Annotated in this window: 187 protein-coding genes, 3 tRNA genes and 1 riboswitch (2 of these 191 running past the window's edge); of the genes, 96 read left to right on the top strand and 94 right to left on the bottom strand. The window is 71.2% G+C overall.

The genetic code is table 11. The features are described from left to right. The 3 genes from AACH10_RS19925 to AACH10_RS19915 all read right to left on the bottom strand — a co-directional run. A protein-coding gene (locus AACH10_RS19925) for an arginyltransferase (RefSeq protein WP_341412234.1) crosses the window boundary here: on the bottom strand, positions 1–519 show its 5' portion. 258 nt of this gene lie to the left of the window's left edge; the window shows 519 of its 777 coding nt (coding positions 1–519); the start codon lies at positions 517–519; the stop codon falls past the left edge of the window. After that, positions 516–1,331, bottom strand: a complete 816-nt coding sequence (aat, locus tag AACH10_RS19920; RefSeq protein WP_341412233.1) for a leucyl/phenylalanyl-tRNA--protein transferase — start codon at positions 1,329–1,331, stop codon at positions 516–518. Before aat ends, AACH10_RS19925 begins: the two co-directional genes overlap by 4 nt. Positions 1,332–1,503: 172 nt before the next feature. Next, entirely contained in the window at positions 1,504–2,277 is a 774-nt protein-coding gene (locus AACH10_RS19915; RefSeq protein ID WP_341412232.1) for an SDR family NAD(P)-dependent oxidoreductase, read from the bottom strand. Positions 2,278–2,414: 137 nt separating this feature from the next. On the opposite strand from AACH10_RS19915, the gene AACH10_RS19910 reads away from it, so the two are divergent. Continuing rightward, positions 2,415–3,323: an SDR family NAD(P)-dependent oxidoreductase gene (locus AACH10_RS19910; protein WP_341412231.1), complete on the top strand. Its 909-nt coding sequence runs from the start codon at positions 2,415–2,417 to the stop codon at positions 3,321–3,323. A gap of 4 nt (positions 3,324–3,327) precedes the next feature. Here the strand turns inward: AACH10_RS19910 and AACH10_RS19905 are convergent, their stop codons facing one another. The 25 genes from AACH10_RS19905 to AACH10_RS19785 all read right to left on the bottom strand — a co-directional run bounded on the left by AACH10_RS19905 (position 3,328) and on the right by AACH10_RS19785 (position 33,617). Continuing rightward, positions 3,328–9,774: a beta strand repeat-containing protein gene (locus AACH10_RS19905; RefSeq protein WP_341412230.1), complete on the bottom strand. Its 6,447-nt coding sequence runs from the start codon at positions 9,772–9,774 to the stop codon at positions 3,328–3,330. Between the two features lie 304 nt (positions 9,775–10,078). Then, positions 10,079–11,302, bottom strand: a complete 1,224-nt coding sequence (locus AACH10_RS19900) for a ProQ/FINO family protein (RefSeq protein ID WP_341412229.1) — start codon at positions 11,300–11,302, stop codon at positions 10,079–10,081. A 131-nt stretch (positions 11,303–11,433) separates the two neighbouring features. Continuing rightward, the gene (gene paaZ / locus AACH10_RS19895) at positions 11,434–13,500 is read right to left on the bottom strand and encodes a phenylacetic acid degradation bifunctional protein PaaZ (RefSeq protein ID WP_341412228.1); all 2,067 of its coding nucleotides are present in this window, start codon (positions 13,498–13,500) and stop codon (positions 11,434–11,436) included. 27 nt (positions 13,501–13,527) lie between these two features. Next, on the bottom strand, positions 13,528–14,673 hold the full coding sequence (locus AACH10_RS19890) for an ABC transporter substrate-binding protein (protein ID WP_341412227.1): 1,146 nt from the start codon (positions 14,671–14,673) through the stop codon (positions 13,528–13,530). A 24-nt stretch (positions 14,674–14,697) separates the two neighbouring features. After that, positions 14,698–15,909, bottom strand: coding sequence for a 3-oxoadipyl-CoA thiolase (gene pcaF, locus AACH10_RS19885; RefSeq protein WP_341412226.1), 1,212 nt, complete (start codon positions 15,907–15,909; stop codon positions 14,698–14,700). Positions 15,910–15,978: 69 nt separating this feature from the next. Further along, a complete protein-coding gene (locus AACH10_RS19880; protein ID WP_341412225.1) occupies positions 15,979–16,581 on the bottom strand; it encodes a TetR/AcrR family transcriptional regulator in 603 nt (200 codons plus the stop codon). 5 nt (positions 16,582–16,586) lie between these two features. Next, on the bottom strand, positions 16,587–17,690 hold the full coding sequence (gene paaE, locus AACH10_RS19875) for a 1,2-phenylacetyl-CoA epoxidase subunit PaaE (protein ID WP_341412224.1): 1,104 nt from the start codon (positions 17,688–17,690) through the stop codon (positions 16,587–16,589). Next, positions 17,687–18,202 carry a 1,2-phenylacetyl-CoA epoxidase subunit PaaD gene (paaD, locus tag AACH10_RS19870; protein WP_341412332.1) on the bottom strand — a complete coding sequence of 172 codons (516 nt, stop codon included), beginning with the start codon at positions 18,200–18,202 and terminating at the stop codon, positions 17,687–17,689. Before paaD ends, paaE begins: the two co-directional genes overlap by 4 nt. Before the next feature lie 2 nt (positions 18,203–18,204). Further along, on the bottom strand, positions 18,205–18,990 hold the full coding sequence (gene paaC, locus AACH10_RS19865; RefSeq protein ID WP_341412223.1) for a 1,2-phenylacetyl-CoA epoxidase subunit PaaC: 786 nt from the start codon (positions 18,988–18,990) through the stop codon (positions 18,205–18,207). Positions 18,991–18,999: 9 nt separating this feature from the next. Next, on the bottom strand, positions 19,000–19,323 hold the full coding sequence (gene paaB / locus AACH10_RS19860; protein ID WP_341412331.1) for a 1,2-phenylacetyl-CoA epoxidase subunit PaaB: 324 nt from the start codon (positions 19,321–19,323) through the stop codon (positions 19,000–19,002). A 59-nt stretch (positions 19,324–19,382) separates the two neighbouring features. Further along, on the bottom strand, positions 19,383–20,384 hold the full coding sequence (gene paaA / locus AACH10_RS19855; protein WP_341412222.1) for a 1,2-phenylacetyl-CoA epoxidase subunit PaaA: 1,002 nt from the start codon (positions 20,382–20,384) through the stop codon (positions 19,383–19,385). A gap of 15 nt (positions 20,385–20,399) precedes the next feature. Beyond that, positions 20,400–21,707, bottom strand: coding sequence for a phenylacetate--CoA ligase PaaK (gene paaK / locus AACH10_RS19850; protein ID WP_341412221.1), 1,308 nt, complete (start codon positions 21,705–21,707; stop codon positions 20,400–20,402). A gap of 64 nt (positions 21,708–21,771) precedes the next feature. Next, on the bottom strand, positions 21,772–22,161 hold the full coding sequence (paaI, locus tag AACH10_RS19845) for a hydroxyphenylacetyl-CoA thioesterase PaaI (protein ID WP_341412330.1): 390 nt from the start codon (positions 22,159–22,161) through the stop codon (positions 21,772–21,774). Positions 22,162–22,427: 266 nt separating this feature from the next. Then, a tRNA-Asn gene (locus tag AACH10_RS19840) sits at positions 22,428–22,503 on the bottom strand. 57 nt (positions 22,504–22,560) lie between these two features. Further along, positions 22,561–22,636: transfer RNA gene (locus AACH10_RS19835), tRNA-Asn, on the bottom strand. Positions 22,637–22,675: 39 nt separating this feature from the next. Next, the gene (locus AACH10_RS19830) at positions 22,676–24,865 is read right to left on the bottom strand and encodes a TonB-dependent siderophore receptor (RefSeq protein WP_341412220.1); all 2,190 of its coding nucleotides are present in this window, start codon (positions 24,863–24,865) and stop codon (positions 22,676–22,678) included. Between the two features lie 89 nt (positions 24,866–24,954). Beyond that, a riboswitch (TPP riboswitch) is annotated at positions 24,955–25,058 on the bottom strand. Positions 25,059–25,154: 96 nt separating this feature from the next. Continuing rightward, entirely contained in the window at positions 25,155–26,219 is a 1,065-nt protein-coding gene (locus AACH10_RS19825; RefSeq protein ID WP_341412219.1) for an NAD(P)/FAD-dependent oxidoreductase, read from the bottom strand. 10 nt (positions 26,220–26,229) lie between these two features. After that, entirely contained in the window at positions 26,230–26,553 is a 324-nt protein-coding gene (gene fdxA, locus AACH10_RS19820; protein WP_341412218.1) for a ferredoxin FdxA, read from the bottom strand. Positions 26,554–26,659: 106 nt separating this feature from the next. Next, positions 26,660–27,433, bottom strand: a complete 774-nt coding sequence (gene cobA, locus AACH10_RS19815) for a uroporphyrinogen-III C-methyltransferase (protein WP_341412217.1) — start codon at positions 27,431–27,433, stop codon at positions 26,660–26,662. A gap of 31 nt (positions 27,434–27,464) precedes the next feature. Then, positions 27,465–28,787: a sulfate adenylyltransferase subunit 1 gene (locus tag AACH10_RS19810; RefSeq protein ID WP_341412216.1), complete on the bottom strand. Its 1,323-nt coding sequence runs from the start codon at positions 28,785–28,787 to the stop codon at positions 27,465–27,467. Between the two features lie 2 nt (positions 28,788–28,789). Beyond that, positions 28,790–29,761, bottom strand: a complete 972-nt coding sequence (gene cysD / locus AACH10_RS19805; protein WP_341412215.1) for a sulfate adenylyltransferase subunit CysD — start codon at positions 29,759–29,761, stop codon at positions 28,790–28,792. Further along, a complete protein-coding gene (locus AACH10_RS19800; RefSeq protein ID WP_341412214.1) occupies positions 29,758–30,519 on the bottom strand; it encodes a phosphoadenylyl-sulfate reductase in 762 nt (253 codons plus the stop codon). The genes cysD and AACH10_RS19800 overlap by 4 nt, the downstream gene beginning before the upstream one ends. A 14-nt stretch (positions 30,520–30,533) precedes the next feature. Next, on the bottom strand, positions 30,534–31,079 hold the full coding sequence (locus AACH10_RS19795; protein ID WP_341412213.1) for a DUF934 domain-containing protein: 546 nt from the start codon (positions 31,077–31,079) through the stop codon (positions 30,534–30,536). A 27-nt stretch (positions 31,080–31,106) separates the two neighbouring features. Next, on the bottom strand, positions 31,107–32,798 hold the full coding sequence (locus AACH10_RS19790; protein WP_341412212.1) for a nitrite/sulfite reductase: 1,692 nt from the start codon (positions 32,796–32,798) through the stop codon (positions 31,107–31,109). Between the two features lie 51 nt (positions 32,799–32,849). Continuing rightward, positions 32,850–33,617 (bottom strand): sulfite exporter TauE/SafE family protein, encoded by a 768-nt coding sequence (locus AACH10_RS19785; protein WP_341412211.1) that lies wholly within the window; start codon positions 33,615–33,617, stop codon positions 32,850–32,852. 168 nt (positions 33,618–33,785) lie between these two features. Here AACH10_RS19785 and AACH10_RS19780 point away from each other — a divergent pair, with 168 nt between their 5' ends. Then, positions 33,786–34,715, top strand: a complete 930-nt coding sequence (locus AACH10_RS19780; protein WP_341412209.1) for a patatin-like phospholipase family protein — start codon at positions 33,786–33,788, stop codon at positions 34,713–34,715. A 24-nt stretch (positions 34,716–34,739) separates the two neighbouring features. On the opposite strand, the gene AACH10_RS19775 is transcribed toward AACH10_RS19780, so the two are convergent. Next, entirely contained in the window at positions 34,740–39,533 is a 4,794-nt protein-coding gene (locus AACH10_RS19775; protein WP_341412208.1) for a multicopper oxidase domain-containing protein, read from the bottom strand. A gap of 431 nt (positions 39,534–39,964) precedes the next feature. Between AACH10_RS19775 and AACH10_RS19770 the strand changes: the two genes are divergently transcribed. From AACH10_RS19770 to AACH10_RS19710, 13 genes are all read left to right on the top strand, one after another. Further along, entirely contained in the window at positions 39,965–41,860 is a 1,896-nt protein-coding gene (locus tag AACH10_RS19770) for a hypothetical protein (protein ID WP_341412207.1), read from the top strand. Positions 41,861–41,931: 71 nt separating this feature from the next. Further along, positions 41,932–43,167 (top strand): SCO family protein, encoded by a 1,236-nt coding sequence (locus AACH10_RS19765; protein WP_341412206.1) that lies wholly within the window; start codon positions 41,932–41,934, stop codon positions 43,165–43,167. Between the two features lie 68 nt (positions 43,168–43,235). Continuing rightward, the gene (locus tag AACH10_RS19760) at positions 43,236–44,825 is read left to right on the top strand and encodes an ABC transporter substrate-binding protein (RefSeq protein WP_341412205.1); all 1,590 of its coding nucleotides are present in this window, start codon (positions 43,236–43,238) and stop codon (positions 44,823–44,825) included. Next, the gene (gspG, locus tag AACH10_RS19755; RefSeq protein WP_341412204.1) at positions 44,822–45,253 is read left to right on the top strand and encodes a type II secretion system major pseudopilin GspG; all 432 of its coding nucleotides are present in this window, start codon (positions 44,822–44,824) and stop codon (positions 45,251–45,253) included. Before AACH10_RS19760 ends, gspG begins: the two co-directional genes overlap by 4 nt. Before the next feature lie 55 nt (positions 45,254–45,308). Beyond that, on the top strand, positions 45,309–46,400 hold the full coding sequence (locus tag AACH10_RS19750) for a type II secretion system F family protein (protein WP_341412203.1): 1,092 nt from the start codon (positions 45,309–45,311) through the stop codon (positions 46,398–46,400). A gap of 13 nt (positions 46,401–46,413) precedes the next feature. Further along, the gene (locus tag AACH10_RS19745; RefSeq protein WP_341412202.1) at positions 46,414–48,063 is read left to right on the top strand and encodes a GspE/PulE family protein; all 1,650 of its coding nucleotides are present in this window, start codon (positions 46,414–46,416) and stop codon (positions 48,061–48,063) included. Further along, complete coding sequence (locus AACH10_RS19740; protein WP_341412201.1) at positions 48,060–49,517, top strand: hypothetical protein; 1,458 nt, start codon at positions 48,060–48,062, stop codon at positions 49,515–49,517. The genes AACH10_RS19745 and AACH10_RS19740 overlap by 4 nt, the downstream gene beginning before the upstream one ends. After that, positions 49,507–50,235: a MotA/TolQ/ExbB proton channel family protein gene (locus AACH10_RS19735; protein WP_341412200.1), complete on the top strand. Its 729-nt coding sequence runs from the start codon at positions 49,507–49,509 to the stop codon at positions 50,233–50,235. Before AACH10_RS19740 ends, AACH10_RS19735 begins: the two co-directional genes overlap by 11 nt. Then, positions 50,232–50,978 (top strand): hypothetical protein, encoded by a 747-nt coding sequence (locus AACH10_RS19730; protein ID WP_341412199.1) that lies wholly within the window; start codon positions 50,232–50,234, stop codon positions 50,976–50,978. Before AACH10_RS19735 ends, AACH10_RS19730 begins: the two co-directional genes overlap by 4 nt. Before the next feature lie 70 nt (positions 50,979–51,048). Next, the gene (locus AACH10_RS19725) at positions 51,049–53,082 is read left to right on the top strand and encodes a secretin N-terminal domain-containing protein (protein WP_341412198.1); all 2,034 of its coding nucleotides are present in this window, start codon (positions 51,049–51,051) and stop codon (positions 53,080–53,082) included. A gap of 42 nt (positions 53,083–53,124) precedes the next feature. Then, positions 53,125–53,658: a prepilin-type N-terminal cleavage/methylation domain-containing protein gene (locus AACH10_RS19720; protein WP_341412197.1), complete on the top strand. Its 534-nt coding sequence runs from the start codon at positions 53,125–53,127 to the stop codon at positions 53,656–53,658. A 20-nt stretch (positions 53,659–53,678) separates the two neighbouring features. Further along, positions 53,679–54,134: a type II secretion system protein gene (locus AACH10_RS19715; protein WP_341412196.1), complete on the top strand. Its 456-nt coding sequence runs from the start codon at positions 53,679–53,681 to the stop codon at positions 54,132–54,134. Beyond that, positions 54,131–54,610 (top strand): type II secretion system protein, encoded by a 480-nt coding sequence (locus AACH10_RS19710; protein WP_341412195.1) that lies wholly within the window; start codon positions 54,131–54,133, stop codon positions 54,608–54,610. Before AACH10_RS19715 ends, AACH10_RS19710 begins: the two co-directional genes overlap by 4 nt. A 308-nt stretch (positions 54,611–54,918) precedes the next feature. Here the strand turns inward: AACH10_RS19710 and phaP are convergent, their stop codons facing one another. Then, positions 54,919–55,479 carry a TIGR01841 family phasin gene (gene phaP, locus AACH10_RS19705; RefSeq protein ID WP_341412194.1) on the bottom strand — a complete coding sequence of 187 codons (561 nt, stop codon included), beginning with the start codon at positions 55,477–55,479 and terminating at the stop codon, positions 54,919–54,921. Between the two features lie 201 nt (positions 55,480–55,680). Here phaP and AACH10_RS19700 point away from each other — a divergent pair, with 201 nt between their 5' ends. The 4 genes from AACH10_RS19700 to AACH10_RS19685 all read left to right on the top strand — a co-directional run bounded on the left by AACH10_RS19700 (position 55,681) and on the right by AACH10_RS19685 (position 59,630). Beyond that, the gene (locus AACH10_RS19700) at positions 55,681–56,643 is read left to right on the top strand and encodes a histone deacetylase family protein (RefSeq protein WP_341412193.1); all 963 of its coding nucleotides are present in this window, start codon (positions 55,681–55,683) and stop codon (positions 56,641–56,643) included. A gap of 108 nt (positions 56,644–56,751) precedes the next feature. Next, positions 56,752–57,198 (top strand): acyl-CoA thioesterase, encoded by a 447-nt coding sequence (locus AACH10_RS19695; protein WP_341412192.1) that lies wholly within the window; start codon positions 56,752–56,754, stop codon positions 57,196–57,198. After that, a complete protein-coding gene (locus AACH10_RS19690; protein ID WP_341412191.1) occupies positions 57,195–58,613 on the top strand; it encodes a sodium:proton antiporter in 1,419 nt (472 codons plus the stop codon). Before AACH10_RS19695 ends, AACH10_RS19690 begins: the two co-directional genes overlap by 4 nt. A 6-nt stretch (positions 58,614–58,619) precedes the next feature. Continuing rightward, positions 58,620–59,630: a 2-hydroxyacid dehydrogenase gene (locus AACH10_RS19685; protein ID WP_341412190.1), complete on the top strand. Its 1,011-nt coding sequence runs from the start codon at positions 58,620–58,622 to the stop codon at positions 59,628–59,630. Here AACH10_RS19685 and AACH10_RS19680 read toward each other — a convergent pair whose 3' ends face one another. Further along, positions 59,631–60,251 (bottom strand): carboxymuconolactone decarboxylase family protein, encoded by a 621-nt coding sequence (locus AACH10_RS19680; protein WP_341412189.1) that lies wholly within the window; start codon positions 60,249–60,251, stop codon positions 59,631–59,633. After that, positions 60,232–61,557 (bottom strand): YbfB/YjiJ family MFS transporter, encoded by a 1,326-nt coding sequence (locus AACH10_RS19675; RefSeq protein WP_341412188.1) that lies wholly within the window; start codon positions 61,555–61,557, stop codon positions 60,232–60,234. The genes AACH10_RS19680 and AACH10_RS19675 overlap by 20 nt, the downstream gene beginning before the upstream one ends. 79 nt (positions 61,558–61,636) lie before the next feature. On the opposite strand from AACH10_RS19675, the gene AACH10_RS19670 reads away from it, so the two are divergent. From AACH10_RS19670 to AACH10_RS19650, 5 genes are all read left to right on the top strand, one after another. Then, on the top strand, positions 61,637–62,515 hold the full coding sequence (locus tag AACH10_RS19670; RefSeq protein ID WP_341412187.1) for a LysR family transcriptional regulator: 879 nt from the start codon (positions 61,637–61,639) through the stop codon (positions 62,513–62,515). Between the two features lie 187 nt (positions 62,516–62,702). Continuing rightward, the gene (locus AACH10_RS19665) at positions 62,703–63,173 is read left to right on the top strand and encodes a (2Fe-2S)-binding protein (RefSeq protein WP_341412186.1); all 471 of its coding nucleotides are present in this window, start codon (positions 62,703–62,705) and stop codon (positions 63,171–63,173) included. Between the two features lie 26 nt (positions 63,174–63,199). After that, positions 63,200–65,362: a xanthine dehydrogenase family protein molybdopterin-binding subunit gene (locus AACH10_RS19660; protein ID WP_341412185.1), complete on the top strand. Its 2,163-nt coding sequence runs from the start codon at positions 63,200–63,202 to the stop codon at positions 65,360–65,362. 155 nt (positions 65,363–65,517) lie between these two features. Then, positions 65,518–66,906, top strand: a complete 1,389-nt coding sequence (locus AACH10_RS19655) for a DNA recombination protein RmuC (RefSeq protein WP_423228630.1) — start codon at positions 65,518–65,520, stop codon at positions 66,904–66,906. Then, a complete protein-coding gene (locus tag AACH10_RS19650; protein ID WP_341412183.1) occupies positions 66,903–68,159 on the top strand; it encodes an MFS transporter in 1,257 nt (418 codons plus the stop codon). The genes AACH10_RS19655 and AACH10_RS19650 overlap by 4 nt, the downstream gene beginning before the upstream one ends. Here the strand turns inward: AACH10_RS19650 and AACH10_RS19645 are convergent. From AACH10_RS19645 to AACH10_RS19625, 5 genes are all read right to left on the bottom strand, one after another. Then, a complete protein-coding gene (locus tag AACH10_RS19645) occupies positions 68,156–68,812 on the bottom strand; it encodes a glutaredoxin family protein (protein WP_341412182.1) in 657 nt (218 codons plus the stop codon). The genes AACH10_RS19650 and AACH10_RS19645 overlap by 4 nt on opposite strands. 10 nt (positions 68,813–68,822) lie before the next feature. Then, on the bottom strand, positions 68,823–70,880 hold the full coding sequence (locus tag AACH10_RS19640; protein WP_341412181.1) for a M3 family metallopeptidase: 2,058 nt from the start codon (positions 70,878–70,880) through the stop codon (positions 68,823–68,825). 132 nt (positions 70,881–71,012) lie between these two features. Continuing rightward, the gene (gene folD, locus AACH10_RS19635; RefSeq protein ID WP_341412180.1) at positions 71,013–71,873 is read right to left on the bottom strand and encodes a bifunctional methylenetetrahydrofolate dehydrogenase/methenyltetrahydrofolate cyclohydrolase FolD; all 861 of its coding nucleotides are present in this window, start codon (positions 71,871–71,873) and stop codon (positions 71,013–71,015) included. Positions 71,874–71,952: 79 nt separating this feature from the next. Continuing rightward, on the bottom strand, positions 71,953–72,591 hold the full coding sequence (locus AACH10_RS19630; RefSeq protein WP_341412179.1) for a response regulator transcription factor: 639 nt from the start codon (positions 72,589–72,591) through the stop codon (positions 71,953–71,955). Then, a complete protein-coding gene (locus AACH10_RS19625; RefSeq protein ID WP_341412178.1) occupies positions 72,588–75,176 on the bottom strand; it encodes a PAS domain S-box protein in 2,589 nt (862 codons plus the stop codon). The genes AACH10_RS19630 and AACH10_RS19625 overlap by 4 nt, the downstream gene beginning before the upstream one ends. A 193-nt stretch (positions 75,177–75,369) precedes the next feature. Between AACH10_RS19625 and aceE the strand changes: the two genes are divergently transcribed. The 5 genes from aceE to AACH10_RS19600 all read left to right on the top strand — a co-directional run bounded on the left by aceE (position 75,370) and on the right by AACH10_RS19600 (position 84,322). Then, a complete protein-coding gene (gene aceE / locus AACH10_RS19620) occupies positions 75,370–78,093 on the top strand; it encodes a pyruvate dehydrogenase (acetyl-transferring), homodimeric type (RefSeq protein WP_341412177.1) in 2,724 nt (907 codons plus the stop codon). Positions 78,094–78,115: 22 nt separating this feature from the next. Next, positions 78,116–79,795, top strand: coding sequence for a dihydrolipoyllysine-residue acetyltransferase (gene aceF, locus AACH10_RS19615; RefSeq protein WP_341412176.1), 1,680 nt, complete (start codon positions 78,116–78,118; stop codon positions 79,793–79,795). Between the two features lie 13 nt (positions 79,796–79,808). Then, positions 79,809–80,381 carry an Ntn hydrolase family protein gene (locus AACH10_RS19610; protein ID WP_341412175.1) on the top strand — a complete coding sequence of 191 codons (573 nt, stop codon included), beginning with the start codon at positions 79,809–79,811 and terminating at the stop codon, positions 80,379–80,381. 5 nt (positions 80,382–80,386) lie between these two features. Continuing rightward, entirely contained in the window at positions 80,387–82,195 is a 1,809-nt protein-coding gene (gene lpdA, locus AACH10_RS19605) for a dihydrolipoyl dehydrogenase (RefSeq protein ID WP_341412174.1), read from the top strand. A gap of 180 nt (positions 82,196–82,375) precedes the next feature. Further along, positions 82,376–84,322, top strand: coding sequence for an EAL domain-containing protein (locus AACH10_RS19600; RefSeq protein WP_341412173.1), 1,947 nt, complete (start codon positions 82,376–82,378; stop codon positions 84,320–84,322). Between the two features lie 10 nt (positions 84,323–84,332). Here the strand turns inward: AACH10_RS19600 and AACH10_RS19595 are convergent, their stop codons facing one another. Next, the gene (locus AACH10_RS19595; protein ID WP_341412172.1) at positions 84,333–84,881 is read right to left on the bottom strand and encodes an NUDIX hydrolase; all 549 of its coding nucleotides are present in this window, start codon (positions 84,879–84,881) and stop codon (positions 84,333–84,335) included. A 118-nt stretch (positions 84,882–84,999) separates the two neighbouring features. Between AACH10_RS19595 and AACH10_RS19590 the strand changes: the two genes are divergently transcribed. The 3 genes from AACH10_RS19590 to pgeF all read left to right on the top strand — a co-directional run bounded on the left by AACH10_RS19590 (position 85,000) and on the right by pgeF (position 87,196). Further along, the gene (locus tag AACH10_RS19590; protein ID WP_341412171.1) at positions 85,000–85,698 is read left to right on the top strand and encodes a fumarylacetoacetate hydrolase family protein; all 699 of its coding nucleotides are present in this window, start codon (positions 85,000–85,002) and stop codon (positions 85,696–85,698) included. Between the two features lie 32 nt (positions 85,699–85,730). Beyond that, entirely contained in the window at positions 85,731–86,363 is a 633-nt protein-coding gene (gene maiA, locus AACH10_RS19585) for a maleylacetoacetate isomerase (RefSeq protein WP_341412329.1), read from the top strand. 80 nt (positions 86,364–86,443) lie between these two features. After that, on the top strand, positions 86,444–87,196 hold the full coding sequence (gene pgeF / locus AACH10_RS19580; RefSeq protein WP_341412328.1) for a peptidoglycan editing factor PgeF: 753 nt from the start codon (positions 86,444–86,446) through the stop codon (positions 87,194–87,196). Here pgeF and AACH10_RS19575 read toward each other — a convergent pair. Then, the gene (locus AACH10_RS19575; RefSeq protein WP_423228629.1) at positions 87,125–87,448 is read right to left on the bottom strand and encodes a hypothetical protein; all 324 of its coding nucleotides are present in this window, start codon (positions 87,446–87,448) and stop codon (positions 87,125–87,127) included. The two genes, pgeF and AACH10_RS19575, sit on opposite strands and share 72 nt — an antisense overlap. 97 nt (positions 87,449–87,545) lie before the next feature. On the opposite strand from AACH10_RS19575, the gene phaC reads away from it, so the two are divergent. The 3 genes from phaC (at position 87,546) to phbB (ending at position 91,345) form a co-directional block, all read left to right on the top strand. Beyond that, complete coding sequence (gene phaC, locus AACH10_RS19570; protein WP_341412170.1) at positions 87,546–89,246, top strand: class I poly(R)-hydroxyalkanoic acid synthase; 1,701 nt, start codon at positions 87,546–87,548, stop codon at positions 89,244–89,246. A gap of 76 nt (positions 89,247–89,322) precedes the next feature. Continuing rightward, on the top strand, positions 89,323–90,504 hold the full coding sequence (locus AACH10_RS19565; RefSeq protein WP_341412169.1) for an acetyl-CoA C-acetyltransferase: 1,182 nt from the start codon (positions 89,323–89,325) through the stop codon (positions 90,502–90,504). A gap of 103 nt (positions 90,505–90,607) precedes the next feature. Then, complete coding sequence (phbB, locus tag AACH10_RS19560; RefSeq protein ID WP_341412168.1) at positions 90,608–91,345, top strand: acetoacetyl-CoA reductase; 738 nt, start codon at positions 90,608–90,610, stop codon at positions 91,343–91,345. Positions 91,346–91,402: 57 nt separating this feature from the next. On the opposite strand, the gene AACH10_RS19555 is transcribed toward phbB, so the two are convergent. From AACH10_RS19555 to map, 6 genes are all read right to left on the bottom strand, one after another. Next, a complete protein-coding gene (locus AACH10_RS19555; protein ID WP_341412167.1) occupies positions 91,403–92,035 on the bottom strand; it encodes a DUF6198 family protein in 633 nt (210 codons plus the stop codon). Then, the gene (locus AACH10_RS19550) at positions 92,032–92,250 is read right to left on the bottom strand and encodes a DUF2788 domain-containing protein (protein WP_341412166.1); all 219 of its coding nucleotides are present in this window, start codon (positions 92,248–92,250) and stop codon (positions 92,032–92,034) included. The genes AACH10_RS19555 and AACH10_RS19550 overlap by 4 nt, the downstream gene beginning before the upstream one ends. A 30-nt stretch (positions 92,251–92,280) precedes the next feature. Beyond that, the gene (locus AACH10_RS19545) at positions 92,281–93,069 is read right to left on the bottom strand and encodes a DUF2189 domain-containing protein (protein ID WP_341412165.1); all 789 of its coding nucleotides are present in this window, start codon (positions 93,067–93,069) and stop codon (positions 92,281–92,283) included. An 85-nt stretch (positions 93,070–93,154) separates the two neighbouring features. Next, entirely contained in the window at positions 93,155–94,237 is a 1,083-nt protein-coding gene (gene mnmH, locus AACH10_RS19540) for a tRNA 2-selenouridine(34) synthase MnmH (RefSeq protein ID WP_341412164.1), read from the bottom strand. Positions 94,238–94,321: 84 nt separating this feature from the next. After that, complete coding sequence (locus AACH10_RS19535) at positions 94,322–96,937, bottom strand: [protein-PII] uridylyltransferase (RefSeq protein ID WP_341412326.1); 2,616 nt, start codon at positions 96,935–96,937, stop codon at positions 94,322–94,324. 63 nt (positions 96,938–97,000) lie between these two features. Further along, complete coding sequence (gene map, locus AACH10_RS19530) at positions 97,001–97,810, bottom strand: type I methionyl aminopeptidase (protein ID WP_341412163.1); 810 nt, start codon at positions 97,808–97,810, stop codon at positions 97,001–97,003. 108 nt (positions 97,811–97,918) lie between these two features. On the opposite strand from map, the gene purL reads away from it, so the two are divergent. Further along, positions 97,919–101,926, top strand: coding sequence for a phosphoribosylformylglycinamidine synthase (purL, locus tag AACH10_RS19525; protein WP_341412162.1), 4,008 nt, complete (start codon positions 97,919–97,921; stop codon positions 101,924–101,926). Positions 101,927–101,945: 19 nt separating this feature from the next. Beyond that, positions 101,946–102,155 (top strand): oxidoreductase-like domain-containing protein, encoded by a 210-nt coding sequence (locus AACH10_RS19520; RefSeq protein ID WP_341412161.1) that lies wholly within the window; start codon positions 101,946–101,948, stop codon positions 102,153–102,155. A gap of 13 nt (positions 102,156–102,168) precedes the next feature. Here AACH10_RS19520 and AACH10_RS19515 read toward each other — a convergent pair whose 3' ends face one another. Next, positions 102,169–103,176, bottom strand: coding sequence for an LLM class flavin-dependent oxidoreductase (locus AACH10_RS19515; protein ID WP_423228639.1), 1,008 nt, complete (start codon positions 103,174–103,176; stop codon positions 102,169–102,171). Between the two features lie 147 nt (positions 103,177–103,323). Here AACH10_RS19515 and AACH10_RS19510 point away from each other — a divergent pair, with 147 nt between their 5' ends. The 7 genes from AACH10_RS19510 to ntrC all read left to right on the top strand — a co-directional run bounded on the left by AACH10_RS19510 (position 103,324) and on the right by ntrC (position 110,681). Continuing rightward, positions 103,324–103,779, top strand: a complete 456-nt coding sequence (locus AACH10_RS19510; protein ID WP_341412159.1) for a hypothetical protein — start codon at positions 103,324–103,326, stop codon at positions 103,777–103,779. 145 nt (positions 103,780–103,924) lie between these two features. Then, positions 103,925–104,860 carry an EI24 domain-containing protein gene (locus tag AACH10_RS19505; RefSeq protein WP_341412158.1) on the top strand — a complete coding sequence of 312 codons (936 nt, stop codon included), beginning with the start codon at positions 103,925–103,927 and terminating at the stop codon, positions 104,858–104,860. 21 nt (positions 104,861–104,881) lie between these two features. After that, the gene (locus AACH10_RS19500) at positions 104,882–105,682 is read left to right on the top strand and encodes a competence/damage-inducible protein A (protein WP_341412157.1); all 801 of its coding nucleotides are present in this window, start codon (positions 104,882–104,884) and stop codon (positions 105,680–105,682) included. Between the two features lie 238 nt (positions 105,683–105,920). Beyond that, positions 105,921–107,336: a type I glutamate--ammonia ligase gene (glnA, locus tag AACH10_RS19495; RefSeq protein WP_341412156.1), complete on the top strand. Its 1,416-nt coding sequence runs from the start codon at positions 105,921–105,923 to the stop codon at positions 107,334–107,336. Between the two features lie 129 nt (positions 107,337–107,465). Then, positions 107,466–108,017, top strand: a complete 552-nt coding sequence (locus AACH10_RS19490) for a hypothetical protein (protein WP_341412155.1) — start codon at positions 107,466–107,468, stop codon at positions 108,015–108,017. Positions 108,018–108,022: 5 nt separating this feature from the next. Then, positions 108,023–109,111 (top strand): nitrogen regulation protein NR(II), encoded by a 1,089-nt coding sequence (gene glnL / locus AACH10_RS19485; RefSeq protein WP_341412154.1) that lies wholly within the window; start codon positions 108,023–108,025, stop codon positions 109,109–109,111. A 34-nt stretch (positions 109,112–109,145) separates the two neighbouring features. Then, positions 109,146–110,681 (top strand): nitrogen regulation protein NR(I), encoded by a 1,536-nt coding sequence (gene ntrC, locus AACH10_RS19480; protein WP_341412153.1) that lies wholly within the window; start codon positions 109,146–109,148, stop codon positions 110,679–110,681. Between the two features lie 53 nt (positions 110,682–110,734). On the opposite strand, the gene AACH10_RS19475 is transcribed toward ntrC, so the two are convergent. Both AACH10_RS19475 and xth read right to left on the bottom strand, forming a co-directional pair. Continuing rightward, a complete protein-coding gene (locus AACH10_RS19475) occupies positions 110,735–111,358 on the bottom strand; it encodes a hypothetical protein (RefSeq protein ID WP_341412152.1) in 624 nt (207 codons plus the stop codon). A gap of 174 nt (positions 111,359–111,532) precedes the next feature. Next, positions 111,533–112,300 (bottom strand): exodeoxyribonuclease III, encoded by a 768-nt coding sequence (gene xth, locus AACH10_RS19470; protein ID WP_341412151.1) that lies wholly within the window; start codon positions 112,298–112,300, stop codon positions 111,533–111,535. A 194-nt stretch (positions 112,301–112,494) separates the two neighbouring features. Between xth and AACH10_RS19465 the strand changes: the two genes are divergently transcribed. Both AACH10_RS19465 and AACH10_RS19460 read left to right on the top strand, forming a co-directional pair. Continuing rightward, on the top strand, positions 112,495–114,588 hold the full coding sequence (locus AACH10_RS19465; protein WP_341412150.1) for a sensor domain-containing diguanylate cyclase: 2,094 nt from the start codon (positions 112,495–112,497) through the stop codon (positions 114,586–114,588). Between the two features lie 248 nt (positions 114,589–114,836). Continuing rightward, entirely contained in the window at positions 114,837–115,169 is a 333-nt protein-coding gene (locus AACH10_RS19460) for a 2Fe-2S iron-sulfur cluster-binding protein (RefSeq protein ID WP_341412149.1), read from the top strand. 21 nt (positions 115,170–115,190) lie between these two features. On the opposite strand, the gene AACH10_RS19455 is transcribed toward AACH10_RS19460, so the two are convergent. From AACH10_RS19455 to AACH10_RS19425, 7 genes are all read right to left on the bottom strand, one after another. Further along, on the bottom strand, positions 115,191–115,766 hold the full coding sequence (locus AACH10_RS19455) for a DUF4337 domain-containing protein (protein WP_341412148.1): 576 nt from the start codon (positions 115,764–115,766) through the stop codon (positions 115,191–115,193). 29 nt (positions 115,767–115,795) lie between these two features. Beyond that, positions 115,796–116,353 carry a dihydrofolate reductase gene (locus AACH10_RS19450; RefSeq protein WP_341412147.1) on the bottom strand — a complete coding sequence of 186 codons (558 nt, stop codon included), beginning with the start codon at positions 116,351–116,353 and terminating at the stop codon, positions 115,796–115,798. Continuing rightward, on the bottom strand, positions 116,350–117,258 hold the full coding sequence (locus tag AACH10_RS19445) for a TIR domain-containing protein (protein WP_341412146.1): 909 nt from the start codon (positions 117,256–117,258) through the stop codon (positions 116,350–116,352). The genes AACH10_RS19450 and AACH10_RS19445 overlap by 4 nt, the downstream gene beginning before the upstream one ends. Beyond that, positions 117,255–118,085: a thymidylate synthase gene (locus AACH10_RS19440; RefSeq protein ID WP_341412145.1), complete on the bottom strand. Its 831-nt coding sequence runs from the start codon at positions 118,083–118,085 to the stop codon at positions 117,255–117,257. The genes AACH10_RS19445 and AACH10_RS19440 overlap by 4 nt, the downstream gene beginning before the upstream one ends. A gap of 40 nt (positions 118,086–118,125) precedes the next feature. Further along, positions 118,126–119,979, bottom strand: a complete 1,854-nt coding sequence (locus AACH10_RS19435; protein WP_341412144.1) for an ABC transporter transmembrane domain-containing protein — start codon at positions 119,977–119,979, stop codon at positions 118,126–118,128. A gap of 41 nt (positions 119,980–120,020) precedes the next feature. Further along, on the bottom strand, positions 120,021–121,142 hold the full coding sequence (locus AACH10_RS19430) for a GGDEF domain-containing protein (protein WP_341412143.1): 1,122 nt from the start codon (positions 121,140–121,142) through the stop codon (positions 120,021–120,023). Between the two features lie 170 nt (positions 121,143–121,312). Next, positions 121,313–123,445 carry an acetyl-CoA hydrolase/transferase C-terminal domain-containing protein gene (locus AACH10_RS19425; protein WP_341412142.1) on the bottom strand — a complete coding sequence of 711 codons (2,133 nt, stop codon included), beginning with the start codon at positions 123,443–123,445 and terminating at the stop codon, positions 121,313–121,315. Between the two features lie 237 nt (positions 123,446–123,682). Between AACH10_RS19425 and AACH10_RS19420 the strand changes: the two genes are divergently transcribed. Further along, complete coding sequence (locus AACH10_RS19420; protein ID WP_341412141.1) at positions 123,683–124,600, top strand: GGDEF domain-containing protein; 918 nt, start codon at positions 123,683–123,685, stop codon at positions 124,598–124,600. Positions 124,601–124,618: 18 nt separating this feature from the next. Here AACH10_RS19420 and AACH10_RS19415 read toward each other — a convergent pair whose 3' ends face one another. The 8 genes from AACH10_RS19415 to mutL all read right to left on the bottom strand — a co-directional run bounded on the left by AACH10_RS19415 (position 124,619) and on the right by mutL (position 134,415). After that, positions 124,619–125,854: a lipocalin-like domain-containing protein gene (locus AACH10_RS19415; RefSeq protein ID WP_341412140.1), complete on the bottom strand. Its 1,236-nt coding sequence runs from the start codon at positions 125,852–125,854 to the stop codon at positions 124,619–124,621. Beyond that, a complete protein-coding gene (locus AACH10_RS19410; protein ID WP_341412139.1) occupies positions 125,855–128,407 on the bottom strand; it encodes an FtsX-like permease family protein in 2,553 nt (850 codons plus the stop codon). Between the two features lie 80 nt (positions 128,408–128,487). After that, a complete protein-coding gene (locus AACH10_RS19405) occupies positions 128,488–129,255 on the bottom strand; it encodes an oxygen-binding di-iron domain-containing protein (protein ID WP_341412138.1) in 768 nt (255 codons plus the stop codon). Between the two features lie 106 nt (positions 129,256–129,361). Next, the gene (locus tag AACH10_RS19400) at positions 129,362–130,030 is read right to left on the bottom strand and encodes an ABC transporter ATP-binding protein (protein ID WP_341412137.1); all 669 of its coding nucleotides are present in this window, start codon (positions 130,028–130,030) and stop codon (positions 129,362–129,364) included. Then, complete coding sequence (locus tag AACH10_RS19395; RefSeq protein ID WP_341412136.1) at positions 130,023–130,595, bottom strand: GNAT family N-acetyltransferase; 573 nt, start codon at positions 130,593–130,595, stop codon at positions 130,023–130,025. The genes AACH10_RS19400 and AACH10_RS19395 overlap by 8 nt, the downstream gene beginning before the upstream one ends. Positions 130,596–130,622: 27 nt before the next feature. Beyond that, the gene (miaA, locus tag AACH10_RS19390) at positions 130,623–131,585 is read right to left on the bottom strand and encodes a tRNA (adenosine(37)-N6)-dimethylallyltransferase MiaA (protein WP_341412135.1); all 963 of its coding nucleotides are present in this window, start codon (positions 131,583–131,585) and stop codon (positions 130,623–130,625) included. Beyond that, positions 131,572–132,333, bottom strand: a complete 762-nt coding sequence (locus AACH10_RS19385) for a pseudouridine synthase (RefSeq protein ID WP_341412134.1) — start codon at positions 132,331–132,333, stop codon at positions 131,572–131,574. The genes miaA and AACH10_RS19385 overlap by 14 nt, the downstream gene beginning before the upstream one ends. 33 nt (positions 132,334–132,366) lie before the next feature. Continuing rightward, entirely contained in the window at positions 132,367–134,415 is a 2,049-nt protein-coding gene (gene mutL, locus AACH10_RS19380) for a DNA mismatch repair endonuclease MutL (RefSeq protein WP_341412133.1), read from the bottom strand. 45 nt (positions 134,416–134,460) lie between these two features. Between mutL and AACH10_RS19375 the strand changes: the two genes are divergently transcribed. Continuing rightward, entirely contained in the window at positions 134,461–135,108 is a 648-nt protein-coding gene (locus tag AACH10_RS19375) for a DedA family protein (RefSeq protein WP_341412132.1), read from the top strand. Between the two features lie 147 nt (positions 135,109–135,255). Here AACH10_RS19375 and AACH10_RS19370 read toward each other — a convergent pair whose 3' ends face one another. Both AACH10_RS19370 and tsaE read right to left on the bottom strand, forming a co-directional pair. Then, the gene (locus AACH10_RS19370) at positions 135,256–136,674 is read right to left on the bottom strand and encodes an N-acetylmuramoyl-L-alanine amidase (protein ID WP_341412131.1); all 1,419 of its coding nucleotides are present in this window, start codon (positions 136,672–136,674) and stop codon (positions 135,256–135,258) included. After that, complete coding sequence (gene tsaE / locus AACH10_RS19365; RefSeq protein ID WP_423228638.1) at positions 136,671–137,195, bottom strand: tRNA (adenosine(37)-N6)-threonylcarbamoyltransferase complex ATPase subunit type 1 TsaE; 525 nt, start codon at positions 137,193–137,195, stop codon at positions 136,671–136,673. The genes AACH10_RS19370 and tsaE overlap by 4 nt, the downstream gene beginning before the upstream one ends. A 72-nt stretch (positions 137,196–137,267) precedes the next feature. On the opposite strand from tsaE, the gene queG reads away from it, so the two are divergent. Beyond that, on the top strand, positions 137,268–138,323 hold the full coding sequence (queG, locus tag AACH10_RS19360; protein ID WP_423228637.1) for a tRNA epoxyqueuosine(34) reductase QueG: 1,056 nt from the start codon (positions 137,268–137,270) through the stop codon (positions 138,321–138,323). Here queG and AACH10_RS19355 read toward each other — a convergent pair. The 5 genes from AACH10_RS19355 to AACH10_RS19335 form a co-directional block, all read right to left on the bottom strand. Beyond that, a complete protein-coding gene (locus AACH10_RS19355; RefSeq protein WP_341412130.1) occupies positions 138,314–138,982 on the bottom strand; it encodes a histidine phosphatase family protein in 669 nt (222 codons plus the stop codon). The genes queG and AACH10_RS19355 overlap by 10 nt on opposite strands. A gap of 355 nt (positions 138,983–139,337) precedes the next feature. Further along, positions 139,338–140,105 (bottom strand): ABC transporter ATP-binding protein, encoded by a 768-nt coding sequence (locus tag AACH10_RS19350; protein WP_423228636.1) that lies wholly within the window; start codon positions 140,103–140,105, stop codon positions 139,338–139,340. Positions 140,106–140,164: 59 nt separating this feature from the next. After that, complete coding sequence (gene ntrB, locus AACH10_RS19345; protein WP_341412126.1) at positions 140,165–141,079, bottom strand: nitrate ABC transporter permease; 915 nt, start codon at positions 141,077–141,079, stop codon at positions 140,165–140,167. A gap of 25 nt (positions 141,080–141,104) precedes the next feature. Next, complete coding sequence (locus AACH10_RS19340; RefSeq protein WP_341412125.1) at positions 141,105–142,358, bottom strand: CmpA/NrtA family ABC transporter substrate-binding protein; 1,254 nt, start codon at positions 142,356–142,358, stop codon at positions 141,105–141,107. Positions 142,359–142,667: 309 nt separating this feature from the next. Further along, entirely contained in the window at positions 142,668–143,306 is a 639-nt protein-coding gene (locus AACH10_RS19335; protein WP_341412124.1) for an ANTAR domain-containing response regulator, read from the bottom strand. Positions 143,307–143,348: 42 nt separating this feature from the next. On the opposite strand from AACH10_RS19335, the gene tsaD reads away from it, so the two are divergent. The 28 genes from tsaD to AACH10_RS19195 all read left to right on the top strand — a co-directional run bounded on the left by tsaD (position 143,349) and on the right by AACH10_RS19195 (position 171,619). Then, entirely contained in the window at positions 143,349–144,389 is a 1,041-nt protein-coding gene (gene tsaD / locus AACH10_RS19330) for a tRNA (adenosine(37)-N6)-threonylcarbamoyltransferase complex transferase subunit TsaD (protein WP_341412123.1), read from the top strand. Positions 144,390–144,447: 58 nt separating this feature from the next. Beyond that, complete coding sequence (locus AACH10_RS19325; RefSeq protein ID WP_341412122.1) at positions 144,448–145,770, top strand: branched-chain amino acid ABC transporter substrate-binding protein; 1,323 nt, start codon at positions 144,448–144,450, stop codon at positions 145,768–145,770. Between the two features lie 20 nt (positions 145,771–145,790). Beyond that, positions 145,791–146,966, top strand: a complete 1,176-nt coding sequence (locus AACH10_RS19320) for a pyridoxal phosphate-dependent aminotransferase (RefSeq protein WP_423228635.1) — start codon at positions 145,791–145,793, stop codon at positions 146,964–146,966. Between the two features lie 199 nt (positions 146,967–147,165). After that, positions 147,166–147,435 carry a 30S ribosomal protein S15 gene (rpsO, locus tag AACH10_RS19315; RefSeq protein ID WP_341412119.1) on the top strand — a complete coding sequence of 90 codons (270 nt, stop codon included), beginning with the start codon at positions 147,166–147,168 and terminating at the stop codon, positions 147,433–147,435. Between the two features lie 281 nt (positions 147,436–147,716). Beyond that, complete coding sequence (gene pnp, locus AACH10_RS19310) at positions 147,717–150,047, top strand: polyribonucleotide nucleotidyltransferase (RefSeq protein WP_341412118.1); 2,331 nt, start codon at positions 147,717–147,719, stop codon at positions 150,045–150,047. A 66-nt stretch (positions 150,048–150,113) separates the two neighbouring features. After that, on the top strand, positions 150,114–151,106 hold the full coding sequence (locus AACH10_RS19305; RefSeq protein WP_341412117.1) for an NAD(P)H-quinone oxidoreductase: 993 nt from the start codon (positions 150,114–150,116) through the stop codon (positions 151,104–151,106). Between the two features lie 14 nt (positions 151,107–151,120). After that, positions 151,121–151,861: a triose-phosphate isomerase gene (gene tpiA / locus AACH10_RS19300; protein ID WP_341412116.1), complete on the top strand. Its 741-nt coding sequence runs from the start codon at positions 151,121–151,123 to the stop codon at positions 151,859–151,861. Positions 151,862–151,926: 65 nt separating this feature from the next. After that, positions 151,927–152,295 carry a preprotein translocase subunit SecG gene (secG, locus tag AACH10_RS19295; protein WP_341412115.1) on the top strand — a complete coding sequence of 123 codons (369 nt, stop codon included), beginning with the start codon at positions 151,927–151,929 and terminating at the stop codon, positions 152,293–152,295. A 171-nt stretch (positions 152,296–152,466) separates the two neighbouring features. Continuing rightward, a tRNA-Leu gene (locus AACH10_RS19290) sits at positions 152,467–152,551 on the top strand. Between the two features lie 170 nt (positions 152,552–152,721). Further along, positions 152,722–153,081, top strand: a complete 360-nt coding sequence (locus AACH10_RS19285; RefSeq protein ID WP_341412114.1) for an NADH-quinone oxidoreductase subunit A — start codon at positions 152,722–152,724, stop codon at positions 153,079–153,081. A 52-nt stretch (positions 153,082–153,133) separates the two neighbouring features. Beyond that, entirely contained in the window at positions 153,134–153,613 is a 480-nt protein-coding gene (locus AACH10_RS19280; RefSeq protein ID WP_260785801.1) for a NuoB/complex I 20 kDa subunit family protein, read from the top strand. Between the two features lie 13 nt (positions 153,614–153,626). Then, positions 153,627–154,226: an NADH-quinone oxidoreductase subunit C gene (locus AACH10_RS19275; RefSeq protein WP_341412113.1), complete on the top strand. Its 600-nt coding sequence runs from the start codon at positions 153,627–153,629 to the stop codon at positions 154,224–154,226. A gap of 25 nt (positions 154,227–154,251) precedes the next feature. Then, positions 154,252–155,505 carry an NADH-quinone oxidoreductase subunit D gene (locus tag AACH10_RS19270; RefSeq protein WP_341412112.1) on the top strand — a complete coding sequence of 418 codons (1,254 nt, stop codon included), beginning with the start codon at positions 154,252–154,254 and terminating at the stop codon, positions 155,503–155,505. Beyond that, positions 155,502–156,023, top strand: coding sequence for an NADH-quinone oxidoreductase subunit NuoE family protein (locus AACH10_RS19265; RefSeq protein ID WP_341412111.1), 522 nt, complete (start codon positions 155,502–155,504; stop codon positions 156,021–156,023). The genes AACH10_RS19270 and AACH10_RS19265 overlap by 4 nt, the downstream gene beginning before the upstream one ends. 8 nt (positions 156,024–156,031) lie before the next feature. After that, complete coding sequence (nuoF, locus tag AACH10_RS19260; RefSeq protein WP_341412110.1) at positions 156,032–157,369, top strand: NADH-quinone oxidoreductase subunit NuoF; 1,338 nt, start codon at positions 156,032–156,034, stop codon at positions 157,367–157,369. Positions 157,370–157,387: 18 nt separating this feature from the next. After that, positions 157,388–159,709, top strand: coding sequence for an NADH-quinone oxidoreductase subunit NuoG (nuoG, locus tag AACH10_RS19255; protein ID WP_341412109.1), 2,322 nt, complete (start codon positions 157,388–157,390; stop codon positions 159,707–159,709). Positions 159,710–159,711: 2 nt separating this feature from the next. Continuing rightward, a complete protein-coding gene (gene nuoH, locus AACH10_RS19250) occupies positions 159,712–160,773 on the top strand; it encodes an NADH-quinone oxidoreductase subunit NuoH (RefSeq protein WP_341412108.1) in 1,062 nt (353 codons plus the stop codon). A gap of 7 nt (positions 160,774–160,780) precedes the next feature. Then, complete coding sequence (gene nuoI / locus AACH10_RS19245; RefSeq protein WP_341412107.1) at positions 160,781–161,278, top strand: NADH-quinone oxidoreductase subunit NuoI; 498 nt, start codon at positions 160,781–160,783, stop codon at positions 161,276–161,278. A gap of 63 nt (positions 161,279–161,341) precedes the next feature. After that, complete coding sequence (locus AACH10_RS19240; protein ID WP_341412106.1) at positions 161,342–161,986, top strand: NADH-quinone oxidoreductase subunit J; 645 nt, start codon at positions 161,342–161,344, stop codon at positions 161,984–161,986. Continuing rightward, positions 161,983–162,300: an NADH-quinone oxidoreductase subunit NuoK gene (gene nuoK, locus AACH10_RS19235; protein WP_341412105.1), complete on the top strand. Its 318-nt coding sequence runs from the start codon at positions 161,983–161,985 to the stop codon at positions 162,298–162,300. Before AACH10_RS19240 ends, nuoK begins: the two co-directional genes overlap by 4 nt. Before the next feature lie 22 nt (positions 162,301–162,322). Beyond that, positions 162,323–164,350 carry an NADH-quinone oxidoreductase subunit L gene (gene nuoL, locus AACH10_RS19230; protein WP_341412104.1) on the top strand — a complete coding sequence of 676 codons (2,028 nt, stop codon included), beginning with the start codon at positions 162,323–162,325 and terminating at the stop codon, positions 164,348–164,350. A gap of 22 nt (positions 164,351–164,372) precedes the next feature. Further along, entirely contained in the window at positions 164,373–165,854 is a 1,482-nt protein-coding gene (locus AACH10_RS19225; protein ID WP_341412103.1) for an NADH-quinone oxidoreductase subunit M, read from the top strand. A gap of 26 nt (positions 165,855–165,880) precedes the next feature. After that, positions 165,881–167,362 (top strand): NADH-quinone oxidoreductase subunit NuoN, encoded by a 1,482-nt coding sequence (nuoN, locus tag AACH10_RS19220; protein WP_341412102.1) that lies wholly within the window; start codon positions 165,881–165,883, stop codon positions 167,360–167,362. Between the two features lie 41 nt (positions 167,363–167,403). Continuing rightward, positions 167,404–167,709 (top strand): DUF2818 family protein, encoded by a 306-nt coding sequence (locus AACH10_RS19215; protein WP_341412101.1) that lies wholly within the window; start codon positions 167,404–167,406, stop codon positions 167,707–167,709. After that, positions 167,702–168,310, top strand: coding sequence for an NUDIX domain-containing protein (locus tag AACH10_RS19210; RefSeq protein ID WP_341412100.1), 609 nt, complete (start codon positions 167,702–167,704; stop codon positions 168,308–168,310). Before AACH10_RS19215 ends, AACH10_RS19210 begins: the two co-directional genes overlap by 8 nt. Positions 168,311–168,337: 27 nt before the next feature. Next, entirely contained in the window at positions 168,338–168,859 is a 522-nt protein-coding gene (locus tag AACH10_RS19205) for a DUF1178 family protein (protein ID WP_341412099.1), read from the top strand. A 33-nt stretch (positions 168,860–168,892) separates the two neighbouring features. Next, positions 168,893–170,017 carry a helix-turn-helix domain-containing protein gene (locus AACH10_RS19200; RefSeq protein WP_341412098.1) on the top strand — a complete coding sequence of 375 codons (1,125 nt, stop codon included), beginning with the start codon at positions 168,893–168,895 and terminating at the stop codon, positions 170,015–170,017. A gap of 126 nt (positions 170,018–170,143) precedes the next feature. After that, the gene (locus AACH10_RS19195) at positions 170,144–171,619 is read left to right on the top strand and encodes a serine hydrolase domain-containing protein (protein WP_341412097.1); all 1,476 of its coding nucleotides are present in this window, start codon (positions 170,144–170,146) and stop codon (positions 171,617–171,619) included. A gap of 64 nt (positions 171,620–171,683) precedes the next feature. Here the strand turns inward: AACH10_RS19195 and AACH10_RS19190 are convergent, their stop codons facing one another. Continuing rightward, on the bottom strand, positions 171,684–173,090 hold the full coding sequence (locus AACH10_RS19190; RefSeq protein ID WP_341412096.1) for an FAD-binding oxidoreductase: 1,407 nt from the start codon (positions 173,088–173,090) through the stop codon (positions 171,684–171,686). Between the two features lie 37 nt (positions 173,091–173,127). Next, complete coding sequence (locus AACH10_RS19185; RefSeq protein WP_341412095.1) at positions 173,128–173,592, bottom strand: DUF2069 domain-containing protein; 465 nt, start codon at positions 173,590–173,592, stop codon at positions 173,128–173,130. A gap of 9 nt (positions 173,593–173,601) precedes the next feature. On the opposite strand from AACH10_RS19185, the gene AACH10_RS19180 reads away from it, so the two are divergent. From AACH10_RS19180 to AACH10_RS19170, 3 genes are all read left to right on the top strand, one after another. Beyond that, entirely contained in the window at positions 173,602–174,831 is a 1,230-nt protein-coding gene (locus AACH10_RS19180) for a YihY family inner membrane protein (protein WP_341412094.1), read from the top strand. A 147-nt stretch (positions 174,832–174,978) separates the two neighbouring features. Next, complete coding sequence (hrpA, locus tag AACH10_RS19175; RefSeq protein WP_423228628.1) at positions 174,979–178,908, top strand: ATP-dependent RNA helicase HrpA; 3,930 nt, start codon at positions 174,979–174,981, stop codon at positions 178,906–178,908. Positions 178,909–179,068: 160 nt separating this feature from the next. After that, complete coding sequence (locus AACH10_RS19170) at positions 179,069–179,995, top strand: energy transducer TonB (RefSeq protein ID WP_341412092.1); 927 nt, start codon at positions 179,069–179,071, stop codon at positions 179,993–179,995. A gap of 16 nt (positions 179,996–180,011) precedes the next feature. On the opposite strand, the gene AACH10_RS19165 is transcribed toward AACH10_RS19170, so the two are convergent. The 11 genes from AACH10_RS19165 to AACH10_RS19115 form a co-directional block, all read right to left on the bottom strand. Next, positions 180,012–180,437, bottom strand: a complete 426-nt coding sequence (locus AACH10_RS19165; protein ID WP_341412091.1) for a response regulator — start codon at positions 180,435–180,437, stop codon at positions 180,012–180,014. After that, positions 180,412–181,659 carry a methyl-accepting chemotaxis protein gene (locus tag AACH10_RS19160; RefSeq protein ID WP_341412090.1) on the bottom strand — a complete coding sequence of 416 codons (1,248 nt, stop codon included), beginning with the start codon at positions 181,657–181,659 and terminating at the stop codon, positions 180,412–180,414. Before AACH10_RS19160 ends, AACH10_RS19165 begins: the two co-directional genes overlap by 26 nt. Positions 181,660–181,666: 7 nt before the next feature. Beyond that, entirely contained in the window at positions 181,667–182,032 is a 366-nt protein-coding gene (locus tag AACH10_RS19155) for a response regulator (RefSeq protein ID WP_341412089.1), read from the bottom strand. A 200-nt stretch (positions 182,033–182,232) separates the two neighbouring features. Further along, the gene (locus tag AACH10_RS19150) at positions 182,233–182,478 is read right to left on the bottom strand and encodes a hypothetical protein (RefSeq protein WP_341412088.1); all 246 of its coding nucleotides are present in this window, start codon (positions 182,476–182,478) and stop codon (positions 182,233–182,235) included. Continuing rightward, positions 182,478–184,865, bottom strand: coding sequence for a chemotaxis protein CheA (locus AACH10_RS19145; protein ID WP_341412087.1), 2,388 nt, complete (start codon positions 184,863–184,865; stop codon positions 182,478–182,480). Before AACH10_RS19145 ends, AACH10_RS19150 begins: the two co-directional genes overlap by 1 nt. Continuing rightward, positions 184,862–185,296 carry a response regulator gene (locus AACH10_RS19140; RefSeq protein ID WP_341412086.1) on the bottom strand — a complete coding sequence of 145 codons (435 nt, stop codon included), beginning with the start codon at positions 185,294–185,296 and terminating at the stop codon, positions 184,862–184,864. Before AACH10_RS19140 ends, AACH10_RS19145 begins: the two co-directional genes overlap by 4 nt. Next, a complete protein-coding gene (locus AACH10_RS19135) occupies positions 185,293–186,162 on the bottom strand; it encodes a CheR family methyltransferase (RefSeq protein WP_341412085.1) in 870 nt (289 codons plus the stop codon). The genes AACH10_RS19140 and AACH10_RS19135 overlap by 4 nt, the downstream gene beginning before the upstream one ends. A 46-nt stretch (positions 186,163–186,208) precedes the next feature. Then, positions 186,209–186,835 carry a HEAT repeat domain-containing protein gene (locus AACH10_RS19130; protein ID WP_341412084.1) on the bottom strand — a complete coding sequence of 209 codons (627 nt, stop codon included), beginning with the start codon at positions 186,833–186,835 and terminating at the stop codon, positions 186,209–186,211. 21 nt (positions 186,836–186,856) lie between these two features. Continuing rightward, positions 186,857–187,966: a chemotaxis-specific protein-glutamate methyltransferase CheB gene (gene cheB, locus AACH10_RS19125; protein WP_341412083.1), complete on the bottom strand. Its 1,110-nt coding sequence runs from the start codon at positions 187,964–187,966 to the stop codon at positions 186,857–186,859. Between the two features lie 34 nt (positions 187,967–188,000). Beyond that, positions 188,001–189,632 (bottom strand): chemotaxis protein CheW, encoded by a 1,632-nt coding sequence (locus AACH10_RS19120; RefSeq protein ID WP_341412082.1) that lies wholly within the window; start codon positions 189,630–189,632, stop codon positions 188,001–188,003. 44 nt (positions 189,633–189,676) lie between these two features. Further along, the gene (locus AACH10_RS19115; protein WP_341412081.1) at positions 189,677–191,602 is read right to left on the bottom strand and encodes a methyl-accepting chemotaxis protein; all 1,926 of its coding nucleotides are present in this window, start codon (positions 191,600–191,602) and stop codon (positions 189,677–189,679) included. Between the two features lie 471 nt (positions 191,603–192,073). Between AACH10_RS19115 and AACH10_RS19110 the strand changes: the two genes are divergently transcribed. Then, complete coding sequence (locus tag AACH10_RS19110) at positions 192,074–194,440, top strand: ATP-binding protein (RefSeq protein ID WP_341412080.1); 2,367 nt, start codon at positions 192,074–192,076, stop codon at positions 194,438–194,440. A 31-nt stretch (positions 194,441–194,471) separates the two neighbouring features. After that, complete coding sequence (locus AACH10_RS19105) at positions 194,472–194,834, top strand: response regulator (RefSeq protein WP_341412079.1); 363 nt, start codon at positions 194,472–194,474, stop codon at positions 194,832–194,834. Positions 194,835–194,855: 21 nt separating this feature from the next. Here AACH10_RS19105 and AACH10_RS19100 read toward each other — a convergent pair whose 3' ends face one another. From AACH10_RS19100 to serB, 3 genes are all read right to left on the bottom strand, one after another. Then, positions 194,856–197,186, bottom strand: a complete 2,331-nt coding sequence (locus AACH10_RS19100) for a sensor domain-containing diguanylate cyclase (protein ID WP_341412078.1) — start codon at positions 197,184–197,186, stop codon at positions 194,856–194,858. A gap of 109 nt (positions 197,187–197,295) precedes the next feature. Beyond that, positions 197,296–198,657 carry a TrpB-like pyridoxal phosphate-dependent enzyme gene (locus AACH10_RS19095; protein WP_341412077.1) on the bottom strand — a complete coding sequence of 454 codons (1,362 nt, stop codon included), beginning with the start codon at positions 198,655–198,657 and terminating at the stop codon, positions 197,296–197,298. Between the two features lie 127 nt (positions 198,658–198,784). Next, positions 198,785–199,540, bottom strand: a complete 756-nt coding sequence (serB, locus tag AACH10_RS19090) for a phosphoserine phosphatase SerB (RefSeq protein ID WP_341412076.1) — start codon at positions 199,538–199,540, stop codon at positions 198,785–198,787. Between the two features lie 260 nt (positions 199,541–199,800). Here serB and AACH10_RS19085 point away from each other — a divergent pair, with 260 nt between their 5' ends. Further along, positions 199,801–201,411 (top strand): methyl-accepting chemotaxis protein, encoded by a 1,611-nt coding sequence (locus AACH10_RS19085; RefSeq protein WP_341412075.1) that lies wholly within the window; start codon positions 199,801–199,803, stop codon positions 201,409–201,411. On the opposite strand, the gene ureG is transcribed toward AACH10_RS19085, so the two are convergent. The 7 genes from ureG to AACH10_RS19050 all read right to left on the bottom strand — a co-directional run bounded on the left by ureG (position 201,380) and on the right by AACH10_RS19050 (position 206,376). After that, complete coding sequence (ureG, locus tag AACH10_RS19080; RefSeq protein WP_341412074.1) at positions 201,380–202,024, bottom strand: urease accessory protein UreG; 645 nt, start codon at positions 202,022–202,024, stop codon at positions 201,380–201,382. The genes AACH10_RS19085 and ureG overlap by 32 nt on opposite strands. Positions 202,025–202,258: 234 nt before the next feature. Then, positions 202,259–202,975: an urease accessory protein UreF gene (locus tag AACH10_RS19075; RefSeq protein WP_341412073.1), complete on the bottom strand. Its 717-nt coding sequence runs from the start codon at positions 202,973–202,975 to the stop codon at positions 202,259–202,261. 23 nt (positions 202,976–202,998) lie between these two features. Next, positions 202,999–203,694, bottom strand: coding sequence for an urease accessory protein UreE (ureE, locus tag AACH10_RS19070; protein WP_341412072.1), 696 nt, complete (start codon positions 203,692–203,694; stop codon positions 202,999–203,001). 44 nt (positions 203,695–203,738) lie between these two features. Continuing rightward, the gene (ureC, locus tag AACH10_RS19065; RefSeq protein ID WP_341412071.1) at positions 203,739–205,466 is read right to left on the bottom strand and encodes an urease subunit alpha; all 1,728 of its coding nucleotides are present in this window, start codon (positions 205,464–205,466) and stop codon (positions 203,739–203,741) included. A 75-nt stretch (positions 205,467–205,541) separates the two neighbouring features. Beyond that, positions 205,542–205,853 carry an urease subunit beta gene (locus tag AACH10_RS19060; protein WP_341412070.1) on the bottom strand — a complete coding sequence of 104 codons (312 nt, stop codon included), beginning with the start codon at positions 205,851–205,853 and terminating at the stop codon, positions 205,542–205,544. A gap of 25 nt (positions 205,854–205,878) precedes the next feature. Beyond that, entirely contained in the window at positions 205,879–206,055 is a 177-nt protein-coding gene (locus AACH10_RS19055) for a hypothetical protein (protein WP_341412069.1), read from the bottom strand. Positions 206,056–206,073: 18 nt separating this feature from the next. Then, entirely contained in the window at positions 206,074–206,376 is a 303-nt protein-coding gene (locus AACH10_RS19050) for an urease subunit gamma (RefSeq protein ID WP_341412068.1), read from the bottom strand. Between the two features lie 628 nt (positions 206,377–207,004). Here AACH10_RS19050 and AACH10_RS19045 point away from each other — a divergent pair. The 13 genes from AACH10_RS19045 to AACH10_RS18985 all read left to right on the top strand — a co-directional run bounded on the left by AACH10_RS19045 (position 207,005) and on the right by AACH10_RS18985 (position 225,987). After that, the gene (locus AACH10_RS19045) at positions 207,005–210,493 is read left to right on the top strand and encodes an ATP-binding protein (RefSeq protein ID WP_341412067.1); all 3,489 of its coding nucleotides are present in this window, start codon (positions 207,005–207,007) and stop codon (positions 210,491–210,493) included. A 14-nt stretch (positions 210,494–210,507) separates the two neighbouring features. Beyond that, positions 210,508–211,524, top strand: coding sequence for a response regulator (locus tag AACH10_RS19040; RefSeq protein ID WP_341412066.1), 1,017 nt, complete (start codon positions 210,508–210,510; stop codon positions 211,522–211,524). 196 nt (positions 211,525–211,720) lie between these two features. Continuing rightward, positions 211,721–212,992 carry an urea ABC transporter substrate-binding protein gene (urtA, locus tag AACH10_RS19035; RefSeq protein WP_341412065.1) on the top strand — a complete coding sequence of 424 codons (1,272 nt, stop codon included), beginning with the start codon at positions 211,721–211,723 and terminating at the stop codon, positions 212,990–212,992. Positions 212,993–213,160: 168 nt separating this feature from the next. After that, positions 213,161–214,744, top strand: coding sequence for an urea ABC transporter permease subunit UrtB (urtB, locus tag AACH10_RS19030; protein WP_341412064.1), 1,584 nt, complete (start codon positions 213,161–213,163; stop codon positions 214,742–214,744). Positions 214,745–214,763: 19 nt separating this feature from the next. Next, entirely contained in the window at positions 214,764–215,885 is a 1,122-nt protein-coding gene (gene urtC / locus AACH10_RS19025; RefSeq protein ID WP_341412063.1) for an urea ABC transporter permease subunit UrtC, read from the top strand. Next, positions 215,882–216,772 carry an urea ABC transporter ATP-binding protein UrtD gene (gene urtD / locus AACH10_RS19020; protein ID WP_341412062.1) on the top strand — a complete coding sequence of 297 codons (891 nt, stop codon included), beginning with the start codon at positions 215,882–215,884 and terminating at the stop codon, positions 216,770–216,772. The genes urtC and urtD overlap by 4 nt, the downstream gene beginning before the upstream one ends. Positions 216,773–217,105: 333 nt before the next feature. Then, positions 217,106–217,798 carry an urea ABC transporter ATP-binding subunit UrtE gene (gene urtE / locus AACH10_RS19015; RefSeq protein WP_341412061.1) on the top strand — a complete coding sequence of 231 codons (693 nt, stop codon included), beginning with the start codon at positions 217,106–217,108 and terminating at the stop codon, positions 217,796–217,798. A 31-nt stretch (positions 217,799–217,829) separates the two neighbouring features. After that, positions 217,830–218,786: a prenyltransferase gene (locus tag AACH10_RS19010; RefSeq protein WP_341412060.1), complete on the top strand. Its 957-nt coding sequence runs from the start codon at positions 217,830–217,832 to the stop codon at positions 218,784–218,786. Between the two features lie 175 nt (positions 218,787–218,961). Then, a complete protein-coding gene (locus AACH10_RS19005) occupies positions 218,962–220,743 on the top strand; it encodes a S8 family peptidase (RefSeq protein ID WP_341412059.1) in 1,782 nt (593 codons plus the stop codon). Positions 220,744–220,847: 104 nt separating this feature from the next. Beyond that, on the top strand, positions 220,848–221,516 hold the full coding sequence (locus AACH10_RS19000) for a glutathione S-transferase (RefSeq protein ID WP_341412058.1): 669 nt from the start codon (positions 220,848–220,850) through the stop codon (positions 221,514–221,516). A gap of 204 nt (positions 221,517–221,720) precedes the next feature. Next, the gene (locus tag AACH10_RS18995; protein WP_341412057.1) at positions 221,721–223,934 is read left to right on the top strand and encodes a PAS domain-containing sensor histidine kinase; all 2,214 of its coding nucleotides are present in this window, start codon (positions 221,721–221,723) and stop codon (positions 223,932–223,934) included. Beyond that, positions 223,931–224,353 carry a response regulator gene (locus tag AACH10_RS18990; RefSeq protein WP_341412056.1) on the top strand — a complete coding sequence of 141 codons (423 nt, stop codon included), beginning with the start codon at positions 223,931–223,933 and terminating at the stop codon, positions 224,351–224,353. Before AACH10_RS18995 ends, AACH10_RS18990 begins: the two co-directional genes overlap by 4 nt. Positions 224,354–224,409: 56 nt before the next feature. Further along, entirely contained in the window at positions 224,410–225,987 is a 1,578-nt protein-coding gene (locus AACH10_RS18985; RefSeq protein WP_341412055.1) for a sensor histidine kinase, read from the top strand. Here the strand turns inward: AACH10_RS18985 and AACH10_RS18980 are convergent. Then, a protein-coding gene (locus tag AACH10_RS18980) for a prolyl oligopeptidase family serine peptidase (RefSeq protein WP_423228627.1) crosses the window boundary here: on the bottom strand, positions 225,956–227,376 show its 3' portion. The gene runs 745 nt beyond the window's last position; 1,421 of the gene's 2,166 nt are visible here — the last part of the coding sequence; its start codon lies off the right edge, out of view — the gene reads right to left on this strand; its stop codon occupies positions 225,956–225,958. The genes AACH10_RS18985 and AACH10_RS18980 overlap by 32 nt on opposite strands.

Genomic DNA, 227,376 nt, shown 5'->3' with positions numbered 1-227,376 from the left:
CACCATGCGCAGCGTGCCCAGCTCGGCCGCGCTGCCGTCGGCCGGTTCGGGCACGGCGTCGCGGAACTCCACCAGCCGGGTGTTCACGCGGCTTTGCAGCAGGAATTGGGTGTACTGGTCGACGCTGTCGTGGTCCATGCCGCCGCCGGCGTGGCGGGTGCTCTGGTAGCGCAGGTAGAGCTGGTAATGCTCGGGCACGAAGCACAGGCGCAGCACCCGGGCCTTCAGGTTCTGGTGCGCGGACCAGGCCCGGCGCTGGCTGCGCGTGGGCGTGAAGCGCGCCACCGGGATGCGCAGCGGCACGCAGGCGCGGCAGCCGTCGCAATAGGGCCGGTAGGTGAACATGCCGCTGCGGCGGAAGCCGTTGGCCACCAGGCCCGAATACGCATCGGCGTGGATCAGGTGGCTGGGCGTGGCCACCTGCGAGCGCGCCATGCGCTCGGGCAGGTAGCTGCAGGGATAGGGCGCCGTGGCATAGAACTGCAACGACGACAGCGGGATTTCCTGGGGCTTGGTCACGCGCGCGCGGGGGGTGGCGGGGCCGACGCCGCCGCCACCGGCACCTCGATGCCGGCGTCCAGCAGCGCCCACAGCGCCGGATCATAGGACCAACGCGCCGGCGCGGCGGCCGGCACCACCTGGGCCAGGTGGGCTTCGAAGCGGCTGCGTGGCACCTCGTGCGCGCCGAACGAGGCCAGGTGCCGGGTGTTCTGCTGACAGTCGATCCAGGCGATGCCCTGCGCACGGCAGAAGGCCACCAGCGCGGCCAGTGCGATCTTCGAGGCATCGGTGCGCCAGGCGAACATCGACTCACCGAACACCATCTGCCCCAGGTTCACGCAGTACAGCCCGCCCGCCAACTGGCCGTCGATCCAGGTCTCGACACTGTGCGGGTGGCCGGAGGCATCGGCGGCGTCATGCCAGGCGGCGTAGGCGTCGACGATCTCCGGCACGATCCAGGTGCCGTGCTGGCCGTCGCGCGGCGTGGCGGCGCAGGCCTGCATCACGGCACGGAAGTCGTGGTCGATGCGGATCTCGCAGCCTGGCGTGCGGGCGAAGCGGCGCAGCGTCTTGCGCATCGTGGCGCTCAGGCGGAACCCGGCCACCGGCAGCACCATGCGCGGATCGGGCGTCCACCACAGCGCCGGCTGGCCGGGGCTGAACCACGGAAAGATGCCGCGCCGGTAGGCCTCGCGCAGGCGCTGCGGCGTCACCTGGCCGCCGGCGGCCAGCAGGCCGGGGGCATCGGTGTCATGCCCCAGCGCGTGGCGCGTGGGCGGCAGCGGCGCTGTGTCGTCGATCCAGATCAGGCCCATGGGCCCGATTGTCATCGCTTGAATCGAAGCGCTGCGGGCCGAGCGCCGGGCCGCCCCAAGCCGGCCTCCCCACGGTCAGCCCTGCAGGGCTGACCGCTTCGCCAGGCACAAGCCGCCCTCAGGACGGCTTGTGTCCGGGCTCAGCCCGCTCGGCGGGTGGACCTGCGTACCCGCAGGGCCGGGTGCCCTATATCGTCACGCCGCCGTCGATGACCAAGGTTTGACCGGTCATGAAGCGGCTGGCCGGGGCGGCCAGGTACACGGCGGCGCCGGCGATCTCGTCAGGCTCGCCGATACGGCGCAGCGGCGTGGTGGCCTCGCGGTTCGCCAGGCGCTCGGGGTCTTCCCACAGCGCGCGGGCGAAGTCGGTCTTGATCAGGCCCGGGGCGATGCAGTTCACGCGGATGTTGTGCGGGCCGTACTCGTGGGCCAGGTTGCGCGCCAGCTGCATGTCGGCGGCCTTGCTGATGCAGTAGGCGCCGATGATCTCCGAGCCGCGCAGGCCGCCGATCGACGACACGATGACGATCGAGCCATCGCGCCGCGCCTGCATCTGCGGCGCCACCATCGCGATCAGCCAGTGGTTGGCGATGATGTTGTTGTCCAGGATCTTGCGGAACTGGTCGTCCGTGATGCCTGCCTGCGGGCCGTAGTAGGGGTTGCTGGCGGCGTTGCACACGAGGGTGTCGATGCGGCCGAAGGCGGCCAGCGTGGCGTCCACCAGGGCCTGCAGCGCCTCCTTCGACGAGATGTTGGCGGCCACCGCCAGCGCGGTGCCGGCACCGTGCCTGGCGTTGATGGCCGCGGCCACCTCGTCGCAGGCCGGCTGCTTGCGCGAGCTGATGACCACCTTGGCGCCGTGTTCGGCGCAGCGCTCGGCGATGGCGCGGCCGATGCCACGCGACGAGCCGGTGATCAGCACCACCTGGCCGGTGAGGTCGAACAGGGTGGGTTGGGTCATGGCGGGGTCTCCTGCTGGGTTGTGCGCGCAGCGTAGCGGCGACCGGCCCGGCGGCTTGCCACCCAGGCGACGGCCCGCGGCAGGGGCTTCCGGTATAACCCGCGGCCATCCGTTCCCGTCACTTCCCGCACATCCCCATGAACCTCGATTTCACCGGCCGCGTGGCCATCGTCACCGGCGCCGGCGGCGGCCTGGGCCGCTGCCATGCCCTGGCCCTGGCTGCACGCGGCGCCAAGGTCGTCGTCAATGACCTGGGCGGCGCCACCGATGGCTCGGGCGGCTCGGCCACGGCCGCGCAGAAGGTGGTGGACGAGATCCGCGCCGCGGGCGGCCAGGCCATCGCCAATGCGGCGTCCGTCACCGACTTCGCCGCGGTGGAGGCCATGGTGGCCCAGGCCATGGACGCCTGGGGCCGCGTGGACGTGCTGGTCAACAACGCCGGCATCCTGCGCGACAAGAGCTTCGCCAAGATGACGGTCGAGGACTTCCGCCTGGTGGTGGATGTGCACCTGATGGGCGCCATGCACTGCACCAAGGCCGTGTGGCCGATCATGACGGCGCAGAAGTACGGCCGCGTGCTGATGACCACCTCGTCGTCGGGCCTGTACGGCAACTTCGGCCAGAGCAACTACGGCGCCGCCAAGATGGCCCTGGTGGGCCTGATGCAGACGCTGTCGATCGAGGGCGCCAAGAGCGACATCCGCGTCAACTGCCTGGCACCCACCGCCGCCACGCGCATGACCGAAGGCCTGATGCCGCCCGAGGTGCTGGCCGCGCTGGTGCCCGAGGCCGTGGTGCCGGCCATGCTGTGGCTGGTGAGCCAGGACGCGCCCAGCCGCGCCATCGCCTGCGCCGGTGCCGGCACCTACGAGGCTGCGCACATCACGCTGACGCCGGGCCAGCACCTGGGCGTGAGCGCCGACACGCCCGAGCGCCTGGCCGCGGCCTGGGCCGCGATCAACGCCCAGGCCGGCGAGACGGTGCCGCTGAGCGGCGCCGAGCAGGGTCGCAACGAGGTGACGCAGGCGCTGGCCGCGCGACGCTGACGCCTCAGATCAGCCAGCGCTGCTGCGCCGCGAGTTCCTCGTCGACGCTGGCCTGGCGAGAGGTCCAGGCCCAGGCGTCGGCGTCGCCGGCCTGGGGCGTGGTGGCCGATCCGGCCGACCCCGCCGCGGTGGTCGCCTGCGCCGTGGCCGTGCCCTGGGTCTCTCCGCCGGACCAGCCGGGCAGCAGGTCGGCCGGTGCGGCCAGCAGGTCGCCGAGCGCCGGCGCAGCCGCGGCACCGGTGTTGCCGTTGCCGCTCTTGCTGAACCACACGTCGGCCATTTCGTGGCTGGCGCCGTCGGTGGTGGTGTAGCTCGACACCAGGCCCAGCCAGTTGCCCTGGTCGGTGCGGGTCGAGGCGCTGGCATCCAGGCTCAGCGACGCGATGCCCAGGTCCACCAGCCCGCGCAGCTCGCCCAGGTCGGTCTGGCCGTCGCCGTCGCCGTCCACCCACACCTTCAGCTCGGCGTAGCGCGTGTCGCTGGCGTCGATGCGGCCGTCGTGGTTGCCATCCAGCTCGGCCAGCGCCTGGTAGCCGGTGACGGCGCGGGCGCCGCTGGCCAGGCGCGTGCCGCCGCCGAACAGCTCGCTGCCGTCGTTGATCAGGCCGTCGCCGTTGACGTCCAGCGCCAGCAGGCCGGCGCCGCTGCCGGTCCAGCCATGCTGGGCCGTGCTGCCGGTGGCGTTGATGTCGAAGCTGTTGCCGCTGGGCGCGGCCACGGTCTGGATGCCCAGGCCCGAGAGGTCCAGCACGATGGGCGTGGCCAGGTCCAGCGCGTCGAGCTGGGCATCGGTCAGGGCGGCCAGGTCGTCGGTGCCCAGCGCCGCCACCTGGGCGGTGGTGAAAGCCGCCAGGTCGGCGGTGGACAGCGCGCTGACCTGCACCGGCGACAGCGCGGCCACCTGGTCGACCGTGAGGCCGCGGATCTGCGCCGTGGTGAAGGCGCCGATGGCCGCGGCGTCGATGGCGGCGATCTGCGTCGTGCTCAGCGTGGACAGCTGCGACGGCGTCAGCCCGGTGACCACCATGCCGTAGGCCGTCAGCGTGCCCAGGGCCTGCGTGCTCAGGCCCTGCAACTGGGTGCTGTCGAGCAGGCCGAAGGCATCGGGGCCCAGCGCCACCAGCTGCGTGGCCGACATCGCGCCCAGCTGGGCCGAGCTGAGCGCCAGCACCTCGCCAAAACTCAGCGCGCCCAGCGCGTCGGCCGACAGACCGGCCACGGCGGCCGTGCTCAGTGCCGCGAAGGCCTCGGGCTCCAGCGCGGCGATCTGGCCGGCCGTCATCTGCGCCACCTGCAGGCGGTTCAGTGCGCTGGCCTGCTGGGCGCTCAGCGCGTGCACGGCGTCCTGGTCGAGTGCGGCCATCTGCGCGGGCGTCAGGGCACCCACCTGGGCGATGGACAGGGCCAGCACGTCCTCGTGGCTGAAGCCGGCCACGGCGCTGGCGTCCAGGCCCCGGATGGCGGCCGTGCTCAGCGCGGCGATGGCGGCGGTGGACAGCGCATCGACCTGGGCCGCGCTCAAGCCCATGGCCTGGTAGTAGCTCAGTGCCGCGGCGTCGCCGGCCTCCAGCACGCTGATCGCCGTGGTGCCCAGCGCCGAGATCTGCAGCGGCGACAGCGCGGCCAGCTGCGCCGTGGCCAGCGCCGACACCGCCTCGTGGCCCAGCGCGGCCACGGCCTGCAGCGTCAGGCCGGCCAGCGCGGCGGTGCCCAGCTCGGCCACCTGGGTGGGCGACAGCGCGGCCACCTGCGCCGCGGTCAGGCCGGCGGCCTGGATGCGGGTCAGGCCCTGCAGCGTGGCCGCGTCCAGCCCGGCGATGGTGGTGGTGGACAGCGCCGCGATCTGCGTCGCCGTGAAGGCCGCCCGCTGCTCTGCGGCCAGGCCGTCGATCTGCTCGTCCACCAGGCTGGCCATCTGGTCGCGGCCCAGGCGGGCCAGTTGGCCGGTGGCGAATTCGGCCAGGTCGGCGGCCGACAGCGCATGCAGTGCCGTGGTGCTGAGCCCGCCCACCGCGGTGAGCGCCAGGCTGCGGCTCTGCGCGGCGCTGAGGGCGGCCACGTCGTCGGCCCCCAGGGCCGACAGCTGGGCCGAGCCCAGGGCCGCCAGCGCGGCCGTGCCCAGGGCCTGCACTTGCTGCACCGACAGGCCGGCGATCTGCGCCGTGGCCAGGCCGGCGGCGCCGCTGCTGGTCAGCGCGGCCAGCTGGGCGGTGCTCCAGCCGCTCAGCACGCTGGCCTGCACTGCGGCGATCTGCGTGCTGCCCAGCGCGGCCACGTGGCTGGCATCCAGCGCGGCCGACTGGGCGCTGCCCAGCGCCACCAGTGCGGCCGTCGACAGCGCGCCCACGTCGTCCGACCCCAGTGCCACCAGCTGCGTGGGGCCCAGCGCGGCCAGCTGGGCGCTGCCCAGCGCGCCGAACTGCGCGGTGGTCCAGGCGGCCAGCTGGGCCGTGGTCAGCTGCGACAGCATGCTGGCCGACAGCGCGGCCACGCCGTTGGTGCTGAGCGCGGCCCACTGCGCGGCGCCCAGTGCGGCCAGCTGGCTGCTGCCCAGCGCGGCCACCTGGCCGGCGGTGAAAGCCGCCAGGTCGGCGGTCTCCATCGCCGCCATCTGCAGGGTGCTCAGGCCGCGCAGCGCGCTGGTGCCCAGCGCGGCCACCTGCAGGCCGTCCAGCGCATTGAGCTGGGCCGTGTTCAGCCAGGCCAGCTGGCTGGACGACAGCGCCGCCAGCTGGGCCGTGCCCAGCGCGTCGATGGCCGGCAGCGACAGCGCCTGCCACTGCGCGCTGCCCAGGCCGGCCAGCGCCGTGGGGGCCAGCGCGGCCACCGCGTCGGTGACCAGCGCGGCCACCTGGCCGGTGCCCAGCGCGGCCACCTGCTGCGAGCCCAGCGCATGCAGCTGCGCGGTGCCCAGGCTGGCCAGCGTGGCGGTGGCCAGGCCGGCGATCTGGCTGGTGCTCAGCGCCGCCAGCTGGCTGGGCAGCAGCCAGCCCAGGTCTTCGGCCGACATGCCGTTGAGCTGGGCGGTGGTGAGCCCCGCCAGGCCGCGGGCGCTGATCGCCGCGAGGTTGCTCGAGCCCAGGCTGTGCAGGCTGTCCTGGCTCATCGCGGCCACCTGGGCCGAGGTGAGCGCCGCCACCTGGGCCGTGCCCAGCACGCCGGCCTCATGGGCCACGATGGCCATCATCTGCCGCGTGCCCAGGGCCGCCATCGCCGTGGGCGACAGGGCCATCAGCGTGGACGACTGCAGGTCGAGGATCTGGTCGGTGCTCAGCGCGTTCAGCTGCGCCGAGGTGAGGCCCGGCGCCTGGGCGCTGGTCAGCGCGGCCAGCGTGGTCTCGCTGAGCGAGGCCACCTGGCCGGTGCCCAGCGCGGCCAGCTGGGCACTGCCCAGGGCCTGCACCTGCGCCACGCTCAGCTGCGCCAGCTGGGCCGAGCCCAGGCCGCGCAGCGCGGTGCCCGACAGGGCCTGCAGCGTCTCGGCATCCAGGGCCGCCAGCGCGGTGGACGACAGCGCGCGCAGCTGCGCCGAGCCCAGCACCTGCAGCTGGGCCGAGCCCATCGCGTCCAGCGCGTCGCCGCTCAGCGCAGCCACCTGGGCGGTGGTCAGGGCGCGCAGCGCCGCGGTGCTCAACGCGGCCAGCGACTCCACGCTCAGGCCGGTGAGCTGGGCCGGCGACAGCGCGGTGATCTGGCTGGACGTCAGGGCCTGCACCTGGGTGGTGGTCAGGCTGTCCAGAAGCGCATCGGGCAGACGTGCCAGCTGGGAGGAGGCCAGGGCCGCCACCTGGTTGGGGGTGAGGGCCTGCCACTGCTCGGCCGTCAGCGCCGCCAGCTGGCCGGTGGTCAGCGCGCGTACCGTGGCCGTGGCCAGTGCAGACAGGGCCTCGGGCGTGATCGCTGCCAGCTGCGTGCTGCTCAGTGCGGCCAGCTGGCTGCTGCCCAGCGCGCTGACCTGCTGGGTGCTGAGTGCGGCCAGCGCGTCGGTGGACAGGCCGGCCAGCTGCGTGCCCGACAGCGCGGCGATCTGCCGCGTGCCGAGCGCCGCCAGGTCGTCCTGGCTCAGCGCGGCCAGCTGCGCGCTGCTGAGCGCGTGCATCGCCGCCGTGCCCAGCGCGGCCACGGCGTCGGGGGTCAGGGCGGCGATCTGCGCGGTGCCCAGCGCGGCGATCTGCGTGGCGCCCAGCGCGGCCAGCTGCGCGCTGCCGAAGGCGGCCAGTGCTTCGCTGTCCAGCGACGTCACCTGCGCGGTGGTCAGCGCCGCCACCTGGGCGGTGCTCAGCGGGCTGCCGTCGTGCAGGATCAGCGCATTGAGCTGGCTGGGGCTGAGTGCGCGCACCGCGGCGGTGGACACCGCGGCCAGGCTGCTGTCGCGCATGGCGCCCAGCTGCTCGACGCTGAGCGCGGCCACCTGGGCACTGGTCAGCGCGGCGGCCTGGCGCGAGCCGAGGGCGGCGAAGTCGTCATCGCTGAAGGCCGCCAGCTGGGCCGTGGCCAGGGCCTTGATGGCCGCGGTGCTGAGCGCCGCGATGGCCTGGGTGGGCAGGGCGGCCAGCTGGGCGGTGCCGAGTGCCGACACCTGGGCGCTGCCCAGTGCGGCGGCCTGGGCCGCGCTCAGCGCCGACAGCGTGTCGGTGCCCAGCACGCTGAGCTGGCTGGGGCTCAGCGCCGAGACCTGGCGCGTGCCCATGGCGGCCAGGTCCTCGGCGTCGATGGCCGCCAGCTGGCCGGTGGACAGGGCGCGCACCGCGGCGGTGGCCATCACCGCGAACGGCAAGGTCTCCAGTGCGGCGATCTGCGCCGAGGTCAGCGCCCCGATCTGCGCGCTGCCCAGCGCGGCCCACTGCACCGAACTCAGGCGGTGCAGCACCTCGTCGGACAGGCCCGTCACCTGGCGCGTGGACAGCGCATTGAGCTGCACGCTGGTGAGGGCGGCCAGCGCGCCGACCGAGCCTTCGGCCAGGCCGTTCAGCGCCTCGGCCGACAGCGCGCGCATCGCGGTGGTGGACAGCGCCGCCACGGCGGCCGAGCTCAGCGCGCCCACCTGCTCGGGCGACAGCGCGGCGATCTGGGTGCTGGTGAGCGCCGCCACCTCGCGCGGCGTGAGCGCCGCGAAGTCCTCGGCGCTGAAGCTGGCCAGCTGGGCCGTGCCCAGCGCCCGCAGCGCGGCCGTGCCCAGCGCGGCCACGGCGCCGGGCTGCAGGGCCTCAGCCTGGTCGACGCTCAGCACCGCCAGCTGCGTCGAGGTGAGCGCCGCCGCCTGCGTGGCGGTCAGCGCGGCCAGCGTCTCCTGGCTCAGCGCGGCCACCTGGGCGGTGGTGAGCGCGGCCACCTGGCGGGCGGTCAGGCGCGACAGCGTGTCGGTGTCCAGCGCGGCCACCTCGGCGGTGGCCAGGCCGGCGATGGCGGCCGTGCTCAGCGCCGGCAGCGACTGGTCCAGCACGGCCTGCACCTGCGTGCCGTCCAGCGCCGCCACCTGGGCGCTGGTGAGGGCGGCCACCTGCGTGGTGGTCAGCGCGTCCAGCGCGGTGGCCGACAGCGCCGCCACCTGGGTGGTGCTGAGCTGCGACACCTGGCGCGCGGTGAGCGGGGTGCTGCCGTCGGCGGCCAGGGCCTCCAGGGCGTCGGTGTCGAGCGCGCGCACGGCGGTGGAACTGAGGCCCGCCACCGTGGCATTGCCCAGCGCCACCAGCTGCGTGGTGGTGAGCGCGCTGACCTGCACCGCATCCAGCACCGAGGCCTGGCGGCTGGTGAGGCCGGGCACGCTGTCGGTGGACAGTGCGGCCACCTGTTCGCTCTGCAGCGCGCGCACCGCGGTGGTGGTGAGTGCGGCCACCTGCACCGAGCTGAGCGCGGCCACCTGCTCGGTCTGCAGGGCCTGCACCTGCTGGCTGCCCAGTGCGGCCACCTGGTTGCTGGCCAGCACGCCGATCTGGGCGGTGGACAGCGCGGCCACCGCCGACGTGGCCAGCGCGCCGACGGCGGCGGCACCCAGCGATTGCACCTGGCTGGTTTCCAGGCTGGCCACCTGGGTGGCGCTGAGGCCGGCCGACTGCTTGGCCGTCCAGGCGCCGATCTGGCTGGTCTGCAAGGCGTCCAGCTGGGTCACGTCCAGCGCCGCCACCTGGGCGCTGGTCATGGCGGCCAGCTGCCGCGTGGCCAGGCTGGCCACCTGCTGCGTGGCCAGGCCGGCGATCTGGGCCGTGCCCAGGCTGGCGAAGGTGGTGGGCGTCAGCGCGGCCAGCGCCGTGGCGTCGATGGCCCCGATGCGGTCGGCGCCGATGGCCGCCACCTGACGCGCGGTCAGCGCGGCCAGCTGCGAGGCCGACAGCACGGCCAGCTGCTCGGCATTCAGTGCGGCGATGGACGCGGTGTCCAGGCCCTGCAGCTGGGTGGCGGTGAGCGCGGCCACCTGGGTGGTGGTCAGCGCGGTGACATCGAGGGAGCTCATGACGGACGTGTCTTCGGTCGGCAGGCTTTGCCGGAGACGTCAGTCTAGAAATTGCGCCGCGATGCGAAGTCGGCAACTGGCCTCGAAACTGAAGCCAGTTCACACGGGGATTACATGGCAGACACAGTGCAATTCAGTGCCATGCCGGCGCCCGCACCGGCCGCGCCGGGCGATGCCGGGAACTGGCGGCGCAAGGGCCCGCAATTCGGGCCATCGGGCTGCGCTGCAGGTGGCAGGCCGGCGCCGCTGGAGCGCCAGGTGCGCGCCGGATGCCTGCGGGCACCCGGCGTGGCCTGCGGCGCCCTCAGCGCGCCGGGCGGCCCGAGCGCTCGGCGCGCTCGCTGCGGGCCTGGGCCAGCTGGGCCTCCAGATCGGCCGGGCTCAGGCGCTTGAGCACGCAGAAATTGGCCGGCGACAGCGGGCTGGTCTCGAAGTCGCGCAGCAGCGAGGCGCGCTGGCGGCGCGCCTCGAAGGCGGCGCGCTCGGCCGGATCGGCCGGCAGCGGCAGGCTGTCGATCGGGTCGGCCTCGGGGCCGCGCGGGCGGTCATGGCGCGGCGCGCGCTCGTGGCGGGCGGCGGCGTCGGGCCGCTGGGGCCGCTGATCGGGGCGGTTGGGGCCGTTGGGGCCGTTGGGGCGGTCGGCACGGGCCGGACGGTCGCCACGCGGGGCGGCGCGGTCGCCGCGTTCGCCGCGCTCGGGACGGGCCGGGCGGTCGCCGCGGGGCGGCCGGTCCTGGCGCTCGCCACGCTCGGTGCGCGGGCCGCGGGCGGCGCCGTCGGCGCGCGGGGGACGCTCACCACGCGGTGGGCGGGCGGTGCCGTCGGCGGCCGCAGCCGGCGCGCCGGCCGGTGCCGCGGCGCCGGGCTGCGGGCGCGGACCGCGCGGCGGGCGGCGGGGCTCGCCACGTTCGCCACCGCGTTCGCCGGCCGGCGCCTGGCCAGCGCGTTCGCCGGCACGGTTCTGGCGCATCTGCTGGTCACGCTCGCGGCGCAGTGCACGACGACGGGCCACCTCCTCGGTGGCCAGGGTGCGGTGCTCCTCGCTCAGTTCACCGGCCGGCTGGCCGTCGAGGTCGAAGCGCTCGGTGCCCTGCGACAGCGCGATCAGGTAGTTGGTGCTGCCGGTGTAGCGGTGGAAGAACACGCCCAGCGCCCGCTTGGTGAACACGCCGGGCGCACGCGCCTGGATGTCGGCCTGGATGCGCAGCTTCATCGGCTTGGGCGTGTTGCCGAACAGCGCCGGGAAATGCTGCTTCAGCGCGGCGGCCACGGCTTCGAGGTCCACGTCCTGGCGCTTCGGGGCCGTCTGGCCCTCGGGGGCGGCGGCTGCTGCTGCGGCGGCTTCGTCTCCGACGTCGGCGCCGGTCTCAGCCTCGGCCGGGGCTTCAGCGGCCGCGTCGACGGCGGCTGGCGCGGCCTCGGGCGTGATCGCCACCGGGGCCGGGGGCGTGGTTTCCGCAGGGGCCGCCACGGGTGCGGGGGCGGCGCTCGCCTGGTCGGAGCCGGGCGTCAGGGGCAGATCGGACATGTCGGGGGCCGCTTCGGTCGGCGGCGCGCTGGAAAAAGATCAGCGCGCATTGTCGGTGCTTTCCGGCCCGCTGCGCACGGCGGCCTCGCCCGTGGATCACCCGAGGCCCCGCGCGAGGCCCGACCGGCCGCTCAGGCGGTGCCCGCCGCCACCGGCCACTTGGCCACCAGGGTCAGGATGTCGTAGCTGGCCACCAACTCGCCGAGCTGGTTGGTCACTTCCACGTCCCAGGCCACCACGCCCTGGCCCTGGCCCTTGGCGTCGACCTTCAGCCGGTCGATCTTGCGCTTGGCGGTCAGGCGCGCCTGGATGGTGTCGCCAATGCCCACCGGCTTGACGAAGCGCAGCGTGTCCAGCCCGTAGTTGGCCAGCACCGGCCCCGGCGCCGGGCTGACGAACAGGCCCGCGGCCGCCGACAGCACGAAATAGCCGTGCGCGATGCGCTTGCCGAACGGGCTGTCCTTGGCCGCGATCTCGTCGAAGTGCATGTAGAAGTAGTCGCCCGACAGGCCGCCGAAGGCCACGATGTCGGCCTCGCTGACCGTGCGGCGGTGCGTGAGCAGGCTCTCGCCGATCTGCAGATCCTCGAAATGGCGGCGGAACGGGTGCACCTCGGTCTCGAGGCGTGCCGCGCCGCGCACGTATTCGCCGGTGACGGCGGTGAGCATCGTCGGCGAGCCCTGCACCGCCGCACGCTGCAGGTAGTGCTTGACGGCGCGCAGACCGCCCAGCTCTTCACCGCCGCCGGCGCGGCCCGGGCCGCCGTGCTTCAAGCCCGGCAGCGGCGAGCCGTGGCCGGTGGATTCGGGTGCGGCCTCGGGGTCGAGCACCAGCACGCGGCCGTGGAAGGCCGCCAGCTGCGGCACCACCTGGGCCGCCACCGCCGGGCTGCGCGTGACCAGCGAGCCGACCAGGCTGCCGCGGCCGCACGCGGCAATGGCCACGGCCTGGTCCAGGTCGTCATACGGCAACAGCGTGGACACCGGGCCGAAGGCCTCGACATCGTGCACCACGTCGGTGGCCAGCGGGTGGTGGCAGGCCAGCAGCACCGGGGCGTAGAACGCGCCCTCGGCCGTGCCGTCGCCCACCGGCTTCAGCGTCGGGTTGCCGTCGTAGACGACTTCGGCGCCCTGGCGCAGCAGCGCCACGCGCTCGGCCACGTCGGCGGCTTGCGCATGCGAGGCCAGCGCCCCCATCTTCACGCCCTCGGCCGCCGGATCGCCGATCACCACCTTGGCCAGGCGCGCCGAGACGGCCTGGGCCACGGCATCCAGCCGCTCACGCGGCACGATGGCGCGGCGGATGGCGGTGCACTTCTGGCCGGCCTTGACCGTCATCTCGCGCACCAGCTCCTTGACGTAGAGGTCGAAGGCCTCGTCGCCGGGCGCCACATCGGGGCCGAGGATCGAACAGTTCAGGCTGTCGGCCTCGGCGTTGAACGGGATGCTGTGGCGCACCAGGTTCGGGTGCACACGCAGCTTGGCGGCCGTGTCGGCGCTGCCGGTGAAGGTGACCACGTCCTGGCCATCCAGCCGGTCGAGCAGATCACCGGTGCCGCCGATGACCAGCTGCAGCGCGCCTTCGGGCAGCAGGCCGCTGTCCAGCATCACGCGCACCACCGCCTCGGTGAGATAGCTGGTGGCGCTGGCCGGCTTGGCGATCACCGGCATGCCAGCGAGGAAGCTGGGCGCGAACTTCTCCAGCAGGCCCCAGACCGGGAAGTTGAAGGCATTGATGTGCACCGCCACGCCCCGGCGCGGCACCAGGATGTGGCTGCCGGCAAAGCGCCCGGTCTTGCCGAGCGACTGCGCCGGGCCTTCGTGCACCACGTTGCCCGAGGGCAGCTCGTTGCCGCCCACGCTGGCATAGGCGAACAGCGTGCCCGAGCCGCCCTCGATGTCCACCCAGCCGTCGGCGCGCGTGGCGCCGGTGTGGGCCGAGATGGCGTACAGCGCCTCCTTCTTCTCCAGCACCAGCTTGGCCAGGCTTTTCAGGATCTGCGCGCGCTGCTGGAAGTCGAGCTTCAGCAGCGCCGGGCCGCCCACCGTGCGGGCGTGCTGCACGGCGGCGCCGAAGTCGAGGCTTTCCGCATGCGTGGCATACACCGGCTGGCCGGTGACGGCACTGCGCAGCGTCTGCGCCGGCTGCTGGCCGATCCATTGGCCGGCGATGAAGCTCTGGAGAACGGAAGTGGACATCGTGGGGTGCTCAGCGTGGGGCGGGGATCAGGGGACGAACTTCCATTGGCCGTTCTCGATGCGCACCATCACGCGGGCGCGCTGGTCCAGGCCCAGGTGGTCGTTGGGCGACATGTTGAAGATGCCGTGCGCGCCGGCCACTTCCTTGGTCTGCTCCAGCGCGTCGCGCAGCGCGGCGCGGAACTCGAGCGTGCCCGGCTTGGCCTTCTTCAGCGCCACCGGCACGGCGGCCTGCATCAGGATGCCGGTGTCCCAGGCGTGGGCGCCGAAGGTGCTGACCGAGCCCTTGCCATGCGCGGCCTCGTAGGCGGCCACATAGGCCATGGCGCTCTTCTTCACCGGGTGGTTGGCCGGCAGCTGATCGGCCACCAGCACGCCGCCCGAGGGCAGGATGGTGCCGTCCACGTCCTTGCCGCCCACGCGCAGGAAGTCGGCGTTGGCCACGCCGTGGGTCTGGTAGATCTTGCCGGTGTAGCCACGCTCCTTCAGCGTCTTCTGCGGCAGCGCAGCGGGCGTGCCCGAGCCAGCGATCAGGATGGCGTCAGGCTTGGCCGTCATCAGCTTGAGCACCTGGCCGGTGACGGACGTGTCGTTGCGGGCATAGCGCTCGCTGGCCACCACGTTCAGGCGCTTCAGGCCGGCGGCCTTGCCGAACTCCTGGAACCAGCCTTCACCATAGGCGTCGGCAAAGCCGATGAAGCCCACGGTCTTGACGCCCGCGTTGGCCATGTGCTCGGCAATGGCCAGTGACATCATGATGTCGTTCTGCGGCGTCTTGAACACCCACTTGCGCTTGTCGTCCATGGGCTCGACGATGCGCGCCGAGGCGGCCATCGAGATCATCGGCGTCTTGCCCTCGGCCACGGCGTCGATCATCGCCAGCGAATTGGGCGTGGTGGTCGAGCCCAGGATGATGTCGACCTTGTGCTCGGTGATCAGCTTGCGCGTGTTGGCCACCGCGGCGGTGGTGTCGCTGGCATCGTCCAGCACGATGTAGTTGACCTTCTCGCCGGCAATGGTCTTGGGCATCAGCGCGACGGTGTTCTTCTCGGGGATGCCCAGGCTGGCCGCCGGGCCGGTGGCCGAGACCGTGACGCCCACGGTGATGTCGGCCAGCGCGCTGCCGGCGACCAGGGCCGCGGCTGCGGCGGCGATCAGATGCTTGATGTTCATGTCTTGTCTCCGTTCAGGTGGGGATCAAACGCGTTCAATGGCCATGGCGATGCCTTGGCCGACGCCAATGCACATCGTCGCAATCGCCCGCTTGCCGCCGGTGCGCTCGAGCTGGCGCAGCGCGGTGAGGGCCAGGCGCGCGCCCGAGGCGCCCAGCGGGTGGCCGATGGCGATGGCGCCGCCGTTGGGGTTGACGCGGGCATCGTCGTCGGCCAGGCCCAGCTGGCGGGTGACGGCCAGGCCCTGGGCGGCGAAGGCCTCGTTCAGCTCGATCACGTCCACGCTGTCCAGCGACCAGCCCACGCGGGCCAGCAGCTTTTGCGTGGCCGGGGCCGGGCCGATGCCCATGATGCGCGGCGGCACGCCGGCCACGGCGCAGCCGACGACGCGGCCGCGCGGCTTCAGGCCGTACTTCTCGACCGCGGCATCACCGGCCAGCAGCAGCGCCACCGAGCCGTCGTTGACGCCGGAGGCGTTGCCGGCGGTCACGCTGCCATCGGGCTTGACCACGCCCTTGAGCTTGCCCAGTGCCTCCAGCGTGGTGGCACGCGGGTGCTCGTCGGTGGTGAACATCACCGGGTCGCCCTTCTTGGTGGGCAGGGCCACCGGCACCGTCTCGCCGCTGAAGAAGCCGGCCTCGTGCGCGGCCTGCCAGCGCGTTTGCGAGCGCAGTGCGAAGGCGTCCTGATCCGCACGGGCGATGCCGAACTCCTGCGCCACGTTCTCGGCGGTCTCGGGCATCGAGTCGATGCCGTATTTCGCCTTCATCGCCGGGTTCACGAAGCGCCAGCCGATCGTGGTGTCCTCGATCTTGGCCGTGCGCGAGAAGGCGCTGTCGGCCTTGCCCATCACGAACGGGGCGCGGGTCATGCTCTCCACACCGCCGGCGATCATCAGCTGGCCGTCGCCCGCAGCGATGGTGCGCGCGGCCATGGCCACGGCGTCCAGGCCCGAGCCGCACAGGCGGTTGAGCGTGGCACCGGGCACGTCGGTGGGCAGGCCGGCCAGCAGTGCCGCCATGCGGGCCACGTTGCGGTTGTCCTCGCCGGCCTGGTTGGCGCAGCCGTAGATCACGTCGTCCACGGCGGCCCAGTCAACGCCGGGGTTGCGCTCGATCAGCGCGCGGATCGGGATGGCGCCCAGGTCATCGGTGCGCACACCGGCCAGCGCGCCGCCGTAGCGGCCGATGGGGGTGCGGATGCCGTCGATGATCCAGGCGTTGGCGGAAAGGCTCATGGTGCGGGGTCTCGTGCAAGCTGAAGAGGGGAAGGGGCGCGGCCGTTTGTAGCAGGGTGGCGGGGGCGCTCAGATAGGCGGTTTCACGGCTGGCAATCCGCCGAGGAACAGATCGGCCACGATGGGCGCCATGGCCTCGTGGCTCAGGCCGCGGTCCGGGCGCATCCAGGTGAACATCCAGTTGATCATGCCGAACAGCAGCATGGTCAGCGGCTTGGGCATCTGCTCGCCGGCCAGGTCAGGGCGCACGGCCACCACGGCACGGGTCATGCCGGCCACCACCTCGCGCTCCAGGCCCAGCACGCGCTCGGCATCCTCGGGCTCCAGGAACTTCACGTCCTCGGTCAGCACGCGGTGGGCATGCTGGGCATCGGCGTACTCGGCCACGAAGCGCTGGATCAGCCGGCGCAGGCGCGGCTCAGGGCCCAAGCCTTCGGCCTCCACCTCGGCCACCAGCGCATGCAGGCGCTGCACATGGCCCTCGGCGATCTGCACCAGCAACGCGTACTTGTCGCGGTAGTAGTGGTAGAGCGTGGCCTTGCTCAGGCCGCAGGCCTCGGCCACCTGGTTCATCGAGGTGGCGGCATAGCCGCGGTTGGCAAACAGTTCGCCGGCCCGCGCGAGGATCATCTCGCGCTGGTCGTCGTAGCCGGCGGAGCGTCCGCGTCCCATCCGGGTCAGCTGCGCTCGTCGAAGGACAGGACCACGTGCTGCGTGATCGGATGCGCCTGGCAGCACAGCACGAAGCCGGCGGCCAGTTCGCTCTTGTCGAGCGCGAAGTTGCGCTCCAGCCGCACGTCGCCCTCCAGCACCTTGGCGCGGCAGGTGCCGCACACGCCCGAGGTGCACGAGAAGGGCATCTCCAGCCCGGCGGCCGAGGCGGCATCCAGGATGCTGGGCTGCTCGCGCCGGAAGTCGAACTCGCGGCGCAGGCCGTCGCGGATGACGACCACGCGCGACTGCTCGGCATCGCCCGGGCGCGCCTCGTGCACCACGGCACCCACGGCCTGGCCATCTGTACCGGTGGCGCCGGGCGCCACGCCGAAGCGCTCGATGTGCACGCGCTCTTCCGGCACGCCGGCCGCCAGGAGCGCGGCCTGGGCCTCGTCGTTCATCTGGAACGGGCCGCAGATGTAGGCATGGCTGATGCCGGCTGCCGGCACCACGCTGCGCAGGAACTCGCCCAGCTTGTCGCGGTTCATCAGGCCCATGTTCAGCGGCGCGTCGGTGGGCTCGTCGCTGAACACGTGGTGCAGGCTCAGCCGCGTCAGGTAGCGGTTCTTCAGGTCCTCGAGCTCTTCCTTGAACATCGTGGACTGCAGCGTGCGGTTGCCGTAGATCAGCGTGAAGCGGCTGTGCGGCTCGCGCGCCAGCACGGTCTTCATGATCGACAGGATGGGCGTGATGCCGCTGCCGCCGGCGATGCCCACATGGTGGCGGGCGCTGGCGGGCTCGATGGGCACGAAGAAGCGGCCCTGCGGCGCCATCACGGCCACGGTGGCGCCGGGCTGCAGCGACTCGTGGATCCAGTTGCTGAACTGCCCGCCCTTGACCTTGCGCACGCCCACGCGCAGCTCGCCGTCGTCCACGCCGGCGCAGATCGAGTATGAGCGGCGCAGGTCCTGGCCGTTGATGGTGGCGCGCAGCGTCAGGTACTGGCCTTGCGTGAAGCCGAACACCTCGCGCAGCGCATCCGGCACCGCAAAGGTGACGATCACGGCCTCGGCCGTGTCGGGCTCGATGCGGCGCACCGTCAGGTCATGAAACAGCGGAGTGCTCATATGGGTTTGAAGTGTTCAAAGGGTTCGCGGCAGGCGATGCAGCGGTACAGCGACTTGCAGGCCGTGCTGCCGAAGGCCGACAGGCGCTCGGTCTGCTGGCTGCCACAGCGCGGGCAGGCGATCGCCGGGGCCCGGGCCATGAAGCGGATGGGCTGCTCGCCCTCGGCCAGCGCCGGGCCGGGCGGGGCGATGCCGTAGGCGCGCAGCTTCTCGCGGCCGGCTTCGCTGATCCAGTCGGTGGTCCAGGCCGGGGCGCGGCGCAGCTCCACGCGCGCCGGGCCGAGGCCGGCCTCGGCCAGCGCATCGGTGATCGACTGGTTGATCACCTCGGTTGCCGGGCAGCCGCTGTAGGTGGGCGTGACGACGATGGTCAGATCGCCGTCATCGCCCAGCAGCACGTCGCGCACGATGCCCAGATCACGCACCGAGATGGCCGGCACCTCGGGGTCGGGCACTTGGTCGAGCACGCGCCAGGCAGCTTCGACCTTGCTGATCACCTCGGCGCCGCACATGCTCACCACACGCCGTTCGGATAGGCGCGCTGCAGGTACTGCATCTCGGCCAGGATGCGACCCATGTGCTCGGTGTGCACGCCGTTGCTGGCGGTGCTGACGAACTTGGTCGCAGCTGGCAGAGTCAGGCCGCATTCGCTGAACACGGCCGTCACCTCGGCCTCCCAGGCCTCGCGCAGCGCGGTGCGGGCGGGGCCCCAGCCGTTGGCGGATGCTGCCTGGTCAGCGGCATCGTCGGCGAACAGTTCGGGGATGTAGCGGGCCAGCTGGGCCAGCGCCGCCTGCACGCGCTGGCGCGATTCATCCGTGCCATCGGCCAGGCGCAGCACCCAGTCGGCCGCGTGCTGCTGGTGGTAGCGCGCTTCCTTCAGTGCCTTGCCGGCAATCGCCGCCAGTTCGGCATCGCTGCTGTCGCGCAGACGTTCCCACTGCAGCTTCAGCCAGGTGCCCAGGAACAGGTTGCGCAGCACGGTGAAGGCGAAGTCGCCGCGTGGCAGTTCCGCCATCGTCAGGTTGCGGTAGTCGCGCTCGTCACGCAGGAAGGCCAGCTGGTCTTCGTCGAACGCCGCGCCACCGCCCTGGGCATGCAGCTGGCCGGCGTGGGTGAGCAGGCCGCGCGTCTGGCCGATCAGGTCGAGCGAGATGTTGGTCAGCGCGATGTCTTCTTCGAGGATGGGCGCGTGGCCGCACCACTCCGACAGGCGCTGCGCCTGGATCAGCGCCGTGTCGGCGATGCGCAGCAGGTGCGTGAGCCGGGGGCTGTGTTGCAGTTGGATGGAGGCAGTCATGACCCGGCCTTACATGTGGTCGACTTCGGTCGGCAGCTTGTAGAAGGTCGGGTGGCGGTACACCTTGTCTTCCATCGGGTCGAAGTACATGTCCTTGTCACCGGGGTCGCTGGCGACGATCTGGCTGGACGGCACCACCCACACGCTGCAGCCTTCCTGGCGGCGGGTGTAGACGTCGCGGGCCATCTGCAGGGCCATCTTGGCGTCGGGTGCGTGCAGGCTGCCGCAGTGCTTGTGGTCCAGGCCGGCGCGGCTGCGCACGAACACCTCCCACAGGGGCCATTCCTGGCGCCCCTCGTCCGACGGGTACGTCGGCCGATCCCCCGAGGGGATCGCGGCCGGCTTGGGAGCGGCCCGGCGCTCGTCCGCGTCGCGTTGTTTGTCGTTGCCGCTCATGCTGCTTGCTCCTTGGTCGCTTGCTTGCGGGCGTGGGCCAGTGCGGCGTCGCGCACCCAGGCCCCGTCGTCCCAGGCCTTGATGCGCATGCCCAGACGCTCCTGATTGCAGGGGCCTTCGCCGCCCACCACGCGCCAGAATTCGTCCCAGTCGATGGCGCCGAAGTCGTGGTGGCCACGCTCTTCGTTCCACTTCAGGTCGGGGTCGGGCAGGGTCACGCCCAGCACCTGGGCCTGCTGCACGGTGGCGTCGATGAACTTCTGGCGCAGCTCGTCGTTGCTGATGCGCTTGATGCCCCAGCGCATGCTCTGCGCGCTGTGGACGCTCTCGCCATCGGGCGGGCCGAACATCATCAGGCAGGGCCACCACCAGCGGTTCACCGCGTCCTGCACCATGGCCTTCTGCTCGGGCGTGCCGCCTTGCATCATCACCAGCAGGCTGTCGTAGCCCTGGCGCTGGTGGAAGCTTTCCTCACGGCACACGCGGATCATGGCCCGCGCATAGGGCGCATAGCTGCAGCGGCACAGCGGCACCTGGTTCATGATGGCCGCGCCATCCACCAGCCAGCCGATCACGCCGATGTCGGCCCAGGTGAGGGTGGGGTAGTTGAAGATGCTGCTGTACTTGGCCTTGCCGCTGTGCAGCGCATCGAGCAACTGGTCGCGGCTGGTGCCCAGGGTCTCGGCGGCGGCATACAGGTACAGGCCGTGGCCGCCTTCGTCCTGGATCTTGGCCAGCAGGATGGCCTTGCGCTTGAGCGTGGGCGCGCGCGTGACCCAGTTGCCCTCGGGCAGCATGCCGACGATCTCGGAATGCGCATGCTGGCTGATCTGCCGCACCAGGGTCTTGCGGTAGTGGTCGGGCATCCAGTCCTTGGCCTCGATGAAGCCGCCTTCGTCGATGCGGGCCTCGAAGCGCGCCTCGAGCTGGGCTTCTTCAGCCGAGCGGACGGCCTTGCGCTCCTCGCGCGGGCTGGTGTCGAGTGATTGGGTGTACATGCGTGATCCCTTTGCTTACTTGGGGCGCTTATCGACGACCCGGCGGGCTTTGCCGACCAGGGTGCGCTCGACCGAATCGGGCTGGCCGACGTGCACGCGGGTGCTCACGCCGATCAGGCTCTTGATGTGGTGCTGCAGTTCGCGGGCGACGGCGTCGGGGTCGGTGTTGCGGTGCTCGGGCAGCAGTTCCACATGCACGGCCACCTCATCGAGGATGCCTTCGCGTGTGACCACCAGCTGGTACTGCCCGCCCAACTGGCCCTGCTTGAGCACCAGCTCCTCTACCTGGGTGGGGAACAGGTTCACGCCGCGGATGATCAGCATGTCGTCGCTGCGGCCCACGATCTTGCCCATGCGGCGCATGCCGCGCGAGGTGGGCGGCAGCAGCCGCGTCAGGTCGCGCGTGCGGTAGCGGATCACCGGCATCGCTTCCTTGCTCAAGGACGTGAACACCAGCTCGCCCTCGCTGCCGTCGGGCAGCACCTCGCCGGTGGCCGGGTCGATGATCTCGGGGTAGAAGTGGTCTTCCCAGATCACCGGGCCGTCCTTGCTTTCCACGCACTCGCTGGCCACGCCGGGGCCCATCACTTCGCTGAGGCCGTAGATGTCCACCGCGTCGATGGCGGCGCGCTGCTCGATGTCGGCGCGCATGGCCTCGGTCCAGGGCTCGGCGCCGAAGATGCCCACGGAGAGGCTCATCGCGCGCGGGTCCATGCCGTGCCGCTCGTAGTGCTCGATGATCACCTGCATGTAGCTGGGCGTGACCATGATGATGTCGGGCTTGAAGTCCTCGATCAGCTGCACCTGCTTCTCGGTCTGGCCGCCCGACATCGGGATCACCGTGCAACCCAGGCGCTCGGCGCCGTAGTGCGCGCCCAGTCCGCCGGTGAACAGGCCGTAGCCATAGGCCACGTGCACGATGTCGCCGGGCCGGCCGCCGGCCGCGCGGATCGAGCGCGCGGCCAGGTTGGCCCAGGTGTCGATGTCCTTTGCGGTGTAGCCCACCACCGTGGGCTTGCCGGTGGTGCCCGACGAGGCGTGCACTCGCGACACCTGCGTGCGCGGCACGGCGAACATGCCGAAGGGGTAGTTGGCGCGCAGATCACCCTTGGTGGTGAACGGAAACTTCGCCAGGTCGGCCAGCGTCTTGCAGTCCGACGGGTGAACACCCTTGGCATCGAAGGCGGCCTTGTAGTGCGGCACGTTGTCGTAGGCGTGCTGCAGGCTCCACTGCAGGCGCTGCAGTTGCAGCGCGGCCAGTTCGTCGCGGCTGGCGGTCTCGATCGGTTCCAGCGAACCGGGCTCGGGGCGCTTGACGGGCATGGGCGGGGTCTCCTGGCGGGGGCGGTTCGGGGGCAATGGGCGGCAGTGGCGGGGTGGGGGTGGCTCAGTCCGCCGCCACGGGCTTGCCGACGAAGGTGTGCGAGCGGCCGCGGAACAGTGCCACCCGCGTGCCGTGCTGGTTGGTCACTTCCACGTCGTAGACGCCGGTGCGGCCGCTTTTGTTCACCTCGTGGCACACGGCGGTGAGCACGTCGCCCAGCTTGCCGGGCGCCAGCAGCTCGATCGCGAAGCCCGAGGCCACCGTGACCTCGTTGTAGGCATTGCAGGCGTAGGCGAAGGCCGAGTCGGCCAGCGTGGCGATCAGGCCGCCGTGGCACAGGTCATGGCCGTTGACCATGTCCTGGCGCACGGCCATGGTCACGGTGGACGTGCCGGCGCCCACCGCCACCACCTGCATGCCCAGGCCGCGCACGGCGTGGTCGTTGGCCCACATGGCGTCGCGCACGCGCTCGGCCAGCGCGGTGGCGTCGGTCGAGGCGGGGGAGCCAAGCCGTGAGGCCGCGGGGGCGGACGGGTCGGGACGGGTCATGCGGTGTCTGCGGTCCGGTGGAAGGGGGTTGCGACAGGTCAACAAATCGTTGACCGACCGTTCGGTCGATAATAAGAGCCGATCGCGGATTGACGCAAGTCAGGCGAGTTCAGGGATTACCCGCGCGCAAAGCAAAAAGGCCCTTGCATCGCTGCAAGGGCCTTGTGTGCTGGCTCCCCGACCTGGGCTCGAACCAGGGACCTACGGATTAACAGTCCGGCGCTCTACCGACTGAGCTATCGGGGAAATGTTCGGTATGGGTGTTGGGTGCTGATGAATCCGCATCAGCAACCGGCTTCGATTTGGCTCCCCGACCTGGGCTCGAACCAGGGACCTACGGATTAACAGTCCGGCGCTCTACCGACTGAGCTATCGGGGAATCGAAGCTAGCACTATAGCATGAAACTATCCGGCTTCGTCACATCGCCAGTTGCAGCGATGCGTGCCAGGTGCGCGGTGCCAGCGGATACAGGTAGGCGTGGCCGTACTGATACGGCGCTTCCTTCCAGGCGCGGTGGTCGGCCACGTTGTCCACGCCCAGGCGCCACACCAGCGTGGTGCCGGCGTTCAGGCGCTGGGTGTAGCGCGCACCCAGGTCGATGCGCGTCCAGCCCGGCGTGGCGATGCTGTTGTCGGGCAGCACCTGGCGCTCGCCCTCGTGCGTGACGAAGCCCAGCAGCGCCAGGCCGGGCACGGCGGCCACGTTGTAGGCGGCCTGGGCCTTCAGGCTGAGGGCCGGCACGTTGGTGGGCTGCTTGCCATTGGCGGCGGTGTCGGCCGAGCCTTCGCGGCGCGCGTGCAGGGCCATGGCGCTGCCGCGCAGCGCCCAGTCGCCGCTGCGCCATTCGGCCTCGGCCTCCAGGCCGCGGTGGCGGGCCGAGCCGTCGGCCTGGCGTCGGCAGGGGGCGCTGCTGCTGCAGCTGTCGGTGGGCAGGCCGCTGGCCACGGCGACGTCGCTCCACACCGGGCGGTGGATGTCGAAGGCAGCCAGGTGCCAGTCGAGGCTGCGGCCGCTGACCTTGTAGCCGGCTTCGAGCTGGCGGCTCTTCAGGGCTGGCAGGGCCTGGCCGGCATTGGTGTAGCGGCCGCGGTTGGGCGCCACCTCGCTCTCCACGCCCTGGCCCCAGCTCAGGTAGGCGGTGCGGCCGTTGCCCAGCTGCTGGCTCAGCGCCAGCCAGGGCGTGCTGAGGCCCTGGTCGTAGGCGGTGGCGCGCGGGTCGCCGGGCGCGGTGTAGCGGCTCTCGCGGTGCAGGCGGGTGTGGCGCAGGCCGATCCAGGCGCTCAGGTCGCGCGTCAGGTTCAGCTGGTCCTGCAGGTGCAGTTCCACCGAGCGCTCGCGGCGGTTGGTGCTGTCGTCGTTGGGTTCGGCATTGGGCGCGGCTTCGCGGTACTGGTAGATGCCGTCGTCGTTGCTCACCCACTGGTAGGTCTGGCGGCCGAAGCGCGTGGCATAGCGCGCGAACAGCAGACCGGCGTTGAACTGGTGCGTCACCGTGCCGGTGGTGGCGCGGCCTTGCAGCGACAGGTCGGCGGCGTCGCTGGTGCGGCGCTCGCCCTCGCTGCGGAAGTCGTACAGGTCATAGGTGCCGTCGGCGCAGTAGCGGGTGTAGTCGTCGGCCTTGCTGCAGCCGAAGGGGAAGGCGATGCGGTCGTCGCTGTCCAGGCGCTGCCGCATGGCCTGGGCCACCAGCTGCAGGTCGACCCCCAGCGGCTGGGTGACGCGGACCGAGCCGGTGCGGCCGTCCATCACCACCGGCAGCGTCCAGGGCTGGCGGTTGAGGTTCAGGCGCGGGTCGATGCTGGCCGCGCTGGGCAGCGTGCTGCCCAGCAGGCTGAAGCCCGGGGTGCTGGGCTGGCTCTGGCGGCTGAACTCGATCTCGGCCTCGATCAGCGTGCCGCCGGCCAGGCGCAGGTCGCCGGCGGCGGCCCACAGCCAGCGGTGGCCACGGGCGTTGCGCGTACTGGGGTCGAGCTGCTCGGTGGCGGCGTTCAGGCGCCAGCCCAGCTCGCCCTGGGCGCCGGCGCGGTCGCCGATGTCCACCGCGGCGCCCAGCGTGCCCGGGTTCTCCCAGTTCAGCGTGGCGCTGCGCTGGCCGGCCTTGGGGCGCTTGACCACCAGGTTCAGCAGGCCGCCCGGCGCGCTGGTGCCGGCCTGCAGGCCGCTGGTGCCCTTCAGCAGCTCCAGCGCCTGCTTGTTCTCCAGGCCGATGACCGTCTGCGCATTGATCGGCAGGCCGTCGCGGCGGTAGTTGAAGCGGTTGTCCAGCGTGAAGCCGCGCACCGCCAGCTGGTTCCAGTAGCCGGGGGCGTTGTAGGCGTCGGTGGCGCCGGCGTCCAGGCGGGTCAGGTCGCCCAGACCCGAGACTGCGGCGTCGGCCAGCTGGTCGGCGCGGATCACCGTGGCCGAGATCGGCAGCCGAGACAGCGGCACGTCGCCGAAGCCTGACACGCTGGCTGGCTGCGCAGCGCTGGCGCGGCCGTTGATGGTGACGGTCTGGGCTGCGTCCTGCGCCGTGGCGCTCAGCGCGCACAGCGTGGCGGCGGCCAGCGCCAGGGGTCGAAGGCCGCCGGCGGCGCGGCGGAGCGGGTGGTGGTGGATGGATGCCATCGTGATGCCTTTGCAGAGATCTGCAGCGATCACGGGTACACGAACACTGGCTGGGCGCACCCCGCGGGAGAGAACACGGATGCCGGGTGCGCTGGTGCAGGTCGCTTCCCGTACGCGAGGATTACCTCGATCAGGTTCAAAGGGACTCTCTCAGTCGCACGGCGCAAGCCATGCAACACCCCTAGCGATTGCGCTGGCGGCCCGCGCGGGGCCGGTCAGCGGCGCGGATTATGTCGGAGACGTGAAGCCAGCCCACCGCTGCGCAGCGTGGGGCAGGGCTTTGCGTCGTTCAGCGTGGCGGATGCGCCACGCCCAGCAGCGCATGCAGGCGCGGGCTGGTGGTGGTGTACTGCAGGTGCACCGGCTCGCCCGGCCGCACATGGGCGGCAGCGGCAAAGGCCGCCAGCGTGGCCTCGTGGAAGCCGCTGAGCAGCAGCTTGCGCTTGCCGGGGTAGGTGACGATGTCGCCCACCGCGTACAGGCCCGGCTCGGCGGTCTGGTAGCGGGCGGTGTCCACCACCAACTGCTTGCGCTCCAGCGCCAGGCCCCAGTCGTGGATCGGTCCCAGGCGCGGGCTCAGGCCCATACGGATCAGCAACTGGTCGCAGGGCAGGTCGATGGCCTCGCCGGTGGGGGGCATGAGGCGCAGCGCCTGCAGGCGGCCGTCATCGGCCTCCACCAGGGCCGCGGGCTGCCCGGCCACGAAGTGCAGTGCGCCCTGCTGGCGCAGCGTCTGGAAGCGCGCCAGCGTGCCGGCCGCAGCGCGGAAGGCCTCGCGGCGGTGGATCAGCGTGATGCGCGCCGGGCGCTGCGCGGCAGGGGCCTCGGCCAGCGCGATGGCCTGTTCGAGCGCGACGTCCTCGTCGCCCACGATCAGCACCTGGCGGCCGGCCAGGGTGGCGGCGTCGTCCAGGCGGTAGGTGATCTGGCGGCCGAGGTGGCGCTCGAGCCCGTCGAGCGCGATGCTGCGCGGCAGGAAGGCGCCGGCGCCGGCGGCGATCACCACCACGCGGGCCAGGAACTGCGTGCCCTGGTCGGTGCCCGCCAGCCAGCGGCCATCGGGGTTGCGCTGCAGCGTGGCCAGCAGCTGGCCCAGGTGCAGGCCGGGCTTGAACGGCGCCGCCTGCTGCACCAGCCGGTCCACCAGCTCGCGGCCGGTGGTGGCCGGCAGGCCGGGGATGTCGTAGATCGGCTTGTCGGGGTAGAGCTCGGCGCACTGGCCGCCCGCATGGGGCAGGGCGTCGACCACCTGGGCATTCAGCTCCAGCAGGCCCAGCTCGAACACCGCGAACAGGCCCACCGGGCCGGCGCCGATGACCAGCGCATCGGTCTCGATCGGTGCGGCCGTGGTCACGAGGGCAGGATCAGCGGACGAGTTCCGACAGCTTGTTCTTGCGGTCTTTCCACTCGTCGGCGTCGGGCAGCGCGGCCTTGCGCTTGGTGATGCTGGGCCAGCCCTTGGCCAGCTCGGCGTTCAGCGCGATGTACTGCTGCTGGTCGCCGGGCACGTCTTCTTCCGGCAGGATGGCGTTGACCGGGCACTCGGGGATGCACACGGCGCAGTCGATGCACTCGTCGGGATCGATGGCCAGGAAGTTGGGGCCTTCGCGGAAGCAATCCACCGGGCACACATCGACGCAGTCGGTGTACTTGCAACGGATGCACGCTTCGGTGACGACGTGGGTCATGGTGTGGAACGCTCTGGAGGCTGTGAGAGGGTGAAACAGGTGTCGGCCGGTGGCGCGGCGTGGCGGGCCCGCGCTGGCCCCACGCTGCGACGGCAAAACGCGGATTTTAAGGGGCCGGCCCGTGGCCGGCCGCTTGATGGTGCTCAAGCCCCGGGGTCTTGGCGGGTTCAGCAGCCTGCACCGGGGCGGCGCCGGCACCCACGGTCACCACCGCCGGGCGGCCGGCGTGGGTGGCGGCGGCCTCGCCCAGCGTGGCCACGGTGTGCTGGGTCAGCAGGGCGTCGGGCCAGCCGGCGCGCGAGTGCACGCTGACCGGCTCGGCATCGGGCCAGCCGGCCTCGCGCAGCCGGGCCGACAACTCGGCCAGCTGGCGGCCGGCCATGTAGAACACCTCGGTGTCGGCGGTGCGCGTGGCCTGCAGCCGGCCCAGGTGAGTCATGGCGGTGGTCAGACTGACGCTGCGGCCGCTGCCGCGGCGGGTGAGGGGGCGGCCGGCCTGGGCAGCCGCGGCCAGCGCCGAGGTGACGCCGGGCACCACCTCGTAGCCGAAGCCGGCGGCCTGCAGCGCCTGCATTTCCTCTTCCAGCCGGCCGAAGACGCTGGGGTCGCCGCCCTTCAGGCGCACCACGCCGCCGCCGGGTGCATGGCGCACCAGCAGGGCGTTGATGTTGGCCTGCAGCTCGGCGTAGTCGAAGCCGCGCTTGCCCACGTCGATCCATTCGGCCAGCGGTGCCAGGTCGCGCAGCGCCGGGTCGGTCAGCGCGTCGAACAGCACCACGCGGGCGGCGGTCAGGCGTTGCGCGCCGCGCAGGGTGATCAGGTCGGCGGCGCCGGGGCCGGCGCCGATGAACACCACGGCGGGTGCAGGGGAGTCGCTCATGCGGGCGAGTCTACGATCCGGCCGGGCCGCCTCAGCTGTGGACGGCGGTCTTGACCAGCAGCGCGCCGCTGGTGCGGTTGCTGCTGGGGTCGACGACGATCAGCGCGCCGCCGACGCGGTTGCGGGCATAGCTTTCCACCGGCAGCGGCTGCTGCACTTCCACCGTCACCTCGCCGATCTCGTTGACGTTGAGTTCGTGCGCATCGGTGGGCGTCAGCGTGTGGATGTCGAAGCGGTGGTCGATGCTGGTGATGCGGGCCTGCACCCAGCGGTTGCCGTGGCGCACCCAGTACTTGCGGCCGGGCACGGCCGGCTCGGTGTCCAGCCAGCACAGCGTGGCGCTGAAGCGCTGCGTGGCGCCCAGCGTGCCGGGGCTGCCGATCCAGTCGCCGCGGCTGATGTCGAGCTGGCGGTCCAGCACGATGCCGGCCGATTCGCCGGCCTGGGCGGCGTCGACCGTGCGGCCGGCGCGGCGCACCTCGGCCACGATGGCGCCCTGGCCGCTGGGGAAGACCTGAACCGCGTCGCCGGCCTTCACGCTGCCGTGGGCAATGCGGCCCCAGAACACGCGGCTCTGGTGGCCGGTGCCCTTGATCGCGGTGCTGGCGTCCTGCTCTTCCGCGTCGTCGCGGGCCACGTACTGCACGGGCTGCAGCATCGCGCCCTGGGTGGTCTCCTGCGTGGTGGGCAGGCTCTCCAGCAGCTGCAGCAGGCTGGGGCCGTCGTACCACGGGGCGTCGAGCGGGGCGGTGACGTTGTCGCCGCGCAGCGCGCTGACCGGGATGATGCCGGCCGGCGTGATGCCGGCCTCGGCCGCGAAGGCCTCCAGCGAGCCCTTCACCGCGGCGAAGGCGGCGCCGGCATCGTCGCCCACGGCGTCGAGCTTGTTCACCGCGAACACGATGCTGGGCACGCGCAGCAGGCTGGCCAGCAGCGCATGGCGGCGGGTCTGCGGCAGCAGCGGCACCGGCGTGGCGCGCCAGTCGATCTTGGTGATGTCCACCAGCACCACGGCGGCGTCGCTGCCGGCGGCGGCGGTGACCATGTTGCGCGTGTACTGCTCATGGCCGGGGGCGTCGGCGATGATGAACTTGCGCGTCTTGGTGGCGAAGTAGCGGTAGGCCACGTCGATGGTGATGCCCTGCTCGCGCTCGGCTTCCAGGCCGTCGGTCAGCAGGCTCAGGTCGATGGGTTCGCCCGCAGCGCGCTTGGCCAGGGTGTCGAGCTGGTCGGCCAGGATGGCGCGGCTGTCGAACAGCAGGCGGCCGATCAGCGTGCTCTTGCCGTCATCCACGCTGCCGGCGGTGAGGAAGCGCAGGGCGCGGTGGTCTTCAGTCTTCAGTACGGCGCTCATGATCAGAAATAGCCTTCCTTCTTGCGGCGCTCCATCGAGGCGTCGCTGGTGCGGTCGTCCATGCGCGTGGCGCCGCGCTCGCTCACCGTCACGGTGAGGGTCTCGGCCACGATGTCGGCGGCGCTGCGCGCATCGCTTTCCACCGGGCAGGTGCAGGTCATGTCGCCCACGGTGCGGAAGCGCACGGTGGCCGTCTCCACCGTCTCGCCGGCCTCGGGCGGGGTCACGTCGGTCAGCGGCACCAGCAGGCCCTTGCGGCGGATCACCTGGCGCTCGTGGCGGTAGTACAGCGTGGGCAGCGGGATGTTCTCGCGGGCGATGTACAGCCACACGTCCAGCTCGGTCCAGTTGCTGATCGGGAAGCTGCGGAAGTGCTCGCCGGGGCGGTGGCGGGTGTTGAACAGCGTCCACAGCTCGGGGCGCTGCTCCTTGGGCTGCCACTGGCCGAAGCTGTCGCGGTGGCTGAAGATGCGCTCCTTGGCGCGCGCCTTCTCTTCATCGCGGCGGGCGCCGCCGATCATGCAGTCGAAGCGGTTCTCCTCGATGGTCTCGAGCAGCGTGACGGTCTGGTGGCCGTTGCGCGATTCCAGCGGATGGGCCAGGCGCACCGTGCCCTTCTTCATGCTGTCCTCGAGGTGGCCCACCACCAGGCGGTCGCCCAGCTCGGCCACGCGCTCGTCGCGGAACTGGATCACCTCGGGAAAGTTGTGGCCGGTGTCCACGTGCACCAGCGGGAAGGGCAGCTTGCCGGCGAAGCGCGGACGCTCGCCCTTGGCATGCAGCGCGCGCTTGAAGGCCTTCTCGGCCAGGTGCAGCACCACGCAAGAGTCCTTGCCGCTGGAGAACAGCAGGCCGGGGCGCTCGAACGAGGCGGCCACCTCGCGCAGGATGAAGATGGCCTCTTCCTCCAGCCAGTCGAGGTGGCGGTGGTCGAGTTCGGGCAACAGGGTGTCGAGGTTCACGGCGGCGTTCACGCGCGGTCTCCGATCAGGCTGGACACCGGGGCTTGCTCGGCGTCATCGTGTTTCACATGCAGGCCGCATTCCTTGGCACCGTCCTGCTCCCACCACCAGCGGCCGGCGCGGAAGTCCTCGCCCACGGCGATGGCGCGGGTGCAGGGGGCGCAGCCGATGCTGGGCATGAACTGGTCGTGCAGCGGGTTGTAGGGCACCTGGTGCAGTTGCACGTAGTGCCACACATCGGCCCAGCTCCAGTCGGCCAGCGGATTGAGCTTGGTGCGGCCCGCGTCATCGGGCTCGCTGAAGGGCACCTCGCCGCGCGCGTTGCTCTGCTCGCGGCGCAGGCCGGTCACCCAGGCCGTGCGGCCGGCCAGCATGCGCGCCAGCGGCTCCATCTTGCGCACGCCGCAGCAGGCCTTGCGCAATTCCAGGCTCTGGTACATGGCCTCGGCGCCGTTCGTCTTGACGAAGTGCACCACCGCCTCCTCGCGCGGCTTGAACACCTCGACGGCCAGGCCGTAGTGCGCGGTGATGCGGCCGATCAGCGCCACGGTCTCGGGGTGCAGCGCGCCGGTCTCCAGCGTCGCCAGCGCGATGGGCAGGCGGTGGCGGGCGATCAGGTCGGTGACGACCATGTCCTCCACGCCCAGGCTGGTGGACTGCACGATGCCGGCGCCATGCGTGGCGGCGGCTTCGGTCAGCAGGCGCAGGGCGTTGGCCACGCGCTCGTCGAAGCCCGCGGTGGCGCGGGCGTACAGGTCGATGGCACTCATGTCGGGCCTTTCGCTCAGATGCCCTGGCCGGCGAACTGCGCGGCCTGGTCGGCCTGGCGCTGGGCCAGCTCGGCCGCCACGTCGCGCACGAAGGCCGGCGCGGGCTGCAGCACGTCGCCCTGGTAGTGGCCGGGGAAGAAGCCGAGCGCGCGCTCGGCGGCCTCGCGCGACTGGTCGGCGCGCAGCTGCACGGCGTCGAAGCCGGTGCGGGCCAGCAGCGGCAGCATGTCCACCAGCACGTCGCCGGTGGCGCGGATCTCGCCGGCAAAGCGGTAGCGGCTGCGCAGCAGGCGGGCCTGGGTGTAGGCGCGGCCGTCCACCCACTTCGGGAAGTGCAGGGCCACCAGCGCCAGGCGCGGCAGGTCAGGCGCCAGGGTCTCGATGTCCAGCGTGTTGGCCAGGCTCACGCCGGTGGGCAGGTCGGCCGGCCAGGTGTCGCGCACGGCATGCCACTGCTCCAGCGTCAGCAGGCGGTGCGGGGCGGCGGCGGGGTGGGGCTGCGGGCCGTCTTCACCCAGGGCGGTGTGCCACAGGTCTTGGGCGGGGGTGATGAACTTCATGGGTCTGTCTCCGGTGCGGCGGGGCGCTCAGGCCTGCACGGCCGTGGCGTGGCGCTGCGCGTCGGCGGCGGTCTTGAACGGGACCAGGCCGATGCGGCGCACGGTCTCGAGGAAACGCTCGCTGCCCTGGCGCTGGGCCACATAGGTCTCGATCACGGCCTCGATCACGTCGGCCACCTCGTCGGCGGCGAAGCTGGGGCCGATCACCTTGCCCGGCGTGGGCGCGCCGCTGAGCGTGCTGCCGTCCGAGCCGCCCAGCGAGACCTGGTACCACTCCTTGCCGTCCTTGTCGACGCCGAGGATGCCGATGTGGCCGGTGTGGTGGTGGCCGCAGCTGTTGATGCAGCCGCTGATGTGCAGGTCGATGTCGCCGATGTCGAACACGCGGTCGAGGTCGTCAAAGCGCTCGGTGATGGCGGCCGCAACCGGGATGCTGCGTGCATTGGCCAGCGCGCAGAAATCGCCGCCGGGGCAGTTGATCATGTCGGTCAGCAGGCCGATGTTGGGCGTGGCGAAGCCCAGCGCCTTGGCCTGCAGGTACAGCGCGGCCAGGTCGCTCTGCTTGACCCACGGCAGCAGCAGGTTCTGGTCGTGCGTGACCCGCAGCTCGCCCAGGCTGAAGGCCTCGGCCAGCGCGGCGGCGGCGTCCATCTGGTCGGAGGTGGCATCGCCCGGCGGCAGACCGGCGCGCTTGAGCGACAGCGTCACCGCGCTCCAGCCCGGCACCTGGTGCGTGTGCACGTTGCGCTGGTGCCAGCGCTGTTCGGCCAGCGGCGCATCGGCGGACAGCGGCACGGCCGGCAGCGGCACCACGGCGGCCGGGCGCACGAAGCAGGCGGCCACGCGGTCGAACTCGGCCTGCGGGATCAGGTGCAGGCTGCCACCCACGTCGTCGGCCAGGATGCGCTGGAACTCGGCTTCCACCTGGTCGAAGTACTTCTGGCCCTCGGCCTTGACCAGGATCTTGATGCGCGCCTTGTAGGCGTTGTCGCGGCGGCCGTAGCGGTTGTAGACCCGCACCACGGCCTCCAGGTAGCACAGGATCTGGTTCCAGGGCAGGAACTCGCGGATCACCGTGCCGGTGATCGGCGTGCGGCCCATGCCGCCGCCCACCAGCACCTGGAAGCCGACCTCGCCGGCTGTGTTCTTCTTCAGCTGCAGGCCCACGTCATGCCAGGCGATGGCGGCGCGGTCCTCGGCGGCGCCCGACACGGCGATCTTGAACTTGCGCGGCAGGAAGGCGAACTCGGGGTGCAGCGTGCTCCACTGGCGCATCACCTCGCAGTAAGGGCGCGGGTCGACGATCTCGTCGGCGGCCACGCCGGCCAGCGCGTCGCTGGTGATGTTGCGGATGCAGTTGCCGCTGGTCTGGATGCCGTGCATGTCCACCGCGGCCAGCAGGTCCATCGCGTCGGCGGCCTTGGTCAGCGGGATCCAGTTGAACTGCAGGTTCTGGCGCGTGGTGAAGTGGCCGAAGCCGCGGTCGAGCTCGCGGCCGATCTTCGCCAGCTGGCGCAGCTGGGCGCTGTTCAGCTCGCCATAGGGCACGGCCACGCGCAGCATCGGCGCATGGCGCTGCACGTACCAGCCGTTCTGCAGGCGCAGCGCGCGGAAGTCGTCGTCGGGCAGCTGGCCGGCCAGGTGGCGATCGAGCTGGTCGCGGAACTGCGCGGCGCGGGCGCGCACGAACTGGCGGTCGAAATCGGTGTAGGCGTACATCGTCGGAGGCGGAGAAAGGGCTTCGGCGGAAGGACCGTCAGGAAGAACGTGTCAGTGGATGACCTTGAGGCCGGCGGTGACCAGCGACACGCACAGCAGCGTGCGCACGATGCGCTCGGGCATGGCCCGGGTGAGCTGTGCGCCCACCCAGATGCCGGGCAGCGAGCCGATCAGCAGCGCCGCCAGCAGGCCCCAGTTCACATGGCCCAGCGAGGCATGGCCCAGGCCGGCCACCAGGGTCAGCGGCACGGCATGGGCGATGTCGGTGCCCACCAGGCGCTGCGCGGGCAGGCGAGGGTACAGCAAGAGGATCAGCGTGGCGCCCACCGCGCCGGCGCCGATGGAGCTCAGCGACACCAGCACGCCCAGCAGCACGCCCGAGGCGATGGTCAGGCCGGCCTTGCGGCGCTCGGGCAGCCACTTCTCCAGCTTCAGGCCCACGGCATGCCAGGCCTGGCGGTAGGCCACGGTGACGGCGGTGAGCAGCAGCGCGATGCCCAGCGAGAAGGTCAGCGCGCTGGCCCAGCCCTTGGTGATGCCGGTGAAGTGCATCAGGGCGATGGTGGCCAGCGAGGCCGGGATGCTGCCCATCAGCATCAGCCGCGTGATGCGGTAGTCCACATGGCCGTGGCGGTGGTGCGCCACCGAGCCGCCCAGCTTGGTGAGCGCGGCAAACCACAGGTCGGTGCCGATGGCCACCGCCGGGTTCAGCTTGAACACGCTGATCAGCAGCGGCGTCATCAGCGAGCCGCCGCCCACGCCGGTCATGCCGACGATGGCGCCGATGCCGAAGCCACTTGCGATCGCAATCCAGTCCATGAAGCCCGCCGTTCCTGCCAATGCCATGCTGCGGTGCCGCATGCACCACGAGGGCGGGACTGTAAAAGCGCTTGTTATATCCGCCAACGATATTGTGGTTAGCTGCTAATTCCAATGAAGCATATGAAGCCGGCGATGAAGCCACCGCGCTCCGTAGAATCCCGCGCCATGCAACGCCGCCTGTTCGTCCGCGCCGGCCTGGGCGCGGCGCTCGGTGCCGGGCTGGCCGCCTGCCAGACCCCGGTGCCCCTGCCTTCGGTGCCACCGGCCACGCCGCCGTCGGGCCCCGCCGCACCGCCGGCCAGCCCGCCGGCACCGCCGCGGCCGCCGCGCATCGGGCTGGCGCTGGGCGGCGGCGCGGCGCGCGGCTTCGCCCACATCGGCGTCATTCAGGTGCTGGAGGAGGCCGGCATCAAGCCTGACCTGGTGGCCGGCACCTCGGCCGGCAGCCTGGTGGCGGCCCTGTACGCGGCCGGCAAGAGCGGGGCCGAGCTGGCCCGCCTGGCGCTGGCGATGGACGAGTCGGCCATCACCGACTGGAGCTTTCCCGGCCGCGGCCTGATCCGCGGCGAGGCGCTGGCGCGCTATGTGCGCGAGCAGACCGGCGGCCGGCTGATCGAGCAGCTGCCGATGCCGCTGGGCATCGTGGCCACCGACCTGGACAGCGGCGAGGCGGTGCTGTTCCGGCGCGGCGACACCGGCGCGGCGGTGCGTGCCTCGAGTGCGGTGCCGGCGGTGTTCCAGCCGGTGAAGATCGGCACGCGCGAGTACGTGGACGGCGGCCTGGTGTCGCCGGTGCCGGTGCGCTTCGCCCGCGAGATGGGCGCGCAGCTGGTGCTGGCGGTGGACATCTCCACGCCGCCCGACGGCGCCGCCACCGGCGACGCCTTCAAGCTGCTGCTGCAGACCTTCTCGATCATGGGCCGCAGCATCAACCAGTTCGAGCTGCGCGACGCCGACCTGGTGCTGCGCCCGGCGCTGGCCGGTGTGTCCAGCGCCGACTTCACCGCGCGCAAGCGCGCCATCGACGCTGGCCGCGCCGCCGCCCAGGCGCTGCTGCCGGCGCTGCGGCAGAAGATCGCGGCGCAGACGCGCTGAACCGGCGCCGCCACCGCGCGCCGCTCAATCCACCTTGAACAGGCCCCACACGCCGGTGTTGACCATGGTGTTGGGCCCGTCGCTGTACAGCCAGTAGCCGCGCTGCGCGCCGTTGTACAGGTTGGCGGTGATGCCCTTGCCCACCGTGACCAGGCTGGCGCCGGGGTTCACGAAGGCCTCGATGCCCATGTCGGCATACGAGTGCCCGGCAACACGGAAGCTGTGCTGCCGCGCCCGGCCATCGGGCTGCACCACGCGCAGGCGCACCGCGTCGCCGGCCTTGGCGCCCAGCACCGGGGTGGCCAACGGGCGGCCGCGCAGGCCGGCGGGCAGGCGCGCGTCGTCGTCGAGCATCAGCGTGGGCGGCAGGCGGCAGGGGTTGATGTCGTCGGCGATCACGCTGGCCGCGGTGCAGCCGGCGCCCTGGGCGGCGAAGTCGATGCGCGACCACAGCGGCGACGTGCCATAGCTCACCGCGCGTTCGCCGAAGTCGTAGCTGTCGTCGCCCACGTAGTGCTGCGGGATCTCGCCCGCGCCGCCTGCGCCGCTGCGCAGGCGCAGGTTCAGGCCGTCCTGCACGGTCAGCACATGCTCGATGAAGCTGTTGGCGCCGCCGTTGCGCGTGCTGGTGGCGGTGACGCCGGCCGAGATCACCGTGCCCGCCGCGCTGAGGCTGGAGGTGGCGCTGGCCGTGGTGCTGCTGCCCAGCTTGATCAGTGCGCTGCGGCCGAAGCCGTCGCCGGCCACCGTGCCCGCCTCGTTCCACCAGGTGGCGCCGGCCGGCTCGACGACCAGCGTGCCCACCATGCCCTGGGCGCCGTGTTCGACCACGTCGCCCATGGCGCGCAGCGGCACGGCGCCGAACTCGATCGGCTCGCCGCCCTTGAAGGTGCCGTTGAGCATGTCGAAGTTCAGCTTGCCCAGGTACCAGGTCATCGTGCGCGTCTGGCCGGGGGCGACCAGGGTACTGGGGTTGCGGCCCACCCGGGCGCCGTCGCTGGTGCGCGGGTCGTAGCTCACCAGCGTGGCGTGCATGCCCACGTGCGGCGACGGGCGCAGCTGGTCGGCGTTCAGCGACACGATGCCGGGCATCGGCGCATCGCCGGGCAGGTCGGGCACCGGTTGGTCGGCCGGCAGGCGGTTGCTCAGGCGCACGGTCAGGCAGTCGCCGGCGTTGGCGCGCATCACCAGCGGCTCGGGCCGGCGGGTGCCGGCGCGCAGCGCCGCCACGTGGCTGGCCGGCACGTACATCAGCGCCGTGGGGTCGTGGATGCCGGCCGCGTCGTTGTAGCTCAGCGTGCCGCCGGGCAGCAGGTCGCGGGCGGCCCAGACCTCGATGTCGACCTGGCGCGCCCGGGCGTCGGACGGGCAGCCGTTGAGCCCCAGCGTGGTGGTGGCCTGGCCCAGCAGGCCGCCCACCAGCGTGCCGGTGCTGCCCAGCACGCCGGTCAGCGTCTTCTGCAGCGAGCTGACCAGGTTGGTGCCCAGCGGCTTGAGCGTGCCGCCGATCAGCGTGCCGGTCACCGGGTCGAGCGCGTCCTGGCGGTTGTAGACGCGCAGCAGGCCCCAGGCGCCGTTCCACAGCGCGTCGGTGGAGCCGTAGTGGTAGAGGTAGTCGTTGACCTTGGCGCCCCCGGTCACGTTGGGCAGCACGCCCACGTCCATCTCCATGTGCTCGGAGATGCCGAGCTCCTGCGCGCCCACATAAGGCGACTTCGGATCGGAGACCTGGCGGCGCCAGCGCTGGTTGTGCACGGTGAAGCTGTGCTGCACCTCCTGCGCGCCGTGGATCAGCCTGAACTGCGCGCGGTCGCCTTCGTAGGCGCGGAAGATCGGCGTGAACGGATCGCCGTGCACCTCGCTGGAGAACACGTTGCTGGTGTCGCCGCGGGCGTCGGCGTACAGGCCGCTGGCCTCGCCGCCGGCAGCCAGGCGCAGCGGGATCGGCTCGTTCTTGTAGTTCACCAGGTAGGGGTTGTGGTGGGCGGCGCTCAGCAGCTCGGGCTTGGCCGGCGGGTCGATCGGCGTCACGCCGTCGGCCTTGTACAGCAGCGCGAAGTCGGCGCTGGCCAGCAGGTACTCGCGGTACTCGGGGTGGGTGGCGCTGTCGGTGGCGCCGGTGATGATGGCCTGCGCGCCCACGCCGCCGGTCAGCGGCGTGCCGTCGGGCTTGAGCCAGGTGGAGCCCTTGGGCTCGACCACCAGGGCCGCGTAGAAGCCGTGCTGCTGGATGTTGCTGGCCTGGAAGTGGTCGTGCGTGAACACGGTGCGCAGCGTGCGGTCCTTGCCGGCGCCGTCGAACAGCTCGTCGGCCCACCAGCGCTGGATGCTGGTGGGGTAGGCCACGTTGGCCGGCTCGGGCAGCACCTGGGCGCGCTGCGCGGTCAGGTCGGTCACGGTGCCGTCGGCATTGCGGCGCGACAGCCGGCCGGCACCGGCGCGCACCGCCTCCACGCGCTCGATCACCGCGTCGCGGGCGAAGGTGCCGTCCTCGTAGTTGAAGCCGTTGGCACCGCCGTCCGAGCTCATCACGTCGAACTTCACCAGGTGGATGTGCTGGCCGATGATGTCGGTGGGCACCTTGGCCTGGAAGTCGTCCTTCTGCAGCTTGACCGGCAGGCGGTTGGTGTGGCGGAACTCGATGCACTCGCCGCTGTGGGCGCGGAAGAAGAAGGGCTCGGCCGGGCGCTTCAGGCCCTCGTATTGGGCCACCTCGCTGGACAGCACGTTGATGCGCGCCTGCTTGTCGTGCCAGCCGGCCTTGTTGACCACCAGCTGCATCTCGATGGCCGACACGTCGTAGCGGCGCAGCGGCGCATTCGCCGGGCAGGGGTCGGCGAAGGGCGCGCCGGGCACCGGCGGGCGGCCGTTCAGCGCGAAGCTGGCCGCCGCGCCGTCGGGCGTGGTGCTGTTGACGCCCAGCCGGGCGTGGAAGGCCATGGCCGCGCGCTCCAGCGGCGTGCCGGCCTCGGGCAGCAGCTGGATGTCGGCCACGGTGATCACGCTGGACATGTCGCCCGCGGCGGCACCGGCGCCCAGCACGCGCTGGCCGGCCTGCACCACATGGCGGCCGATGCCGGTGGCGCCCAGCTGGGTGTCGGCGGTCAGGTCCATCGGTGGCTGCGGTGGCCGGTGGCCGGGGCTGGCGGCCACGAAGAACGGGTAGCCGGGCGTCCCGCTGTCGCCGTAGGTGGGCATCGGCGGCAGCGGCCGGTTGCGGATGGGCACCAGCGCCGGTGAGAGCGCGCCGGCGCGCGCCTGGCCGGTGCGCGGATCGGTGCCGGGGCCCAGTTCACCGTCGGGCAGCGTGCGCGTGCCGTCCTCGAACACATCGTGGTTGCGCCACAGGCCCCACATGCCCTGGGCGAAGTGCGGGTACATGTGGCAGTGGAAGATCGAATCGCCAACCGACAGGTTGCGGTTGCCGCCCAGGTAGGCGATGTCGTAGGTCTGCGCCTGTCGCGGGCCGATGGTCTGGCTGTCCAGGTAGCTGCTCTGCGTGGCGCCGCCCTGCTGGGCGAACCACTGGTGCGCATGCAGGTGGAAGACATGCGTCTCCTTGACGCCGCCCTGCACGGTGCGGAACTTCACCGGGTCGCCCAGGTAGGCGTGGTGCACGTTGCCGGGGTCGTCCGGGAACAGCGCCTGCGCCTTGCCCTGGGCGTCGCGCCGCACCACCATGGCCGGGTCGCCGTTGGCCCACGAGGTGAGGAAGAACTCCTCCCACGCGCACTCCACGCACTGCGCGGCCGGGCCCACGCCGGCGCGGTTGGCGGCCACGATGGCGCCGATGCCGCTGGCGCCGTAGTTGATGCCGAAGCCGTCGCGCGCGCCCACGCCCGCGCCTTCGTGGTCGAAGGCGGCGCCGAAGGCCTGCACCGTCTTCAACTCGTCCTGCAGCACCACGGTGAACTCGCGGAACCAGTTCTCGTTGGTGGGCTGATAGCTGTCGGCCTGCACGGCCTGGTTCTGGATGATGGCGTTCAGGTCGCTGGACAGCAGGCGCCAGCGGTTGGTGCCGATGCTCTGCACCATGTTCAGCAGCGGCCGACCGGCCTGGCCGGTCAGCGTGCCGGTGGGATCGGTGGCCTCGTAGTGGATGAAGCGCCCGGCCGCCGCCTGGCGGCGCGCCTCGGCCATCACCGGCGCGCTGACCTGGCTGCGGTAGCTGTCGGACCCCGTCGGCTCCACGTTCACCACGCCGTACAGGCCCAGCACCGACGAGCCGCCATCGGCCTGGCCACCGGCCGGTGCGCCGTTGTCGTACAGCGTGCTGGCGCCTTCGCGCTCGGCCAGCAGGCGGTAGGTGATGCTCTGGCCCGGCTCGATGCCGGCCATGCCGGTCAGCCGGGGATCGAAGCCGTTGTAGCCCGGCGCTGCCAGGTCGTGACGCAGGCCGTTGAACATCATCGACGCGATGCGCGTCAGCGGCCGGTCGGCGCCGGCGGCCGGGGCCGCCTCGCACAGCAGGTTGGTGAAGTTCACCTCCAGCTTGTCGCCCACGTTGGCCCGCAGCACCAGCGGCCGCGGCCGCTTGTCGCCACGCAGCGCCACACGGCAGGGCACGGCGGCGCCGCCGTTGTCCAGCGCCAGGCCGCTGTCGATGTTGATCACGTCGCTGCGCAGCGCGTAGACCATGCCGTACGGGTTGTACGAGCCGAAGCGGTTGTAGACATAGGGCTGGTCGAGTGCCACCACGTCGGCCACCACGGTGCCGGCAGGGCGTGCCAGCGCGGCGGATGCGGCCAGTGCCAGCACGGCGGCCACCCCCAGCGCAAGACGGGTCGGGCGGTACGGGTTCCGAGCGCGATGACGCATCGCGGCCTCCTGAATTTCGGGGGAGCGTGAAGGGGGGAGAGGGAAGACGACGCCCCCTGGAATCGGGGTGCCGATGGCTGCAGATACTAGATTTCTTGCCACTTTCAGCACTAGCGGCGTTTGACGCCGGGCCTCGGGTTCGGGGGGGTAGGCCTGGTGGATCGACCGCAGCCAGACCGATTGCCGATCGATTGCATAAAAAGACATATCGATTCGATCCGCGAAAACCGGCGATTCAGTCCGGCCTTGGTTTGAATGCGTTGGGGCCCTACGCGAGGCAGGCGCAACTGGATGCATTGCCCACGTTCGATTCGTGGGGCGAGTCGCAACGAATTCGGCAAAAACATCAAGTGACCGGAGACTGTGTGGGCACCGAGAAGTGCCATTCCGGCCACCCGGTGAACCACCGTTCAATCGCTAACCACCCTGCCATGCAATCGATCTCTGCGCTTCGCTTCTGCCTGGGCCTGGCCCTGGCCATTGCGGGCCTGCCGCTGGCGGCGCAGGACGAACTGCCCTGGCAACGCCAGGCCAGCGAGGGCGGCGTGGCGGTGAGCGTGTCGCTGCAGGAGAGCGACACCGCGCCGCGCGCCGACCGCGGCGTGCCGCTGCAGCGCGAACTGCGGCTGGACGTGCGGGTGGCCGACGCCGCCAGCGGCACCGCGTTGCCGGGCGTGCGCCCGCGGGTGTGGCTGGCACGGCAGGCCGCGCCGGGCGCCGAGGCCTGCGCCGACCAGGCGCGGCGCTTCGTGGCCGGCCGCGTGTCGCAACGGGCCGACCGCGACTTCAACCAGCAACTGCTGGCCACGCTGAACAGCGATGCCACGCTGTCGCTGATCAGCCCGCAGTTCGCGGTGGGCTCCACGCGGCTGGAGTCGCTGATCACGCTGCCCGGCCCCGGTGCCGACTGGGTCTACCTGAGCGGGCGCGACCAGCTGCTGGTCACGCTGCCGGCGCAGGGCCAGCTGGCGGTGGTGGACATGGCCGCACAGAAGCTGCTGCGCCGCATCGACCTGGGCGCCGGCCAGCCGCGCCGCCTGGTGGTCACGCCCGACGAGCGCCGCGCCTTCGTGGCCATGGACGACGCCGACGCGCTGGCCGTGGTGGACCTGGCCGAGCCCGACACCCCGGTGCGGCGGCTGGACATCGGCGCCGGCCTGCACGGCCTGGCCCTCAGCGACGACGGCAGCCGCCTGGTGGTCACCAGCAGCAGCGCCGGCCGCGTGACGCTGATCGACACCGCCCGCGCGGCCACGCTGGCCGCCCACGCGCTGGCGGGCACGCCGCTGGCGGTGGCCGTCAGTCCGCTGTCGCGCCGCGCCTATGTGGCGCGCGCCAATGCCGACAGCCTGGCGGTGCTGGCGCTGGACGACGGCCGGCTCGAGGCGCCGCTGCCCTTTGCCAGCGGCGTGGTGCACCTGCGTGCCGCGCCCGATGGCCGCCACCTGCTGGGCCTGAGCCCGCGGGCCGACCGCCTGCATGTGCTGGACGTGGCACGCGGCCGCCTGCTGGGCAGCACGGCCACCGTGGAGGCGCCCGACCAGATCGCCTTCACCGCCCGCTTCGCCTATGTGCGCGGCCTGGGCGCGCTGTCGGTCACGCTGCTGGACCTGGCGGCGCTGGCGCGCGGCGAACTGGCCACCAACCAGGTGCCGATGTACCAGCAGCGGCCCGACAGCCAGGCCGCGAGCCTGGGCGTGGCCGACATGATCGTGCCCGCGCCCGACGGCGCCGGCGTGCTGGTGGCCAATGGCGCCGACACCGCCATCTACGCCTACATGGAAGGCATGCAGGCGCCGCAGGGCAGCTACCGCACCTACAGCCGCGCGGTGCAGGGCCTGAAGCTGCTGGACCGCGGCCTGCGCGAGCAGCGCCCCGGCGAGTGGCAGACGCGCCTGCGGCTGGACCGCGGCGGCCACTACCAGCTGCTGGTGCTGACCGACCAGCCGCGGCTGCTGCGCTGCTTTGCGCTGGACGTGGACGAGCGCGGCCAGACCGCCGAGGGCCAGCGCGTGCAGACGCGCTTCAGCGTGGCCGGGCCGGCGCGCGCCGGCCAGCCGCTGGCCGTGCGCGTGGAACTGCGCGACGGCGACAGCGGCCAGCCGCTGACCGGCCTGGGCGATGTGCAGCTGATGCTGCTGGAGCTGCCGGGCCTGGCCCAGCGCCGGGCCTTTGCGGCCGAGGAGGCGCCGGGCGTGTACCGCCTGGTCGACACCCTGCCGCGCGAAGGGCGCTGGCGTGTTGCGCTGCAAGTGGCCTCGCGCGGGCTGAGCTTCGAGCGCTCGGCCACGCTGGACCTGGACGTGGCCCCGGCCGGCGCGCCCTGAGCCTGCCGCCGCCGCCGCGCATTCCATCGAATCCCGCCGCATTCCGCCCACCCGAACCCGTGAGCCACCGCATGCCCCTCCGATTTGCTGCCCTCATCGCCCACGCGGCGGTGGCCCTGGCGCTGGCCTGCGGCCTCGGCCCGGCCACCGCCCAGCCCCAGCCCCGGGCCGTGCCGGCCGAGTCGCCGGCCAGCCTGCTGAAGCTGAACCTGCCCGACGTGGTGGTCACCGACCACCGTGGCCAGACGCGGCGCTTCGCCAGCGAACTGCTGCGCGACCGGCCGGTGCTGGTGAACTTCATCTTCACCAGTTGCACCACCGTGTGCTCGCCGATGACCGCCATCCTGAAGTCGGCGCGCGAGCGCCTGGCCGCCAGTGGACGCGGCGACCTGCAGCTGGTGTCGATCACCGTCGACCCGCTGGCCGACACGCCCGAGCGCCTGCGCAGCTATGCCAGTGCACGGGGCGCGGCCGAGGGCGACTGGCACTTCGTCACCGGCAGCCGCGCCAGCATCGACGCCATCCTCGCGGCTTTCGGCCTGCCCACGGGCGGCCGGCTCGACGACCACACGCCGATGGTCTTCGTCGGCCAAGGGCAGCCGCAGCGCTGGCAGCGGGTGTACGGCCTGGCCGGGCCATCGGCCATCGTGGCGGCGGTGCAGGGCGGCGGCGCGGCGCTGCCGCAGGCCGCACGCCTGACCGTCACCGCGCCGCCGGCCGCCGAGACGCCGGCCGGCACCGAGGCTGCGGCGCTGCAGGGCTGGCAGGGTTTGCGCGACGCGGCCGCGCGGCAGGCCGAGGGCGCGGCCCCGGCGCGCCTGGCCGGCCGCGATGCGGCCAGCCACTTCACCAACCTGCCGCTGCTCACCCATGACCGCGGCCCGGTGCGCTTCTACGACGACCTGATCCGCGGCCGTGTGGTGCTGGTACATGCTTTCTTCGCCAGCTGCAAGGACGTGTGCTCGCCGGTCGGCGCCAACCTGGCGCGCGCACAGCAGGCGCTGGCGGCGGCGCCGGGCATCGGCCCGGTGCAGCTGCTGTCGATCAGCGTCGACCCGGTGGCCGACACGCCCGAACTGCTCGACGCCTACGCCAACCGGCTGGGCGCGCGGGCCGGCTGGAGCTTCGTCACCGGCAAGAAGGAGAACGTCGACTGGGTGCTGCACAAGCTGGGGCTGTACGTGCCCGACAAGACCCAGCACCAGGCCGCGCTGTGGATCGGCAACGACCGCACCAACACCTGGTTGAAGCTGCACGCGCTGGCGCCGCCCGAGGCCATCGTGGCCGCCGTGCGTCGGGTGCTGTGAGACGGGGCCGGGCCATGCGACCTGGGGGCACCTGGCGGAGGGTCCGGGCGAAGGCCTGGACGCTGGCCGTGCTGCTGGCCACCGGCGGCCTGCCGCTGACCGTGGCCACTGCGGCCACCACGGCCACGCTGGAGGCCCTGGGCGCCGAGCAGGCCCGCCACGGCCAGCGCCTGTACCGCCAGGGCCTGGACCGCGACGGCCAGCCGCTGCAGGCCCAGCTGGGGGCCGGGCCGGCGGCGGTGCCGCTGGCCGGTGGCGATGCCGCCTGCGCCCGCTGCCACGGCCTGCGCGGTCAGGGCCGCGGCGAGGCCGGCGTGCTGGCGCCCCCGCTGCGCTGGGCGCTGCTGACCCAGGCCCGGCCGGCCGGCGGTGCACTGCCCGCGCGCCCGGCCTATGACGAGGCGCTGCTGCTGCGCGCGCTGCAGCAGGGCCTGGCCGCCGACGGCCGGCCGCTGGCGCTGGCCATGCCGCGCTTTGCGCTGGCCCCGCGCGACGCGGCCGATCTGCTGCAGCACCTGCGCCGCCTGGACAGCACGGCCGACGCCGAACCGGGCGTGGCGGCCGACACGCTGACGCTGGGCACCGTGCTGCCCCAGGCCGGCGCGGCCGCGCCGGTGGGCGAGGCCGTGGCCGACGGCGTGCGCGCCTGCCTGGCCCGCGCCAACCGCGAAGGCGGTCTCTACGGCCGGCAGCTGCGGCTGCGCGTGCTGCCGGAGACCGCGGCCGCCGGCACCGACGAGGTGCTGATGCTGCTGGCCCCCTGGTGGCCGCAGGGCGATGCCGCCACGCTGTCGCAGGCGCTCGGCGAGGTGCCGGTGCTGGGGCCGCTGGGTGCGGCGGCCGAGCTGGGCGAGGCCTCGCGCTGGTGGTTCGGCGTGGCGCCGCAGCTGGGCGACCAACTGCGCATCCTGGTCGATCTGGCGGCGCGGCAATCGGTCGGGGCCGGGGCCGGGGCCGGTGCAGGCGCCGGGGCAGGCGCCGGGCCGGTGCGTGCGCTGCTGCTGGTGGCCGACACGCCCGCCGGCGCGCAGCAGCTGCGCACCGCGCAGGCCCAGGCCACCCAGCACGCCGCGCTGCGCCTGGACACGCGGCGCGTGGCCGCCGGCGAGCCGCTGGCCGGCCGGCTGGCGGCGCAATGGCAGGCCGAGGGCGTGCCCGACCTGCTGCTGGCCGTGCTGCCGCCCGATGCCGTGCAGGCCCTGGCCGTGCTGGCCGCCGACCAGGCGCGGCCGCCGCGAGTGCTGGCGCCGCTGGCCAGCGTGGGGGCCGCGCCGCTGGCCTGGCCGGCCGAGCGCCGCCGCGGGCTGCGCCTGCTGGCCGCCGGGCCGGCCGAGGCCGAGTTCGACCCACGCGCTTTCCGCGACGACCTGGCCGCCATCGGCGCCGCGCCGCGCCACCTGGCCCTGCAGACCCTGGCCTGGGCCAGCGCCTGCGCCGGCGTGGAGGCGCTGCGCCGTGCCGGCGCCCAGCCCGACCGCGAGAGCGTGCTGGCCGCGCTGGAGTCGCTGCAGCGCCTGCCCACCGGCGTCACGCGGCCGCTCAGCTACGGCCCGCGCCAGCGCAGCGGCCAGTGGCAGGCGCGGCTGATGCGCGTGGCCGACGATGGCAGCACGCTGCTGCCCGACAGCGACTGGCTCAGCCCGCAGGAGCGGCGATGAATTCCCCCTCGACCTCGACCTGCCGGCACCGCGGTTTCACGCTGCTGGAACTGCTGATCGTGCTGGCCATCCTGGGCCTGCTGGCGGTGTTCGTCGCGCCGCGCTACTTCGACCAGCTGGGCCGCTCGCGCGGGCAGGTGGCGCAGGCGCAGCTGCGTGCGCTGGCCGATGCGCTGGAGCACTACCGCGTCGACACTGGCCGCTACCCCAGCAGCGAGCAGGGCCTGGCGGCGCTGCAGGCGGCCCCGGCCGGCGAGCCGCGCTGGCGCGGGCCGTATCTGAAGGGCGTGGTGCCGGCCGATCCCTGGGGCCAGGCCTACCGCTACGAGGGGCCGGCCGCCGGCCGCGAATTCCGCCTGCTCTGCCTGGGCCGCGACGGCCGCCCGGGCGGCCAGGGCGAGGACCAGGACATCGGGGTCGACGGATGAGCGCGCCGTCCACCCTCGCCGTACCGGGCAGCGCGCGGCCCTGCCGGAGCGCCGCATGCTGACCACCCGTTATGTCGTCGATGCCGAGGGCCGCTTCGTGCGGCAGAGCGGCCTGCCTGGCGCCGACCGCTTCGACCGCGCGCTGTTCGCCGAAGACCTGGCCGGCCTGCTGCAGGCCGGCCTGAGCCTGCACGAGGCGCTGGGCGTGCTGGCCGAAGGCATGCCGGCCCGCGCCGACCGGGCGCGCATGCAGGTGCTGCGCCAGCGCATCGTCAACGGCCTGCCGGTGTCGCGGGCGATGGGCGACGACCCGGCCTACGGCGCGGTGCTGGTGGCCCTGGTGCAGGCCGGTGAGCGCAGCTCGGGCCTGGCCGAGGGCCTGGCGCGTTATGCCGCGGCGGCGCGGCGCACACAGGCGCTGCGCCAGCAGCTGCAGTCGGCCCTGGTCTACCCGACGCTGCTGCTGGCGGTGGCGCTGGGCGTGGTGCTGTTCCTGCTGGGCTGGATGGTGCCGCAGTTCGCCACCGTGGTGGCCGACGCCGACGCCGCGCTGTCACCGGCGGCGCAGCGCCTGGTGGCCACCGGCCGCTGGCTGGGCGAGCACCGCGCGCGCTGGCTGGGGGCGCTGGGGCTGGTACTGGCCAGCCTGGTGCTGCTGCTGTGCCGGGCCGACGGTCGCGCGCGCCTGCTGGCCGCGCTGTCGCGCTGGCCGGGCCTGCAGCACACGCTGCTGCTGCTGGGCGGCAGCCGCTTCTTCGCCACCGTGGGCATGCTGACCCAGGCCGGCCTGCCGCTGACCCAGGCGCTGGAGCTGGCCCAGCCGCTGCTGCTGCCGGCCGGCCGCGAGCACCTGCGCGGCGTGCTGGTGCAGCTGCGCACCGGGCGCGCGCTGGCCGACTGCCTGGACAGCCGCCACTTCGGCGATCCGGTGGTCGGGCGGCTGCTCGAGGTGGGGCAGCGCACCGGCGACCTGCCGGCCACGCTGGCGCGCCTGACGCTGCTGCTGGAGGCGCGCGCGGCGCGGCGCATGGCCCACCTGTCGCACGCCTTCGAGCCGGCGCTGATGCTGCTGCTGGGCGGCCTGATCGGCGGCGTGGTGCTGCTGATGTACGTGCCGCTGCTCGAGCTGTCGTCGGCGCTGCAATGAACCGGGCCCTGCGATGACCCCGCTCAGCCTGCCCACCCGTGTGCCCGATGCCCCGGCGTTGGTGCCTGCCGCGCTGCTGGCCACCGTGCGTGCCGAGGCCGCGGCCGGCGCGGGCCGCGTCACCGAGCTGCTGGCGCGCCACACCGGCCTGGCCGGGGCGGCGCTGGCGCGTGCGCTGCAGCCCTGGTGCGGCTGGCCGCTGCTGCCCGCCGGCCGGCTGGAGGACGCCGGCGACGGCGAGTCCGACGATGTGCTGCTGCCCTTCATCGAGGCCGTGTCGCGCCAGTGCGTGGCGCTGCGCGATGCCGACGGCGGCGTCACGCTGGCGCTGGCCGATCCGTTCGACGAGGGCACCCAGGCCTGGCTGCGCCTGCGTCTGCTGGCCCATCCGCGGCCGGCCGTGCGCTGGCGCCTGGCCGATGGCGACGCGCTGCGCGCGCTGCTGCAGCGCCGCGAGCAGAACACGCGCACCGCCGCCTCGCTGGACAGCGGCCGCGGCGATGCGGGCCACCACGGCGCGCTGGACCTCGACCCGGCGCTGTGGCGCGGCGATGCCGACCCGGTGGTGCGCCTGGTCAACGCCACGCTGTACGACGCGCTGAACGTGCACGCCAGCGACGTGCACCTGGCCTGCGACGGCGACGGTCTGGCCATCCACCACCGGCTCGATGGCGTGCTGGTGCCGGCCGGGCGCATCGACGGCCGTGCGGCGGCGCAGCAGGCCGTGTCGCGGCTGAAGGTGCTGGCCGAGCTGGACATCGCCGAGCAGCGCCTGCCGCAGGACGGCCGCCTGGCGCTGCGCCTGGGCCCGCGGCAGGTGGACCTGCGGCTGTCGGTGATGCCCGGCATCCACGGCGAGGACGCGGTGCTGCGCGTGCTGGACCGCCGGCGCCTGGCCGCGGCCGACGGCCGCATCACGCTGGAGACGCTGGGCCTCACGCCCAACGACGCGGCCTTCGCGCGGCGCCTGGCCGGCCTGCCGTACGGGCTGTTCCTGGTCACCGGGCCCACCGGCAGCGGCAAGACCACCACGCTGTATGCGCTGCTGGGCGAGCGCCGGCATGACCGCGACAAGGTCATCACCATCGAGGACCCGGTGGAGTACGAACTGCCGGGCGTGCTGCAGATCCCGGTCAACGAGGCCAAGGGCCTGAGCTTTGCGCGTGGGCTGCGCTCGGTGCTGCGGCACGACCCGGACCGCATCATGGTCGGCGAGATCCGCGACGGCGAGACCGCGCAGATCGCGGTGCAGGCCGCGCTCACCGGCCACCAGGTGCTGGCCACCGTGCACGCCAACAACGCGGTGGATGTCATCGGCCGCATGGCCTCGATGGGCGTGGACCCGTACAACCTGGCCGCGGCGCTGAACGGCGTGCTGGCCCAGCGCCTGCTGCGCCAGACCTGCGCCACCTGCGCCGGCAGCGGCTGCCTGGCCTGCCGCGGCAGCGGCCTGCGCGGGCGGCGCGCCATCACCGAGACGCTGCGTGTGGACGACACGCTGCGCACGCTGATCGGCGAGCGTGCCCCGCTGGCGCGGGTGCGCGCTGCGGCACGCGCGCTGGGGGCGCGGCCGCTGCGTGAATCGGCCCAGGCGCTGGTGGACCAGGGGCTGACCACCCAGGCCGAGGCCGACCGCGTGACCATCGCCGAGGACCTGGCATGAGCCGGCCGCTGCGCCTGTGGCTGTCACCGGCCGGCGTGCAGGGCCTGGCGCCGGGCCAGGCCTGGCCGGCGGTGGACGATGCCCCCGCCCAGCCGCTGGCCACCATCGACTGGCAGGCCGCCTGCGCCCAGGCGCTGGCGGCAGCTGACGGCCGCGTGGGCGCGGTGCAGGCCCTGGTCGACGACCGCCTGGCGCCGCCGGCGCTGCTGTGCGGGCCGCTGGTGCGCCTGTCGCCGCAGGCGCTGGGGGCGGTGGCGCGGCAGTGGTACGACGAGCAGCTGGGCCTGGGGGCGCCCGACTGGCAGGTGCGCTGCGTGCCGCAGGCCGACGGCCGGCACCTGGCCGCCTGTGCCATGCCCGCGGCCCTGGTGCAGGGTCTGCAGGCCGCGGTGGTTGCGGCCGGGGGCCGGCTGCGGTCCTTGCGCCCGCGCTGGGCCCAGGCCCTGGGCGGCGCCGAGCGCCTGCCCGCGCGGCGGGCCCGGCTGGTGGCCGCGCCCACCGCGGCCGGCCTGGCGCTGGGCCTGCGCGGGCCCTGTGGCAGCTGGCAGGCGCTGGCCGTGGAAGCCGGCGATGCCGGACCCTGGCCGCAGCGGGCCGAGGCCTGGGCCCGGCGCTGGCAGGACGAGGTGGGGTCGTCTGCCGCCGGGGGGCCGCGGCGCTCCGGCAGCGCCGATCCGGTCGATGCCACTGACACCCGCAATTTCACCGACACCACCGCCACCGCCTGGCCGCGCCTGTGCCTGGTGCCCGGCGTGCCCTGGCCGGCCGACGCCCGCGCGCCGGGCCCGGGGCGACGACCCGATCCACCACCGGTGCATCCGGTGCATCCGGTGCCGCAGCCCGTGCTGCCGTCGAGTGACTGGCCGCGGCGCGTGGCCGAGCCCTGGCTGCGGCGTGGTTCGCCGTTCAGCCTGGCGCGGTTGGATTTCGCACCGCCGCCGCGCCTGTCACCGGCGCTCGGCGCCGCGCTGGCCGGCGGCCTGGGCGCCTGGCTGGCGCTGGGCCTGGCCTGGCAGACGCTGGCGCGCGACGAGGCGGCCGTCCTGTCGGTCGCGTCGGGCGACGGCCTGCGGGTGGCGCAGCGCACCGATGTGGCGGACGGTGCCGGGCGCGCCCCGCGTGGCGAGCTGGCCGCCAGGGCCAGCGGCGAGGCCGCGGCGCGCGACCTGGTGGCCGCAGCGCTGCAGGGCCAGCCGCTGCTGGCACTCGATCGCCTGGCCGCCGCGCGCGATGCCGGCGTGCAGCTGCAGCGCATCGAGTCGGTGGCCGGGCGCGGACCGGCGGTGCGCTGGCGCGTTCAGGTGCAGGCCGACACGCCGCAGGCGGCGCTGGCCTGGTATGCGCAGCTGTCGCGCGCCGAGGGACTTCACGGCGCACGCCTGCTGGGCTGGCAGGCCGCCCCCGAGGGCGAGGGCGTGCTGGCCGAACTGGAGCTGGGTGCCGATGCCGACTGAGCCCCTGCCACCGCTGGCGGTCGCGGCAGCGGCCGTGCCCCTGCAGCGCACCGGTCCGGCAGCGCACCGCCCGGCCGGGCCGGCCGAGCGCACCCTGCACCGGCTGCGCCACGGCGTGCCGGGGCGCTGGTGGCTGGCCGGTGTGCTGGGCCTGTCGGCCCTGACGCTCTGCCTGGCGGTGCTGCAGCCGCGGCAGGCGCAGCTGGCGCGGCAGCAGGCCGACGCGCAGGTGCCCCGGCGGGCCCCGCCCGCGGCACCGGCACCCGACCTGGCGGCCCGGCGCTGGGCCGTGCTGCCCCCGCCCGGCCAGCTGCCCGACGATCTGCAGACCCTGGCGCGCCTGGCCGAAGGCCTGCAGGCCATGCCGGCACAGGCCGAGCTGCAGCGCCTGGACGGCCCGGCGCCGCTGCACCGCGAGGAATTGCGGCTGCGCCTGAGCGGGCCCTACGAACGCCTGCGCCGCCTGCTGGGCCAGCTGTCGCAGGCCTGGCCCCATGCCTCGCTGCAGGCGCTGCGGCTGGATCGCGCGGCCGGCGGCGGCGCGTCCGAGGTCGAGGCCAGCCTGACGCTGCGCCTGCACTTCCGCGACCGGTCCGCGGTGGCCGGCGCGGAGGGCGACGCGGCCGCCGGCGCCGCGGTTGGCGCGGCCGTCGGTGCTGGCGCCGCCGGCGTGGTGGTGGTGCAGGTGCCGGCCGGTCCGGCCGGGGCGCCACCATGAGCCGCGTGGCCAGTGGCACCTCGGCGCAGACGGGGAAAGCGTCGCAGAAGGCGCAAGCGTCGCAGACAGCGGCACCGCCGCGCTGGCGTCTGCCGCTGCTGCTGGCCGGCCTGGCGGCCACCGCAGTGGCGGCCTTCTGGCCGCAGGCCGACGAGCGCCCGCGGCCCGCGCGCCGGCCACCGCCTGCGGCCCGGGCGCAGGCGGCACTGCCTGTTTCGGCGGTGGCGGCCGTGGCCGTGGCAGCGTCGGGCGACGGGCATGCGTCTGAGTCTGGACCCAGGGCCGGGGAGGGCGCCCGCCGGGCGTCCATCGCCGCCACCGCCGGGGCGGTCGATGCACCGCAGGCGCATGACGCCTCCGATGCGCCCGCCATGCCGGTGCCACCACCCGTCACCCGCCTGCTGCAGCCTGACGGTCGTGCGCTGGCCCTGTTCGACCGCGCCACGCCGCGCCAAGCGGAGGTGCCGGCAGCGCCGCCGCTGCCGCCGCCCGTGCCGGTGGCGGCCGCCAGCGTGCCGGCCGTGGCCGTGCCGGCGCTGCGGGCCACCGGCGTCCTGCGCGAGCCCGGTGGCCCGGCGCTGTTGCTGCTGCTGGAAGACCCGGCCGGCCAGGCGCGCCTGGTGGCCGAGGGCGAGGTGGTGCAGCCCGCCTGGCGCGTGCGCGCCATCGATGCCACCGGCGCCTGGCTGCAGCACGAGGACGGCCCGGCCCGTCACCGCCTCAGCCTGCCGGCAGCACCCTGAGCCGCCAGTGTTTGCACCCGCCGCTGCACCAGCCGTTGCGCCACCCGCTACTTCCGTCGAAAGCCTTGCCGTGAACCTCCACCGCCCCCCGAACCGGTCCGTCTCCGGCACTCCGCGGGCCACCGGCCGGCGGCTGGCGCTGCGCCACAGCGTGCTGTGCACGCTGGCGTGCAGCCTGGCCGCCTGCGCCGGCGTGGCACCGCCGCCGGCGCCCGACGCCGCGCACACGCTGCAACGCGCCGGCGCACTGGCCGCCGCCAGCGCCGCCGCCCCCACCGACGCCCGGTTGCGCACCGAACTGCTGCTGCTGCAGGAGCGCCAGCTGCTGGCCAGCCAGGCCCGCGCGGCCGAACGCCTGGAGGCCGGCGACGCCGATGGGGCCGAGGCCGCCGCGCGCGAGGCCCTGGCCCTGGTGCCGCGTGACGAGCGCGCGCAGGCCCTGCTGGCCGAGGCCGGCGAGCTGCGCCGCCTGCAGCCGCTGCTGGCCGGCGTGCGCCAGGCCCTGCAGGCCGGCGAGCCCGCGCAGGCCGAGGCGCTGGCCCAGGCCGCGCTGGCCCAGGCGCCGGCCTCGCGCCTGGCCCAGGCGGCGGCGCTGTCGGCCGCCCAGGCGCAGCAGGCGGCCCGGGCCGAGCGCGTGGCGCGGCGCAGCGCCGACGAGGCCGCATCGCCCTGGCGCCGGCCGGTGTCGCTGCAGGTGCGCGATGGGGGCACGCGCGCCACGCTGGAAGCCCTGGCCCGCCACGGCGGGCTGAACCTGGTGTTCGACGCCGAGGTGCGGCGCGATCTGAAGACCAGCCTCACCGTTCAGGACGCGCCGCTGGGCGACGTGATCGACCTGGTGCTGCTGCAGGCCGGGCTGGCGCGGCGCGAGGTGGGCAGCCGCGCGGTCTTCGTCTACCCGGCCACCGAGGCGCGGCTGCGCGAGCACCAGGAGCTGGATGTGCGCAGCTTCCACGTGGCCAATGCCGACGTGAAGCAGGTGGCCGCCGCGCTGCGCACGCTGCTGAAGCTGCGCGACGTGGTGGTGGACGAGCGCGGCAGCACGCTGCTGCTGCGCGAACCGCCGGCGGTGCTGGCGGTGGCTGAGCGCATCGTGCGGGCCCATGACCGCGCCGACCCCGAGGTGATGCTGGAGCTGGAGGTGCTGGAAGTCTCGCGCGACCGGCTCAGCCAGCTGGGCCTGCGCCTGCCCGACGGGCTGAGCGTGTCGGTGCCGGCCACCGAGCCGGGCGGCGGCACCACGCTGGGCGCGCTGCGGCGGCTGGACGCCGGGCAGCTGCTGGTGTCGCCGCTGGGGGCGACGCTGAACCTGCGGCTGCAGGAGTCCGACGCGCGGGTGCTGGCCAGCCCGCGCATCCGCGCCCGCCACCGCCAGACCGCCAGGGTGATGATCGGCGAAAAGGTGCCGGTGATCACCAACACGGTGACACCGCTGCAGAGCGGCGGTTCGGTGGTGACTGGCGCCATCCAGTACCTCGACGTGGGCATCAAGCTGCAGGTCGAGCCCGAGGTGTTTCCCGATGCGCAGGTGGGCATCCGGCTGAGCCTGGAGGTCAGCAACATCGCGCGCGAGATCCCCGGCCCGTCGGGCTCGCTGGCCTACCAGATCGGCACGCGCAACGCCGAGACCCAGCTGCGTCTGGCCGATGGCCAGACCCAGGTGCTGGGCGGGCTGATCAGCGACCAGGCGCGCGAGGCCGCCGCCCGCGTGCCCGGCCTGGGCCAGCTGCCGCTGCTGGGCCGGCTGTTCTCCAGCGTCAGCCGCAACGGCGAGAGCAGCGAGGTGGTGCTGGCGATCACGCCGCGCATCGTGCGCGGCGTGGCCACGCTGCCCGAGGCCGCGCGGCAGTTCGCCTCGGGCACCGAGAGCCGGGCCGGCCTGCGCGCGCTGAACCTCGATCCGCTGCCGACGGGCTCGTCGGTCGCATCGATCCCGTCGATCCCGTCGGTCACGACGGCGGCCCCCGCCGCGCCCGGCGCGGCCGATGCCCCGCCCGGCGCCGCCGACGCGCCCCGCCCCCCCGGTGCCGCCGCCGACGCCACACCTGCAGCCCCGGTGCGCCGCAGCCGGCCGCCGGTCGAGGCGCCCGCGGCCCCGCGCTGACCTTAGCGCCCATCAGCCACCCAGCCAGCCATCCAGGCCCGCATGTCCGTCCCCCAGTCCCTCGTGCAAGCCCTGGCCGCGCGGCCGCGCCGCCGGCCCGGCGTGCCGCGCCGGCGCGCCGGCTTCACGCTGATCGAGCTGACCGTCTGCCTGGCGCTGCTGGGCGTGCTGGCCCTGCTGGCGCTGCCGATGCATGAGCTGACGCGCCAGCGCGGCCAGGAGCTGGAACTGCGGCGCGCGCTGCGCGAGATCCGCGGTGCGCTCGATGCCTGGAAGGCTGCCAGCGACGCCGGCCGCATCACCCGCGCGGCCGATGCCAGTGGCTGGCCGCCCAGCCTGCAGGCCCTGGTGGACGGCGTGCCCGATGCGCGCAGTGCGCAATCCCAGCGCCTGGTGTTCCTGCGCCGCCTGCCGCGCGACCCCTTTGCCGATCCGGCGCTGCCGGCGGCGCGCACCTGGCTGCTGCGCAGCAGCGACAGCCCGCACGACGCGCCGCGGCCGGGCCGCGACGTGTTCGACGTGCGCTCGTCCAGCGAGGGGCGGGCGCTGGACGGCTCGGCGTTGGCGTCATGGTGAGGCTGCGCCGGGCACGACCGGTGGCGCGGACCGCGCGCCGCGGCTTCACGCTGCTGGAACTGGTGGTGGTGCTGGCCATCCTGGGCCTGCTGCTGACCCTGGTGGTGCCGCGCTATGTGGGCACGCTGGACCAGGGCCGCGAGGCGGTGCAGCAGGCCAACCTGCAGCGGCTGCGCGAGGCCATCGACGCCTTCCTGGCCGACCAGGGCCGCTACCCGGACCGGCTGGACGAACTGGTGCAGCGCCGCTACCTGCGCCAGCTGCCGCTGGACCCGCTGACCGGTGCCGCCGACTGGCGCGTGCTGCCACCGCCGCCCGGCGTGCCCGGCCGGGTGTTCGACGTGGCCAGCGTCCACCACGGCGGGCCGGCTGTCGCCCGCGACGGCCCTGCCGACGACCCCCGCGATGGCCCCGGCGATGGCCCCGGCGATGGCCTCGGCGATGGCCTCGGCGGCGGCGCCGTGGCGCCACGATGAAGGCCCCGCCCGTGCCACCGCGGCGCAGCGCCCCGCCCGCGCCGCCGCAGCGTGGCGTGGCGCTGCTGGGGCTGCTGGCCGTCGTGGCGCTGCTGGGGCTGGCACAGTGGCGCGCCGGCACGGACTGGGCGCTGGCCGCGCAGCGCGAGCGCGAGGCGCAGCTGCTGTTCGTCGGCGAGCAGTACCGCCGTGCGCTGGCGTCGTATGACCGCATGAGCCCGCCCGGCCTGCCGCGACAGCCGCGCCACCTGGACGAACTGCTGGCCGACCGGCGCTTCGCGCGCCCGGTGGCCCATCTGCGCCAGCGCTGGCCCGACCCGTTCACCGGCCGTGACGACTGGGTGCCCATCCGGGCGGGCGACCGCATCGTCGGCGTGCACTCGCGCGCCGAGGTGGCGCCGCTGCGCCAGAACGAGGGCCGCAACGCGGCGCGGGTGGCCGACTGGCGCTTCGTGCATGCCGGCGGCGCGCCCTGAGCGCACCCGGCGTGCGCACGGTGTCAGGCCCCAAAAGAAAAACAGCCCGTTGGCAAGCCAACGGGCTGGAAAGGTACCCAGAAAAGGGGGTTTTCGAAAGGTACCGAGGAGACAACCTTCCACGGATGCCCCGGCTTCGCAGCCAAGGCTCCTGTCTGAGAACAGCGCGCCAGGAAAGTTCCGCGCGCTGTTCTGCAAGATGTTGCAGGGCACAAGCCCAACCCAGCGGTCGCCGCGGACCCAGCTTTGCCGGGCCGCTGGCGGCGCCCCCTGGGGGGAAGCGGCCTTGGCCGCCTCGGGGGCAGGGTTCAGGCCGCGCGCTTGGCGGTCTTGGCGGCGGCTTGCGAGGCCTTCACGGCGGTGTTGGTCACGGCGTTGAAGTTGGCTTCGACGATGTCCGCAGCCTGCTTGGCAGCCTTGTGGGCGCTTTCGTAGGCGTTGTTGGCGGCGGTCAGGGCCGACTTCACCAGCGTGGCGGCGTTCTCGGTGCCGGCCGGGGCGTTCTTGATGGCCGAGTCGACGGCCGAGACGAAGCTCTTCTGCATTTCGGCGAACTGGGCTTCGGCGGTCTTGGTCACTTCGGCGCTGGTGGCGGCGGCGATGTCGTACAGGTGACGGCTGTAGGCGGCGGCCTTCTCGGCGCTGGGCTGCAGCAGGCTGGCTTGCAGGGCCAGCAGTTCTTGCGCGTCCTTGGCGCTCAGGGCGGCCTTGGCGGTTTCTTGCGACTCGGCCAGGGTGGCCTTGGCCACTTGCAGGTTCAGCTCGACGAGCTTTTCCACGCCTTCGAAGGCCTTGCTGGTCAGACCGAACAGGGTCTCGAGGTTGGCCTTGCTGGCGGCGGCGACTTGCTCGGGGGTCAGGTAGGACATGAAACGCTCCGGTTGGGTGTGGAAGTGGGTGGCGGGTCTCGTCTTGCAGTTATGCTGCACTGCAACATGGACTGAAGTATAGGGGCCGCGCCAGGGATTACAAGGGGTTCATGTTGCGCTGCAGCAAAATTCCTAGGGTCCGCTCACTAGTCCTCCCATGTTGTAGGGGGGCATGCGGCGCCGGGCAGAATCGGCGGCGCCATGCGGGTGTTCAGCAACCACCGTTTCTCGATCGGCCTGCCGCCGGGGCACCGCTTCCCGATGCCCAAGTACGAGCTGCTGCGCAACGCCGTCGAGGCGCATTGCCCGGACCTGGCCATCACCGAGGCTGATCCGGCCAGCGATGGCGAGCTGGCACTGGTGCACACGCCGGCCTACATCGACGCCATCGTGCAGGGCACGCTGCCGGCGGCGGCACAGCGCGAGATCGGCTTCCCGTGGAGCGAGCGCATGGTCGAGCGCAGCCGCCGCTCGGTGGGCGCCACCGTGGCCGCGGCGCGTGCGGCGCTGGGCCGGCCCGGCGGTGGCGTGGCCTGTCACCTGGCCGGCGGCACCCACCATGCCTATGCCGACAAGGGCAGCGGCTACTGCGTGTTCAACGATGTGGCGGTGGCCGCGCGCCTGCTGCAGGCCGAGGCCTTCCGCGCGCAGCGCCGGCGGCTGCGGGTGTGGGTCATCGACCTGGACGTGCACCAGGGCAACGGCACGGCGGCGATCTTCCGCAGCGACCCCAGCGTGTTCACGCTGTCGCTGCATGGCGCCAAGAACTTCCCGTTCCGCAAGGAGGCCGGCGATCTGGACATCGACCTGCCCGACGGCTGCGCCGACGCCGAGTACCTGGCTGCGCTGGACGCGGCACTCGATGAGGCCTGGGCGCGCCAGCTCGATGTGGCCGAGCACGAGGCGCCGCCGGGCCTGGCCTTCTACCTGGCCGGCGCCGATCCGCACGAGGGCGACCGCCTGGGCCGGCTGAAGCTCACCGATGACGGCCTGGCCGCGCGCGACCGGCGGGTGTTCGACTTCCTGCGCGCACGCGGCGTGCCGGTGGCCGTGACCATGGCCGGCGGCTACGGCCGCGACATCGCCACCACGGTGGCGGTGCAGCTGCGCACGGTGCAGCTGGCGCAGGCCGCCTGGCAGGCTTGGCAGCGCGACTGGGCCTGACCCCCGGGCACCCGGCCATTGGCCGCCGGCCCCGCGCCCTGGTGAAAGCCCCAGGTCCGTGGCACGCGACAATGCGCGCCGATCCAATCGTCATACCAACGCCCCGTCATGAGCGCCAAACCCCAGCCCGGCCTGCGCGAGCACTACCGGCACCTCTCGTCCATCACCACCCGCTGGATGGACAACGACGTGTACGGCCATGTCAACAACGTGCAGTACTACAGCTTCTTCGACACGGTGGTGAACCGCTACCTGATCCAGGCCGGGGCGCTGGACATCCATGCCGGCCGCACCATCGGCCTGGTGGTCGAGACGCATTGCAACTACTTCGCGCCACTGGCCTTTCCGCAGGATGTGGAGGCCGGGCTGCGCGTGGCGCATGTGGGCTCATCCAGCGTGCGCTACGAGGTGGGCCTGTTCGCGCCGGGCGAGCCGCTGGCGGCCGCGCAGGGGCACTTCGTGCATGTGTACGTGGACCGCGAGACGCGCCGGCCGGTGAAGCTGCCGCCCGATCTGCTGGCCGCGCTGGCGCCGCTGCAGGGAGCCACGGCATGACGCGCGCTGCACGCCTGGCCGCGCTGGCGCTGGCCGCGCTGGCGCCGCTGGCCCAGGCCGCCGAAGTGGACGGCCGCGCGCTCAGCGCCGCGGGCGGCGCCTGGTGGGGCCTGCCGTTCGCCGGCATGCTGCTGTCGATCGCGCTGATGCCGCTGCTGCTGCCCTTCGTGTGGCACAAGCACTTCGGCAAGATCGCCATCGGCTGGGCGCTGGCCTTCGTGCTGCCGCATGCCGTGATGCAGGGCGCCGGCGCCACCGGCGGCGCGCTGCTGCACATGCTGTGGGGCGAGTACCTGCCCTTCATCGTGCTGCTGGCGGCGCTGTTCACGGTGTCGGGCGGCATCTACGTGCGCGGCAACCTGCATGGCAGCCCCGGGCTCAACACCGGCCTGCTGGCGCTGGGCGCGGTGCTGGCCAGCTTCATGGGCACCACGGGGGCGTCGATGCTGCTGATCCGCCCGCTGATCCGCGCCAACGACAACCGCAAGCACACCGTGCACGTGTGGGTGTTCTTCATCTTCATCGTCAGCAACATCGGCGGCTCGCTCACGCCGCTGGGCGATCCACCGCTGTTCCTGGGCTTTCTGCAGGGGGTGAGCTTCTTCTGGACGCTCAAGACCCTGCTGCCCGAGACCCTGTTTTGCGTGGCCGTGCTGCTGGCGCTGTTCTGGCTGATCGATCGCCACTGGTACGCCAAGGAAGGCGTGATGCCGCGCGACCCGACGCCCGATGACCACAGGTTCGGCATCGACGGTGGCATCAACCTGCTGCTGCTGGGTTTGGTGGTGGCGCTGGTGCTGATGAGCGGCGCGTGGAAGCCGGGCATCGTGGTGCACCTGCCGGGCGCCGACGTGGAACTGCAGAACCTGCTGCGCGACGCCGGCCTGCTGGGCGTGACCGCGGCCTCGATGGCGCTGACGGCGGCCAAGGTGCGTGCCGACAACCAGTTCGGCTGGGGCCCGATGCAGGAGGTGGCCAAGCTCTTCATCGGCATCTTCGTCACCATGCTGCCGGTGCTGGCCATGCTGCGCGCAGGGCACGACGGCGCCTTTGCCGGCGTGCTGCGCGCCGTCACCGGGCCCGATGGCCAGCCGCTGCCCTGGGCCTATTTCTGGGCCTCGGGCCTGCTGTCGTCTTTCCTGGACAACGCGCCCACCTACCTGGTGTTCTTCAACCTGGCCGGTGGCGACGTGCAGCAGCTGATGGGCCCGCTGGCCACCACGCTGGCCGCGGTGTCGGCCGGCTCGGTGTTCATGGGCGCCAACAGCTACATCGGCAATGCACCGAACTTCATGGTCAAGTCCATCGTCGAGGACCGCGGGCTGAAGATGCCCAGCTTCTTCGGCTACATGGCCTGGAGCTGCGGCATCCTGGTGCCGCTGTTCGTCGTGGTCACTTTCATCTGGATGTGCTGAGATCCCATGAGCCTTTCTGACAAGCCTCGACTGCTGGTCGCCATCCCCATGTTCGCCGAGGTGCTGGCCGCGCTGGCCGAGCACTTCGAGGTCGACGCCGCCGGCGAGCATCCGATCGAAGACCCGGCCGAACTGGCGCGTCGCGCCCAGGGCTGCAGCGCGCTGCTGGTGGCCGGCATGCCGCGCATCGACGCCGCCCTGCTCGACGCCTGCCCGACGGTCCGCGCCGTGTGCAGCATGGCCGTGGGCTACAACAACATCGACGTGCCGGCCTGCACCGCGCGCGGCGTGCTGGTGAGCAACGCGCCCGACGTGCTGACCGAGACCACCGCCGACTTCGGCTTCGCGCTGATGATGGCCACCGCGCGCCGCATCGCCGAGAGCGAGCATTTCCTGCGCGCCGGCCAGTGGACGCAGTGGCGCTACGACCTGTTCGCCGGCAGCGATGTGCACGGCGCCACGCTGGGCATCTTGGGCATGGGCCGCATCGGCCAGGCCATCGCACGGCGCGGCCACCTGGGCTTCGGCATGCCGGTGATCTATCACAACCGCAGCCGCCTGCCTGCTGAGGCCGAGGCCCCGATCGGCGCGCGATGGGTCAGCAAAGAAGACCTGCTGCGCGAGGCCGATCACCTGGTGCTGGTGGTGCCCTACAGCGCCAGCAGCCACCATGCCATCGGCGCGTCCGAGCTGGCGCAGATGAAGCCCACCGCCACGCTGACCAACATCGCCCGCGGCGGCGTGGTGGACGACGCCGCGCTGGCGCAAGCCCTGCGCGACAAGCGCATCGCTGCCGCCGGGCTGGACGTGTTCGAGGGCGAGCCCGCCGTGCACCCCGACCTGCTGACCGTGCCCAACGTGGTGCTCACGCCGCACATCGCCAGCGCCAGCCTCCCGACGCGCCGCGCGATGGCCGATCTGGCGCAGCGCAACCTGCTGGCGGTGTTCGGCATCGGCGCCGATGCCGGCCGGCCGCCGACGGCGCTGAATCCCGAGGTGCTGAAGCCGGCGGCCTGATCAGCCCGGCAGGCCGGGCAGCGGCGCCTCGTTCGACGGCCGCGCCGGCGTGCGTGCCAAGTTCATCACCCAGCACACCATCGTGAAGTAGCCCACCAGCGTGGCGATCTCCACGGCGCCCGGGTCGCCGAACACGGCCTGGGCCCGCGCGTGGGTGGCGTCGCTGGCGCCATGCTGGCGCAGCAGTTCGTGGGCCAGGTCCAGCGCCGCCGATTCATCGTCGGCCAGGCCGTCGCGTGCGGCGTCGGGCAGGGCGCCGGTGCGCAGTGTGTCGATCACCGCCGGGGCCACACCGGCCTGGCGGGCCAGCGGTGCGTGCAGTTGCCACTCGAACTGGTTGTGTGTGTGGCGCGCCACGGCGCAGATCAGCAGCTCGCGCACGCGGGCGGGCAGGGCGCCGCGAAAGCGCAGCACCTCGCCCAGCGCGCCCACCGGCTCGGCCAGGGCTGGCGCATGCAGCAGCGGCACGAAGGGGCCGAACACGCCGCCGCGCGGGCCGTCGATCAGCGCCTGGGCGATGCGGCGCTGGTCGTCGCTCCAGGTGGCGGGCTCGGGCAGCGGCAGGCGCTCGCCGCGATCAGGACCGAAGCCTTGGGCCAGGTCAGCGGGCAGGGTGGGCATGGGCGGTCTCCAGCGATGAGGGTTCGGGCAGGCCACGCCACAGCCAGGCGGCGGTGGTGGCCAGCAGCAGGGCGGCGGTGGCGCTGGTGAACTCGATCGGGCCCCAGCCATGCCAGTGCCAGCCGTCCAGCAGGCGCACCTGCAGCGGGCCCAGGATCTGGCCGGCGGCAAAGGCGGTGGTCATGCGGCCCAGCAGCGGCGTGGGATCGGCCGGCAGCCACTGGCGCGCCAGCTGCATGCCGGCCATCGTGGCCACCATGAAGCTGCCGCCCACCAGCAGCGCGGCCGCGCCGATGGCCAGGCCTGAGCGGCTGAGCAGCGGCAGCGCCACGCCCAGCGCCATGGCCAGCTGGCAGCCGGCCCACAGCGGCTGGCGCGGCCAGTGGCTGGCCAGCCGCGCCGACAGCACGATGGACAGCAGCGCCGCCGTGCCGAACACCGGCCAGGCCAGGCCGAACCAGAACGGGTCGTCCACCAGCACCCGGGCCATCGCCGGCAGGAACGTGGCCGGCACGATATAGCCGAAGCCGAAACTGCCGTAGCAGAACACCAGCGGGCCGAAGCCGGGCGGCACGCCGCAGCGGGTGGTGGGTGGGGAGGCGGGTGCAGAGGTGGGCGCCGAGACGGGCGCCTTGGCGGAAGATCCGGGTGCCTGCTGGGGGGATGCCAGGTGATGTGCCGCGCAGCCCGAGCGCAGCAGCCAGGCCATCGCACCGGCCATCAGCAGCGCCAGCGCGGTGAGCGCCAGCCACAGCGCGCCGGAGCGCCAGCCGCCCAGCGCCCACACCAGCAGCCCGCTCAGCGCGATGCCGCTGCCCACGCCGGCGAACACCCAGCCGCCCAGCGGCGCCGCACCGCGCCGCGCCAGCGCGGTGAGCGCCCAGCCGGTGGCGGCCACCAGGGTCCAGGCACTGGCGGCGCCGGCCAGCGTGCGCTGCACATGCCAGCCGATGCCCAGCCAGTGCGGCCCGGCCATCGCGGCGTTCAGCGCGATCACCAGCGTCAGCGCCAGCGCCAGCAGCGCGGGTGGCTGTGCCTCGGCACGCGCCGGCCAGCGCCTGGCCAGCAGCGCCTGCAGCGGTGCGGCGCTCAAGGCACCGGCCAGGTAGCCCAGGTAGTTGGCGGCGGCCAGTTCGGCGGCCAGCGCGGCGTCCAGCAACCCATCGCGCATCATCAGCGGCAGCATCGGCGTGAAGGCGAAGCGGCCGATGCCCATGGCCACCGCCAGCGCCAGCAGCGCAGCCATCGCGATGGCGGCCGAGGCGGGGCGCTGGTGCGGCGCTGGCAGGCCGGGCGGCGGGGTCATGCGTGAACGTCCATGACCGCCATTCAACCCGAGACCGGATACTTGCACAAATGAATTATCCAGAAATACCATTCTTGAAATGAGAATCCTGGATCTGGACACGCTGGAGATCTTCCGCAGCGTGGTGCAGCAGGGCGGCGTGGTGCGCGCCGCCCAGGTGCTGAACCGCGTGCCGTCCAATGTCACCACCCGGCTCAAGCAGCTGGAAGAGCGGCTGGGCGTGGCGCTGTTCCGCCGCCAGGGCCGCGGCCTGGCGCTCACCGCCGCCGGCGAGCGCCTGCGCGGCCATGCCGAACGCCTGCTGCAGCTGGCCGACGAGGCCGAGCAGGCCCTGCGCGACGGCGCGGCGCTGGGCCCGCTGCGTCTGGGCTCGCTGGAGAGCGCCGCCAGTGCCCGCCTGCCGGCGCTGCTGAGCGCCTACCACCGCGCCCAGCCGCAGGTGCGCGTCGATCTGCAGACCGGCACCACCGGCGCGCTGCTGCAGCGCCTGGCGGCCTGGGAGCTCGAGGCCGCCTTTGTCTCCGAGCCTTTCACCGCGCCGGGGCTGAACAGCCGCGTGGCGTTCAGCGAGTCGCTGGTGCTGATCACCGCGCTGGACCATGCGCCGGTGCAGCGCCCGGCCGACCTGGGCGAGTTCACGCTGATCGCCTTCGCCCATGGCTGCTCGTACCGCCAGCGGCTGCAGGAATGGCTGGGCGCCGGCCAGGTGCTGCCGGCACGCACGCTGGACATGGGCAGCTACCCGGCCATCATCGCCTGCGTGGCGGCGGGCACCGGCTGCGCCATCGTGCCCGAGTCGGTGCTGCAGTCGCTGCGCGCGGCCGATCTGGTGCAGCGCCATGCGCTGCCGCTGCGCATCCGGCGCAACCGCACGCACCTGGTGTGGCAGGGCGATCCGTCGCCGGCACTGGCGGCCTTGCTCGGCCTGCTGGATGCGGAAGCGGTGACACCTGCGTGACGCCCTGACTCCGGCCCAACCCTAGGGGCGGTGCCGCTGCAGCCGCCGGCCTGTGCCGTGCTGCAACGTTGTTGGCTGCGCGGCCCGGGTTTGTCCCGAACGGGGACGCCGCCACGCCGGGCGACGATGCGCCTTGGGCTCGGCTGCGAGGGGCAGGCGGGCCACGAACGCACCGAGGAGACCCGACATGACAACCCGCCTGAAGGTCAATGGCAAGGCCGTCACGGTCCAGGCCGAACCCGACACCCCGCTGCTGTGGGTCATCCGTGACGAGATCGGCCTGACCGGCACCAAGTTCGGCTGCGGCGCCAAGCTGTGCGGCGCCTGCACCGTGCACCTGGACGGCGAGCCGATCCGCTCGTGCTCCACGCCGCTGAGCAAGTGCGCCGACCGCTCGGTGAGCACCGTGGAAAGCCTGTCGAAGAACAACACCCACCCGCTGCAGAAGGCCTGGATCAAGCACGACGTGCCGCAGTGCGGCTACTGCCAGAGCGGCCAGCTGATGAGCGCCGCCGCCCTGCTGGCGCGCAACAAGAACCCCAACGACGCTGAGATCGACGAGGCGATGAAGGGCAACATCTGCCGCTGCGGCACCTATGTCCGCGTGCGAGCGGCCATCAAGACAGCGGCCGCCGACATGCGCGGCGGCAAGGCCTGACCCCCGGCACCCGACAGGAGCACAGCATGAGTGAACAACTGAAGGATTCGGTCAAGTCGGCGGTCAAGGTGTCGCGCCGCGGCTTCGTCAAGGGCTCGGCCGCGATGAGCGGCGGCATGCTCGTGGGCTTCACGCTGCCGTTCGGTGGCCCGGCCAACGCGGCTGGCTTGGTGCACACGCCCAACGCCTGGGTGCACATCGCCGACGACAACACCATCACGCTGATGTCGGCCCGCGCCGAGATGGGCCAGGGCGTCTACACCTCGATGCCGATGCTGATCGCCGAGGAACTGAACGTCGACGTGCAGAAGGTCAAGGTGGCCTTCGCGCCTCCGGGCAAGGTGTACGGCAACGCGCTGATCTTCGGCCTGCAGCTCACCGGTGGCAGCACCTCGGTGCGCGAGGGCTGGGAGAAGCTGCGCATCGCCGGCGCCCAGGTGCGCGAGATGCTGGTGGCCGCGGCGGCGCAGAAGTGGGGCGTCGACGCGTCCACGCTGAAGGCCGAGAACGGCATGGTCACCGGCCCCAAGGGCAAGAAGGCCACCTATGGCCAGCTGGCCGAGGCCGCTTCCAAGCTGCCGGTGCCCGAGAAGGTGGCGATCAAGGACGCCAGCCAGTTCCGCATCGTCGGCAAGCCGACCACCCGCCTGGACACCCCGGCCAAGGTGAATGGCACCGCGCGCTTCGGCATCGACGTCAAGCTGCCCGGCATGGTGTACGCGTCGCTGGAGCAGACGCCGGTGCTGGGCGGCACGGTGAAGAGCTTCGACGCCAGCAAGGCCAAGGCCATGCCCGGCGTGATCGACGTGGTGCAGATCCCCGACGGCGTGGCCGTGGTGGCCGACAGCTACTGGCGCGCCGTGAAGGCCCGCGAGGTGCTGAAGGTGGAGTGGGACGAAGGCCCCAATGCCAGCCTGAACACCGCGGCCATGTTCGCCGGCACCAAAGCCGCACTCGATTCGGGCAAGCCCATCCCGCTGAAGAAGGTGGGCGACGCGGCCGGCGTCATCGCCGGGGCCGCCAAGGTGGTGCGCGCCGAGTACATGACGCAGAACCTGTCGCACTCGCCGATGGAGCCGATGAACTTCACGGCCCATTTCGAAGGCGACCGCATCCGCCTGATCGGCCCGACGCAGTGGCCCGACAACGCCCAGGGCACGGTGGCCAAGCTGCTGGGCATCAAGCCCGAGAACGTGGCGGTGGAGAGCACCTTCCTGGGCGGCGGCTTCGGGCGTCGCATCGACATCGACTTCATCATCCAGGCCGCGCAGATCAGCAAGGCGGTGAACAAGCCGGTCAAGCTGATCTGGACCCGTGAAGACGACATGCAGCACGACTTCTACCGCCCGCTGGCCGTGCACCGGCTGGCCGCCGCGGTGGGGGCCGACGGCAAGCCCACGGCCCACACCTGGCGCGTGGCCTCGCAGTCGATCACCGGCCGCGTGTTCGGGCTGCCGCCCGAGGCGCCGGACGGCCTGATGACCGAAGCCGCCGTGGCGCTGTACGACATCCCGGCGGTGCAGCACGACACCGTGAAGCACGACGCCGGCCTGCGCGTGGGCTACTGGCGCGCGGTCAGCCACAACATGAACGCCTTCGCCAACGAGTCGTTCATCGACGAACTGGCGGCTGCGGCGGGCAAGGACCCCGTGGCCTACCGGCTGTCGCTGCTGGACAGCCAGCCGCGCGCCGCCGCGGTGCTGAAGCAGGCCGCCGACAAGGCCGGCTGGAGCACGCCGGCACCGGCCGGCCGTGCCCGTGGCGTGGCGCTGATGGAGGGCTACGACAGCTATGTGGCCCAGGTGGTCGAGGTCTCGATGAAGGACGGCGCGCCAGTGGTGCACAAGGCCACCGTGGTGGCCGACGTGGGCCAGATGGTCAACCCCGACACCGTGCTGGCGCAGATCCAGTCCAGCGTGATCTTCGGCCTGTCGGCCGCGCTGTGGGGCGAGATCACGGTCGACAAGGGTCGCATCCAGCAGTTCAACTTCGACACCTTCCGCGTGATGCGCAACCACGAGGCGCCGCAGATCGACGTGACCCTGGTGCAGAGCAAGGAGAAGCCCGGCGGCATCGGCGAGCCGGTGACGGCCTTGCAGGCACCGTCGGTGGCCAACGCCATGGCCGCACTGACTGGCAAGCGCGTGCGCCGCACGCCGTTCCTGCCGGCCTACGTCGCCCAGGCTTGACATGGGGCACCCGGCGGCGGGATACCGCCGCCACCCGCCGGGCGGGTCGCGTCCCGGCTTGGGGCGGCCCGGCGCTCGGTCCGCCTGCGCCACGTCACTCTGCAAAGGCGCCCTGCGGGGCGCCTTTTTCATGGGCGCGGCGCTGCCACAATCCGGTGATGCCCGATTGGATCGTGCCCGCGCTGCTGGCGCTGAATGTGTTGCTGCTGGTGCTGGTGTTGTTGCGCCGGCAGCCCCCCGATGCCGGTCTGCAGACACAGTTGCAGCGGCTGGATGCCTGGCAGACGCAGCAACCGGCGCAGCATCAGGCGCTGCGTACGGAGCTGGCCGATGGCACGCGTCAGCTGCGCCAGGAACTGAGCGCCACGCTGGCGCTGCAGCAGCAGACCCTGCTGGCGCAAAGCGGCGACGTGGCGCGCACGCAGAACGAGCAGATCGATTCCTTCCGCAGCCAGCTGGCGGCCTTTGGCGCCACGCTGGCCGAGCAATTGCGTGTGCTGGGCGAGGCCAACGAGCGGCGTCTGGCCGACGTGCGCCACACCGTCGACCAGCGTCTGGCCGCGCTGCACGAGGGCAACGAGCGCAAACTCGAGCAGATGCGTGCCACGGTGGACGAGAAGCTGCACGCCACGCTGGAGCAGCGCCTGGGCCAGAGCTTCGCGCAGGTGAGCCAGCGGCTGGAGCAGGTGCACCAGGGCCTGGGCGAGATGCGCACGCTGGCGCGCGATGTGGGCTCGCTGAACCGCGTGCTGGGCAATGTGAAGACCCGCGGCATCGTCGGCGAGGTGCAACTGGCCGGCCTGCTGGAGCAGGTGTTCACGCCCGAGCAGTACGCGGCCAACGTCGAGACCGTGCCGGGCAGCGGTGCGCGCGTGGAGTTCGCGCTGCGCCTGCCGGGGCGGGGCGGCCCGGGTGCCGCCGAAGCGGCGCCGCTGTGGCTGCCGATCGATGCCAAGTTTCCGCGTGAGGACCATGAGCGCCTGCTCGACGCGCAGGACCGCGCCGACGCTCCGGCCGCCGAGGCGGCCGCACGCGCCATCGAGGCGCGGCTGAAGCTGGAGGCGCGCAGCATCCGCGAGAAGTACATCGCCGCGCCGCACACCACCGATTTCGCGATCCTGTTCGTGCCCACCGAGAGCCTGTACGCCGAGGCGCTGCGCCGCCCCGGCCTGGTGGAGGCGCTGCAGCGCGAGCACCGCGTCACGCTGGCCGGACCGACCACGCTGCTGGCCATGCTCAACAGCCTGCAGATGGGCTTTCGCACCCTGGCGCTGGAGCGCCGCAGCGCCGAGGTGTGGGAGGTGCTGGGCGCGGTGAAGACCGAGTTCGGCAAGTTCGGCGAGGTGCTGGCCAAGACCAAGAAGAAGCTCGACGAGGCCAGCCACAGCATCGACGCTGCCGCGGTGCGCACGCGGCAGATGACGCGCAAGCTCGACCGCGTGGAGGCGCTGCCCGAGCACGAGGCGCAGCGCCTGCTGGGCGCGGCCGATGGGCCGCCCGCCGGCCCCGGCGCACCGCCGACCGACGCGGAGCCCGCCGCTTGAGCGATCCGGCCACACCCGCACGCGCCACGGCGCCGGACGGCCCGGCCTTCTCGTCCTTCTTCGTGCTGATCGGCGCGCTGATCGGCCTGCATGCCAGCATGGCCGCCACGCGCGTGGCGGCCAGCCTGTACCTGCTCAAGCACGGTCATCCCGAATGGATGGTGGGCGTGCTGCTGAGCCTGTTTGCCGTGGCGCCGATCGGCCTGAGCCTGTGGGCCGGCCGCCTGGCCGACCGCCACGGCCTGCACCGGCCGATGGGCGTGGGCGTGGCCATGGCGCTGGCCGGCACCGGCATCCTGGTGGCCAGCCAGCACCTGGGTGCGCTGGCGCTGGGTGCGCTGCTGACCGGCGGCGCGCTCAGCGTGGGCGCGGTGGGCATCCAGCGCGAGGTGGGGCAACTGGCCCACGACCCCTCGCAGCTCAAGCGCGTGTTCGCCTGGGTGGCGCTGGGGCCGGCGCTCAGCAATGCGCTGTCGCCGGTGCTGGCCGGGCTGCTGATCGACCATGTGGGCTACCGCGCGGCCTTCGGCTTCGCGTTCGCGATGCCGCTGCTGGCCTGGGGGCTGACGTTGCGTTTGCCGCGGCGCTCACCAGCGCATGCCGAGGCGGCGCGGCTGGCCGCCCGCCGCCAGCGCCCCGACGCCTGGGGCCTGCTGCGCCTGCCGGCGCTGCGCCGGCTGCTGGTGCTGAACGTGGTGCTGGCCGCCTGCTGGGACGCACACAGCTTCGCGGTGCCGGTGATCGGCCATGCGCGCGGCCTGTCGGCCAGCGAGATCGGCGTGGTGCTGGGCGCCTTCGCGGCCGCGGCCACCGTGGTGCGGCTGGTCATCTCGGCCTTCAGCGCCCGCATCGAGGAGCGCCAGGCGCTGCGCGGCGCCATGGTGCTGGCCACCGCGGTGATGCTGGGCTATGCCTGGCTGCCGGGCAGCCTGGGCATGATGGCCGGCTCGGCCCTGCTGGGCCTGGCGCTGGGCTCGGTGCAGCCCATGGTGCTGGCGCTGCTGCACCAGGTGACGCCGGCCGATCGCCAGGGCGAGGCGCTGGGCGTGCGCATGCTGTTCACCAATGCGGCCACGGTCAGCATGCCGGGCGGCTTCGGCCTGCTGGCCGGCGCCACGGCGGCGGCGGCGCCGATGTGGCTGATGGCGGCGTTGCTGCTGGCGAGCTTCGGCACGCTGCGGCGGCTGAGCGAAGGCCACGCGAATGCACAGGCCGTGGCCGGCCCCGACGCGGGCGGCCCGCCGGGCAGCTAGAAGCGGATCTGCGGCACCGGGCCGATGCTCTCGGTGGGCACCGGCGGCGGGGCGGCGGGGGCCGTGGCAGCCGAGGGGGCCGGGCGCTCGTCGGCAGGCTCGGCGGCAGGCCGCGGCGCCGCCAGCGGTCGCACGGCCGCCCAGCGCCAGCCCTTGGGCAGGGCCGATTCCTTCGGATAGCCGGCCAGGTCCAGCGTGGCCATCCAGTCGCTCTCCTGCCAGCCGCGCATCACCTGGCTGCCGATGCTGACCGAGGGCACGGTGAGCCCGCCGGTCAGGCGCTGCAGCGCCTGCTGGTCCTCGGGCGTGGCCACACCCAGCTCGGTGTACGGCACGCCGCGGCGCTGCAGTTGCTGGCGCGCGGTGTCGCAGGGGCCGCAATCGGGGGTGGTGATCAGCGTGACCGGAAAGCGTGCCACCGGCTGGCGCAGCGCCTGCGGCAGGCCGGTGGCCAGCGGGGCGGCCGCGTCGTCACCCGCGCCGGCGCCGCTCTTGCGCAGCGCCTGCACGCGGTGGGCCGGATCGGTGGTTGGCCGGTCGGTGTAGGTCACGCGGCCGTCGGGGCCGATGACCTTGTACTGCGCCGAGGCCGGCATCGCCGCCAGGGCGGCCAGCATCAGCAGCAGGGCGGCGGTGGGCGGTGTCGGGCGCATGGGGTGGGCGTCAGGCCATGCCCTGGTGGCGCAGCAGGGCGTCGATGTTCGGCTCGCGGCCGCGGAAGGCCTTGAAGCTGGCCATCGCCGGGCGCGCACCGCCGGCTTCCAGGATCTCGCGGCGGAAGCGCCGGCCGACCTCGGGGTTGAACACGCCTTGCTCCTCGAAGGCCGCATAGGCGTCGGCCGACAGCACCTCGGCCCACTTGTAGCTGTAGTAGCCGGCCGAGTAGCCGCCCGCGAAGATGTGCGAGAAGCTGTGCTGGAAGCGGTTGAAGGCCGGCGGCGGCATCACCGCCACCTCGCGCCGCACCTCGTCCATCACGGCCTGGATGCGGCCGGGCGCATCGGCCTCGGTGTGGATGCGCATGTCGAACAGCGCGAACTCGATCTGGCGCAGCGTCTGCAGCCCGCTCTGGAAGTTCTTGGCCGCCAGCATCTTGTCGAACAGCTCGCGCGGCAGCGGCTCGCCGGTGTCCACATGGGCGGTCAGGCGCGACACCACCTCCCACTCCCAGCAGAAGTTCTCCATGAACTGGCTGGGCAGTTCCACCGCGTCCCATTCGACGCCGGAGATGCCGGCCACCGCCAGTTCATCCACCTGGGTCAGCAGGTGGTGCAGGCCATGGCCGAACTCGTGGAACAGCGTGATGACGTCGTCGTGGCTCAGCGTGGCCGGCTTGTCGCCCACCGGGGCGCCGAAGTTGCACACCAGGTGCGCCACCGGCGTCTGCACCGTGCCGGCATCGCCGCGGCCGTCGGGGCGTGCCCAGCGGCCGCGCTCGCCGTCCATCCAGGCGCCGGGGCGCTTGCCGTTGCGCGCGTAGGGGTCGAGGTAGAAGCGGCCCACCAGCTGCGGTGCGGCGTCGCCACCGGCGGCGTTGCGGCGTTCGATGCGGTAGAAGCGCACGCCCTCGTGCCACACCGGCGCCGGCTCTTGCCGGATGCTCACCTCGAACAGCGTCTCGACGATGTGGAACAGGCCTTCCATCACCTTGGGCTCGGTGAAGTACTGCTTCACCGCCTGCTCGCTGAAGGCGTAGCGCGCTTCCTTGAGCTTCTCGCTCACATAGCTCAGGTCCCAGGGCTGCAGGTCGGCCAGCGCCAGGTGCTCGGCGGCGAAGGCGCGCAGCTCGGCCAGATCGCGCTCGGCATGCGGGCGGGCGCGCCGGGCCAGGTCGCTGAGGAACTGGCGCACCTGGGCCGGCGTCTCGGCCATCTTGGGCACCAGCGACAGCGTGGCGTAGTCGGGGTGGCCCAGCAGCGCGGCCTCTTCGGCGCGCAGGCGCAGCAGCTCGTCCATCACCGGGCCGTTGTCGCGCTCGGCCGGGCCGAACTCGCTGGCGCGGGTGACATAGGCGCGGTAGAGCTCTTCGCGCAGCGCGCGGTCGTCGGCGTACTGCATCACCGGCAGGTACACCGGCATGTGCAGCGTCAGCTTGTGCTGGCCGGGGTGGTCGGCCCCGGCAGCTTCAGCCGTCTGTTGCTGCACATCGGCCGGCACGCCGGCCAGGCGCGCGGTGGGCACCAGCAGGCTGAAGCCGTCGGTGGCATCCAGCACATGCTCGGAGAAGGCCTGGCCCAGCTCGGCCATGCGTTCCTGGATGGCGGCGAAGCGCGTCTTGGCCTCGCCCTGCAGTTCGGCGCCCGACAGCACGAAGTCGCGCAGCGCATGCGCCAGGGCCTGGCGGCGTGCCGGGCTCAGTTGCGCGGCGCCGGGGCCGTTGGCGATGGCCTTGTAGCGGGCGTACAGGCGCTCGTCGGCACCCAGCCGGGTGTGGAACTCGGTGACGCGGCCGAGGTTGGCGTTGTAGGCCTCGCGCAGCTCGGGCGTGTTGGCCACGGCATTCAGGTGGCCCACCAGGCCCCAGGCGCGGCTGAAGCGCTCCAGCGGCACATCCAGCAGGGCCGACAGCGCGTCGAAGTCGGTCGGGCCATCGGCGGCCACCGCGCGCTCCAGCGCGGCCTCGGCATCGCGCAGCAGCTCGTCGAGGGCCGGGCTCACATGCTCGGGGCGGAAGTCGGCGTAGGCGGGCAGGTCGGCGGGGCTGAGCAGCGGATTGGTCATGGCAGCGGGTTCAGTGCGACAGCGGTGATGATGGGGCCGCTGCCGCCGGGGTCAAGGGCCTAACAGCGGTCGGAACGACGACACATCCAGCAAGTTCCGGGCGCAGGCTCGGTCGGCCGGGGCGCGGGTCGTTCAGGCCGCCGCGCCGGCCACGCGCTCGGCCGATTCCAGCGTGTTGACCAGCAGCATGGTGATGGTCATCGGGCCCACGCCGCCGGGCACCGGGGTGATGAAGCCGGCCACGTCCTTGACGCCGCCGAAGTCGACGTCGCCGCAGAGCTTGCCCTCGTCGTTGCGGTTCATGCCCACGTCGATGACGACGGCGCCGGGCTTGACCATGTCGGCGGTCAGCGTGTTGCGGCGGCCCACGGCGGCCACCACGATGTCGGCCTGGCGCGTGTGCAGCGCCAGATCCGGCGTGGCGCTGTGGCACACCGTGACCGTGGCGTTGGCCTGCAGCAGCAGCAGGGCCATCGGCTTGCCCACGGTGTTGCTGCGGCCGATGACCACCGCGTGCTTGCCGCGGATGTCGACGCCGGTGCTCTCGATCAGCTTCATGCAGCCGTACGGCGTGCAGGCGCGAAAGCCCGGCAGGCCGCTGGCCAGGCTGCCGGCGGAATGGATGGAGAAGCCATCCACGTCCTTCTCGTCGGCGATGGTCTCGATGACGCGCTGCGGGTTGATGTGCCTGGGCAGCGGCATCTGCACCAGGATGCCGTGGATGGCCGGGTCGGCGTTCAGCGCCTCGATGCGGGCCAGCAGATCGGCCTCGCTCAAGCTGGCGTCGTACTTCTCCATCACCGAGTGCAGGCCGCTCTCGGCGCAGGCCTTGACCTTGTTGCGCACGTACACGGCCGAGGCCGGGTCTTCGCCGACCAGGATCACGGCCAGGCCGGGCTTCACGCCGCGGGCGGTGAGGGCGGCAGCACGGGTGGCCACTTCGGCGCGGATTTGTTGCGACAGGGCGGTGCCGCTGATCAACTGGGCGGTCATGTGGGGGTCTCCAAAAAGCACCAAGGCCGCTGGAGCAGCGGCCTTGTGGGGGGATGGCTGACGGGAACGCAGCCCGGCGTCAGGCCTTCGCGCCGGCGGCGGCCGAGTTGGCGCCAAGGGCGATCTTCAGCAGGTCGGCCACGGTGTTGGCGTTGAGCTTTTCCATGATGTTGGCGCGGTGCGCCTCCACCGTCTTGATGCTGATGCCCAGGTCGTCGGCGATCTGCTTGTTCAGGCGGCCGGCGACGATGCGCTCGAGCACCTGCGCCTCGCGCGTGGTCAGGCGGCTGAGCAGCGCGTCGCGGCTGGCCTGCTCCTGGTGCTGGGTGAAGGCGCTGCGCGCCTGGTCGAGCATGCGCTCCACCAGACCCAGCAGGTCGTCTTCCTTGAAGGGCTTCTCGATGAAGTCCATCGCGCCCTTCTTCATCGTGGTGACAGCCATCGGCACATCGCCATGGCCGGTGATGAACACCACCGGCAGCGGGCTCTTGCGTTCGAGCAGGCGGTCCTGCAGTTCGAGGCCGCTCATGCCGTCCATGCGGATGTCGGCGATCAGGCAGGCCACCTCGCGCGGGTCGAAGCGCGAGAGGAAGCTCTCGGCCGAATCGAAGCACTTGACGCGGTAGTCCTTGCCCTCGAGCAACCATTGCAGCGAGTCGCGCACGGCCTCGTCATCATCGACGACATAGACGGTGCCCTTCTTGGGAATCAGGCTCATGGGGATGTCTTTTCAGCAGAGCTTGAGCCGGCGTCGGGCGCCGTGCCATCGGGGGATGGCGCCAGCGGTGTCTCCTCGAGCCGCGCGGTGGTTTCGACGGGCAGGGTGAAGGCGAACCGGCACCCCGAGACGTTCGGGCCATTGTAGAGGTTCTGCGCCTTGATCCGGCCGCGGTGCGACTCGATGATCGAGCGGCACAGGCTCAGGCCGATGCCCAGGCCTTCGGCCTTGGTGGAGAAGAAGGCTTCGTACAGCCGGCCGATCACTTCCTCGGGCAGGCCGGGGCCCATGTCGGTGACGCTGAACTCGATCACGCCGCCTTCCTCGGGCGTGTGGCGCGGCACCACGCGCAGCTCGATGTGGCGGCGCGCGGCCGGCATCTTGGCGTTGTCGATGGCCTCGGCGGCGTTCTTCAGCAGGTTCAGCAGCACCTGCTCCACCAGGATCGGGTCGCACTTGAGCACCGGCAGGCGCTGCGCCACGTAGTGATGGATCTGCACGTTGCGCCGGCGCATCTCGATCGAGGCCAGCTCCACCGCGTCCTCGACGATGTCCTTGGCATGCGCGGGCACGCGCTGCGGCTCGCTCTTCTTCACGAAGGCGCGGATGCGGTGGATGATCTGGCCCGCGCGCTCGGCCTGTTTGGCGGTCTTCTGCAGCGCGGCGATCAGGCCGTCGTTGTCGATCGAGCCGGCCTTCACGCGCGAGACCATGCCGTTGCAGTAGTTGTTGATCGCGGTGAGCGGCTGATTCAGCTCATGCGCCACGCTGCTGGCCATCTCGCCCATCGTGATCAGGCGGCTGGAGACCTGGGCCTTCTCGGCCTGCAGCGCGGCCTGCTCCTCGGCCCGGCGGCGGGCCGTGACGTCGGTGGCGATCAGCATCTGCGCCAGGCGGCCGTCGGTCCACTGCAGGTAGCGGCTGCGCACGTCGAACCACTTGTCCAGTGCCGGCGCGTACACCTCGCGCGGGTCGGTGCCCAGGCCGGCCAGCTCCTGCGCCGGCAGGCCGCCGAAGCCGTCCACGTCCTCGGGCTCGGGGGCGGCCTGGCCCTGGGCCGAGCCGCTGGCCAGCAGGCCGTGGCCGCGCGCATCGGCGCCGAACCACAGCCGGTAGCTGCGGTTGGCGAACAGCAGCTCGCCCTGCTGCACGCTGAGCACCGACACCGCCGCCTCCAGCCCCTCCAGCACGGTGGTGAAGCGCTCGTGGCTGGCCGAGAGCTGGTCGCGGATGCGCTTGGCCTCGGTGATGTTGGTCATGCTGGTCATCCAGCCGGTCTGGTGGCCGCGCGCGTCCACCAACGGCGAGACGTACATGCGCGCATCGAACAGCGAGCCGTTGCGCCGCGCCACCTTGACCTCGATGCCACCGGCCGGGCTGCGGCCCTGCAGCTGCTGCTGCAGCAGGCGGTGGTTCTCGTCCACGCGGTCGTGCGGCCAGTAGGGGTAGGGCGGCAGGCGGCCGATCAGCTCGGCCTCGGTGAAGCCGGTCATCGCGCAGAAGGCCGGGTTGACGTAGGTGACGCGGCCCTCGCGGTCGATGGCGCGCATGCCGGTGAGCATGCTGTTCTCCATCGCGCGGCGGAAGTTGGTCTCCTGCACCAGCGCGTCCTGGATCTGGCCGCGGCGGCGCATGTGGCGCCAGGTGCCCAGCAGCATCCACACGGTCAGCACCGACAGCGCCACCACCAGCCAGAACAGCGCATTGCCGATCAGGCCCACCGAGGTGCGGTAGCCGGTGGCGCGCAGCAGCAGGCCGTTGGAGGCCGGCGCCAGCGGAACCTCGTGCACGATGGAGGCGCGCTGCTGGGCCTTGCCCGGCATCGGCGTCACGGTGCTGGCCAGCACGGCCTGGTGCTCGTCGAGCACGGCCACGGCATGCCGGCGCGTCACCTCGCTGGGCACGAAGTGGCGCATCAGCACGTCGATGCCGTAGTCGGCCACCAGCGCGCCGACGAAATGGCCGCGCGCCAGCATCGGCACATGCACCTGGAACACCAGCGTGCCGTGGCGGTCCTTGAAGGGGCGCGAGTACATCGGCTGGCGCAGGTCGCGCGCGGCGATGAAGGCCCATTCGGCCTCGGTGCGCAGGTCGGGGCTGCGCTCGGTGCCCGGCGGCGTGGCGCCGGCGCGCGGGGCACCGTCGTCGCGCTCGCCGGCGGGTTCGAAGCGGGCGCGCGGGCGCTGGTCGGTGCCCAGCCACACCAGGCGCGCGATCTCGGGCCGGTCGCTGGCCAGGCCGCCGGCCTGCTGGCTGAACTCGGCCGGATCGAGCTCGCGCGTGGCGAATTCGCGCGCCAGGCGCACCAGCTGCTCCTGGTCCTCGATCAGGCGCAGGCGGATCTGCTGCTGGGCGATTTCGGCATCGCGCTTGACGGCCTCGGCCTCGCGCTCGATCTCCTCGTTGCGCAGGTACCAGAAGGCCGAAATGATGGCCGCGAGGAACAGCAGCACCGAGGCCAGCGGCGCCAGTGTGGCCAGACGATCCTGCCGGGCGGGCGACTGGCGGCGCCACCAGCGGCCGAGCGGGCGACGCGCGCGCTGGCCCAGGCCGGTGGCGCCAGAGGCTTGGGGTGGGGCGGACATGGCCCGGATTATCCGGGCCGCCCCGCCCGCGCCGGGCGGTGCCCGCCGCGCGCGTGCATGCGGTCACGCGCCGCAACGCGATTTGCACTGTATTGCGCAATATGAAATGAATGTGCGCAATTTGGAAATTCGAAAAACTTGTGCCACACTGCGCGCCGTTCGCGCCGACACCCCCGCACACAGGAGACAAGCGATGTCCGCCCAGCCCGACAAGAACCTGGCCGCCGGCCCTGCCGCAGCCGCCCAAGACACCGATGCCCAGGAAACCCGCGAGTGGCTGGACGCGCTGACCGCCGTCATCAATGCCGAGGGTCCGGACCGCGCCCACTACCTGCTGGAGCAGTTGCTGGAAGAGGCCCGCCAGCACGGCGCCGACATGCCGTTCTCGGCCAACACCGGCTACGTCAACACCATCGAGCCCGACCAGGAAGAGCGCTGCCCCGGCAACATCGAGATCGAGGAGCGCCTGCGCGCCTACATGCGCTGGAACGCCATGGCCATGGTGGTCAAGGCCAACCGCCACAACCCGGCCGATGGCGGTGACCTGGGTGGCCACATCGGCTCGTTCGCGTCGCTGGCCCACATGTTCGGCGCCGGCTTCAACCACTTCTGGCATGCCGAGAGCAAGGACCACGGCGGCGACTGCATCTACATCCAGGGCCACGTGGCGCCCGGCGTCTACGCCCGCGCCTACCTGGAAGGCCGCCTGACCGAGGAGCAGCTGCTGCACTTCCGCCAGGAAGTCGACGGCAAGGGCCTGTCCAGCTACCCGCATCCGAAGCTGATGCCCGAGTTCTGGCAGTTCCCCACCGTCAGCATGGGCCTGGGCCCGCTGATGGCCATCTACCAGGCGCGCTTCCTGAAGTACCTGCATGCCCGCGGCATCGCCAACACCGAGAACCGCAAGGTCTGGGTGTTCTGCGGCGACGGCGAGATGGACGAGGTGGAGAGCCTGGGCGCCATCGGCCTGGCTGCGCGCGAGAACCTGGACAACCTGGTCTTCGTCATCAACTGCAACCTGCAGCGCCTGGACGGCCCGGTGCGCGGCAACGGCAAGATCATCCAGGAGCTGGAAGGCGAGTTCCGCGGCGCGGGCTGGAACGTCATCAAGCTGCTGTGGGGCAGCAACTGGGATCCGCTGCTGGCGCGCGACAAGGACGGCGCGCTGCGCAAGATCATGATGGAGACGCCCGACGGCGACTACCAGGCCTTCAAGGCCAATGACGGTGCCTATGTGCGCAAGCACTTCTTCGGCCGCGACCCGAAGACGCTGGAGATGGTGGCCAAGATGTCCGACGAGGACATCTGGAACTTGAAGCGCGGCGGCCACGACCCGCAGAAGGTGTACGCGGCCTATGCCGCGGCGGTCAAGCACAAGGGCCAGCCCACGGTGCTGCTGATCAAGACCGTCAAGGGCTTCGGCATGGGCAAGGTGGGCGAGGGCAAGAACACCGTCCACCAGACCAAGAAGCTGACCGACGAGGACATCAAGGCCTTCCGCGACCGCTTCAACATCCCGGTGCCCGACAGCGAGCTGCCGAAGATCCCATTCTACAAGCCGGCCGACGACACGCCGGAGATGCAGTACCTGCACGAGCGCCGCAAGGCCCTCGGCGGCTACCTGCCGCACCGCCGCACCAAGGCCGACGAGAGCTTCACCGTGCCCTCGCTGGAGACCTTCAAAGCCGTGCTCGAGCCCACGGCCGAAGGCCGCGAAATCAGCACCACGCAGGCCTATGTGCGCTTCCTCACGCAGCTGCTGCGTGACCAGGCGCTGGGCCCGCGCGTGGTGCCCATCCTGGTGGACGAGGCCCGCACCTTCGGCATGGAAGGCCTGTTCCGCCAGGTCGGCATCTACAACCCCGCGGGTCAGCAGTACACGCCGGTCGACAAGGACCAGGTGATGTACTACCGCGAGGACAAGGCCGGCCAGATCCTGCAGGAAGGCATCAACGAGGCCGGCGGCATGGCCAGCTGGATCGCCGCGGCCACCAGCTACAGCACGAGCAACCGGATCATGGTCCCGTTCTACGTGTACTACTCGATGTTCGGTTTCCAGCGCATCGGCGACCTGGCCTGGGCCGCCGGCGACATGCAGGCCCGCGGCTTCCTGCTGGGCGGCACCAGCGGCCGCACCACGCTGAACGGCGAAGGCCTGCAGCACGAGGACGGCCACAGCCACATCCTCGCCGGCACCATTCCCAACTGCGTGAGCTACGACCCCACCTTCGCGCACGAGGTGGCGGTGATCATGCAGCATGGCCTGAAGCGCATGGTCGAGAAGCAGGAGAACGTCTTCTACTACCTGACCCTGCTGAACGAGAACTACGCCATGCCGGGCCTGCAGGCCGGCACCGAAGAGCAGATCATCAAGGGCATGTACCTGCTGCAGGACGCGCCGGCGGTGGCTGGCCAGCCCACGGTGAACCTGCTGGGCTCGGGCACCATCCTGCGCGAGAGCATTGCCGCCAAGGCCTTGCTGGCCACCGACTGGGGCGTGGCCGCCAAGGTCTGGAGCTGCCCCAGCTTCAACGAGCTGGCGCGTGACGGTGCCGACGCCGAGCGCCACAACCTGCTGCACCCGACCGACGCACCCAAGGTGCCGTTCATCGCCCAGCAGCTGGCCGGCCATGCCGGCCCGGTGGTGGCCAGCACCGACTACATGCGCAGTTATGCCGACCAGGTGCGCGCCTACCTGCCCAAGGGCACGGGCTTCAAGGTGCTGGGCACCGACGGCTTCGGCCGCAGCGACTTCCGCAGCAAGCTGCGCGAGCACTTCGAGGTGAACCGCCACTACATCGTGGTGGCCGCGCTCAAGGCCCTGGCCGAGGATGGCGTGCTGCCGCTGGCCACCGTGGCCGAGGCGATCCAGAAGTACGGCATCAAGGCCGACAAGATCAACCCGCTGTACGCCTGAGCACAGCCCGGAGACACACAACATGGCAATCGTGGAAGTCAAGGTCCCGGACATCGGTGACTTCAAGGACGTGGCGGTGATCGAACTGCTGGTCAAGCCCGGCGACACCGTGGCGGTGGACCAGAGCCTGATCACGGTCGAGAGCGACAAGGCCTCGATGGAGATCCCCAGCAGCCACGCCGGCGTGGTGAAGGAACTCAAGGTCGCCATCGGCGACACGGTCAACGAAGGCTCGCTGCTGCTGGTGCTGGAAGCCGCCGGTGGCGCGGCTGCTGCGCCGGCGCCTGCCCCGGTGGCGGCTCCGGTGGCTGCGGCCCCGGCACCTGTGGCTGCCGCGCCTGCAGCGGCGCCCGCCGCCGCCGGCGGTGTGGTGGAGGTGGTCGTGCCCGACATCGGCGACTTCGATGAAGTCGCGGTGATCGAGGTGATGGTCAAGCCGGGCGACACGATCAAGGTCGAGCAGAGCCTGATCACGGTCGAGAGCGACAAGGCCTCGATGGAGATCCCCAGCAGCCATGCCGGCGTGCTGAAGGAACTGCGCGTCAAGCTCGGCGACAAGGTCAGCAAGGGTTCGCTGATCGCGCTGGTGGAAGTGGCCGGTGGTGCCGCCGCGCCCGCCGCAGCCGCGCCGGCGCCAGCTGCCGCCGTGGCAGCACCGGCCCCGGCCGCCGCACCGGTGGCCCAGGCCGCCGCGGTGGCCGCACCCGCCGCGGCCGCCGTGCCGGCGCATCAGCCCGGCGGTGCGCCCACCGGCCAGCTGCCGCACGCCTCGCCGTCGATCCGCAAGCTGGCGCGCGAACTGGGCGTGCCGCTGGCCGAGGTGCCGGGCAGCGGCCCCAAGGGCCGCATCACCCAGACCGACGTGCAGGGCTTTGTCAAGAGCGTGATGGCCGGCGCGGTGCAGACCGTGGCGCAGAAGGCCAAGGCCCCGGCGCCCGCAACCGCCGGCGGTGGCGAAGGCGCCTTCCCGGGCCTGCTGCCCTGGCCCAAGGTCGACTTCGCCAAGTTCGGCCCCATCGAGCGCAAGGACCTCAGCCGCATCAAGAAGATCAGCGGCGCCAACCTGCACCGCAACTGGGTGGTGATCCCGCACGTCACCAACCACGACGATGCCGACATCACCGATCTCGAAGCCTTCCGCGTGCAGCTGAACAAGGAGAACGAGAAGTCGGGCATCAAGGTCACGATGCTGGCCTTCATGATCAAGGCCGCCGTGGCGGCGCTGAAGAAGTTCCCCGAGTTCAATGCCAGCCTGGACAGCGACGGCAGCCTGGTGCTGAAGAACTACTTCCACATCGGCTTCGCGGCGGACACGCCCAATGGCCTGGTGGTGCCGGTGATCAAGGACGCCGACAAGAAGGGCATCTTCCAGATCAGCCAGGAGATGTCGGAGCTGGCCAAGAAGGCCCGCGACGGCAAGCTGGGCCCGGCCGACATGAGCGGCGGCTGCTTCAGCATCAGCAGCCTGGGCGGCATTGGCGGGCGCTACTTCACGCCCATCATCAATGCGCCCGAGGTGGCCATCATGGGCGTGTGCAAGAGCGCCATCGAGCCCAAGTGGGACGGCAAGCAGTTCGCGCCGCGCCTGATGCTGCCGCTGAGCCTGAGCTGGGACCACCGTGTGATCGACGGTGCCGCGGCGGCGCGCTTCAACGTCTACTTCGCCTCGCTGCTGGCGGACTTCCGCCGCATCGCCCTCTGACCGGGAGCGGTGGATGACCACGATCTGCGTCGCCCGCAAGGGCGGCCAGGTGGCCATCGCGGCCGATGCGCTGGTCACCTTCGGTGACACGCGCCTGGCCCATGGCTACGAGGCCAACGACAAGCTGTTCCGCATCGGCGACTCCTGGGTCGGCATGGCCGGCACCACCGCGCACTTTCCGGTGCTGCGGCGGGCGCTGGGCACGCTGCCGGCCGACGAACTGAAGCTGGGCAGCCGCGACGAGGTGTTCGACACCTTCCTGAAGCTGCACCCCAAGCTGAAGGAGCACTTCTTCCTGAACACCAAGGAAGACGATGCCGACCCCTACGAGAGCAGCCAGTTCACGATCCTGATCGCCAATGCGCGCGGCATCTTCGGCGTGTACTCGTACCGCGAGGTGTTCGAGTTCGATCGCTTCTGGGCCATCGGCTCGGGCCGGGCCTTCGCGCTGGGCGCGATGCAGGCCAGCTTCGAGCGGGCACGCACGGCGCGTGAACTGGTGGAGACCGGCGTGCGCGCCGGCTGCGAATTCGACAAGAACTCGGCGGGCCCGGTGCGGGCCCACACGATGAAACTGAAAGGCTGAATGCCATGGCTCTGATCGATGTGACCGTGCCGGACATCGGCGACTTCAAGGACGTGGCGGTGATCGAGATCCTGGTCAAGCCAGGCGACACCGTGCGCGCCGAGCAAAGCCTGATCACCGTCGAGAGCGACAAGGCCTCGATGGAGATCCCTAGCAGCCACGCCGGCGTGGTGAAGGAACTCAAGCTGGCGCTGGGCACCACGGTGAACCAGGGCTCGGTGATCCTGAGCCTGGAGGTGGCCGAGGGGGCCGCGGCAGCCCCGACCGCTGCGCCTGCTGCTCCCGCTGCTCCCGCTGCTCCCGCTGCCCCGGCCCCCGCGCCTGCAGCACCGGCCATCGCCGCCTCGGCACCCGCCCCGCAGGCCGCCAGCTTCAGCGGCAGCGCCGACCTGGACTGCGACATGCTGGTGCTGGGTGCCGGCCCCGGCGGTTACTCGGCCGCCTTCCGCGCCGCCGACCTGGGCCTGAAGACCGTGCTGGTCGAGCGCTTCCCCACGCTGGGCGGTGTGTGCCTGAACGTGGGCTGCATTCCCAGCAAGGCGCTGCTGCACGTGGCCGCGGTGATGGATGAAGTGAAGCACTTCGCCGACCTGGGCGTCGAGTTCGCCGATCCCAAGGTGGATCTGGGCAAGCTGCTGGCGCACAAGAACAAGGTGGTGGGCAAGCTCACCGGCGGCCTGGCCGCGATGGCCAAGATGCGCAAGGTGACGGTGGTGCAGGGCACCGGCACGTTCGCCGATCCGCACCACCTGAGCGTGGTGGCGGCGGATGGCAAGACGCAGACCATCCGCTTCAAGAACGCCATCATCGCCGCCGGCTCCGAGGCCGTGAAGCTGCCCTTCCTGCCCGATGACCCGCGCATCGTCACCAGCACCGGCGCGCTGCAGCTGCGCCAGCAGCCGAAGAAGATGCTGGTCATCGGCGGCGGCATCATCGGCCTGGAGATGGGCACGGTGTACTCCACGCTGGGCGCCAAGCTGGATGTGGTGGAAATGCTCGACGGCCTGATGCAGGGCGCCGATCGCGATCTGGTCAAGGTGTGGCAGAAGATGAATGCCCACCGCTTCGACAAGATCATGCTGAAGACCAAGACGGTGGGCGCCAGCGCCGGACCGGACGGCATCACCGTGCAGTTCGAAGGCCTGGACGGCACGAAGAGCGAAGCCACCTACGACCTGGTGCTGCAGGCCGTGGGCCGCACGCCCAATGGCAAGAAGCTGGGCGCCGAGAAGGCCGGCGTGGTGGTGGGTGAGCGCGGCTTCATCCCGGTGGACGTGCAGATGCGCACCAACGTGCCGCACATCTTCGCCATCGGCGACATCGTCGGCCAGCCGATGCTGGCGCACAAGGCGGTGCACGAGGCCCACGTGGCGGCGGAAGTGGCCGCCGGCGACAGCAAAGCGCAATTCGATGCCCGCGTGATCCCGAGTGTGGCCTACACCGACCCCGAGGTGGCCTGGGTGGGCCTGACCGAGGACGAGGCCAAGGCCAAGGGCATCAAGGTCAAGAAGGGCCTGTTCCCGTGGACGGCCTCGGGCCGCGCCATCGCCAACGGCCGCGACGAGGGCTTCACCAAGCTGCTGTTCGACGACAGCCCCGAGGCGCACGGCCACGGCCGCATCCTGGGTGGCGGCATCGTCGGCACCCATGCCGGCGACATGATCGGCGAGATCGCGCTGGCCATCGAGATGGGCGCCGACGCGGTGGACATCGGCAAGACCATCCATCCGCACCCCACGCTGGGCGAGAGCATCGGCATGGCCGCCGAGGTGGCGCACGGCTCGTGCACCGACCTCCCACCGCAAAAGCGCTGAAGTCCGAAGCCCGAGCGTTCAAGTCGGCGCCGGGCGGGTCGAAAACCTGACAGAGCGCGTCCGGTCACGAGGGCCGGGCGTGAGCTCTGATCACTTTTGGCCCGCCTTCGGATGCTGTCTGCCGATTCGCCCCCGCTGCCGCTGATGCCTGCCTGGTGCCTGTCCGGACCGGGCGGGGAGGTGCCTGCCCTGTCCGAACCCCAGCGGCGCCTGGCGCTGGCCCTGGCGGCGCCGCTGCTGGCGGCGCTGCTGCTGGCCCTGGCGCTCGGCGGCCTGGTGCGGCGTGACATCGAACGGCAGCACACCATGGCCACCGCGGCCCTGGCCGACACGCTGGCGCGCACCGGTGGCGCCTTGCCGCAGCGCCTGGCCCAGCTGCCCGGCTGGGCGGTGGCCGGCGCCTGGCGCCGCGCCGAGGTGCGCGACGGCACCGGCCGCCTGCTGGCGCAGGCCCAGGGGCCGCACCCGGTGCCGCTGTCGCCACACTGGTTCGAGCAGGCGCTGCGCCTGCCGGCCGAGCCGCCGCCGCGCGGCCTGCAGGTGGATGGCCAGGTGCTGCAGGTGCAGGCCTGGGTCGACCCGACGCATGCGCTGGGCCTGCTGTGGCAGGCGCTGCAGGTGCTGGCCCTGGCCGCGCCGGCGGCGATGCTGGCGGTGGCCGCGCTGTTCGCGCGCCAGCGCCAGCGCCTGGCGCGCGCGGTCGACGACACGCTGGCTGTCACCGAGCGCCTGGGCGATGCCGCCTACCGCCCGCTGACCCATGCCGAGGTGCCCGAACTGGCGCCGCTGGCCCGCGGGCTGGACCGCCTGCACGAGCGGCTGCGTGCGCTGTACGCGCTGCAGGCCACGCAGCTGGAGGCCTTGCGCCTGCAGGCCCACCACGACCTGCTGACCGGCCTGGCCAACCGCCGCCACTTCATCGCCGGCCTGGAGGCGCTGCTGCGCAGCGACGATGCGCCGCCGCAGGCCACGCTGGTGCTGCTGCGCCTGCTGGACCTGGCCGGCCTGAACCGCCGTCTGGGCCGTCGCTCGGCCGACCGCGTGCTGCAAGCCGTGGCCCAGGTGCTGCAGAACTACCCGCAACGTGTGGCGCACTGCCTGATCGGCCGGCTGGACGGCGGCGACTTCGCGCTGCTGCTGCCCACCGCCGGCGTGGGCGCCGACACCACGCAGGCCCTGCGCGCCGCCGTGGCCGCCGGTCTGGTGGCGGTGGACCCGCAGGCGCGCGTGGTCGTCACGTCGATCGAGCTGCGCCCCGCGCAGGGCGGCGACCAGGTGCTGGCCGTGGCCGATCTGGCGCTGCGCGAGGCCGAGAGCGAGGCCGGCCTGGCGGCCCCTGAACCCGAGGTGGAGCCCGGTGGTGCGGCCAGCGAGGTGCTGGCCACCGACGACGAGACCACCGGCTGGCACCGCCGGCTGATGCGGGCGCTGTCGCAGGGCCGCGTGCGCCTGGGCGAGTTTCCGGTGTGCACGCCCGATGGCCGCACGCTGATGATCGACAGCCCGCTGCGTGTGCAGCTGGTGGCCGGCGGTCCGTTCGAGCCCGCCGCACGCTGGCTCAGCCAGGCCGTGCGCAGCCAGCTCAGCGTGGCCATCGACGAGCGCGCACTGATGCTCGCGCTGGCCGCCATCGCCCGCGACGGCCAGGCGCGCTGCATCAACTTCGCCGCGGCCTCGGTGGTGTCGAACGTCTTCGTCGACTCGGTCACGCGCCGCCTGGCCTCGGCGCCCGAGGCGGCCTGCCGGCTGTGGGTGGACCTGCCCGAGACGCTGGCCGTGGAGTCGCCGCAGCGCGTGCGCGAGTTGTCGCGCCGCTGGCGGCCGCTGGGCGTGATGCTGGGACTGGAACACGCGGGCGCCGCACTGTCGGCCGACCAGGGCCTGCCCGATCTGGGCCTGGACTGCGTGCGCATCGACGCCCGCTTCGTCAACGGCATCGCGGCGGCCGAGGCGGCCGACGCGCGCCGCTACCTGCAGGGCCTGGTGCAGCTGGTGCAGGGGGTGGGCCTGAGCGTCACCGCCGAGGGCGTGCGCGCCACCGAAGACCTGGACGTGCTGTGGTCGCTGGGCTTCGACGCGGCCACCGGGCCGGCGCTGCAGCCGGCGACGAGCCCCGCCCCGACCTGAGCGGGCGGCGTCAGATGTCGCCGCAGTGCAGCGGGTACGCGCTGCCCGCGCGGCGGCAGGCGAAGAAGTGCTGCAGCGTCTCGCGCACGGTGCGGAAGGCGATCTCGTCCCAGGGCACCTCGTGCTCGTGGAACAGGCGTGCTTCCAGCGTCTCGGGGCCGGGATCGAGCGCGGTGTCGAGCATGCGCGCCTTGTAGAACAGGTGCACCTGGCCCACGCGCACCACGCTCAGCATGGTCAGCAGGCCTTCGAGCTCGATGTTCGCGCCGGCTTCCTCGGTGGTTTCACGCAGGGCGCCCTGGGCCACCGTCTCGCCCAGTTCCATGAAGCCGGCCGGCAGCGTCCAGAAGCCGTAGCGCGGCTCGATGGCGCGCTTGCACAGCAGCACCTGCTCGCCCCACACCGGCACGGTGCCCACCACGTTCAGCGGGTTCTCGTAGTGGATGGTGCCGCAGCCGGCGCACACCGCGCGTTCGCGGTTGTCGTCGTCGGGCACGCGGTAGTCCACCGCGGTGCCGCAGTGGCGGCAGTGCTTGATGCGGCGAGGGTCGATCAGCATGGTGCGCGGGAGTTTAGCGGGCCGGCGCGAACGCACCGGCACTGTGCCGCGATGGGCCATCCGCCGCCGGGGTCGCATGGCATCATCGTTCATCCTCTCTCACGCCCCGCCGCCCACCATGAGCGCCAACCTCGTCATCACCCCGCCCGCCCAGCCCACCGTGCCGGTGTCCGGCGGCGGCCTGTTCCCGGTGCACCGCATCTACTGCGTCGGTCGCAACTACGCCGAGCATGCCCAGGAGATGGGTTTCACCGGCCGCGAGCCGCCGTTCTTCTTCCAGAAGCCGGCCGATGCCGTGGTGCCGGTGGCCGATGGCGAGACCGGCGCCATCGCCTACCCGCCGCTGACCAAGAACCTGCACCACGAGATCGAGCTGGTGGTGGCCATCGGCATCGGCGGCCGCCACATCGCGGCGGCCGATGCGGTCAAGCACATCTACGGCTATGCCGTGGGCCTGGACATGACCCGCCGCGACCTGCAGAACGACATGAAGAAGCAGGGCCGGCCCTGGTGCATCGGCAAGGCTTTCGACGAATCGGCGCCGATCGGCCCGATCGTGCCCATCGCCCAATGCGGCGAACTGAGCACCGGGGCCATCACGCTGGCCGTCAACGGCACGCAGCGCCAGAAGGGCGACCTGTCGGAGCTGATCTGGAACGTGGCCGAGACCATCGAGACCCTCAGCCAGGCCTGGACGCTGCAGCCCGGCGACCTGATCTTCACCGGCACGCCGGCCGGCGTGGGTGCCGTGGTGGCGGGTGACGTGATGGAAGGCGCCATCGCCGGCCTGGGCACGCTGCGCGTGGCCGTGCGCTGAGCCACGGCCGCACCGGAGACACCGCCATGGCCATGAAGCTCTACAACTACTTCCGTTCCTCGGCCTCGTACCGCGTGCGCATCGCGCTGGCGCTCAAGGGCCTGGACTACGACTACCTCCCGGTGCACCTGGTCAAGGGTGAGCAGTCCGCCGCGGCCTATGCGTCGGTGTCCACCTCGCACCTGGTGCCCACGCTGCTGGATGGCGACGCCGCCATCTCGCAGTCGATGGCCATCATCGAGTACCTGGATGAAACCCATCCGCAGCCGGCGCTGCTGCCGGCCGATGCGCTGGGCCGCGCCCGCGTGCGCGCCATCGCGCAGGACATCGCCTGCGAGATCCACCCGCTGAACAACCTGCGCGTGCTGCGCTACCTGACGCACGACCTGAAGCTCAGCGAGGACGACAAGAACCGCTGGTACCGCCACTGGGTCGAATCGGGCCTGGAGGCGGTGGAGCGCCAACTGGCGGCGCAGCCCGGCCGCTTCTGCCATGGCGATGCGCCCACGCTGGCCGACTGCTGCCTGGTGCCGCAGATCTTCAACGCCCAGCGCTTCGACTGCCGCACCAGCCATGTGCCGAACGTGATGCGCGTGTTCGAGGCCTGCATGGCGCTCGACGCCTTCAGCCAGACCCAGCCCTCGGCCTGCCCCGACGCGGCGTGACGCCCCCGGACGCCGACGCCGGCCTGGCGCCGCACCTGCTGCTGCCCGACTGGCCCGAGCCACCCGGCGTGGTGGCGGCGATGAGCACGCGCGGCGGCGGTGTCAGCGAGCCGCCGTTCGACAGCCTGAACCTGCGCCCCTGGCAGTTGCCGGGCGCCGACCTGGACGCGCCCGAGGCCGTGGCCGAGAACCAGCGCCGGCTGGCCGCCGCACTGGGCGCGCGGCCGGTGTTCCTGCGCCAGGTGCATGGCACCACGGTGCTGCGGCTCACGCACGCCGATCTGGCCTGGACGGCCCAGGATGGTGCGGCCTGGCCGGCCGCCGACGCGGCCATCACCACCGAGACCGGGCTGGCCTGCGTGGCCCAGGCGGCCGACTGCCTGCCGGTGCTGTTCAGCAGCCGCTGTGGCCGCGTGGTGGGCGCCGCCCATGCCGGCTGGCGCGGGCTGGCGGCCGGCGTGCTGGAGCGCACCGTGGCGGCGCTGTGCGAGGCCGGTGGCGTGCCCCCCGGCGATGTGCAGGCCTGGCTGGGCCCCAGCATCGGGCCGCTGGCCTTCGAGGTGGGGGCCGACGTGCTGGCCGCGCATGGCGCCGATCCGGCGCGGCTGTCGGGCACGGCGGCGCTGCGCTTCGTGCCGCGCCCGCGGCCCGATGGCAGCCCGCGCTGGCTGGCCGATCTGCCCGGCCTGGCCCGCGACCGTCTGCAGGCGCACGGCCTGCACAGCGTGCACGGCGGGCGCTGGTGCACGGTCAGCGAGCCGTCACGCTTCTTCTCGTTCCGGCGCTCGCCGGTCACCGGCCGCATGGCCGCCTGCATTGCCCGCGTCGGCTGATGCGGTGGCGCTGGCGGCCGCCTCGGCGCGCCGGCGTGCCGCCTTGCGCCCTGGGGCGCCCAGGATGTAGAGCACGATGCCCAGCGGCAGCACCCCGTACAGCACGAAGGTGAAGAAGGCGCCCAGCAGGCTGCCTTGGCTGGAGGTGGCTTCGGCCGCGGTCATCAGCACGACCACGAACATCCAGGCGATGGCGACGATGTGCATTTCATGTTGCGATAAGCAATATCGCTTATCGAAAAAAACAGTCATGATGCGGTAAGCTACCGCCCGTACAAACCGCACTGTGGCACAGCATGTGCTCAGCAGCGACCAGTCGATCGCTGACAAACACCTGGAGACGACGCGCATGGATCCGAAGACCCTGCCCAACGCCAGTGACATGGGCCAGGCCGCTCAGGCCTTCGGCTCGGCGGTGAGTGAGATGTGGAAGTCGATGTCGGGGCTGTCGCTGCCGATGGATGCGATGACCAAGCTGCAGTCCGACTACGTCGCCCAGGCGGCGCAGATGTGGAACGACTCGCTGACCCGCTTCCAGAAGGACGGCAAGGCGCCGGCCCCGTCGGGCGACAAGCGCTTCTCGGGCCAGGCCTGGGCCGACAACCCGATGGCCGCGATGGCCGCGCAGACCTACCTGCTGAACGCCCGCACGCTGATGCAGATGGCCGAGGCGGTGCAGGGCGATGCCAAGACCAAGGCCCGCGTGCGCTTCGCGGTGCAACAGTGGATCGACGCGGCCAGCCCGGCCAACTGCCTGGCGCTGAATGCCGACGCACTGGCCAAGGCCGTGGAGACCCGCGGCGAGAGCCTCGCCCAGGGTTTGCAGCAGCTGGTCAAGGACGTGCAGCAGGGCCACGTCTCGCAAACCGACGAGAGCGCGTTCGAGGTCGGCCGCAACGTGGCGGTCAGTGAAGGCGCGGTGGTGTACGAGAACGAGCTGTTCCAGCTCATCGAGTACAAGCCGCTCACCGCCAAGGTGTACGAGCGGCCGATGCTGTTCGTGCCGCCGTGCATCAACAAGTTCTACATCCTCGACCTGCAGCCCGAGAACTCGGTGATCCGCTACACCGTCGAGCAGGGCCACCGCGTGTTCGTGGTCAGCTGGCGCAACCCCGACGCCAGCCTGGCCGACAAGACCTGGGACGACTACATCGAGCACGGCCCGATCGAGGCCATCGAGGTGGTCAAGGCCATCGCCGGTGCCGACGAGATCAACGCGCTGGGCTTCTGCGTGGGCGGCACCATCCTGACCACGGCGCTGGCCGTGCTGGCCGCGCGCGGCGAGAACCCGGTCAAGTCGATGACGCTGCTGACCACGCTGCTCGACTTCGACGACACCGGCGTGCTGGACGTCTTCGTCGACGAGGCCTCGGTGCAGCTGCGCGAGATGACCATCGGCGCTGACGCGCCCACCGGCCCCGGCCTGCTCAAGGGCAAGGACCTGGCCACCACCTTCAGCTTCCTGCGCCCGAACGATCTGGTGTGGAACTACGTGGTCGGCAACTACCTGAAGGGCGAGGCGCCGCCGCCGTTCGACCTGCTGTACTGGAACGGCGACTCCACCAACCTGCCGGGCCCGATGTACTGCTGGTACCTGCGCCACACCTACCTGCAGAACGAGCTGAAGCAGCCGGGCAAGCTCACCGTCTGCGGCGTGCCGCTGGACGTCACGAAGATCACCAACCCGGTGTTCATCTACGCCTCGCGCGAGGACCACATCGTGCCCTGGAAGGCGGCCTACGCCTCCACCGGCGTGTTGAAGGGCGCCAAGGACCAGACCTTCGTGCTGGGCGCCTCGGGCCACATCGCCGGCGTGATCAACCCCGCCAGCAAGAACAAGCGCAGCCACTGGACCAATGCCAAGCGCCCGGCCGATGCCGACGACTGGTTCGCCACCGCCACCGAGAAGCCGGGCAGCTGGTGGCCGGTGTGGTCGGGCTGGCTGAACGGCCATGGCGGCAAGCAGGTGGCCGCCCCCAAGACCTACGGCAGCCGCCAGTACAAGGTCATCGAGCCTGCGCCGGGCCGCTACGTGCGCGCCAAGGCCTGATCCCGCGACGGCGTGCCGTGCCTGCGGCCGCCGCGTCACATCCGCTTCACCGAAGCCCCCCAGGAGACCCGAGAACATGAGCCAGGACATCGTCATCGTCGCCGCCGCACGCACCGCGGTGGGCAAGTTCGGCGGCACGCTCGCCAAGACCGCGGCGCCCGAGCTGGGCGCCACCGTCATCCAGGCCCTGCTGCAGCGCAGCGGCCTGAGCGGTGAGCAGATCGGCGAGGTCATCCTCGGCCAGGTGCTCACCGCCGGCTCGGGCCAGAACCCGGCGCGCCAGGCCGTCATCAAGGCCGGCCTGCCCCACCTGGTGCCGGCCATGACCATCAACAAGGTCTGCGGCTCGGGCCTGAAGGCCGTGATGCTGGCCGCCCAGGCCATCCGCGACGGCGACAGCGAGATCGTCATCGCCGGCGGCCAGGAGAACATGAGCGCCTCGCCGCACGTGGTGCTGGGCAGCCGCGACGGCCAGCGCATGGGCGATTGGAAGATGATCGACAGCATGATCACCGACGGCCTGTGGGACGTGTACAACCAGTACCACATGGGCATCACGGCCGAGAACGTGGCCAAGCAGTACGGCATCAGCCGCGACGCGCAGGACGCCCTGGCGCTGGCCAGCCAGCAGAAGGCGGCCGCCGCGCAGGAAGCCGGCCGCTTCAAGGACGAGATCGTGCCGGTCACCATTCCGCAGAAGAAGGGTGATCCGGTGGTCTTCGCCGCCGACGAGTTCATCAACAAGAAGACCAGCGCCGAGGCCCTGTCCGGCCTGCGCCCGGCCTTCGACAAGGCCGGCTCGGTGACCGCCGGCAATGCCAGCGGCATCAACGACGGCGCCGCCGCCGTGATGGTGATGAGCGCCGCCAAGGCCGCCGCGCTGGGCCTCAAGCCGCTGGGCCGCATCGCCAGCTATGCCAGCGCCGGCCTCGACCCCAAGATCATGGGCATGGGCCCGGTGCCCGCCGCCCGCAAGGCGCTGGAGCGCGCCGGCTGGAAGGCCGCCGACCTGGACCTGCTGGAGATCAACGAAGCCTTCGCGGCCCAGGCCTGCGCGGTGAACCAGGAAATGGGCTGGGACACCAGCAAGGTCAACGTCAACGGTGGCGCCATCGCCATCGGCCACCCGATCGGCGCCTCGGGCTGCCGCATCCTGGTGACGCTGCTGCACGAGATGCAGAAGCGCGACGCCAAGAAGGGCATCGCCTCGCTGTGCATCGGCGGCGGCATGGGCGTGGCGCTGACCATCGAACGCTGATCCCACACGCAACAGGGCAGGGCGAACCCGGTTGACCGACGAGCGGCGCCGGGCGACCCTGCCGACAACGGAACTGACGTTCCATCCACAAGGAGAGACGGAAATGACGCAGAAGGTGGCTTACGTAACGGGTGGCATGGGCGGCATCGGCACCGCGATCTGCCAGCGCCTGGCCAAGGACGGTTTCAAGGTCATCGCCGGCTGCGGCCCGAGCCGTGATTTCAACAAGTGGCTCGACGAGCAGAAGGCCCTGGGCTACACGTTCTACGCCTCGGTGGGCAACGTGGCCGACTGGGACAGCACCGTCGAGGCCTTCAGCAAGGCCGTGGCCGAGCACGGCCCGATCGACGTGCTGGTGAACAACGCCGGCATCACGCGCGACCGCATGTTCCTGAAGATGACGCCCGACGACTGGAAGGCGGTGATCGACACCAACCTGAACAGCATGTTCAACGTCACCAAGCAGGTGGTGCCGGGCATGGTGGAAAAGGGCTGGGGCCGCATCATCCAGATCAGCTCGGTCAACGGCGAGAAGGGCCAGGCCGGCCAGACCAACTACTCGGCGGCCAAGGCCGGCATGCACGGCTTCACGATGGCCCTGGCCCAGGAAATGGCCGCCAAGGGCGTGACGGTGAACACCGTGAGCCCGGGCTACATCGGCACCGACATGGTCCGCGCCATCAAGCCCGAAGTGCTGGAGAAGATCGTCGCCACGATCCCCGTGAAGCGCCTGGGCACGCCGGAAGAGATCGGCTCGGTGGTAGCCTGGCTGGCCGGCCCGGATTCGGGCTTCACGACCGGTGCCGACTTCAGCTGCAACGGCGGTTTGCACATGGGTTGAGCGGCGCAGCCGCTCAACGCGAAAGGCCGGCGCAAGCCGGCCTTTTTCATGGGCAATTCAGAAGGCGACGTAGCGGCCCGGGCGGTGGTTGATGGCCAGCGCGAAGTTCATCGCCACGGCGGCCAGCACCGACAGCGCCAGGCGCGTGGCGTCCAGCCAGGGCAGGGCGGCCAGCACGATGGTGGCATCGATCACCGCCTGCACATGGCCAGCGCGCCAGCCGTAGCGCTCCTGCAGCCACAGCACCAGCACGTTCAGCCCGCCCAGGCTGGCGCGGTGGCGGAACAGGATGATGAAGCCCGCGCCCACCAGCAGCCCGCCCCCCAGCGCCGCGAAAGGCGGCGCCACCCAGGCCACCTGCAGCCAGGTGGGCAGGGTCTCCGACAGCCAGGCCAGCAGCGTGACCGCGGCCACGGTCTTGAACACGAAGCGCGGGCCCATGCGCCGCCAGGCCAGCAGGTAGAACGGCAGGTTGATCAGGAACAGCAGCGGCCCGAAGCGCCAGCCGGTGGCCTGGTTGAGCAGCAGTGCGATGCCGGTGGTGCCGCCGGTCATCAGCCCGGCCTGGCGGAACAGCACCAGGCCGAGCGCCACGAACATCGTGCCGGTGATCAGGGCCTGCAGGTCGTCGAACAGGCTGTGGCGCGGCGGCTCGCCCGCGCCACCGGCTTCCGAAGGCGCGGCGCTCATTCGCTGATGCCGGACAGGAAGTACTTGATCAGGCCCTTGGCAGCGAAGCCCAGCAGACCGAAGCCCAGTGCCAGGAACAGCACGAAGGCGCCGAACTTGCCAGCCTTCGACTCGCGCGCCAGCTGGATGATGATGAACACCATGTACAGCATGAAGGCCGTGACCCCGAAGGTCAGGCCGAACCACGCCACTTGCTCTTCGCTGAATCCGAACATGGTGAAAAGGGGTGCGAAGGGCGAATGGGGTCAGAAGTCGTCGTTGGGGCTGACGAGGTCGCGGTAGGCGTGCCAGCTGGCATGCGCCAGCCAGGGTGCCACCACCACCAGGCCCAGCAGCGCGGTGGCCATGCCCAGCACGGTCAGCACCATCAGCAGCGCGGCCCACATGGCCATGGGCAGCGGGTGCGCCTGCACCGCGCGCCAGCTGGTCAGCACCGCGGCCAGCACGCTGACCGGGCGGTCCAGCAGCATCGGGATCGCCACCACGCTGCTGGCGAACACCGGGGCGGCCAGGAAGGCGCCCAGGCCCAGCCACACCTCGAACAGCATCGAATGGTCGTTGAGCACCACCACGCGCAGGAAGTCGAGCGGGCTGCGCACCGGCGCGCCGGCAAAGCCGGTGATCAGCGAGGCCGAGGTCATCACCCAGCCGGTGCCGGCAAAGGCCAGCAGCAGGCCGAAGATGATCAGCCGGCCACCGGTGGCCTGGTCGGGCTTCCAGGCGCGCAGCGCCACCGACAGGTCGGCGCGCTCGCCACGCTCCAGCGCACGGCTCACCGCGTACAGGCCGGTGGCCAGCACCGGGGCCACCAGCAGGAAGCCGGTGAACGCGCCCGACAGCAGCCAGAAGCGCTGGCCCGCGGCCACGATCAGCAGCGCACCGAAGGCCGACAGGCCCAGGCCGTGCAGCAGGCCGGGCAGCGGGCAGCGCATCAGGTCGCGCCAGCCACGCGCCAGCCAGCCCAGCGGGCGCAGCAGCGGGATCTGGCGCACGCCGAAACGGCGTGACTCGATGAGGGCGGGACTGTCGGGCATGGAGGGCCTCGGATGATGCGGCCGCGCCACGCGACCACGCTTGATGATAAGCAAGCCCTGCCGTGTCGGCGGGCCTGCCGGCGCATCAGGCGTCGGGTGTCAGGCGGGTGTCCTCGGGCGCGGGCCACAGCTGGCGGGCGGCCCGGGCCAGCGTGTCGGGCGCGCCGTCGGCCAGCGGCACCGGCGCGGCCTGCGCGAAGCCGGCGTAGTGCCGGTCCATCGAGCGCAGGTACAGCGGGTCGTAGTGCTCGGCCATCATCGCGTCCACCAGGGCCGGCCAGTCGCCGGCGCGGGCCTGGGCCTGCCAGCGCTGCACCGTGGCGCGCCCGCGCAGGTCGATCAGGCCTTCCAGCAGCTGGCACAGGCGCTCGGCGTCCTGCACCAGGGCCTGGTAGTCCTGCAGCAGCAGCTCGCGCCGTGCGGCGTCGGGCATCTCCACGCGCAGCACCTCGGCGCGGGCGTGCATGTGCTCGATCAGTGCCTGCGGCAGCTGCACGCCGCCGATCTTGCGGCTCTCGCTTTCCACGTACACCGGCTGCGTGGCATCCAGCGCCGCCAGCGCCTGCCACAGCAGGGTGTCGAAGCGCTTCTGGCTGGGCTGCGGCTGGGTGGGCCAGCCGCCCAGGATCGAGCCGCGGTGGCAGGCCAGGCCTTCGAGGTCGAGCACCTGCGCGCCCTGCGCGGCCAGCGCATGCAGCAGCCGCGTCTTGCCGCTGCCGGTGCGGCCGGCCAGCACGCGGAACTGGAAGCGCCGCGGCCACTGGCCCAGGTCGTCGCGCACCTGCGCGCGAAAGCCCTTGTAGCCGCCCACCAGCTTGGCGGTGCGGAAACCGATCTGGTCGAGGATGGTGGCCAGCGAACCCGAGCGCTGGCCGCCGCGCCAGCAGTAGACCAGCGGCCGCCACTCGCGCGGCTTGTCGGCGATCCAGCGGTCGAGGTGGTCGGCGATGTTGCGCGCCACCATGGCCGCGCCCACCTTGCGCGCGGCCAGCGGACCGGTCTGCACGTACAGCGTGCCGACGATGTGGCGCTGTTCGTCGTCGAGCACCGGCCAGTTCACGGCGCCGGGCAGGTGGTCTTCGGCGAACTCGGCCGGCGAGCGCGCATCGATGATCGCGTCGTACTGGCCCAGCTGGGCGATCGCCTCGGCGGTGGTGGGGTTCAGCATGGCCGTCAGTCCCGCCGGGCCGCCCCAAGGGACTGAGCGCCCCCTCGGGGGGCAGGAGCGAAGCGACGTGGGGGCTGCATCGGTTCAACCCTTGGGCGCGATGGCGTCGAGCAGCTCGGTCTCGATCTGCAGCTGGCGCTTGGTCTGCTGCAAGGCCGGGCCGTCGACCAGGAAGGTGTCTTCCACGCGCTCGCCCAGCGTCGTCACCTTGGCCAGCTGCAGGTTCACCTGGTGCTGGGCCAGCACGCGGGCCACGGCGTACAGCAGGCCGGCGCGGTCGCTGGTGCTGATCGACAGCAGCCAGCGCTGGGCGCGTTCGTCGGGGCGCAGCGACACCCACGGCGTGACCGGGAACGAGCGCACGCGCCGCGACACGCGCCCGCGCGAAGGCTCGGGCAGCGGCTCGGTGCTGGCCAGGGCCTGCACCAGCTGGTGCTCGACCAGCGAGATCATGTCGCGGTAGCCGGCCTGGTCGCCGGCCTCGCATTGCGGGTGCACGACCTGGAAGGTGTCGAGCGCATAGCCGGTGCGGCTGGTGTGCACCTTGGCGTCCTGGATGGAGTAGCCGGCGCGGTCGAAGTAGCCGCAGATGCGCACGAACAGGTCGGGCCGGTCGGGCGAGTACACCAGCACCTGCAGGCCATCGCCCACCGGCGACGGGCGTGCGCGCACCACCGGCTCGGGCGTCTGCAGAAAGCGCCACAGCGCGCGCGCGTGCCAGGCGATCTCGCTGGCGTCGTGGCGCGAGAAGTAGCTGAGCTCCAGCGTCTTCCACAGCGGCTCTTCGGTGCCGGGCAGCGCGCTGTGCAGCGCCAGCAGCTGGCGAGCGTCCTGCCGGCGCGCCTCGACCTCGGCATCGAGGTTGGGCTGCGATCCGCCCAGCGCGCGCAGCGTGATGCGGTACAGGTCCTCCAGCAGCTTGCCCTTCCAGGCGTTCCACACCTTGGGGCTGGTGCCGCGGATGTCGGCCACGGTCAGCAGGTACAGGCCGGTGAGGTTGCGCACATTGCCCACCTTCATCGCGAAGGCGCGGATCACGTCGGCGTCCGACAGGTCCTCCTTCTGCGCCACGGTGCTCATGGTCAGGTGGTTGCGCACCAGGAACTCGACCAGCGCGGCGTCGTCCTTGGCCAGGCCATGGTCGCGGCAGAAGCGCCGCACCTCCACCGCGCCCAGTTCGCTGTGGTCGCCGCCGCGGCCCTTGGCCACGTCGTGGAACAGCGCGGCGATGTACAGCAGCGCCGGGTCCTTCCACTGCGAGGCCAGCTGGCTGCAGAACGGGTACTCGTGGGCGTGCTCGGGGATGAAGAAGCGCCGCACATTGCGCAGCACCATCAGGATGTGCTGGTCCACGGTGTAGACGTGGAACAGGTCGTGCTGCATGCGCCCGACGATGCGCCGGAACACCCACAGGTAGCGGCCCAGCACCGAGGTCTGGTTCAGCAGCCGGAACGCGTGCGTGATGCCCTGCGGCTGGCGCAGGATGTCCATGAACAGCTCGCGGTTGACCGGGTCGCGGCGGAAGGCGCTGTCCATCACGTTGCGGGCGTTGTACAGCGCGCGCAGCGTGCGCGCTGACAGGCCCTTGATGCCCGGCGTCTGCTCGAACACCAGGAAGGTCTCGAGGATGGCGTGCGGGTTCTCGATGTAGAGGTCGTCGCGCACCACCTCCAGCATGCCGGCGCGATCCAGGAAGACGGCGTTGATCGGCCGCATCGGCGCGGTCTCGCTGCCTTCCAGGCGCTCGGCGATGTTCAGCAGCAGGATCTGGTTGAGCTGCGTCACCGCCTTGGCCGCCCAGTAGTAGCGGTGCATCAGCACCTCGCTGGCGCGCTGCTCGCGGCTGTTCTGGTAGCCGAAGCTCTCGGCCACGGCGGTCTGCAGGTCGAACACCAGGCGGTCTTCGCGGCGGCCGGCCACGGCATGCAGGCGCGCGCGGATCAGCGTCAGCGTGCCCTGGTGGCGCTGCAGCTGCTTGACCTCGAAGGGCGTGATCAGGCCCTTGGCCGCCAGCTCGGCCCAGCTGCGCCCCAGGCCGGCGGCGCGCGCCACCCAGATCACCACCTGCAGGTCGCGCAGGCCGCCGGGGCTTTCCTTGCAGTTGGGCTCCAGCGCGTAGGGCGTGTCCTCGTACTTGGTGTGGCGCTGGCGCATCTCCAGCGTCTTGGCACGCAGGAAGGCCACCGGGTCCATGGCCGCGGCGGTGGCCTTCTGGAACTGCTGGCACAGCTTCTTGCTGCCGGCCAGCCAGCGCGATTCGAGCAGCGCGGTCTGCACGGTGACGTCGCGCCTGGCCTCGTCCACGCATTCGGCCACCGTGCGCACCGATGAGCCGATCTCCAACCCGATGTCCCAGCAGGCGGTGATGAAGGCCTCCAGCGCGTCCTTGGCGGCCGTGCCGGCGCCGGTGTCGCAGCCGGCGGGCAGCAGCAGCAGCACGTCCACGTCGCTGTAGGGCAGCAGCTCGCCGCGGCCATAGCCGCCCACGGCCAGCAAGGCGGCCTCCGGGATGGCGGCGGCCAGGCCGGTGTCGCGCCACAGCGCGGCCAGCGTGCCGTCGACATGGCGGGTGAGGCCGCGGATCAGGTGCGTGGCCGAGGTGGCGGTGGCGCGCGCCTGCAGAAAGTGCGCGACCAGCGCCTTCTTGCCTTCGCGGAACTGCGTGCGCAGCGCGGCCAGGTCCAGCGCTGCGGGGGCCATGGCCGGCGCGGCGGCCTCCGGCCGGGCCGGCGCCGTGTCAGGGGTGGACACGCCGGGCCCCGTTCAGGCGGCGCCGGTGATGAAGGCCGGCGGCGGCGGGCTGCCGGCCGAGACGGTGAGCACCTCGTAGCCGGTCTCGGTGACGACCACCGTGTGCTCCCACTGTGCCGACAGCGAGCGGTCTTTCGTGACGATGGTCCAGCCGTCGCCCAGCTCGCGGATCTCGCGCCGGCCGGCGTTGATCATTGGCTCGATCGTGAAGATCATGCCCGGCACCAGTTCTTCCAGCGTGCCGGGGCGGCCGTAGTGCAGCACCTGCGGCTCTTCATGGAACTTGTTGCCGATGCCGTGGCCGCAGAACTCGCGCACGATCGAGAAGCCCTGTGCCTCGGCGAAGGTCTGGATGGCATGGCCGATGTCGCCCAGGCGCGCGCCCGGCTTGACCTTGGCAATGCCCTTCCACATGGCGTCGTACGTGATGGCGCACAGGCGCTTGGCGGCGATGCTGCCTTCACCCACCACGAACATGCGGCTGGTGTCGCCGTGCCAGCCGTCCTTGATGACGGTGACGTCGATGTTGACGATGTCGCCGTTCTTCAGCGGCTTCTCGTTCGGGATGCCGTGGCACACCTGATGGTTGATCGAGGTGCAGATCGACTTGGGGTAGGGGATGTAGCCCGGCGGCTGGTAGTTCAGCGGCGCCGGGATGCCACCCTGCACGTTCACGATGTGGTCGTGCGCCAGCTTGTCCAACTGGTCGGTGGTGACACCGGGCTTGACGTGGGGCGTCAGCATGTCCAGCACTTCGGAGGCCAGGCGGCCGGCGATGCGCATGCCTTCGATGTCGGCAGCGGTCTTGAGGGTGATCGGCATAACCGGCAATTATCCCACCTCAAAGTAGAATCGAGGGTTTTCATGGGCAAGGCCAGTCTGTGGCCCGCCGACCCGTGAACGCCACCTCCTGACGCCCGCCGGGTTGCCATGTCGATCAACACCACGCCCTCCACCCCCACCGTGTTCTTCGTCGAGGGCGGCAACGCGCTGTCGGCCTTTCGCGCCCAGGCGCTGCTGCCGCGGCTGCAGGCCGTCAGCGAGCGCATCACCGGCGTGGCGGCGCGGCATGTGCACTGGGTGTGGAGCGACGCCGCGCTGGACGCCGGCGCGCGCGACCGCCTGGCCGGCCTGCTGACCTACGGCGACCCCTACACCCCCGCCAAGGACGAGGCCCATGCCGCGCTGGTGGTGGTGCTGCCGCGCCTGGGCACCGTGTCGCCCTGGGCCAGCAAGGCCACCGACATCGCCCACAACTGCGGGCTGGCCATCCACCGGGTGGAGCGCGTCACCGAGTTCCGCCTGCAGCTCAAGAGCCCGCTGATCGGCTCGGCCAAGCCGCTGAGCGAGGCCGAATTGCAGGCCTGCGCGCTGCTGCTGCACGACCGCATGACCGAGAGCGTGGCCTACGCCCGCGAGGCCGGCCAGCATCTGTTCGATGCGCGCCAGGCCGAGCCGCTGGCCCATGTGGACGTGATCGGCGCTGGCAAGTCTGCGCTGGACCAGGCCAACGCCGACTGGGGCCTGGCGCTGTCGGCCGACGAGATCGACTACCTGGTCGACGCCTTCACCAAGCTGGGCCGCAACCCCAGCGACGTGGAGCTGATGATGTTCGCCCAGGCCAACAGCGAGCACTGCCGCCACAAGATCTTCAACGCCGACTTCACGATCGACGGCGAGCGCCAGCCGCTCTCCATGTTCGGCATGATCCGCAACACCGAGAAGGTCTCGCCGCAGCACAGCGTGGTGGCCTACAGCGACAACGCCGCGGTGATGGAAGGCGGCCCGGTCGAGCGCTGGCTGCCGCAGGGGTTCACCAACGCGCCGGTCTACGGCCCGCGCCACGAGGTGGCCCATGTGCTGATGAAGGTGGAGACGCACAACCACCCCACCGCGATCAGCCCGTTCCCCGGCGCCAGCACCGGTGCCGGCGGCGAGATCCGTGACGAGGGCGCCACCGGCCGCGGCGCGCGGCCCAAGGCCGGCCTGACCGGCTTCTCGGTCAGCAACCTGAACCTGCCCGGCCTGGCCGAGCCCTGGGAGCGCGATGCCGTGGGCAAGCCCGAGCACATCGCCAGCCCGCTGCAGATCATGGTCGAGGGCCCGCTGGGCGGCGCGGCCTTCAACAACGAGTTCGGCCGGCCCAACCTGGGCGGCTACTTCCGCGTCTACGAGCAGGATGTGGCTGGCGTGCGCCGCGGCTACCACAAGCCCATCATGATCGCTGGCGGGCTGGGCATGATCAGCGCTGGCCAGACGCACAAGCTGCCGTTCGGCGCCGGCACGCTGCTGGTGCAGCTGGGCGGCCCGGGCATGCGCATCGGCATGGGCGGCGGCGCCGCCAGCTCGATGGCTGCGGGCACCAACACGGCGGCACTCGACTTCGACAGTGTGCAGCGCGGCAACCCCGAGATCCAGCGCCGCGCGCAGGAGGTCATCAACCACTGCTGGGCACTGGGCGAGCGCAACCCCATCCTGGCCATCCACGACGTGGGCGCGGGCGGCATCAGCAATGCCTTCCCCGAGCTGGTGGACGGCGCCGGCAAGGGCGCCACGTTCGATCTGCGCAAGGTGCCGCTGGAAGAGACCGGGCTGGCGCCCAAGGAGATCTGGTGCAACGAGAGCCAGGAGCGCTACACCCTGGCCGTCGATCCGGCCCTGATGCCGCTGTTCGAGCAGATGGCCGCGCGCGAGCGCTGCCCGTTCGCGGTGGTGGGCGTGGCCACCGACGACCGTGAGCTGGTCCTCGAGGACGGCCCGGGCGGCGAGCGCCCGATCGACATGCCGATGGACGTGCTGCTGGGCAAGCCGCCCAAGATGCACCGCGACGTGGCCCGCGTGGCGCGCCGCGAAGCGGCCCTGAACCTCACCGGCGTGGCCCTGGCCGACGTGGCCTATTCGGTGCTGCGCCACCCCACGGTGGCCAGCAAGCGCTTCCTGATCACCATCGGCGACCGCACCGTGGGCGGCATGAGCCACCGCGACCAGATGGTCGGCCCCTGGCAGGTGCCGGTGGCCGACTGTGCCGTGACCCTGGCCGACTACGCCGGCCTGCGCGGCGAGGCCATGAGCATGGGCGAGCGCACGCCGCTGGCCGCGCTGGATGCGCCGGCCTCGGGCCGCATGGCGGTGGGCGAGGCGATCACCAATCTGCTGGCCGCGCCGATCGCGTTGAGCCGCGTGAAGCTCAGCGCCAACTGGATGGCCGCCTGTGGCGAGCCTGGCGAAGACGCCGCGCTGTACGACACCGTCAAAGCCGTGGGCATGGAACTGTGCCCGGCACTCGGCGTGGGCATCCCGGTGGGCAAGGACAGCCTGTCGATGCGCACCAAGTGGAGCGATGCCGCCGGTGCCAAGCAGGTCACCGCGCCGGTGAGCCTGATCGTCACCGCCTTCGCCTCGCTGGACAGCGTGCAGGGCACGCTGACGCCGCAGCTGCAGCCGGTGGACTCCAGCCTGATCCTGGTCGATCTGGGCCAAGGGAAGAACCGCATGGCCGGCTCGATGCTGGCCCAGGTGATCGGCCAGTTCGGTGACCAGGTGCCCGATCTGGACGACGCCGCGCAACTCAAGGCGCTGGTGGCCGCAGTGAACGAACTGCGCGCCCAGGGCCTGCTGCTGGCCTACCACGACCGCGGCGACGGCGGCCTGTGGGCGACAGTGTGCGAGATGGCCTTCGCCGGCCAGACCGGCGTGAGCCTGAACGTCGACCTGCTGGTCACCGAGGGCGACGGCATCAGCGACAGCCGCGCCGACGTGGGCGATTCCAAGAACTGGGCCAGCCAGGTGGGCGAGCGCCGCAACGAGCTGACGCTGAAGGCGCTGTTCAACGAGGAGCTGGGCGTGGTGCTGCAGGTGCCGCGTGCCCAGCGCGATGCCGCCATCGGCGTGCTGCGCCAGCATGGCCTGTCGAAGCACAGCCATGTGATCGGCAGCACGAACACCACCCGCACGGTGGAGGTGTGGCGCGACACCAAGGCGCAGTTCAGCGCGCCGATCCGAGATCTGCAGCAGGCCTGGGACGAGGTCAGCGCGCGCATCGCCGGCCTGCGCGACAACCCGGCCTGCGCCGCCGCCGAACACGCGGCCGTGGGCGCCGAGGGCGACCCCGGCCTGCATGTCAGCCTGAGCTTCGACGCGGCCGAGAACGTGGCCGCGCCGTTCCTGAACCTGAGCAAGCCGAAGGTGGCCATCCTGCGCGAGCAGGGCGTCAACTCGCATGTCGAGATGAGCTATGCCATGGCCCAGGCCGGCTTCGAGGCGCACGACGTGCACATGACCGATCTGCAGACCGGCCGCGCCAGGCTCGAGCAGTTCCGCGGCGTGGTGGCCTGCGGCGGCTTCAGCTATGGCGACACGCTGGGCGCCGGCGAGGGCTGGGCGCGCTCGATCCTCTTCAACCCCGAACTGGCCGAGCAGTTCGCGGCCTACTTCCAGCGCACCGACACCTTCGCGCTGGGCGTGTGCAATGGCTGCCAGATGCTGGCCGCGCTGTCGCCCATCATCCCCGGCGCGCAGGACTGGCCCAAGTTCACGCGCAACAAGAGCGAGCAGTTCGAGGCCCGCTTCAGCCTGGTGGAAGTGCTGGACAGCCCGTCGATCTTCTTCGCCGGCATGGCCGGCAGCCGCCTGCCCATCGCTGTGGCGCATGGCGAGGGCTTTGCCGACTTCAGCCAGCGCGGCAACGAGGCCAAGGTGGCCAAGGCGATGCGCTTCGTCGACCACCACGGCGCGGCCACCGAGCAGTACCCGTTCAACCCCAACGGCAGCCCGGGCGGCCTGACCGCGGTGACCACGGCCGACGGCCGCTTCACCGCGCTGATGCCGCACCCGGAGCGCGTGTTCCGCAACGCGCAGATGAGCTGGACGCCCGGCGCCATCGCCGCGGCCAGCCCGTGGCTGCGCATGTTCGGCAACGCGCGCCGCTGGGTCGGCTGAGCACAACCCGCTCGTCCCGATGGATTTCGCGATCGAGGACCGCGCCACCGGCCTGGCGGTGATCCAGCACCTGCAGGGCCGCGCCGTGCAGGCTGGCGTGGATCTGCGCGAGCCGCCGCCCGAGCCGGTGGGCTGCTGCGGCCGCGGCTGCAACGGCTGCGTGTGGGAGGGCTGGTTCTCGGCCGTGGCCTACTGGCGCGACGAAGCGCTGTTCGCGCTCGACCCCTGAGGCAGCGGCCGGTTCAGGCGCTGGCGACAGCGCCTGCCACCTCGGCCACCAGCGCGCAGGATTTCAGCCGCGCCGCATCGTCGTGGATGGCGCCGGCGATGATCAGCTCGTCGGCCTGCGTGCGATCGACGATCTCGCGCAGCTGCGCGCGCAGCGTGTCGGGCGCGCCCACGGCGCTGCAGGCGTACATGCGGGCGGCGCCGGCATGCTCCTGCGCGCTGCCCATGCGGGCGAAGTCGGCCGGGTCCACCGGGCGCGGCAGCGGCCCGCGCACGCCGCGCTGCATGGCCAGGAAGCGCTGCTGCAGCGAGGTGGCGAGAAACGCCGCCTCGTCGTCGCTGTCGGCGGCCACTGCATTCACCGCCACCATGGCGTGCGGCTTGGGCCAGCGGGCGGACGGGCGGAAGCTGCGGCGGTAGATGTCCAGCGCCTGCAGCAGCAGGTCGGGCGCGAAGTGCGAGGCGAAGGCATAGGGCAGGCCGAGGTAGGCGGCCAGCTGCGCGCCGTACAGGCTGGAACCCAGGATCCACACCGGGATGCGCGTGCCCTGGCCGGGGATGGCGCGCACCTGCTGGCCGGCTTGCGCCGGCTCCAGGTAGTGCATCAGCTCCTGCACCTCCTGGGCGAAGTCGTCCTCGCCGGCGCCGGCCATGTGGCGGCGCAGCGCCCGGGCCGTGGCCATGTCGGTGCCCGGCGCGCGGCCCAGGCCCAGGTCGATGCGGCCGGGGTACAGCGTGGCCAGCGTGCCGAAGGCTTCGGCCACGGTCAGCGGCGCATGGTTGGGCAGCATCACGCCGCCCGAGCCCACGCGGATGCGCTGGGTGGCACCCGCCACATGGCCCACCAGCACGGCGGTGGCCGAGCAGGCCACGCCGTCCATGTTGTGGTGCTCGGCCAGCCAGTAGCGCTGGTAGCCACAGGCCTCGGCCTGCCGCGCCAGCGCCACCGAGCGGGCGAGGGCGGTGGCGGCATCGCCGCCTTCGGGAATGGGGGCCAGGTCGAGGACGGACAGCGGGGGCAGAAAGCTCATGCGGCGATGATGCCGCGATTGCGCCAGCCCGCTGTCGCACGGGTTTCTTTGCCCGGCAGCAACCGGGGAACCGCCGGCCTGCGGCAAGATCCGACGCCATCGGGGTGAGCGCAGCCAGTGCCTGCGGCCCCGCATGCCATGACACCGATGCCCCTGCGCCGCTTCCGACTGTTGTCGTTCACCCTGGCCGCGGCCACCGGCCTGCTGATGGCGGCCGCCTGCCAGGCACAGCCGCCAGCGCCGGCTTCGGCCGGCACGGCGGCCGACCCGGCCGAGGCCGCGCTGCTGGCGCGCATCCGCGGCGAGATCGGCGAGGCCCGCTGCAGCAGCGACAGCCAGTGCCACACGCTGGCCGTCGGCGAGAAGGCCTGCGGCGGCCCGGCCCAGTACCTGGTCTGGTCCGGCACGGCCGCGCGGGGCGAGAAGCTCAAGGCCTGGAGTGCCGAACTGGCCACGCTGCAGCGCCAGCGCGCGGCGGCCAGCGGCCTGATGTCCAACTGCCAGTACCTGCCCGATCCCGGCGCGGCCTGCGTGCAGCAGCGCTGCGTGCTGCGCGGCGGCGGGGCGGGGCCGGGCGCGCTGCCGGTGCGCTGACGCCGGTGCGCTGATGCCGGCGCGGGGCTCCGGCCAGCCGTGACCGGCCACCCACCGGCGCCCCGTGCGGCCGGTCGGCTGCGGCTGCGCTGCATCGCAGCGCGCTGGCGCTGGCCGCCCACCCGGCGTGTATGCTGCCGCGGCCATGAAGCTCCTGCTTGATTCGTTCTGGCGCGCGGCGGCCTACTGCCTGCATCCCAAGGTCATCGGCTTGTCGCTGCTGCCGCTGGGCATCGGCGTGGCGCTGGCCCTCGGCCTGGGCTGGCTGTACTGGGAGGCAGCGGTGGCCGGCGTGCGCGCCACGCTCGAGCAGTGGTCATTGGTGGATGCCGCGCTGAAGTGGGTGGAATCCATCGCCGGGGCCTCGTTCCGCTCGGTGCTGGCGCCGTTGATCGTGGTGCTGCTGTCGGCGCCGGTGATCGTCATCGTCTCGGTGCTGCTGGTGGCGCTGCTGATGGGGCCGGCCATCGTCACGCTGGTGGCCGGGCGGCGCTTTCCGGCCATGGAGCGCAAGCGCGGCGGCGGCTGGCTGTCCAGCCTGGCCTGGTCGGTCGGCTGCACGCTGGCGGCGCTGCTGGTGATGGGCCTGAGCATGCCGCTGTGGTTCATCCCGCCGCTGGTGCTGGTGCTGCCGCCGCTGATCTGGGGCTGGCTGACCTACCGTGTGATGAGCTTCGACGCGCTGGCCGATCACGCCAGCCGCGACGAGCGCCGCCAGATCCTGCGCGAGCACCGGCTGCCGCTGCTGGGCATCGGCGTGATCACCGGCTACCTGGGCGCGGCGCCCTCGCTGCTGTGGGCCGCCGGGGCCATGACGCTGATCTTCGCGCCGCTGGTCATCGCGCTGTCGGTGTGGCTGTACACGCTGGTGTTCGCGTTCTCGGCGCTGTGGTTCACGCACTATGTGCTGGCCGCGCTGGCCGGCCTGCGCCACGTGCGCGATGCCGAGGCCTCGCCGGTGGGCAACACGCCGATGTACGCCGCCGATGACCCCATGGTGATCGATGCCGAGCCGGCAGTGGCATCCTCGGCGCCGCCTGCCGCCCCGCCGGCCCCGCCCCTGCCGCCGCCGGCCACCTGAACCCCAACCCGCACCGCACCCATGCCCAGCTTCGGCCTCATCATCGTCGGCGACGAGATCCTCTCCGGCAAGCGCCAGGACAAGCACCTGGCCAAGGTCATCGAACTGCTGGGCGAGCGCGGCCTGCAACTGGCCTGGGCACGCTACGTGGGCGACGACCGTGCACGCATCACCGCCACGCTGCGCGAGGCCTTCGCCTCGGGCGACATCGTGTTCAGCTGCGGCGGCATCGGGGCCACGCCCGACGACCACACCCGCCAGGCCGCTGCCGCGGCGCTCGACCGGCCGCTGGCCCTGCACCCCGAGGCCGCCGAACTGATCCGCGAGCGCATGCGCGACGTGGCCGCCGAGCAGGGCCTGCCCTACGAGCCCGAGCGCCCCGACAACCTGCACCGCCTGAACATGGGCATGTTCCCCGAGGGCGCGCAGATCATCCCGAACCCGTACAACAAGATCGCCGGCTTCTCGGTGGGCGACGTGCACTTCGTCCCCGGCTTTCCGGTGATGGCCCATCCGATGGTGGCCTGGGTGCTGGACGAGCGCTACCGCGCGCTGCACGGCGGCATGCGCCAGGTGGAGCGCTCGGTGATCGTGATGGGTGCGATGGAGGCTACGCTGACGCCGCTGATGGAGGCGGTGGAGGCGCAGTACGCCGGCATCAAGGTGTTCAGCCTGCCCAGCGTCGACCATCCGCAATGGGGCCGCCACATCGAGCTGGGCGTCAAGGGTGCGGCCGACCGGGTGGACGAAGCGTTCGAGACGCTGCGCGGTGGCCTGGCAGGCTATGGCGCCACACTGGGCCCCGAAATGGTGCGACACTGACGCACCAAAATAGATCACACAACGGCACCGAGATGGTGCATTCGATGGGCGCACCGGCCCCCGGTGCGTGCCATGCATTGGTGCGCCCAGGCGTGGCGGGCGGCCGCCGCCGGACGGCCACGGGCACGCTTTCTGCTACATTGCAGTGCGCCTCGCCGGCGGGGGTTTTCCCTCGACACGCCGGGCCACAACCACACCCATCCCATCGTTTGCACAGCGCCCCGCTAGGAGATTCTTGATGGCCAAGACCGTCGCCGACGTGATGTCGATGGTGAAGGAAAACGAAGTCAAGTTCGTCGACTTCCGTTTCACCGACACCCGCGGCAAGGAACAGCATGTGTCCGTTCCCGTTTCCGCCTTTGACGAAGACAAGTTCACGTCGGGCCACGCCTTCGACGGCTCGTCGATCGCTGGCTGGAAGGGCATCGAAGCCTCGGACATGCTGCTGATGCCGGACCCGAACACGGCCAACATCGACCCGTTCTTCGAAGAGCCGACCCTGATCCTGACCTGCGACGTCGTGGATCCCACCGACGGCAAGCCCTACGAGCGTGATCCGCGCTCGCTGGCCAAGCGCGCCGAAGCCTACATGCGCTCGTCGGGCCTGGGCGATGTCGCCTACTTCGGTCCGGAGCCCGAGTTCTTCGTGTTCGACAGCATCCGCTGGGGCAATGACATGTCCGGCTCGTTCTTCAAGATCGAGTCCGAAGAAGCCGCCTGGAACTCCAGCAAGGAGTACGAGCACGGCAACAGCGGCTACCGTCCCACCGTCAAGGGCGGCTATTTCCCGGTGCCCCCGGTCGACAGCGGCCAGGACATGCGCTCGGAAATGTGCCTGCTGCTCGAGCAGATGGGCATCCCGGTCGAAGTGCACCACCACGAAGTGGCCAACGCCGGCCAGATGGAAATCGGCACCAAGTTCAGCTCGCTGGTCGAGCGCGCCGACTGGGTGCAGTTGCAGAAGTACATCATCGTGAACGTCGCCAATGCCTACGGCAAGACCGCGACCTTCATGCCCAAGCCCATCGTCGGCGACAACGGCTCGGGCATGCACGTGCACCAGTCGGTCTGGAAGGACGGCAAGAACCTGTTCGCCGGTGACGGCTACGCCGGTCTGAGCGACTTCGCGCTGTACTACATCGGCGGCATCATCAAGCACGCCCGTGCCCTGAACGCCATCACCAACCCCGGCACCAACAGCTACAAGCGCCTGGTGCCCGGCTTCGAAGCCCCGGTGAAGCTGGCCTACTCGGCCAAGAACCGCTCGGCCTCGATCCGCATCCCGTACGTGGCCAACCCGAAGGGCCGTCGCGTGGAAGCCCGCTTCCCGGATCCCTCGGCCAACCCGTACCTGTGCTTCGCCGCGCTGCTGATGGCCGGCCTGGACGGCGTGGAAAACAAGATCCATCCGGGCGAAGCCGCCACGAAGGACCTGTACCACCTGCCGCCGGAAGAGGACAAGCTGGTCCCGACCGTCTGCCACAGCCTGGACCAGGCCCTCGAGTACCTGGACAAGGACCGTGCGTTCCTGACCAAGGGTGGCGTGTTCACCGATGCCTGGATCGACTCCTACATCGACCTGAAGATGCAGGAAGTGACCCGCTTCCGCATGGCCGTGCATCCGGTCGAGTACGACATGTACTACTCGCTGTGATGGCCCGCGTGGCTGCCGCGTCGCGGCGGTCACGGCCTCACGCACAAGGGCGGCCAGGGGCCGCCCTTTTTTCTGCCCGACAATGCCGCAGCCGGCCCTGGTCGGGGCCGTAGGACAGGCCGAATCCCGATGCCCGATGCCGTTGTGAACCGCCGCTCCCGCGCCTTGCGCCTGCCGGCCTGGGGGCTGGCCCTGGGGCTGGCCACCGCCAGCCTGGCCCAGGCCCAACCCGGCCCGGTGTACCGCTGCCCGGGCAAGACCGGCGGCGCCGACGAGTTCACCAACATGCTCACCGACGAGGAGGCGCGCGCCCGTGGCTGCCGCACCATCGACGGGGCGCCGATCACCATCGTGCAGGGCGGGCGGCCGCGTGCCCCGGCCAGCAATGCCGGCAACGCCAATGCCAACGCGCCGCGGGCCTCGGAGGCCAAGGTCGACCCCGCGGCCCAGCGCCAGCGCGACAGCGATGCCCGCCGCATCCTCGAGGCCGAACTGCGCAAGGAAGAAGAGCGCCTGGCCCAGCTCAAGCGCGACTACAACAACGGCGAGCCTGAGCGGCGCGGCGACGAACGCAACTACCAGAAGTACCTGGATCGCACGGCCGAGCTGAAGGCCGCCATCACGCGCAGCGAAAGCGACGTGGCGGCCATCAAGCGCGAGCTGGCGAAGATCACCCCCTGAGCGCGATGAGCTCCCCGTCTTCCTCCGGCCTGGCGCGCTTTGACGCGCTGGACCTGCTGGCCACCATGGTGGCCGTGGTGCGGCCCGATGGCCGCATGCTGTTCGTCAACGCGATGTTCGAGGACATCGCCGGCCTGTCGCGCCGCACGCTGATGCGCGGCAACCTGTTCGACTGGTTCGTCGATCCGCGTCAGCTGCGCGAGACGGTGGATTCGGTGGCCCGCAACGAGATCGCCACCGGCCGCTTCGATGCCACGCTGCGCCGTGCGCCGGTGGCCGCGCACGAGCTGCTGCCGGTGCATGTGATCGTCACGCAGATCGACCACCACGGCGGCGAGCGCGTGCTGGTGGAGATGCTGGAGATCGAGCAGCAAACCAAGCAGGACCGCGAGGAGCGGGCGCTCGGCCAGGTGCAGGCCAACAAGGAGCTGATCCGCAACCTGGCCCACGAGATCAAGAACCCGCTGGGTGGCATCCGTGGTGCGGCGCAGCTGCTGGCCATGGACATCGAGAGCAAGGAGCTCAAGGAGTACACCGAGGTCATCATCCACGAGGCCGACCGCCTGCAGGCCCTGGTCGACCGGCTGCTGGCGCCGCACCGCCGTCCGCACGTGGTGAGCGACGTCAACATCCACGAGGTCTGCGAGCGCGTGCGCTCGCTGATCCTGGCCGAGTTTCCGCGCGGGCTGTCGGTGCAGCGCGACTACGACACCTCGATCCCCGAGTTCCGCGGCGACCGCGAGCAGCTGATCCAGGCCGTGCTCAACATCGCCCACAACGCCGCCCATGCGCTGGCCGACCGCATCGCCGCGGGCGATGGCCGCATCGTGCTGCGCACGCGCGTGTCGCGTCAGGCCACCATCGGCAAGCAGCGCTTCCGACTGGCACTGGAATTGCATATCGAGGACAACGGACCGGGCGTGCCCGAGGACATCCGTGATCGCATCTTCTTCCCGCTGGTGTCGGGACGCGATGGCGGTTCGGGCCTCGGGCTGACGTTGGCGCAAACCTTCGTGCAGCAGCACCAGGGCATGATCGAATGCGACAGCGAGCCTGGCCGGACCGTGTTCCGAATCGTGATTCCGCTGCCCTGATCGGGCCGGGATCCGGCAACCAGGCCGCCGCCGAATGAAACCCATCTGGATCGTAGACGACGACCAATCCATCCGCTTCGTGCTCGAAAAGGCCCTGGCCCGCGAGCAGTTCGCCACGCGAAGCTTCTCGAACCCGCGCGATGTGCTGACCGCGCTCGACGACGACGAGCCGCAGGTGCTGGTCAGCGACATCCGCATGCCCGGTGGTTCGGGCATCGACCTGCTGGCCAAGGTCAAGCAGCGCCTGCCCGGCCTACCGGTCATCATCATGACCGCCTACTCCGACCTGGACAGCGCGGTCAGCGCCTTCCAGGGCGGGGCCTTCGAGTACCTGCCCAAGCCGTTTGACCTGCCCAAGGCGGTGGAGCTGATCCGCCGCGCCGTCGACGAAAGCCTGCGCGAGCAGGTGCGCGACATCGCCCAGGCCCAGATGCCCGAGATGTTGGGCCAGGCGCCGGCGATGCAGGACGTGTTCCGCGCCATCGGCCGCCTCAGCCAGAGCAACGTCACGGTGCTGATCACCGGTGAATCCGGCTCGGGCAAGGAACTGGTGGCGCGTGCGCTGCACAAGCACAGCCCGCGTGCGGCGGGGCCGTTCATCGCCATCAACACCGCGGCCATTCCGAAGGACCTGCTGGAAAGCGAGCTGTTCGGCCATGAGCGCGGCGCCTTCACCGGCGCGCAGACCACGCGCCGCGGGCGCTTCGAGCAGGCCGACGAGGGCACGCTGTTCCTCGACGAAATCGGCGACATGCCCTTCGACCTGCAGACGCGCCTGCTGCGCGTGCTGAGCGACGGACAGTTTTACCGCGTGGGCGGCCACCAGCCGCTGAAGGCCAATGTGCGGGTGATCGCCGCCACGCACCAGAACCTGGAGCAGCGGGTGCGCGAGGGCGCGTTCCGCGAGGACTTGTTCCACCGCCTGAACGTCATCCGCCTGCGCCTGCCGCCGCTGCGCGAGCGCCGCGAGGACATCGCCGGCCTGACCCGCTTCTTCCTGGCCAAGAGCGCCAAGGAGCTGGGCGTGGAGGCCAAGCGCATCACCGAGGCCGCGCTGGAGCGGCTGATGGGCTTCGACTTCCCGGGCAACGTGCGCCAGCTGGAAAACGTGTGCCACTGGCTCACGGTGATGGCGCCGGCCCAGGTGATCGAGCCCAAGGACCTGCCGCCCGAACTGCTGAGCGAGGTGCCGCTGCAAGGCGGCGCGGCGCCGCAGAGCCTGGCCGCACCGGCTGCCGGCGAGGTGCCGGGGGGCGCGGCCATGGCCTGGGCACCGGCCCCGACGGCGCCCCCGCCGGGCGCGCTGCCGGCAGGCGAGGCGGGCGCGCCGGTGGCACCGGCCCATGCCAACGGCCAGGGCTGGCTGCAGGATCTGCAGCGCGAGGCGCGTCGCCTGCTCGAATCGGGCGACCCGCAGGTCTGGGACACGCTGACCCGTCAGTTCGAGGGGCAGCTGATCCACACCGCGCTGGAGATCACGCGCGGCCGCCGCATCGAGGCGGCGCACAAGCTGGGCATCGGCCGCAACACCATCACGCGCAAGATCCAGGAACTGGGTCTGGACGACTGACGGCATCGCCACGGCCGGCCGGCCGGTTGGCCGGCTGGCCCTGCGCGGTGCGCTCAGTGCCGGCGCAGGCCGCTGATCGTGCGCTCGGCCTCGTCGAAGTCGTCGACCGAGACCTCCGACACGTCCATGCCGGTGCTCAGCCCGCTGCTGTGCAGCTGGCTGCTCGTCAGCTGGCTGCTGGCCAGGTGGCTGGACGGTGCGAAGCCGCGGGCCGTGGCCGTTGCCGCGCGCCGGCTGGGGCGCGCAGGCGGCGGCGCTTCGCTGCCGGCGGCCGGTGCGCTGCGCAGCGCGATGGCCTCGATCAGGCGCAGGCGCAGCACGCGCAGGTTGGCCGCGTCCAGCGGCGCGTCGTCGTCGCCTTGCAGCAGGGTCAGCTGCGTCAGGCCGCGGTGCAGCACCGGCACCGGCAGCTTGTGCAGCGCGCGCGAGCCATGGCGGCCCAGCGCCCGCTCGATCGCGGCCAGGTGCGGCAGCACCTGGCGCATGGCCGGGCGGCTGTCCATGCGCTCGTGCAGCGTGCGCCATGCGGCACGCAGGGCCTGGCCGCGGCTGGGCGGGGGTAGGGTGGTGAGTTCGCCGCTGGCGCGCTCGGCGTCGCCGTCGTCGTCGGAGCCGGCACGCGACCACGGCGTGCGTTGCCGCCAGGCCTGCAGCTGCTGCCACAGGCGGCTGCCCATGCTGGCACGTGGCCGGGCACGGTTCGGCGTGGATCTGGACTGCCCCACGGTACTACCCTCGATGACGGCGTTGATTTTGTTGTGGTGAGCGCTGCGGGCCGGCCGGGCGGTGCATGTCGCTCCGCGCGGCTGCAAGGCGCGATGGTGCCACAGGCGCGGCGCAGCGGCCAGGCGTCAGGCCCGCAGCTCGACCAGGACCGGCGCGTGGTCGCTGGGGCGTTCGTTGCGGCGCGGCTGCTTGTCGATGCTGCAGGCCGCGACGCGGCTGCGCAGTGCCTCGCTGACCAGGATGTGGTCGATGCGCAGGCCCTGGTTCTTGCGGAAGGCCAGGTTGCGGTAGTCCCACCAGCTCCAGCTCTTGGGCGGCTGCTCGAACATCCGGAAGGCATCGTGCAGGCCCAGGTCCAGCAGCGCGCGGAAGTGCGCGCGTTCCTCGTCGGTGCAGTGGATCTGGCCGGCCCAGGCCACCGGGTCGAACACGTCGCGGTCTTCGGGGGCGATGTTGTAGTCGCCCATCAGCACCAGCTGCGGGTGCGCGGCCAGTTCGGCGCGCAGCCAGTCTTCCAGCGCCTGCAGCCAGCCCATCTTGTAGGCGAACTTGTCGCTGCCCGGCGCCTGGCCGTTCGGGAAGTACGCCCCGACCACGCGCACGCCCGCCACCGTGCCGGCGATGACGCGCGCCTGCTCGTCGGCGAAGCCGGGGATGTTGCGCACCACGTCGGCCGGCTCGGCGCGGGCCAGCAGCGCCACGCCGTTGTAGGTCTTCTGGCCGAACCAGGCGCTGTGCCAGCCGGCCTCGGCCAGCGCCGCGTGCGGGAACTTGTCGTCGGTGAGCTTGGTTTCCTGCAGCACCAGCGCGTCGGGCTGCTGCGCGGCCAGCCAGTCCAGCAACTGCGGCAGGCGCACGGCCAGGGAGTTCACGTTCCAGGTGGCAAGTTTCATCGGCGACGCGGCAGGCGCGGGTTCTCGGTGAGGCGGCGCGATTATCGGCCGTGCGCGAATAGCGGGGCCTTGCCGCGCCTGTTCGCCGGATGCCGGTCGGCCGTCCGGCGCAGACTCGTCGTTTCATGGGTCCGCCTGGCTGATCGGCTTCGTCGTGCAGCCGGCCGAGGGCAGGCCCGCAGGGGAACGAGTCGATGGATGCCGATCTGTTCGTGGGAGATGGCGGGCTGGACCCGCCTGCGCCTGCGTCTGCGCGCGAAGTCTGGCGTGCGCGGCTGAACCGCTGGCACCCGCGCCACTGGCGCGGTTCTCTGAAGGCGCGCCTGGCCCTGGGTGGCCTGGCGGCGCTGCTGCTGGGCATGAGCCTGACCGTGTGGTGGATGGTCGAGAGCGCCGAGCAGGACACCCTGGTGCAGGCCGGCCGGCACGAGCAGGCCGAAGCCACGCGCACCGCGCTGTCGCTGGGCCGCCGCATCGACGTGATGCGCCACGCGCTGGGTGCGCTGGCGCCGCAGATTGAGGCGGACATGGTCAACGACCCGCGCCGCATGGGCCAGTTCCTGGAGCACCAGGCGGTGCTGCGTGGCCTGTTCTCGAACCTGTTCGTCACCACGCCGCAGGGGCGGCTGCAGGTCTACGTGGACCCGCTGGGCATGCGCACGCCGGCCACCGACCTGAGCGACCGCCCGTACTTCCAGACCATGCTGCGCGAGCGCCGCAGCGTGATCTCCGGGCCGCTGTCGGGCCGCGTGGCCGGCGAGCCGGTGGTGGTGTTCCTGCAGCCGCTGCTGGACGCCTCGGGCCTGCGCGGCAGCGTGGGCGGCGCGCTGCGCCTGACCAGCCGCGAGCTGATGGCCGACCTGGCCCAGGCCACCGACGGGGCGCAGGACATCACCGTGATCGTCAGCAACGACGACGGCCAGGTGCTGGCGCATCCGCGGCGCGACCGCGTGCTGGCGCCACTGGCCGACGAGCCCGGCCTGGCGGCCGCCCACGCGCGCTGGGTGGCGGCGGGCCGGCCCGCGCAATGGACCGACGATCCGCAGGCCGACGACGCCACGCATGTCATCGCCACCGCGGTCGATGCCGGCAGCGGCTGGCGCGTGTGGCGCATGCACGACCGCGCGGCCCTGCTGGCGCCGCTGCGCGAGGCCCGCCTGCGTGCGATGCGCAGTTCGGCCGCGCTGGCCTTCTTGCTGGCCGGCGCGATGATGGCCTTCCTGGCCTGGCAGCTGCGTCCGCTGGACGCGCTGGAGGCGCGCGCCGCGCGGCTGCTGCAAGGCGATGCCGAGGGCGACTGGCCCGAGGCCGACGGCGAAGTGGGCCGCCTGTCGCGCACGCTGCGCCATGTGTGGGCCGAGCGCCGGCAGATGGAGGACTTCAACGCCCAGGTGCTGCGCAAGCTGGGCTCGGTGATGAGCGCCGCGCCGGTGGGCATCGCCTTCACCCGCAACCGCTGCTTCGAGCTGGTGAGTGCCGAGTTCTGCAAGCTGCTGGGCTACCCCGAGTACGCGCTGCTGGGCCAGCCCACGGTGATGATCTTCGCCTCGCCCGAGGAGTACGAGGGCCTCGGCCCGCAGGTGGGCGCGGCCTTCGCGGCCGGCGAGCCCTATGTGGGCGAGGTGCAGCTGCGCCACCAGGACGGCCGCGTGTTCTGGGGCGGCCTGCGCGCGCGGCCGGTGGACCCGTACGACAGCCAGGCCGGCACGATCTGGAGCGTCAACGATGTCAGCGAGCAGGTGCACTCGCGCCGCCAGCTCGAGCATGCCGCGATGCACGATCCGCTGACCGGGGCCATGAACCGCAAGGGCTTCGAGCGCGCGCTGTCCTTCGAGTTCGCCGGCCAGCCGGCCAGCCGGCCGGCAGCGGTGGTGATGATCGACCTGGACCATTTCAAGCCGATCAACGACACCGCCGGCCACGCCGCCGGCGACGCGATGCTGGTGGCCGTGGCCCAGGCCATCGGCAGCCGCGTGCGCGGCAGCGACACGGTGGCGCGCATCGGCGGCGACGAGTTCGCGCTGCTGCTGCCGCACTGTGACCACGACCGCGCGCTGGTGGTGGCCGAGAAGGTGCGCCAGGCCATCACCGACATCACGCTGGACTGGAACGGCCTGCCGTTGCGCGTGGGCGCCAGCCTGGGTGTGGCCGAACTGGGGGCGCAGCACGAGAACGTGGCGCAGTGGCTGGAGCAGGCCGATGCCGCCTGCTACGAGGCCAAGCGCAGCGGCCGCGGCGCGGTGCGCTCGGCGCGCGGCACGCTGCGCGTGGTGGGCAGCGGCAGCTAGCCTGCCCGCGGCCCGCGGCCCGCGGCGGGGTTGCGGGAATCCAGACAGCGGGCCCGGCGGACGGCGCCGGCACCTGCTTCAAAGTCCACAGCCCCCGCCGCCGGCGCGCCGCGCCGCGCGGCCGGTTCGGGCCGCTGGCGCGGCGTTCTCTCGGTGTTTGCCCTGGATGTCGGGCCATTGGGCGCCGCCTGGGGCCGGACGGGCACATGCTGTGCAAGCTGTGTGCTGCCAGGGCCAGGGAGCGTCAGATGTTGTTGAACACCCGATCGACCGTGAACATCGAGGTTGCACAGACCGGCGAGCAGTACGCCTGCGGCACCGGCGAGAGCCTGCTGCTGGGCATGCTGCGGCTGGGCCGCAAGGGCATTCCGGCCGGCTGCGCCAACGGCGGCTGCGGCGTGTGCAAGGTGCGCATCCTCGATGGCACCGTGCGCCGCCTGGGCCCGGTGAGCCGGGCCCATGTCAGCCAGGCCGAAGAGGCTGCCGGCTGCACGCTGGCCTGCCGCGTGGCGCCCGACAGCGCCGTGCGGCTGGCGGTGGTGGGGCGGCTCGAAAGGCCTTTCGCGCGCGGCCGGGGCTGAGGCACCGGCGCGGCGGGCCGATCAGATGTGGAACCAGGCGGCCACGCCCACGGCCACGCCGAGTGCGCCCACGCCGATCGTGCCCCATTCCAGCCAGCGCTTCTTGGTCAGCAGCGCGATGGCGGCCATGGCGATCGAGATCTGCAGCGCCGTGGTGGCCTGGGCCCAGCGGTGGTGCTGGTGCATCTGCTCGTCGCTCTTCTTGTCCCACTCGACGGCCTCGGCCTCGAGCTTCTCGGCGCCGGCCTTGATTTCGGCCTTTTCCTTCTTGTAGCGCTCGATCTCGTCCTGGTACTTGGGCTTGCGGTCCTCGGGCACCAGGGCCACGGCCAGTTCCGAGAGGTTCTGCTTGCTGCTCTTGGCCTGGTAGTAGTTCCACTGGTTCGAGGCCTCGGTCTTCTTGATGGCCGCGTTGTTCTTGTACAGGCCGGCATTGGCCTGCGTGGCCCCGCCCATGTACGAGAACAGCGCACCCACCGTGGCCAGGATGGCGGTGATCACCGCCAGCTGGCCGGCAAAGCCCTCGGGGTCATGCTGGGCGGCGTGTTCGAGTTCGTGGTCGTGCGGGCCGTGGACGTGGAAGCCGTGTCCGGACATGGGGGTCTCTCCTCGGAATGCGTTGGGGTTCAGCGCGTGCGCTGGTAGGTCACGAAGGCGAAGGCGGTGGGCGCCTGCCCGTCGGCGGCCGCCGTGTGCTGCGGCAGGCGTTGCACTTCGGTGAAGGCCTGGCGGTCCCAGGCCGGAAAGTGCGTGTCACCCGGCAGGTCGGCGTCGATCTCGGTCAGCACCAGTTCGTCGGCCAGCAGCACGGCCTCGGAGTAGAGCTGACCGCCGCCGATCACGAAGATGCGGCGGGCATCGGGCTGGCGCCCGCGCGCCAGCGTCACGGCGTCGGCCAGCGCATGCACCACCTCGGCACCGGCGGCCTGCCAGCCGGCCTGGCGCGTGATCACGATGTTCAGCCGTCCTGGCAACGGGCGGAAGCGCGCGGGAATGCTGTCCCAGGTCTTGCGGCCCATGATCACCGGGCAGCCCATCGTGGTCTGGCGGAACCAGCGCTTGTCGGCCGGCTCGTCCCACACCAGCTCATTGCCCTTGCCGATGCTGCCGTTGCGCGCCACCGAGGCGATCAGCGACAGCGCGCCTTGATGAGAGATGGACGGGTGAGAGATGGACGGATTCACTGCCAGGATTGGTAGAGGCGAGCCAAGGCCGGGAGCGGATCCCAGAACTCGTCCGCATGGTTGGGGGGCGCCAGCAGCTGGCTGGCCCATGGCCAGACCGAACGGACCGCCGGCCTGAAGTGCGATTGCGCCTGCGTGTCGTCCAGTGCGCCGTCGAGCACGGCATCGGCCATGGAGTCGAGGAAGTGGTACACCCGCGCCAGGCACGCTCGCGAGCCGTCCTCGGCCGCCATCGCATGATCGGCGACGATGCCCGCGCGCAGCCTGGCCCGGTCGGCCGCCATCTCGGTACCGTTCCAGATCGACAGATAGTGTTGAAGGTGCGCCAGGGACCGATTGGTGGTTGGCGCGGGTGGCGCGGATGGTGCGGTGCGGTGCGGGTCGCCATCCCCGGCACGGTGACCGCCCGATGGTCCCGGTATGGCGTCAGCGATGGCGCGCAGCCGTCGGCGCAGCTTGTTGCAGGCGGGGCCCAGCGCGGCCAGTCGGTTGCCATCGGGCCGGTCGGTGGGGTAGTCCAAAGGCAGCAGGCCTGCCAGGTCGCTGGGCAGTCGCAAGGTGTTCTCGCCGCGAGGCAGCAGGTGGAAGCAGCGGTCCAGGCCCAGCGCGCCGATGAACAGACCCAGCTCGAACACCACGTTGTCGCGCACAGCGGTCCACGATTGGCCGCGGATCGTCACCGCGTCGTCGGGAGTGAAGACGAACAGCGCCACATCGTGGCGCGGCAGCGCCGCCAGCAGGTCCTGCATCACGGTGTGTCCGGCCTCGAACACGCCTTGCTTCCACACCGTGGCGTGGCAGTCGTACTCCAGTGCCTCCTGCACGTCGTAGGCCACCGGCAGGCCTTCGCTCGACGAGGCGATGAACATCGACGGCAAACCAGTTGCCGGCGCGGCCTTGTTCATTTCGACACGTTGCCGCGGATCAGCGGGTGGTGCTGGTAGTCGACGACCTCGAAGTCCTCATAGGCGTAATCGAAGATCGAAGCGGGGCGGCGCAGCAGCTTCAGCGTGGGATACGGGTAGGGCTGGCGCGTGAGTTGCAGCGCGCATTGCTCCAGATGGTCGTTGTAGATGTGGCAGTCGCCGCCGGTCCAGATGAAGTCGCCCACATCCAGGTCGCACTGCTGGGCCAGCATGTGGGTCAGCAGCGCGTAGCTGGCGATGTTGAAGGGCACGCCCAGGAAGATGTCGGCGCTGCGCTGGTAGAGCTGGCAGCTGAGCTTGCCGCGGCCGCCGGGCTCGGTGGCCGGCGCCACGTAGAACTGGAAGAAGGCGTGGCAGGGCATCAGCGCCATCTTGTCCAGGTCGGCCACGTTCCAGGCGCTGACGATGATGCGGCGGCTGTCGGGGTTGCCTTTCAGCTGCTGCACCACCTGGCTGATCTGGTCGATGTGGCCGCCGTCCGGTGTGGGCCAGTTGCGCCACTGCACGCCGTAGACCGGGCCCAGGTCGCCGTCCTCGCGCGCCCACTCGTCCCAGATGGTGCAGCCGCGATCCTGCAGCCACTTCACGTTGCTGTCGCCGCGCAGGAACCACAGCAGCTCGACGATGATGGCCTTCAGGAACACCTTCTTGGTGGTGACCAGCGGAAAGCCCTCGTTCAGGTCGAAGCGCATTTGGTGGCCGAACACACTGCGCGTGCCGGTGCCGGTGCGGTCGCCCTTGGCCACGCCATGCTCGGCCACGTGGCGCATGAAGTCTTCGTACTGGGATCGGATCGGGCGGGTCATGGGCGGAACGCGAACGGGAGACGGCGGATTATCCAGAAGCTCAGGCCGCTTCCAGCCCGAACTGCATGGATGCCAGACGGGCATAGAGCCCGCCGCGGGCCACCAGCTCATCGTGCCGGCCGATGTCGACGATGCGCCCGCCGTCCATCACCACGATGCGGTCGGCCTTCTGCACGGTGGCCAGGCGGTGCGCGATGACCAGCGTGGTGCGGTCGGCCATGGCCTTTTCCAGCGCGGCCTGCACCATGCGCTCGCTTTCGGCGTCCAGCGCGCTGGTGGCCTCGTCCAGCAGCAGCAGCGGCGGGTTCTTCAGCATGGCGCGGGCGATGCTGATGCGCTGGCGCTGGCCACCGCTCAGGCGCACGCCGCGCTCGCCCAGGTAGGTGTCGTAGCCCTCGGGCAGCTTCTCGATGAAGTCGTGCGCGAAGGCCGCCTTGGCGGCGGCGATGACCTCGGCCTCGGTGGCCTCCGGTCGGCCGTAGCGGATGTTCTCCAGCGCGCTGGTGGAGAAGATGGTCGAGTCCTGCGGCACGATGCCGATGCGCCCGCGCAGGCTGGCCAGGCTGGCGTCGCGCACGTCCACGCCGTCCACCGTCACACCGCCGTGCTGCACGTCGTAGAAGCGCAGCAGCAGCTGCAGCATGGTGCTCTTGCCCGCGCCGCTGGGGCCCACCAGGGCCACGGTCTCGCCTGGGCGCACGTCGAGGTTGACCTCGCTGAGCGCCGGCATGCCGGGCCGCGACGGGTAGTGGAAGCCCACGCCCTCGAATCGCACCGCCGAGCCACCTTGCACCGCCGGCAGCGCCACGGGCCGCGCCGGATCGGCCACCGGCGAGCGGGCCGAGAGCAATTCCATCAGCCGCTCGGTGGCACCGGCGGCGCGCAGCAGGTCGCCATACACCTCGCTGAGCACTGCCACGCTGCTGACCAGGATGATCACGAACACCACCGTCTGCCCCAGGTGGCCGGCGCTGATGCGCCCGGCCACCACCGCCTGCGTGCCCTGGTACAGGCCCCACAGCAGCGCGCCGAAGGTGGCCGTGATGATGAAGGCCACCAGCGCGGCGCGCACGCGGGTGCGGCGGCGGGCGGTGTCGAAGGCGCGCTCGGTGGCCTCGGCGAAGCGTTGCGCCTCGCGCGCCTCCTGGCGGTGGCCTTGCACCACCGGAATGGCATTCAGCACTTCGGCGGCGATGGCGCTGCTGTCGGCCACGCGGTCCTGGCTGGCGCGGCTGAGCTTGCGCACGCGGCGGCCAAAGGCCAGGCTGGGCAGCACCACCAGCACCAGGATCCCCAGCACCGGCAGCATCACCGTGGGGTTGGTGACGATCAGCATGCCCAGGGCGCCCAGGCCCATCACCGTATTGCGCAGGCCCATGCTGAGGCTGGAGCCCACCACCGTCTGCACCAGCGTGGTGTCGGTGGTCAGGCGGCTGAGCACCTCGCCCGAGGCGGTGGTCTCGAAGAACTCGGGGCTTTGCGTCACCACATGGGCATAGACGGCCGAGCGCAGGTCGGCCGTCACGCGCTCGCCCAGCCAGGTGACCGAATAAAAGCGCAGCGCCGAGAACAGGCCCAGCGCCGCGCCCACGCCGAACAGCGCCATGAAGTGCTCGCGCAGGGCCATCACGCGCTGGCCGGGATCGGCGGCGACGATACCCTGGTCGATCAGCGACTTCAGCGCAATCGGAAAGGCCAGCGTGCTGGCCGCCGCGCCCACCAGGAACAGCAGCGCCAGCAGGATGCGGCCGCGGTAGGGCCGCAGAAAGGGCAGCAGGCCCGACAGCGACCTGACCGGCGGCTTGACCGGGTCCGGGCTGGCGGTGTCGGACGGCGCGGCCGGGGGCGTGGCCGAGGGCGCCGCGAGGGCGGCGGAGACGGGGGACGACGACATGCGCGGCAGTGTAGGCGGCAAGCCCGGCCCCTGCCGGCGGCTCACCCCGCCACGCTGCGCGCGCGGCCGCTGGTCTTGGCGCGGTACATGGCCTGGTCGGCGCGCTCGACCACGGCGTCCACCGTGTCCTGCGGGCCGAACTCGGTGACGCCGGCCGAGAACGAGATGCGCAGCCCGCCGGGCAGGCCGTCGGCCGGCGCCTCGGCCAGGTGCTGCTGCAGGCGGTCCATCGCCACCAGCGCGTCGGCGCGGGCCGTGGCCGGCAGCAGCACCAGGAACTCCTCGCCACCCCAGCGCGCCACCGCGTCCACCGAGCGCAGCTGCGCGCCCAGGCGCTGCGCGAAATGGCGCAGCACCTCGTCGCCCATGGCATGGCCGTGGTGGTCGTTGACCGATTTGAAGTGGTCGATGTCGAGCAGCGCCACCGCCAGCGGCTGGCCCAGGCGCCGGTGTAGCGCCTGCTGCTGGCGCAACAACTCGCCCATGTGGCGGCGGTTGTGGGTGCGGGTCAGCTCGTCGCGCGTGGCCAGTTCCTCCAGCCGGGCCATGGCGGCCTGCAGCTCGGCGCGCTGGCGCTTCAGCGTGGTGGTCATGTGCGTCACGCGGTGGGCCAGCAGCGCGATCAGCGGCACCACCATCAGCGCGTACAGCAGGCCCGTGGCCTGCACCGGCACGGCATAGCGCTCGGGCCAGGCCCAGTGGCACAGCACCATGGTCAGCGCCAGCCCGCCCAGGCTGCCGAGCGCCAGGCGCCACACCTGGCGCGGCGTCATCGCGAACATCGAGTACACGATGTGGCTGGCCATGGCCAGCAGCACCGCGCTGGCGGCCGGCCCGGCGGCGGCATAGCCGATGTACATGCACAGCACGCCCACCAGCAGCTGCAACCGGCCCAGGCCGGGGTCGCTGCCGTGGCTGACCGCACCGCTGCGCACGGCGAGGTAGAACACGCCGTTCATGGCCATCGACGCGGCTACCAATGCCCAGGCCAGCGACCAGGGCATCAGCCCCATGGCCGCCTGGGCCAGCGTGATCAGGCCGTAGATCGCGTAGGTGCCGGTGGAGAACAGCACCACGCCCACCTGCTGGCGAACCAGCGGGTCGCTGCCCAGCAGCGTGGGCAGTCTCAGGGGCTCATCGGGCGACGGGGTCGCCGGCAGCATGGCGGGCATCGGCAGCAGTCAGGCAGCGTGCCAGGGCACGGGGTCGAACGGCCACCCGGAACTGCTGACGGCCTGGCTGGCATATCGGCCGCAGATCTATCAGATTTAGCGATTATTTGTAACCGATGCCCGACCGATCGCTGGCCCGTGACCGCGCGACCGCTGTGCGATCACAGGTTGCCGGCGAACAGCTTGCGGATGAACATGTCGCGGAAGCTGTGCGCATCCGCCAGCCCCAGGCGCTCCAGGTAGGCCTGCGGCGCCTCCTTGCCCTCGATCAGGCTCTTGACCGCCAGCGTCACCAGCTCCACCGGATGTTGGGCGGCGTGCTGCATCTTCTTCAGCGCGCCGACCATGCGCAGCTCGTCGGCGGTGAGGTCGGTGCCGAACGGGAAGGCCGGCAGCAGCTTGGCCTCGGCCCAGGGATGCAGCCGGGCCTCCAGCGCCTCGGGCAGGTTCTCGCGGTAGCGCGCCGGCAGTTCGTAGTCGGCGTCCAGCTTGCCGTGCGCCTTGGCCTCGCTGATCAGGCCGGGCTGGAAGCGTGAATCGGCGATGGCGATCAGGCGCTTGACCACCTCGGCATCGGACTGCCCGCGCAGATCGGCCACGCCGTACTCGGTGACCACGATGTCGCGCAGGTGGCGCGGGATGGTGGTGTGGCCGTAGTTCCACAGGATGCTGCTCTTGACGCCGTCCTTGTGCGCATGGGTGGCGCGCAGCATCAGGATCGAGCGCGCATCGGGCAGCGCATGGGCCATGGCCACGAAGTTGTACTGCCCGCCCACGCCCGAGACCACCTGGCCGCTTTCCAGCCCGTCGGAGGCTGCCGCGCCCAGCAGCGTGACCATCATCGTGGTGTTCATGAAGCGCGCCTTCACGCGCTGCGCCCGCTTCAGCTCGCTGTCGCCCGGCGTGCGGCCGTAGAGCTGGTTGATGAAGTCGATGCGCGTCATGTCCACCTTGGCCAGCTCGTGGGCGGGCATGGTGCGCAGACGCTCGTAGAAATCGTTCGGCCCGAGGAAGAAGCCGCCGGTCATCGTGATGCCGCCCGCCAGGCGCGTGCCCAGCAGGATCTTGCACACCGCGTCGAACTGCGAGGCGCCGCGCAGGTCATTGGGCAGCGGCACGCCGTCGAGACGGAGGTAGTCGCCATCCAGCGTGACGCCGGGCTTGAAGATGCCGAAGCGGATGAGGAAGTCGACATCCACCTGGCGCAGCGGGCTGTGGATGCGGCCGGCCTCCAGCAGCGCGGCCAGCGTCTGCGGCGTCACGGTCTCGTCGGCGATGGCGCCGCTGTTGATCAGCTGCTGCAGCGTGGTGTCGGCAAACACCTCGCGGCGGATGATGCCGGCCTCGATCAGCTTCAGGAAGCCGTTGACGAACATCTCCGAGCAGCCATACAGCCCGCGGTCGAAGCGGCCCAGCTCGCGGCCGGCCGGGCCATCGGGGCACAGGCTCTCGAGGATGCGCCGGTACTCGCTGCCGTGGCGGTCACGCACGATCAGCGCCTGCGCGATGGCGTCGCCCAGCGAGCCGATGCCGATCTGCAGCGTGCCCCCGTCGGCCACCAGGCTGCTGGCATGCAGGCCGATGGCGTAGTCGGCATGGCTCACGCGGCCGTTGGGCGGGCCGAACAGCTGGTGCGTGCCCGCCGCGTCGGTGCACACCAGGTCGAAGAACTCCGGCGCCACCTCGGCGCCGTTGGGCATGAAGGGCATCTTGTGGTTGACCACGCCCACCTTCAGCAGCGGCAGGCCGGCGGCGGCGTACTTCTCCACCACCTCGAAGGCCACGTCGGGGTTGCTGGAGACCGACAGCCGCCATTGGCCGCCGTCACGCTGCTCGGCCACGGCCTGGGCCAGCACGTTCATGCCCTGCACCAGCATGTCGCGGGCGACGAAGGTGTAGTTGGTGGAGATGAAGTTGCGCTGCGCCTCGGCGTTGCCGAGGTAGTCGCCGGTCTTCATGAAGAACTCGCGCACCTCGATGTTCGGCGGCAGGCCGGCGCCGCGCAGGTCCTTCACGTAGGCCAGGTCGGGGTAGTCGGCGAACACGCGCTCGACCAGCGGTTCGAGGAAGTGGCGCTCCAGGTCGCTCTTGCCCACCGGGCGCTCCAGCGACAGCGCGGTGATGATGGTCAGCCGCCGGCTGGGGTTGGCCTTGATGCGCCGGTACAGCGCGTTGACGAAAGGATTGGGCTTGCCGATGGCCAGCGGAATGCCCAGCACGATGTCGCCGGGAATGCGGTCCAGCACGGCGTCCACCGTGGCCTCGATCGAGTCGATCACGCGCAGTTCAGTCATCGCAGGTCTCCTGGTGTTCTTCCATGCCAGTGTGGCGCGCCCACCCGGTGGGCGGCTTGACCTCGCACAAGCGCGCCGGGGCGAGAGGGCCCCGGACGACCGGATCCACCCGGTCGCCAAATCTCACGATTGGGCACGCTTCACCCCGGAGATGTCCGAGCAGCGGGCAGCGATTTGTGCTCGAATCAGCCAGCCCCTATCCTGTGCCAGACCATGCCTGCTGAACCCCGCGCCGCCATGCCGACCGCCCCTGCCGATTCCGGACGCCTGCTGCGTCAGACCGGTGTGGTGGTCGCCGCCGTCGCCGGCTCGGCGCTGCTGGGCTATGGCCTGTCCAACAGCCTGCAGCAGGCCGGTTTGAGCTCGCCGGCCGTGCTGTCCGCCGTGGTGGGTGCGGTGGTGGCCGCGGTGGCCGTGCCGCTGGCGCTGTGGGCCCGCGTGCCGCAGCTGCCGCGCATGCCGCGCCAGTGGCTGCAGCGCAAGCCACCGGCAGCGGCAGCGGCGCCGGCCGGCAGCGCCGCGCCGGCCGAGGGTGGCTCGGCGCAGGTGATCGCGCTGTCCACCGCCACCGTCACCCCGGGGCCTGCCGCACAGCGCCCGGTGCGCGACGCGCTGACCGGTGCCTACACGCAACAGCATTTCGTGGCCGCCGCCGACCGCGAATGGTCGCGCCTGCGCCGCCTGAACGAAGACGCTGCGCTGCTGATGATCGACATCGATCACCTGCGCCCGATCAACGACGAGAACGGCCAGGCCTGCGGCGACGCGGTGCTGGTCGAGGTGACGCGCCAGGTGTCGGCCACGCTGCGCCAGTACGACCTGCTGGCGCGCTTTGGCGGTGGCGTGCTGGTGGTCTACCTGCCGCACACCGACCCGATCGGCGCGCTGGACGTGGCCGAGCGCATCCGCGAGCGCGCCTCGGCGCTGCGCCTGGCCTGGAACGGCAAGACCGTGAAGGCCACGGTCAGCGTGGGCGTGGCCGGCATCGGTGCCAACCACGGTGCGCTGGACGACGTGATCGCCGAGGCCGGAAATGCGCTGCGCGAGGCCAAGGCGGCCGGCCGCAACTGCGTGCGCGCGGCGCCCATCCCGCCCAAGCGCGGCGCGGCCAATGGCAGCGCGCTGGGTGCCCAGCGGCCGGCCGGTCCGGCCTGACGCCCGCCAGCGTCGCGCTCAGCCCAGCCTGAGCGGCGCGCTGCGCCCGGTCATCTCCAGATAGCCCAGCCCCACGCGGCGGCCGCTGCCGTCGCGCAGCTCGGCCAGCCCCTCCCAGTAGATCGCGCCGGTGCTGCCGCGGCTGTCGAGCTCCTGCGCGTCGAGCAGGGCGCGCAGCTCGTGCGTGCCGGCGGGCGTGTGCACGCGCCAGCGCACCGGGTAGCGCGCGCCCGAAGCCGGGCTGGTCCACCACTGCAGCGGCTCGAAGCGCAGCGCGTCGGGCGCGAAGCTGCGCACCGCGCCGCCGGCCGGCCGGTGGCTGCCACCGGCCCACAGCGCCTGGCCAGCCGCGTCGCGCAGCTGGAACGCGGTGAGGGCGCCGCCATCGGCCAGGTTGATGCCGATCCAGTCCCAGCCGGTGGCGCCCGGGGCCAGCAGCTCGTCGCTCCATTCGTGGTCCAGCCAGCCGGTGCCGCCCAGGCGGCGGCTGCGGCCGTCCAGCGTCAGCTCGGCCTGCACGGCCAGCTGCGGCTGGCTGTAGTAGTGGCTGGCCTGACGCGGCTGCGGCCCCTTGCGCGAGAAGCCGGCCTGGCCCTGCAGCAGCCGCGGCTGCGTGCTGTCGAGCTGCAGCGCCAGCGTGAAGCCGGCTTCGGGCGCGGCCAGGCGGGCGGTGTAGCGGCTGCCCGCCGCGTCGAGGCCGGTGCCGGGCCGGTCGCTGCGCTGCAATCGCCAGGGGCCGATGGCCAGCGCGGTGTCGCCGCGCCGCGCATGGGCCTCGGGCAGGCGCTCGTCGCCCGACCAGCGCGTGATGCGCTGGGCATGGCGGTGGCGGCCGGCAGCCAGATCGGTGACGGCCGCATGCGCGAACAGCCACTGCGCCGGCGCGAAGCGGCCGGCCAGCGGCGGTGTGCTGGCTGCGGGCTCGGCGGTGCCGTTGGTCACGGCCGCCGCGCCCTGGCGGCTGCGGAAGAACGTCAGCTGGAAGCCGTGGCTGGGCGCGCCATCGGCGCCGTTCAGCCAGCCGGTGGCATACCACCACTCGGTGCGGGCGCCGGCATGCGCGCCATGGTCGCGCGGGAAGCGCAGCGTGCGCGCGGGGTGGATGCGGTCGCCGTCGGGGGCGGGCGCATCGGCGGTGGCCGCGTGGCTCGACGTGTCAGGGCCTGGCTGGGCGGGCGCCGAACGGGCAGGGCCGGCGGCGCCCAGCAGGCCCAGGCCGGCCCAGTGCAGCCACAGACGGCGCGGCGGGTGCATCTACCAGTCCTCCTTGACGGCCAGCACCGCGTCGCGCCCGGCGGCGCGGCGAGCGGCCAGCAGCGCGGTCAGGCCACCGGCGGCCAGCACCGCCGCGGCCAGCGCGGCCAGGCGCGGGGCGGGCAGGTGCAGCGGCATGGTCCAGTGGAAGCTCTGCGGGTTGACCACGTGCACCAGCACCGCGGCCATGGCCACGCCCAGCGCCAGGCCCACCACCACGCCGGCCAGCAGCCAGGCGCCGGTCTCGGCCGCCACCAGGGCCAGCATCTGCCGGCGGGTGAGGCCCAGGTGGGCCAGCAGGCCGAATTCCTTGCGCCTGGCCAGCACCTGGGCCGACAGGCTGGCGGCCACGCCCACCAGGCCCACGCCGATGGCCGCGGCCTGCAGGTACACGGTGACGGCGAAGCTGCGGTCGAAGATGGCCAGCGAGATGCGGCGCAGCTCCTGCGTGCCGATCATCTCGACCGGCAGGTCGGGGCCGGCGCGCGCCTGCAGCGCGGTCTGCACCGCCGCCGGCGCGGCGCCCGGGGCGAGCCAGATCGCCAGGTCGCTGACCGCCGTGTCGCCGCTCAGCCGCCGGTAGTCGGCGGTGTCGATGGCGATGGCGCCGAACTGCCGCGCATAGTCGCGCCACACGCCGCGCACCCGCACCGTGGCGGCGCCGGCGGCCAGCGGCAGCGTGATGCGGTCGCCCGCCTGCCAGCCGTGCAGCGCGGCGGCGGGCTCGCTGACCCACACCGCCGTCTCGCCCGGCACGGCGGGGCGCGCATCGCCCACCAGCGGCAGGGCGCGCGCGGGGTCGCCGTCCAGGTCGCGCGCCACCAGCGTCACCGGCGGCTGCTGCGGCGAGATCAGCAGCGGCACCTGGCGCCCGGCCTGCACGCGCTGCACGCCGGGCAGGCGGGCCGCCGCGGCCACGAAGGCGGGCGGCAGCACGGCGCGCTCGCCACCGGCCTGGGCGCGCAGGTACAGGTCGGCCGGCAGCACGCTGTCGAGCCAGTCGGTCACGGCGTCGCGGAAGCTGGCCACCATCACCGTGATGGCCACCGACAGCGCCAGGCTGGCCACCACGCCGGCCACCGTGGCACCGGCGGTCTGGCGGGCGAAGTGCGCGCGCCGCCAGGCCAGCAGCGGCACGGCACCCTGGCCGATCAGCGCCCGCGGCGGATGCGCCAGCAGCTGCTGCACCACCCAGGGCACGGCGCTGACGCCGCCGGCCAGCAGTGCCGCCACCGCGGCATAGGCGGCCAGCGGCAGGCCGCCGATCGGCGGGGCCAGCGCCAGCAGGCCGCCGGCGGCCACCAGCACCAGGGCCGGGGCGGCGCGTGCCGGCGCGGGGCTGCCGGTGCCCAGGCCCTTGAGCGCCAGTGCCGGGGCCAGGGCTTCAGCCTGCCGCGCCGGCCACCAGGCGCCGGCCAGCGCCGCCGCGGTGCCCAGCGCGAAGCAGGCGACCAGCTCCGGCCAGGGCCAGGCCAGTGTGGGCGTGACGCCGGTGAAGTAGCCGCCGCCCAGGTCGCCGCCCAGCAGGCGCAGCGCCGTTGCGGCCAGGCCGATGCCGCCGGCCAGTCCCAGCGCGCTGCCGGCCAGGCCGATGGCGGCGCTCTCGGCCATCACCAGGGCCCGCCGGTCGCGTGCGGCCAGCCCCAGCACGCCCAGCAGCGCGAACTGCGGCGTGCGCTGCGCCACCGACAGCGACACCACCGAATAGACCAGGAAGCCACCCACCAGCAGCGCCACCAGGGCCAGCACGCCCAGGTTCACGCGGTAGGCGCGCGACAGGTTGGACACGCGCTGCACCGCGTCGTCGCCCGCGGCCCAGGTCACGCCTTCGGGCAGCGGGCCGGCGGCCTGCACGCTGCGCTGCCAGGCCTGCGGTGTGATGCCGGTGACCAGTTGCACGTCGATGCGGGTGAGCCGGCCGTCGCGACCGAAACGCGATTGCGCGGCGGCGATGTCCAGCACCGCCAGCGCCGCACCGCCGGCCGACACCCGGCCGGCCACGCGGAACGGCTGCCAGCCCTGGGCCGTGGCCAGCCACAGCGTGGCCCCGGGTGCCACGCCCAGGGCCTGGGCGGCGGCCGGGTTGAGGTACAGCGCGTCGGCCGCCGGGGTCAGTGCGCGGGCGGCGGCTTCGGCATCGACGCCGCCGGTGGCCGCTTCACCGGGCCTGGGCAGCAGTGCCGGGGCGATGGTCACGGCCTTCAGCGGGTCCAGCCCCACCAGCTTCAGCGTGACCGGCGGCGTGCCGGCCTCGCGCCGGGCGGCGGCATCGATCTCCAGCACCGGGCTGGCCAGGGCCACGGCCTCGTCGGTGGCCACGCGGGCATACAGCGCGTCGTCGAAGCCGTCGCGGCTGCGTGCGGCCAGCACCGCATCGGGCTGGCCGTTGGCAGCGCGCACGGCCTGGGCGAACTCGGCCAGCGCCGACGCGTTGATCAGCTGCACCGAGCTGGCCAACGCCACGCCCAGCGCCACGGCCAGCAGGGCCACGGCATGCTGCCAGGGATGGTGTCGCCACTCGGCGCGGATCAGCGACAGGAGGTGGCGCCACATGCGGCCATGTTACGGGCCGACGTGCGGCCCCTGGGCGCCAGGGGGCAGGCGCGGCGCCCGGCGAGGCCGGGCCCGCCGCGTCAGGCGGGCACCTGGTAGTCGGCCGGGCCCATCAGGTCGATGCCGCAGGGCAGGTCGCGCACCCAGGCGATGAACTCGCCCACCGCCGGGCCGGCGAGCGGCGCGCCGTGCTGCGGCACCATCATCTGGATGGGCAGCGTGGACACCATGTCGGCCCACAGCCGCAGCACCTTGTTGCTGACCATGTAGCGCTGGTGGAAGCGTTGCATGGTGGGGAACACCTTGGCCAGGCTGGTCACCGGCTGGGCGGCCAGCTTGCCGGGCAGCATCGACACGCCCAGGTCGCCCGAGAACAGGATCTTGGACACCGGGTCCCAGAACTGGAAGTTGCCCTCGGCGTGCAGGAAGTGCGCCGGCAGCGCCACCAGATCGCTGCGGCCGATGCGGATGCGCATGCCGCGGTCAGGGATGCCGACGATGCGGTCCTGCGTTTTGCCCGGCTTGCAGAAGTGGGGCACGAAGCGCTCCCACACTGTGGAGATGAAGATCGGCGCCTGCGTGGCCGTGGTCCAGCGGTCGAGCGAGGCGATGATGTCCGGATCGGCGTGCGAGGCGATGATGGCCGACAGCGCCTGCGGCGCAAAGTGCCGCGTCATGCCCAGGTACAGGTCGTTGTAGGCCAGGTTGCCGCCGGGGTCGATGATGGCGCCGGTGTCGCCGTCGATGACCAGGAACTGGTTGGCCTGCACTGCCTCGCCGCCGCGGTCGCACAGGTCGGCGAACATCAGGCACTGGTGCCCGTCGTGATCGTAGAGGGTGGTCGGCATGGGTCGGCGAGTATGCGCCGCTGCGCACCTTCCGAGGCCGGTTTCGGGGGCCGCCGGCTGCGCCAATGCGCGGCGGCTTGACGCAGCGCAAGCCGGGGCCGGCGCCTCAGCCTGGCACGATGCCCTGCGCGGTGAGCCGCACCACGCGATCGGCGCGCGCCGCGGCGCTGGCCGAGTGCGTGACCAGCAGGCAGGCCGTGCCGCTGGCGCGCACCTGGGCCTGCAGCAGGTCGATCATCTTCTCGGCCGTGGCCGGATCGAGGTTGCCGGTGGGCTCGTCGGCCAGCACCAGGCGCGGCTGGTGCACCAGCGCCCGCGCCAGCGCCACGCGCTGCAGCTGACCGCCCGACAGCTGCGCCGGACTGCGGCCACCCAGCGCGCCCAGGCCCACGGCGGCCAGCAGGGCCTGCACGGCGGCATCGGCCACCGCGCCGTGGCGGCCCAGCAGGCGCAGCGGCAGGGCCACGTTCTCGGCCACGCTCAGGTGCGGCAGCAGGTGGAAGGCCTGGAACACGAAGCCCAGGTGCTCGCGCCGCAGGCGGGCGCGCTCGGGTTCGGCCAGCGTGCGCACGGCGTGGCCGGCGAGTGTGATGTCGCCGGCGTCCACCTCGTCGAGCCCGGCGATGCAGTTCAGCAGCGTGCTCTTGCCCACGCCCGATTCGCCCAGCATGGCCACGAACTCGCCCGGCGCCAGCGCCAGCGACACGCCATCGAACACCGGCGTGTCGGCATAGGCCTTGCGCAGGCCCCGCAGTTGCAGCACGGGTTCAGTCATGGCGGTTCGTCCAGTCGCGGTGCAGCAGGCCGTACAGCGCCGAGTCGCTCAGTTCGCCGCCCACGCGCCAGCGCTCGCGCAGCAGGCCTTCGCGCTGGAAACCCAGCGCCTGCAGCACGCGGCCGGAGGCCGTGTTGCGCGGGTCGATGTCGGCCTCGATGCGACGCAGGCCGAAGTCGTCGAACCCGTGGTTGATCAGCAGGGTCAGCGCCTCGTGCATCAGGCCCTGGCCCCAGGCGGCGGGCTGCAGTGCGTAGCCGATCTCGGCGCGGCCCTGCTCGGCATCCAGGTCGAACAGCGTGCAAGCACCCAGCAGGGCGCCGGGTGCCTCGCGCCGCGCGATGGCCAGGCGCAGGTGCAGGCCCAGCGCATGGGCATGCGCGTCGGCCTGCAGCCGCTCGATGGCCTGTTGCGGGTCGGTCCAGGGCGGCGTGCTCCAGTAGCGCATCACCTGGGCATCGGCATGCAGCGCGAACAGCGCCGGTGCATCGGCCGGCGTCATCGGCCGCAGCAGCACACGCGGGCCGTGCAGCGTGGGCAGGTGCATCGGGGCGGTGATGGGCATGGCGTGTCGTTGCTGGCCGTGCGGCGCTCAGGCCGGCGCCGCCATCTCGCCCAGTGCGGCCAGGCCACGCGCCAGCGCATCGGGCGCGTCACAGGCCACGGCGCGGTGCGGCATGCTGCGCAGCCAGGTGATCTGGCGCTTGGCCAGCTGGCGCGTGGCGGCGATGCCGGTGTCGCGCAGCACGTCCCAGCCGGGGCCACCGGGCTGCAGCGCATCGCCGTGCTCGTCCAGCGCCGTCCAGGCCTGGCGGTAGCCCACGCAGCGCATGGCCGGCAGCGCCGGGTCCAGGTCGCCGCGCGCGCGCAGGCGGCGCACCTCGTCCAGAAAGCCGTCGGCCAGCATCGCGTCGAAACGCTGCGCGATGCGCCGGTGCAGCCAGGCGCGGTCCTGGGGCATCAAGGCCAGCAGCGGCAGCGCCATGCCCTGCACGGCCTGGCGGCCATGGAAGGCCGAGATCGGCTCGCCGCTGAGCTGCCAGACCTCCAGCGCACGCTGGATGCGCTGGGCGTCATTGGGCTTGAGCCGCGCGGCGGTGACCGGGTCCACCTGCGCCAACTCGGCATGCAGGGCCGGCCAACCGTGCGCGGCAGCGCGTTCGTCGATGGCGGCGCGCACGGCCGGGTCGGCCGCCGGCATCGCGTCGATGCCGTCGATCAGCGCCTTGAAGTACAGCATGGTGCCGCCCACCAGCAGGGCCAGGCGGCCGCGCGCGTTGATCTCGCCGACCAGCCGCCGCGCATCGGCCACGAACTGCGCGGCCGAGTAGGCCTCGGTGGGCTCGCGGATATCGATCAGGTGGTGCGGCACGCTGGCCCGCTCGGCCGCACTCGGCTTGGCGGTGCCGATGTCCATGCCGCGGTAGACCAGGGCCGAATCGACGCTGACGATCTCCAGCGGCCAACGCACCGCGGCCGCCAGCGCCAGCGCGCTCTTGCCGCTGGCCGTGGGGCCGGCCAGGCCGATGGCGCGCACCGGCTCAGAAGCGTTCATGGGGCCCGAGGTAGCGCCACTGGCCGGGCGGCAGCTTGCCCAGCACCACGCTGCCGATGCGCACGCGCTTGAGGCCGAGCACGTCCAGGCCCACCAGGTCGCACATGCGGCGGATCTGGCGCTTGCGGCCCTCGCGCAGCACGAAGCGCAGCTGGTCCTCGTTCGCCCAGCTCACCTTGGCGGGCTTGAGCTGGCGGCCATCGAGCTCCAGGCCGTGCTGCAGCAGCGCCAGTTGCTTGGGCGGCAGCGGGCCGGCGTGGCGGTGGCGCACGCGCACCAGGTATTCCTTCTCGATGCGGCTGTCGTCGCCGATCAGCGCCTTGGCGATGCGGCCGTCCTGGGTCAGCACCAGCAGGCCGGTGGAGTCGATGTCCAGCCGGCCGGCCGGCGCCAGGTGGCGCTGGTGGTGCGGCTGCCAGCGGATCGGGGCGCGGTCTTCCTTCCAGCGCTTGTCGCCGGTGACCAGCACGCTGGCCGGCTGGTAGCCATCCTCGGCCTGGCCCGAGACATAGCCGATGGGCTTGTGCAGCAGCACCGTGACGCGCAGCGCCTGCTGCTGGCGCGCGGCCGGGTCGATGTCGATCTGCGCATCGGGCTGCACGCGTTGGCCCAGCACGGCCACCTGGCCGTTCACGCGCACCCAGCCGGCGTCGATCCACTCGTCGGCCTCGCGGCGCGAGGCCAGGCCACGCTCGGCCAGCAGCTTGGAGACGCGGATGCCGTCGGCGGAGGCGGGTTGGTCGCTCATGGTGTGTGTTGTTCTTGTGGGAATGAAAGGGGGTCAGCGGCCGCGCAGGAACAGGTTGTCCAGCTCGCGCAGCGTCACCTGGCGCCAGGTGGGGCGGCCGTGGTTGCACTGGTCGGCGCGCTCGGTGCGTTCCATGTCGCGCAGCAGGGCGTTCATCTCGGGCAGGGTCAGCGCCCGGTTGGCGCGCACCGCGCCATGGCAGGCCATGGTGGCCAGCAGCTCGTCGCGCGCGCGCTGCACCAGGCGGCTGGCGTCGCCGTGGCCCAGCTCGGCCAGTTCGGCCAGCACCGCGCGGGCCAGGGCCACCGGGTCGGCATCGGGCAGGGCGGCCGGGCGCTCGCGCACGGCCAGCGTGCCGGGGGCGAACTGATCGATGGTCAGGCCCAATTGGGTCAGCGCCTCGGCATGGGTCTCGGCCGCGGCCACCTCGGTGGGCGTGGCGGCGAAGGTGGCCGGGATCAACAGCGGCTGGGCCGCCAGCGTGTCGCCACCGATGGCCGCCTTCAGCCGCTCGTAGACGATGCGTTCGTGCGCGGCGTGCATGTCGACGACCACCAGGCCTTGCGCGTTCTCGGCCAGGATGTAGGCGCCGGCCAGCTGGGCCAGCGCGCGGCCCAGCGGCCAGGTGGCGGCGTCGCCATCGGTGCGCGACGGCGAGGCGGCCGAGGGGCCAGCGGCGGTGGGCGATGGTATGGCCGTGCCCAGGCTGGTGCCGGGTCGATCGGTCAGCGCCACGCCGGACGCGGAGGGGGGCGTCAGGCCGGGCGCCAGGGTGGCCGCCAGGCCGGTGTCGGCCCGCGTGGCGACCGGCTGCGAGGCGGCCGGTGCAGCCCAGCGCGGCGTCGGCTCCTGCGCGTACAGCAGCGCCAGGTCCTGCAGGCCCAGCGACACCTGGCCACCCGCACCCACCGGGCGCCAGGGCTCGGCGACCGGGGTGGCGGGCCGCTGCGGGTTGCCGCGGCCGTTGAAGTCATTGGCCGGCCAGGCGATGGCGGCCTGCGTGCCGGGCGCGGCGGTCTCACCGGCCTCGCCAGCCGTGAACGCCGGGGCGCGCGATTCGGCCAGCGCTGCCTCCACGGCGTAGCGCACGGCCTGGTGCACCTCGCGCCCGTCACGGAAGCGCACCTCGATCTTGGTCGGGTGCACGTTCACATCCACGCGCAGCGGGTCGATGTCGATCATCAGCACATAGCTGGGCTGGCGGCTGCCGTGCAGCACGTCCTCGTAGGCGGTGCGGGCGCCGTGCGCCACCTGGCGGTCGCGCACGAAGCGGCCGTTGACATAGACGTACTGCTGATCGGCCCGCGCACGCGCCGCATCGGGCAGGCCCACGCGGCCGTGGATGCGCACGGTGTGGCCCAGGGCCGCGGCCTCGGGCAGCGCGCGGCTCTGGGTCAGGAAGTCGTCGCCCAGCACGTCGGCGATGCGCTGGTCCAGCGCCTGCCGCGGCGTGACGCCCTCGCCGGTGGCGCGGCGCCACTGATCCACCAGCTTGCCCTCGTGCCAGACGGCAAAGCCCACATCGGGGCGGGCCAGGGCGTGGCGCCGCACGGCTTCCAGGCAGTGGGCCAGCTCGGTGGCATCGGTCTTCAGGAACTTGCGGCGCGCCGGCGTGGCGAAGAACAGTTCGCGCACCTCGACACTGGTGCCCACCGCGCGGGCCGCGGCGGCCAGTTCGCCCGAGCGCGCGTCCAGGCGCGAGGCATGCGGCGCATCGGCCGTGCGGCTGGCGATCGCCATCTCGGCCACCGAGGCGATGGCCGCCAGCGCCTCGCCGCGAAAGCCCATGGTGTGCACCGACTCCAGGTCGTGCAGGCTGCCGATCTTGCTGGTGGCGTGGCGGCGCAGCGCCAGCGGCAGCTCAGGCGCAGGGATGCCCGCGCCGTCGTCCTCCACCACGATGCTGCGCACACCGCCGGCCAGCAGGCGCACGGTGATCTGGGTGGCGCCGGCATCCAGCGCGTTGTCGACCAGTTCACGCACCACCGAGGCCGGGCGCTCGATGACCTCGCCGGCGGCGATCTGGCTGATCAGCTCGTCGGGCAGTTCACAGATCGGGCGGCGCGGGGCGGTGGCGGTCATCGGGCGGGATTATCCCGTCACGCCCCGCCGTGATAATCCGCCGCCATGGATGCACTGTTGCTGTTGGTGGACTTCGTTCTGCACGTCGATCGCCACCTGAAGGAATTCGTCGATGCCTATGGCGGCTGGGTCTATGCCCTGCTGTTCCTGATCGTCTTCGTGGAGACAGGTCTGGTGGTGATGCCCTTCCTGCCGGGGGATTCGCTGCTGTTCGTCGTGGGCGCGCTGGCCGGGGCCGGGATGATGAGCTACCCGCTGGTGATGGCGCTGCTGCTGGTGGCGGCGGTGGCGGGCGATCAGGCCAACTACAGCATCGGGCGCTTCTTCGGGCCCAAGGTGTTCCAGTGGGAGGACAGCCGCTGGTTCAACCGCCGCGCCTTCGACCAGGCGCATGCCTTCTACGAGCGCTACGGCGGCATCACCCTGGTGCTGGCGCGCTTCATGCCGTTCGTGCGCACCTTCGTGCCCTTCGTGGCCGGCGTGGCCGAGATGAGCCGCGGCAAGTTCAGCTTCTACAACGTGACCGGCGCGCTGCTGTGGGTGGTGGGCCTGGTGACCGCGGGCTACCTGTTCGGCAACGTGCCCTGGGTGCAGACCCACCTGTCGAAGATCATCTGGGCCATGATCATCATCCCGGGCCTGATCGCGATGTTCGGCGCGTGGAAGGCGCGGCGGGCGTCGGCGGCGGCTTGAACGCTCCATCTGCTGAAACCTCCTGAACGGCAGCGCCAAGCGCTCAACAGTCGGCGCGAGGCCAAGGCCACCGGGTGGGCATAGAACCGCATGCGGAGACCGTGCCGGGCATCCGGGTGCGGCTGGCCCCGAACCCCACTCAGCAGGTCAAAGCACCCGCTGCCTCGCCAACGGCGGATTGCGCGCGAAGTACCGGCGGATGCCGGTGAACAAGGCCTCGACCAGCTTGTGCTGGTAGTCCTCGTCGCGCAGCTTGGCCTCTTCTTCCGGGTTGGAGATGAAGGCCGTCTCCACCAGGATGCTGGGCACGTCGGGCGCCTTCAGCACCGCGAAGCCGGCCTGCTCCACGCTGCGCTTGTGCAGCGCACCCACGCCGCCGATCAGCGACAGCACCTCGCGGCCGATCTTCAGCGAGTCCTTGATCTGCGCGGTGGTGCTCATGTCCAGCATCGCGCGCAGCACCTCGCGGTCCTTCACGGCCACGGTGTTCACGCCGCCCACCAGGTCGGCGGCGTTCTCCTTGTCGGCCATCCAGCGCGCGGCCGTGCTGGTGGCGCCGTTCTGCGACAGCGCGAACACCGAGGCTCCGCGCGCCGCCGGCGTGATGAAGGCATCGGCGTGGATCGACACGAACAGGTCGGCCTGCACCCGCCGCGCCTTGCGCACCCGCTCGTGCAGCGGCACGAAGAAGTCGGCATCGCGGGTCAGCATCGCGCGCATGCCGGGCACGCTGTTGAGGCGGTCGCGCAGCTTCAGCGCGATGGCCAGCACCACGTCCTTCTCACGCAGGCCGCTGGGTCCGATGGCGCCGGGGTCTTCGCCGCCGTGGCCGGGGTCGAGCGCCACCACCACCAGGCGGTCGATCTGGCGCACCTCGTCGGCACTGAGCGGCGGGGCCGGCGCCGGGGTGGACTGCGGCCGCGAGGCCACCGCCGCCGGCGGCTTGGCGGCCACGGCCGGCGCGCTGGCGGCGGCAGGCACCGGGGTCACCGGGGGCAGGGGCACTGGGACCACCGGCAGCGGCGGGCGCTGGATGTCCTTGATGAAGTCGCCCAGCGCGTCGTTGACGCTCTGCGTGGCCTGGGCCTCGGCGCGTTCCTTCTCGCGCACCAGTTCCAGCAACGGGTCGCGCGCCTCGCTGGGGTAGAGGTCGAACACCAGGCGGTGCTTGTAGGCGGCTACCGGCTCCAGCGTGAACTGCTGCGGCGCCACGGCCTGCTTCAGGTCGACCACCAGGCGCACCACGCGCGGCTGGTTCTGGCCCACGCGCACGCCGGCAATGTAGGGGTCGTCGGCGCGCACCTTGCCCACCAGCTCGCGCAGCGCCGGGCTGAGTTCCAGCTGGTCGATGTCGATCACCAGGCGAGGCGGGTTCTCGGCCATCTGCATGCGTGCGGCCAGGGCCGTGTCGCTCTCGATCGTGACGCGGCTGTAGTCCTGCGCCGGCCACACGCGCACGGCCACGATGGCGGCGCCCCAGGCCAGCTCGGCCGTGCCCAGCGTCAGCGCCACGGCGCCCAGGCCGTGCAGGGCCTGGCGGCGGTTGATGCGGCGGGACGGCGTCATGCAGTGCCTGGCGACGCAGCGGCAGCGCGCAGCCCGGCCAGCAGGGCCTGGCCCGTGGCGGTGGCGGCCTGCACGCGCACGCGCCGCGCGGCCTCGTCCAGCGGCTCGATGTCCAGCCGCAGGTCGGGCACCGGCAGCAGGCCGGCGGCCTTCTCGGGCCATTCGGCGATCTTCAGGCCGGGGCGGGCGAACACGTCGCGAAAGCCCGCGTCCACCCACTCGCGCGGATCGCCGAAGCGGTAGAAATCGAAGTGCGCGGCCTCGCGGCCATCCGCCAGGGTGTAAGGCTCCATCACCGCGTAGGTGGGGCTCTTGATGCGGCCGGTGATGCCCAGTGCGCGCAGCAGGTGGCGCACGAAGGTGGTCTTGCCGGCACCCAGCGGGCCGTGCAGCTCGATCACGCCATCGGCGATGCCGGGCAGGGCCGCCAGCTGCTGCGCCCAGGCAGCGCAGGCGGCCTCGTCGGGCCAGAGACAATCCAGGGTTTCGGGTGGCAACGGATGCGTGACGGACACGGGCAGGGTCAAGGTGAGGCGGCGGCGGGGCAGGGCGGTGCGCCATCAACGCGCGACCTGCACGCGCTGTGGACACGCCTGCAGGCCTGGGCCGCCGAACTGGGATTTTCCCAGATCGGGGTGGCCGACGTGGACCTGGCCAGCGCCGAGCCCGGCCTGCTGGCCTGGCTGGCCGCCGGCTGCCATGGCGAGATGGCCTACATGGCCAGCCACGGGCTGAAGCGTGCACGCCCGGCCGAACTGGTGCCCGGCACGCTGCGCGTCATCACCGCGCGCATGGACTACCTGCCGGCCGCCGCGCCTGCGGACTGGCAGGCCATCGCCTTCGACCGGCTGGCGCAGCCGCGGCAGGCCAGCGTCTCGCTCTACGCCCATGGGCGGGATTACCACAAGGTGTTGCGCCAGCGCCTGCAGAAGCTGGCCGACCGGCTGCAGGCCGAGATCGGCCCGCGCGGCCACCGCGTGTTCACCGATTCGGCGCCGGTGCTGGAGGTGGAACTGGCGCAGCGCAGCGGCATCGGCTGGCGCGGCAAGCACACGCTGCTGCTGGCGCGCGAGGGCGGCTCGATGAGTTTTCTGGGTGAGCTCTTCGTCGACCTGCCGCTGCCGGTCACTGCGCCGGCCAGTGCGCACTGCGGCCAGTGCACGGCCTGCCTGGACGCCTGCCCCACCCAGGCCATCGTGGCGCCGTACCGCGTGGACGCGCGGCGCTGCATCAGCTACCTGACGATCGAGCACGACGGGCCGATCCCGGTCGAGTTCCGCGCCGCGATGGGCAACCGCATCTACGGCTGCGACGACTGCCAGCTGGTGTGCCCGTGGAACAAGTACGCCGGGCGCAGCGCACTGGCCGACTTCGACCCCCGGCCTGCCGTGGCCGCAGCCGAGTTGCTGGCCCTGTGGGCGTGGGACGAGGCCGCCTTCCTGCGCCACACCGAGGGCAGCGCCATCCGCCGCATCGGCCTCGCACGCTGGCGCCGCAACCTGGCGGTGGCGCTGGGCAATGCCTGGCGTCAGACGGGCGACGCGGCCATCGCCGCCGCGCTGCAGGCCGCGCTGCCGGCGGCCGATGCGCTGCTGAGCGAGCACATCAACTGGGCGCTGGCGCAGGGCGCTGTTCCGGATCAGGTGTAGGTGACCCAGTCGCGGTGCTCCGGGCTGTCCAGGTGGGGCAGCGCGTTGTAGGCCACCAGCACGTGGCGCTTCGGGTTGAACGAGAACTCGCAAATCGCGCTGTTGCGCAGTTGCATGTTCAGGTCGATGCCGGTCTCGGCCGGTGTGCCCAGCACCAGGCCCACGGCGGTGGAGATCGGCCCGCCGCTGGACACGATCAGCACATCGCCGCGGTGCTGGCTGCGCACATGGTCCAGCGCCGCCTGCACGCCGGCGGCGAAATCGGCATAGGTCGGCATGCCCTCGGGTTGCAAGGCCCCGGCCATCCAGCCCGCCAGACCCTGGCGCAGCAGGCGGAAGTGGTGCTTGTAGGCCTCGGGCGTGGTGGGCTTGCCGAGCGGGCCTTCATGCACCGTGGCCAGCACCGCGTGGCTGTCGTACTCGTTCAGGTCGGGCAGGCGCAGCGCCTCGTGCTGCTGGCCCAGGCCGCGCGCCAGCGCGTCGTGTGATTGCAGGTGGCGCTGCAGCGTGCCGGTGATCACCGCCTCGAAGCGTTGGCCGCGCGCACGCAGGTACTCGCCCAGGCGTTCGCATTGGCGCTCGCCCAGGGGGCTGAGCTGGTCGTAGTTGTCGGCGCCGAACGAGGCCTGGCCGTGGCGCACGAGGTAGAGGGTTCCCATGCGGCGGGATTCTCGCGGTGGCCCGGATCCGGTCTTGTCGCGGCGGCGACCGGCCAGCGGTGCACTGCACCGGTGCGTGCGGTGCCGCAGTCTGGTGCGCGGGGCGGCGGCAGGCAGAAAAAAACCCCCCGGCCTGTGGGCCGAGGGGTTGGACGAAAGGGCCTGACTGCCCTGCTGAGGAGATAGACAGACACCGTTGCCGGCATCGATGAACATTCAGCAAACGGCGTGCCAGTGCCGGCTCTGTTGCGTCGATGCGGTGTGGGGGGCGGCTCAGGCGAGCGCCGGGCCGCCCCAAGCCGCCTGAGCACCCGCTCGGCGGGTGGTCGCCGTACCCGGCGACCGGGTGCACCGTTCAGGCTGCGACCTTCTCGACGTGGCCGTGCCGCGTGTACAGGAAGTCGATCACTTCCTTGCGGCAGTGCATGTAGGCCGGGTCTTCGGCCAGTTCCACGCGGTTGCGCGGGCGCGGCAGGTCCACCGCCAGGATCTGGCCGATGGTGGCGGCCGGGCCGTTGGTCATCATCACGATGCGGTCACTGAGCAGCACGGCCTCGTCGACATCGTGCGTCACCATCACCACGGTGCTCTGGGTGCGGGCCACGATCTTCAGCAGCTCGTCCTGCAGCTTGGCGCGGGTCAGCGCATCCAGCGCGCCGAAAGGCTCGTCCATCAGCAGCACCTTGGGCTCCATGGCCAGGGCGCGGGCGATGCCCACGCGCTGCTTCATGCCGCCCGACACCTCGTGCGGGCGCTTGGTGGCGGCGTGGGCCATGTTCACCAGTTCCAGCGCGGCCTGGGTGCGGGCCTTCAGCTGGGCCTTGCTTTCCTTGGCGCCGAACACGCGCTCCACCGCCAGCATCACGTTCTCGAAGCAGGTCAGCCAGGGCAGCAGGCTGTGGTTCTGGAACACCACCGCGCGCTCGGGGCCGGGGGCCGCGATCTCCTTGTTGTCGCAGATCAGCGCGCCCGAGGTGGGCAGCGTCAGGCCGGCGATCAGGTTCAGCAGCGTGCTCTTGCCGCAGCCCGAGTGGCCGATCAGCGCGATGAACTCGCCCTTCTCGATGCCCAGGTTGATCTCGCGCAGCGCATGGAAGCGGCCCTTCTTGGTGGTGAACACCATCTCGGCGTTCTGCACTTCGATGAATGAGGACATGGTCGTTTCCTTCCGGTGGGTCGGGTTCAGTCGTCGAACGAGAAGCGCTTGGCGATGGCCACCAGCGCCTGCTCGAGCAGCAGGCCCACGATGCCGATCACGAAGATCGCGATGATGATGTGCTGGACATTGAGGTTGTTCCACTCGTCCCACACCCAGAAGCCGATGCCCACGCCGCCGGTCAGCATCTCGGCGGCCACGATCACCAGCCAGGCCGTGCCCACCGACAGGCGCACGCCGGTCAGCATGTAGGGCAGCACGCTGGGGAACAGGATCTTGGTGATGACCTTCCACTCGCTGAGGTTCAGCACGCGGGCCACGTTCAGGTAGTCCTGCGGCACGCGCTGCACGCCCACGGCGGTGTTGATCACCATCGGCCAGATCGAGCAGATGAAGATCGTCCAGATCGCCGCCGGGTTGGCGCTCTTGAACACCAGCAGGCCGATCGGCAGCCAGGCCAGCGGCGACACCGGGCGCAGCAGGCTGATCAGCGGGTTGACCATGTGGGACAGGAAGCTGAAGCGCCCCAGCATGAAGCCCAGCGGAATGCCCACCAGCGCGGCCAGCCCGAAGCCCAGCGCCACGCGCTGCAGCGAGTTCAGGATGTTCCAGCCGATGCCCTGGTCATTGGGCCCGTTGCGGTAGAACGGATCGCTGAACAGCTTGACCGCCGCGTCCCAGGTCTTGGCCGGGGTGGGGAAGGCGGTGGAGTTCTGCGTGGCCAGCGCCCACACGCCGATCAGCAGCGCCATGCCCAGGATGGGCGGCAGCACCTGGAGCGCCAGGCCGCGCCAGTCGAAGGGCTGGCGCTCGGGCTGGGGCGCCTTGACCGCGGCGGCCGGTGCGGCAGGTGCCGCGGCCGGCTTGGACGCGGCCGCAGCGGCGGGCGAGTCGCTGGCGGGCGCCAGGCTCGGGGTGGTATGGAACACGGCACTGACCATGGCAGTTCTCCAGTGAAGATGTCGCTCAGGCCTTGACCTTGAAGCTGTCGGCGTACTTGGCGGGGTCCTTGCCGTTCCACACCACGCCGTCCACCAGCTTGCTGTCGCGCATGTCGCTCTTGGGCAGGCTGATCTTCAGGGCCGAGGCGGCTTGCTTGTAGATCTCGGTCTGGTTGACCTGCTTGGCCACGGCCAGGTAGTCGGGGTGGTCCTTCAGCAGGCCCCAGCGCTTGTGCTGGGTCAGGAACCACATGCCGTCGCTCAGGTACGGGTAGTTCACCACGCCGTCGTTGAAGAACTTCATGTGGTTGGGGTCGTCCCAGGTCTTGCCCAGGCCGTTCTGGTAGCGGCCCAGGATGCGCTGGTTGATCGCGTCGACGCTGGTGTTGACATACGCCTTGTCGGCGATGGTCTCGGCCATCTTCATCTTGTTCTGCAGGCCGGCGTCGATCCACTTGCTGGCCTCGAGGATGGCCATCACCACGGCGCGCGCGGTGTTGGGGTACTTCTTGACGAACTCGGCCGTCGTGCCCAGGGCCTTCTCGGGGTGGTCCTTCCAGATGTCCTGGGTGGTGGTGGCGGTGATGCCGATGCCGTCGATGATGGCGCGGTGGCCCCAGGGCTCGCCCACGCAGTAGCCGTCCATGTTGCCCACGCGCATGTTGGCCACCATCTGCGGCGGCGGCACGGTGATCACCTTGGCGTCCTTCATCGGGTTCACGCCCACGCTGGCCAGCCAGTAGTACAGCCACATGGCGTGGGTGCCGGTGGGGAAGGTCTGCGCAAAGGTGTATTCGCGCTTCTCGGTGCCCATCAGCTTGGCCAGGCTGGCGCCGTCCACGGCGCCCTTGTCCGCCAGCTTCTTGGACAGCGTGATGGCCTGGCCGTTGTGGTTCAGGTTCATCAGCACGGCCATGTCCTTCTTCGGACCGCCGATGCCCATCTGCACGCCGTAGATCAGGCCCCACAGCACATGGGCCATGTCAAGCTCGCCGTTGACCAGCTTGTCGCGCACGCCGGCCCAACTGGCTTCCTTGGTGGGCACGATCTTGATGCCGTACTTCTTGTCGAAGCCCAGCACGCTGGCCATCACCACGCTGGCGCAGTCGGTCAGCGGGATGAAGCCGATGCGCACTTCCTCCTTCTCGGGCTTGTCCGAGCCGGCGGCGTACACGGCGCTCTGCAGGCCGGGGATCATGCCGGCGGCGCCTGCGGCGGCGGCCGTGATGACGGAGCGGCGGGTCATGTTGACGGTGTCCTTGGCGTTCGGGAGAGTCATGGTGGTGGGTGCGGGCGGTGACCTGAAAAACAAAAACGGCGTCCTCGCGTCGCGGCAGGCACTGGGTGTGCGCAGCCACGGGCGGGGACGCCGTCGTCCGGTTGCCGGCAACGCTCGTCATTGAGCGCCGCTGGCGGGGTGGAAAGTCGCCGTTGACCTTCTTGCGAGAGACTCAGCAATCAGCGTGCCAGGCCTGCTCCGGTCGGCCAGGCCCGTTGGCACGCACGCCGCACCGCCAAGGGGTGGGTGTGCGCGTGCTGCAATGCACCATGACGGGGATTGGTGCGCCCGTGCGGGCGCGCATGCACCTCAACCGAGCAGGTCGGCCGCGTCCAGCATGCGCTGGGCGATCTCGGCGATGCGCAGCTTCTTGTCCATCGCGGCGCGGCGCAGGCGGGCATAGGCCTCCTCCTCGCCAAGCCCCAGGCGCTGCATCAACAGGCCCTTGGCGCGCTCGATCACCTTGCGCTCCTGCAGCTGGCTCTTGGCGTCGGCCAGCTCGCGGCGCAGGCCTTCCTCGACCTTGAAGCGCGCCATCGCCACGTCCAGCACCGGCTTCACGCGCTCGGGCGCCAGCCCGGCCACCACATAGGCGGTGACCCCGGCGGCGATGGCGTCGTGCACGTGGGAGGTGTCGTCGTCGTTGGTGAACAGCACGATGGGCCGGCGCTCGTCGCGCGTGGCGATCACCACGTGTTCCAGCGTGTCGCGCGCCTGGCTCTCGGCATCCACGATCACCAGATCGGGCTGGATGCGCGCCAGGTGGTCGGGCAGGTACATGTCGGGCGGCAGCACGGCCACGATGTCGTAGCCGGCCTCCAGCAGGCCGATGCGCAGGCTGCGCGAGCGCTCGGCCTGGCCCCAGGCCTCGGTGTCGTCGGCCTCGGGCACCAGGGTGTCCGGGGCGACGATGACGATGCGCAGGGCACGGGCGGGGGGTGTGGCCATGCATGACGCGATGCAACATCCGCGCCACTACACTCCCGCCCCATGAATGTTCTCGGCATCGAATCCTCCTGCGACGAGACCGGCGTGGCCTTGGTCACGATCGATGGCGGCGCGGTGCCGGCGCTGCGCGCCCATGCGCTGCACAGCCAGGTGGCCATGCACCAGGACTACGGCGGCGTGGTGCCCGAGCTGGCCTCGCGCGACCACATCCGCCGCGTGCTGCCGCTGGCGCGCCAGGTGCTGCACGAGGCCCAGGCCACGCTGGCGGACGTGGACGTGGTGGCCTTCACCCGCGGCCCCGGCCTGGCCGGCGCGCTGCTGGTGGGCGCCGGCGTGGCCTGCGCGCTGGCCGCCGCGCTCGGCAAGCCCACGCTGGGCGTGCACCACCTGGAAGGGCACCTGCTGTCGCCGTTCCTGTCGGCTGACGCCCCCGAGTTCCCCTTCGTGGCCCTGCTGGTCTCCGGCGGCCACACCCAGCTGATGCGCGTGGAGGGCGTGGGTGACTACGAGCTGCTGGGCGAGACCATCGACGACGCCGCCGGTGAGGCCTTCGACAAGAGCGCCAAGCTGCTGGGCCTGGGCTACCCGGGCGGGCCGGCGCTGTCGCGGCTGGCGGCCTTCGGCAACCCCGAGGCGTTTGCATTGCCACGGCCGCTGCTGCACAGCGGCAACCTGGATTTCTCGTTCGCCGGCCTCAAGACCGCCGTGCTCACCCAGCACCGCAAGCTCGAAGCCGCGGGCAACGTGTGCGAGCAGTCGCGCGCCGACCTGGCAGCGTCCACCCAGGCGGCCATCGTCGAGGTGCTGGTGAAGAAGTCGCTGGCGGCGCTCAAGGCCACCGGCCTGAAGCGCCTGGTGGTCTCGGGCGGCGTGGGCGCCAACAGCGCGCTGCGCGAACAGCTCAACACCGCCGCGCAGCGCCGCGGCCTGCGCGTGCACTACCCCGAGCTGGCGCTGTGCACCGACAACGGCGCCATGATCGCGCTGGCCGCGGCCATGCGGCTGCAGGCCGGCCGCGCCGAGGCCGCGCACGACTACGCCTTCGACGTCAAGCCGCGCTGGCCGCTGGACCAGATCGGCTGAGCGCTCCGTCCCCGTTCGATTTCTCCGCTCCGCTGCTTCGGCAGCTTTTCTGTTGATGATGTGTTCCAAACCCGGCGCCCTGCGGCGCCTGAGCCTGGCGGCCGCGGCCGCGCTGTCCACCGCGCTGTCGGCCACCGTGCTGCCTGCCGCCGCCCAGAACACGGCGTCGGCGCCGAGCGCCGAACCGGTGCGCCTGGCCCTGATCGAGGCGCTGTCCGGCCCGTTCGCCAATGCTGGCGAGGCCGTGTTCCGCAACCTGCTGTGGGCCACCGAGCGGGTCAATGCACGCGGTGGCGTCAAGTTGCCCGGTGGCGCGCGCAAGCTGGAACTGGTGCGCATGGACAGCAAGGGCCAGGCCGACGAGGCCCTGACGCTGCTGAAGAACGCCACCGACAAGCAGATCGGCTTCGTGCTGCAGGGCAACAGCTCCAGCGTGGCCAGTGCGCTGATCGACGCGCTGAACAAGCACAACGAGCGCGAGCCGCAGCGCCGCGCCGTGCTGCTGAACTATTCGGCCGTCGAGCCCTCGCTGACCAACGAGCGCTGCAGCTTCTGGCACTTCCGCTTCGACGCCCATGCCGACATGCGCCTGAACGCGCTGATGAGCGTGCTGCAGGACGACAAGGCGCTGAAGAAGGTCTACCTGATCGGCCAGGACTACAGCTTCGGCCAGAACCTGGCCAAGCAGGCGAGGGCGCAGATCCAGGCGCGCCGCCCCGACATCGAGATCGTCGGCGACGAACTGCACCCGATGGGCCGGGTGAAGGACTTCATGCCCTATGCCACCAAGATCCGCGCCAGCGGCGCGCAGGCGGTGGTCACCGGCAACTGGGGCAATGACCTCACGCTGCTGGTCAAGGCCACGCGCGAGCTGGGCGTGCCGCTGAAGTACTACACCTTCTACGGCAATGCGCTGGGCGCCCCCGCCGCGCTGGGCGATGCCGGCGTGGGCGCGGTGCTGGCCGTGGCCGAGTGGCAGCCCAACCTGGGCGATGCCCCCAGCGAGGCGCTGGTGAGCGCCTTCCACAAGCGTTTCCCCGACCCGCGCGACGACTACCTGCATGCGCGCATGCAGGCCCTGGTGGAACTGCTGGCGCAGGCCATGGAGAAGGCGCGTTCGACCGATCCGGCCGCGGTGGCGCGGGCCCTCGAGGGCCTGAGCCTGGACGCCGGCGCGCTGGGCGGCGTGCACCAGGGCACGATGCGCGCGGCCGACCACCAGTTCCAGCAGCCGCTGGTGGTCAGCCTGATGGACAAGGCCGGCACGCCGGGCGTGCGGCACGATGTCGAGGGCTCGGGCTACGGCTTCCGCACCGTGCGCCGCTTCGATGCCCGCGCGCTGGAGCTGCCGCACACTTGCCGCATGACCCGACCGGAGTGAGCCGAATGCCCGAACTGGACCTGCGCCCCCACATCGCCGGCTTGCCCGGCAGCCGCATCCGCGAGGTGGCCAATGCCGCTTTGGACCGCGCCGATATCTTGGCGTTCTACTTTGGTGAGTCCGACGAGGTCACGCCCCCCGAGATCCGCGAGGCGGCGGCCGAGTCCATCGCCCGGGGCGAGACCTTCTACAGCCACAACCTGGGCCTGGCCGAGCTGCGCGAGGCGCTGCGCGGCTACATCGGCGGCCTGCATGGCGATCCGGGGCCCGACCGCATCGCCGTCACCTCGTCCGGGGTCAGCGCGCTGATGCTGGCCATGCAGATGCTGGCGGCGGCCGGAGACGAGGTGGTGGTGGTGACCCCCGTGTGGCCCAACCTGCCGGCCCAGCCGGCCATCCTGGGCGCCCAGGTGCGCCGCGTGCCGCTGGCGCCCGACGCCCAGGGCGCCTGGCGCCTGGACCTGCCGCGCCTGCTGGCGGCGGTGACGCCAGCCACCCGGGTGCTGCTGCTCAACGCGCCCAACAACCCCACCGGCTGGACGCTCGACCGCGCCGAGCAGCAGGCGCTGCTCGACCATTGCCGCCGTACCGGCACCTGGATCGTCGCCGACGAGGTGTACGACCGGCTCTGGTACGGCGACGGCCCGGCGGCACCGAGCTTTCTGGACATCGCCAGCCCCGACGACCGCGTGGTGGTGGTCGGCAGCTTCTCCAAGGCCTTCCTGATGACCGGCTGGCGCCTGGGCTGGCTGGTGCTGCCGCGCGGCGCCATCGACACCATGGCCAAGCTGCTGGAGTTCAACAGTTCCTGCGCGCCGGTGTTCGTGCAGCGCGCCGGCCTGGCCGCGATGGCCATCGCCGACCGCTTCGTGCCGCCGCTGGTGGCGCGGCTGAAGGCCGGGCGCGACCGCCTGTGCCAGGGCCTGGCCACGCTGCCGGGCGTGACCGTGGCCGTGCCGCTGGGTGGCATGTACGCCTGGTTCCGCCCACCGGCCGATGCGCCGGGGGCCGGCGATTCGCTGGCCTTCGCCAAGCGGCTGGTGGCCAAGCACGGCCTGGGCCTGGCGCCGGGCAGCGCCTTCGGGCCCGAGGGCGAGGGCTGGCTGCGCTGGTGCTTCGCCTCGCGCGATCCGGCCCGGCTGGACGCCGGCGTGGCGCGTCTGCGCGCTGCGCTATACTCTGCGGGTTCTGCCTGATACGCGCCTTGCGGCGGGTGCCGGGCGGATCGATGGCACGGCACGGGTCGGTTTCACCCGTGACCGCAAGTGAAGACGCCGCCGCGCGCGCCCGCACCGGGCAGCACGGCAGGCAAACGGAAACCGCCAGGCGCAATTTCGGGGCTTGCCGTCCCGACGCGCCGGCCCGGCGGTTTCCATGACAACGAAGGAAACGCACATGTCCGTGGCCGATATCAACCGCGCCGAAATCGTCAAGGCCAATGCCCGTGGCGCTGCCGACACCGGCAGCCCCGAGGTGCAGGTGGCCCTGCTGACCGCCCGCATCAACGAGCTGACCCCCCACTTCAAGACCCACGCCAAGGACCACCACGGCCGCCGCGGTCTGCTGAAGATGGTGAGCCGCCGCCGCAAGCTGCTGGATTACCTGAAGGGCAAGGCCCCCGAGCGCTACACCGCGCTGATCCAGAAGCTCGGCCTGCGCAAGTGATCCTGCGATGAGCCACGGAGAGCCTGTCTGGTGCCCGCAAGCCCAGCACAGGCTCTTCGCGCTTGTCGCCGCTCTTTCCGCTTCGTTCCACAGGAGCCCGGCCGACCCGTCACGTGGTCATTTCGGGGCAGTGCTGTGTCATTCCAACGGCGTCCACCGCAGCTTGATCGCGGCGGGGCATCACTGGAATGGCATCCCGCCCGACGCGTGAACCTCGCACCGTGTTCCCGGTCCCATCCGGCGCCACCGCAAGTGCGCCTGCATCCAACGGAGACCTGCACATGAGCATGTTCAACAAAGTCACCAAGACCTTCCAGTGGGGCCCGCATCAGGTCACCATGGAAACCGGCGAAGTCGCCCGACAGTCCAGCGGCGCCGTCATCGTCGACATCGACGGCACCGTGGTGCTGGCCACCGTCGTGGCGCGCAAGGAAGCCAAGCCCGGCCAGGACTTCTTCCCGCTGACCGTCGACTACATCGAGAAGACCTATGCCGCCGGCCGCATCCCCGGCAGCTTCTTCAAGCGCGAAGGCCGCCCGAGTGAGCTCGAGACGCTCACCAGCCGCCTGATCGACCGCCCGATCCGCCCGCTGTTCCCCGAAGGCTTCTTCAACGAAGTGCAGGTCGTGGTGCATGTGCTGAGCCTGAACCCCGAGGTGCAGGCCGACATCGCCGCGCTGATCGCCTCGAGCGCCGCTTTGAGCGTGTCGGGCATCCCGTTCAACGGCCCGATCGGCGCCGCGCGCGTGGGCTACATCAACGGCGAGTACGTGCTGAACCCCGGCAAGGCCCAGCTGGCCGACAGCAAGCTGGACCTGGTGGTGGCCGGCACCGAAGCCGCCGTGCTGATGGTCGAGTCGGAAGCCGACCAGCTGTCCGAAGAGGTGATGCTGGGTGGCGTGGTGTTCGGCCACGACATGGGCAAGATCGCCATCAACGCCATCCATGAGCTGGTGCGCGACGCCGGCAAGCCGGTGTGGGAATGGGCCGCCCCGGCCAAGGACGAGGCCTTCATCGCCAAGGTCACCGAGCTGGCCGAGCCCAAGCTGCGCGCCGCCTACCAGATCCGCAGCAAGCAGGCCCGCACACAGGCATGCCGCGCCGCCACCAGCGAGACGCTGGCCGCGCTGAAGGCCGAAGGCCTGACGTTCGACAGCGTGGCCGTGGAAGGCTTGCTGTTCGAGATCGAAGCGCGCATCGTGCGCGGCCAGATCCTGGCCGGCGAGCCGCGCATCGACGGTCGCGACACCCGCACCGTGCGCCCGATCGAGATCCGCTCCAGCGTGCTGCCGCGCACCCACGGCTCGGCGCTGTTCACCCGCGGCGAGACCCAGGCCCTGGTGATCGCCACGCTGGGCACCGAGCAGGACGCGCAGAAGATCGACGCGCTGGCCGGCGAGTTTCAGGACCGCTTCCTGTTCCACTACAACATGCCCCCGTTCGCCACCGGCGAGACCGGCCGCGTGGGCAGCCCGAAGCGCCGCGAGATCGGCCACGGCCGCCTGGCCAAGCGCGCCCTGGTGCCGCTGCTGCCGGCCAAGGAAGACTTCCCGTACACGCTGCGCGTGGTGTCCGAGATCACCGAGTCGAACGGCTCGTCGTCGATGGCCTCGGTGTGCGGTGGCTGCCTGGCGCTGATGGACGCCGGCGTGCCGATGAAGGCCCACGTGGCCGGCATCGCCATGGGCCTGATCAAGGAAGGCAACCGCTTCGCGGTGCTGACCGACATCCTGGGTGACGAGGACCACCTCGGCGACATGGACTTCAAGGTGGCCGGCACCACCGCCGGCGTGACCGCCCTGCAGATGGACATCAAGATCCAGGGCATTACCAAGGAAATCATGCAGGTGGCACTGGCCCAGGCCAAGGAAGCCCGCATGCACATCCTGGGTGTGATGCAGGCCGCCGTGGGTGAGGCCAAGGCCGATGTGAGCCAGTTCGCGCCGCGCCTGTACACGATGAAGATCAACCCCGAGAAGATCCGTGACGTGATCGGCAAGGGCGGCGCCACCATCCGTGCGCTGACCGAAGAGACCGGCACCCAGATCGACATCGGCGAAGACGGCACCATCACCATCGCCAGCACCGACGCCGACAAGGCCGCCCTGGCCAAGAAGCGCATCGAGGACATCACCGCCGAGGCGGAAGTCGGCGCGATCTACGAAGGCCCGGTCACCAAGATCCTGGACTTCGGCGCGCTGATCAACATCCTGCCCGGCAAGGACGGCCTGCTGCACATCAGCCAGATCGCCCACCAGCGCGTCGAGCGCGTGGAGGACTTCCTGAAGGAAGGCCAGGTCGTGAAGGTCAAGGTACTCGAGACCGACGAGAAGGGCCGCATCAAGCTGAGCCTGAAGGCCCTGCTCGAGAAGCCCGAGGGCTACGAGGAAGAGCGCTTCGAGCGTCCGCGTCGCGAGTACGGCGACCGCAACGACCGCGGCCCGCGCGGTGACCGTGGCGACCGCGGCCCCCGCCGTGATCGCGGCGACCGCGGTGACCGTGGCGAGCGCGGTGGCGACCGCCCCGAGCGCGCCGAGCAGGCCCCGCGCGAAGCCGGCGAGGGCGCGCCCGCAGCCGAAGGCCACGAGCAGCAGCAGCAACAGCAGCAGTAAGCCGCTGCGCTGACGCCGCCGCTTCCGCCAGACCCGTTCCAGACCCACACCGCAGGAGTCGAGACCATGCGTGCGATCGAGATCAAGAGCTTCGGAGCCCCCGAGGTGCTGGTCGAGTGCACCCGGCCCGACCCGGTGCCCGCGGCCGGCGAACTGCTGGTGCAGGTCACCGCCTCGGGCATCAACCGGCCCGACGTGCTGCAGCGCAAGGGCGCCTATGCGCCTCCGCCAGGCGCGTCGGATCTGCCGGGCCTGGAGATCGCCGGCACCATCATTGGTGGTGACGCGGCCGGACTGGCGGCGGCGGGCTTCCGACTCGGCGACCGCATCTGCGCCTTGGTGGCCGGCGGCGGCTATGCCGAGCGCTGCACCGCGCCGATCGCGCAGTGCCTGCCGGTGCCGGCGGGCCTGAGCGACATCGAGGCGGCGGCCCTGCCGGAGACCTTCTTCACCGTCTGGTCGAACGTGTTCGACCGCGGCGCGCTGCAGCCCGGCGAGACCCTGCTGGTGCAGGGCGGCTCGTCGGGCATCGGCGTGACCGCCATCGCGCTGGCCAAGGCGCTGGGCGCCAAGGTGCTCGTGACGGCGGGCAGCGACGACAAGGTGGCCGCCTGCGTGGCCCTGGGCGCCGATGTCGGCATCAACTACAAGACGCAGGACTTCGTCGCCGAGGTCAACGCCGCCACCGGTGGCCGAGGCGCCGACGTGGTGCTCGACATGGTGGCCGGCGACTACGTGGCGCGCGAGGTGCAGTGCCTGGCCGATGATGGCCGCATCGTGATCATCGCGGTGCAGGGCGGCATCCAGAGCGGCTTCCATGCCGGTGAACTGCTGCGCCGGCGCCTGACCATCACCGGCAGCACCTTGCGTCCGCGTTCGGTGGCGTTCAAGGGCGCCATCGCGGCGAATCTGCGCGCCCGGGTGTGGCCGCTGATCGAGTCCGGCCAGGTCAAGCCGGTCATCCACACGGTGTTCCCGGCGGCCCAGGCCGCTGCGGCCCATGCATTGATGGAGTCCAGCACGCACGTCGGCAAGATCGTGCTCGACTGGACCGCTTGAAGGAGTTTCAGACCATGCGACGCAAGCTTGTGGCCGGCAACTGGAAGATGCACGGCAGCCACACCGCCAACGCCGAGTTGCTGGCCGGCATCACCGCCGCGCGGCCCTTCGGCTGCGACGTGGCCGTGTGCGTGCCTTTCCCGTACCTGTCGGAAACCGCTGTCGCCCTGGCGGCCAGCGAGGTGCGCTGGGGCGCGCAGGACTGCTCGGCCCATGAGCAGGGCGCCTACACCGGCGAGGTGTCGGCGGCCATGCTGGCCGAGTTCGGCTGCCGCTACGCCATCGTGGGCCACAGCGAGCGCCGCCAGTACCACGCCGAGACCGACCAGCAGGTGGCCGACAAGGCCAAGGCGGCACTGGCCCGCGGCATCACGCCCATCGTCTGCGTGGGCGAGACCCTGGCCCAGCGCGAGGCGGGCGAGACCGAGTCCGTGGTCAAGCGCCAGCTGTCGGCGGTGATCCACACACTGGGCCACTGCGCCGGCGAGATGGTGGTGGCCTACGAGCCCGTGTGGGCCATCGGCACCGGCAAGGTGGCCACGCCCGAGCAGGCGCAGGCCGTGCACGCCGTGCTGCGCGCGCAGTTGAAGGCGGCCACGCCGCAGGCCGACGCGATGAAGATCCTGTACGGCGGCAGCATGAAGCCCGACAACGCCGCCACGCTGATGTCGCAGCCCGACATCGACGGTGGTCTGATCGGCGGCGCCAGCCTGAAGGCGGCCGACTTCGTGGCCATCTGCCGCGCGGCCAGCTGATCAGCCGCGATCTGTGAGGCCGCGGCGCGCGGGCGCCCGGCCGGAAGTTTTGGAGAACGACAACGATGACTATCTGGATCAACCTCGTGCAGGTGCTGCAACTCGTGGCCGCCATCGCGATGATCGGCCTGGTGCTGGTGCAGCACGGCAAGGGGGCCGACATGGGCGCCTCGTTCGGCAGCGGTGCCTCGGGCAGCCTGTTCGGTGCCACCGGCAGCGCTAACTTCCTGTCGCGCTCGACCGCGGTGTGCGCCACGGTGTTCTTCATCTGCACGCTGCTGCTGGCCCTGCTGTCGAACAGCCAGTCGACCGCCCGCGCCACCGGCGGTGGCAGCGTGCTCGACCGCGCGGCGGCGGCCGCCAGCGCCCCGGTGGCCGCATCGGCGGTGCCGGCACCCGCGGCATCGGCGGTGGGTGGGATCCCGACCAAGTGATGCCCTGGGGCTGCCGTGCGCTGGCACGGCGGCGCCCTGGCGCGCATGATTGTCATCAAGCATTCGCGCAAACCCGAAGAAACGAGCAATCTTCGATATAGAATTCGAGGCTGTTCAGCGAGCAAATCCTCACGCCAGCTGAACAACACTCAGGGTCGCAAGGCCCGCGTTGCCGTCGTGGTGAAATTGGTAGACACGCTATCTTGAGGGGGTAGTGGCGAAAGCTGTGCGAGTTCGAGTCTCGCCGACGGCACCAACGGAGTTCTAGGCAGGCCAGGGCCTCATCCGGCCCCTGGTTTGCGTGCCCCGGACACCCAGTGCCGGGCGCAGGCGCGGCGCGCTGTCGCGGGCGGTGTTGTTCCACTGCGGGCCAGCGCGCTTTTTTGTGGCCGGATGATCTGTCGATCACTGCCGCCGCACAAAGCCATGGACCTGCAACAGTACCTCCCTGTCATCCTGTTCATCCTGGTCGGCACCGGCGTTGGCATTGCGCCGCAGGTGCTTGGCTTCCTGCTCGGCCCGCAGCGGCCCGATGCGCAGAAGAACAGCCCGTACGAGTGCGGCTTCGAGGCCTTCGAGGACGCGCGCATGAAGTTCGATGTGCGCTACTACCTCGTCGCCATCCTCTTCATCCTGTTCGATCTGGAAATCGCCTTCCTGTTCCCCTGGGCGGTCGCGCTGCGCGACATCGGGGCGTCAGGCTTCTGGGCGATCATGATCTTCCTCGGCATTCTCGTGGTGGGCTTCATCTACGAGTGGAAGAAGGGCGCCCTCGACTGGGAGTGACCGGCTGCTGCCGCTCGCCACACCCCGAGACTGGACCACAAGGACAACAAGCATGGGCATCGAAGGCGTTCTGAAGGAAGGCTTCGTCACCACCTCGGTCGACAAGCTGATCAACTGGTCGAAGACCGGCTCGCTGTGGCCGATGACCTTCGGCCTGGCGTGCTGCGCGGTGGAGATGATCCACGCTGGCGCCGCGCGCTACGACATCGACCGCTTCGGCATGCTGTTCCGCCCGAGCCCGCGCCAGTCCGATCTGATGATCGTGGCCGGCACGCTGTGCAACAAGATGGGGCCGGCGCTGCGCAAGGTGTACGACCAGATGGCCGAGCCGCGCTGGGTGCTGAGCATGGGCTCGTGCGCCAACGGCGGCGGCTACTACCACTACAGCTACTCGGTGGTCCGTGGTTGCGACCGCATCGTGCCGGTGGATGTCTACGTGCCGGGCTGCCCGCCCACGGCCGAGGCGCTGCTCTACGGCATCCTGCAGCTGCAGGCCAAGATCCGCCGCGAAAACACCATCGCCCGCGCCTGAGGCAGCACATCTCATGACGCAACGTCTCGACCAACTGCAAGCCGCGCTGCAAGCCGCGCTCGGCGACAAGATCAAGAACCTCGTGCGCGACTGCGGCGAGATCACCCTCACCGTGGCGGCTGCCGATTACGCCGCCGTGGCACGTCGCCTGCACGACGACCCGACGCTGAAGTTCGAGCAGCTGATCGACCTGTGCGGCCTGGACTACAGCGGCTGGAAGGACCAGCCCTGGGATGGCCTGCGCTACTGCGTGGTGTCGCACCTGCTGAGCGTCAGCCTGAACTGGCGCGTGCGCCTGAAGGTCTTCGCGCCCGACGACGATCTGCCGGTCGTGGCCTCGGTCAGCGACATCTGGAGCGGTGCCAACTGGTTCGAGCGCGAGGCCTTCGACATGATCGGCGTGATCTTCGAAGGCCACGCCGACCTGCGTCGCATCCTGACCGACTACGGCTTCATCGGTCATCCGCTGCGCAAGGACTTCCCGGTCTCGGGCCATGTCGAGATGCGCTACGACGCCGAGCAGAAGCGGGTGGTCTACCAGCCGGTCACCATCGAGCCGCGCGAGATCACGCCGCGCATCATCCGCGAAGACAACTACGGCGGCCTGCACTGAGCCGTGGGCGAGAACCGGAACACGTATGGCTGAGATCAAAAACTACACGCTGAACTTCGGTCCCCAGCACCCGGCTGCGCACGGTGTGCTGCGCCTGGTGCTCGAGCTCGATGGTGAGGTGATCCAGCGCGCCGACCCGCACATCGGCCTGCTGCACCGTGCCACCGAGAAGCTGGCCGAGCAGAAGACCTTCATCCAGTCTCTGCCCTACATGGACCGTCTCGACTACGTGTCCATGATGTGCAACGAGCACGCCTACTGCCTCGCCATCGAGAAGATGCTGGGCATCGAGGTGCCGATCCGCGCCCAGTACATCCGCGTGATGTTCGCGGAGATCACGCGTCTGCTGAACCACCTGCTGTGGCTGGGCTGCCATGGCCTGGACTGCGGCGCGATGAACATCTGCATCTACTGCTTCCGCGAGCGGGAAGACCTGTTCGACATGTACGAAGCGGTGTCGGGTGCGCGCATGCACGCGGCCTACTTCCGTCCGGGTGGTGTCTACCGCGACCTGCCGGACAGCATGCCGCAGTACCAGGTCAGCAAGATCAAGAACGAGCGGGCGATCAAGGCGTTGAACGCCAACCGCCAAGGCTCGCTGCTGGATTTCATCGACGACTTCACCCAGCGCTTCCCGGCGCTGGTGGACGAGTACGAGACGCTGCTGACCGACAACCGCATCTGGAAGCAGCGCACGGTGGGCATCGGCGTGGTCACGCCCGAGCGCGCGCTGAACCTGGGCCTCACCGGCGCCATGCTGCGCGGTTCGGGCGTCGAGTGGGACCTGCGCAAGAAGCAGCCCTACGACGTGTACGACAAGATGGACTTCGACGTCCCGGTCGGCGTCAACGGCGACACGTACGACCGCTACCTGGTGCGCGTGGAAGAGATGCGCCAGTCCAACCGCATCATCAAGCAGTGCGTGGACTGGCTGCGCGCTAACCCGGGCCCGGTGATCACCGACAACCACAAGGTGGCGCCTCCGTCGCGCGTGGCGATGAAGAGCAGCATGGAGGAGTTGATCCACCACTTCAAGCTGTTCACCGAAGGCTTCCGCGTGCCCGAGGGCGAGGCCTACGCCGCCGTCGAGCACCCGAAGGGCGAGTTCGGCATCTACATCGTCAGCGATGGTGCCAACAAGCCGTACCGCCTGAAGATCCGGGCCCCGGGCTTTGCCCACCTGTCCGCGCTCGACGAAATGAGCCGCGGCCACATGATCGCCGACGCGGTGGCGATCATCGGCACCATGGACATCGTGTTCGGCGAGATCGATCGATGAGCAATCAAGCAGCTTCCCCGGCCGCGACCTACACGCTGTCCGCAGCGACGCGCGCCCGCTTCGACAAGGAAACCGCCAAGTACCCGGCCGAGCAGCGCCAGTCGGCCGTGATGGCCTGCCTGTCGATTGTTCAGCAGGAAGAAGGCTGGGTGTCCGGCGCGGCCGAGACGGCCATTGCCGAGTACCTGGGCATGGCGCCGATCGCCGTGCGCGAGGTGACCACCTTCTACAACATGTACAACCAGCGGCCGGTGGGCAAGTTCAAGCTCAACGTCTGCACCAACCTGCCGTGCCAGCTGCGCGACGGCCAGCGTGCGCTGGAGCACGTGCTGCAGAAGCTGGGCATCGAGGACGGCGGCACCACGCCCGATGGCCTGTTCACCGTGGCCAAGTGCGAGTGCCTGGGTGCCTGCGCCGACGCGCCGGTGGCCCTGGTCAATGACCGCCAGATGGTCAGCTACATGAGCAACGAGCGCCTCGACGCCCTGCTCGACACGCTGAAGGCGGCCGCCAAGTGAGCAACACGATGGTCGATCTCTCGAAGTTCCAGGCCAGTGGCCTGGAGACCTGCTTCCATGACCGCCACATCGAGCCGCAGATCTACGCGGGTCTGGATGGCAGCAACTGGCGGCTGAAGGACTACGAAGCCCGCGGTGGCTACCAGGCGCTGCGCAAGATCCTGGCGGCTGAAGGCGGCATGACGCCCGACCAGGTGGTGGCCGAGGTCAAGGCCTCGGGCCTGCGCGGCCGCGGCGGCGCCGGCTTCCCCACCGGCCTGAAGTGGAGCTTCATGCCGCGCGCGCTGCCGGTGCAGAAGTACCTGGTGTGCAACTCCGACGAGGGTGAGCCGGGCACGTGCAAGGACCGCGACATCCTGCGCTACAACCCGCACATCGTCATCGAGGGCATGATCATCGCGGCCTACGCGATGGGCATCTCGGTGGGCTACAACTACATCCACGGCGAGATCTTCGAGGTCTACGAGCGCTTCGAGGCGGCCCTGGAAGAAGCCCGTGCCGCCGGCTACCTGGGCGACCACATCCTGGGCAGCAAGCACAGCTTCCAGCTGTACGCGCACCACGGCTTTGGCGCCTACATCTGCGGCGAAGAAACCGCGCTGCTCGAGTCGCTGGAAGGCAAGAAGGGCCAGCCGCGCTTCAAGCCGCCGTTCCCGGCCAGCTTCGGCCTGTACGGCAAGCCGACCACGATCAACAACACCGAGACCTTCGCGGCGGTGCCCTGGATCATCCGCAACGGCGGCCAGGCCTACCTCGAGTGCGGCAAGCCGAACAACGGCGGCACCAAGATCTTCTCGATGGTGGGTGACGTGCAGCGCCCCGGCAACTACGAGATCCCGATGGGCACCTCGTTCGCCAAGCTGCTCGAGCTCGCCGGTGGCGTGAAGGGTGGCCGCAAGCTCAAGGCCGTGATTCCCGGCGGTTCGTCGGCGCCGGTGTTGCCGGCCAGCGTGATGATGGACTGCACGATGGACTATGACTCCATCAGCAAGGCCGGCTCCATGCTCGGCTCGGGCGCCGTGATCGTGATGGACGAGACCCGCTGCATGGTCAAGAGCCTGCTGCGCTTGTCGTACTTCTACAGCCACGAGTCCTGCGGTCAGTGCACGCCGTGCCGCGAAGGCACCGGCTGGCTGTGGCGTCTGGTCAACCGCATCGAGCACGGCGAAGGCCGCGCCGACGACCTCGCGCTGCTGGACAACGTGGCCGAGAACATCATGGGCCGCACCATCTGCGCGCTGGGTGACGCCGCCGCGATGCCCGTGCGCGGCATGCTCAAGCACTTCCGCGACGAGTTTGCCTACCACGTCGAACACAAGACCTGCATGGTCCCTGCGTACGTCTGAAAGGGGCAGGGTAGACACATGATCGAAATCGAACTCGACGGCCAGAAGGTCTCGGTGCCTGAAGGCAGCATGGTGATGCATGCGGCCGACGCGGCCGGCAAGACCATCCCGCACTTCTGCTACCACCGCAAGCTGTCCATCGCGGCCAACTGCCGCATGTGCCTGGTGGACATCGAGAAGGCGCCCAAGCCGATGCCGGCCTGCGCCACGCCGGTGACCCAGGGCATGATCGTGCGCACCCAGACCGACAAGGCCGTCAAGGCCCAGCAGTCGGTCATGGAGTTCCTGCTGATCAACCATCCGCTGGACTGCCCGATCTGCGACCAGGGTGGCGAATGCCAGCTGCAGGATCTGGCCGTGGGCTACGGCAAGGGCGCCTCGCGCTACCAGGAAGAAAAGCGCGTCGTGTTCCACAAGAACGTCGGCCCGCTGATCTCGATGGAGGAGATGAGCCGCTGCATCCACTGCACCCGCTGCGTGCGCTTCGGGCAAGAGATTGCCGGCGTGATGGAGCTGGGCATGATCCATCGCGGCGAGCACTCCGAGATCACCACCATGACCGGTGGCACGGTGGACAGCGAGCTGTCGGGCAACATGATCGACATCTGCCCGGTCGGCGCGCTCACCAGCAAGCCCTTCCGCTACAGCGCCCGCACCTGGGAACTGTCGCGCCGCAAGAGCGTGAGCCCGCATGACAGCACCGGCGCCAACCTGATCGTTCAGGTCAAGAACGGCCAGGTGCTGCGCGTGGTGCCGCTCGAGAACGAAGACGTCAACGAGTGCTGGATCGCCGACCGCGACCGCTTCAGCTATGAAGCGCTGAACAGCGATCAGCGCCTCACCCAGCCGCAGATCAAGCAGGGCGGTCAGTGGCAGACGGTGGACTGGACCACCGCGCTGAACTACGTGGCCGATGGCCTGAAGCGTGTGAAGGCCGAGCATGGTGTGGCCGGCATCGGTGCGCTGGGCAGTGCCCACCGCACGGTGGAAGAGCTGCACCTGTTGGCCAAGCTGGTGCGCGGCTTCGGCAGCGAGAGCATCGACACCCGCACCCGCCACGCCGACTTCGCCAACATGGCGCCGGTCGGCCAGGCGCAATGGCTGGGCACCACGATCGCGTCGCTGTCGACGCTGGAAGCGGCCTTCGTGGTCGGCTCGTTCTTGCGCAAGGACCATCCGCTGTTCGCGCAGCGCATCCGCCAGGCCGCGCGCAAGGGCGCTGCCGTGTTCAGCCTGAACGCGGTGCAGGACGACTGGGCCATGCCGCTGGCCGGCACGCTGACCGCCGCGCCCAGCGCCTGGGCACAAAGCCTGGCCAACGTGGCCGGCTACATCGCCAGTGCCAAGGGTGTGGCCGCGCCGGCCGCCGCCCTGGTGGACGCCGGTGCCGAGGCCGTCGCCCAGGCCCTGCTGAGCGGTGAGCGCAAGGCCGTGCTGCTGGGCAATGCCGCTGCGCAGCACCCGCAGGCCGGTGCGCTGCTGGCTCTGGCCCAGTGGATCGGCGCGCACACCGGTGCCAGCGTGGGCTACCTGAGCGCTGACGCCAACACCGTGGGCGCGCAACTGGTCAAGGCCCTGCCGGGCGCCGGTGGCCTGAACGCTGGCCAGATGCTGAGCCAACCCATGAAGGCCCTGCTGCTGCTGGACGTCGAGCCCGCGCTCGACGCCGCCGACGCCGCCGCGGCCAAGGCCGCCATGGCCGGTGCCGGCTTGGTGGTGGCCTTCACCTCGTTCAAGGACGCCGCGGTCGACAACGCCGATGTGCTGCTGCCGATCGCGCCGTTCACCGAGACCGGTGGCGCCTTCGTCAACGCCGAGGGTCGCGTGCAGGCCTTCCACGGCGTGACCAAGCCGCTGGGCGATGCCCGTCCGGCCTGGAAGGTGCTGCGCGTGCTGGGCAACCTGCTGGGCCTGGACGGCTTCAACCAAGAGACGGTGGAAGAAGTGCGGGCCGAGGCCCTGGGTGACGTCGCGACGCTGGCCCAGCGGCTGAACAACACGGCGTCGGCCGCCATCGCCGTGCCTGCGGCGGGCACCGGCCTGGAGCGTGTGGCCGACGTGCCGATCTACGCCGCCGACGCGCTGGTGCGCCGCGCACCCTCGCTGCAACGCACGGCCGACGCCCGTGCGCCGATGGCCGGCGTGCCGGCCGCGCTGTGGGCGCAGCTCGGCCTGGCCGAAGGCGCCAAGGTCAAGTTGAGCCAGGGCGGCGCCAGCGCCGTGCTGGCCGCACGCCTGGATGCCACGCTGGCCGCCAACGCCGTGCGCGTGCCGGCCGGCCATGCCGACACGGCCTCGCTGGGCGCCATGTTCGGCGCCATCGCGGTGGAGAAAGCCTGACCATGATCGACCAACTCAACCAGGCCGGCGCCGCGCTGATCGGCCCCACGCCATGGCTCGTGGTCTGGAGCCTGATCAAGATCGTGGCGGTGCTGCTGCCGCTGCTGGGCTGCGTGGCCTACCTCACGCTGTGGGAACGCAAGGGCATCGGCTTCACCCAGCTGCGCCCCGGTCCCAACCGCGTGGGCCCGTTCGGCCTGCTGACCCCGATCGCCGACGCGGTGAAGCTGATCTTCAAGGAGATCATCCGCCCCACCGCCGCCAACAAGGGCCTGTTCTTCCTGGGCCCCATCATGACCATCATGCCGGCGCTCGCCGCCTGGGCGGTGGTGCCCTTCGGGCCTGATGTCGCGCTGGCCAATGTCAACGCCGGCCTGCTGTTCCTGATGGCCATCACCTCGCTGGAGGTGTACGGCGTGATCATCGCCGGCTGGGCGTCGAACTCGAAGTACGCCTTCCTGGGTGCGCTGCGCGCCTCGGCACAGATGGTGAGCTACGAGATCGCGATGGGCTTCGCGCTGGTGATCGTGCTGATGGTCACCGGCTCGATGAACATGAGCGAGATCGTGGCCAGCCAGGGCAAGGGCACGATGGCCGACGCCGGCATGGGCTTCCTCAGCTGGAACTGGCTGCCGCTGCTGCCGGTGTTCCTGGTGTACTTCATCTCCGGCCTGGCCGAGACCAACCGCCACCCGTTCGACGTGGTGGAAGGCGAGTCGGAAATCGTGGCCGGTCACATGATCGAGTACTCGGGCATGTCGTTCGCCATGTTCTTCCTGGCCGAGTACGCCAACATGATCCTGGTCTCGATGCTGGCCGTGATCATGTTCCTGGGCGGCTGGCTGCCTCCGTTCGCCTTCCTCGACTTCATCCCCGGCTGGATCTGGCTGGCGGTCAAGGTCTTCGTGGTGGTCACGATGTTCCTGTGGGTGCGCGCCTCGTTCCCGCGCTACCGCTATGACCAGATCATGCGTCTGGGCTGGAAGATCTTCATCCCGGTCACGCTGGTGTGGCTGGTGGTGGTGGGCCTGTGGATGCAGACCCCGTTCAACATCTGGAAGTAAGAACACCATGGCTTCCCAGACGTCACTGAAAGACTTCGTCTCCAGCTTCATGCTGCTGGAGTTGTTCAAGGGCCTGAAGATCACCGGCAAGTACTTCTGGGCCAAGAAGATCACGGTCCAGTTCCCGGAAGAGAAGACGCCGCTGAGCCCGCGCTTTCGCGGCCTGCACGCACTGCGCCGGTATGAGAACGGCGAAGAGCGCTGCATCGCCTGCAAGCTGTGCGAGGCGGTGTGCCCGGCGATGGCCATCACCATCGAGGCGGGTGTGCGCGAGGACGGCACGCGCCGCACCACGCGCTACGACATCGACCTGACCAAGTGCATCTTCTGCGGCTTCTGCGAAGAGAGCTGCCCGGTTGACTCGATCGTCGAGACGCACATCTTCGAGTACCACGGTGAGAAGCGGGGCGACCTGTATTTCACCAAGGACATGCTGCTCGCAGTGGGCGACCGCTACGAGAAGGAAATCGCCGCCAACAAGGAGGCCGACGCGAAGTACCGCTGACGCCGTGCGGCGCGGGCCTCAACGCCCCGCCGCGCGCGTCTGTGACCGCTCGCGCACAAGACCATGACAACCACTGGCGCACTGTTCTATTTCTTCTCGGCCGTGCTGCTGTTCGCTTCGTTCCGTGTCATCACGGCGAAGAGCACGGTGCACTCGGCGCTGTTCCTGGTGCTGGCCTTCGCCAACGCTTCGGTGATCTGGATGCTGCTGAAGGCCGAGTTCCTGGCCATCACGCTGGTGCTGGTCTACGTGGGCGCGGTGATGGTGCTGTTCCTGTTCGTCGTGATGATGCTCGATCTGAATTCCGACGACTTCCGTGAGGGCTTTTGGAAGCATATGCCGCTGGCCGGCCTGATCGGTGCGGTGATCGCGCTCGAGATGGCCATGGTGCTGATGGGCGGCTTCCGCCTGACCGAGGCCCCGGCGCTGGATCCGGCGCTGGCCAAGCTGGGCAACAGCCGCCTGCTGGGCATCGAGATCTACACCAAGTACCTGTACCCGGTGCAACTGGCCGCAGTGCTGCTGCTGGTGGCCATCGTCGCCGCCGTGGCGCTCACCCTGCGCCGCCGCAAGGACAGCCGCTACCTCGACCCGAGCGAGCAGGTCAAGGCGCGCAAGGCCGACCGCGTGCGCATCGTGAAGATGGCCGCGGTCGTGGACGCGCCGTCGGCCCCGGCCGTCGCCGCCACCGAGGAGAAGAAGGCATGAGTCTCGGACCCATCACGCTGGGCCACTACCTGTCGCTGGGTGGCCTGCTGTTCGCCCTGTCGGTGATCGGCATCTACATGAACCGGCGCAACCTGATCGTGCTGCTGATGGCCATCGAGCTGATGCTGCTGGCGGTCAACATGAACTTCGTGGCCTTCTCGCACTACCTGGGCGACATGGGTGGCCAGGTGTTCGTGTTCTTCATCCTGACGGTGGCGGCGGCCGAGTCGGCCATCGGTCTGGCGATCCTGGTCGTGCTGTTCCGCAACCGCGCCACGATCAACGTCGAAGAACTCGACACCCTGAAGGGCTGAGGCTGAGGCAGGGCACAACAACATGGCTGCAACATTGAATCCCACGCTGCTGCTGGCGGTGCCACTGGCGCCGCTGGTTGGCGCCACGCTGGCCGGCTTCTTCGGCAAGGCCATCGGCCGCGCCGGTGCGCACACGGTCACCATCCTGGGCGTGCTGGTCGCGTTCGTGATCTCGGCGATGACGCTCAACGACGTCATCCACGGCGCCCGCTACTCGGGCACCGTGTACGAGTGGATGGTGCTGGGCGACTTCAAGATGGAAGTCGGCTTCCTGGTCGACGGCCTGACCGCAATGATGATGTGCGTGGTGACCTTCGTGTCGCTGATGGTGCACGTCTACACCATCGGCTACATGCACGAGGACCCGGGCTACCAGCGCTTCTTCTCGTACATCTCGCTGTTCACCTTCTCGATGCTCATGCTGGTCATGAGCAACAACTTCCTGCAGCTGTTCTTCGGCTGGGAAGCGGTGGGCCTGGTGTCGTACCTGCTGATCGGCTTCTGGTACACCAAGCCGACGGCCATCTTCGCCAACATGAAGGCCTTCCTGGTGAACCGGGTCGGCGACTTCGGCTTCATCCTGGGCATCGGCCTGATCGCCGCCTACGCCGGCACGCTGAACTACGGCGAAACCTTCGCCAAGGCCAATGACCTGGCCAAGCTGAGCTTCCCCGGCACCGACTGGATGCTGTTGTCGGTGGCCTGCATCTGCCTGTTCATCGGCGCCATGGGCAAGAGCGCGCAGTTCCCGTTGCACGTGTGGCTGCCCGATTCGATGGAAGGTCCGACGCCGATCTCGGCGCTGATCCACGCCGCCACGATGGTGACGGCCGGCATCTTCATGGTGGCGCGCATGTCGCCGCTGTACGAACTGAGCGACGCCGCGCTGAACTTCGTGCTGGTGATCGGCTCGATCACGGCGCTGTTCATGGGCTTCCTGGGCATCATCCAGAACGACATCAAGCGCGTGGTGGCCTACTCCACGCTGTCGCAGCTGGGCTACATGACCGTGGCACTGGGCGTCTCGGCCTATTCGGTGGCCGTGTTCCACCTGATGACCCACGCGTTCTTCAAGGCGCTGCTGTTCCTGGGCGCCGGCTCGGTGATCATGGGCATGCACCACGACCAGGACATCCGCAACATGGGTGGTCTGTGGAAGCACATGAAGATCACCTGGATCACCTCGCTGCTGGGCAGCCTGGCGCTGATCGGCACGCCGTTCTTCGCCGGCTTCTACTCGAAGGATTCGATCATCGAGGCGGTGCACGCCAGCCATCTGCCGGCGGCGCACTGGGCCTACTTCGCGGTGGTCTGCGGCGTGTTCGTCACGGCCTTCTACTCGTTCCGGATGTACTTCCTGGTCTTCCACGGCAAGGAGCACTTCCACCACAAACCGTTCCCGGGTGAGCACGACCACCACGACGAAGATCACGGGCATGGTCATGACCACACGCCGCACGAGTCGCCCTGGGTCGTCACGCTGCCGCTGGTGCTGCTGGCCATCCCCTCGGTGGTGATCGGCTACCTGGCCATCCAGCCGATGCTGTACGGCGACTTCTTCAAGGACGCGATCTTCGTCAACGGTGAGCACCACCATGCGATGAAGGAACTGGCCGCCGAGTTCCACGGTGCCGCCGCGATGGCCATGCATGCCTTCGGCACGCTGCCGTTCTGGCTGGCCATGGGTGGTGTGGCCACGGCCTTCGTGTTCTACATGGTCGCGCCCAGCATCCCGACGATGTTCGCCAAGGTGCTGCGTCCGGTGATCGTGATCCTCGAGAACAAGTATTTCTTCGACTGGTTCAACGAGCATGTGCTGGCCGCTGGTGCCCGCCTGCTGGGCCGCGGCCTGTGGAAGGGCGGCGACCAGGGCCTGATCGACGGGCTGCTGATCAATGGCTCGGCGCGCCTGGTCGGCGCATTCGCCGGCCTCACCCGGCTGGTGCAGACCGGTCACCTTTACTGGTATGCCCTGGTGATGCTGCTGGGCGTGTTCGGCCTGCTGACCTGGCAACTGTGGCCGGCGCTGTCCGGCGTGGCCGGTCGCTGAACGGGCAGGGCGGAGAACAAGAATGGGCTTTGGTCTTCTGAGTGTTTCGATCTGGCTGCCGATCGCGTTCGGCATCCTGCTGCTGGCCATCGGCCGGGACGACAACGCGGGCACGGTGCGCTGGGTGGCGCTGCTGGGCGCGCTGGTCAGCTTCCTGGTCACGCTGCCGCTGATCACCGGCTTCCACCTCGACACCGCGGCGCTGCAGTTCCAGGAGAACCTGCCGTGGATCGAGCGCTTCAACGTGCGCTACCACCTGGGTGTCGATGGCATCTCGGTGTGGTTCGTGCTGCTCACCGCGTTCATCACGGTGATCGTGGTCATCGCCGCGTGGGAGGTGATCACCGAGCGCGTTCACCAGTACATGGGCGCGTTCCTGGTCCTGTCGGGCCTGATGGTGGGCGTGTTCGCGGCGGCCGACGGTCTGCTGTTCTACGTGTTCTTCGAGGCCACGCTGATCCCGATGTACATCATCATCGGCGTCTGGGGCGGCCCGCGCCGGGTGTACGCGGCGTTCAAGTTCTTCCTGTACACGCTGGCCGGCTCGCTGCTGATGCTGGTGGCGCTGATCTACCTGTACTACAAGTCGGGTGGCAGCTTCGACATCGCCGCCTGGCACAAGCTGCCGCTGCCGTTGAGCGCGCAGACACTGCTGTTCTTCGCCTTCTTCGCGGCCTTCTCGGTCAAGGTGCCGATGTGGCCGGTGCACACCTGGCTGCCCGACGCCCACGTCGAAGCGCCCACTGGCGGTTCGGTGGTGCTGGCGGCCATCATGCTGAAGCTGGGCGCCTATGGCTTCCTGCGCTTCTCGATGCCGATCGCCCCCGATGCCTCGCGTGAATACGCCTGGTTCATGATCGCACTGAGCCTGGTGGCGGTGATCTACATCGGCCTGGTCGCCCTGGTGCAGCAGGACATGAAGAAGCTGGTGGCCTACTCGTCCATCGCGCACATGGGCTTCGTGACGCTGGGCTTCTTCATCTTCAACGAGCTGGGTGTCTCGGGCGCCATCGTGCAGATGATCAGCCACGGCTTCGTGTCGGGCGCCATGTTCCTGGCCATCGGCGTGCTGTACGACCGCGTGCACAGCCGTGACATTGCCACCTACGGCGGCGTGGTCAACACCATGCCCAAGTTCGCGGCGTTCGCGCTGTTCTTCGCGATGGCCAACTGCGGCCTGCCGGCCACCGGCGGCTTCGTCGGCGAGTGGATGGTGATCCTGGGCACTGTGAAGGTGAACTTCTGGCTGGGCGCGCTGGCCGCCACGGCCCTGGTGTTCGGCGCTGCCTACACGCTGTGGATGTACAAGCGCGTGTACTTCGGCGCGGTCACCAACGACGAGGTCCGCAACCTCACCGACATCAACGGCCGTGAGTTCCTGCTGATGGCCGTGCTGGCGATCGCCACGCTGTGGATGGGCGTGTATCCCAAGCCCTTCACCGACGTGATGCACGTCTCGGTCACCGAGCTGCTGAAGCACGTCGCGATGTCCAAGCTGCAGTGAGCGCCCGTCGCACCAGGATCTAGAACATGAATGCAATGAACTGGCTCGTCGTCTACCCCGAGGCGCTGCTGCTGCTGGCCGCCTGCGTGGTGGCGCTGGTCGACCTGTTCGTCACCGACGAGCAGCGCCGTCCCACCTTCTGGCTGTGTCAGCTGGGCCTGGCCGCCGTGGCGGCCATGCACCTGGCGTACTACAACGACGGCGCCACCGTCTACGGCATGCAGCGCATGATGGTCAGCGACCCGATGGGTCATCTGCTGGCCTTCTTCGCGGTGGTGGCCACCATGGTGGCCGTGGCCTACGCCCAGCCCTACATCGCGGCGCGTGACATGCTCAAGGGCGAGTTCTTCTCGCTGACCATGTTCTCGTTGCTGGGCATCGCGGTGATGGTGTCGGCCAACAACTTCCTGGTCGTCTACATCGGCCTGGAGCTGATGAGCCTGTCGCTGTACGCGCTGGTGGCGCTGCGCCGTGACCACGGCGTGTCCACCGAGGCCGCGATGAAGTACTTCGTGCTGGGCGCGCTGGCCTCGGGCTTCCTGCTCTACGGCCTGTCGATGATGTACGGCGCCACCAAGTCGCTGGAGATCAACGAGGTCTTCACCGCCATCGGCACCGGCCGCATCAACCCCACCGTGCTGACCTTCGGCGTGGTGTTCGTCGTCGCCGGCCTGGCCTTCAAGCTGGGTGTGGTGCCGTTCCACATGTGGGTGCCCGACGTCTACCAGGGTGCCCCGACGGCCGTCACGCTGATGATCGGTGGCGCGCCCAAGCTGGCCGCGTTCGCGATCACCATCCGTCTGCTGGTCGAGGGCATGCTGGGTCTGGCGGTCGACTGGCAGCAGATGCTGGTGGTGCTGGCCGTGTGCTCGCTGGTGGTGGGCAACCTGGCCGCCATCGCGCAGACCAACCTGAAGCGCATGCTGGCCTACTCCACCATCTCGCAGATGGGCTTCATGCTGCTTGGCATGACCGCCGGCGTGGTGAGCGGCAACACGCTGTCGGCCGGCAACGCCTACTCGTCGGCGATGTTCTACGCGGTGACCTATGTGCTCACCTCGCTGGGCACCTTCGGCCTGATCATGTTCATCAGCCGCCAGGGATTCGAGGCCGAGGAGATCTCCGACCTCGCGGGCCTGAACCAACGCGCACCGTGGCTGGCCGGCGTGATGACTGTCTTCATGTTCTCGCTGGCCGGCGTGCCGCCGATGGTGGGCTTCTACGCCAAGCTGGCCATCCTGCAGGCGCTGATCACCACCAACCTGCCGTTCTACATCGGTCTGGCCATCTTCGCCGTGGTGCTGAGCCTGATCGGCGCGTTCTACTACCTGCGCATCGTGAAGGTGATGTACTTCGACGCGCCGGCCGACAGGTCGCGTCCGGTGCGCAGCGCGGGTGTCAGCGCACTGCTGGCGCTGAACGGCGCGGCCGTGCTGGCCTTCGGCCTGCTGCCCGGTGGCCTGATGGCCATGTGCCGTGACGCCATCCTGAAGGCCCTGGCCACCTGAGCGGTCGCCGCCCGGCCACGCACGCCCCCGATCCCTCGCCGATGTCGACCACCGCACAGGCCTGGCTGCTGCTGCTGCTGGGCTTCGTGGCCGCGAACCTGCCCTTCGTCACCGAGCGCGTGCTGCTGGTGGGGCCGCTGCGCGCGCCCAAGGCGCTGGGCTGGCGTCTGCTGGAACTGGTGCTGCTCACCGGCGTGACGGTCGGTCTGGGCATGCTGATCGAGGCCCGCATCGGCCAGCGCAGCCCGCAGGGCTCGCAGTTCTATGCCGTGGCGCTGTGCCTGATGCTGACCTTCGCCTTCCCCGGCTTCACCTGGCGCTACCTGCGTCGCGGTCACGATGACTGAGCGCGGGGCACTGGCGCCCTCCGGCGCCAGCGACGCCCACCTGCTGGAGCAGTTCGCCGAAGGCGAGCAGGTGTTCCGGGGGCGTCTGCTGGATGTGCGCCGCGACACCGTGACGCTGCCCGGCGGCGATGCCGCCACGCGCGAGTACATCGTGCACCCCGGCGCGGTGATGGTGATTCCACTGCTCGACGACGGCCGCCTGGTGATGGAACGCCAGTTCCGCTACCCGGTGGGGCAGGTGCTGATCGAGTTCCCGGCCGGCAAGCTGGATCCGGGCGAGAGCATCCTGAGCTGCGCACGCCGCGAGCTGGCCGAGGAAACCGGCTACCGCGCCGCCGAGTGGGCGCGTGCCGGCGTCATCCACAACGCCTGCGCCTATTCCACCGAAGGCATCGAGCTGTGGTTCGCCCGCGGCCTGTCGCTGGGCGATCGGCAACTCGACCACGGCGAGCACATCGACCTGCTGATGCTCACCGTCGACGAGCTCGATGCGCTGGCCGGTCGCGGCGAGGTCACCGACGCCAAGACGCTGATCGGCCTGCAGTGGCTGCAGCGCTGGCAGGCCGGCGCATGGGTTCTGGACTGGCGTCCGGCACCCTGAACGCCGGCCGCGGATAATGTCGGCACGATGAAGGTGCTCGACCTGCGCTGTGGCCAGGGCCACGGCTTCGAAGGCTGGTTCGCGTCGGAAGACGACTTCCAGACGCAGCTGGCCGACGGCCGACTGGAATGCCCGCTGTGCGCCGACCGGGCCATCACCAAGCAGCTGAGTGCGCCGCGGCTGAACCTGTCCGGCGCACGCGCGCCGACCGCGCCGCCCGCCGCGCCGCATGACGCGCGTGCCCAGGCACCGGGCGCCGGTCCCGCGCCCGCCCAGCCTGCAGCGGCGGCGCCAGCCACTGCCGACGGGCCAGCCGCTCCGGCTGCGTTGCAGGCGCTGTGGCTCCAGGCCGTGCAGCACGTGCTGAAGAACACCGAGGATGTCGGCGAACGCTTCCCCGAGGAAGCCCGGCGCATCCATTACGGTGAGACCGAGCAGCGTGGCATCCGCGGCCTGGCCTCGCCCGAGGAGCGCGCGGCGCTGGCCGACGAAGGCATCGAGGTGGCGGCCTTGCCGCTGCCGGCCGGGCTCAAGGGCCCGGTGCAGTGACGCCGCACCGGCGCTGAACGGCAGGGCCGGCCCGTGCATCCGCCGACTGCGGCGCTGATCGAGGCCGGTCTGCGCGGCGGTTTCGTGGCGCTGATGTTGTTGCTGGCCTGGCGCCTGCTGCGCGGGCCGCGTGTGCCGGCGGCGGGCCTGGGCGTGCTGATGTGCCTGGGCTCGGCCGCGTACGCGCTGCAATCCACCCAGGCGGCCCAGGTGGCGGCCGGTCAGCTGCCGGGCTGGCAGTGGCCGCTGCAGGCGCTGATGAACGGCAACCCGGTGGTGATGTGGCTGCTGGCCTGCGCCCTGTTCGACGACGCGTTCCGCTTGCGCCGCTGGCATGCCGCGCTGTGGCTGGTCTGGGTGGGCATGAGCCTGGGCAACTGCACCCGCTGGCACCACCCCGCGCTGGCGCTGCTGGCCGGCGCGGGGCCGATCCTGTTCGCCGTGGCGGCGCTGTGGCCGATGCTGCGGTCCTGGCAGGGCGACCTGGTGGAGGCGCGCATCCGCTGGCGTGTGCGCATCCTGGCGGTGGTGCTGGGCTACAGCGTGCTGTCGGCGGTGGCCGGCATCCCGTCGCCGGCCAGCGCATCCAGCACCTGGGTGGGGCTGGTCGACGCGTTGGCGCTGTGTGCCGTGGCCGCCTTCGTGGCGTCGGCGCTGCTGGGCCTGGCGCCCGGCCTGTGGCTGCTGGTGCCGGCTGCGCCGGCACTCGCGCAGGGGCCTGTGGCTGCACCACAGCCTGGCAGACGGGTCGGGCTTGGCGAGCCAGGTGCGGCCGCCGGCGTGGCCTCGGCCGCCGCCGCGGACGATCCCGGTGCGTTGTCGCGCCTGCAGCGGGCCATGCAGCAGGAACAGATCTTCCGCCGCGAGGGCCTGACCATCGGTGCGCTGGCAGCCCACCTGGGCCTGCCGGAGTACCGCCTGCGGCGGGTCATCAATGGTCAGTTGGGCCAGCGCAACTTCAACGCCTACCTCAACGCCCACCGCATCGCCTGGGCGCGCGAGGCGCTGGCCGATCCCGCCCAGGCCGAGGTGCCGGTGCTCAGCCTGGCCACGGCGGCGGGATTCCAGTCGCTGGGCCCGTTCAACCGGGCGTTCAAGGCCGACACCGGCCTCACGCCCACCGAATTCCGCGCGCAGGCACTGGCCGAAAGGCGTTGAGCCCGCGCCGGGCTGGCTGATTTCCGGATTCGATCAGCCTGGCGCTGGATTCGGCGGCTTTCGGCGAGCGTGCCGTTCCACCCGCGGGCATCGTGGCGGCCCTGACCACAGCCTGGAGCCTGCCCGATGACCCCCCGCCTGATCGCCGTCCGACCGATCGCCGCCCGACCGATCGCCACCCACCACCACGATGGCCGCCGTGCCAGGGCTTTGACCGCGGGGCTGCTGAGCGCCGCAGCCGTCGGGCTGGCGGGCTGCGCCAGCGGCGGGCTGGGGCAGGCGCCCCGCGTGGCGTCGGGGCTCACCAGCCAGCTGATATGCATCGATGTGCTGCACAGCGGCCTGCCACTGGCTGATGCACTGCGACAGCGCGTGGCGCCGCTGGGGGCGATGGGCCTGGTGATGCCGCTGATCGATGTGCAGGTGGATGCCGGCCAGGGCCGCGTGCACACCCGGCTGGCCGGCGGTTGGGCCAGCCAGGCGCAGTGGCGTCCCGGCCTGGGTTGTCTGGTGGACTGGCCGGGCGACGCCCCCGCGGCCAGCGCCGGCCTGCCGCCGGTGGCGCACTGGCCGGCACCCGAGCTGCCGGCCATCGCCGGCCCGGCGCCGGTGGCTGCGGCGAACCCCGCGTTGGCGCAGGCCCTGGCGCGCGGCTTCGACGAACCCGATGCCGCGCGGCCCTCGCTGTTCACCCAGGCCATCGTGGTGCTGCAGCACGGCCGCGTGGTGGGCGAGCAGTACGCGCCGGGCCTCGGGCCGGCCACGCCGCTGCTGGGTTTCTCGATGTCCAAGTCGCTGACCCACGCCCTGGCCGGCGTGCTGGTGCAGCAGGGGCGCCTGCAGCCGGACCGGCCCGGCCTGTTCCCGGCCTGGCAGGTGCCGGGCGATGCGCGCGCCGCGATCACGCTCGATCACCTGCTGCGCCAGACCTCGGGCCTGGCGATGCGGCAGGACAACAGCGGCACCGACCCCAACAGCCGCATGCTGTTCATCGAGCGCGACAAGGCCGGCTGGCTGCAGCAGCAGCCGCTGGTGGCACCGGTGGGGGCGGGCTGGGCCTACAGCGACGGCCACTTCGTGCTGGCCGGGCGACTGCTGCGCGACGCCGCCGGTGGCAGTGCCGCGGCCCTGCACGACCTGGCGGTGAAGCGTCTGTTCGGGCCGCTGGGCATGCACGGCGTGACGCTGACCGTGGACGCCACCGACACGCCCAACGGCGCCAGCATGTTCGTCGCGCCGGCACGCGACTGGGCACGCCTGGGCCAGCTGTACCTGAACGATGGCCTGGCCGGCGGGCGGCGCGTGCTGCCCGAGGGGTGGGTGCGCCACGCCACCACGCCCACGCTGGACACGGCCTACGGCGCCGGCTGGTGGACCAACACCCTGGGCGGCAGCATGCTGCCCCAGTGGGGGGTGCCCTGGGGCTTTGCCAGCGCGCCACGCGACGCCTTCTTCGCCCGCGGCTTCATGGGTCAGTTCACGCTGGTGGTGCCCTCGCGCGGCGTGGTCATCGTGCGCATGGGCATCTCGCACCAGCGCGGCGATGCGATCGAGGCGGTGGACCGCCTGGTCGGCGAGGTGCTTGCGGCTTTGCCGGAATGAATGGGGCACCCGGCCCTGCGGGTACGCAGTGCCACCCGCCAAGCGGCCGCAGCCCGCTGCAGCGTCAGACCACCCGGCCTGGGTTCAGCAGGTTCTTCGGATCGAGCGCCTGCTTGATCGCGCGCATCATGCCCAGCGCCACCGGCGACTTGCGCAGCGCCAGTTCGTCGCGCTTGAGTGCGCCGATGCCATGCTCGGCCGAGAAGCTGCCGCCGTACTGCGCCACGGCGTCGAAGACGATGGTGTTGATGGTGTGCTCGTGCTGCGCCAGGAACTCGGCCGCCGAGCCGCCTTCCGGGCCCTGCACGTTGTAGTGCAGGTTGCCGTCGCCCAGATGTCCGAAATTGACCAGGCGGATGCCGGGGAAGGCGGCCGCCAGCGCGGCATCGGTGCGTTCGCAGAACTCGGGAATGGCCGAAACCGGCAGCGCGATGTCGTGCTTGACGTTCAGGCCTTCCTCGCTCTGCGCCAGCGGGATGGATTCACGCAGGTGCCACAGCGTGGCCGATTGGGCCAGGCTCTCGGCCACCGCGGCGTCGTTGATCAATTCCTGCTCCAGCGCGTCGCCCAGCACACCTTCGAAGCGCTGGCGGGCCGTGTCTTCACCGTCGGCATCGGCGTACTCCAGCAGCACGGTCCAGTCCGACGGCGGCAGCGGCTGCTTGAGCTGCGGAAAGTGCTTGGCCACCAGGTGCAGCGAGAAGCGGTTCATCACCTCGAAGCCGGTGAGGCCCGCGCCCAGCCGCCGCTGCGCCAGGCCCAGCAGCGCCTGGCACTGCGCGAGCGTGCCGGTGCTGGCCATGGCCGTCAGGCTGGCTGCGGGCTTCGGAAACAGCTTCAGCGTGGCCGCGGTGATGACGCCCAGCGTGCCCTCGCTGCCCACGAACAGGTCGCGCAGGTCGTAGCCGGTGTTGTCCTTGCGCAGCCCGGTCAGGCCGCTCCACACCTCGCCCTGGGCGTTCACCACCTCCAGGCCCAGGCACAGCTCGCGGGCATTGCCGTAGCGCAGCACCTGCGTGCCGCCGGCGTTCGTCGCCAGGTTGCCGCCGATGGTGGCACTGCCTTCGGCCGCCAGGCTCAGCGGGAACAGGAAGCCCGCCTCGTCGGCCGCGGCCTGCACGCTTTGCAGGATGCAGCCGGCCTCCACCGTGATGGTCTGGTTGGCGGCGTCGATGCCGCGCACCTTGTTCAGGCGCTGGGTGGACAGCAGCAGCTGCGTGCCGCTGTCGTCGGGCACGCCGCCGCCCACCAGGCCGGTGTTGCCGCCCTGCGGCACCACGCTGACGCCATGCGCCGCGGCCAGCTGCAGCGCGGCCGCCACCTCGTCGGCGCTGCCGGGGCGCAGCACCGCCAGGGCCTTGCCGCGCCAGCGCTTGCGCCAGTCCAGCTCCCAGGCCGAGAGGTCGCCCTCGGTGAGCACGTTGGCGGCGCCCAGGCGGGCGCGCAGGGCGGCGATCAGGTCGTCATGCATGGTGGATGGCAGAAGCAAGAAAGGGTGGGAGGGCGCCTCAGGTGCCGGCGTTCAGCACCTTGCCGGCCTTCAGCCGGGCGCGCACGTACAGGCCGCAGGTGGTGAACAGCAGGGTGCACAGCACCACCTGGCCCCAGGCCAGCGCAGGCCCCCAGCCGGCCTCGCCGCCGTTGGCACGCACCAGGCCTTCGGTGACGTACAGCCACAGCATCAGGCTCAGCCAGCGGTAGGTGTAGAGCCGGTGCTTGAGCAGCCCGGCCAGCGGCAGCAGCAGCGGCAGCACCTTGATCACCAGCGTCTTCTGGCCGGTGGGTGCCAACCACAGCTCCCAGGCCAGATCGAGCACGATCAGCGCCAGCAACAGCAGCACCGAGGCGGCGCGCAGCGCCTGCACCCGGGGGCCGGGCTGGGCGTCGTGCGGGGTGGCGGGGGGGAAGGGCGCCGCAGGCGGCGTGGCACCGGCCGCGGCCGGCGGAGAAGGGGCATCGGTCACGGCTGGCATGATAGACGGATGACTTCTCTCCCACGCCCGGCCGCGGCCGGACGTCAGCGGCTGGCGCTGCTGGCCCATGCCCTGCGCCACTGGCCCTGGGTCGACACCCTGCGCACGCTGCGCCTGCGCTTTCGCGACGACCGCCTGGGCCTGACCGCCGGCAGCCTGACCTTCACCACGCTGATCGGCCTGGTGCCGCTGATGACGGTGATGCTGGCCGTGTTCTCGGCCTTCCCGATGTTCAGCCGCTTCCAGTCGGCGCTGCAGCAATACTTCCTGCAAAGCCTGGTGCCCGACACCATCGCCCGGCCGGTGCTGCAGGCGCTGACCCAGTTCGCCGCCAAGGCCAGCAAGGTGGGCTCGGTGGGCCTGCTGGTGTTCTTGGTCACCGCGCTGATGCTGGTGTTCACGATCGACCGCACGCTCAACGCCATCTGGCGCGTGCCCAAGCCGCGGCCGCTGGCGCAGCGCGTGCTTGTCTACTGGGCCGCGCTCACATTGGGCCCGCTGGTGCTGGGCGCCAGCCTGTCGTTGACGTCCTATGCCATCTCGGCCTCGCGCGGCGTGGTCAATGCGCTGCCCGGCGGGCTGGAGCTGCTGCTCGATGCGCTGCAGTTCGTGCTGCTGGCCGCGGCCATGGGCGGCCTGTTCCGCTTCGTGCCCAATGTGCATGTGCGCTGGGGCCATGCGGCCGCTGGTGGCGTGTTCGTGGCCGTCGGCATCGAGCTGGCCAAGGCCGGTCTGGCCTGGTACGTGGGGCGCGTGCCCACCTATTCGGCGGTGTACGGCGCGTTCGCCACCGTGCCCATCCTGCTGCTGTGGATCTACCTGGGCTGGGTGATCGTGCTGCTGGGCGCGGTGATCGCGGCCTATGCGCCCACGCTGACCATCCACGCCCCGCGGCGGCCCGACCGCCCGGGCGAGCCCTTCGCGCTGGCGCTCACGCTGCTGCGCCGGCTGCTTCAGGCCCAGCGCGAGGGCGGCTCGGGCCTGCGCGGGCTGGAACTGGCCACCCAGGTGCAGACCGATCCGCTGCAGGTCAACCAGGTGCTGGAAACCCTGCGCAGCCTGGACTGGTGCGGCCTGCTGGACGAAGCCGGCGATCCGCGCTGGGTGCTGCTGGTGGTGCCCGAGCGCACACCGGCGCTGCCGCTGGTGGATGCGCTGCTGCTGGGCGAGGCCGAGGCCAGCCTGGCCTTCCGCCACCAGGCGGGGCTGGCGCAGATGCGCCTGGCCGATCTGCTGTAGCCCGGCCCCGCCCGACGGCGGCGGCGCGGCGATAATCCGCGCCCTGTGACTTCGCCCGCCGACACCCCTCCGGCGGCGCGGCCCCCGCGGCCGCCACGTCGCCCTGATGCAGCCGGCCCCCGTGCCGAGCGCCGGGGCCCGCGGCCGGTGCGCGAGGCCACGCCGGTGCCCCCCATCACGTATCCCGAATCGCTGCCGGTCAGTGCCCGGCGCGACGAGATCGCGCATGCCTTGCGCGAGCACCAGGTGGTCATCGTCTGCGGCGAGACCGGCTCGGGCAAGACCACGCAGCTGCCCAAGATCGCGCTGGAACTCGGCCGTGGCTGGGGCGCCGGTGGCAACGGCCTGATCGGCCACACGCAGCCGCGGCGCATTGCCGCCAGCAGCGTGGCCAAGCGCATCGCCGAAGAGCTGAATTCGCCGCTCGGCGAGGTGGTGGGCTTCAAGGTGCGCTTCAACGACCGGCTGCAGCCCGGCGCCAGCGTGAAGCTGATGACCGACGGCATCCTGCTGGCCGAGACCCAGGGCGACCCCGACCTGCGGGCCTACGACACGCTGATCATCGACGAGGCGCACGAGCGCAGCCTCAACATCGACTTCCTGCTGGGCTACCTGCGCCAGCTGCTGCCGCGCCGGCCCGACCTGAAGATCGTCGTCACCTCGGCCACCATCGATGCCGAGCGCTTTGCCAATCACTTCGCCAGCCGCCACGGCCCGGCACCGGTGATCCAGGTCTCGGGTCGCTTGTTCCCCGTCGAACAACGCTGGCGCCCGTTTGAGGAGAGCCGCGAGTACGGCATGGACGAGGCCATTGCCGATGCGGTGGACGAGCTGTGGCGCGACGGCCCCGGCGACATCCTGGTCTTCCTGCCCGGCGAGCGCGAGATCCGCGACGCCACCGACCACCTGCACAAGCACCTGGCGCGGCAGCACAAGTTTGGTGGTTCTGGCGGGCCGGCACCCGAGATCCTGCCGCTGTTCGCGCGCCTGTCGCAGGCCGAGCAGGACCGCGTGTTCAACCCCGGCAATGGCCGGCGCATCGTGCTGGCCACCAACGTGGCCGAGACCTCGCTGACGGTGCCGGGCATCCGCTACGTCATCGACAGCGGCCAGGCGCGCGTCAAGCGCTACAGCTTCCGCAACAAGGTCGAGCAGTTGCAGGTCGAGGCCATCAGCCAGGCGGCGGCCAACCAGCGCGCCGGCCGCTGCGGCCGGGTCAGCAACGGCGTGTGCATCCGCCTGTACGACGAGAAGGGTTTCAACGAGCGGCCGCGTTTTACCGACCCCGAGATCCTGCGCAGCAGCCTGGCCGGCGTGATCCTGCGCATGAAGAGTCTGCGCCTGGGCGCGGTGGACCAGTTCCCGTTCATCGAGCCGCCGCGCGCCAAGGCCATTGCCGACGGCTATGCGCTGCTCAACGAGCTGGGCGCGGTGGATGACGACAACGAGCTCACGCCCACCGGCAACGCGCTGAGCCGCCTGCCGCTGGACCCGCGCGTGGGCCGCATGATCCTCGAGGCCAAGGAGCGCGAGGCCCTGCACGAGGTGCTGATCATCGCCAGTGCCCTGAGCGTGCAGGACGTGCGCGACCGCCCACTCGACAAACAGCAGGCCGCCGACGAGAAGCACAAGCTGTTCGACGACGAGAAGAGCGAGTTCGTCGGCACGCTGCGGCTCTGGGACTGGATCGAGGAAGGGCGGGGCAACCACGGCCACCCCGGCAGCGCGCAGCAGAAGACCGATACCCACAAGCTCAGCAACCGCCAGCAGGAGCAGCGCCTGCGCGAGCAGTTCGTGAACCCGCGGCGGGTGCGCGAGTGGCGCGACACCTATGCCCAGCTGCACACCGTGGTGGCCGAGCAGGGCTGGCGCTTCAACGGCAGCCCGGCCACGTATGAGCAGATCCACCTGTCGATGCTGGCCGGCCTGCTGGGCAACGTGGGCTGCAAGGCCGATGACGACGAGTGGTATCTGGGCGCGCGCGGCATCAAGTTCTGGCGCCACCCCGGCGCCAACCTCAGCAAGAAGCCGGGCCGCTGGCTGATCGCCGCCGAGCTGGTGGAAACCACGCGGCTGTACGGCCGGGGTCTGGCCGCCATCGAGCCGCAGTGGATCCCGACCATCGCCGGCCACTTGCTCAAGCGCCAGCTGCTCGATCCGCACTGGGAGAAGAAGGCCGCCGAGGTGGTGGCCTACGAGCGCGCCACGCTCTACGGCATCGTGGTCTACAGCGGCAAGCGGGTGAACTTCGGCCGGGTGGATCTGCCCACGGCGCGCGAGATCTTCATCCGAAGCGCGCTGGTCGAGGGCGACTGGGAATCCAGGCTGCCCTTCATCGCCCACAACAAGCGCCTGCTCGCCCAGGTGGAGGAGCTGGAGCACAAGAGCCGCCGGCAAGACGTGCTGGTGGATGACGAGCTGATCTACGCCTACTACGACCAGCAGATCCCGGCCGATGTGTGCTCGGGCCACAGCCTGGAGCGCTGGTGGCGCGAGGCCAGCAAGGCCCAGCCGAAGCTGCTGCACCTGACGCGCGACGAGCTGATGCGCCACGAGGCCGCGGGCATCACCGGCAACGCCTTCCCCAAGACCCTGCGCCTGGGCGGCGTGGACTGCACCGCCACCTACCTGCACGACCCCGGCGATGCCAAGGACGGCGTCACGGTCACCGTGCCGATCTATGCGCTGAACCAGGTGAGTGAAGAGCGCTGCGACTGGCTGGTGCCCGGCATGCTGGCGGCCAAGGTGACGGCGCTGTGCAAGAGCCTGCACCAGAAGCCGCGCGCGCGCCTGCAGCCGCTGCCCGAGTTCGTCGAACAGTTCGTCGAGCTGCACCCCTTCGGCCAGGGCGCGCTGCTCGACCAGCTGCTGGCCGCGGTGAAGGAGCACACGCAAGTCGCCGTGCAGCGCAACGACTTCAAGCTGGACATGCTGGCGCCGCACCTGTTCATGAACTTCAAGGTGGTGGACGAGCACGGCCGCCAGCTGGGCATGGGCCGCAACCTGGCCACGCTGAAGGCCGAGCTGGGCGGCCAGGCACGCTCGGCCTTCCAGGCGCTGGCGGCGTTGAAGCTGGGTGGCGTGTCGTCCCCCGCGTCGTCCCCAGCGGCAACGCCTGCCGCTGCAGGTGCCGCGCCCGCGCCGGCCTCCAGCACGCCGCGGCGGGTGGAGAAGGCAGCCGCACCGGCACCGGCACCGGCCGCACCCGCCGCGCCGGCGCAGTACACCGCCTGGACCTTCGGCGAACTGCCCGAGCTGATGGAGATCCGCCAGCCCGCCAGCAAGGGCGGCCAGACGTTGATCGGCTTCCCGGCGCTGATCGACAAGGGCACGGCGGTGGAGATCGAGGTCTTCGACGAGCCCGAGGCCGCGGCCACCAAGCACCGCGCCGGCCTGCGCCGCCTGGTGGCGCTGCAGATCAAGGAGCCGCTGAAGTACCTGGAGAAGAACATCCCCGACTTCACGCGCCTGGCCGCCGCCTACATGGCACTCGGCACGGCCGATGAGCTCAAGGCCATGATCATCGACCTGGCCGTGGACCGCGCCTTCCTGGCCGATCCGCTGCCCACCGATGCGGCCAGCTTCGACGCCCGTGTGGCCGAGGGCCGCAGCCGGCTGAACCTGATCGCGCAGGAGGTGGCGCGACTGGCCGGCACCGTGCTCACCGAGCTGCAGGCGGCGCAGCGCAAGCTCAAGGACAGCCGCAGCGTGCCCAAGGACGTGGCCGACGACATCGCCGCGCAGCTGCAGCGGCTGTGCGGCAAGCGCTTCCTGCTGGCCAACCCCTGGGCAGCGCTGCAGCACTTCCCGCGCTATCTGAAGGCCGTGGTGCTGCGGCTGGACAAATGGCGTGCCGACCCCGCGCGCGATGCCCAGCGCCTGGCCGAGCTGCGCCCGCTGGAGCAGCGATACACCCGCCGCCTGGCCGAGCAGAAGGGCGTGGCCGATGCCCGGCTCGACGAGTACCGCTGGCTGCTGGAAGAGCTGCGCGTGAGCTTCTTCGCCCAGGAGTTGCGCACGCCGCAGCCGGTGAGCGTGAAGCGGCTGGACAAGGCCTGGCAACAGCTGTCGAGCTGATCCGGGCGATCACCCCCGAGCCCGGCGTGGCTCAGGTCTCTCCCTCTTGACCTGGCACGCATGCTGCATACCATCGCGCCCACCGCGCCGCGGCCCACCGGCCGCTCGCGGTGCGTGTCAGGCAGTGCCCGTCATGAGCGGGGCGTTCAGGAGGTTTGCAGTGGCGGGACGTGGCGCGAGGCATCGGGGGCTGGGCCCGGCATGGTGGTGGTGGCTGGCCTTCGCCGTCGAGGCCCAGGCCCAGGCCCTGCCGCCGGTGGCACCCGTGACCGGCGCATCGGCCAGCGCGGCCGGCACCGATGCCGAGGTGGCCGACCGCATGGCGCGCGCCAAGCGCGTGGCCGACGACCCGCTGCGCCGCATCCGCGAGGCCGCGCGCCTGCCCGCCGGCGCGGCAAGCCCGGCCGCGCCGGGCGCGGTGGCCAAGGCCGCCGGCGGGCCGGCGCCGGCCAGCGCCGCCAGTTCAACCGGTGCAATCGCTGCGCCATCGGTGGTCACACTCACGTTGCCGGCGGCCGCGCGCCGTGCCGCCACGGCCGACCCGCGTGAGGCCATCGGCCGCCTGCTGATCCAGGTCGCGCGCGAGACCGAGGCGGCCGCCCAGGGCGCCGCGACCGAGCCGGTGGCTGCGGTGGTGCCTGCGGCGGCGGATGCCGCGCCGGTGCCGGCCTCGGTAGCGGCCTCGGTAGCGGCGTCGGTAGCGGCGTCGGTGCCGCCCTCGGTGGCCGCTTCGGTGGCAGCCGCGCCGGATCGCCCCGAGGCCGCCTTGTCGCGGCAGTCGGTGGCCGCGTTGAACCCCAGCCCGCCGCCGTCGGCGGCCGAGCCCGAGGCGGCCTACGTGCCGGTGCTGGTGCAGCGCGTGGATCCCGATTTCGCGGGCACGGTGTCGCGCGAAGGCCAGGCCCTGCGCTTCCAGCTGCGCTTCTCGATCGCCGCGGATGGCAGCGTGCAGGACCTGGTGATCCAGGGCGGCGCCGACCGCCAGGCCGTGCGCGCGGTGCGCGAGGCCGTGTCGCGCTGGCGTTATGTACCGCCGGGGCGGCCGACGCCGCACACGGTGGAACTGGTGGTGCGCTTCGACGCCTGACCGGACGGCGCGCCGTTCAGGCCGGGCCGGGGCTGGTGACGCGCGCGGTCTCGCCGAGGAAGCGCTGCACCAGCGAGATCAGGGCATGGCCACCCGTGGGCTTGATCAGCCACGCCGTGGCACCGGCAGCCTTGCCCTCGTTGCGCAGCAGGCGCTGCCCCTGGGTGGTGAGGGCGATGATCGGGGTGAAGCGCAGGATCTTGCGCGCCTCGCGGATCAGGCCCAGGCCGTCCACGCCCGGCATCACGATGTCGGTGAGCACCAGGTCGGGCCGCAGCCCGCCCTTGAGCAGTTCCAACGCAGCGCCGCCATGCTCGGCGATCACCACCTGGTAGCCGGCCAGCCGCAGCGACATCTCGATGCTCATGCGCATCGTGGCCGAATCATCGACGACCAGGATCGTGGGGGATCGGACCTCAGAAGAACTCGACGCGGGGGCCATAGGCGGTCGCCAGGGTGAGGTTGTTCGCCGACTCGTCCTGCTTTGCCGGTTCGGGCACTTCGGCGCCGATGGCCCGGGCGTGGGCCACGCGCTGGGAATGCATCACGTAGTTCTCGGTCCACCGGGACAGCAGTTCCTCCAGCATGACGGGCGGCGGCGGCGCCTGCCCGTCGATCAGCTGGTAGATCTGCGAGAAGTGGTCCGACAGGCTGGACAGCGCGCTGTTGATCTGCTCGAGCAACTGGCGGTTGATGTCCTGGAACTGCATGTCACCCAGGGTGTTGATGATGTCTTCGGTGACCACGGCCATGCCGCTGTCCATGTGCGTGGACAGCTCGCCGAGGTAGGGCACCACGTCACCGAGCGTGTCGCTCATCGACTGGATGTGGCGTGCGATCTCGCCCAACTGGTGCGCAGCGCTGTCGCCATGCATGGCCCGTGCGCTGGTCATCTCGTCGTCGATGGCGCTGGCTGCCAGGGCGATGCCTTCGGTGATCTGGCGTGCGGCCTCGCTGGTCTGGGTGGACAGCCGGCGCACTTCGGCCGCCACCACCTTGAAGCCGGCCCCCTCGCGGCCGGCGCGGGCCGCCTCGATGCTGGCATTGATGGCCAGCAGATTGGTCTGGCGCGAGATCTCGCCAATCAGCGATGCCACGGGCGTGAGCTGCCGCACCTGGTCGGCCACGGCACGCACGCGGTCCTGGTTCTGTGCGCGCTGGGCCTCGAACTTGGCCTCGTGTTCGGCCAGCGAGGCCACGGCCTGGCCGTGCTGGCCCGCGCGCCCCAGTGACTCGGCCGACAGCGATTGCGAACGGCGGACGGCCTCGATGATGCGGGCGCGCAGTTCCTCGGCATTGCGGTGCACGCGGTTCATGCGCTCCATCATCGACAGCACCGCGCCTTCGCTGGACTGGATGGTGGCGTCCACCTGCTGCTTCAGCACGGCAAAGGCCTGGCGCAGTGTCTGGATGTCCTGCGCCACCACCTCGGTGGCGCGGGCGCTGGTGCCGAACTGGGGTGGCGCGGCGCGCCCGCCCAGCCACACACCGATGGCCGTGCCACCGGCCAACCACAGCAGCGAGGTCCAGGCCACGGTGTCGGACCAGAGCGCGTGCGCTGCCAGCGCGCAGACCACCAGGGCGGCCAGGCCCATGTCCCGCACGGTGAAGCGGGTGAACCAGCGGCGCCAGGGGGCGGCGGGGATGTGCTTGTCGCCGTCCATGCTGGCCTCAGGCGCCCGGAATGACCTGCTTGATGACCTTGACCAGATCGGCGCCGCCCACCGGCTTGACCAGCCATCCGGTGGCGCCGATCTTCTTGGCCTCTTCCCGCTTGGCCTGCTGGCTTTCGGTGGTGAGCGCCAGGATCGGCGTGAAGCGCAGCAGCTTGCGCGCCTCGCGGATCAGCCCGATGCCGTCGAGCTTGGGCATGTTGATGTCGGTGATGATCAGGTCGGGTCGCAGCCCGGCCTTGAGCTTGCCGAGGGCCGCTTCGCCATCCGGCGCGGTCTCGACCTTGAAGCCGCTGATCTCCAGCGTGCCCTTCAGGCTCATCAGCATGGTGGCCGAGTCATCGACCAAGAAGACGCTTTTCATGTGCACGCAACCTCTTGCTGTGGCAGTGGCCTTGGTGTCAGGTCTTGCACGCGGTACTGCCGTGCGGGTTGGCGCGCCCCTGGATGGGCGGTCCCCTTGAGGGGTTTTCGGCAACCCGGACGGGTGGCTTGAGTGCGGCTGCGCCCCGCGGCGCGCGCAGCCCCCGTGACGAAACGCACGCGCATCATGGCGGCCTCGGATCAGGCAGCGCCGGGCAGTCCGGCAGCCCGCAGCGCGCCGGCCAGGTGAGCGTCGGCCGGGGCCGCCACCAGGCGTGGCTTGAGCGCCATCAGCACCTGCAGCACCGCGGCATGCACCTGTGCGCACTGGCCCAGGTGCACGCCACGGCCCTGGCCCTCGCGCAGCCAGTTCGACAGCGCCTCGGCATCCTCGACGGTGACGAAGCCGTCGAGCATGGCCTGCTTCTTGTGGAAACGGATCGGCATCAGCTCAGCTCCTTGGGGTTGAGGATCATCAGCACGCTGCCATCGCCCATCAGCGCCGTGCCGGCGAAGCCGGTGATGCCGGTGAGCACGCCCTCCAGCGGCTTGAGGATGATGTCGCTGGTGCCGTGGAAGTCGTCGACCAGCAGGCCCACGTTCTCGTTGCCCAGGCGCACCACCAGCACCGCGTGCTCGCCATCGGCATTCATGCGCGGCGGCTCGTCCAGCGCCAGCAGTTCGTTGAGCGCGCGCAGCGGCACGATGCGCCCGCGCAGCACCACGGTCTGGGCGCTCTTGAAGTGGTGGATGTCCTCGGCCGGCACGCGCACCGTCTCGACGATCAGGTCCATCGGCACGCCGAAGCGGCGGCCCGCGGTCTCGATCATCATGACGTTGGTGACGGCCATGCTGAGCGGCAGCGCCAGACGGATCTGCGTGCCCTGGCCGCGGGTGCTGGACAGTTCCACGCTGCCGTTGATGCGTTCCACCGCCGAGCGCACCACGTCCATGCCCACGCCGCGGCCCGACAGGTCGCTGATGGCTTCGGCCGTCGAGAAGCCGGGCAGGAACACCAGCTGCACCGCCTCGTGCTCGGTGAGCAGGCCGGCGCGGTCGGCCGGGATCAGGCCGCGCTCCACCGCCTTGTTGCGCACACGCTCGGTGTCGATGCCGGCGCCGTCGTCGGTGATGTCGAGGATGACGCGGTCACCTTCCTGGCGTGCCGCCACGCGCAGCGTGCCCACCGCCGGCTTGCCCGCGGCCACGCGCACGGCGGGCAGCTCGATGCCGTGGTCCAGGCTGTTGCGCAGGATGTGGATCAGCGGATCGGCCAGGCTCTCGATGACGTTCTTGTCGGCCTCGGTGTCCTCGCCCTCGATGACCAGGTTGACCTCCTTGCCCAGCTTCTTCGAGATGTCGCGCACCAGGCGGCCGAAGCGCTGGAACACGGTGCCCACCGGCAGCATGCGCACCTGCATGATGGCGTGCTGCATGTCCTCGGCGATGCGGTTGATCACCGAGTACTGGGTCTTGATCTCGCGTGCCAGCTCGCGCTGGTTGAACACCGTCTCGGCGCGGTTGGCCAGGTAGGGCAGGGCGTTCTTGGCCACCACCATCTCGCCGATCAGGTCCATCAGGCGATCGATCTTGTCCTGCGCGACCTTCAGCACCTTCTGCGCGCCACCCGCGCCGCCGCTGGCGTCGTCGGTGCCGGGGTTGTTGCCGCCGCGGCGCGGCTCCGGCGGTGCCACCAGCGCGGCACCGGGGGCCACCGGGGCGCCGATGGTGTGGCCCACGGCCGGCGCCTCGTCGCTCGCGCCGCCACCGGGGCGGTGCTGCAGCGCCCAGGCTGCCAGCGGCGTGGCGCCGGCGGGCAGAGCCTCCAGCGACTGGCGCAGGCTGGCGGCCAGCGCCTCGTCACCCCAGCTGCCGATCAGCTGGGAGAAGGTGCGCCGCGTGGCGGCCACCGTGCCGGCGGCGATGCCGGGGCGGGCCAGCAGCGCGCGCTGGTCGTCCCAGATGCGGCCGATGCGCACGCGCAGCAGCGCCTGCACGGGGTCGGCCTGCGCGGCCTGGGCGGGCGAGGGGTCCTCGGCCGCTGCAGCGCTGCCGGCGCTGGGCGCCGCCTCCAGCGCATGGCAGCAGATCTGGTCGGGCACGTAGCGGTAGTGCTCCTCGATGTAGGCGCGCGGCGCGTCGCTGACCACCACCAGTTCGAGGTTGCAGTGGTAGCAGTCGAAGTCGGCGGCGGCGGCCCAGTCCCCGGCCGGTCGCACCATCAGGTGCTGCAGGCCCGGCGTGCTGCGAGCCAGGTGCCAGGGGTCCTCGCCCTTGAAGAAGCAGTCGGCGTCGGGCGTGTAGCGCAAGGCGGTCAGGCCGTGGCGCTGGAAGTCCGCGGGCAGATCGGCCAGCCAGGCGGGCAGGGGGGCCACCGGGGAGGTGGCAGATGCGGCGGGCGCGGCAGCGGGGGCCTCGGCGGCCGCAGGTGCTGCGGCCGGGCCGTCGAGGTGGCGGCGCAGTGCGCTGGCCAGCTCCTGCGAGCGGCCGTCGCTGGAGGCCGGCTGCGCGCCTTCCTCGGCGATGGCGTCCACCAGTTCGGCGGTGTAGTCCATCGCGGCCAGCAGGGCGTCGGCGATGTCGCCGTTGTAGGCCAGCGAGCCGTTGCGCACGCGGTCCAGCAGGTCTTCACCGGCATGCACCACGCGTTCCAGCGCCTTGAAGTCGAACAGGCCGCAGTTGCCCTTGAGCGTGTGCACCTGGCGGAACAGGTCGTTCAGCAACTCGCGGTTGCCGGGCTCCTTCTCGACATCGAGCAGGCGCTGGCCGATCTGCTCCAGGCACTCGCGCGCCTCGAGGATGAACTGGTCCAGAAGTTCGGTCGACGCGCTCATTGCAGGCCTCCCGCAGCCAGGTGGATGCCGCCGGCCTTCTGCGCAGCGGGCAGGTCGCCCAGCAGCAGCGCGGCGGTGAGCACCAGCTCGGCCGGCTTGGCGGGCTTGACCAGGTAGCAGTTGGCGCCGGCGTCCTGCGCGGCGGTGGCGTCCTGCACCTGGGCCTCGGTGGAGACCATCAGCACCGGCGCCTGCGGCACATGCCCCAGGCGGCGCAGTTCGCGCACGAAGGTGTAGCCGTCCATCTTCGGCATGTTGATGTCCACCACGTACAGGTCGAAGGGCTGGTCCTTGGGCTGGTTGGCCACCTTCTCCAGGGCCTCCACGCCGTTCACCGCTTCCTCGATCCGCCAGCCGGCATCGCCCAGCATCTTGCGGTGGTACATGCGCACGGTGGCGGCATCGTCGATGACCAGGATGTTCGCGCTCATCGGCGCTCTCCTTGCAGCGGTTTCTGATAGACCATGGCGTCGCGGAAGCGCCGCACCTCGAACAGCGAGGTGATGCGGCTCATCGACTCGGAATGCCCCAGGCAGATGAAGCCGCCCGGGCTCATCGCGTCGTAGAAGGCCTCGGCGGCCACGCGTCGCGACAGATCGTCGAAATAGATCAGCAGGTTGCGGCAGAACACCAGGTCGATGTCGCGGAAGCGCCGTGTGTCGTTGGCATCGGTCAGGTTCACACGGCTGAACTCCACCGCATCCACCAGGTCGCGCGAGATGGCGAACTCGTTGTCGTTGAGCCGGCGGAAATACTTCTCCAGGTAGGGCTTGGGCAGTTGCGCCACCGAGCGCGACGAATACACGCCGCGCTGGGCCATCTGCAGCACCTGCGTGTCGATGTCGGAGGACAGGATCTCGACCTCGTAATCCTCGATCAGCTTCCAGCGCTCGAGCAGGTAGATCGCGATCGAGTACGGCTCCTCGCCGGTGGACGAGGGGATCGACCAGATGCGGATGCGGCCGCCTGGCTTCTTGCGGCGGGCCACCTCGTTGAGCATGTCGTTGACCATGCAGTCGAACTGGTAGGCCTCGCGGAAGAAGTAGGTCTCGTTGACCGTCATCGCGTTGACCAGCTGTTGCAGCTCCTCGCCCTTGGACTCGAAGCGCAGCGCGATGAACCAGCTGCGGAAGTCGTCGGCGCCGGTGGCCTCGATGCGCTCGATCAGGCGCTTGTCGACGAAGTAGCGCTTGCTGTCGTCGAAATGGATGCCGGTCTTGCGGTAGAAGAAGTCGCGGAACTTCAGGAAGTCGGCATCGGTGATCTCGATGCTTCGCGAAACGGCGGCGGCCCTCATGGCAGTCTCCAGCGACGCACGCGATCGGGCGGGTAGAGGTGGTGTGTCATGCGGTCTCGATGCGTTCGATGGCCATCTGGGCGGCGAAGCCGATGAAGGGGTCGCCGTCGAAGCGCCGGATCGTGGCGTTCAGCGCGGGGATGTCGACCGCGGAGCCGACCTCGGCCAGCACCTCGATCGCGGCCGCCACCACGTTGACCTGGGTCTCGTGCTGCAGCACCTGCTCCAGCCAGGGCACCACCTTCTCGTGGCGCAGATCGCCCAGCATGTTGACGGTGAAGATGCGCACGTCGGGGTCGGTGTCGTGCAGCAAGGCGTCCACCCGGGGGGCCACCGCGCCCGGCATTGCCGCCAGGGCCTCGATGGCGCCGTTGCGCATCTGGGCATCCTCGCTGCGCAGCAGGGGCAGCAGCGCGCTCACGGCCTCGTCGCTGGCGTAGCCGGTCAGCGAGGTGAAGACCGTCAGGCGCACCGCGGGCGAGGCCTCGCCGAGCAGGTGTTCGCCGAGCGCGGCCGCGGCCTGCGGGTAGCCGGCCAGGTCGCGCGCGGCGCGGCGGCGCTGCGCATCGTCGCCGCTGCGCAGCTGGGCCAGCAGGCCGGGCAGGTCGCGGGCATGCTCACGCTCGACCACCTCGCGCAGGGGTTCGATGGCGGCGGGCTTGCGAAGTCCCATGGCGCTTCCTCCTTGACCGGCTTACCGGATCCAGTGACACAGCTGGCGGGTCACGTCGCCGCACGGCAGCACCACGCTGGCGCCGCCGCGTTCGATCAGTTCCTGGGGCATGCCGAACACCACCGCCGTTTCCTGGCTCTCGGCGATCGTGCGGCCGCCCTGCAGCTTCAGCTCGGCCATCGCACGGGCACCGTCGTCGCCCATGCCGGTGAGCTGCACGCCCACGATGTGCTCGGCCGGCACATGCGACATGGCGCTTTGCACCAGCACGTCGACCGAGGGGTGCCAGGGGTGGCCGGGCGTCTCGGGCTTGGGTTGCACGGCCAGCCGGCCCAGCCGTTCCACCACCACCATGTCGGTGCCGCCCTTGCCGATGTAGACATGGCCGGCCTCGATGGGCATGGTGGCGTGGCACTCGCGCACGTTCAGCCGGCACAGCGCGTCCATGCGTTGCGCGAAGGCCGCGGTGAAGTTGGGCGGCATGTGCTGGGCCACCAGCACCGGCCAGGGAAAGTGGGCGGGCAGCGCCGGCAGGATGTCCTCCAGCGTGCGCGGGCCGCCGGTGGACACGCCGATGATCACCAGCCCGCTCACCTTGCCGGCACGCGGCTTGACGCCCTCGGTCAGCCGCTGCAGCGCGGCCGATGGGGTGGCGGTGGCGCGCGTCGCCGGGCCGCTGGCCGGGCGGGGCGACGGCGCCGGCGTGGCGGCCGGGCGGCGCGCAGCGGCCGCACCGATGCGTGCCCGGGCCGCCGCCTTGACCTTGGCCACCAGCTGCTCGGAGATGTCGTCCACCGTCAGCGAGATGGTGCCGCCCGGCTTGGCGATGAAGTCCACCGCCCCCAGCGCCAGCGCCTCGAAGGTGGCCACGGCCCCCTTCTCGGTGAGCGAGCTCACCATCACCACCGGCGTGGGGCGCGCCTGCATCATCAGCGAGAGGGCGGTCAGGCCGTCCATCTCGGGCATGTTGATGTCCAGCGTCACGACGTCGGGCTGGTGTTCGGTGAGCTGCTGCACGCCTTCCAGCCCGTTGCGGGCCACCACCACGTCGAATCCGGCGTCCTTCAGCACGCCGGTGAGCAGGCGGCGCATCAAGGCGGAATCGTCGACGACGAGCACCTTGCCTGGCATGTTCACGTTCCTCCGTGGTCCAGGGTCAATGGCCTCAGGCGGCGCGCGCCAGCGGCAGATCGCGGTCGTCGTCGGCGGCGCCGCCGGCAAAGCCTTCCATCGCGCTGCGCTCGCGGGCGCCCAGCAGCTGGCTCGGGTCGATCAGCATCACCAGGCGCTTGTCGCCGTCGAGCTTGGCCACCTCGGTGATCAGGCGGCCCTGCTCGTCGCTGAGCTCGGGCGCCGGCTCGATGTGGCCGCGGCCGATGCGCAGCACCTCGGCCACGCTGTCGACGATGAAGCCGGTGCGCAGCCCGCCCAGCGTGTAGACCATGATGCGCTGGCGGTCGTTGCGCTCGATCGCTTCCATGCCCAGGCGGGTGCGCTGGTCGATGACCGGCAGCACCGTGCCGCGCAGGTTGATCACACCCTCGACGAAGCGCGGTGTCTTGGGCACGCGGGTCAGCACCTCGGGCACGCGCACGATCTCCTGCACGCTCATGATGGGCACACCGAATTCCTCGGCACCCAGGCGGAAGATCACCACCTGGGTGTCGTCGTCGCTGGCGGGCTGGCGCTGTGCTTGGTGGGCCATCTCGGCATCCTCCTGTCGGGCTTGGGACGGGGCGGTGGCGTCGCCCACCGCGTTCACCGCGTCACGGATGGCCTGCATGCCCAGCAGGCGGTCGGTGGCGATGATGGAGACCAGGCGCTTGCCGTTGTCGAGCCGGCAGATCGACTCGAACTCCTGCAGCGAGCCGTCGCGCGACAGCGCGCCGGGCATCGGGTCGGCCTGCGAGCGCGGCACGCTCAGCACTTCCTTGACCGAATCCGTCACCAGGCCCACCTGGCCGCCACCCGGCACCGACACCACGACGATGCGGTGGTGCTCGTCCAGTTCGGCACGGGCCAGGCCGAACAGGCTGCGCAGGCTGACCAGCGGCAGCAGGCGCCGGCGCAGCGAGATCAGGCCCAGCACATGGTGCGGCGTGTTCGGCACGGCCGTGATCTGCGAGGGCAACTGCACGATCTCCTGCACGTCGACGATGTCGATCGCGTACTCCTGCTCGCAGACCGTGAAGCTGACCAGGCGCAGTTCGTCGCTGACCACGCCATCGGCGAGGCCGTCCTTGCGCGGCTCCTGGCCCAGGCTGCCGGTGCCCACCGAACCGGTGGTGGCCATGCCGGCGAACTGGTCGTCGACCAGGCGCTGGAAGTCCAGCACCAGCATCAGCTGGCGGCTGCCGTCGGCGCCGGCTCGATTGATCACGCCGGTGAGGTACTCGGCCTGCACGATGCTCTGGATGGCATTCGCGGCCTCGATCTCGCCAGGCTCCACGCTCAGAACGCTGGCCACACGGTCGACCACGAAGCCCAGCGGCTGGCCCAGGTTGATCACCAGCGCGCGGGTCGAGTCGTCGTGCTCGCGCTCGTCGGTGTTGAACAGGCGGCGCAGGTTCATGATCGGCAGCACGCGGCCGCGCAGGTTGGCCAGGCCGTCCAGCGCCGGAGGCGCCAGCGGCAGCCGCGCCACCTCGGGCACGCGGATGATCTCCTGCACCGGTGCCATCGGCACGGCGAACATCTCGCCCGAGACGCTGAAGGTGACGAACTGGTTGTCCTGCGCTGCGTTGGCGGCGGCATCGGCCGCCGACACGCGTTCAGGCGCTTCTAGGGTGTCGCTCACGGCACACCTCCTTCACAGGGTTGAGGGGAGGGCGGGCGAGCGGCTCAGTTGCTCTGCAGTTCGTCGGCCAGCGACGCGATCTCCTCGATGGCGGCGCTCAGCTCCTCGGCGCCCTGGGCCTGCTGCTTGGCGGCGGCGGCAGCCTGCTCGGCGGCCTTCTCGGCCTGCTGCGCGGCCGAGCTGACCTGGTCCACGCCCACCTTCACCTGGCCGATGGCGGTGACGATCTCCTGCGAGGCGTTCACCGATTCGATGTTGCCCTTCTCGACCGAGTCGATGTCGGCTTCCATGCTCAGCAGGTTGGCGGTGATGGTCTTGGCCTTCTCCACCTCGGTCAGCGCCGAGCTCATGATCTCGCCCAGGTCGCGGCCCACGGCGCCGATCTGGTCCTGGATGCCCTTGACCAGGTCCTTGATGCGGTCGGCGTTCTCGGCTGAATCGTGGGCCAGGTTGCGGATGTCGGTGGCCACGACCACGAAGCCCTTGCCGTATTCACCGGCACGCGCGGCCTCGATGCTGCCGTTGACCGCCAGCATGTTGGTCTGGATGCTGACCTGGGTGATGGCATCGACGATCTTGTCGATGCGGCGGCTCACCAATTCCAGCTCCTTGATCTGCTGGGCGCTGGTGCGGGTGGAGTCCACGCCATTGGAGATGCTGGCCACCAGGCTGTCGATGTGGGCCTTGTTCTCGCTCATCAGCGCCTTGATGGCGCCGGCCTTCTCGCGGCCGAGGGCGGCACGCTGCTCGGCCACCTGGGCACCCTTCTCGATCTGGGCCACGGCGGCGGCCGACTCGGTGGCGGCGGCGGCCTGCTGCTGCGAGCCGCGGCGGATCTGGTCCAGCGCGGTCATGATCTGCGCGGCCGAGCGGTTGATCTCGTTGACGGCGCTGCTCAGCTCCTCGGCGGAGGAGGCCACCTCCTCGGCGCTCTTGGAGATGTCGGTGCTGTTCTTCAGGTCATCGGCCAGGTCGCTGAGGTTCTGCGCGGTCTGCTCGCACTCGGCCAGTGCGGCGCTTTGCTCCTGCACGGTCTTGGCCGCCTCTTCGGCGGCCGAGCTCTGTTCGGCTGCGGCTGCGGCGATCTGTTCGCTGCCCTTGAGCGCCTGCTGGGCGGCCACCTGGCCCTGCTGCGCGGCCGAGGCGATCTCGGCGGCGCCGGCCACGATGGCGGCGGCGTCGCTTCGGATCTGCTCCAGCTGCTTCAGGATGACGTCGCTCTTTTCCACCTCGGCCTGGATGGTGTCGGCGGCGTCGTTGATGCCGGTGGCGATGCTCTTGACCTCGCTCTGGATCTGGCCCACCAGATCCTGGATCTGCTTGGCGCTCTTCTCGCTGGTCTCGGCCAGCGTGCGCACCTCGTCGGCCACCACGGCAAAGCCTTTGCCATGCTGGCCAGCACGGGCGGCCTCGATGGCGGCGTTCAGCGCCAGCAGGTTGGTCTGGTCGGCGATGCGGGCCACGGCCTTGACGATGTCGCCGATGTTGGCCGCCTGACGCTCGAGCTCGGCCACCATCTTCACGCTCTCGGCCTGGCGCTTGGCGGCCACGCCCACGTTGCTGACCGTGGCCTGCACCTCGTGGTTGATGCGGCCGGCCAGGGTCTGCATGCCCTCGGCCTTGGCTTGGGCCACATTGGCCGAATTGAGCTGACGGGTGATGGCGCCGACCACCTGGGTCACGGCGGCCAGCGATTCCTGCGCGGCGCCCGAGGCTTCCTCGGCACCGCTGGCGATCTGGTCGGCCGCGCGCTTGAGTTCCTCGGCGGCCGAGGCGGCCTCGTTGATGCCGGCCGACAGCTGGCTGGACGCGCTGGCCACGCGCTCGGCGGCCTGCTGCTGCTTGGCCAGGGTGCGTGCGCGCTTGCGGTTGGCTTCGGCGTCGCGGGTCATGGTCTTGGTCAGACCCTTGGCCACCACGGGTTCGGCCGCTTCAGCGGCGGGGCCGCGGTTCTTCATCACCAAAGACATGGGAGTACCTCCTCGGGGCGACGAGCGCGGGGCTGGGCACTTCTGTCGCGCACATCCGGGACGGCCGGATTGCCGACTCTCGAGAAATGGGGGTACTGCACGTGCCGCGGCGGACAGCGGGCCGGGAGTCGTTCCGTACAGCAGGGGACGTCACCGGCGGCTGCTCGTCTTGGCGTCGAGAGCGAAGCGCATTTGACTGCCGTGCGCGCCGCCGGTATGCGGAGAAATGGGCAGATTCAAGCCTGCTGATCCGGCTCAAGTGATAAAACCGAATTGGTCGAGGAGAAATGTCACGAGCCTTTGGCGTTGGGGCCCACGATCGCGGGTTGACACACCACCTCGGGGGGGCGCAGCCTGAACCGAGGGTAAACGCTGAAACCTCACGAAATGCCCTGAATACAATCGTTTGTAACTTGTGCTTCAGGCGTTGTCCTGTCCTGGCGTGTCCGGGCAGACGCCACGCGTGCCCTCATGTCCGTGCTCTCCACACCGCCGCTTTCCCCCACCCAGGCCGGCGCCGCGCTGTCGGCCGCACCGGCTGTGGCGACGTCGGGCGCCGCCGCTGACAACGCCATGCTCGGCGCCGCGCTGGCGGTGCTGGACGCCGGTCTGGTCGTGCTGGACCGTCAGGGGCTGCTGCTGTCGCTGGACGCGATGGCCTGCCGCATGCTCGGGGCGACGGTCGGCGGACTGCAGGGCCAGCTGCTGGCGCCGTTGCTGGGCCTGCCCGATGGCACCGGGCTGCCGGCCGACGGCACACACTGCCGATTCATCAATGCCCGTGGCGAGGCGGTGTCGCTGTCGCTGCACGCGGTGGCCGGGCTGGGGACGGATGACGGACCGGTCACGCTGATCCTGCGCGACCAGCGCCTGCACGACGAAGCCACGCTGCAGGCGCAGGCGCTGGCGGCCATCGTCGAATCGTCCTTCGACGCCGTGGTGGGCAAGAACCTGGACGGCACGGTGACCAGCTGGAATGCGGCCGCCGAAAGCCTGTTCGGCTGGCGCCGCGACGAGATGCTGGGCGCCAGCGTGCTGCGCCTGATCCCCGACGACCGCCATGCCGAGGAACTGCGCATCCTGGCCACCATCGGGCGCGGCGAGCGCGTCACGCCCTTCGACACCGTGCGGCGCCGGCGCGACGGCACGCTGGTGGAGGTGTCGGTCACCGTGTCGCCGATCCGCGACCGCGACGGCCGCATCGTCGGCGCGTCCAAGGTGGCGCGCGACATCGGCCCGCAGCGCCGGCTCGAGCGGCTGGAGCAGGAGAACCGCGAGGTGCACCGCGCCGCGCAGATGAAGAGCCGCTTCCTGGCCAGCATGTCGCACGAGCTGCGCACGCCGCTGAACGCGGTGATCGGCTTTGCCGACCTGCTGCGCGGCGGCTCGGTGCCGCCGGATTCGCCCAAGCACGCGCGCTTTCTGGGCCACATCGCCAGCAGCGGCCGGCACCTGCTGCAGCTGATCAACGACGTGCTCGACCTGTCCAAGGTCGAGGCCGGCAAGCTGGTGTTCGCGCCCGAGCCGCTGTCGCCGCAGGAGCTGGTGCGCCACGTCATCGAGCTGATGCAGCCCGAGGCCCGGCGCCGGGGCGTGCAGTTGCAGCTGGTGCCCGAGGTGCTGCGCGACGATGCCCCCGCCCAGGTGATGCTGGATGCGGCGCGGCTCAAGCAGGTGCTGTTCAACCTGCTGTCCAACGCACTGAAGTTCACCCCGGGCGGTGGGCGCGTGTCGGTGCACCTGTGCGGCGATGTGCCGGGCTGGTGGCGGCTGGAGGTGCATGACACCGGCGTGGGCATCGCCGAGGCCGACCTGCCGCGGCTGTTCGTCGAGTTCCAGCAGATCGAGGGCCAGCAGGGCCGTGCCCACGAGGGCACCGGCCTGGGTCTGGCGCTGACGCGACGCATCGTCGAGGCCCAGGGCGGCCAGGTGGGCGTGCGCAGCCGGCTGGGCGCGGGCAGCGTGTTCCATGTGCGGCTGCCCTGCGACACCCGCGGCATCGGCGACACCGCCGTCGATGGGGCCTCGGCGCCGCTGAGGCTGATGGCCGTGGAGCCCGACCTGGCCACGCGCACCGAGCTGCACCGCGTGCTGGGTCCACAGGGCTGGCAGGTGCAGGGGGCCGCCAACGCCGCCACCGCGCGCGCGCTGTGGCGTGGCGACCCGGTGCACGCCATGACCCTGGGCCTGGCCCTGCCCGACGAGCCGGCGCTGTCGCTGCTGTCCGACCTGCGCGGCGGGCCGCCGCACTGGCCCACGCAGGGCAGCGTGCCGGTGTTGGGCGTCAGCCTGCCGGCCGAGGAGGGCCGCGGTGCGGCGCTGCTGGGTGTGGCCGACGTGCTGTTCAAGCCGCTGCGCCCCGGTGAGCTGGCCGGCCTGACCACGCGCCTGCGCGGCCTTGTGCCGCAGGCGCGGCGGGTGCTGGTGGTGGACGACGACCCGCTGGCCCAGGAGCTGCTGCGCACCGAACTGGAGGCCGCCGGCCTGCAGGTGCAGGCGGCGCTGGACGGCAACGAGGCGCTGGCCTGCCTGCGCGAGGGGCGCGCCGATGCGATGGTGCTCGACCTGATGCTGCCCGGCATCGACGGCTTCACGCTGCTGGATGCGCTGCAGTCGCTGCCGCTGGCGCGCGACCTGCCGGTGTTCGTGTGGACGGCGGCCCTGCTGTCCGAGGCCGAGCATGCGCTGCTGGCGCGCTCGGCCACCGCCATCGTGGCCAAGGGTGGCGGCACCGTCACCAGCTGGGCGGCGCAGCTGCGCCGCGTGCTGGCACAGCGCCTGCCCGCCGCCGCGGCGCGCGCGCAGCAGGCCGACGCCACGCCGGCGCCGCCGCGCTGACATGGCCGCGCCCGCCGTACCGTCCGCCCCCATGCCCTGCTGCCTGATCGTCGATGACAACGCGCTGAACCGCGAGTTGGCGGCCCATCTGCTGGCCGGCGACGGCTTCGAGGTGATCGAGGCCGACGGCGCGGTGGCGGCGCTGGCCCAGCTGTCGCTGCGCGTGCCCGATGTGATGCTGCTCGACCTGGCCATGCCCGGCATGGACGGCTTTGCGCTGGCGGCGCTGCTGCGGCGCGCGCCGGCCACGGCCACGCTGCCGCTGGTGGCCTTCACCGCGCTGGCGCTGCCGCGCGAGCGCGAGGCGGCACTGGCCGCGGGCTGCAACGGCTGCATTACCAAGCCGATCGAGATCGACCAGTTCGTCGGCCAGGTGCGGGCCTGGCTGCGCTGACGGCGATGCCGGTGCCGGCGCTCAGTCGGCCGGGTGGATGCGGTCGCGCCCGCCCTGCTTGGCGGCGTACAGCGCACGGTCGGCGGCGGCCAGCCAGGTCTGGATCGAAGCCCCTCGCTCGGGCACCACGGCCGTGCCGATGCTCACGGTCACGGTGATCTGCTGGCCGTCCCAGGGCACCGGATGGGCCGCCAGGCTGGCGCGCAGGCGCTCCAGCGGCACCAGCGCCTGGGTCACATCCACGCCGTGCAGCAGCAGCGCGAACTCCTCGCCGCCCAGGCGGCCGGCGATGTCCACCTCGCGCGCCACGCCGCGCAAGGCCTCGGCGAAGTGGCGCAGCACCTCGTCGCCGGCCGGGTGGCCGTGGCGGTCGTTGACCTGCTTGAAGTGGTCCAGGTCCAGCATGGCCAGCGTGCACGGGCCGTCGCCGCGGTGGCAGCGTTCCAGCGTGTCCTGCAGCGCGGCCATGAAGGCGCGGCGGTTGAGCAGGCCGGTCAGGCCGTCGGCCACGGCCAGGCGCTGCAACTCGGCCTCGGCATTGCGGCGCGCCTCGTCCAGTTCGCGGGCGCGGATCAGCGCGCCCAGCGTCGTGGTCAGCGGCGTCAGCAGGGCCACCAACTCGTCGTCGTAGCCACCCGGGCGGTTGGCCAGGCCGATCATGCCGGTGACCTGGCCGTCGAAGACGATGGGCATGCCCAGGAAGGTGGAGAGCGGTGGGTGCCCCGGCGGCAGCCCGCGCGCGGCCGGGTGCGGCGCGTCGGGCGCGCTGCGCACCACGGTCTCGTGCGTGATCACGTGGCCGAACAGGTTGTCGAAGTTGTCGAAGTGCAGGTCTCGGCCCTGGCGCTCCAGCATGGCCATGCGGCCGCGCGTGGCGGCGTCCCAGGCCAGGTCGGACACGGCCGGCAGCACCAGGCTGCGCTGGCCGTCCGGCCCTTTGCGCAGGATGCCGATGAAGCCGAACAGGCTCTCGTTCATCGCCAACAGCGGGTCCAGCAGGCGCTTGCTGGCCGCACGCATGTCCTGGTTCAGCAGGAAGCTGGCCTGCACGTCGTTCAGCGCATCCAGCAGCTGGCGCTGGCGCTGGCGCTTGAGCTCGTCGTGCTTCTGCGCCGTCACGTCCATCAGCGTGCCCACCACGCGCTGCGGCATGCCGGCGGCATCGCGCTCGGCCACCTTGCTGTAGCTCTGCACCCACACGTAGTGCCCGTCGCTGTGGCGCACGCGGTAGGCCACCGACTGCTTGCCGTCGCCCAGCGCGGCCAGCTGGCTGCGCATGGTGTCGAGGTAGTGCCGGTCGAGCGGGTGCACGCGCTCCAGCCAGCCCCAGGGCGTGTATTCGTAGTCCTCCAGCCGGTGGCCGATGATCTCGGCCAGGCGGGCATTGATGCTGCCGATGCCGGTGCGCAGGTCGAGGTCGAAGGTGCCGAGCTGGGCCGATTCCACCGCCAGCAACAGGCGGTCCTTGGTGGCGGCGATCGAGGCCTCCAGGCGCTTCTGCCGGGTCTCGTCCACCAGGTAGGCGCACACGCGTCGCGGCTCACCGGGGCGCGGCGACGGCAGCGTGAACGTGCTCTGGCGGATGCAGCGCCCGCCGCTGCCGGCCAGCTGGTAGCTGATCTGCAGCGCCGGCAGCGGGGTTTCCAGGTGGCCGCGCATCGCGTCGGCGAAGCGGCTGCGGTCGTCGGCGTGAATCAGTTGCTCGAAGGGCGTGCCTGCTGCCAGCGCATCGGCGGCGTCCAGGCCGATCACCTCGCGCAGGTTGCCCGAGGTGTAGACCGGCGGCCAGCCGTTGCTGAGTTGCAGCACCACGGCCGCCGTGGGGCCATGCGACAGCAGCTCGGCGTCCATGCGGCGGCGGTGGTGGCGCATGCGCCGTTCGAGGCTGCTGCTGATCAGCACCGCCAGGCGCTGCAGCAGGCCCAGCTCGCGCGGCGTGATGTCCGGGCGCGGGCGGTGGTCCATGATGCACAGCGCGCCGAAGTACACGCCAGCCAGCGATGGCACCGGCACGCCAGCATAGAAGCGCAGCGGCGGATCGGCCTGCAGCAGCGGGTGGTCGTGCCAGCGGGGATCGGCCTGCAGGTCTGGCACGACCAGCGGCGCCTGCTGGGCGATCATCTGCGCGCACAGGCAGTGGCGCATGTCGTTGACCTGCTGGGCAGGACCGTGGGCAGCCAGCACATGCTGGGCGTCGCGGTCGAGCACCGAGATCTGGCAGACCGGCACGTTGAAGAGGCGAGCCATCTCTTCGGTGTGCTGGCGAAGCTCCTCTCGCGGCTTGTCACCCAGGCCACCAGGCAACGAAAGGTTCAGCAGGGTTTGCAGGCGGCGCGACTCGGGGGTGGGCATCGGCACAACGGGTTCATGTCGATCCCCCGAGTCTGGGCCGGCGCCGCGGCGCCGGCACGCGCCGCGGTGTTCAATTTGTGCGTTATTGGCGAATTTGCTTTTTTGGCAATCAGGCCGGCACCGAGGGCAGGCCCGACAGCGCCATGGCCAGCTCTTCCTCGCTGTAGCTCTGGTCACTGAGCTGGCCGGCGAAGTAGCTCTGGTAGGCCGCCATGTCGAAGTGGCCGTGGCCGCACAGGTTGAACAGGATGGTCTCGGCCTTGCCCTCGCGCTTGCAGCGCAGCGCCTCCTCGATGGCGCCCTTGACCGCGTGGTTGGCCTCGGGCGCGGGCACGATGCCCTCGCTGCGCGCGAACAGCACGCCGGCCTCGAAGCAGGCCACCTGGTGGTAAGCCACGGCCTCGATCAGGCCCAGCTCCTTCACATGGCTGACCATCGGCGCCATGCCGTGGTAGCGCAGGCCGCCGGCATGGAAGCCCGGCGGCGTGAAGGTGCTGCCCAGCGTGTGCATCTTGGTCAGCGGCGTCATGTGGCCGGTGTCGCCGAAGTCGTAGGCGTACTTGCCGCGCGTCAGGCTGGGGCAGGCGGCGGGCTCCACCGCCACGATGCGGCGCTTCTTGCCGCCTCTGAGTTGCTGGCCGATGTAGGGGAACGCGATGCCCGCGAAGTTGCTGCCGCCGCCGGTGCAGCCCACCACCACGTCGGGGTCGGCATCGGCCATCTCCATCTGCAGCATGGCCTCCTGGCCGATGATGGTCTGGTGCAGCAGCACATGGTTGAGCACCGAGCCGAGCGCGTATTTGGTGTCGTCGTTCGTCGCGGCGATCTCCACCGCCTCGCTGATGGCGATGCCCAGCGAGCCGGGGTGATCGGGCCGCTCGGCCAGCACGCGGCGGCCGTACTGGGTTTCGTTGCTGGGGCTGGCGATGCAGCGGGCGCCGTAGGTCTCCATCACGGCGCGGCGGTAGGGCTTCTGGTCGTAGCTCACCCGCACCTGGAACACCTTGACCTCCAGGCCGAACAGCTGGCCGGCAAAGCTCAAGCTGGTGCCCCACTGGCCGGCGCCGGTCTCGGTGGTGAGCTTCCTGATGCCGGCCTGGGCGTTGTACCAGGCCTGCGGAATGGCGGTGTTGGGCTTGTGGCTGCCGGCAGGCGACACGCCTTCGTACTTGTAGAAGATCTTGGCCGGCGTGCCCAAGGCCTTTTCGAGCCGGTGGGCGCGGTACAGCGGCGCCGGGCGCCACAGCCTGAACACCTCGCGCACCGGCTCGGGGATGGCGATCTCGCGCTCGGTGGACACCTCCTGCAGGATCAGTTCCATCGGGAACAGCGGCGCCAGGTCATCGGGGCCCACCGGCTGCATCGTGCCGGGGTGCAGCACGGCCGGCGCCGGCACCGGCAGGTCGGCGGCGATGTTGTACCAGTGGGTGGGCATCCGGCTCTCGTCGAGCAGGAACTTGGTCTGCGGCATGGGCGGTCTCCTGGCGTTGGGGTGAACGAAGGGGTTCAACCCATGCTAGGCCCGCATCGGGGGGATGCCGTGTCCTGATTTGCCCGGAGCCGCCGGGCCGCACTGACCTGGATCAGGTGCGTGCGGATCAGGGCCGCAGGATCTCCAGCGCGCGGTCCATGCCGCCCGACTCGATGGACACCATGGCCTGCTCGCGCACGGCCGGCTTGCCGTGGAAGCCGATCGACAGGCCGGCGGCGCCCATCATCGGCAGGTCGTTGGCGCCATCGCCCACGGCGATGGCCTGCGCGGCGTCGATGCCCATCAGCTCGCACACCTCCAGCAGCACGCGGCGCTTTTCGGCGCCGTCGCAAATGTCGCCCCAGGGGCGGTCCTGCAGCGTGCCGGTGAGGCGGCCGTTGTAGACGCCCAGCGTGTTGGCGCGGGCGAAGTCCAGGCCCAGGCGCTGGCGGATGCGCTCGCTGAAGAAGGTGAAGCCGCCCGACACCAGCAGCGTCTTGAGCCCGGCCGCCTGGCAGGCCCGCACGAAGGTCTCGACGCCGGGGTTGAGCTGCAGGCGCTCGTCCACCACCTGCTGCATGGCACTGACCGGCACGCCGGCCAGCAGCGCCACGCGGCGGCGCAGGCTGTCCTTGTAGTCGGTGATCTCGCCGCGCATCGCGGCCTCGGTGATTTCGGCCACCTCGTCGCGGCGGCCGGCGGCGGCGGCGATCTCGTCCACGCACTCGATGTTGATCAGCGTGGAGTCCATGTCGAAGGCCACCAGCCGGTAGTCGGCCAGGCGCAGCGGCGCCTGGATGCCGCGGATGAACAGGCCGGGGGTGAACTCGTGGGCGGCCGCAGCAGCAGGCGCGGCGGCGGGGGCAGGAATGGACTGGGACATGGCGGCGCGGATGTTACCCGCGCCACCCTGGCCGGGCGGGCGTGGCCGGGCGGGCGTGGCCGGGCGGGCGTGGCCGGACGGTCGGGACCGTATTCGGCCATGGCGAACGGGTTCGTGCGATGACGCACAGTTGTGGGGCATTCTTGACCTGGGATGGGTCACGCGTCTCAAGATGCCCCAGGCTGGGGCCGAGAACGCTGGCAACCCCACTGGCCGGCCGCACCGATGTACCGTGCGGGGCCGCGTGGTGCGGAGTGCCCATGCAGTACCTCGATCCTGGCCTCGCGGCCGAGCCCAGCCGCGTGCACCGTGTCCTGAACCATGTCTCGATCCGCGTGAAGCTGGCGGCGCTGGCGGCCATCAGTGCGCTGGTGATGCTGGTGCTGGCGGGCTGGCAGGGCTGGCAGACCTACCAGACGGCCTACGAGGCACGCAAGACCGCCATCCGCCAGCAGGTGGAGACGGCGGCCTCGCTGCTGCGCTGGGCGCATGGCCTGGAGGCCGCCGGCACCGTGGGCCGGGCCCAGGCGCAGCAATTGGCCATCCAGGCCATCCGCGGCCTGCGCTATGGCGGCCAGGAGTACTTCTGGATCAACGACATGGCGCCGCGCGTGGTGCTGCACCCGATCAAGCCGGCGCTGGAAGGGCAGGACGTCAGCGGGCTGAAGGACCCCGAGGGCAATGCGCTGTTCGTGCGCTTCGTCGAGACGGTGCGGCGCCAGCAGGCCGGCTACGTGCCCTATCTGTGGCCCAAGCCGGGCCAGGACCAGCCGGTGGAGAAGCTGTCCTACGTGGCCGGCTTCGCGCCCTGGGGCTGGGTGATCGGCAACGGGCTGTACATGGACGACCTGCGTGCCGAGCTGTGGCAGCACCTGCGCGCCACGGCGGTGTGGCTGGCGGCGGCGGTGGGCGTGCTGCTGCTGGTGCTGCACCTGGTGTACGCCTCGATCACGCGCGGGCTGGACAAGGCGGCGCGCGTGGCGCGGGCCATCGCCGCCGGCGACGTGAGCCAGGACATCCTGCTGGTCGGCTCGGACGAGATCGGCGACCTGATCCGCGAGATGAAGCGCATGAGCGACCGGCTCAACGAGACCATGGGCGAGGTGCACGAGGCCGCCGCGCTGCTGGCCCGCTCGAGCGGCGAGATCGCCGAGGCCAACCAGGACCTGAGCGGCCGCACCGAGCGCACCGCGGCCAACCTGCAGCAGGCTGCCGCCAGCCTGGGCCAGCTGACCGGCTCGGTGCAGGGCAATGCCCAGGCGGCCCGGCGCGCCCAGGGCACGGCTGACCAGGCCAGCGCGGTGGCCGGCGAGGGCGGCGCCATCGTCGGCCAGGCGGTGGGCGCGATGGACGACATCCAGCAGGCGGCGCACCGCATCTCGGCCATCATCGGCACCATCGACGGCATCGCCTTCCAGACCAACATCCTGGCGCTGAACGCGGCGGTGGAAGCCGCCCGCGCCGGCGAGCAGGGCCGCGGCTTTGCCGTGGTGGCCGGCGAGGTGCGGGCGCTGGCCCAGCGCAGTGCCGAGGCCGCGCGCGAGATCAAGGCGCTGATCCAGACCTCGGTAGCGCGCACCGGCGCCGGCGCGGCCATGGTGCAGCAGGCCGGAGGCACCATGGACCGCGTGGTGGCCTCGGTGCAGGAGGTGAATGCGCTGATCGCCGACATCACCCAGGCCAGCATGCAGCAGGGCGAGGGCATCGTGCGCATCAACGATGCGGTGGCTCAGCTCGACCAGATGACGCAGCAGAACGCCGCGCTGGTGGACCAGAGCGCCGCCGCCGCGCAAAGCCTGCGCGAGCAGGCCGCGCGCCTGACCCAGGCCGTGCAGCGCTTCAAGCTGTCAGCAGCCCCTTGCGCTCGATGAAGCCCACCACTTCGGCCAGGCCGGCCTGGGTGCGCAGGTTGGTCATCACGTAGGGCTTGTTCGGGCGCATGCGCTTCGTGTCGGCCTCCATCACCGACAGGTCGGCGCCGACATAGGTCGCCAGGTCGGTCTTGTTGATCACGAACAGGTCGCTCTTGGTGATGCCCGGGCCGCCCTTGCGCGGGATCTTCTCGCCGGCGGCCACGTCGATGACGTAGATCGTCAGGTCGCTGAGCTCGGGGCTGAAGGTGGCGGCCAGGTTGTCGCCGCCGCTCTCGATGAAGACGATGTCGGCATCGGGAAACTTGGCCAGCATGCGGTCCACGGCCTCGAGGTTGATCGACGCGTCTTCGCGGATGGCGGTGTGCGGGCAGCCGCCGGTTTCCACGCCCATGATGCGTTCGGGGTCCAGCGCGCCGGCCACGGTGAGCAGGCGCTGGTCTTCCTTGGTGTAGATGTCGTTGGTGACGACCACGAGATCCCACTTCTCGCGCATCGTCTTGCACAGCATCTCGACCAGGGTGGTCTTGCCCGAGCCCACCGGCCCGCCCACGCCCACGCGCAGTGGCGGCAGTTTCTTGGTGCGACGGGGAATGCTGTGCAGTGGGGTCATGGCAAGTGGCCTGTGAATGGTGCACATGCACCAGCAACGATCATGCCGCCTGCCGGGAAGAAGGTGCGCACCCCGGACATGGCGTTTCTGCGAGAGACAGGAGGGAGGAGGGAGGAAGCCCAGGCAGAACCCGCCACTACCGGGGGAGGACGGCCCCGGGGTGCGCAGGAGTGACTGTGCGCGCTGCGGGTTGCTGGGGCCTTGCCCGATGTTGCTGCTGTGTAGCGCCCCGGCTCAGGAGCGGAACAGGCGTGAGTACTGCGCCTCGTGGCGGGCCGACAGGATGGCCAGCATCGGCGTGAAGCCGAAGCGGCCGGCATCGCCCCGCGTGGCGGTGTCAATGGCCGCATCCACCGTGGCCGGCAGCGCATCGGCCAGGGCCGACAGCAGGCGCTGGCCGGCGCTCTGGCCCAGCGGCACGGCCTTGATGGCGGCCTGCACCATGTTCTCGCACCAGCCGAAGCCGAAGGCCAGCAGCGCCTCGCGCAGCGGCGCGCCGGTGACGGCGGCGGCCAGCGCAAAGGCCACCGGCCAGGTGGGGGCCGGTGCCAGCGCGGCCAGCGTGGCCACGCGCGCATCGTCGGGCCGGCGCTGGCGCAGCCAGTCGGTCAGCGAGCGGCCCATCTGCTCGGCCTGCTGGCGCAGCTCGCTGCTCTCGCGGGTGTGGATGAACCAGTCGTTCAGCTCGGTGACGCGCGCGGCGTCATGCCGGTCCCAGGCGCGCCAGGCCGACGCCACCAGCGGGCCGTCGGCGCGGCCCAGCACCAGGGCCAGCTGGCCCAGCAGCCACTGCCGGGCCTGGGCCTCGTTCGTGACATGGCCGTGGTCGACCGCGGCCTCCAGGCCCTCGGAATAACTGAAGCCGCCCACCGGCAGCGCCGGCGAGGCCAGCCACATCAGCTGCAGCAGGGCCGGCGCGGGCAGGGCGGCGGGCGCGGGGCGTTGGCGCATCGGGACGCGGCGGGCGAGGGCGCTCAGTGGTCGTGCTGGCAGCCGGGGCCGTGCACGTGGCCGTGGCCGTGACCATGACCGTGCGCGTGGTCATGGCTGTGATCGTGCCCGCAGCCGGGGCCATGCACATGCGGCGCGGGCGCGGCGCTGACGCCGATCGCCGCCAGCGCGGCGCGGCCCTTGGCCGGGGCGTGGTCATGGCTGTGGGCATGGCCGTGATCGTGGTCATGCGCATGGCCATGGTCGTGTCCGTGGCCATGCCCGCCGCCGCCATAGGCGCCACCCTCGGGCTCGAAGCCGGCTTGCGCCTCGGTCACGATCAGGTGCTGCTGGCGCAGCATGTCGGCCAGCACATGGTCGGGTTCGAGCTTCAGGTGGTCGGGCTGCAGTTCCAGCGCCACATGGCGGTTGCCCAGGTGGTAGGCGGCGCGCAGCAGGTCGAAGGGCGTGCCGTGCTCGCTGCAGTGGCGCACCACCAGCACCGGCTGCGGCGCGGCGTTCACCTTCACCAGCGAGCCGTCTTCGGCCACCAGCACATCACCACCGCGCACCAGCGTGCCGCGCGGCAGGAACACGCCGATCTGCCGGCCCTGGCTGTCGGTGGCCTCGAAGCGGCTTTTCTGCCGCACGTCCCAGTCGAGTTCAACGGTGGCGGCGCGCTTGACCAGCACGCTGGCCAGGCCGCGGCCCTGGGGAATGAGTTTGTTGACGGTGAGCATGGCGGCATTGTCGCGGCAGCCACGTGCCGCCGCCCGGGCCAGGGTCAGAACAGGAAGTACTTCTGCGCCATCGGCAGCACGGTGGCCGGCTCGCAGGTGAGCAGCTGGCCGTCGGCGCGCACCTCGTAGGTCTGGGCGTCGATCTCCATCACCGGCATGGCGTTGTTCAGCAGCATGTCGGTCTTCTTCACCGTGCGGCAGTCGCGCACCGCCGACAGGTGGCGGGCCAGACCGTAGCTCTCGGCGGCACCGCTGGCCAGGGCCGAGCGGCTGACGAAGCTGATGGATCCCGTGCCCACCGCCTTGCCGAAGCTGCCGAACATCGGCCGGTAGTGCACCGGCTGGGGCGTGGGGATGCTGGCGTTGGGGTCGCCCATGGCCGCGGCGGCGATGAAGCCACCCTTGACGATGACGCTGGGCTTGACGCCGAAGAAGGCCGGGCGCCACAGCACCAGGTCGGCCCACTTGCCCGAGCGGATCGAGCCCACCTCGTGCGCGATGCCGTTGGCCAGCGCCGGGTTGATCGTGTACTTGGCGATGTAGCGCTTGATGCGCTGGTTGTCGTTGCGCGACGAGTCGCCGGCCAGCGCGCCGCGCTGGGCCTTCATCTTGTGCGCCGTCTGCCAGGTGCGGATGATGACCTCGCCCACGCGGCCCATGGCCTGGCTGTCGCTGCTCATCATGCTGATGGCACCCAGGTCGTGCAGCACGTCCTCGGCGGCGATGGTCTCGCGGCGGATGCGGCTTTCGGCGAAGGCCAGGTCCTCGGCGATGCTGGCATCGAGGTGGTGGCAGACCATCAGCATGTCCAGGTGCTCGTCCACCGTGTTGGCGGTGTAGGGCATCGTGGGGTTGGTGCTGCTGGGCAGGAAGTTGGCCTCGCCCACCACGCGCAGGATGTCGGGGGCATGGCCGCCGCCCGCGCCTTCGGTGTGGAAGGCGCACAGCGTGCGGCCCTTGGTGGCGGCCACGGTGTCTTCGACGAAGCCGCTCTCGTTGAGCGTGTCGCTGTGGATGGACACCTGGGTGTCGGTGACCTCGGCCACGCCCAGGCAGCTGTCGATGGCGCTCGGCGTGGTGCCCCAGTCCTCGTGCAGCTTCAGGCCGATGGCGCCGGCTTCGATCTGCTGCAGCAGGGCTTCGGGGCGGCTGGCGTTGCCTTTGCCCAGGAAGCCCAGGTTCATCGGGAAGGCCTCGGCCGCCAGCAGCATGCGGCGGATGTTCTCGGGCCCCGGCGTGCAGGTGGTGGCGAAGGTGCCGGTGGCCGGCCCGGTGCCGCCGCCCAGCATGGTGGTGACGCCCGACATCAGCGCCTCTTCGATCTGCTGCGGGCAGATGAAGTGGATGTGGCTGTCGATGCCGCCGGCGGTGACGATCATGCCTTCGGCCGACAGGATCTCGGTGCCGGGGCCGATGACGAGATCGATGCCCGGCTGCACATCGGGGTTGCCGGCCTTGCCGATGCCGACGATGCGCGAGCCCTTGATGCCGATGTCGGCCTTGACGATGCCCCAGTGGTCGACGATCACCGCGTTGGTGATCACCAGATCACAGGCCTCGCGCAGGCCGGGGCCGTTGGGCACCTGGCTTTGGCCCATGCCGTCGCGGATGGTCTTGCCGCCGCCGAACTTGACCTCTTCGCCATAGCCGCCGGCACGCAGTGTCAGGTCGTCCTCGACCTCGAGGATCAGGCCGGTGTCGGCCAGGCGCAGGCGGTCGCCCACGGTGGGGCCGAACATCTCGGCATAGGCGCGGCGGTGGATGGTCGCCATGTCAGGCCCGCCCGGCCGCCCGAAGGGCCTGAGTCGCCCCCTCGGGGGGCAGTGAACGAAGTGAGCGTGGGGGCATCATGTTGAGAGTTTTCCCTGGATGAGGCCGCGGAAGCCGTAGACGGTGCGGTTGCCGGCGTAGTCCACCAGTTCCACAGTGCGTTGCTGGCCGGGCTCGAAGCGCACGGCCGTGCCGCTGGCGATGTTCAGGCGCATGCCACGGGCGGCCTCGCGGTCGAACTGCAGCGCGCCGTTGGTCTCGGCAAAGTGGTAATGGCTGCCCACCTGGATGGGCCGGTCGCCGCTGTTCTGCACCGTGACGGTGAGGGTGCGGCGGCCGGGATTGAGTTCGAGCTCGCCCTCGTCGGTGAGCAGTTCGCCAGGGATCATGCGCAGCGGCTCCGGGGTGAGGGGGTCAGCGGCGGCGGTCGCCGAGGTAGACGACGGCGGCCACGGCCACACCGGCCAGCCACAGCAGGGCGTCGCCGGCATGCCAGTGGCTGGCGCCGGGCAGGCCATGGCCGTCATGCGCCAGGGCGGTGAGCGTGGTGCAGGCCAGCAGGCTGGCGGCGGTGAGTCGCTTGAACATCATGGCGTGTCGCTCCGGCACTCAGGCAATGGGTTGATGCACGGTCACCAGCTTGGTGCCGTCGGGGAAGGTGGCTTCCACCTGGATCTCGGGAATCATCTCGGCCACACCCTCCATCACGTCGCTGCGGGCGAGCACGGTCTTGCCTTCACTCATCAGCGCGGCCACGGTCTTGCCGTCGCGGGCGCCTTCCATGATGGCGGCCGTGATCAGGGCCACCGCCTCGGGGTGGTTGAGCTTCAGGCCACGTGCCTTGCGCCGCTCAGCCAGCAAGGCAGCGGTGAAGATCAGCAGTTTGTCTTTCTCGCGGGGGGTGAGGTCCATGGCAGCGTGCTTTGCATGATTGGTGCCATGTGATTCTTGCCGGTTTTGAGTTCGGCCTGCCATGCATGCTGAGACCGAGCGGCCTCGGGGCGGCCGGGCCTGGGGTGGGGCTCAACTGCTTGGCCCACGGCTTTGCCGTGGGCTTCCCTGCGCTGCTCAGCCGGGTGGCTGGTGCGGCGCAACTCCCGCCGCTCGCTCACGCTCGCTGTGGTCGGACAAGCGCCGCAAGTCAGTTGTCGATGTGCGCCTCTCGGCGCACCGCCACCCGGCCTGCGCTGCTCGGCGGCGCAGATTCACCCCACCCCAGGCCCGGCCGCCCCGAGGCAGACGCACCACGCGGTGCGGGGCGTCGTTTTCCTCGGCAAGCGGAAATGTGTCGGGCCGAGGACGCCGGGTGGCCGGGTGGCGTAGGTAAAAGGGGGAGGGCCGAAGGCCCGGAGGACACGGAGCCAGCCGGCCACCCGGTGGCCTCGGCCTCGCACAGGAAGCGGCAGGCCCACATTGGTAGCACAGCTTCGGTGCCAACCGGCGCCGCTGCATTGAATCGGTGCGTGAATGCGCTTGAGTGGTGCGCATGCGGCAAATGGCACCGTCCCAGTGCGGGCGCGATTCTTGATGGGGCACAGGCATGCATTCCGCGCCCCCCGCCGCGCCACCGCAGCAAGTGGTCACCTTCCGACGCGACTACAACCGCTGGGTGGCCAGCGAGACGCTGGAAGACTATGCGCTGCGCTTCACCCCCCGCGCGTTCCGCAAGTGGAGCGAATGGCGCGTGGCCAACACCGCGTTCGGTGCGGCCTCGTTCCTGATCCTGGAGGCCGTGGGCGCCACGCTGCTGGTGCAGCACGGCTTCATGAACGCCGCGCTCGCCATCCTGGCCACCGGGCTGATCATCTTCCTGGCCGGCCTGCCGATCAGCGTGTACGCCGCGCGTTACGGTGTGGACATGGACCTGCTCACCCGCGGCGCCGGCTTCGGGTACCTGGGCAGCACCATCACCAGCCTCATCTACGCCAGCTTCACCTTCATCTTCTTCGCGCTCGAGGCCGCGGTGATGGCCTACGCGCTGGAACTGGCCTTCGACATCCCGCCGGCCTGGGGCTACGGCCTGTGTGCACTGGTCGTGATCCCGCTGGTCACGCATGGCGTCACGGTGATCAGCCGGCTGCAGGTGTGGACCCAGCCGCTGTGGCTGCTGATGCTGGTGCTGCCCTTTGCCGTGCTGCTGGTGCGCTCGCCGGGTGAACTGGCTGGGCTCACCCGTTCGGCCGGCGTGTCGGGGCATTCGGGCTTTCACTGGCTGGACTTCGGCGCCGCGCTCACCGTGGGCATTGCGCTGATCACGCAGATGGGTGAGCAGGCCGACTACCTGCGCTTCATGCCCGAGAAGAAGCCCGGCCGCGCCGCCCACTGGTGGGCCGGCACGCTGCTGGGCGGGCCGGGCTGGGTGATCGTGGGCGTGGCCAAGATGCTGGCCGGCGTGGTGCTGGCCTGGCTGGCGCTGCAGCACATGGTGCCGGCCGAGCGCGCGGTCGATCCCAACCAGATGTACCTGGCGGCCTGGGAGTACGTGTTCCCCAACTACAGCTGGGCCGTGGCGGCCACCGCGCTGTTCGTGCTGGTGTCGCAGCTCAAGATCAACGTCACCAACGCCTATGCCGGCAGCCTGGCCTGGAGCAACTTCTTCTCGCGCGTGACCCACAGCCACCCCGGCCGCGTGGTGTGGGTGGTGTTCAACACCGCCATCGCCCTGGTGCTGATGGAGATGAACGTGTTCCAGGCGCTGGGCCATGTGCTGGGCCTGTTCAGCAACATCGCCATCGCCTGGATCATGGCCGTGGTGGCCGATCTGGTGATCAACAAGCCGCTGGGCCTGAGCCCACCGGGCATCGAGTTCCGCCGCGCCCACCTGCACGACATCAACCCGGTGGGCGTGGGCGCGATGGGCATCGCCTCGGTGGCCAGCGTGGCGGCGCACCTGGGCGCCTTCGGGCCGGGGCCGCAGGCCTTCTCGGCCATGATCGCGCTGGCCGTGGCCATGGTGGCGTCGCCGCTGATCGCCTGGGCCACCGGCGGGCGCTTCTACATCGCCCGCCGCACCCGCGCCGCCCGTGCCGTGCAGGCCGCCGCCGATGGCGACGGCCGCTATCTGGGGGCGGCCACGCTGCGCCGCTGCGTGGTGTGCGAGCGCGATTACGAGCCCGAGGACATGGCCGCCTGCCCGGCCTATGGCGGCCTGATCTGCAGCCTGTGCTGCACGCTGGACGCGCGCTGCGACGACCTGTGCAAGCCCCAGGGCCGCCTGGCCTGGCAATGGGGCCGGCTGCTCGAGCGCCTGCTGCCGGCCGCCGCCGCGCCCATGCTGCGCCGCGGCCTGGCCGACTACCTGCTGCTGATGGGCCTGGTGCTGCCGGCGCTGGCGCTGCTGTTCGGCGTGCTGTATGCGCTGGGCCAGCGCTCGCTGGCCACGGCCGATGCGCTGAGCGCCGCCGCCGTGGCACCGCTGCTGCGCAGCGGCCTGCTGCAGGTGTTCTTCGTGGTGCTGCTGATCGCCGGCATGGCCTGCTGGTGGCTGGTGCTGGCGCACCGCAGCCGCGAGGCCGCGCAGCAGGAAAGCCGGCGCCAGACCCAGGCTCTGCACCGCCAGGCCATCACCTTGCGCCACGAGATCGAATCGCACCGCCGCACCGACGCCCAGCTGCAGCAGGCCAAGGCCAGCGCCGATGCCGCCAACCAGGCCAAGAGCCGCTACATCACCACCATCAGCCACGAGCTGCGCACGCCGCTGAACGGCATCCTGGGCTATGCCCAGCTGCTGGAAGACGACCCGGCCGTGCCCGAGCACCGGCGCGATGCGGTCAAGGTCATCCGCCGCGGCGGCGACCACCTGCTGAGTCTGATCGAGGGCACGCTGGACATTGCCCGCATCGAGAGCGGCCGCCTGGCGCTGGAGGCCGCGCCGATGCGCTTTGCCGACGGCATGGACGAGCTGGCGCACCTGATCGAGCCGCAGGCCGTGGCGCGCGGCCTGCGCTTCGTGCACACGCGCAGCGGCACGCTGCCGGCCCTGGTGCGCGCCGATGAAAAGCGGCTGCGCCAGATCCTCATCAACCTGCTGGGCAATGCGGTGAAGTTCACCCGCGCCGGCGAGGTGCGATTTCGCGTCGACTATGCGCGCGAGATGGCGCGCTTCGAGATCGAGGACACCGGCCCGGGCATGGATGCCGACGAGTTGCAGCGCGTGTTCGAGCCCTTCCAGCGCGGCAGCGCGGCCGGCGGCAATGCGGCCGGCGGCACCGGCCTGGGTCTGACCATCGCGCGCATGCTCACCGAGCTGATGGGCGGCGAGATGACGGTGGACAGCACGCCGGGGCAGGGCACGCGCTTCACCGTGCGCCTGTACCTGCCCGAGCTGCGCACTGACGCTGCGGCCGAGGCCGCCGGCGCGCTGGCCCACATGCGCCGGCCGGTGGGCTACCGCGGTGAACGCCGCCGCATCCTGGTGGTGGACAACGAGGAAGCCGACCGCCGCCTGGTGGCCGACCGTCTGGCACCGCTGGGCTTCACGCTGCACCAGGCGGCCAGCGGCGAAGAGGCGCTGGCCTTCCTGGCCGTCGAGCGGGTGGACGCCATCTTCCTCGACCTGGCCATGCCTGGCATCGATGGTTGGACCACGCTGCGCCGGCTGCGCAGCCAGGGCCTGAGCAACGCGCCGGCCGCCATCGTCTCGGCCAATGCCTTCGACAAGGGCCTGGAGAACGACCTGGGCATCACGCCGCAGGACTTCCTGGTCAAGCCGGTGCGCATGGCCGAGCTGCTGCAGTGGCTGCAGCAGCGCCTGGGCGTGGACTGGCTGAGCGCGCCCGAGGCGGCGGCGGCCGCGGCACCGCCGACGGAAGACCGGGCGCTGTTGCCCCCGCCGGCCGAGGCGCTGCGTGCGCTGGACGACCTGGTGCGCCTGGGCTACCTGCGCGGCATCCAGAAGAAGCTGGACGCCATCGAGGCCGAGCACCCGGCCAGCGCCGGCTTCGTGGCGCGGCTGCGCGAGCTGGCGCGGCGCTTCCAGCTCGACAGCGTGCAGCAGATCATCCGCACGGCGCTGGCGCGCGCCGGCTGAGGACAATGCGGCCCATGACTGCGCACGATTCCGACAGCCTGGCCTCGGCCGGCGCCATGCCGCTGGACGGCGACCTGGTGCTGATCGTCGACGACCAGCCCGACAACCTGGCCGTGTTGCACGACGCACTGGACGAGGCCGGCTACACCGTGCTGGTGGCCACCGATGGCGCCAGCGCGCTGCAGCGCGCGCTGGCCGCGCAGCCCGACATCGTGCTGCTGGACGCGATGATGCCGGGCATGGACGGCTTCGAGGTGGCGCGGCGGCTGAAGGCCGAGGCCGAGACCGCGCCCATCCCGATCGTGTTCATGACCGCGCTGACCGAGACCGAACATGTGGTGGCGGCCTTCGGTGCCGGCGGCGCCGATTACGTCACCAAGCCCATCCAGCCGCGCGAGGTGCTGGCGCGCATCGCCGCCCACCTGCAGACGGCCAAGGCGCAGCGCCAGGCGCGCAATGCGCTCGATGCCTTCGGCCATGCCACGCTGGTGCTGCGCGCCGACGATGGCCGCCTGGTGTGGCAGACGCCGCTGGCCCGCCGCCTGCTGCGCGACCACTTCGGCAGCGAGGGGCCGTATGCGCCCACGCCGATGATCGACTGGCTGCGGCGCAGCGTGGCCACGCTGGGCGCCGCGGCGGCCGAGGCGGTGCCGCCGCTGGTCAGTGTGCGCGGCGGCCGGCGCCTGACGCTGAAGCTGCACGCGCTGACCGAGGCGGGCGATGGCGGCGCCGAGCCCGGCGGCGAGGGCAGTGAGGCCGCCGATGGCGAATGGCTGATCGTGGCCAGCGAGAGCAACGACGCCGCCACCATCGAGGCCATGGTGCAGGCCTTCAAGGTCACGGCCCGCGAGGCCGAGGTGCTCTACTGGGTGGCCAAGGGCAAGACCAACCGCGACATCGGCGACATCCTGGGCACCAGCCCGCGCACCATCACCAAGCACATGGAGCACATCCTGCCCAAGCTGGGCGTGGAAACGCGAACCGCCGCTGCAGGCATGGTGCTGCAGCGGCTGGGCCGCTTGCTGGGCTGAGGGACTTCACGCGCCTCCCCATACGGCATCCAGCCGTTTCCATCAGCGGCCTGCCGAGCCTTGACCACCTTGCCGTGGTGCGCCGTTGGCCCGGCATACGCAGGGTGTCGTATGGCCCGAATGCGGCCGCGTCGCGAGACTTCACTCCAGCCGATCAACCCGGGTGCAGTCACCCAACGGAGCAGGAGAAAGTCCGATGTCCTTCAACCGTCGCCAGTTCAGCGCCACCTTTGGCGCCGTGGCCCTTGCCGCCAGCCTGACCAGCCTGGGCGCCCATGCCCAGGACACCATCAAGGTGGGCGTGCTGCATTCGCTGTCGGGCACGATGGCGATCTCGGAAACCGTGCTGAAGGACACCGTCCTGATGGCCATCGACGAGATCAACGCCAAGGGCGGTGTGCTGGGCAAGAAGCTGGAGCCGGTGGTGGTGGACCCAGCCTCGAACTGGCCGCTGTTCGCCGAGAAGGCGCGCCAGCTGATCAGCAAGGACAAGGTGGCCGTGACCTTCGGCTGCTGGACCTCGGTGAGCCGCAAGTCGGTGCTGCCGGTGTACGAAGAGCTGAACAGCCTGCTGTTCTACCCCGTGCAGTACGAGGGTGAAGAGCTCAGCAAGAACGTGTTCTACACCGGCGCCGCGCCGAACCAGCAGGCCATTCCCGCCGTGGAATACCTGATGAGCAAGGACGGCGGCAGCGCCAAGCGCTTCGTGCTGCTGGGCACCGACTACGTGTACCCGCGCACCACCAACAAGATCCTGAAGGCCTTCCTGAAGTCCAAGGGCATCGCCGACGCCGACATCATGGAGGACTACACCCCCTTCGGCCACTCGGACTACCAGAGCATCATCGCCAAGATCAAGAAGTTCGCTTCCGAAGGCAAGAAGACCGCCGTGGTGTCGACGATCAACGGCGACTCCAACGTGCCCTTCTACAAGGAACTCGGCAACCAGGGCCTGAAGGCGACCGACGTGCCGGTGGTGGCCTTCTCGGTGGGCGAAGAGGAACTGCGCGGCGTGGACACCAAGCCGCTGGTGGGCCACCTGGCCGCCTGGAACTACTTCATGAGCATCAAGAGCCCGGCCAACACCGAGTTTGTGAAGAAGTGGAGCGACTACGCCAAGGCCAAGGGCATTGCCGGCCACAAGGACAAGCCGCTGACCAATGACCCGATGGAGGCCACCTACATCGGCATCATGATGTGGAAGCAGGCCGTCGAGAAGGCCAAGAGCACCGACACCGACAAGGTCATCGCCGCGATGGCCGGCCAGACCTTCCCGGCCCCGGGCGGCTTCATGTCCACGATGGACAAGGAGAACCACCACCTGCACAAGCCGGTGTTCATCGGCGAGATCAAGGCCGACGGCCAGTTCAACGTGGTGTGGAAGACCAAGGGCCCGGTCGTGGCCGACCCCTGGAGCGACTACATCCCCGAGAACAAGGGCAAGAAGAACGTTCCTGAGAAGAAGTAAGGCCCCCGGCGCCTGGCGCCGGCCCCCAAGGGGCTGACCAGACAGGACCGGGCAACCCGGATCCTGTCTGGCGGCTCCGTTCGACATCCCGCTCCCCTGGCCGCTGGCGCGGCCTGTCCCCTGCCGGGGACGAATTCAGGCGCGCCTGGCCGCCGTGGATGGAACCCGATGCGAATTCGCAGTTTGTTGACCTGGTTGCCGCTGCTGATGGGCTTGCTCTCACCCGCAGCGTTTGCATTGACGCCCGAGCAGGCGGGCAAGATCGCCGCGGGTGATTCGGATGAACGCATTGCCGCGCTGAACGAGCGTGTGGCCGCGGGTGACGCGGCGCTGGTGCCCTTTGTGCAGGCGATGCTGGACGATGCGGTGAAGACCGCCGGTGGCAAGGCCTTCATCGTCAAGGACGGCAAGGCGGTCGAGGCGGCCACGGGCGTTGCTGCGGTGCTGCCGGCCGATGCCGAGGATGTCGTCAACAACAACCGCATGCGCCGTGAGCTGGACGGCGCGCTGGCCGCGCTGGGCCTGTTCGCGCCCGATCTGGCGCTGCGCACCAAGGCCATCGCCGACCTCAAGGAATCGGCCGACGAGGCCAAGCTGCCGCTGATCGAGAAGGCGCTGGCCGCCGAGACCGATGCGGGGCTGAAAGCCAAGCTGTCGCTGCTGCGCGCCACGGTGCTGATCGGCGCCGAAGACCCGGCCAAGCGCATTGCCGCGGCCCAGGCCCTGGCCGCCAGCACCGACCCCAACACCCGCTCGCTGCTGCTGGAGCAGGCGAACAAGGAGGCCGACCCCAAGGTCAAGGCCGCCATCACCACCGCACTCGACCAGGTGCAGGGCAGCCTGGCCTGGGGCGAGCGCCTGGGCGTGCTGTTCACCGGCGCCAGCTTAGGCAGCATCCTGCTGCTGGTGGCGCTGGGTCTCGCCATCACCTACGGCCTGATGGGCGTGATCAACATGGCCCACGGCGAGCTGATGATGATCGGCGCCTACGCCACCTACGTGGTGCAGAACCTGTTCCGCGCGCACCTGCCGGGCCTGTTCGATGCTTACATCGTGGTGGCCATTCCGGTGGCCTTTCTGACCAGCGCGCTGGTGGGCGCGGTGCTCGAGCGCACGGTGATCCGCTGGCTGTATGGCCGCCCGCTGGAAACGCTGCTGGCCACCTGGGGCATCAGCCTGGTGCTGATGCAGGGCGTGCGCAGCCTGTTCGGCGCGCAGAACGTGGCGGTGGAGAACCCCGGCTTCCTGTCGGGTGGCGTGCAGGTGCTGCCCAACCTGGTGCTGCCGTACAACCGCATCGCCATCATCGTGTTCGCGGCCCTGGTGCTGCTGGGCATGGCGGCACTCATCGGCAAGACGCGCCTGGGCCTGTTCGTGCGCGGCGTCACGCAGAACCGGCGCATGGCCAGTTGCGTGGGCGTGGACACGGCCCGCGTGGACACGATGGCCTTTGCACTCGGTGCCGGCATCGCCGGCCTGGCCGGCTGTGCGCTCAGCCAGGTGGGCAATGTGGGCCCCGACCTGGGCCAGAGCTACATCGTCGACTCGTTCATGGTGGTGGTGCTGGGCGGCGTGGGCCAACTCACCGGCACGGTGATTGCCGCACTCGGCCTGGGCGTGCTGTCCAAGCTGCTGGAGGGCTGGGCCGGCGCGGTGCTGGCCAAGATCATGGTGCTGGTGTTCATCGTGGTCTTCATCCAGAAGCGACCGCAAGGCCTGTTTGCGATGAAGGGCCGCAGTGCGGAGGCATGACCCCATGAACACGACGACGATGACTTCTCCCAACGTGGCGCAGGTCGGCCTGGTGCAAAAGCGCGGCCTGCTGCTGGGCCTGCGCGGCTGGACCGTGGTGGCCGCCGCCGTGGCGCTGTTCGCGGTGCTGGTGCCGATGCTGAACCTGATGGTGCCCGAGGGCAGTGCGCTGCATGTCAGCGACTACGCGGTCAGCCTGGCCGGCAAGATCCTGTGCTACGCCATCTGCGCGCTGGCCATGGACCTGATCTGGGGCTACACCGGCATCCTGAGCCTGGGCCACGGCCTGTTCTTCGCGCTCGGCGGCTACGGCATGGGCATGTACCTGATGCGCCAGATCGGCCGCGACGGGCAGTACAAGTCCGACATGCCCGACTTCATGGTGTTCCTGAACTGGAAGACCTTTCCGTGGCAGTGGGCGGTGAGCGACAGCTTTGCCGCGCAGATGCTGCTGGTGGTGCTGGTGCCCGGCCTGCTGGCCTTCGTGTTCGGCTGGTTCGCGTTCCGCTCGCGCATCAAGGGCGTGTACTTCAGCATCATCACGCAGGCCATGACTTTCGCGGCCATGCTGCTGTTCTTCCGCAACGAGACCGGCTTCGGCGGCAACAACGGCTTCACCGACTTCAAGCGCATCCTGGGCGTGCCGATTGCCACGGCGCAGATGCGGGTGTTCCTGTTCGCGCTGACCGGCGTCACGCTGGTGGGCTTCTACCTGATGGCCCGCGCCATCGTGAACAGCAAGTACGGCCGCGTGCTGCAGGCCATCCGCGATGCCGAGAGCCGCGTGATGTTCACCGGCTACAACCCGCTGGCCTACAAGCTCAGCATCTGGACGCTCAGCGCCGTGATGTGCGCCATCGCCGGCGCGCTGTACGTGCCGCAGGTGGGCATCATCAACCCCGGCGAGATGAGCCCGGCGGCCTCGATCGAGATCGCGATCTGGACAGCGGTGGGCGGCCGCGCCACGCTGATCGGGCCGATCATCGGCGCGTTCTTCGTCAACGGCGCCAAGAGCTGGTTCACGGTGGCCTTTCCGGAGTACTGGCTGTACTTCCTGGGTGCGCTGTTCATCGCGGTGACGCTGTGGTTGCCGAACGGCATCGTGGGCCTGTTCAAGAAGGTCGCGGAGAAGAAGCAATGACCCCGGACCTGATGGAAGAGGGCGCCAAGCGGCGCGAGGCCTACGAGGCGAAGAAGGCGGCCAGCGCCGGCCGCACCGAAAGCGGCGGGCGCAGCGCCAGCTACGGCCGCATCGCGCGCATCGGCCAGCCTGATTTCGCGCATGGCGTGGCGCTGTACCTGGACGACATCACGGTCAGCTTCGACGGCTTTCGCGCGCTGAACAAGTTGAGCCTGACGGTCAATGTGGGCGAACTGCGCTGCATCATCGGCCCCAACGGCGCGGGCAAGACGACGATGATGGACTGCATCACTGGCAAGACCCGGCCCGACAGCGGCAAGGCCTTCTTCGGCAGCACCATCGACCTGCTGCGCCTGACCGAGCCCGAGATCGCGCAGGTGGGCATTGGCCGCAAGTTCCAGAAGCCCACGGTGTACGAGGAGCTCTCGGTGTTCGAGAACCTCGAGCTGGCGCTGTCGGGCGACCGGCGCGTGAAGGCCTCGCTGTTCTCGCGCCTGAGCGGCCCGCAGTTGGACCGCATCGGCGAGGTGCTGACCACCATCCACCTGAAGCCCGAGGCCCAGCGCCAGGCCGGCCTGCTGAGCCATGGCCAGAAGCAGTGGCTGGAGATCGGCATGCTGCTGATGCAGGACCCGGCGCTGCTGCTGCTGGACGAGCCGGTGGCCGGCATGACCGACGAGGAAACCGAGCGCACGGCGGAGCTGTTCCTGTCGTTGGAAGGCAAGCACTCGCTGGTGGTGGTGGAGCACGACATGAAGTTCGTGGACCAGCTCACCGAGGGCCGCAAGAAGGTGACGGTGCTGCACGAAGGTTCGGTGCTGGCGGAGGGCTTGCTCTCCGAGGTGCAAGCCAACGAGAAGGTGGTTGAGGTTTACCTTGGGCGTTGAGTGCTTTCTCTTCTCGCGACTACCTGCGCGCCTGCATTCGGTTACCGCGCGTGGCCAAGGCCAGCGGGTACCCGGTTCCCTCCATGTCCCCCGGCCCTTCGGGCCTCCTCCTTTACTTGCGGGAACCAGGCACCCACTGTCCTTGTCCCGAAGCACTGCTGGCGTGCGGAGGTCTTTCTTCGCATGCCAAGGTGGTGCTGGGGCGATGACGGTGGGTGCCCGCCTGACGCAGGTAAAGGAGGAGGGCCGCAGGCCCGGGGGACACGGAGTCAGGCGGGTACCCGCCGGCATCGACCTCGCGCGGACGAAGCACGCAAAGAGAGAAGGCAAGCCATGCTGAAAGTCGAAGGCATCAACCAGTACTACGGCGGCAGTCACATCCTGCGCAATGTGGGCTTCGAGGCCAAGCTGGGTGAAGTGACCGTGGTGCTGGGCCGCAACGGGGTGGGCAAGACCACGCTGCTGAAAAGCCTGATGGGCGTGGTACCGGTGAAGACCGGCACGGTGCAGCTGGATGGGCAGGACATCACCAAGGCCACGCCGTATCAAAGGGTCAGGCAAGGCATCGGCTACGTGCCGCAAGGCCGCGAGATCTTCGGCCGCCTCACGGTGGAAGAGAACCTGCGCATGGGCCTGGCCACCAAGCCCGGTGGCACCCCCATCCCGGCCGAACTGTTCGAGCTGTTCCCCATCCTCAAGCAGTTCCTGCACCGCCGCGGCGGCGACCTGTCGGGTGGCCAGCAACAGCAGCTGGCCATTGCCCGCGCGCTGGCCTTTGGCCCCAAGCTGCTGATGCTGGATGAGCCCACCGAAGGCATCCAGCCCAGCATCATCAAGGACATCGGCCGCGTCATCCGCATGCTGGCCGATCGCAAGACCATGGCCATCGTGCTGGTCGAGCAGTACTACGACTTTGCCGCCGAACTGGCCGACCAGTACATCGTGATGGAGCGCGGCGAGATCATCGCCCGCGGCCGCGGCGCCGACATGGAACGCGACGGCGTGCGCGAACGCGTGGCCATCTGACCCCACCGGCCGCGGTGATACGCTGGCCGGTATGAGCACGGCCCCGCTGTTCCCCGCCGGCCTGCCGCCGGCCGCCACGCCACCCTCGCTGCCTGCCACGCTGTGGCGCACCCTGCGCCCGCCGTTCCTGCTGCTCACGCCCGCCTGCGTGAGCGTTGGCCTGGCCAGTGCCTCGCGCCTGCCCGGTGCGGTGATCGATGCGGCCACCCTGGCGCTGGTGCTCGGCGGTGCGGTGGCGGCGCACGCCGGCGTGAACGTGCTCAACGAGTGGCACGACGCGGTCACGGGCCTGGATGAACGCACCCGGCGCACGCCATTCTCGGGCGGCAGCGGCGCACTGCAGGCCCGGCCGGACGCGCGGCCCGCGGCGCTGGCGCTGGGCCTGCTGCTGCTGGCCCTCACCGCGGCGGTGGGCGTGCTGCTGCTGGTTCAAAAGGGCCTGGCGCTGCTGCCGCTGGTGCCGGTGGGCCTGGCCGGCCTGGCGCTGGTGCTGGCCTACACGCCATGGATCACCCGCCGCCCGCTGCTGTGCCTGCTGGCGCCGGGGCTGGGCCTGGGGCCGTTGATGGTGCTGGGCACCCAGCTGGCGCTCACCGGCCGGCACAGCGCCACCGCCTGGGTGGCATCGCTGGTGCCGGGCCTGCTGGCCAGTGGCCTGCTGCTCCTGAACCAGTTTCCCGACGTGGCGGCCGACCGCGCCGCCGGCCGCCGTCATCTGCCGCTGCTGTGGGGCCGGCCGCGTGCGGCCCGGCTGTTCGCAGGGCTGCTGGGTGGCTGCTTTGCCGTGCTGGCCGCTGGCGTCGGTGTGGGCAGCCTGCCCACGGCGGCGCTGTGGCTGATGCCGGCCCTGCTGCCGGCCGCCTGGGTGGCCACCCAGGCCGTGCGCCATGCCGACGACCTGCCGGCGCTGCTGCCCGCCATGGCGGCCAATGTGGCACTGTGCCTGGGCCTGCCGGCGGCCCTGGCCGTGGCGCTGTGGCGCGGCTGAACGCCCAACGTCAAGCGATGTAAAGCACGGGTCTGTAAAGGTAAAACCCGATCCGGCCCCCTCCTGCGGCACTTCACGGCGCCGAATAATTTGGACGCGGCCGCTTCACGCCGCCCTGGCCAGGTGGCGCTGCGGCGCACCGGGCCGCACCACACACTGCACGAGGGACACCACCATGCACCGTCACATCCGTCCGACCCTGGCCGCCGGCACCCTGGCCCTGTTGCTGATGGCGCCGCTGGCGCAGGCCGCGTCGGCGGCGCTCGACGGCAGCGGCCGCGCCGACGCCGCCGCGGCCACCGACCGCATGATCATCAAGTACCGCAACGGCAGCGCGGCCGCCAGCACGCCCAGCCTCAGCACCATGAGCAGCGCGCACGCAGTGGTCAACAGCGCCGGCGCGCAGATGACGCGGCTGCGCAGCAACGGCCTGGCGGCGCATGTGATGGCGCTGGACCGCAGCCTGAGCACCGACACCGTGCGCGCGCTGGCCCAGGAGATCATGCGCCGCGACAGCAATGTCGAGTACGCCGAACCCGACCTGCGCATGCAGATCCAGCTGGTGCCCAACGATCCCAGCTACCTGAGCCAGTGGCACTACAGCGAGGCCACCGCCGGGCTGAACCTGCCCACGGCCTGGAGCACCAGCACCGGCAGCGGCGTGGTGGTGGCGGTGGTAGATACCGGCTACCGGCCACATGCCGACCTGGCCACCAACATCCTGGCCGGCTACGACTTCGTCAGCACCACGGCCGTGGGCAACGATGGCGATGGCCGCGATGCCAGCGCGCTGGATCCGGGCGACGGCGTGGCGGCCGGCGAGTGCGGCACCGGCACCAGCGCGCAGGCCAGCAGCTGGCACGGCACCCACGTGGCCGGCACCATCGCCGCGCTGACCAACAACGCCACCGGTGTGGCTGGCGTGGCCTTCGGTGCCAAGGTGCTGCCGGTGCGCGTGCTGGGCAAGTGCGGCGGCTACACCTCCGACATCGCCGACGGGCTGCTGTGGGCGGCCGGTGGCACGGTCAACGGCGTGCCGTCCAACACCACGCCGGCGCGGGTGATCAATTTGTCGCTGGGCGGCAGCGGCAGCTGCGGCACCACGATGCAGAACGCCATCAACGGTGCGCGCGCCAAGGGCGCCGTGGTGGTGGTGGCCGCCGGCAACTCGGCCGGCAGCGCCCTGAGCGCCACGCCGGCCAACTGCCACGGCGTGACCACGGTGGCCGCGGCCAACCGCAGCGGCGGCCGGGCCTACTACAGCAACTACGGCGCCAACGTCGATGTGGCGGCGCCGGGCGGCGACATGCGCTCGGCCGCCACCAACGGCATCCTGTCCACGCTGAACACCGGCACCGGTGCGCCGGGCGCCGACAGCTATGCCTGGTACCAGGGCACCTCGATGGCCACGCCGCACGTGGCCGGCGTGGCCGCGCTGATGATCGCGCGCAACCCGGCGCTCACCGTGGAGCAGACCGAGAGCCTGCTGCGCAGCAGCGTGCGCAGCTTCCCGGCCAGCTGCTCGGGCTGCGGCACCGGCCTGCTGGACGCCACGCTGGCCGTCACCGCGGCGGGCGCCGCCACGGTGCCCGCCGTCGCTGCAGTGGCCGAGGTGGAGCCCAACGGCACCGTGGCCGCGGCACAGGCCGTGTCGGCCGCCGTGGCCGTGGTCAGCGGCAGCCTCAGCGCCAGCAGCGACCTGGATCTGTACCGCGTCACGCTGCCGGTGGGCAAGACGCTCACCGCGCGCCTGACGCCGGCCGCCACCGCCAACCACAACCTGGTGCTCTACAACAGCGCCGGCAGCGCCCTGGTCAGCAGCAGCAACAGCGGCCTGGGTGCGGTGGACAGCGTGGTCTACAGCAACAACGGCACGGCCACCGCCACCTACCTGGTGGGCGTGCGCTATGGCAGCGGCGCCACGGCGGCCAGCTACACGCTGCAGCTCAGCCAGTGACGCCGCGCGCGCCGGCGCGCCGATGACCCGACGCGGGCAGCGGGCGGCGGGCGGTGGGCACAATCCGCGTCCCCATCCCCACCGCCTGCCACAGGCCCGCGCCGATGATCGTCGTCCACCACCTGAACAACTCGCGTTCGCAGCGCGTGCTCTGGCTGCTTGAAGAGCTGGGCGTGCCCTACGAGATCCGGCACCACCAGCGCAATGCGCAGACCATGCTGGCCCCGCCCGAGCTGCTGCAGGTGCATCCGCTGGGCAAGTCGCCGGTGATCCAGGACGGCGACGCCACGGTGGCCGAGACCGGCGCCATCGTCGAGTACCTGCTCGAGCGCCATGGCCAGGGCCGCCTGCTGCCGGCCGCCGGCAGCGCCGAGGCGCTGCGCTACCGCTACTGGCTGCACTTCGCCGAGGGCTCGGCCATGCCGCCGCTGCTGCTCACGCTGATCTTCGACCGCGTGGCCAACGCGCCCATGCCCTTCTTCGTCAAGCCGATCGCGCGCGGCATCGCGGCCAAGGTGATGGACACGCTGGTGCGGCCCAACCTGAAGCGCCAGCTCGATTTCATGGAGGCCGAACTGGGCCGCAGCGCCTGGTTCGCCGGCGATGAGCTCACGGGCGCCGACATCATGATGAGCTTTCCGCTGGAGGCCGCGGCCCAGCGCGCCGGGCTGGACGCGTCGCGCCCGCGCCTGCATGCCTTCCTGCAGCGCATCCATGCGCGTCCGGCCTACCAGCGCGCGCTGCAGCGCGGCGGCCCTTACGCCTTCGCCTGAACGACGGACCCACCCGGTGGCGTCCGCGTCCGCCGTCGCTTAGCATCAGCGGCTGGGGGTGTGGCGCGGTCCGGTGCGGGCCGTGGGGAGTGCCCTCCAAAAGCAGGTGAGGGGGCAAGGCAGGTGGAGGAGTTGGCGGCACCTCGTCCGGTGGCGGGCGTCGTGCGATCACCGGAGGCGGCTGATACCTGCGGCCTGTCGCGCGTGCGACAGCGTCTGCGCTGGGCCGGCGCCGGCTTGCTGCTGCTCACGGTGCTGGCCGCCGCAGCGACCACGCGCGCGCCGGCGTTGAACCCCATGCTGCTGTGGCTGCCGGTGGGGCTGGCCTGGACGGCGGGCCTGTGGTGGCTGGACGCCGCGCTGCGCGCCGCCGATGCGCAAGGCCAGGCCCTGGCGCGGCGCGAGGCGCAGATGCGCACGCTGGCCGACAACCTGCCCGACACGGTGGCCCGGGTCGACCGGCAGTCGCGCTACCTCTACGTCAACGCGGCCGTGCGCCAGGCCGCAGGGCTGGCGCCGGGTGCCTTCCTCGGCCGCACCAATGCCGAGCTGGGCATGCCGGCCACCGTGGTCGAGACCTGGGACCGCCTGTTCGCGCAGGTGTTCGCCGGCGGCAGCGCGCAGCGGGTGCAGTTCGACTTTCCCGGCCCGCAGGGCCTGCGCACCTGGGAGTCGCTGGTGGTGCCCGAGGCGGGGGACGGCGGACAGGCCGGCGAGGTCGGCTCGGTGCTGGTGATCAGCCGCGACATCACCGAGCGTCGCCGGCTGCTCGACGCGCTGCGCGCCAGCGAGCAGCGCCTGGCCTACCTGCTCGACCAGACGCCGGCCGTCATCTACAGCGCACGCTCCAGCGGCAACTTCGCAGCCACCTTCTATTCGGCCAACATCGAGCCCTTGCTGGGCTACCGGCCCCAGGACTTTCTGGCCGATGCGGACTTCTGGCTCGACCGCGTGCACCCCGAGGACCAGCCGGCCGTCACCGCCGCGCTGGACAGCCTGACGCTGGCCACCGGCGCGGCGGTCGTGGAGTACCGCTTCCGCCACCGCGACGGGCGCTGGCGCTGGCTGCGCGACGAGTTCCGCCGCGTCGAGGTGCCCGCCGGCGAGGCCGAGCTGGTCGGCAGCCTGATCGACATCACCGACCGCCGCCATGCCGAGGACGAGGTGCGCCGTCTGGCCGCCGAGCTCGAGGTCCGCGTGGCCGAGCGCACCGCGCAGCTGCAGACCAGCGAGCAGCGCTACCGTCGCATCTTCGACGCGGTGCCGGTGGCCATCCACGAGCAGGACTGGACCGATGCCCGCCGCCTGCTGAACGCGCTGCGCGAGGAGGGCGTGGAAGACCTCGGCGCCCACCTGGCGCAGCACCCGGAGTTTCTGCGCCAGTGCCTGCGCGCGGTGCGGGTGCTGAAGGTCAACTGCAAGGCGGCCGAACTGCGCGGCGTGGTGCTGGCCGAGGGACAGCCGCGCACGCTGGAAGCGGTGTTCGACACGCCGGAGGGCGCGGGCGACTTCGTCGGCGAGCTGCAGGCGCTGTGGCAGGGGCAGCGCCTGTACACCTGGCAGCGCCGCCAGACCCTGCCCGACGGCCGGCCGCTGAACCTGCTGCTGTCGATGTCGCTGCCCGCGCTGGACGAGAGCACCGACGGCACGGCCCTGGTGTGCTTCATCGACCTCACCGAGATCGACCGGCTGCATGCCGAGCTGGATGCCACGCTGGCCAGCGTGCGCCGTGTCAACCGCGAGCTGGAGACCTTCACCTACTCGGTCTCGCACGACCTGAAGGCGCCGCTGCGCGGCATCGACGGCTACGGGCGGCTGCTGCTGCGTGACCACGCGTCCCGGCTCGACGCCGAGGGCCGGCAGTTCCTCACCCACATCCGCACCGCCACCCAGCACATGGGCCAGCTGATCGACGACCTGCTGGCGTTCTCGCGGCTCGAGCGGCGCGGCATGGCCCTGGCCGACCTGCCGCTGGCGCCGCTGGTGCACGGCGTGGTGCAGGCGCTGCCCGATTCGCCGGCGCTGCGCACGGCCCGCATCACCTTGGCGGTGCCTGCCAGCCTGCAGGCGCGGGCCGATGCCCAGGGCCTGCAGATGGCGCTGCGCAACCTGCTGGACAACGCGCTGAAGTTCGGCCGCCCCGGTGTGCCGCTGGCCATCGAGCTCGGGGGGAGCGCGCAGGCCGACGGTCGAGTAACACTGTGGGTGCGCGACAATGGCATCGGTTTCGACATGCGCTTCGCCACACGCATCTTCGAGATCTTCCAGCGCCTGCACCGCGCCGAGGACTACCCCGGCACCGGCGTCGGCCTGGCCATCGTGCGCAAGGCCATGGAGCGCATGGGCGGCACGGTGCGTGCCGACAGCCGCCCGGGCGAAGGCGCGATCTTCCGGCTCGAGCTTCCAGGATCCCCATGAACACCGACAAGCCCATCCTGCTGGTCGAAGACAACCCGATGGACGTCGACCTGACGCTGCGCGCCTTCAAGCGCCGCAAGGTCACCAACCCGGTGCTGGTGGCCCGCGACGGCGAGGAGGCGCTGGCCTGGATTCCGCGCTGGGAGGCCGGCGAGCCGCGCCCGCTGGTGGTGCTGCTCGATCTGAAGCTGCCGCGCGTCGATGGCCTGGAGGTGCTGCAGGCCTACAAGAGCCATCCCACGCTGCGCGCCGTGCCCGTGGTGGTGCTGACCACCTCGGCCGAGCATGGCGACGTGCAGGCCGCCTACCAGCTGGGCGCCAACTCCTACATCGTCAAGCCGGTGGAGTTCGAGAAGTTCATGGACGTCACCGAACAGCTCGACGTGTACTGGACGCTGGTCAACCAGCCCCCGGTCTGAGGCCGGGCCACCGGCATCGTCCACCCGCCTGTCAACCCGCACGGAGCGGTTCGCCCATGCGCATCCTGCTGCTCGAGGACAACGCCCACGATGCCGACCTGATCGGCCGTGCGCTGGTCGAGGCCGGCCTGGTCGACAGCCAGCGCGAGGGCCTGAACGTGGCCGGCACGCTGGCCGAGGCACAGGCGCTGCTGGACGGCCCGGTGGTCTTCGATCTGCTGCTGGCCGATCTGCAGCTGCCCGACGGCCACGGCCTCGACCTGGTGCTGGCGCTGCGGGCCCAGGCGCGGGCGATCACCATCGTCGCGCTGACCGGTCAGGGCGACGAGGGCGTGGCCATCGCCGCGCTGCGCGCCGGCGCCGACGACTACCTGGTCAAGCGTGCCGAGTTGCAGCCGCAGCTGGGCGCCACGCTGCGTGCCGCCCATGCGCGGCGCGGCCGCGAGCAGCAGCGCCGCGGCCAGGCCCTGCGCGTGCTGTACGTGGAGCCGCATGCGCTGGATGTGGATCTGGCGCGTCGCCACCTTGAACGCCACGCCCCGCACCTGCGCATCGAGGCCGTGCCCGACGCCGCCACGGCACTGGCCCGGCTGCCCGCCGATGCCGGGTCTGCGAGCGACATCGACATCGTGCTGACCGACTTCCGCCTGCCCGGCGACAGCGGCCTGGACCTGCTGAAGGCGCTGCGCGAGGGGCGTGGTCTCGACCTGCCGGTGCTGCTGACCACCGGCCAGGGCAGCGAGGACGTGGCCGCCGAGGCCTTGCGCCTGGGTGCCACCGACTACCTGCCCAAGCATGCGCACTTCCTGGCCGTGCTGCCGGTGGCGCTCGAGAACGCCTGGCACCGCGTGCAGGCCGCGCGCGAGCAGGCCGCCCTGCAGCGCCTGAATGCCGAGCTGGAGCAACGCGTGGCCGAACGCACCCGGGCCCTGGAGACCAGCAACCGCGAACTCGACGCCTTCGCGTACTCGGTGTCGCACGACCTGCGTGCCCCTTTGCGCTCGATCGACGGGCTGTCCTCGCTGCTGCTGCGCGACCATGTGGCCGGCATCGACGACGACGGCCGCCACATGCTGCAGCTGCTGCGCGACAGCGCGCAGCGCATGGACCGGCTGATCCGCGACCTGCTGAGCTTTGCGCGCAGCGCGCGCGAGCCGCTGGCCCGGCAGCCGGTGCCGGTGCGCGCGCTGGTGCAGTCCTGCCTGGACGAGCATGCACAGGTGCTGGCGCAGCGCGGCGTCACGGTGCAACTGGGCGAGCTGCCCGACTGCGAGGCCGATACCCGGCTGCTGCGCCAGGCCTTCGCCAACCTGATCGACAACGCGCTGAAGTTCACCGCCCGGCAGACGGCCCCCTGGATCGCCGTGCGCGGCTGGCGCGAGGCCTGCGGCGCGGTGGTCTACGAGGTGCGCGACAACGGGGCCGGCTTCGACATGCGCTATGCCGGCAAGCTGTTCGGCGTGTTCCAGCGCCTGCACCGCGCCGACGAGTTCGAGGGCACGGGCGTGGGCCTGGCCATCGTGGCGCGCATCGTCGAGCGGCATGGCGGCCGCATCGCCGCCGAGGCCGCGCCCGGCGAGGGCGCCTGCTTCACGCTGAGCTTCAGCGCGCCAGCTGGCGCCACAGGAAGCTGAACTCCAGCGCCAGCATGTCGGCCCTCTGCGCGTTGTCGGCCGCGCCGCCGTGGCCGCCTTCGATGTTCTCGTAGTACAGCACCGCGTGGCCGCGCTCGGCCATGCGCGCGGCCATCTTGCGGGCATGGCCAGGGTGCACGCGGTCGTCGCGGGTGCTGGTGGTGAACAGCACGCCGGGCAGCGCTTTCGCGCTGGCCGCGGGCACGTTCTGGTAGGGGCTGTAGCGCGAGATCCAGGCCCATTCGGCGGGCTGGTCGGGGTCGCCGTATTCGGCCATCCAGCTGGCACCGGCCAGCAGGCGGTGGTAGCGGCGCATGTCCAGCAGCGGCACCTGGCAGACCACGGCGTTGAACAGCTCGGGCCGCTGCAGCATCACCGCGCCCACCAGCAGGCCGCCGTTGCTGCCGCCCTCGATGCCCAGGTGGCGTGGGCTGGTGATCTTCTGCGCGATCAGGTCCTCGGCCACGGCGGCGAAGTCGTCGTAGCTCTTCTGCTTGTCGGCCTTGACCGCGGCCTGGTGCCAGGCCGGGCCGAACTCGCCGCCGCCGCGGATGTTGGCCACCACCAGCACGCCGCCGTGCGCGTACCAGGCCTGGCCGAAGCCGGCCGAGTACCAGGGCTGCTGCGAGACCTCGAAGCCGCCGTAGCCGTACAGCAGCGTGGGGTTGCGGCCGTCGGCCTTGGCATCGCGGGGCCACACCACGAAGTAGGGCACGCGCGTGCCGTCCTTCGAGGTGGCGAAGCGCTGCTCCACGCGCATGCCTGTGGTGTCGAAGAAGGCCTTGCGCGCCTTCATCGGCTCGCGCGCATCGCGGCCGGTGCGGCCCAGCATCAGCGAGTCGGGCGTCAGGAAGTCGGTGTAGCTCAGCCAGTAGCTTTCGCTGAACGCATCCTGGGCCAGCAGAGGGTCGTGCAGGGCGCTGGCGCTCAGCGTGCCGGGGTAGGGCGTGACCACGTCGCGCTTGACCCAGCGGGCCGATTCGCCCTGGCCGTCGCGCCGCCATTCCTCCAGGCGGCCGGCCACGTTGTCCAGCACGTTGAGCAGCACGTGGCTGCGCGTGGTGCTGTGGCTGGCCAGCGAGCGCGTGGCCGTGGGCTCGAACAGCGCCTGCCAGGCCACCGGGCGGCCCTCGAGCAGCGCCTGCGCATCGCCCACCAGCAGCGCGCCGGCGGGCCAGCGCCGGCCGGCCACCGGCCAGGCGCTGCGCAGCTTCACCAGCGCCAGATCGCGCCAGAAGTCGAGGTCGGCGTCATCGGGCAGGGCGATGCGCGACAGGCTGCCGTCGGCGCGCAGCAGCGATAGCTCGGCGTTGTAGAAGTCGGTGGCGCGCGCGAACACGGTGCGCTCGAAGCCCGGCGTGCGGTCCACCGAGACCGACACGCTCACAT

The organism is Pseudaquabacterium inlustre, assembly GCF_038066595.1.
In the GTDB taxonomy this organism is placed as follows: Bacteria; Pseudomonadota; Gammaproteobacteria; order Burkholderiales; family Burkholderiaceae_C; genus Pseudaquabacterium; species Pseudaquabacterium inlustre.
The sequence above is the reverse complement of the archived record's forward strand: the minus strand, read 5'-3'. Positions and strand labels throughout refer to the sequence as shown.

What these genes read in the sequence shown, in the direction of transcription:
- aat (WP_341412233.1), bottom strand. Translation starts at nt 1,331, where the DNA reads ATGACAATCGGGCCCATGGGCCTGATCTGGATCGACGACACAGCGCCG.
- AACH10_RS19700 (WP_341412193.1), top strand. Translation starts at nt 55,681, where the DNA reads ATGCGGGTGTTCAGCAACCACCGTTTCTCGATCGGCCTGCCGCCGGGG.
- nuoL (WP_341412104.1), top strand. Translation starts at nt 162,323, where the DNA reads ATGGCTGCAACATTGAATCCCACGCTGCTGCTGGCGGTGCCACTGGCG.
- AACH10_RS19710 (WP_341412195.1), top strand. Translation starts at nt 54,131, where the DNA reads ATGAAGGCCCCGCCCGTGCCACCGCGGCGCAGCGCCCCGCCCGCGCCG.
- AACH10_RS19350 (WP_423228636.1), bottom strand. Translation starts at nt 140,105, where the DNA reads ATGGTGTTCACCACCAAGAAGGGCCGCTTCCATGCGCTGCGCGAGATC.
- phaC (WP_341412170.1), top strand. Translation starts at nt 87,546, where the DNA reads ATGGATCCGAAGACCCTGCCCAACGCCAGTGACATGGGCCAGGCCGCT.
- AACH10_RS19040 (WP_341412066.1), top strand. Translation starts at nt 210,508, where the DNA reads ATGACTGCGCACGATTCCGACAGCCTGGCCTCGGCCGGCGCCATGCCG.
- AACH10_RS19105 (WP_341412079.1), top strand. Translation starts at nt 194,472, where the DNA reads ATGCCCTGCTGCCTGATCGTCGATGACAACGCGCTGAACCGCGAGTTG.
- AACH10_RS19535 (WP_341412326.1), bottom strand. Translation starts at nt 96,937, where the DNA reads ATGGCCCCCGCAGCGCTGGACCTGGCCGCGCTGCGCACGCAGTTCCGC.
- AACH10_RS19740 (WP_341412201.1), top strand. Translation starts at nt 48,060, where the DNA reads ATGAGCCGGCCGCTGCGCCTGTGGCTGTCACCGGCCGGCGTGCAGGGC.
- AACH10_RS19640 (WP_341412181.1), bottom strand. Translation starts at nt 70,880, where the DNA reads ATGACCAATCCGCTGCTCAGCCCCGCCGACCTGCCCGCCTACGCCGAC.
- mnmH (WP_341412164.1), bottom strand. Translation starts at nt 94,237, where the DNA reads ATGCTGAACCCCACCACCGCCGAGGCGATCGCCCAGCTGGGCCAGTAC.
- nuoG (WP_341412109.1), top strand. Translation starts at nt 157,388, where the DNA reads ATGATCGAAATCGAACTCGACGGCCAGAAGGTCTCGGTGCCTGAAGGC.
- AACH10_RS19325 (WP_341412122.1), top strand. Translation starts at nt 144,448, where the DNA reads ATGTGTTCCAAACCCGGCGCCCTGCGGCGCCTGAGCCTGGCGGCCGCG.
- AACH10_RS19075 (WP_341412073.1), bottom strand. Translation starts at nt 202,975, where the DNA reads ATGCGCCAACGCCCCGCGCCCGCCGCCCTGCCCGCGCCGGCCCTGCTG.
- AACH10_RS19465 (WP_341412150.1), top strand. Translation starts at nt 112,495, where the DNA reads ATGGATGCCGATCTGTTCGTGGGAGATGGCGGGCTGGACCCGCCTGCG.
- AACH10_RS19265 (WP_341412111.1), top strand. Translation starts at nt 155,502, where the DNA reads ATGAGCAATCAAGCAGCTTCCCCGGCCGCGACCTACACGCTGTCCGCA.
- AACH10_RS19500 (WP_341412157.1), top strand. Translation starts at nt 104,882, where the DNA reads ATGCCCAGCTTCGGCCTCATCATCGTCGGCGACGAGATCCTCTCCGGC.
- AACH10_RS19305 (WP_341412117.1), top strand. Translation starts at nt 150,114, where the DNA reads ATGCGTGCGATCGAGATCAAGAGCTTCGGAGCCCCCGAGGTGCTGGTC.
- urtC (WP_341412063.1), top strand. Translation starts at nt 214,764, where the DNA reads ATGACTTCTCCCAACGTGGCGCAGGTCGGCCTGGTGCAAAAGCGCGGC.
- AACH10_RS19395 (WP_341412136.1), bottom strand. Translation starts at nt 130,595, where the DNA reads ATGCCCATCACCGCCCCGATGCACCTGCCCACGCTGCACGGCCCGCGT.
- ureE (WP_341412072.1), bottom strand. Translation starts at nt 203,694, where the DNA reads ATGCTCACCGTCAACAAACTCATTCCCCAGGGCCGCGGCCTGGCCAGC.
- AACH10_RS19095 (WP_341412077.1), bottom strand. Translation starts at nt 198,657, where the DNA reads ATGCCGCAGACCAAGTTCCTGCTCGACGAGAGCCGGATGCCCACCCAC.
- ureC (WP_341412071.1), bottom strand. Translation starts at nt 205,466, where the DNA reads ATGGCGACCATCCACCGCCGCGCCTATGCCGAGATGTTCGGCCCCACC.
- AACH10_RS19445 (WP_341412146.1), bottom strand. Translation starts at nt 117,258, where the DNA reads ATGAACAAGGCCGCGCCGGCAACTGGTTTGCCGTCGATGTTCATCGCC.
- AACH10_RS19060 (WP_341412070.1), bottom strand. Translation starts at nt 205,853, where the DNA reads ATGATCCCTGGCGAACTGCTCACCGACGAGGGCGAGCTCGAACTCAAT.
- AACH10_RS19130 (WP_341412084.1), bottom strand. Translation starts at nt 186,835, where the DNA reads ATGGGACTTCGCAAGCCCGCCGCCATCGAACCCCTGCGCGAGGTGGTC.
- cheB (WP_341412083.1), bottom strand. Translation starts at nt 187,966, where the DNA reads ATGCCAGGCAAGGTGCTCGTCGTCGACGATTCCGCCTTGATGCGCCGC.
- tsaD (WP_341412123.1), top strand. Translation starts at nt 143,349, where the DNA reads ATGAATGTTCTCGGCATCGAATCCTCCTGCGACGAGACCGGCGTGGCC.
- paaE (WP_341412224.1), bottom strand. Translation starts at nt 17,690, where the DNA reads ATGAGCACTCCGCTGTTTCATGACCTGACGGTGCGCCGCATCGAGCCC.
- AACH10_RS19210 (WP_341412100.1), top strand. Translation starts at nt 167,702, where the DNA reads ATGACTGAGCGCGGGGCACTGGCGCCCTCCGGCGCCAGCGACGCCCAC.
- paaZ (WP_341412228.1), bottom strand. Translation starts at nt 13,500, where the DNA reads ATGTCCACTTCCGTTCTCCAGAGCTTCATCGCCGGCCAATGGATCGGC.
- AACH10_RS19765 (WP_341412206.1), top strand. Translation starts at nt 41,932, where the DNA reads ATGCCCCTCCGATTTGCTGCCCTCATCGCCCACGCGGCGGTGGCCCTG.
- AACH10_RS19185 (WP_341412095.1), bottom strand. Translation starts at nt 173,592, where the DNA reads ATGCCAGCCGTGACCGATGCCCCTTCTCCGCCGGCCGCGGCCGGTGCC.
- AACH10_RS19545 (WP_341412165.1), bottom strand. Translation starts at nt 93,069, where the DNA reads ATGCCCGACAGTCCCGCCCTCATCGAGTCACGCCGTTTCGGCGTGCGC.
- AACH10_RS19595 (WP_341412172.1), bottom strand. Translation starts at nt 84,881, where the DNA reads ATGCTGATCGACCCTCGCCGCATCAAGCACTGCCGCCACTGCGGCACC.
- AACH10_RS19745 (WP_341412202.1), top strand. Translation starts at nt 46,414, where the DNA reads ATGACCCCGCTCAGCCTGCCCACCCGTGTGCCCGATGCCCCGGCGTTG.
- AACH10_RS19100 (WP_341412078.1), bottom strand. Translation starts at nt 197,186, where the DNA reads ATGCCCACCCCCGAGTCGCGCCGCCTGCAAACCCTGCTGAACCTTTCG.
- nuoI (WP_341412107.1), top strand. Translation starts at nt 160,781, where the DNA reads ATGGCTTCCCAGACGTCACTGAAAGACTTCGTCTCCAGCTTCATGCTG.
- pnp (WP_341412118.1), top strand. Translation starts at nt 147,717, where the DNA reads ATGAGCATGTTCAACAAAGTCACCAAGACCTTCCAGTGGGGCCCGCAT.
- ntrC (WP_341412153.1), top strand. Translation starts at nt 109,146, where the DNA reads ATGAAACCCATCTGGATCGTAGACGACGACCAATCCATCCGCTTCGTG.
- AACH10_RS19675 (WP_341412188.1), bottom strand. Translation starts at nt 61,557, where the DNA reads ATGACCCCGCCGCCCGGCCTGCCAGCGCCGCACCAGCGCCCCGCCTCG.
- AACH10_RS19085 (WP_341412075.1), top strand. Translation starts at nt 199,801, where the DNA reads ATGCAGTACCTCGATCCTGGCCTCGCGGCCGAGCCCAGCCGCGTGCAC.
- serB (WP_341412076.1), bottom strand. Translation starts at nt 199,540, where the DNA reads ATGTCCCAGTCCATTCCTGCCCCCGCCGCCGCGCCTGCTGCTGCGGCC.
- AACH10_RS19010 (WP_341412060.1), top strand. Translation starts at nt 217,830, where the DNA reads ATGAGCACGGCCCCGCTGTTCCCCGCCGGCCTGCCGCCGGCCGCCACG.
- AACH10_RS19285 (WP_341412114.1), top strand. Translation starts at nt 152,722, where the DNA reads ATGGACCTGCAACAGTACCTCCCTGTCATCCTGTTCATCCTGGTCGGC.
- AACH10_RS19770 (WP_341412207.1), top strand. Translation starts at nt 39,965, where the DNA reads ATGCAATCGATCTCTGCGCTTCGCTTCTGCCTGGGCCTGGCCCTGGCC.
- AACH10_RS19435 (WP_341412144.1), bottom strand. Translation starts at nt 119,979, where the DNA reads ATGTCGTCGTCCCCCGTCTCCGCCGCCCTCGCGGCGCCCTCGGCCACG.
- AACH10_RS19205 (WP_341412099.1), top strand. Translation starts at nt 168,338, where the DNA reads ATGAAGGTGCTCGACCTGCGCTGTGGCCAGGGCCACGGCTTCGAAGGC.
- AACH10_RS19405 (WP_341412138.1), bottom strand. Translation starts at nt 129,255, where the DNA reads ATGCCGACCACCCTCTACGATCACGACGGGCACCAGTGCCTGATGTTC.
- nuoF (WP_341412110.1), top strand. Translation starts at nt 156,032, where the DNA reads ATGGTCGATCTCTCGAAGTTCCAGGCCAGTGGCCTGGAGACCTGCTTC.
- paaK (WP_341412221.1), bottom strand. Translation starts at nt 21,707, where the DNA reads ATGCCCGTCAAGCGCCCCGAGCCCGGTTCGCTGGAACCGATCGAGACC.
- phaP (WP_341412194.1), bottom strand. Translation starts at nt 55,479, where the DNA reads ATGTCCTACCTGACCCCCGAGCAAGTCGCCGCCGCCAGCAAGGCCAAC.
- AACH10_RS19410 (WP_341412139.1), bottom strand. Translation starts at nt 128,407, where the DNA reads ATGTGGCGCCACCTCCTGTCGCTGATCCGCGCCGAGTGGCGACACCAT.
- AACH10_RS19135 (WP_341412085.1), bottom strand. Translation starts at nt 186,162, where the DNA reads ATGAGGGCCGCCGCCGTTTCGCGAAGCATCGAGATCACCGATGCCGAC.
- AACH10_RS19215 (WP_341412101.1), top strand. Translation starts at nt 167,404, where the DNA reads ATGTCGACCACCGCACAGGCCTGGCTGCTGCTGCTGCTGGGCTTCGTG.
- urtE (WP_341412061.1), top strand. Translation starts at nt 217,106, where the DNA reads ATGCTGAAAGTCGAAGGCATCAACCAGTACTACGGCGGCAGTCACATC.
- AACH10_RS19370 (WP_341412131.1), bottom strand. Translation starts at nt 136,674, where the DNA reads ATGACGCCGTCCCGCCGCATCAACCGCCGCCAGGCCCTGCACGGCCTG.
- AACH10_RS19510 (WP_341412159.1), top strand. Translation starts at nt 103,324, where the DNA reads ATGACACCGATGCCCCTGCGCCGCTTCCGACTGTTGTCGTTCACCCTG.
- AACH10_RS19165 (WP_341412091.1), bottom strand. Translation starts at nt 180,437, where the DNA reads ATGGCCCCCGCGTCGAGTTCTTCTGAGGTCCGATCCCCCACGATCCTG.
- miaA (WP_341412135.1), bottom strand. Translation starts at nt 131,585, where the DNA reads ATGAACGCTTCTGAGCCGGTGCGCGCCATCGGCCTGGCCGGCCCCACG.
- ureG (WP_341412074.1), bottom strand. Translation starts at nt 202,024, where the DNA reads ATGACCCCACTGCACAGCATTCCCCGTCGCACCAAGAAACTGCCGCCA.
- pgeF (WP_341412328.1), top strand. Translation starts at nt 86,444, where the DNA reads ATGAGCACGCGCGGCGGCGGTGTCAGCGAGCCGCCGTTCGACAGCCTG.
- ntrB (WP_341412126.1), bottom strand. Translation starts at nt 141,079, where the DNA reads ATGGTCAGTGCCGTGTTCCATACCACCCCGAGCCTGGCGCCCGCCAGC.
- AACH10_RS19355 (WP_341412130.1), bottom strand. Translation starts at nt 138,982, where the DNA reads ATGGGAACCCTCTACCTCGTGCGCCACGGCCAGGCCTCGTTCGGCGCC.
- AACH10_RS19415 (WP_341412140.1), bottom strand. Translation starts at nt 125,854, where the DNA reads ATGCACCCGCCGCGCCGTCTGTGGCTGCACTGGGCCGGCCTGGGCCTG.
- AACH10_RS19575 (WP_423228629.1), bottom strand. Translation starts at nt 87,448, where the DNA reads ATGACTGTTTTTTTCGATAAGCGATATTGCTTATCGCAACATGAAATG.
- AACH10_RS19505 (WP_341412158.1), top strand. Translation starts at nt 103,925, where the DNA reads ATGAAGCTCCTGCTTGATTCGTTCTGGCGCGCGGCGGCCTACTGCCTG.
- folD (WP_341412180.1), bottom strand. Translation starts at nt 71,873, where the DNA reads ATGACCGCCCAGTTGATCAGCGGCACCGCCCTGTCGCAACAAATCCGC.
- AACH10_RS19520 (WP_341412161.1), top strand. Translation starts at nt 101,946, where the DNA reads ATGGATTTCGCGATCGAGGACCGCGCCACCGGCCTGGCGGTGATCCAG.
- urtB (WP_341412064.1), top strand. Translation starts at nt 213,161, where the DNA reads ATGCGAATTCGCAGTTTGTTGACCTGGTTGCCGCTGCTGATGGGCTTG.
- AACH10_RS19475 (WP_341412152.1), bottom strand. Translation starts at nt 111,358, where the DNA reads ATGGGCAGCCGCCTGTGGCAGCAGCTGCAGGCCTGGCGGCAACGCACG.
- maiA (WP_341412329.1), top strand. Translation starts at nt 85,731, where the DNA reads ATGAAGCTCTACAACTACTTCCGTTCCTCGGCCTCGTACCGCGTGCGC.
- AACH10_RS19110 (WP_341412080.1), top strand. Translation starts at nt 192,074, where the DNA reads ATGTCCGTGCTCTCCACACCGCCGCTTTCCCCCACCCAGGCCGGCGCC.
- AACH10_RS19780 (WP_341412209.1), top strand. Translation starts at nt 33,786, where the DNA reads ATGCAACGCCGCCTGTTCGTCCGCGCCGGCCTGGGCGCGGCGCTCGGT.
- AACH10_RS19195 (WP_341412097.1), top strand. Translation starts at nt 170,144, where the DNA reads ATGACCCCCCGCCTGATCGCCGTCCGACCGATCGCCGCCCGACCGATC.
- nuoN (WP_341412102.1), top strand. Translation starts at nt 165,881, where the DNA reads ATGAATGCAATGAACTGGCTCGTCGTCTACCCCGAGGCGCTGCTGCTG.
- AACH10_RS19630 (WP_341412179.1), bottom strand. Translation starts at nt 72,591, where the DNA reads ATGAGCCTGATTCCCAAGAAGGGCACCGTCTATGTCGTCGATGATGAC.
- paaI (WP_341412330.1), bottom strand. Translation starts at nt 22,161, where the DNA reads ATGTGGGCCAACGACCACGCCGTGCGCGGCCTGGGCATGCAGGTGGTG.
- AACH10_RS19180 (WP_341412094.1), top strand. Translation starts at nt 173,602, where the DNA reads ATGACTTCTCTCCCACGCCCGGCCGCGGCCGGACGTCAGCGGCTGGCG.
- AACH10_RS19055 (WP_341412069.1), bottom strand. Translation starts at nt 206,055, where the DNA reads ATGATGTTCAAGCGACTCACCGCCGCCAGCCTGCTGGCCTGCACCACG.
- AACH10_RS19275 (WP_341412113.1), top strand. Translation starts at nt 153,627, where the DNA reads ATGACGCAACGTCTCGACCAACTGCAAGCCGCGCTGCAAGCCGCGCTC.
- nuoH (WP_341412108.1), top strand. Translation starts at nt 159,712, where the DNA reads ATGATCGACCAACTCAACCAGGCCGGCGCCGCGCTGATCGGCCCCACG.
- lpdA (WP_341412174.1), top strand. Translation starts at nt 80,387, where the DNA reads ATGGCTCTGATCGATGTGACCGTGCCGGACATCGGCGACTTCAAGGAC.
- AACH10_RS19905 (WP_341412230.1), bottom strand. Translation starts at nt 9,774, where the DNA reads ATGAGCTCCCTCGATGTCACCGCGCTGACCACCACCCAGGTGGCCGCG.
- AACH10_RS19660 (WP_341412185.1), top strand. Translation starts at nt 63,200, where the DNA reads ATGAGTGAACAACTGAAGGATTCGGTCAAGTCGGCGGTCAAGGTGTCG.
- xth (WP_341412151.1), bottom strand. Translation starts at nt 112,300, where the DNA reads ATGAAACTTGCCACCTGGAACGTGAACTCCCTGGCCGTGCGCCTGCCG.
- AACH10_RS19795 (WP_341412213.1), bottom strand. Translation starts at nt 31,079, where the DNA reads ATGAAGTTCATCACCCCCGCCCAAGACCTGTGGCACACCGCCCTGGGT.
- AACH10_RS18990 (WP_341412056.1), top strand. Translation starts at nt 223,931, where the DNA reads ATGAACACCGACAAGCCCATCCTGCTGGTCGAAGACAACCCGATGGAC.
- AACH10_RS19420 (WP_341412141.1), top strand. Translation starts at nt 123,683, where the DNA reads ATGCCGACCGCCCCTGCCGATTCCGGACGCCTGCTGCGTCAGACCGGT.
- AACH10_RS18985 (WP_341412055.1), top strand. Translation starts at nt 224,410, where the DNA reads ATGCGCATCCTGCTGCTCGAGGACAACGCCCACGATGCCGACCTGATC.
- AACH10_RS19005 (WP_341412059.1), top strand. Translation starts at nt 218,962, where the DNA reads ATGCACCGTCACATCCGTCCGACCCTGGCCGCCGGCACCCTGGCCCTG.
- AACH10_RS19490 (WP_341412155.1), top strand. Translation starts at nt 107,466, where the DNA reads ATGCCCGATGCCGTTGTGAACCGCCGCTCCCGCGCCTTGCGCCTGCCG.
- AACH10_RS19045 (WP_341412067.1), top strand. Translation starts at nt 207,005, where the DNA reads ATGCATTCCGCGCCCCCCGCCGCGCCACCGCAGCAAGTGGTCACCTTC.
- AACH10_RS19670 (WP_341412187.1), top strand. Translation starts at nt 61,637, where the DNA reads ATGAGAATCCTGGATCTGGACACGCTGGAGATCTTCCGCAGCGTGGTG.
- aceF (WP_341412176.1), top strand. Translation starts at nt 78,116, where the DNA reads ATGGCAATCGTGGAAGTCAAGGTCCCGGACATCGGTGACTTCAAGGAC.
- AACH10_RS19340 (WP_341412125.1), bottom strand. Translation starts at nt 142,358, where the DNA reads ATGACTCTCCCGAACGCCAAGGACACCGTCAACATGACCCGCCGCTCC.
- paaD (WP_341412332.1), bottom strand. Translation starts at nt 18,202, where the DNA reads ATGTGCGGCGCCGAGGTGATCAGCAAGGTCGAAGCTGCCTGGCGCGTG.
- AACH10_RS19750 (WP_341412203.1), top strand. Translation starts at nt 45,309, where the DNA reads ATGCTGACCACCCGTTATGTCGTCGATGCCGAGGGCCGCTTCGTGCGG.
- AACH10_RS19685 (WP_341412190.1), top strand. Translation starts at nt 58,620, where the DNA reads ATGAGCCTTTCTGACAAGCCTCGACTGCTGGTCGCCATCCCCATGTTC.
- AACH10_RS19400 (WP_341412137.1), bottom strand. Translation starts at nt 130,030, where the DNA reads ATGACTGAACCCGTGCTGCAACTGCGGGGCCTGCGCAAGGCCTATGCC.
- AACH10_RS19625 (WP_341412178.1), bottom strand. Translation starts at nt 75,176, where the DNA reads ATGTCCGCCCCACCCCAAGCCTCTGGCGCCACCGGCCTGGGCCAGCGC.
- AACH10_RS19115 (WP_341412081.1), bottom strand. Translation starts at nt 191,602, where the DNA reads ATGTCTTTGGTGATGAAGAACCGCGGCCCCGCCGCTGAAGCGGCCGAA.
- AACH10_RS19270 (WP_341412112.1), top strand. Translation starts at nt 154,252, where the DNA reads ATGGCTGAGATCAAAAACTACACGCTGAACTTCGGTCCCCAGCACCCG.
- AACH10_RS19440 (WP_341412145.1), bottom strand. Translation starts at nt 118,085, where the DNA reads ATGACCCGCCCGATCCGATCCCAGTACGAAGACTTCATGCGCCACGTG.
- AACH10_RS19810 (WP_341412216.1), bottom strand. Translation starts at nt 28,787, where the DNA reads ATGAGCGCCGTACTGAAGACTGAAGACCACCGCGCCCTGCGCTTCCTC.
- AACH10_RS19240 (WP_341412106.1), top strand. Translation starts at nt 161,342, where the DNA reads ATGACAACCACTGGCGCACTGTTCTATTTCTTCTCGGCCGTGCTGCTG.
- AACH10_RS19915 (WP_341412232.1), bottom strand. Translation starts at nt 2,277, where the DNA reads ATGACCCAACCCACCCTGTTCGACCTCACCGGCCAGGTGGTGCTGATC.
- AACH10_RS19720 (WP_341412197.1), top strand. Translation starts at nt 53,125, where the DNA reads ATGTCCGTCCCCCAGTCCCTCGTGCAAGCCCTGGCCGCGCGGCCGCGC.
- AACH10_RS19555 (WP_341412167.1), bottom strand. Translation starts at nt 92,035, where the DNA reads ATGAGCGCCGCGCCTTCGGAAGCCGGTGGCGCGGGCGAGCCGCCGCGC.
- fdxA (WP_341412218.1), bottom strand. Translation starts at nt 26,553, where the DNA reads ATGACCCACGTCGTCACCGAAGCGTGCATCCGTTGCAAGTACACCGAC.
- aceE (WP_341412177.1), top strand. Translation starts at nt 75,370, where the DNA reads ATGTCCGCCCAGCCCGACAAGAACCTGGCCGCCGGCCCTGCCGCAGCC.
- AACH10_RS19890 (WP_341412227.1), bottom strand. Translation starts at nt 14,673, where the DNA reads ATGAACATCAAGCATCTGATCGCCGCCGCAGCCGCGGCCCTGGTCGCC.
- purL (WP_341412162.1), top strand. Translation starts at nt 97,919, where the DNA reads ATGTCGATCAACACCACGCCCTCCACCCCCACCGTGTTCTTCGTCGAG.
- glnA (WP_341412156.1), top strand. Translation starts at nt 105,921, where the DNA reads ATGGCCAAGACCGTCGCCGACGTGATGTCGATGGTGAAGGAAAACGAA.
- secG (WP_341412115.1), top strand. Translation starts at nt 151,927, where the DNA reads ATGACTATCTGGATCAACCTCGTGCAGGTGCTGCAACTCGTGGCCGCC.
- AACH10_RS19190 (WP_341412096.1), bottom strand. Translation starts at nt 173,090, where the DNA reads ATGCATGACGACCTGATCGCCGCCCTGCGCGCCCGCCTGGGCGCCGCC.
- AACH10_RS19590 (WP_341412171.1), top strand. Translation starts at nt 85,000, where the DNA reads ATGAGCGCCAACCTCGTCATCACCCCGCCCGCCCAGCCCACCGTGCCG.
- AACH10_RS19735 (WP_341412200.1), top strand. Translation starts at nt 49,507, where the DNA reads ATGCCGACTGAGCCCCTGCCACCGCTGGCGGTCGCGGCAGCGGCCGTG.
- AACH10_RS19730 (WP_341412199.1), top strand. Translation starts at nt 50,232, where the DNA reads ATGAGCCGCGTGGCCAGTGGCACCTCGGCGCAGACGGGGAAAGCGTCG.
- AACH10_RS19880 (WP_341412225.1), bottom strand. Translation starts at nt 16,581, where the DNA reads ATGGGACGCGGACGCTCCGCCGGCTACGACGACCAGCGCGAGATGATC.
- urtD (WP_341412062.1), top strand. Translation starts at nt 215,882, where the DNA reads ATGACCCCGGACCTGATGGAAGAGGGCGCCAAGCGGCGCGAGGCCTAC.
- cobA (WP_341412217.1), bottom strand. Translation starts at nt 27,433, where the DNA reads ATGAGCGACTCCCCTGCACCCGCCGTGGTGTTCATCGGCGCCGGCCCC.
- AACH10_RS19430 (WP_341412143.1), bottom strand. Translation starts at nt 121,142, where the DNA reads ATGCTGCCGGCGACCCCGTCGCCCGATGAGCCCCTGAGACTGCCCACG.
- AACH10_RS19050 (WP_341412068.1), bottom strand. Translation starts at nt 206,376, where the DNA reads ATGGACCTCACCCCCCGCGAGAAAGACAAACTGCTGATCTTCACCGCT.
- phbB (WP_341412168.1), top strand. Translation starts at nt 90,608, where the DNA reads ATGACGCAGAAGGTGGCTTACGTAACGGGTGGCATGGGCGGCATCGGC.
- AACH10_RS19145 (WP_341412087.1), bottom strand. Translation starts at nt 184,865, where the DNA reads ATGAGCGCGTCGACCGAACTTCTGGACCAGTTCATCCTCGAGGCGCGC.
- AACH10_RS19645 (WP_341412182.1), bottom strand. Translation starts at nt 68,812, where the DNA reads ATGCGCCCGACACCGCCCACCGCCGCCCTGCTGCTGATGCTGGCCGCC.
- AACH10_RS19280 (WP_260785801.1), top strand. Translation starts at nt 153,134, where the DNA reads ATGGGCATCGAAGGCGTTCTGAAGGAAGGCTTCGTCACCACCTCGGTC.
- nuoK (WP_341412105.1), top strand. Translation starts at nt 161,983, where the DNA reads ATGAGTCTCGGACCCATCACGCTGGGCCACTACCTGTCGCTGGGTGGC.
- AACH10_RS19375 (WP_341412132.1), top strand. Translation starts at nt 134,461, where the DNA reads ATGGATGCACTGTTGCTGTTGGTGGACTTCGTTCTGCACGTCGATCGC.
- gspG (WP_341412204.1), top strand. Translation starts at nt 44,822, where the DNA reads ATGAATTCCCCCTCGACCTCGACCTGCCGGCACCGCGGTTTCACGCTG.
- AACH10_RS19160 (WP_341412090.1), bottom strand. Translation starts at nt 181,659, where the DNA reads ATGGACGGCGACAAGCACATCCCCGCCGCCCCCTGGCGCCGCTGGTTC.
- AACH10_RS19460 (WP_341412149.1), top strand. Translation starts at nt 114,837, where the DNA reads ATGTTGTTGAACACCCGATCGACCGTGAACATCGAGGTTGCACAGACC.
- paaC (WP_341412223.1), bottom strand. Translation starts at nt 18,990, where the DNA reads ATGACTGCCTCCATCCAACTGCAACACAGCCCCCGGCTCACGCACCTG.
- rpsO (WP_341412119.1), top strand. Translation starts at nt 147,166, where the DNA reads ATGTCCGTGGCCGATATCAACCGCGCCGAAATCGTCAAGGCCAATGCC.
- AACH10_RS19790 (WP_341412212.1), bottom strand. Translation starts at nt 32,798, where the DNA reads ATGTACGCCTACACCGATTTCGACCGCCAGTTCGTGCGCGCCCGCGCC.
- AACH10_RS19550 (WP_341412166.1), bottom strand. Translation starts at nt 92,250, where the DNA reads ATGTTCGGATTCAGCGAAGAGCAAGTGGCGTGGTTCGGCCTGACCTTC.
- AACH10_RS19830 (WP_341412220.1), bottom strand. Translation starts at nt 24,865, where the DNA reads ATGGCATCCATCCACCACCACCCGCTCCGCCGCGCCGCCGGCGGCCTT.
- AACH10_RS19455 (WP_341412148.1), bottom strand. Translation starts at nt 115,766, where the DNA reads ATGTCCGGACACGGCTTCCACGTCCACGGCCCGCACGACCACGAACTC.
- glnL (WP_341412154.1), top strand. Translation starts at nt 108,023, where the DNA reads ATGAGCTCCCCGTCTTCCTCCGGCCTGGCGCGCTTTGACGCGCTGGAC.
- AACH10_RS19665 (WP_341412186.1), top strand. Translation starts at nt 62,703, where the DNA reads ATGACAACCCGCCTGAAGGTCAATGGCAAGGCCGTCACGGTCCAGGCC.
- AACH10_RS19680 (WP_341412189.1), bottom strand. Translation starts at nt 60,251, where the DNA reads ATGCCCACCCTGCCCGCTGACCTGGCCCAAGGCTTCGGTCCTGATCGC.
- paaA (WP_341412222.1), bottom strand. Translation starts at nt 20,384, where the DNA reads ATGTACACCCAATCACTCGACACCAGCCCGCGCGAGGAGCGCAAGGCC.
- AACH10_RS19690 (WP_341412191.1), top strand. Translation starts at nt 57,195, where the DNA reads ATGACGCGCGCTGCACGCCTGGCCGCGCTGGCGCTGGCCGCGCTGGCG.
- AACH10_RS19000 (WP_341412058.1), top strand. Translation starts at nt 220,848, where the DNA reads ATGATCGTCGTCCACCACCTGAACAACTCGCGTTCGCAGCGCGTGCTC.
- AACH10_RS19150 (WP_341412088.1), bottom strand. Translation starts at nt 182,478, where the DNA reads ATGCCGATCCGTTTCCACAAGAAGCAGGCCATGCTCGACGGCTTCGTC.
- AACH10_RS19610 (WP_341412175.1), top strand. Translation starts at nt 79,809, where the DNA reads ATGACCACGATCTGCGTCGCCCGCAAGGGCGGCCAGGTGGCCATCGCG.
- AACH10_RS19425 (WP_341412142.1), bottom strand. Translation starts at nt 123,445, where the DNA reads ATGACTGAACTGCGCGTGATCGACTCGATCGAGGCCACGGTGGACGCC.
- AACH10_RS19775 (WP_341412208.1), bottom strand. Translation starts at nt 39,533, where the DNA reads ATGCGTCATCGCGCTCGGAACCCGTACCGCCCGACCCGTCTTGCGCTG.
- AACH10_RS19910 (WP_341412231.1), top strand. Translation starts at nt 2,415, where the DNA reads ATGAACCTCGATTTCACCGGCCGCGTGGCCATCGTCACCGGCGCCGGC.
- AACH10_RS19155 (WP_341412089.1), bottom strand. Translation starts at nt 182,032, where the DNA reads ATGAAAAGCGTCTTCTTGGTCGATGACTCGGCCACCATGCTGATGAGC.
- AACH10_RS19785 (WP_341412211.1), bottom strand. Translation starts at nt 33,617, where the DNA reads ATGGACTGGATTGCGATCGCAAGTGGCTTCGGCATCGGCGCCATCGTC.
- AACH10_RS19140 (WP_341412086.1), bottom strand. Translation starts at nt 185,296, where the DNA reads ATGAGCGCGAACATCCTGGTCATCGACGATGCCGCCACCGTGCGCATG.
- tpiA (WP_341412116.1), top strand. Translation starts at nt 151,121, where the DNA reads ATGCGACGCAAGCTTGTGGCCGGCAACTGGAAGATGCACGGCAGCCAC.
- AACH10_RS19565 (WP_341412169.1), top strand. Translation starts at nt 89,323, where the DNA reads ATGAGCCAGGACATCGTCATCGTCGCCGCCGCACGCACCGCGGTGGGC.
- AACH10_RS19695 (WP_341412192.1), top strand. Translation starts at nt 56,752, where the DNA reads ATGAGCGCCAAACCCCAGCCCGGCCTGCGCGAGCACTACCGGCACCTC.
- mutL (WP_341412133.1), bottom strand. Translation starts at nt 134,415, where the DNA reads ATGACCGCCACCGCCCCGCGCCGCCCGATCTGTGAACTGCCCGACGAG.
- urtA (WP_341412065.1), top strand. Translation starts at nt 211,721, where the DNA reads ATGTCCTTCAACCGTCGCCAGTTCAGCGCCACCTTTGGCGCCGTGGCC.
- AACH10_RS19225 (WP_341412103.1), top strand. Translation starts at nt 164,373, where the DNA reads ATGGGCTTTGGTCTTCTGAGTGTTTCGATCTGGCTGCCGATCGCGTTC.
- AACH10_RS19800 (WP_341412214.1), bottom strand. Translation starts at nt 30,519, where the DNA reads ATGAGTGCCATCGACCTGTACGCCCGCGCCACCGCGGGCTTCGACGAG.
- AACH10_RS19335 (WP_341412124.1), bottom strand. Translation starts at nt 143,306, where the DNA reads ATGGCCACACCCCCCGCCCGTGCCCTGCGCATCGTCATCGTCGCCCCG.
- pcaF (WP_341412226.1), bottom strand. Translation starts at nt 15,909, where the DNA reads ATGAGCCTTTCCGCCAACGCCTGGATCATCGACGGCATCCGCACCCCC.
- AACH10_RS19385 (WP_341412134.1), bottom strand. Translation starts at nt 132,333, where the DNA reads ATGAGCGACCAACCCGCCTCCGCCGACGGCATCCGCGTCTCCAAGCTG.
- map (WP_341412163.1), bottom strand. Translation starts at nt 97,810, where the DNA reads ATGCCGATCACCCTCAAGACCGCTGCCGACATCGAAGGCATGCGCATC.
- AACH10_RS19900 (WP_341412229.1), bottom strand. Translation starts at nt 11,302, where the DNA reads ATGTCCGATCTGCCCCTGACGCCCGGCTCCGACCAGGCGAGCGCCGCC.